This is a genomic window from Herbidospora sp. RD11066 (assembly GCF_054661255.1).
In genome coordinates, this window is record NZ_BAAGDO010000007.1 from 1 (window position 1) to 229,320 (window position 229,320).

206 protein-coding genes and 3 tRNA genes are annotated in these 229,320 nt (G+C 69.1%); 116 read left to right on the forward strand and 93 right to left on the reverse strand.

Features of this window, described 5'->3' with window-relative positions; translation table 11 throughout:
* Positions 1-690 precede the first annotated feature (690 nt).
* A complete protein-coding gene (locus ACYQ78_RS25220; RefSeq protein WP_459803386.1) occupies positions 691-1,425 on the forward strand; it encodes a serine hydrolase in 735 nt (244 codons plus the stop codon).
* Here ACYQ78_RS25220 and ACYQ78_RS25225 read toward each other — a convergent pair.
* The 6 genes from ACYQ78_RS25225 to ACYQ78_RS25250 form a co-directional block, all read right to left on the reverse strand.
* On the reverse strand, positions 1,415-2,074 hold the full coding sequence (locus tag ACYQ78_RS25225; RefSeq protein ID WP_459803387.1) for a response regulator transcription factor: 660 nt from the start codon (positions 2,072-2,074) through the stop codon (positions 1,415-1,417). The two genes, ACYQ78_RS25220 and ACYQ78_RS25225, sit on opposite strands and share 11 nt — an antisense overlap.
* 50 nt (positions 2,075-2,124) lie before the next feature.
* Positions 2,125-2,901: a phosphate ABC transporter ATP-binding protein PstB gene (pstB, locus tag ACYQ78_RS25230; protein ID WP_459803388.1), complete on the reverse strand. Its 777-nt coding sequence runs from the start codon at positions 2,899-2,901 to the stop codon at positions 2,125-2,127.
* Positions 2,902-2,906: 5 nt separating this feature from the next.
* Positions 2,907-3,794: a phosphate ABC transporter permease PstA gene (gene pstA, locus ACYQ78_RS25235; RefSeq protein WP_459803389.1), complete on the reverse strand. Its 888-nt coding sequence runs from the start codon at positions 3,792-3,794 to the stop codon at positions 2,907-2,909.
* Complete coding sequence (gene pstC, locus ACYQ78_RS25240) at positions 3,791-4,774, reverse strand: phosphate ABC transporter permease subunit PstC (protein WP_459803390.1); 984 nt, start codon at positions 4,772-4,774, stop codon at positions 3,791-3,793. The genes pstA and pstC overlap by 4 nt, the downstream gene beginning before the upstream one ends.
* Before the next feature lie 3 nt (positions 4,775-4,777).
* Positions 4,778-5,893 (reverse strand): phosphate ABC transporter substrate-binding protein PstS, encoded by a 1,116-nt coding sequence (gene pstS, locus ACYQ78_RS25245; protein WP_459803391.1) that lies wholly within the window; start codon positions 5,891-5,893, stop codon positions 4,778-4,780.
* Between the two features lie 179 nt (positions 5,894-6,072).
* On the reverse strand, positions 6,073-7,329 hold the full coding sequence (locus tag ACYQ78_RS25250; protein WP_459803392.1) for a helix-turn-helix domain-containing protein: 1,257 nt from the start codon (positions 7,327-7,329) through the stop codon (positions 6,073-6,075).
* A 115-nt stretch (positions 7,330-7,444) separates the two neighbouring features.
* Here ACYQ78_RS25250 and ACYQ78_RS25255 point away from each other — a divergent pair, with 115 nt between their 5' ends.
* Positions 7,445-7,759 (forward strand): hypothetical protein, encoded by a 315-nt coding sequence (locus ACYQ78_RS25255; RefSeq protein WP_459803393.1) that lies wholly within the window; start codon positions 7,445-7,447, stop codon positions 7,757-7,759.
* Here the strand turns inward: ACYQ78_RS25255 and hisN are convergent.
* Positions 7,756-8,535: a histidinol-phosphatase gene (hisN, locus tag ACYQ78_RS25260; protein ID WP_459803394.1), complete on the reverse strand. Its 780-nt coding sequence runs from the start codon at positions 8,533-8,535 to the stop codon at positions 7,756-7,758. The genes ACYQ78_RS25255 and hisN overlap by 4 nt on opposite strands.
* Before the next feature lie 82 nt (positions 8,536-8,617).
* Here hisN and ACYQ78_RS25265 point away from each other — a divergent pair, with 82 nt between their 5' ends.
* Positions 8,618-9,064 carry a DUF4442 domain-containing protein gene (locus ACYQ78_RS25265; protein WP_459803395.1) on the forward strand — a complete coding sequence of 149 codons (447 nt, stop codon included), beginning with the start codon at positions 8,618-8,620 and terminating at the stop codon, positions 9,062-9,064.
* Here ACYQ78_RS25265 and rsgA read toward each other — a convergent pair.
* Entirely contained in the window at positions 9,061-10,068 is a 1,008-nt protein-coding gene (rsgA, locus tag ACYQ78_RS25270) for a ribosome small subunit-dependent GTPase A (protein ID WP_459803791.1), read from the reverse strand. The two genes, ACYQ78_RS25265 and rsgA, sit on opposite strands and share 4 nt — an antisense overlap.
* The gene (gene aroA / locus ACYQ78_RS25275) at positions 10,065-11,342 is read right to left on the reverse strand and encodes a 3-phosphoshikimate 1-carboxyvinyltransferase (protein WP_459803396.1); all 1,278 of its coding nucleotides are present in this window, start codon (positions 11,340-11,342) and stop codon (positions 10,065-10,067) included. The genes rsgA and aroA overlap by 4 nt, the downstream gene beginning before the upstream one ends.
* Before the next feature lie 33 nt (positions 11,343-11,375).
* Here aroA and ACYQ78_RS25280 point away from each other — a divergent pair, with 33 nt between their 5' ends.
* Both ACYQ78_RS25280 and ACYQ78_RS25285 read left to right on the forward strand, forming a co-directional pair.
* Entirely contained in the window at positions 11,376-12,092 is a 717-nt protein-coding gene (locus ACYQ78_RS25280; RefSeq protein ID WP_459803397.1) for an SOS response-associated peptidase, read from the forward strand.
* A gap of 102 nt (positions 12,093-12,194) precedes the next feature.
* The gene (locus ACYQ78_RS25285; protein WP_459803398.1) at positions 12,195-12,500 is read left to right on the forward strand and encodes a TraR/DksA family transcriptional regulator; all 306 of its coding nucleotides are present in this window, start codon (positions 12,195-12,197) and stop codon (positions 12,498-12,500) included.
* Here ACYQ78_RS25285 and ACYQ78_RS25290 read toward each other — a convergent pair.
* Positions 12,497-13,243 carry a class I SAM-dependent methyltransferase gene (locus ACYQ78_RS25290; protein WP_459803399.1) on the reverse strand — a complete coding sequence of 249 codons (747 nt, stop codon included), beginning with the start codon at positions 13,241-13,243 and terminating at the stop codon, positions 12,497-12,499. The genes ACYQ78_RS25285 and ACYQ78_RS25290 overlap by 4 nt on opposite strands.
* A gap of 227 nt (positions 13,244-13,470) precedes the next feature.
* On the opposite strand from ACYQ78_RS25290, the gene ACYQ78_RS25295 reads away from it, so the two are divergent.
* From ACYQ78_RS25295 to ACYQ78_RS25325, 7 genes are all read left to right on the forward strand, one after another.
* Complete coding sequence (locus tag ACYQ78_RS25295) at positions 13,471-14,076, forward strand: sigma-70 family RNA polymerase sigma factor (protein ID WP_066362642.1); 606 nt, start codon at positions 13,471-13,473, stop codon at positions 14,074-14,076.
* Positions 14,073-14,339, forward strand: coding sequence for a mycothiol system anti-sigma-R factor (gene rsrA, locus ACYQ78_RS25300; RefSeq protein WP_459803400.1), 267 nt, complete (start codon positions 14,073-14,075; stop codon positions 14,337-14,339). The genes ACYQ78_RS25295 and rsrA overlap by 4 nt, the downstream gene beginning before the upstream one ends.
* Before the next feature lie 10 nt (positions 14,340-14,349).
* A complete protein-coding gene (locus tag ACYQ78_RS25305; protein ID WP_459803401.1) occupies positions 14,350-15,258 on the forward strand; it encodes an NAD-dependent epimerase/dehydratase family protein in 909 nt (302 codons plus the stop codon).
* Positions 15,259-15,371: 113 nt separating this feature from the next.
* Complete coding sequence (locus tag ACYQ78_RS25310; protein ID WP_459803402.1) at positions 15,372-16,724, forward strand: HD-GYP domain-containing protein; 1,353 nt, start codon at positions 15,372-15,374, stop codon at positions 16,722-16,724.
* Entirely contained in the window at positions 16,721-17,986 is a 1,266-nt protein-coding gene (locus tag ACYQ78_RS25315; RefSeq protein ID WP_459803403.1) for an HD-GYP domain-containing protein, read from the forward strand. Before ACYQ78_RS25310 ends, ACYQ78_RS25315 begins: the two co-directional genes overlap by 4 nt.
* Before the next feature lie 88 nt (positions 17,987-18,074).
* Positions 18,075-19,406: an acetyl-CoA carboxylase biotin carboxylase subunit gene (locus tag ACYQ78_RS25320; protein ID WP_459803404.1), complete on the forward strand. Its 1,332-nt coding sequence runs from the start codon at positions 18,075-18,077 to the stop codon at positions 19,404-19,406.
* A 35-nt stretch (positions 19,407-19,441) separates the two neighbouring features.
* Positions 19,442-19,651: a biotin/lipoyl-binding carrier protein gene (locus tag ACYQ78_RS25325; RefSeq protein WP_459803405.1), complete on the forward strand. Its 210-nt coding sequence runs from the start codon at positions 19,442-19,444 to the stop codon at positions 19,649-19,651.
* Here ACYQ78_RS25325 and ACYQ78_RS25330 read toward each other — a convergent pair.
* A complete protein-coding gene (locus ACYQ78_RS25330; protein ID WP_459803406.1) occupies positions 19,641-20,024 on the reverse strand; it encodes a thioesterase family protein in 384 nt (127 codons plus the stop codon). The genes ACYQ78_RS25325 and ACYQ78_RS25330 overlap by 11 nt on opposite strands.
* Before the next feature lie 6 nt (positions 20,025-20,030).
* Between ACYQ78_RS25330 and bsaP the strand changes: the two genes are divergently transcribed.
* Together bsaP and ACYQ78_RS25340 are read left to right on the forward strand one after the other, a co-directional pair.
* Positions 20,031-20,255: a biotin synthase auxiliary protein BsaP gene (gene bsaP / locus ACYQ78_RS25335; RefSeq protein ID WP_459803407.1), complete on the forward strand. Its 225-nt coding sequence runs from the start codon at positions 20,031-20,033 to the stop codon at positions 20,253-20,255.
* A 128-nt stretch (positions 20,256-20,383) separates the two neighbouring features.
* Positions 20,384-22,036 (forward strand): serine/threonine protein kinase, encoded by a 1,653-nt coding sequence (locus ACYQ78_RS25340; protein WP_459803408.1) that lies wholly within the window; start codon positions 20,384-20,386, stop codon positions 22,034-22,036.
* Here ACYQ78_RS25340 and ACYQ78_RS25345 read toward each other — a convergent pair.
* The 5 genes from ACYQ78_RS25345 to ACYQ78_RS25365 form a co-directional block, all read right to left on the reverse strand.
* Complete coding sequence (locus ACYQ78_RS25345; protein WP_459803409.1) at positions 22,033-23,667, reverse strand: acetolactate synthase; 1,635 nt, start codon at positions 23,665-23,667, stop codon at positions 22,033-22,035. The two genes, ACYQ78_RS25340 and ACYQ78_RS25345, sit on opposite strands and share 4 nt — an antisense overlap.
* A gap of 75 nt (positions 23,668-23,742) precedes the next feature.
* The gene (gene bioB, locus ACYQ78_RS25350; protein ID WP_459803410.1) at positions 23,743-24,735 is read right to left on the reverse strand and encodes a biotin synthase BioB; all 993 of its coding nucleotides are present in this window, start codon (positions 24,733-24,735) and stop codon (positions 23,743-23,745) included.
* Complete coding sequence (gene bioD, locus ACYQ78_RS25355; protein WP_459803411.1) at positions 24,732-25,454, reverse strand: dethiobiotin synthase; 723 nt, start codon at positions 25,452-25,454, stop codon at positions 24,732-24,734. Before bioD ends, bioB begins: the two co-directional genes overlap by 4 nt.
* 10 nt (positions 25,455-25,464) lie before the next feature.
* Complete coding sequence (locus ACYQ78_RS25360) at positions 25,465-26,190, reverse strand: GntR family transcriptional regulator (RefSeq protein ID WP_066362667.1); 726 nt, start codon at positions 26,188-26,190, stop codon at positions 25,465-25,467.
* A complete protein-coding gene (locus tag ACYQ78_RS25365; RefSeq protein WP_459803412.1) occupies positions 26,187-27,338 on the reverse strand; it encodes an 8-amino-7-oxononanoate synthase in 1,152 nt (383 codons plus the stop codon). The genes ACYQ78_RS25360 and ACYQ78_RS25365 overlap by 4 nt, the downstream gene beginning before the upstream one ends.
* Positions 27,339-27,450: 112 nt before the next feature.
* On the opposite strand from ACYQ78_RS25365, the gene ACYQ78_RS25370 reads away from it, so the two are divergent.
* A complete protein-coding gene (locus ACYQ78_RS25370) occupies positions 27,451-28,929 on the forward strand; it encodes a histidine kinase N-terminal domain-containing protein (RefSeq protein WP_459803413.1) in 1,479 nt (492 codons plus the stop codon).
* Between the two features lie 53 nt (positions 28,930-28,982).
* On the opposite strand, the gene ACYQ78_RS25375 is transcribed toward ACYQ78_RS25370, so the two are convergent.
* The gene (locus ACYQ78_RS25375) at positions 28,983-29,237 is read right to left on the reverse strand and encodes a WhiB family transcriptional regulator (RefSeq protein ID WP_061297176.1); all 255 of its coding nucleotides are present in this window, start codon (positions 29,235-29,237) and stop codon (positions 28,983-28,985) included.
* Positions 29,238-29,513: 276 nt separating this feature from the next.
* Positions 29,514-30,467 (reverse strand): diacylglycerol/lipid kinase family protein, encoded by a 954-nt coding sequence (locus ACYQ78_RS25380; RefSeq protein ID WP_459803414.1) that lies wholly within the window; start codon positions 30,465-30,467, stop codon positions 29,514-29,516.
* A gap of 35 nt (positions 30,468-30,502) precedes the next feature.
* On the opposite strand from ACYQ78_RS25380, the gene ACYQ78_RS25385 reads away from it, so the two are divergent.
* Positions 30,503-30,883 carry a hypothetical protein gene (locus tag ACYQ78_RS25385; RefSeq protein ID WP_459803415.1) on the forward strand — a complete coding sequence of 127 codons (381 nt, stop codon included), beginning with the start codon at positions 30,503-30,505 and terminating at the stop codon, positions 30,881-30,883.
* A 53-nt stretch (positions 30,884-30,936) separates the two neighbouring features.
* Here ACYQ78_RS25385 and ACYQ78_RS25390 read toward each other — a convergent pair whose 3' ends face one another.
* The 3 genes from ACYQ78_RS25390 to sodN all read right to left on the reverse strand — a co-directional run bounded on the left by ACYQ78_RS25390 (position 30,937) and on the right by sodN (position 32,699).
* Positions 30,937-31,716, reverse strand: coding sequence for an RNA polymerase sigma factor SigF (locus ACYQ78_RS25390; RefSeq protein ID WP_082801764.1), 780 nt, complete (start codon positions 31,714-31,716; stop codon positions 30,937-30,939).
* Between the two features lie 17 nt (positions 31,717-31,733).
* Positions 31,734-32,153, reverse strand: a complete 420-nt coding sequence (locus ACYQ78_RS25395) for an ATP-binding protein (RefSeq protein WP_061297172.1) — start codon at positions 32,151-32,153, stop codon at positions 31,734-31,736.
* 159 nt (positions 32,154-32,312) lie between these two features.
* The gene (gene sodN / locus ACYQ78_RS25400; RefSeq protein WP_459803416.1) at positions 32,313-32,699 is read right to left on the reverse strand and encodes a superoxide dismutase, Ni; all 387 of its coding nucleotides are present in this window, start codon (positions 32,697-32,699) and stop codon (positions 32,313-32,315) included.
* Between the two features lie 56 nt (positions 32,700-32,755).
* Here sodN and ACYQ78_RS25405 point away from each other — a divergent pair, with 56 nt between their 5' ends.
* The gene (locus ACYQ78_RS25405; RefSeq protein WP_459803417.1) at positions 32,756-33,070 is read left to right on the forward strand and encodes a S24 family peptidase; all 315 of its coding nucleotides are present in this window, start codon (positions 32,756-32,758) and stop codon (positions 33,068-33,070) included.
* On the opposite strand, the gene ACYQ78_RS25410 is transcribed toward ACYQ78_RS25405, so the two are convergent.
* On the reverse strand, positions 33,025-33,570 hold the full coding sequence (locus ACYQ78_RS25410; protein WP_459803418.1) for a CGNR zinc finger domain-containing protein: 546 nt from the start codon (positions 33,568-33,570) through the stop codon (positions 33,025-33,027). The two genes, ACYQ78_RS25405 and ACYQ78_RS25410, sit on opposite strands and share 46 nt — an antisense overlap.
* 270 nt (positions 33,571-33,840) lie before the next feature.
* Between ACYQ78_RS25410 and ACYQ78_RS25415 the strand changes: the two genes are divergently transcribed.
* Complete coding sequence (locus ACYQ78_RS25415; protein WP_459803419.1) at positions 33,841-35,016, forward strand: NAD(P)-dependent malic enzyme; 1,176 nt, start codon at positions 33,841-33,843, stop codon at positions 35,014-35,016.
* Positions 35,017-35,065: 49 nt separating this feature from the next.
* Here the strand turns inward: ACYQ78_RS25415 and ACYQ78_RS25420 are convergent, their stop codons facing one another.
* The 11 genes from ACYQ78_RS25420 to ACYQ78_RS25470 form a co-directional block, all read right to left on the reverse strand.
* A complete protein-coding gene (locus ACYQ78_RS25420; protein WP_459803420.1) occupies positions 35,066-36,208 on the reverse strand; it encodes a trypsin-like serine peptidase in 1,143 nt (380 codons plus the stop codon).
* 106 nt (positions 36,209-36,314) lie between these two features.
* Entirely contained in the window at positions 36,315-37,400 is a 1,086-nt protein-coding gene (locus ACYQ78_RS25425) for a trypsin-like serine peptidase (protein ID WP_459803421.1), read from the reverse strand.
* 168 nt (positions 37,401-37,568) lie between these two features.
* Positions 37,569-38,780, reverse strand: coding sequence for a trypsin-like serine peptidase (locus ACYQ78_RS25430; RefSeq protein ID WP_459803422.1), 1,212 nt, complete (start codon positions 38,778-38,780; stop codon positions 37,569-37,571).
* Between the two features lie 326 nt (positions 38,781-39,106).
* Positions 39,107-40,336 (reverse strand): trypsin-like serine peptidase, encoded by a 1,230-nt coding sequence (locus tag ACYQ78_RS25435; RefSeq protein ID WP_459803423.1) that lies wholly within the window; start codon positions 40,334-40,336, stop codon positions 39,107-39,109.
* Between the two features lie 380 nt (positions 40,337-40,716).
* Positions 40,717-41,892, reverse strand: a complete 1,176-nt coding sequence (locus ACYQ78_RS25440; protein WP_459803424.1) for a trypsin-like serine peptidase — start codon at positions 41,890-41,892, stop codon at positions 40,717-40,719.
* A gap of 394 nt (positions 41,893-42,286) precedes the next feature.
* Positions 42,287-43,522, reverse strand: a complete 1,236-nt coding sequence (locus ACYQ78_RS25445; protein WP_459803425.1) for a trypsin-like serine peptidase — start codon at positions 43,520-43,522, stop codon at positions 42,287-42,289.
* Between the two features lie 401 nt (positions 43,523-43,923).
* The gene (locus ACYQ78_RS25450) at positions 43,924-45,180 is read right to left on the reverse strand and encodes a trypsin-like serine peptidase (RefSeq protein ID WP_459803426.1); all 1,257 of its coding nucleotides are present in this window, start codon (positions 45,178-45,180) and stop codon (positions 43,924-43,926) included.
* A gap of 361 nt (positions 45,181-45,541) precedes the next feature.
* Positions 45,542-46,741, reverse strand: coding sequence for a trypsin-like serine peptidase (locus ACYQ78_RS25455; protein WP_459803427.1), 1,200 nt, complete (start codon positions 46,739-46,741; stop codon positions 45,542-45,544).
* A gap of 261 nt (positions 46,742-47,002) precedes the next feature.
* Positions 47,003-48,196, reverse strand: coding sequence for a trypsin-like serine peptidase (locus ACYQ78_RS25460; protein ID WP_459803428.1), 1,194 nt, complete (start codon positions 48,194-48,196; stop codon positions 47,003-47,005).
* Between the two features lie 92 nt (positions 48,197-48,288).
* On the reverse strand, positions 48,289-49,410 hold the full coding sequence (locus tag ACYQ78_RS25465; RefSeq protein ID WP_459803429.1) for a trypsin-like serine peptidase: 1,122 nt from the start codon (positions 49,408-49,410) through the stop codon (positions 48,289-48,291).
* Between the two features lie 222 nt (positions 49,411-49,632).
* The gene (locus ACYQ78_RS25470; protein WP_459803430.1) at positions 49,633-50,742 is read right to left on the reverse strand and encodes a trypsin-like serine peptidase; all 1,110 of its coding nucleotides are present in this window, start codon (positions 50,740-50,742) and stop codon (positions 49,633-49,635) included.
* Between the two features lie 264 nt (positions 50,743-51,006).
* On the opposite strand from ACYQ78_RS25470, the gene ACYQ78_RS25475 reads away from it, so the two are divergent.
* The gene (locus ACYQ78_RS25475; protein WP_459803431.1) at positions 51,007-51,969 is read left to right on the forward strand and encodes a zinc-binding dehydrogenase; all 963 of its coding nucleotides are present in this window, start codon (positions 51,007-51,009) and stop codon (positions 51,967-51,969) included.
* A gap of 95 nt (positions 51,970-52,064) precedes the next feature.
* Here the strand turns inward: ACYQ78_RS25475 and ACYQ78_RS25480 are convergent, their stop codons facing one another.
* The 6 genes from ACYQ78_RS25480 to ACYQ78_RS25505 form a co-directional block, all read right to left on the reverse strand.
* Entirely contained in the window at positions 52,065-52,814 is a 750-nt protein-coding gene (locus ACYQ78_RS25480) for a PadR family transcriptional regulator (protein WP_459803432.1), read from the reverse strand.
* Positions 52,811-53,608, reverse strand: a complete 798-nt coding sequence (locus ACYQ78_RS25485) for a DUF4097 family beta strand repeat-containing protein (RefSeq protein WP_459803433.1) — start codon at positions 53,606-53,608, stop codon at positions 52,811-52,813. The genes ACYQ78_RS25480 and ACYQ78_RS25485 overlap by 4 nt, the downstream gene beginning before the upstream one ends.
* 80 nt (positions 53,609-53,688) lie before the next feature.
* Positions 53,689-53,865 carry a DUF6104 family protein gene (locus ACYQ78_RS25490; protein ID WP_169807516.1) on the reverse strand — a complete coding sequence of 59 codons (177 nt, stop codon included), beginning with the start codon at positions 53,863-53,865 and terminating at the stop codon, positions 53,689-53,691.
* A 66-nt stretch (positions 53,866-53,931) separates the two neighbouring features.
* Complete coding sequence (locus tag ACYQ78_RS25495) at positions 53,932-57,606, reverse strand: multifunctional oxoglutarate decarboxylase/oxoglutarate dehydrogenase thiamine pyrophosphate-binding subunit/dihydrolipoyllysine-residue succinyltransferase subunit (protein WP_459803792.1); 3,675 nt, start codon at positions 57,604-57,606, stop codon at positions 53,932-53,934.
* A 219-nt stretch (positions 57,607-57,825) separates the two neighbouring features.
* Positions 57,826-58,467, reverse strand: coding sequence for a B3/B4 domain-containing protein (locus ACYQ78_RS25500; protein WP_459803434.1), 642 nt, complete (start codon positions 58,465-58,467; stop codon positions 57,826-57,828).
* 62 nt (positions 58,468-58,529) lie between these two features.
* A complete protein-coding gene (locus ACYQ78_RS25505) occupies positions 58,530-61,061 on the reverse strand; it encodes a glycoside hydrolase family 9 protein (RefSeq protein ID WP_459803435.1) in 2,532 nt (843 codons plus the stop codon).
* Positions 61,062-61,235: 174 nt separating this feature from the next.
* Between ACYQ78_RS25505 and ACYQ78_RS25510 the strand changes: the two genes are divergently transcribed.
* Together ACYQ78_RS25510 and ACYQ78_RS25515 are read left to right on the forward strand one after the other, a co-directional pair.
* Positions 61,236-62,267: an MBL fold metallo-hydrolase gene (locus ACYQ78_RS25510; RefSeq protein ID WP_459803436.1), complete on the forward strand. Its 1,032-nt coding sequence runs from the start codon at positions 61,236-61,238 to the stop codon at positions 62,265-62,267.
* Positions 62,268-62,367: 100 nt separating this feature from the next.
* Positions 62,368-62,853, forward strand: a complete 486-nt coding sequence (locus ACYQ78_RS25515) for an NADPH-dependent FMN reductase (RefSeq protein WP_459803437.1) — start codon at positions 62,368-62,370, stop codon at positions 62,851-62,853.
* A 1-nt stretch (position 62,854) separates the two neighbouring features.
* Here ACYQ78_RS25515 and ACYQ78_RS25520 read toward each other — a convergent pair whose 3' ends face one another.
* Positions 62,855-63,907 (reverse strand): NAD(P)H-dependent amine dehydrogenase family protein, encoded by a 1,053-nt coding sequence (locus tag ACYQ78_RS25520; protein ID WP_459803438.1) that lies wholly within the window; start codon positions 63,905-63,907, stop codon positions 62,855-62,857.
* 137 nt (positions 63,908-64,044) lie between these two features.
* On the opposite strand from ACYQ78_RS25520, the gene ACYQ78_RS25525 reads away from it, so the two are divergent.
* Positions 64,045-64,953: an SDR family oxidoreductase gene (locus ACYQ78_RS25525; protein WP_459803439.1), complete on the forward strand. Its 909-nt coding sequence runs from the start codon at positions 64,045-64,047 to the stop codon at positions 64,951-64,953.
* A gap of 64 nt (positions 64,954-65,017) precedes the next feature.
* On the opposite strand, the gene ACYQ78_RS25530 is transcribed toward ACYQ78_RS25525, so the two are convergent.
* Together ACYQ78_RS25530 and ACYQ78_RS25535 are read right to left on the reverse strand one after the other, a co-directional pair.
* Complete coding sequence (locus tag ACYQ78_RS25530; RefSeq protein ID WP_459803440.1) at positions 65,018-68,926, reverse strand: ThuA domain-containing protein; 3,909 nt, start codon at positions 68,924-68,926, stop codon at positions 65,018-65,020.
* A gap of 158 nt (positions 68,927-69,084) precedes the next feature.
* Positions 69,085-70,269 carry an ROK family protein gene (locus ACYQ78_RS25535; protein WP_459803441.1) on the reverse strand — a complete coding sequence of 395 codons (1,185 nt, stop codon included), beginning with the start codon at positions 70,267-70,269 and terminating at the stop codon, positions 69,085-69,087.
* Between the two features lie 102 nt (positions 70,270-70,371).
* Here ACYQ78_RS25535 and ACYQ78_RS25540 point away from each other — a divergent pair, with 102 nt between their 5' ends.
* The 5 genes from ACYQ78_RS25540 to ACYQ78_RS25560 all read left to right on the forward strand — a co-directional run bounded on the left by ACYQ78_RS25540 (position 70,372) and on the right by ACYQ78_RS25560 (position 76,491).
* The gene (locus tag ACYQ78_RS25540) at positions 70,372-71,916 is read left to right on the forward strand and encodes a sugar ABC transporter ATP-binding protein (protein ID WP_459803442.1); all 1,545 of its coding nucleotides are present in this window, start codon (positions 70,372-70,374) and stop codon (positions 71,914-71,916) included.
* Positions 71,917-71,935: 19 nt separating this feature from the next.
* Positions 71,936-72,988: an ABC transporter permease gene (locus tag ACYQ78_RS25545; protein ID WP_459803443.1), complete on the forward strand. Its 1,053-nt coding sequence runs from the start codon at positions 71,936-71,938 to the stop codon at positions 72,986-72,988.
* Positions 72,989-73,079: 91 nt separating this feature from the next.
* Positions 73,080-74,147: a substrate-binding domain-containing protein gene (locus ACYQ78_RS25550; protein ID WP_459803444.1), complete on the forward strand. Its 1,068-nt coding sequence runs from the start codon at positions 73,080-73,082 to the stop codon at positions 74,145-74,147.
* Positions 74,144-75,307, forward strand: coding sequence for a Gfo/Idh/MocA family protein (locus ACYQ78_RS25555; RefSeq protein WP_459803445.1), 1,164 nt, complete (start codon positions 74,144-74,146; stop codon positions 75,305-75,307). Before ACYQ78_RS25550 ends, ACYQ78_RS25555 begins: the two co-directional genes overlap by 4 nt.
* A gap of 179 nt (positions 75,308-75,486) precedes the next feature.
* On the forward strand, positions 75,487-76,491 hold the full coding sequence (locus ACYQ78_RS25560; RefSeq protein ID WP_459803446.1) for a sugar phosphate isomerase/epimerase family protein: 1,005 nt from the start codon (positions 75,487-75,489) through the stop codon (positions 76,489-76,491).
* Positions 76,492-76,526: 35 nt separating this feature from the next.
* On the opposite strand, the gene ACYQ78_RS25565 is transcribed toward ACYQ78_RS25560, so the two are convergent.
* Complete coding sequence (locus tag ACYQ78_RS25565; RefSeq protein ID WP_459803447.1) at positions 76,527-77,447, reverse strand: phytanoyl-CoA dioxygenase family protein; 921 nt, start codon at positions 77,445-77,447, stop codon at positions 76,527-76,529.
* 64 nt (positions 77,448-77,511) lie between these two features.
* Between ACYQ78_RS25565 and ACYQ78_RS25570 the strand changes: the two genes are divergently transcribed.
* The gene (locus ACYQ78_RS25570) at positions 77,512-78,339 is read left to right on the forward strand and encodes an aldo/keto reductase (protein WP_459803448.1); all 828 of its coding nucleotides are present in this window, start codon (positions 77,512-77,514) and stop codon (positions 78,337-78,339) included.
* Here the strand turns inward: ACYQ78_RS25570 and ACYQ78_RS25575 are convergent.
* The 3 genes from ACYQ78_RS25575 to ACYQ78_RS25585 all read right to left on the reverse strand — a co-directional run bounded on the left by ACYQ78_RS25575 (position 78,336) and on the right by ACYQ78_RS25585 (position 82,492).
* The gene (locus ACYQ78_RS25575) at positions 78,336-81,614 is read right to left on the reverse strand and encodes an NACHT domain-containing protein (RefSeq protein ID WP_459803449.1); all 3,279 of its coding nucleotides are present in this window, start codon (positions 81,612-81,614) and stop codon (positions 78,336-78,338) included. The genes ACYQ78_RS25570 and ACYQ78_RS25575 overlap by 4 nt on opposite strands.
* A complete protein-coding gene (locus tag ACYQ78_RS25580; RefSeq protein WP_459803450.1) occupies positions 81,547-81,909 on the reverse strand; it encodes a hypothetical protein in 363 nt (120 codons plus the stop codon). Before ACYQ78_RS25580 ends, ACYQ78_RS25575 begins: the two co-directional genes overlap by 68 nt.
* A 193-nt stretch (positions 81,910-82,102) precedes the next feature.
* Positions 82,103-82,492 (reverse strand): nuclear transport factor 2 family protein, encoded by a 390-nt coding sequence (locus tag ACYQ78_RS25585; RefSeq protein ID WP_459803451.1) that lies wholly within the window; start codon positions 82,490-82,492, stop codon positions 82,103-82,105.
* A gap of 135 nt (positions 82,493-82,627) precedes the next feature.
* Here ACYQ78_RS25585 and ACYQ78_RS25590 point away from each other — a divergent pair, with 135 nt between their 5' ends.
* Both ACYQ78_RS25590 and ACYQ78_RS25595 read left to right on the forward strand, forming a co-directional pair.
* Positions 82,628-83,125 (forward strand): GNAT family N-acetyltransferase, encoded by a 498-nt coding sequence (locus ACYQ78_RS25590; protein WP_459803452.1) that lies wholly within the window; start codon positions 82,628-82,630, stop codon positions 83,123-83,125.
* 104 nt (positions 83,126-83,229) lie between these two features.
* Positions 83,230-85,551 (forward strand): GDSL-type esterase/lipase family protein, encoded by a 2,322-nt coding sequence (locus ACYQ78_RS25595; protein ID WP_459803453.1) that lies wholly within the window; start codon positions 83,230-83,232, stop codon positions 85,549-85,551.
* A 55-nt stretch (positions 85,552-85,606) separates the two neighbouring features.
* On the opposite strand, the gene ACYQ78_RS25600 is transcribed toward ACYQ78_RS25595, so the two are convergent.
* From ACYQ78_RS25600 to ACYQ78_RS25620, 5 genes are all read right to left on the reverse strand, one after another.
* The gene (locus ACYQ78_RS25600; protein ID WP_459803454.1) at positions 85,607-86,386 is read right to left on the reverse strand and encodes a hypothetical protein; all 780 of its coding nucleotides are present in this window, start codon (positions 86,384-86,386) and stop codon (positions 85,607-85,609) included.
* Positions 86,383-86,919, reverse strand: a complete 537-nt coding sequence (locus ACYQ78_RS25605; RefSeq protein WP_459803455.1) for an RNA polymerase sigma factor — start codon at positions 86,917-86,919, stop codon at positions 86,383-86,385. Before ACYQ78_RS25605 ends, ACYQ78_RS25600 begins: the two co-directional genes overlap by 4 nt.
* A 70-nt stretch (positions 86,920-86,989) precedes the next feature.
* Positions 86,990-88,072 carry a Zn-dependent alcohol dehydrogenase gene (locus ACYQ78_RS25610; RefSeq protein WP_459803456.1) on the reverse strand — a complete coding sequence of 361 codons (1,083 nt, stop codon included), beginning with the start codon at positions 88,070-88,072 and terminating at the stop codon, positions 86,990-86,992.
* 19 nt (positions 88,073-88,091) lie between these two features.
* Positions 88,092-88,289, reverse strand: coding sequence for a ferredoxin (locus ACYQ78_RS25615; RefSeq protein WP_066362733.1), 198 nt, complete (start codon positions 88,287-88,289; stop codon positions 88,092-88,094).
* Positions 88,289-88,741, reverse strand: a complete 453-nt coding sequence (locus tag ACYQ78_RS25620; RefSeq protein WP_459803457.1) for a pyridoxamine 5'-phosphate oxidase family protein — start codon at positions 88,739-88,741, stop codon at positions 88,289-88,291. The genes ACYQ78_RS25615 and ACYQ78_RS25620 overlap by 1 nt, the downstream gene beginning before the upstream one ends.
* A 67-nt stretch (positions 88,742-88,808) precedes the next feature.
* Between ACYQ78_RS25620 and ACYQ78_RS25625 the strand changes: the two genes are divergently transcribed.
* Positions 88,809-89,423 (forward strand): class I SAM-dependent methyltransferase, encoded by a 615-nt coding sequence (locus ACYQ78_RS25625; protein WP_459803793.1) that lies wholly within the window; start codon positions 88,809-88,811, stop codon positions 89,421-89,423.
* On the opposite strand, the gene ACYQ78_RS25630 is transcribed toward ACYQ78_RS25625, so the two are convergent.
* The 4 genes from ACYQ78_RS25630 to ACYQ78_RS25645 are packed head-to-tail and all read right to left on the reverse strand — an operon-like array spanning position 89,420 to position 93,260.
* Positions 89,420-90,250: an aldo/keto reductase gene (locus ACYQ78_RS25630; protein WP_459803458.1), complete on the reverse strand. Its 831-nt coding sequence runs from the start codon at positions 90,248-90,250 to the stop codon at positions 89,420-89,422. The genes ACYQ78_RS25625 and ACYQ78_RS25630 overlap by 4 nt on opposite strands.
* Before the next feature lie 12 nt (positions 90,251-90,262).
* Positions 90,263-91,312 (reverse strand): glucosidase family protein, encoded by a 1,050-nt coding sequence (locus ACYQ78_RS25635; protein WP_459803459.1) that lies wholly within the window; start codon positions 91,310-91,312, stop codon positions 90,263-90,265.
* The gene (locus ACYQ78_RS25640; protein WP_459803460.1) at positions 91,309-92,022 is read right to left on the reverse strand and encodes a class I SAM-dependent methyltransferase; all 714 of its coding nucleotides are present in this window, start codon (positions 92,020-92,022) and stop codon (positions 91,309-91,311) included. The genes ACYQ78_RS25635 and ACYQ78_RS25640 overlap by 4 nt, the downstream gene beginning before the upstream one ends.
* A 20-nt stretch (positions 92,023-92,042) precedes the next feature.
* Entirely contained in the window at positions 92,043-93,260 is a 1,218-nt protein-coding gene (locus ACYQ78_RS25645) for a glycosyltransferase family 4 protein (protein ID WP_459803794.1), read from the reverse strand.
* Between the two features lie 167 nt (positions 93,261-93,427).
* Between ACYQ78_RS25645 and ACYQ78_RS25650 the strand changes: the two genes are divergently transcribed.
* Together ACYQ78_RS25650 and ACYQ78_RS25655 are read left to right on the forward strand one after the other, a co-directional pair.
* The gene (locus tag ACYQ78_RS25650) at positions 93,428-94,420 is read left to right on the forward strand and encodes a GDP-mannose 4,6-dehydratase (RefSeq protein ID WP_459803795.1); all 993 of its coding nucleotides are present in this window, start codon (positions 93,428-93,430) and stop codon (positions 94,418-94,420) included.
* Positions 94,421-94,464: 44 nt separating this feature from the next.
* Positions 94,465-94,932 carry a hypothetical protein gene (locus ACYQ78_RS25655; RefSeq protein ID WP_459803461.1) on the forward strand — a complete coding sequence of 156 codons (468 nt, stop codon included), beginning with the start codon at positions 94,465-94,467 and terminating at the stop codon, positions 94,930-94,932.
* Between the two features lie 36 nt (positions 94,933-94,968).
* Here ACYQ78_RS25655 and ACYQ78_RS25660 read toward each other — a convergent pair whose 3' ends face one another.
* On the reverse strand, positions 94,969-96,171 hold the full coding sequence (locus ACYQ78_RS25660) for a cytochrome P450 (RefSeq protein WP_459803462.1): 1,203 nt from the start codon (positions 96,169-96,171) through the stop codon (positions 94,969-94,971).
* 158 nt (positions 96,172-96,329) lie between these two features.
* Between ACYQ78_RS25660 and ACYQ78_RS25665 the strand changes: the two genes are divergently transcribed.
* The 6 genes from ACYQ78_RS25665 (at position 96,330) to ACYQ78_RS25690 (ending at position 102,523) form a co-directional block, all read left to right on the forward strand.
* Positions 96,330-97,184: a fumarylacetoacetate hydrolase family protein gene (locus ACYQ78_RS25665; protein WP_459803463.1), complete on the forward strand. Its 855-nt coding sequence runs from the start codon at positions 96,330-96,332 to the stop codon at positions 97,182-97,184.
* Positions 97,181-98,467: an L-fuconate dehydratase gene (locus tag ACYQ78_RS25670; protein ID WP_459803464.1), complete on the forward strand. Its 1,287-nt coding sequence runs from the start codon at positions 97,181-97,183 to the stop codon at positions 98,465-98,467. The genes ACYQ78_RS25665 and ACYQ78_RS25670 overlap by 4 nt, the downstream gene beginning before the upstream one ends.
* Complete coding sequence (locus ACYQ78_RS25675; RefSeq protein WP_459803465.1) at positions 98,464-99,210, forward strand: SDR family NAD(P)-dependent oxidoreductase; 747 nt, start codon at positions 98,464-98,466, stop codon at positions 99,208-99,210. Before ACYQ78_RS25670 ends, ACYQ78_RS25675 begins: the two co-directional genes overlap by 4 nt.
* A gap of 3 nt (positions 99,211-99,213) precedes the next feature.
* Positions 99,214-100,470: an aldo/keto reductase gene (locus ACYQ78_RS25680; protein ID WP_459803466.1), complete on the forward strand. Its 1,257-nt coding sequence runs from the start codon at positions 99,214-99,216 to the stop codon at positions 100,468-100,470.
* Between the two features lie 2 nt (positions 100,471-100,472).
* Positions 100,473-101,309, forward strand: a complete 837-nt coding sequence (locus tag ACYQ78_RS25685) for an amidohydrolase family protein (RefSeq protein WP_459803467.1) — start codon at positions 100,473-100,475, stop codon at positions 101,307-101,309.
* Positions 101,310-101,398: 89 nt separating this feature from the next.
* Positions 101,399-102,523, forward strand: a complete 1,125-nt coding sequence (locus ACYQ78_RS25690; protein ID WP_459803468.1) for a C40 family peptidase — start codon at positions 101,399-101,401, stop codon at positions 102,521-102,523.
* Positions 102,524-102,590: 67 nt separating this feature from the next.
* Here the strand turns inward: ACYQ78_RS25690 and ACYQ78_RS25695 are convergent, their stop codons facing one another.
* The 4 genes from ACYQ78_RS25695 to ACYQ78_RS25710 form a co-directional block, all read right to left on the reverse strand.
* Positions 102,591-103,262, reverse strand: a complete 672-nt coding sequence (locus tag ACYQ78_RS25695) for a FadR/GntR family transcriptional regulator (RefSeq protein ID WP_459803469.1) — start codon at positions 103,260-103,262, stop codon at positions 102,591-102,593.
* A gap of 30 nt (positions 103,263-103,292) precedes the next feature.
* Positions 103,293-104,324 carry an MBL fold metallo-hydrolase gene (locus ACYQ78_RS25700; protein ID WP_459803470.1) on the reverse strand — a complete coding sequence of 344 codons (1,032 nt, stop codon included), beginning with the start codon at positions 104,322-104,324 and terminating at the stop codon, positions 103,293-103,295.
* 266 nt (positions 104,325-104,590) lie between these two features.
* The gene (locus ACYQ78_RS25705; RefSeq protein ID WP_459803471.1) at positions 104,591-105,706 is read right to left on the reverse strand and encodes a steroid 3-ketoacyl-CoA thiolase; all 1,116 of its coding nucleotides are present in this window, start codon (positions 105,704-105,706) and stop codon (positions 104,591-104,593) included.
* Positions 105,707-105,758: 52 nt separating this feature from the next.
* Positions 105,759-106,364: a TetR family transcriptional regulator gene (locus ACYQ78_RS25710; protein WP_459803472.1), complete on the reverse strand. Its 606-nt coding sequence runs from the start codon at positions 106,362-106,364 to the stop codon at positions 105,759-105,761.
* Between the two features lie 96 nt (positions 106,365-106,460).
* Between ACYQ78_RS25710 and ACYQ78_RS25715 the strand changes: the two genes are divergently transcribed.
* The 3 genes from ACYQ78_RS25715 to ACYQ78_RS25725 all read left to right on the forward strand — a co-directional run bounded on the left by ACYQ78_RS25715 (position 106,461) and on the right by ACYQ78_RS25725 (position 109,299).
* A complete protein-coding gene (locus ACYQ78_RS25715) occupies positions 106,461-107,438 on the forward strand; it encodes an acyl-CoA dehydrogenase family protein (protein ID WP_459803473.1) in 978 nt (325 codons plus the stop codon).
* Positions 107,423-108,577 (forward strand): acyl-CoA dehydrogenase family protein, encoded by a 1,155-nt coding sequence (locus ACYQ78_RS25720; RefSeq protein WP_459803474.1) that lies wholly within the window; start codon positions 107,423-107,425, stop codon positions 108,575-108,577. The genes ACYQ78_RS25715 and ACYQ78_RS25720 overlap by 16 nt, the downstream gene beginning before the upstream one ends.
* A 392-nt stretch (positions 108,578-108,969) precedes the next feature.
* Positions 108,970-109,299: a hotdog family protein gene (locus tag ACYQ78_RS25725; protein ID WP_459803475.1), complete on the forward strand. Its 330-nt coding sequence runs from the start codon at positions 108,970-108,972 to the stop codon at positions 109,297-109,299.
* A 60-nt stretch (positions 109,300-109,359) separates the two neighbouring features.
* On the opposite strand, the gene ACYQ78_RS25730 is transcribed toward ACYQ78_RS25725, so the two are convergent.
* Positions 109,360-110,790: an RNA polymerase sigma factor gene (locus ACYQ78_RS25730; protein ID WP_459803476.1), complete on the reverse strand. Its 1,431-nt coding sequence runs from the start codon at positions 110,788-110,790 to the stop codon at positions 109,360-109,362.
* 189 nt (positions 110,791-110,979) lie between these two features.
* Between ACYQ78_RS25730 and ACYQ78_RS25735 the strand changes: the two genes are divergently transcribed.
* Genes ACYQ78_RS25735 through ACYQ78_RS25755 form a run of 5 tightly spaced genes read left to right on the forward strand, consistent with a single transcriptional unit; the run spans position 110,980 to position 114,704 of the window.
* Positions 110,980-111,933 (forward strand): ABC transporter ATP-binding protein, encoded by a 954-nt coding sequence (locus tag ACYQ78_RS25735; protein WP_459803477.1) that lies wholly within the window; start codon positions 110,980-110,982, stop codon positions 111,931-111,933.
* Positions 111,926-112,591 (forward strand): ABC transporter permease, encoded by a 666-nt coding sequence (locus ACYQ78_RS25740; RefSeq protein WP_459803478.1) that lies wholly within the window; start codon positions 111,926-111,928, stop codon positions 112,589-112,591. Before ACYQ78_RS25735 ends, ACYQ78_RS25740 begins: the two co-directional genes overlap by 8 nt.
* A complete protein-coding gene (locus tag ACYQ78_RS25745; RefSeq protein ID WP_459803479.1) occupies positions 112,588-113,250 on the forward strand; it encodes an ABC transporter permease subunit in 663 nt (220 codons plus the stop codon). Before ACYQ78_RS25740 ends, ACYQ78_RS25745 begins: the two co-directional genes overlap by 4 nt.
* 30 nt (positions 113,251-113,280) lie before the next feature.
* The gene (locus ACYQ78_RS25750; RefSeq protein ID WP_459803480.1) at positions 113,281-114,204 is read left to right on the forward strand and encodes an ABC transporter substrate-binding protein; all 924 of its coding nucleotides are present in this window, start codon (positions 113,281-113,283) and stop codon (positions 114,202-114,204) included.
* Positions 114,204-114,704, forward strand: a complete 501-nt coding sequence (locus ACYQ78_RS25755) for a flavin reductase family protein (RefSeq protein WP_459803481.1) — start codon at positions 114,204-114,206, stop codon at positions 114,702-114,704. The genes ACYQ78_RS25750 and ACYQ78_RS25755 overlap by 1 nt, the downstream gene beginning before the upstream one ends.
* Here the strand turns inward: ACYQ78_RS25755 and sppA are convergent.
* The 6 genes from sppA to ACYQ78_RS25785 all read right to left on the reverse strand — a co-directional run bounded on the left by sppA (position 114,701) and on the right by ACYQ78_RS25785 (position 125,589).
* A complete protein-coding gene (gene sppA / locus ACYQ78_RS25760) occupies positions 114,701-116,389 on the reverse strand; it encodes a signal peptide peptidase SppA (RefSeq protein WP_459803482.1) in 1,689 nt (562 codons plus the stop codon). The two genes, ACYQ78_RS25755 and sppA, sit on opposite strands and share 4 nt — an antisense overlap.
* A 65-nt stretch (positions 116,390-116,454) precedes the next feature.
* Complete coding sequence (locus ACYQ78_RS25765; protein ID WP_459803483.1) at positions 116,455-118,065, reverse strand: glycosyl hydrolase family 18 protein; 1,611 nt, start codon at positions 118,063-118,065, stop codon at positions 116,455-116,457.
* 148 nt (positions 118,066-118,213) lie between these two features.
* Positions 118,214-120,358 carry a 1,4-alpha-glucan branching protein GlgB gene (gene glgB, locus ACYQ78_RS25770; RefSeq protein WP_459803484.1) on the reverse strand — a complete coding sequence of 715 codons (2,145 nt, stop codon included), beginning with the start codon at positions 120,356-120,358 and terminating at the stop codon, positions 118,214-118,216.
* Between the two features lie 14 nt (positions 120,359-120,372).
* On the reverse strand, positions 120,373-121,722 hold the full coding sequence (locus ACYQ78_RS25775) for a maltokinase N-terminal cap-like domain-containing protein (RefSeq protein WP_459803485.1): 1,350 nt from the start codon (positions 121,720-121,722) through the stop codon (positions 120,373-120,375).
* Between the two features lie 3 nt (positions 121,723-121,725).
* Complete coding sequence (gene treS, locus ACYQ78_RS25780) at positions 121,726-123,459, reverse strand: maltose alpha-D-glucosyltransferase (RefSeq protein ID WP_459803486.1); 1,734 nt, start codon at positions 123,457-123,459, stop codon at positions 121,726-121,728.
* A 33-nt stretch (positions 123,460-123,492) separates the two neighbouring features.
* Positions 123,493-125,589, reverse strand: a complete 2,097-nt coding sequence (locus ACYQ78_RS25785; protein ID WP_459803487.1) for an alpha-1,4-glucan--maltose-1-phosphate maltosyltransferase — start codon at positions 125,587-125,589, stop codon at positions 123,493-123,495.
* 349 nt (positions 125,590-125,938) lie between these two features.
* Between ACYQ78_RS25785 and glgP the strand changes: the two genes are divergently transcribed.
* The 11 genes from glgP (at position 125,939) to ACYQ78_RS25840 (ending at position 140,555) form a co-directional block, all read left to right on the forward strand.
* Positions 125,939-128,542: an alpha-glucan family phosphorylase gene (glgP, locus tag ACYQ78_RS25790; protein WP_459803488.1), complete on the forward strand. Its 2,604-nt coding sequence runs from the start codon at positions 125,939-125,941 to the stop codon at positions 128,540-128,542.
* 97 nt (positions 128,543-128,639) lie between these two features.
* The gene (locus tag ACYQ78_RS25795; protein ID WP_459803489.1) at positions 128,640-128,840 is read left to right on the forward strand and encodes a hypothetical protein; all 201 of its coding nucleotides are present in this window, start codon (positions 128,640-128,642) and stop codon (positions 128,838-128,840) included.
* Positions 128,840-129,682, forward strand: a complete 843-nt coding sequence (locus ACYQ78_RS25800; RefSeq protein ID WP_459803490.1) for a M55 family metallopeptidase — start codon at positions 128,840-128,842, stop codon at positions 129,680-129,682. Before ACYQ78_RS25795 ends, ACYQ78_RS25800 begins: the two co-directional genes overlap by 1 nt.
* Positions 129,679-131,178, forward strand: a complete 1,500-nt coding sequence (locus ACYQ78_RS25805) for a flavin monoamine oxidase family protein (protein WP_459803491.1) — start codon at positions 129,679-129,681, stop codon at positions 131,176-131,178. Before ACYQ78_RS25800 ends, ACYQ78_RS25805 begins: the two co-directional genes overlap by 4 nt.
* Positions 131,178-131,690 carry a YbaK/EbsC family protein gene (locus tag ACYQ78_RS25810; RefSeq protein WP_459803492.1) on the forward strand — a complete coding sequence of 171 codons (513 nt, stop codon included), beginning with the start codon at positions 131,178-131,180 and terminating at the stop codon, positions 131,688-131,690. The genes ACYQ78_RS25805 and ACYQ78_RS25810 overlap by 1 nt, the downstream gene beginning before the upstream one ends.
* 106 nt (positions 131,691-131,796) lie before the next feature.
* Complete coding sequence (locus ACYQ78_RS25815; RefSeq protein ID WP_459803493.1) at positions 131,797-134,070, forward strand: serine/threonine-protein kinase; 2,274 nt, start codon at positions 131,797-131,799, stop codon at positions 134,068-134,070.
* On the forward strand, positions 134,071-136,053 hold the full coding sequence (locus tag ACYQ78_RS25820; RefSeq protein ID WP_459803494.1) for a protein kinase domain-containing protein: 1,983 nt from the start codon (positions 134,071-134,073) through the stop codon (positions 136,051-136,053). It abuts the gene before it with no gap.
* 53 nt (positions 136,054-136,106) lie between these two features.
* A complete protein-coding gene (locus ACYQ78_RS25825; protein ID WP_459803495.1) occupies positions 136,107-137,315 on the forward strand; it encodes a serine/threonine-protein kinase in 1,209 nt (402 codons plus the stop codon).
* Positions 137,316-137,469: 154 nt separating this feature from the next.
* Positions 137,470-138,252 (forward strand): electron transfer flavoprotein subunit beta/FixA family protein, encoded by a 783-nt coding sequence (locus tag ACYQ78_RS25830; protein WP_459803496.1) that lies wholly within the window; start codon positions 137,470-137,472, stop codon positions 138,250-138,252.
* Between the two features lie 12 nt (positions 138,253-138,264).
* Positions 138,265-139,212: an electron transfer flavoprotein subunit alpha/FixB family protein gene (locus ACYQ78_RS25835; protein WP_459803497.1), complete on the forward strand. Its 948-nt coding sequence runs from the start codon at positions 138,265-138,267 to the stop codon at positions 139,210-139,212.
* 197 nt (positions 139,213-139,409) lie between these two features.
* Positions 139,410-140,555, forward strand: a complete 1,146-nt coding sequence (locus tag ACYQ78_RS25840) for a cysteine desulfurase family protein (RefSeq protein ID WP_459803498.1) — start codon at positions 139,410-139,412, stop codon at positions 140,553-140,555.
* Between the two features lie 31 nt (positions 140,556-140,586).
* Here the strand turns inward: ACYQ78_RS25840 and ACYQ78_RS25845 are convergent, their stop codons facing one another.
* Entirely contained in the window at positions 140,587-141,594 is a 1,008-nt protein-coding gene (locus tag ACYQ78_RS25845; protein WP_459803499.1) for a DUF695 domain-containing protein, read from the reverse strand.
* A 59-nt stretch (positions 141,595-141,653) separates the two neighbouring features.
* Between ACYQ78_RS25845 and mnmA the strand changes: the two genes are divergently transcribed.
* A complete protein-coding gene (gene mnmA, locus ACYQ78_RS25850; RefSeq protein ID WP_459803500.1) occupies positions 141,654-142,736 on the forward strand; it encodes a tRNA 2-thiouridine(34) synthase MnmA in 1,083 nt (360 codons plus the stop codon).
* A gap of 173 nt (positions 142,737-142,909) precedes the next feature.
* Here the strand turns inward: mnmA and ACYQ78_RS25855 are convergent, their stop codons facing one another.
* On the reverse strand, positions 142,910-143,542 hold the full coding sequence (locus ACYQ78_RS25855) for an MBL fold metallo-hydrolase (protein ID WP_459803501.1): 633 nt from the start codon (positions 143,540-143,542) through the stop codon (positions 142,910-142,912).
* 19 nt (positions 143,543-143,561) lie between these two features.
* Here ACYQ78_RS25855 and ACYQ78_RS25860 point away from each other — a divergent pair, with 19 nt between their 5' ends.
* The 3 genes from ACYQ78_RS25860 to ligA are packed head-to-tail and all read left to right on the forward strand — an operon-like array spanning position 143,562 to position 147,242.
* Complete coding sequence (locus ACYQ78_RS25860; protein WP_459803502.1) at positions 143,562-144,563, forward strand: methionine synthase; 1,002 nt, start codon at positions 143,562-143,564, stop codon at positions 144,561-144,563.
* Positions 144,564-144,611: 48 nt separating this feature from the next.
* Positions 144,612-145,013, forward strand: coding sequence for a hypothetical protein (locus tag ACYQ78_RS25865; RefSeq protein ID WP_459803503.1), 402 nt, complete (start codon positions 144,612-144,614; stop codon positions 145,011-145,013).
* A gap of 27 nt (positions 145,014-145,040) precedes the next feature.
* Positions 145,041-147,242, forward strand: a complete 2,202-nt coding sequence (gene ligA / locus ACYQ78_RS25870) for an NAD-dependent DNA ligase LigA (protein ID WP_459803504.1) — start codon at positions 145,041-145,043, stop codon at positions 147,240-147,242.
* Positions 147,243-147,486: 244 nt separating this feature from the next.
* Here ligA and ACYQ78_RS25875 read toward each other — a convergent pair whose 3' ends face one another.
* A complete protein-coding gene (locus tag ACYQ78_RS25875) occupies positions 147,487-147,957 on the reverse strand; it encodes a hypothetical protein (RefSeq protein WP_459803505.1) in 471 nt (156 codons plus the stop codon).
* Positions 147,958-148,087: 130 nt separating this feature from the next.
* A complete protein-coding gene (locus ACYQ78_RS25880; protein WP_459803506.1) occupies positions 148,088-149,473 on the reverse strand; it encodes a glycoside hydrolase family 6 protein in 1,386 nt (461 codons plus the stop codon).
* A gap of 312 nt (positions 149,474-149,785) precedes the next feature.
* Here ACYQ78_RS25880 and ACYQ78_RS25885 point away from each other — a divergent pair, with 312 nt between their 5' ends.
* The 7 genes from ACYQ78_RS25885 (at position 149,786) to ACYQ78_RS25915 (ending at position 159,906) form a co-directional block, all read left to right on the forward strand.
* Positions 149,786-151,879, forward strand: a complete 2,094-nt coding sequence (locus tag ACYQ78_RS25885; protein WP_459803507.1) for a putative bifunctional diguanylate cyclase/phosphodiesterase — start codon at positions 149,786-149,788, stop codon at positions 151,877-151,879.
* A gap of 76 nt (positions 151,880-151,955) precedes the next feature.
* Positions 151,956-152,255 (forward strand): Asp-tRNA(Asn)/Glu-tRNA(Gln) amidotransferase subunit GatC, encoded by a 300-nt coding sequence (gatC, locus tag ACYQ78_RS25890; protein ID WP_030456557.1) that lies wholly within the window; start codon positions 151,956-151,958, stop codon positions 152,253-152,255.
* On the forward strand, positions 152,252-153,745 hold the full coding sequence (gene gatA / locus ACYQ78_RS25895; RefSeq protein WP_459803508.1) for an Asp-tRNA(Asn)/Glu-tRNA(Gln) amidotransferase subunit GatA: 1,494 nt from the start codon (positions 152,252-152,254) through the stop codon (positions 153,743-153,745). The genes gatC and gatA overlap by 4 nt, the downstream gene beginning before the upstream one ends.
* Positions 153,746-153,777: 32 nt before the next feature.
* Positions 153,778-154,953 carry an AAA family ATPase gene (locus ACYQ78_RS25900; RefSeq protein ID WP_459803509.1) on the forward strand — a complete coding sequence of 392 codons (1,176 nt, stop codon included), beginning with the start codon at positions 153,778-153,780 and terminating at the stop codon, positions 154,951-154,953.
* Complete coding sequence (locus tag ACYQ78_RS25905; RefSeq protein ID WP_459803510.1) at positions 154,953-155,540, forward strand: hypothetical protein; 588 nt, start codon at positions 154,953-154,955, stop codon at positions 155,538-155,540. Before ACYQ78_RS25900 ends, ACYQ78_RS25905 begins: the two co-directional genes overlap by 1 nt.
* Positions 155,537-157,042 carry an Asp-tRNA(Asn)/Glu-tRNA(Gln) amidotransferase subunit GatB gene (gene gatB, locus ACYQ78_RS25910; RefSeq protein ID WP_459803511.1) on the forward strand — a complete coding sequence of 502 codons (1,506 nt, stop codon included), beginning with the start codon at positions 155,537-155,539 and terminating at the stop codon, positions 157,040-157,042. Before ACYQ78_RS25905 ends, gatB begins: the two co-directional genes overlap by 4 nt.
* A gap of 908 nt (positions 157,043-157,950) precedes the next feature.
* Entirely contained in the window at positions 157,951-159,906 is a 1,956-nt protein-coding gene (locus ACYQ78_RS25915) for a VanW family protein (RefSeq protein ID WP_459803512.1), read from the forward strand.
* Here ACYQ78_RS25915 and ACYQ78_RS25920 read toward each other — a convergent pair.
* Complete coding sequence (locus ACYQ78_RS25920; RefSeq protein ID WP_459803513.1) at positions 159,890-160,981, reverse strand: PQQ-dependent sugar dehydrogenase; 1,092 nt, start codon at positions 160,979-160,981, stop codon at positions 159,890-159,892. The two genes, ACYQ78_RS25915 and ACYQ78_RS25920, sit on opposite strands and share 17 nt — an antisense overlap.
* A gap of 40 nt (positions 160,982-161,021) precedes the next feature.
* Between ACYQ78_RS25920 and ACYQ78_RS25925 the strand changes: the two genes are divergently transcribed.
* The 5 genes from ACYQ78_RS25925 to ilvC all read left to right on the forward strand — a co-directional run bounded on the left by ACYQ78_RS25925 (position 161,022) and on the right by ilvC (position 168,235).
* Complete coding sequence (locus ACYQ78_RS25925; protein ID WP_459803514.1) at positions 161,022-161,933, forward strand: 2-hydroxyacid dehydrogenase; 912 nt, start codon at positions 161,022-161,024, stop codon at positions 161,931-161,933.
* Between the two features lie 159 nt (positions 161,934-162,092).
* Positions 162,093-164,747, forward strand: coding sequence for a putative bifunctional diguanylate cyclase/phosphodiesterase (locus ACYQ78_RS25930; RefSeq protein WP_459803515.1), 2,655 nt, complete (start codon positions 162,093-162,095; stop codon positions 164,745-164,747).
* A 151-nt stretch (positions 164,748-164,898) separates the two neighbouring features.
* A complete protein-coding gene (locus ACYQ78_RS25935; RefSeq protein WP_459803516.1) occupies positions 164,899-166,689 on the forward strand; it encodes an acetolactate synthase large subunit in 1,791 nt (596 codons plus the stop codon).
* Positions 166,689-167,213 carry an acetolactate synthase small subunit gene (ilvN, locus tag ACYQ78_RS25940; RefSeq protein WP_459803517.1) on the forward strand — a complete coding sequence of 175 codons (525 nt, stop codon included), beginning with the start codon at positions 166,689-166,691 and terminating at the stop codon, positions 167,211-167,213. Before ACYQ78_RS25935 ends, ilvN begins: the two co-directional genes overlap by 1 nt.
* A gap of 32 nt (positions 167,214-167,245) precedes the next feature.
* Complete coding sequence (gene ilvC, locus ACYQ78_RS25945) at positions 167,246-168,235, forward strand: ketol-acid reductoisomerase (protein ID WP_459803796.1); 990 nt, start codon at positions 167,246-167,248, stop codon at positions 168,233-168,235.
* A 62-nt stretch (positions 168,236-168,297) separates the two neighbouring features.
* On the opposite strand, the gene ACYQ78_RS25950 is transcribed toward ilvC, so the two are convergent.
* The 4 genes from ACYQ78_RS25950 to ACYQ78_RS25965 form a co-directional block, all read right to left on the reverse strand.
* Positions 168,298-168,834: an FHA domain-containing protein gene (locus tag ACYQ78_RS25950; RefSeq protein WP_459803518.1), complete on the reverse strand. Its 537-nt coding sequence runs from the start codon at positions 168,832-168,834 to the stop codon at positions 168,298-168,300.
* A 50-nt stretch (positions 168,835-168,884) separates the two neighbouring features.
* Entirely contained in the window at positions 168,885-169,760 is an 876-nt protein-coding gene (locus tag ACYQ78_RS25955) for a CAP domain-containing protein (RefSeq protein ID WP_459803519.1), read from the reverse strand.
* Between the two features lie 162 nt (positions 169,761-169,922).
* On the reverse strand, positions 169,923-171,248 hold the full coding sequence (locus ACYQ78_RS25960; protein ID WP_459803520.1) for an MFS transporter: 1,326 nt from the start codon (positions 171,246-171,248) through the stop codon (positions 169,923-169,925).
* Positions 171,249-171,292: 44 nt separating this feature from the next.
* Positions 171,293-172,165, reverse strand: coding sequence for a hypothetical protein (locus tag ACYQ78_RS25965; protein ID WP_459803521.1), 873 nt, complete (start codon positions 172,163-172,165; stop codon positions 171,293-171,295).
* 259 nt (positions 172,166-172,424) lie between these two features.
* Between ACYQ78_RS25965 and serA the strand changes: the two genes are divergently transcribed.
* From serA to ACYQ78_RS25980, 3 genes are all read left to right on the forward strand, one after another.
* Entirely contained in the window at positions 172,425-174,014 is a 1,590-nt protein-coding gene (gene serA / locus ACYQ78_RS25970; RefSeq protein ID WP_459803522.1) for a phosphoglycerate dehydrogenase, read from the forward strand.
* A 309-nt stretch (positions 174,015-174,323) separates the two neighbouring features.
* Complete coding sequence (locus ACYQ78_RS25975) at positions 174,324-175,370, forward strand: 3-isopropylmalate dehydrogenase (RefSeq protein ID WP_459803523.1); 1,047 nt, start codon at positions 174,324-174,326, stop codon at positions 175,368-175,370.
* 125 nt (positions 175,371-175,495) lie between these two features.
* Positions 175,496-176,578: a branched-chain amino acid aminotransferase gene (locus ACYQ78_RS25980; protein WP_459803524.1), complete on the forward strand. Its 1,083-nt coding sequence runs from the start codon at positions 175,496-175,498 to the stop codon at positions 176,576-176,578.
* On the opposite strand, the gene ACYQ78_RS25985 is transcribed toward ACYQ78_RS25980, so the two are convergent.
* Complete coding sequence (locus tag ACYQ78_RS25985; protein ID WP_459803525.1) at positions 176,575-177,225, reverse strand: O-methyltransferase; 651 nt, start codon at positions 177,223-177,225, stop codon at positions 176,575-176,577. The genes ACYQ78_RS25980 and ACYQ78_RS25985 overlap by 4 nt on opposite strands.
* 202 nt (positions 177,226-177,427) lie before the next feature.
* Here ACYQ78_RS25985 and cimA point away from each other — a divergent pair, with 202 nt between their 5' ends.
* Positions 177,428-179,002 (forward strand): citramalate synthase, encoded by a 1,575-nt coding sequence (cimA, locus tag ACYQ78_RS25990; protein WP_459803526.1) that lies wholly within the window; start codon positions 177,428-177,430, stop codon positions 179,000-179,002.
* Between the two features lie 87 nt (positions 179,003-179,089).
* Here cimA and ACYQ78_RS25995 read toward each other — a convergent pair whose 3' ends face one another.
* The 3 genes from ACYQ78_RS25995 to ACYQ78_RS26005 form a co-directional block, all read right to left on the reverse strand.
* Entirely contained in the window at positions 179,090-180,757 is a 1,668-nt protein-coding gene (locus ACYQ78_RS25995; RefSeq protein WP_459803527.1) for a heparinase II/III family protein, read from the reverse strand.
* A 96-nt stretch (positions 180,758-180,853) separates the two neighbouring features.
* Positions 180,854-181,987, reverse strand: coding sequence for a Fic family protein (locus tag ACYQ78_RS26000; protein ID WP_459803528.1), 1,134 nt, complete (start codon positions 181,985-181,987; stop codon positions 180,854-180,856).
* Between the two features lie 42 nt (positions 181,988-182,029).
* Positions 182,030-182,305, reverse strand: a complete 276-nt coding sequence (locus tag ACYQ78_RS26005) for an antibiotic biosynthesis monooxygenase family protein (protein ID WP_459803529.1) — start codon at positions 182,303-182,305, stop codon at positions 182,030-182,032.
* Positions 182,306-182,337: 32 nt separating this feature from the next.
* Here ACYQ78_RS26005 and ACYQ78_RS26010 point away from each other — a divergent pair, with 32 nt between their 5' ends.
* The 3 genes from ACYQ78_RS26010 to ACYQ78_RS26020 all read left to right on the forward strand — a co-directional run bounded on the left by ACYQ78_RS26010 (position 182,338) and on the right by ACYQ78_RS26020 (position 185,082).
* Positions 182,338-183,108, forward strand: coding sequence for a fumarylacetoacetate hydrolase family protein (locus tag ACYQ78_RS26010; RefSeq protein WP_459803530.1), 771 nt, complete (start codon positions 182,338-182,340; stop codon positions 183,106-183,108).
* The gene (gene gltX, locus ACYQ78_RS26015; RefSeq protein WP_459803531.1) at positions 183,101-184,474 is read left to right on the forward strand and encodes a glutamate--tRNA ligase; all 1,374 of its coding nucleotides are present in this window, start codon (positions 183,101-183,103) and stop codon (positions 184,472-184,474) included. The genes ACYQ78_RS26010 and gltX overlap by 8 nt, the downstream gene beginning before the upstream one ends.
* 188 nt (positions 184,475-184,662) lie before the next feature.
* Entirely contained in the window at positions 184,663-185,082 is a 420-nt protein-coding gene (locus ACYQ78_RS26020; RefSeq protein WP_459803532.1) for a hypothetical protein, read from the forward strand.
* 179 nt (positions 185,083-185,261) lie between these two features.
* Here the strand turns inward: ACYQ78_RS26020 and ACYQ78_RS26025 are convergent, their stop codons facing one another.
* Positions 185,262-187,232 (reverse strand): M3 family metallopeptidase, encoded by a 1,971-nt coding sequence (locus tag ACYQ78_RS26025; RefSeq protein ID WP_459803533.1) that lies wholly within the window; start codon positions 187,230-187,232, stop codon positions 185,262-185,264.
* Between the two features lie 148 nt (positions 187,233-187,380).
* On the opposite strand from ACYQ78_RS26025, the gene ACYQ78_RS26030 reads away from it, so the two are divergent.
* The 5 genes from ACYQ78_RS26030 to ACYQ78_RS26050 all read left to right on the forward strand — a co-directional run bounded on the left by ACYQ78_RS26030 (position 187,381) and on the right by ACYQ78_RS26050 (position 189,366).
* Positions 187,381-187,452 (forward strand) — tRNA-Gln (locus ACYQ78_RS26030).
* A gap of 18 nt (positions 187,453-187,470) precedes the next feature.
* Positions 187,471-187,543: transfer RNA gene (locus tag ACYQ78_RS26035), tRNA-Glu, on the forward strand.
* A 29-nt stretch (positions 187,544-187,572) separates the two neighbouring features.
* Positions 187,573-187,645, forward strand: a tRNA-Glu gene (locus tag ACYQ78_RS26040).
* Between the two features lie 74 nt (positions 187,646-187,719).
* Positions 187,720-188,841 (forward strand): redoxin domain-containing protein, encoded by a 1,122-nt coding sequence (locus tag ACYQ78_RS26045; protein WP_459803534.1) that lies wholly within the window; start codon positions 187,720-187,722, stop codon positions 188,839-188,841.
* A gap of 27 nt (positions 188,842-188,868) precedes the next feature.
* The gene (locus ACYQ78_RS26050) at positions 188,869-189,366 is read left to right on the forward strand and encodes a PaaI family thioesterase (protein ID WP_459803535.1); all 498 of its coding nucleotides are present in this window, start codon (positions 188,869-188,871) and stop codon (positions 189,364-189,366) included.
* On the opposite strand, the gene ACYQ78_RS26055 is transcribed toward ACYQ78_RS26050, so the two are convergent.
* The gene (locus ACYQ78_RS26055) at positions 189,363-191,054 is read right to left on the reverse strand and encodes a hypothetical protein (RefSeq protein ID WP_459803536.1); all 1,692 of its coding nucleotides are present in this window, start codon (positions 191,052-191,054) and stop codon (positions 189,363-189,365) included. The two genes, ACYQ78_RS26050 and ACYQ78_RS26055, sit on opposite strands and share 4 nt — an antisense overlap.
* A gap of 41 nt (positions 191,055-191,095) precedes the next feature.
* Entirely contained in the window at positions 191,096-191,824 is a 729-nt protein-coding gene (locus tag ACYQ78_RS26060; RefSeq protein WP_061297062.1) for an IclR family transcriptional regulator, read from the reverse strand.
* Between the two features lie 119 nt (positions 191,825-191,943).
* Here ACYQ78_RS26060 and leuC point away from each other — a divergent pair, with 119 nt between their 5' ends.
* From leuC to ACYQ78_RS26080, 4 genes are read left to right on the forward strand one after another with little or no spacing between them, the layout of a single operon-like run.
* A complete protein-coding gene (gene leuC / locus ACYQ78_RS26065; protein WP_459803537.1) occupies positions 191,944-193,332 on the forward strand; it encodes a 3-isopropylmalate dehydratase large subunit in 1,389 nt (462 codons plus the stop codon).
* A gap of 15 nt (positions 193,333-193,347) precedes the next feature.
* On the forward strand, positions 193,348-193,935 hold the full coding sequence (leuD, locus tag ACYQ78_RS26070) for a 3-isopropylmalate dehydratase small subunit (protein ID WP_459803538.1): 588 nt from the start codon (positions 193,348-193,350) through the stop codon (positions 193,933-193,935).
* Complete coding sequence (locus ACYQ78_RS26075) at positions 193,914-194,156, forward strand: SCO5555 family protein (RefSeq protein ID WP_459803539.1); 243 nt, start codon at positions 193,914-193,916, stop codon at positions 194,154-194,156. The genes leuD and ACYQ78_RS26075 overlap by 22 nt, the downstream gene beginning before the upstream one ends.
* A gap of 60 nt (positions 194,157-194,216) precedes the next feature.
* Positions 194,217-194,516: an HU family DNA-binding protein gene (locus tag ACYQ78_RS26080; protein WP_459803540.1), complete on the forward strand. Its 300-nt coding sequence runs from the start codon at positions 194,217-194,219 to the stop codon at positions 194,514-194,516.
* Positions 194,517-194,574: 58 nt separating this feature from the next.
* Here the strand turns inward: ACYQ78_RS26080 and ACYQ78_RS26085 are convergent, their stop codons facing one another.
* Entirely contained in the window at positions 194,575-195,492 is a 918-nt protein-coding gene (locus ACYQ78_RS26085; RefSeq protein ID WP_459803541.1) for a TetR/AcrR family transcriptional regulator C-terminal domain-containing protein, read from the reverse strand.
* A gap of 107 nt (positions 195,493-195,599) precedes the next feature.
* Here ACYQ78_RS26085 and ACYQ78_RS26090 point away from each other — a divergent pair, with 107 nt between their 5' ends.
* Positions 195,600-197,039, forward strand: coding sequence for an MFS transporter (locus ACYQ78_RS26090; protein ID WP_459803542.1), 1,440 nt, complete (start codon positions 195,600-195,602; stop codon positions 197,037-197,039).
* Here the strand turns inward: ACYQ78_RS26090 and cofC are convergent.
* Entirely contained in the window at positions 197,028-197,642 is a 615-nt protein-coding gene (cofC, locus tag ACYQ78_RS26095) for a 2-phospho-L-lactate guanylyltransferase (RefSeq protein WP_459803543.1), read from the reverse strand. The genes ACYQ78_RS26090 and cofC overlap by 12 nt on opposite strands.
* Positions 197,643-197,726: 84 nt before the next feature.
* On the opposite strand from cofC, the gene ACYQ78_RS26100 reads away from it, so the two are divergent.
* From ACYQ78_RS26100 to ACYQ78_RS26115, 4 genes are read left to right on the forward strand one after another with little or no spacing between them, the layout of a single operon-like run.
* On the forward strand, positions 197,727-198,401 hold the full coding sequence (locus tag ACYQ78_RS26100; RefSeq protein WP_459803544.1) for a lysophospholipid acyltransferase family protein: 675 nt from the start codon (positions 197,727-197,729) through the stop codon (positions 198,399-198,401).
* A 21-nt stretch (positions 198,402-198,422) separates the two neighbouring features.
* The gene (locus ACYQ78_RS26105) at positions 198,423-199,427 is read left to right on the forward strand and encodes an NAD(P)H-dependent glycerol-3-phosphate dehydrogenase (protein WP_459803545.1); all 1,005 of its coding nucleotides are present in this window, start codon (positions 198,423-198,425) and stop codon (positions 199,425-199,427) included.
* Positions 199,428-199,443: 16 nt separating this feature from the next.
* Entirely contained in the window at positions 199,444-200,571 is a 1,128-nt protein-coding gene (locus tag ACYQ78_RS26110) for a trans-sulfuration enzyme family protein (protein WP_459803546.1), read from the forward strand.
* A gap of 41 nt (positions 200,572-200,612) precedes the next feature.
* Complete coding sequence (locus ACYQ78_RS26115) at positions 200,613-201,707, forward strand: D-alanine--D-alanine ligase family protein (RefSeq protein WP_459803547.1); 1,095 nt, start codon at positions 200,613-200,615, stop codon at positions 201,705-201,707.
* On the opposite strand, the gene ACYQ78_RS26120 is transcribed toward ACYQ78_RS26115, so the two are convergent.
* Together ACYQ78_RS26120 and ACYQ78_RS26125 are read right to left on the reverse strand one after the other, a co-directional pair.
* Positions 201,704-202,123 carry a DUF3515 domain-containing protein gene (locus tag ACYQ78_RS26120; RefSeq protein WP_459803548.1) on the reverse strand — a complete coding sequence of 140 codons (420 nt, stop codon included), beginning with the start codon at positions 202,121-202,123 and terminating at the stop codon, positions 201,704-201,706. The two genes, ACYQ78_RS26115 and ACYQ78_RS26120, sit on opposite strands and share 4 nt — an antisense overlap.
* The gene (locus ACYQ78_RS26125) at positions 202,120-202,353 is read right to left on the reverse strand and encodes an Lrp/AsnC family transcriptional regulator (RefSeq protein ID WP_459803549.1); all 234 of its coding nucleotides are present in this window, start codon (positions 202,351-202,353) and stop codon (positions 202,120-202,122) included. Before ACYQ78_RS26125 ends, ACYQ78_RS26120 begins: the two co-directional genes overlap by 4 nt.
* 64 nt (positions 202,354-202,417) lie before the next feature.
* On the opposite strand from ACYQ78_RS26125, the gene ACYQ78_RS26130 reads away from it, so the two are divergent.
* From ACYQ78_RS26130 to thiD, 3 genes are all read left to right on the forward strand, one after another.
* On the forward strand, positions 202,418-203,350 hold the full coding sequence (locus tag ACYQ78_RS26130) for a thiamine-phosphate kinase (RefSeq protein WP_459803797.1): 933 nt from the start codon (positions 202,418-202,420) through the stop codon (positions 203,348-203,350).
* 718 nt (positions 203,351-204,068) lie between these two features.
* The gene (locus ACYQ78_RS26135) at positions 204,069-204,968 is read left to right on the forward strand and encodes a hypothetical protein (protein ID WP_459803550.1); all 900 of its coding nucleotides are present in this window, start codon (positions 204,069-204,071) and stop codon (positions 204,966-204,968) included.
* 12 nt (positions 204,969-204,980) lie between these two features.
* Positions 204,981-205,784: a bifunctional hydroxymethylpyrimidine kinase/phosphomethylpyrimidine kinase gene (gene thiD, locus ACYQ78_RS26140; RefSeq protein ID WP_459803551.1), complete on the forward strand. Its 804-nt coding sequence runs from the start codon at positions 204,981-204,983 to the stop codon at positions 205,782-205,784.
* A 64-nt stretch (positions 205,785-205,848) separates the two neighbouring features.
* Here the strand turns inward: thiD and rpmB are convergent, their stop codons facing one another.
* Positions 205,849-206,034 (reverse strand): 50S ribosomal protein L28, encoded by a 186-nt coding sequence (gene rpmB / locus ACYQ78_RS26145; RefSeq protein WP_030456605.1) that lies wholly within the window; start codon positions 206,032-206,034, stop codon positions 205,849-205,851.
* Between the two features lie 123 nt (positions 206,035-206,157).
* Here rpmB and ACYQ78_RS26150 point away from each other — a divergent pair, with 123 nt between their 5' ends.
* The 12 genes from ACYQ78_RS26150 (at position 206,158) to ftsY (ending at position 219,731) form a co-directional block, all read left to right on the forward strand.
* Positions 206,158-207,684 (forward strand): DAK2 domain-containing protein, encoded by a 1,527-nt coding sequence (locus tag ACYQ78_RS26150; RefSeq protein WP_459803552.1) that lies wholly within the window; start codon positions 206,158-206,160, stop codon positions 207,682-207,684.
* Positions 207,685-207,718: 34 nt separating this feature from the next.
* The gene (recG, locus tag ACYQ78_RS26155; RefSeq protein ID WP_459803553.1) at positions 207,719-209,881 is read left to right on the forward strand and encodes an ATP-dependent DNA helicase RecG; all 2,163 of its coding nucleotides are present in this window, start codon (positions 207,719-207,721) and stop codon (positions 209,879-209,881) included.
* 460 nt (positions 209,882-210,341) lie between these two features.
* A complete protein-coding gene (rsmD, locus tag ACYQ78_RS26160) occupies positions 210,342-210,908 on the forward strand; it encodes a 16S rRNA (guanine(966)-N(2))-methyltransferase RsmD (protein WP_459803554.1) in 567 nt (188 codons plus the stop codon).
* A 10-nt stretch (positions 210,909-210,918) separates the two neighbouring features.
* Positions 210,919-211,395, forward strand: a complete 477-nt coding sequence (coaD, locus tag ACYQ78_RS26165) for a pantetheine-phosphate adenylyltransferase (RefSeq protein WP_459803555.1) — start codon at positions 210,919-210,921, stop codon at positions 211,393-211,395.
* 75 nt (positions 211,396-211,470) lie between these two features.
* Complete coding sequence (locus ACYQ78_RS26170) at positions 211,471-212,028, forward strand: YceD family protein (RefSeq protein WP_459803556.1); 558 nt, start codon at positions 211,471-211,473, stop codon at positions 212,026-212,028.
* A 1-nt stretch (position 212,029) separates the two neighbouring features.
* On the forward strand, positions 212,030-212,209 hold the full coding sequence (gene rpmF / locus ACYQ78_RS26175) for a 50S ribosomal protein L32 (RefSeq protein ID WP_459803557.1): 180 nt from the start codon (positions 212,030-212,032) through the stop codon (positions 212,207-212,209).
* Between the two features lie 226 nt (positions 212,210-212,435).
* Complete coding sequence (rnc, locus tag ACYQ78_RS26180) at positions 212,436-213,182, forward strand: ribonuclease III (RefSeq protein WP_459803558.1); 747 nt, start codon at positions 212,436-212,438, stop codon at positions 213,180-213,182.
* Positions 213,182-214,039 carry a bifunctional DNA-formamidopyrimidine glycosylase/DNA-(apurinic or apyrimidinic site) lyase gene (gene mutM, locus ACYQ78_RS26185; protein ID WP_459803559.1) on the forward strand — a complete coding sequence of 286 codons (858 nt, stop codon included), beginning with the start codon at positions 213,182-213,184 and terminating at the stop codon, positions 214,037-214,039. The genes rnc and mutM overlap by 1 nt, the downstream gene beginning before the upstream one ends.
* On the forward strand, positions 214,033-214,302 hold the full coding sequence (locus ACYQ78_RS26190) for an acylphosphatase (protein ID WP_459803560.1): 270 nt from the start codon (positions 214,033-214,035) through the stop codon (positions 214,300-214,302). Before mutM ends, ACYQ78_RS26190 begins: the two co-directional genes overlap by 7 nt.
* A gap of 189 nt (positions 214,303-214,491) precedes the next feature.
* Positions 214,492-214,686 carry a hypothetical protein gene (locus tag ACYQ78_RS26195; protein WP_061297041.1) on the forward strand — a complete coding sequence of 65 codons (195 nt, stop codon included), beginning with the start codon at positions 214,492-214,494 and terminating at the stop codon, positions 214,684-214,686.
* 128 nt (positions 214,687-214,814) lie between these two features.
* Complete coding sequence (gene smc / locus ACYQ78_RS26200) at positions 214,815-218,504, forward strand: chromosome segregation protein SMC (protein ID WP_459803561.1); 3,690 nt, start codon at positions 214,815-214,817, stop codon at positions 218,502-218,504.
* Between the two features lie 66 nt (positions 218,505-218,570).
* A complete protein-coding gene (gene ftsY, locus ACYQ78_RS26205; protein WP_459803562.1) occupies positions 218,571-219,731 on the forward strand; it encodes a signal recognition particle-docking protein FtsY in 1,161 nt (386 codons plus the stop codon).
* Positions 219,732-219,889: 158 nt separating this feature from the next.
* On the opposite strand, the gene ACYQ78_RS26210 is transcribed toward ftsY, so the two are convergent.
* Complete coding sequence (locus ACYQ78_RS26210) at positions 219,890-220,378, reverse strand: DUF6461 domain-containing protein (protein WP_459803563.1); 489 nt, start codon at positions 220,376-220,378, stop codon at positions 219,890-219,892.
* 19 nt (positions 220,379-220,397) lie between these two features.
* Positions 220,398-221,468, reverse strand: a complete 1,071-nt coding sequence (locus tag ACYQ78_RS26215) for a PLP-dependent cysteine synthase family protein (RefSeq protein ID WP_459803564.1) — start codon at positions 221,466-221,468, stop codon at positions 220,398-220,400.
* A gap of 228 nt (positions 221,469-221,696) precedes the next feature.
* Here ACYQ78_RS26215 and ACYQ78_RS26220 point away from each other — a divergent pair, with 228 nt between their 5' ends.
* From ACYQ78_RS26220 to ACYQ78_RS26230, 3 genes are all read left to right on the forward strand, one after another.
* Complete coding sequence (locus ACYQ78_RS26220; protein WP_066362918.1) at positions 221,697-222,284, forward strand: sigma-70 family RNA polymerase sigma factor; 588 nt, start codon at positions 221,697-221,699, stop codon at positions 222,282-222,284.
* A gap of 55 nt (positions 222,285-222,339) precedes the next feature.
* On the forward strand, positions 222,340-223,107 hold the full coding sequence (locus ACYQ78_RS26225) for a hypothetical protein (protein ID WP_459803565.1): 768 nt from the start codon (positions 222,340-222,342) through the stop codon (positions 223,105-223,107).
* 75 nt (positions 223,108-223,182) lie between these two features.
* Positions 223,183-223,623 carry a hypothetical protein gene (locus ACYQ78_RS26230; protein ID WP_459803566.1) on the forward strand — a complete coding sequence of 147 codons (441 nt, stop codon included), beginning with the start codon at positions 223,183-223,185 and terminating at the stop codon, positions 223,621-223,623.
* On the opposite strand, the gene ACYQ78_RS26235 is transcribed toward ACYQ78_RS26230, so the two are convergent.
* Positions 223,620-224,669, reverse strand: a complete 1,050-nt coding sequence (locus tag ACYQ78_RS26235; protein ID WP_459803567.1) for an anti-sigma factor RsbA family regulatory protein — start codon at positions 224,667-224,669, stop codon at positions 223,620-223,622. The two genes, ACYQ78_RS26230 and ACYQ78_RS26235, sit on opposite strands and share 4 nt — an antisense overlap.
* An 83-nt stretch (positions 224,670-224,752) precedes the next feature.
* On the opposite strand from ACYQ78_RS26235, the gene ACYQ78_RS26240 reads away from it, so the two are divergent.
* From ACYQ78_RS26240 to ACYQ78_RS26250, 3 genes are all read left to right on the forward strand, one after another.
* Positions 224,753-225,058: a hypothetical protein gene (locus ACYQ78_RS26240; protein WP_459803568.1), complete on the forward strand. Its 306-nt coding sequence runs from the start codon at positions 224,753-224,755 to the stop codon at positions 225,056-225,058.
* Positions 225,059-225,128: 70 nt separating this feature from the next.
* A complete protein-coding gene (locus ACYQ78_RS26245; RefSeq protein WP_459803569.1) occupies positions 225,129-225,860 on the forward strand; it encodes a polysaccharide deacetylase family protein in 732 nt (243 codons plus the stop codon).
* A 9-nt stretch (positions 225,861-225,869) separates the two neighbouring features.
* On the forward strand, positions 225,870-226,493 hold the full coding sequence (locus ACYQ78_RS26250) for a DUF2461 domain-containing protein (RefSeq protein WP_459803570.1): 624 nt from the start codon (positions 225,870-225,872) through the stop codon (positions 226,491-226,493).
* A 137-nt stretch (positions 226,494-226,630) separates the two neighbouring features.
* On the opposite strand, the gene ACYQ78_RS26255 is transcribed toward ACYQ78_RS26250, so the two are convergent.
* Both ACYQ78_RS26255 and typA read right to left on the reverse strand, forming a co-directional pair.
* On the reverse strand, positions 226,631-227,257 hold the full coding sequence (locus tag ACYQ78_RS26255) for a superoxide dismutase family protein (RefSeq protein ID WP_459803571.1): 627 nt from the start codon (positions 227,255-227,257) through the stop codon (positions 226,631-226,633).
* A 93-nt stretch (positions 227,258-227,350) separates the two neighbouring features.
* On the reverse strand, positions 227,351-229,204 hold the full coding sequence (gene typA / locus ACYQ78_RS26260; protein ID WP_459803572.1) for a translational GTPase TypA: 1,854 nt from the start codon (positions 229,202-229,204) through the stop codon (positions 227,351-227,353).
* Positions 229,205-229,320 lie beyond the last annotated feature (116 nt).

Here is a 229,320-nt window from a genome sequence, read left to right on the forward strand (position 1 = left end):
TCCAGCGCCGATGGTACTGCACCGGGGACGGTGTGGGAGAGTAGGACACCGCCGGACAATCTTTAATCCGAAGGCCCTCACCAGTTTGGTGGGGGCCTTCGACGTTTCCAGGGGGAAATTCTTGGGCCCGGCCGTGGTGGCCGGGCTTTCGTCGTTTCGCGGGGAAGTTTCGAGGCCGGCGAATGACGGCAAGGTGTTGATGTTTCACCGAGTCTGCCCTGGTGCCGGGCTTTTGGTGTCCCTCCAGGAGGTATCTAGCCTGGCATCCGTGCTGGGCTTGCGTGTCTCGGAGGCCGTGAGTTCAGCTGAGCTTTGGTGCTTCACGGGCAAGTGTCCCGTCTGCCCAGGAGCCGGGCTTTGATGTTCAGGGTCAAGTATCGGGCCTGCCCACGCGCTGAGCTTTGACGTTTCTCAAGGAGGTATCACGCCCGGCTCTCGCGCCGGGCTTTCGTGCTTCTGAGGCCGTTAGTTCAGCTGGGGAATGGCCGACCGTTCGTTTCGGGGGCTACATTGATGCCCACGATGTCCCCCCGTCGTGTGGTTCTTCCCCTCCTCGTCGCCCTGGCGCTGGTGCCAGGTGCGTTGTCGCATGATGTCCCCCGGGCAGTCGTGTCGGCGCCTGCTCCCGTCAAGGTGGCCGCCAGTGCGCAGGTGTGGCCCGAACCCAAACCCGTACCGAGAACAGAGCCGGTGGATCCTCCCGTCGACGCGAAGAAGCTCAACAAAGCGGTGCGGCGTTATCTCGCGAAGCGGCCAGGGAGGACATCCATCACCGTCGAGGATCTGGAGGCCAAGAGGGTCTTCCGGTTCAACTCACGGGAGGTTCTGCCCACGGCCAGTGTCGCGAAGGTCGACATTCTCATGGCGCTGCTCCTGGAGGAGCGCTGGGACGGGCTGCCGAAGAGCGTCAGAGCGGACGCGGGGATCATGATCCGCGTCAGTGACAACAAAGCGGCCGATCGGCTCTGGGAGCGGATCGGCCGCGAAGGTGGCCTCACCTCGGCCAACAGGACGTTCGGGCTCAAGCGGACGACCGCGGTGCCCGGGATGTGCGTCGACCTCTACTGCTGGGGGATCACCCGGACCACCACTGATGACCAGGTCCGGTTGCTGAAGTATCTGCCCGAGCTCGACGACGGTGCGGTCGTGACAAGGCTGATGCGTCAGGTCGTACGGGAACAGAAGTGGGGGGTGAGCGCGGGGGCCTGTGCCGGTGAGCGGGTCGCGCTCAAGAACGGCTGGTTGAAGCATGTGGCCAACGACCTGTGGGCGATCACGAGCGTGGGTCTGGTCGCTGATCGTTACGCGGTGGCCGTCCTGACGGAGGACAACGCGACCAGCGAGGCCGGGATCGCCAAGGTCGAGGGCCTGGTGAAGACGGTCCTCGCGGGCTTCCACCGGTGTGGTGACCGGGCTAGGGGGTGACGAGGCGGTAGCCGACCCCCCTTACGGTCTGGATGAGTTTGTCGTCGTCGTCGCCGAGGCGGGCGCGCAGGCGTTTCACGTGGACGGCGATGGTGTTGGTGGACATCGCGTCCGAGGAGTGCCAGACGTGCCGCATGATCTGCTCGCGGGTCACGGTGCGGTCGGCGTTGCGCATGAGGTAATGCAGCAACTCGAACTCGCGCAGGGGCAGGTGGACGATACGGCCGCCCACCTTCACCTGATAGGCCGTGACGTCGAGGGCGACGTCGCCGATGGTCAGGACGGTCCGCTGAATGCCCTGCCGGCGGAACGCAGCGTGGACGAGCGGAAGCAGTTCGGGTACACGGTACGGCCGGGCGACACATGCCGTCGCTCCGGCCGCGAGTGCTTCCATGGCCTGTTCCGCGAATCCCTCACCGACGCCCAGCAGGACCGGGACGGCTCGTGCCAGGCGTACTGCCCGCACGAAGTCGACCGGTCCGATGATGGGCAGTGACGCACTGATGAGGACGGCGTCCGGGCGTAGTGCTCCAGCCTGGAGCAACGCCTGGGCGCCGTCGAACACACCGGTGACGTCGATTCCCTCTGATACGAGTTCGTGTGTCAGGTTCTCGACCAGGGTGCTGTCGGGGTCGGCGACCAACAGCATCGGTGCGGATCGAGTTTCCCCGTCCACCCGGTCCTCCCCAATGTGTCGGATCAGCCGAAGCGCCCGGTGATGTAGTCTTCGGTCGCCTTCTGCGTCGGGCTGGTGAAGATCTTGGTGGTTTCGTCCATCTCGATCAGCTTGCCCGGCTGGCCCTGAGCGGCCAGGTTGAAGAAGGCGGTCTTGTCACTGACGCGAGCGGCCTGCTGCATGTTGTGGGTGACGATGACGATCGTGAACTCCTGCTTGAGCTTGGAGATCAGGTCTTCGATCGCCAGGGTCGAGATGGGGTCGAGCGCCGAACAGGGCTCGTCCATCAGGAGGACCTGGGGCTTGACCGCGATCGCGCGGGCGATGCACAGACGCTGCTGCTGTCCGCCCGACAGGCCCGCACCGGGCTTGTTCAGCCGGTCCTTGACCTCGTTCCACAGGTTGGCGCCCTTGAGCGAGTCCTCGACGATGCCTTCGAGCTCGTTCTTGGAGTAGCGGTGGTTCAGGCGCAGGCCCGCGGCCACGTTGTCGAAGATCGACATCGTGGGGAACGGGTTGGGGCGCTGGAACACCATGCCGATGGTGCGGCGGACCGACACCGGGTCGACGTCGGGGCCGTAGAGGTCCTGGTCCTCCATGCGGATCTTGCCCTCGACGCGGGCGCCGGGGATGACCTCGTGCATGCGGTTGAGGGTGCGCAGGAAGGTCGACTTGCCACAGCCGGACGGGCCGATGAAGGCCGTCACCGCTCGGGCGTCGATGGTCATGTTGATGTCCTCGATGGCCTTGTGACCACCGTAGTAGGCATCGACGCTGGTGACCTCGATCTGTTTGGCCATGACGATTACCTCTTCCTCGCGGGCGAGCGCCAGTAGGTGATGAGGCGCGCGGCCAGGTTGAGCAGCATGATGATGATGATCAGCGTGAGCGCGCCGGCCCAGGCGCGGTCGATCGCGGTGTCGTTCGGCCGGGACGACTGGCCGAAGACGTACAGCGGCAGACCCATCTGCGGCCCGTTGAACGGGTCGTTGTTGATGGAGTCGGTGTAGAAGACCGTCAGCAGCAGCGGCGCGGTCTCACCGGCGACACGGGCGACGGCCAGCATGACGCCGGTCACGATGCCGGTGAAGGCGGTGGGCAGCACGACCTTGACGATGGTGCGCCACTTGGGCACGCCCAGCGCGTAGGAGGCCTCGCGCAGCTCGTTGGGGACGAGCAGCAGCATCTCCTCGGCGGCCCGGACGACCGTGGGCAGCATCAGGATCGCCAGGGCCAGCGCGCCGGCGAAGCCGGAGAACGGCATGCCCAGGATGAGGATCCAGAAGGCCAGGACGAACAGACCCGAGACGACCGACGGGACACCGGTCATGATGTCGACGAAGAAGCTGATCGACCGCTTGAGGCGGCCGTTCGCGCCGTATTCGACCAGGTAGACCGCGGTGAGCAGACCGATCGGGACGGCCATGAGCGAGGCCAGGGCGACCTGCTCCAGGGTGCCGATGATCGCGTGGTAGGCGCCGCCTCCGGCGTCCCTGGCCCCAATGTTGCGCATCGAGTGGGTCAGGAACTCCATGTCGAGACGGGCCGCGCCGTTGGCGACGACCAGCCACAGCACCGAGACGAGCGGGACCAGCGCGATGGCGAACGACAGATAGACAAGGAACTGAACGCCCTTGTCCTTGAACCGGCGGCTGCCGGAGATGCGCTGGATTTCGGGGGTGACGGCACTCACGCGGCGGCCCTCGCGTATTCCTTGCGGCGGGAGATGACCCAGCGGGCGGCCATGTTCACCAGCAGGGTGATGATGAACAGCACCAGACCGGAGGCGATCAGGGCGCCACGGCCGATGTCGTTGGCCTCGCCGAAGCCGTTGGCGATGTTGGCCGCGATGCTGTTGCCGTTGGCGCTGAGGATCTCGAAGCTGATGGTGAACGTGGCGGGGAAGATCAGGGCGACCGCGATGGTCTCACCCATGGCCCGGCCGAGGCCGAGCATGGCGGCGCTGATGACGCCGGGGCGTCCGAACGGCAGAACGCTCATCCGGATCATTTCCCACCGGGTCGCGCCGAGGGCGAGAGCGGCCTCCTCCTGGAGCTTGGGGGCCTGGAGGAAGACTTCCCGGGAGATGGCCGCGATGATCGGCAGGATCATGATGGCCAGCACGAGCGAACCGACGAGCATCGACCGGCCGACCACCTGGTCGCCGCCGAAGATCGGGATCCAGCCGAAGTAGTCGTTCAGGAACTTCGAGGGCCCGACCATGAAGGGCACGAGGAAGATGATGCCCCACAGGCCGTACACGACCGAGGGGACGGCCGCGAGCAGGTCGATGACGTAGCCGAGGGCCGAGGCCAGCCGGCGCGGGGCGTAGTGGGAGATGAAGAGGGCGACCCCGATCGCGATCGGCGTGGCGATGATCAGCGCGAGGAAGGAGCTGATCACCGTGCCGAAGGCGAGGGCGGCGATGCCGAACTTCGGCTCGGAGGCGTTGGCGTTCCACGTCAGCTCGCCGAGGAACGACGCGGTGTTCGCCTGGAGTGCGGGGATGGCCCGCGCGATCAGGAAGACCGCGATGGCCGCCATGATCACGAGGAGCAGGATGCCCGCACCGGTCGATGCGAATCGGAAGGGGCCGTCGCCCCGGCTGCGCCGGAAGGCGGACCGGCTCTGGGGAGCCGACCCGCCTTCGCGCGTTTGCGTGGAGGTCGCCATTGGTTAGGCGATGGCCTCAACCGCGGTACGGACCTTGGCGACCAGGCTGGCCGGCAGCGGCGCGTAGCCGAGGTCGGTCAGCACCTGCTGGCCTTCGGCCGAAGCGGTGTAGGTGAGGAAGCCCTTGACGAGGGGGAGCTCCTCGGGGGAGAGGCCCTTCTCGCAGGTGATCTCGTAGGTCACCAGGACGATCGGGTAGGCGCCCGCGGCCGAGGTGGCGTAGTCGATCTTCAGCTTGAGGTCGTTGCCGGTGCCCTCGACGGTGGCGGCCTCGACGGTCAGGCCGGCGCTCTCGGGGGTCAGCTCGACGAACTCACCCGAGCCGTTGGCGACCTTGGACTTCTGCAGCGAGGAGTTCTCGGCGTACGAGAGCTCGACGTAGGAGATGGCGCCCTCGGTCGACTTGACCGAAGCGGCGATCTGGTCGGAGCCCTTGGCGCCCTGGCCCTTGGCCTCGGCCGGCCACGCCTTGCCCGGCTCGTACGGCCACTCGGCCGTGGCGGCCAGGAACTTGGTGAAGTTGTCGCTGGTGCCCGACTCGTCCGAGCGGTGGAACGCCTGGATGTCGGTCGAGGGCAGCGTGGCGTCGGGGTTGTCGGCCTTGATCGCGGCGTCGTCCCACTTGGTGATCTTGCTGTTGAAGATGCCACCGATGGTCTTCGGCGAGAGCTGGAGGCCGTCGACACCCGGGAGGTTGTAGACCACGGCGACCGGGCCGACGACCATGGGCAGGTTGATGGCCTTGCCGGTGGCGCAACGGGCGTCGGCCTGAGCCGGCTCGTCTTCCTTGAGGGCGGAGTCGGAACCGGCGAACGCGACGGTGCCGGCGATGAACGCCTGCACGCCGGCGCCCGAGCCGCTCGGCTGGTAGTTGATGCTCACACCGGAGTTGGCGCCCTGGAACGCCTTCTTCCACTCGTCGATGGCGTTGGCCTGAGCCGACGAACCGGCGGCGTTGATGGTGCCGCTGAGGGCGGCGTCACCCGTGGTGGCGGGAGCAGTGGTGCCCGCCGCCGGAGCGGTGGTCTCGCTGGCGCCAGTGTTGTCGTCGGTCCCACACGCGGCGAGCGACAGCACGCCGGCGATGGCGGCTACGGCGAGCCGGCCTGCATACTTCACGGCTGAATCCTCCTGATTGTTTCTTCAACAACCGGGAGGCTAGGGGCCGAAGGTGACCTGGCGACCGGACGAAGGTGAACGAAGAATGAACGGGTCGGGTCCCCTTTGCTCAGGTCTCGACAGATAACGGCCAGGTCACAGGCTAGTTGCGGCGTTAATCAAATCCTCTCTGGACCGGTCTAGTAAGTGCTGGTCGCGCGCAACCGGTCGTCGAAGTCGCGGACCAGCAGAGACGGCGGGCCCTCGTAGTCGCGGCGGAAGCGCCGCACCCGGTGCAGGACCCTCTCGGACGAGTAGACGACCCCCGCCTTGAGCGCCTCTCCCGCGAGGGAGAAGGCCTCGTCGACCTCACCGGCCATCCGGCGGGCGGTGGCGACCTCGAGCATCAGCAGCGCCTGCTGCTTGGCGGCCGGGCGGACGGAGACGAGCGATTCGGCGAAGGCCGACACCGCGTCGTGGGGGCGGCCCAGCCGGACCATCACCAGCGCGCGGTATCCGGCGAGCTTGCCGGGATCGAAAGGGAAGACCCACGGCCAAGGCGGGGCCTTCTGGCGTTCGCTCTGCGCGACGGCGATCTCGGCGTCGCGCAGGCAGTGGAGCGCGGCCATGACGTCGCGCTTGCCCGCGTGGCCGAGCGCCTCGATGCAGGCGAGCCAGGCCCGCGCGGTGGCCGGGGGGTTGCTCCCCGCCACGGCCCTGGCCTGGGCGACCATCGACAGCCCGAGCACCGGGTCGTCGTGGTCGATCTCGAAGGCGGCCAGGCTGCCGAGCATGTAGGACTCGAGCAGGCCGTGTTCGGCCCGCCGGGCCGAGTCGACCGCGAACCGGTAGAACATGCGGGCGGTCCCGATGTCCTGCATGTCGGCGTGTAACCAGGCGGCGAACCCGGCGGCCTCGCTGACGGTCGGGCAGACCTCCACCGCGAACGGCGTCTCGGCCGACCGGGCGAGGGCCCGTTTGGTGAGCTCGACGTGGGCGACCGCGCCGCGCGCGAGTTCCCTGGCGGGGGTCTCGGCCTCCAGCCGGCGCTGGGCGCCGGTGATCGCGGCGAGGGAGCTCGCGGTCGTCTCGTCGGCCGATCGGTAGGAGATGGACGGCGCCACGGGCATCGCGGCCAGGAAGGCTATCTTGCTGAAGTCGCGGCGTTTCGTGGGATCCTCACCCCCCGCGTCGCCGATGCGGAGCAGATACTGGGGGATGCCGACCTGACGCGCGAGGTCGCGGATCTGGTCGACGGTGAGCGACTGGCGCCCCCTGAGCACCTTGGAAACCCAGCTCTGGGAGTAGCCGAGATGCTCGGCGAGCTGGCCCTGCGTCCATCCGCGAACGGATCGGACCTGATCGAGAATCGTCGCCATGTCGCACTCGGCGAGGGCGTTGGCGACCGGCGGCCGGGCCCAGAAGTCCGGCGGCAGACCGTTTCCGTCATGACCCATGACGGTAAGTTACGCCCATTCTCCGCGTCACGCTGGAATTCGCCTGACGAATATCGCGATTTCTGATGGTGGTGGCGTATTCCACGGGATCGGCCCAGGTCGTGAGGATCACGGCATGGATGCCCCCACCAAGACAGTCTCCCGTGGAAAGGTCATGACCACCTATCACGGCCCGCACGTGCCGAGCCATCCCGATCCGGACGCCAGGCCGCTGACCTGGCGTCCGGGGGCGCGGTGGACCGATCGCGAGCGGATCAGGGCCCATTCGTGCTCGTGCCGGGGAGTGGTCTTCGAATTCGTCGGCGCGGCCGGGCAATATTTCATTCGCCGTACAACATTGCAGTCGCAGATCATCGAGGAGACCGAGCGGATGGTCTCCTCCCGGGCCGAACAGCTCTGGGCGGACCTTTTCTCCGGAAAAGTCTATTAAGCGAGTTTTTTCAGCACGTCGGTGTGCAGAAGTCCGTTCGAGCACACCATGCTCCCGCTGTCGAGCGGCGGGGTGCCGTCCACGCCGGTGCACGCACCGCCGGCCTCTTCCACGATCACGGTGAGCGCGGCCATGTCCCATGGCGACAGTTCCGGTTCGGCCGAGACGTCCACCGCACCTTCGGCCACCATCATGTGGGACCAGAAGTCGCCGTAGGCCCGCGTCCGCCACACACTGCGCGTCAGATCGAGGATGTTGCCCAGCTTCTCCTGCTTCTCCCAGCCGCTCAGGCTGGAGTAGGAGAACGAGGCGTCGTCCAGCTTGGCGACCGACGACACCCGGCAGCGGGTGGCCTTGGTCAGGCTCTTGCCGGTGAACGCACCACCGTCGCGGGCCGCCCACCAGCGCCGGCTGAGCGCGGGGGCCGAGACGCATCCGACGACCACCTGCCCCTCTTCCATGAGGGCGATCAGGGTCGCCCACACGGGCACGCCACGCACGAAGTTCTTGGTCCCGTCGATGGGGTCGATGATCCAGGAACGCTGGCCGTAGCCCGTTTTGCCGAACTCCTCGCCAATGACGGCATCGCGGGGGCGAGCCCGGCGCAGGGTGCCCCTGATCGCCTCTTCGACCGCCCGGTCGGCGTCGCTGACCGGGGTCAGGTCGGGCTTGGTCTCGACCGCCAGATCGACCGCCTTGAAGCGGCGCATGGTGATGTCGTCGGCCGCGTCGGCCATCACGTGCGCGAGTCGCAGATCATCGTTGTAAGCCGTCACAGATCACACGCTAGCGGTATCAGTCGCGATTTCAGCAGACCTGGAACGGCTCTGGACCCTACCGGCTAGTAACATGCCGTCCATGACCACTTTCGACACGGGGGCCCTGTTCCTGCAGAGCGTTCCCTTCGCGCGCACCCTCGGCGTGTCTTTCGACTCCGTCGATTCCGGTACGGCTGTCGCCCGCCTCGCCGACCGGCCCGACCTGCACAACCACGTCGGCGGACCGCACGCGGGAGTGGTGTTCTCCCTGGCCGAGTCGGCCTCGGGGGCGGCCATGCTGTCGCTGTTCGGGGACACCCTCGACCGGGCGACGCCGTTGGCCACGGTGGCGCGGGTGGCGTACCGGAAACTGGCTCTGGGGGATCTGACCGCCGAAGCGGTCGTGCGGGCCGAGCGCGACGCGGTGCTGGCGGAACTTTCGGAGGGGCGGCGGCCGGAGTTCGCGGTCGAGGTGACGGTACGCAATTCCGAGGGCGTCACCGTCGCCGAGGTCACCGTGGAGTGGACGCTGCGGCCCAACCGCTAGTCGTCGTCGGGCGTGCCCTCGCGGCTGGTCAGCAGCCGGCGCAGTGAGGTGAGCCGGGCGGGGTCGCCGTGGCCCTCGGCCACGAAACGGTCGAGGGCGCAGTCGTTGCCCAGGTGGGTGCAGCCCTTGGGGCAGTCGACCGCGGCCTCGTTGAAGTCGGGGAAGGCGACCAGCACGTTGTCGATCTCGACGTGGCCGAGCCCGAAGCTGCGCACGCCCGGGGTGTCGATGATCCAGCCGCCCTCGGGCAGTTCCAGCGCCACGGCCGAGGTGGACGTGTGGCGGCCCCGGCCGGTGACCGCGTTGACGTGGGAGACCGCCCGGCCCGCCGTCGGCACCAGCGCGTTGACCAGCGTCGACTTGCCCACACCCGAATGGCCGACCAGCACGCTCACCCGGCCGGTGAGGTGGTCGCGCAGTTCGTCGAGTTCGCCGCCGCGCTGGACCACGACGTGGTCGACGCCGAGCGGCTCGTAGAGCGAGATGAGCTCGTCGGGCTTGGCCAGGTCGGCCTTGGTGAGGCAGAGCAGCGGGTCGATGTCGGCGTCGAACGCCGCCACCAGGAGCCGGTCGATCATGCGTGGCCGGGGCGGCGGATCGGCCAGCGCGGTCACGATGACGAGCTGGTCGGCGTTGGCCACGACCGGGCGCTCGACCTCGTCGTAGTCTTCTGCGCTGCGCCGCAGCATCGAGCGGCGTTCCTCACGGCGGACGATCCGGGCCAGCGAGTCGGGCTTGCCGGACACGTCTCCCACGAGGGCCACGTGGTCGCCGACCACGATGCCCTTGCGCCCGAGCTCACGGGCCTTCATCGCGGTGACCACCGTCGACTTGCCCCTGGCGAGGATGTCGCGGCCGGTCAGGACGGTGTAGCGGCCCCGGTCGACGGCGACGACGAACCCCGGCACGGCCTCTTCGTGGGCAGGCCGGAGCCGGGTGCGCGGCCGGGAACCCTTGCCCGGCCGGACCCTGACGTCGTCTTCGTCGTATTCGCGCTTTCTCAGGACGCGTCTCCGCGCAGCATCGCCGCCCACATCGTGGCGAACTCGGGCAGGGTCTTGGCGGTCGTGGCGATGTTCTCGACCTCGACGCCGGGCACGGCCAGGCCGATGACGGCACCGGCGGTGGCCATGCGGTGGTCGTCGTAGCTGTGGAAGACGCCCTGGTGCAGCGGCTTGGGCCGGATCTCCAGCCCGTCGTCGGTCTCCCGGGCGTCGCCGCCCAGGCGGTTGATCTCGGTGGCGAGCGCGGTGATGCGGTCGGTCTCGTGACCCCGGATGTGCGCCACGCCCCGGATGCGGGTCGGCGAGTCGGCCAAGGCGGCGATGGCCACGATGGTCGGGGTCAGCTCGGCCTCGTCGCGCAGGTCGACGTCGACACCCTTGATGGAACCGCCGTGGACGGTCAGGCCCTCGGCCGTCAGCTCGACCCGGGCACCCATGTCGGTGAGCAGCTCGCGCAGCCGGTCGCCCGGCTGGGTGGTCTCGGCCGGCCAGTGGGGGATCGTCACCGAACCGCCGGTGACCATCGCGGCGGCGAAGAACGGCGCCGCGTTCGACAGGTCGGGCTCAACGGTGAAGTCGGTGGCCGCGATCGGGCCGGGCAGCACCCGCCACACGTATCGCTCGGAGTCGTCGACCTCGACCCCCCGGGCCCGGAGCATCTGCACGGTCATCGCGATGTGCGGCATCGAGGGCACCGGCGGCCCGACGTGGCGGACCGTCACGCCCTTCGGGAACCGCGCCGCCGCCAGCATGAGCCCGGAGACGAACTGCGAGGAACCCGACGCGTCGACGGTCACCTCGCCACCGGTGATCGGGCCGCGGATCGTGAACGGCAGCCGGTCGCCGTCGACGTGGGCGCCCAGACCGCGCAGGGCGTCGAGGATGGTGCCCATCGGGCGCTTGCGGGCGTGGGGGTCGCCGTCGAAGGAGACCTCGCCGTCGGCCAGCGCCGCGACCGGCGGCAGGAAGCGCATGACGGTTCCGGCCAGGCCACAGTCGATGTGGCCGCCGCCGGTGATCGGCCCGGGAGTCATCTCCCAGTCGGAGGAGGAGACGTTTTCGTTAAAAGGCGTCATCCCGGTGCCGAGAGTGCGGAGGCCTTCGGCCATCAGGTCGGCGTCGCGGCTGCGCAGCGCCAGGCGGACCCGCCCGGGACCCTCGGCCAGCGCGGCCAGCGGCAGGGCGCGGTTGGTCACGGACTTGGAGCCCGGCAGCGCCACGGTGGCGGTCACCGGGCCGGACACCACGGGCGCGGGCCACAACGGAACGGACATGGCGCAAGCCTATCGGGGTGGCAGTCTGGAGTGATGTGCGGAAGATACGCGTCGGCGCGCAAACGCCACGAACTGCTGGAGGAGTTCGAGGTCGAGCTCGATTCCGAGGAGGAGCTCGAACCCGACTACAACGTCGCCCCCACCAAGAACGTGTACGCGGTCATGAGCCGCGTCCCCAAGGAAGAGGGCGCCACCCGGCCGATCCGCCAGCTCAGGGTGGTCCGCTGGGGACTGGTCCCGAGCTGGGCCAAGGACCCCTCGATCGGCTCCCGCATGATCAACGCCAGGGTCGAGACGGTCGCCGAGAAGCCCGCCTTCCGCAAGGCCTTCGCGTCCCGCCGCTGCCTGCTCCCCGCCGACGGCTACTACGAGTGGATGCCGACCGACGACCGTCGCAAGCAGCCCTACTTCATCCACCCGGAAGACGGCGGCGTCCTGGCGATGGCGGGCCTGTACGAATTCTGGAAGGACCCCGAAGGCGAGTGGATCTGCACCTGCACGGTGATCACCCAGGACGCCGAAGACCGCCTGGGCCACATCCACGACCGCATGCCCATGCTGATCGCCAGGGACAGGTGGACCGAATGGCTCGACCCCGGGGTTTCGGACGCCTCCGAACTCCTCGTTCCGGCCTCGTCGGCGAGGTTGGTCGCCTACCCGGTCGACCCGGCGGTGGGGAACGTCCGCAACAACGGCGAGCGGCTCATCTCCCCACTTCAGGACAGTGGTGACACCAATCACTTGTTCTGAGTGGCGCCGGGTGTAAGGAATGCGGGGAGCGGGCATCCGCTGATAAAGCCGGGAGACCGGGGACTCCCGGCCGCGTCCCCCACTTCCCGGAGGTGCGGATTCGTGGAATCTGCGGCTGCGCGCATGCGCCTGGAGATGATGCTCGACGACGTGGACCGGTCCATCGGGGTTCTGACAACCGACCCCTCTGCCGAAATCACCCTCACCGACGCCGACCGAAACCAGGCCATGATCGAGGCGGCGAACCGGCACCGCCGAGCGGTGGTCGCCGCGCTGTCCCGGCTCGACGCCGGGACCTACGGCCGCTGCGTCGACTGCCACGTCGCGGTGCCCGAGGGCCGGCTGGAGGCCCGGCCCGAGGCGGCCCGCTGCATCGGCTGCCAGTCGAGGCGCGAGAGACGCCGCTAGTTCAGGGGCTTGCGCCCGCTCGCGACGAGGTGGATGCCGACGGTGTCGTCGTCGTCGGGGTGGGCGTCGAGCTCGGTCGTGACCAGCCACGACAGCGACCGCCCGTCGCTGCCCAGCACGTGGTCGACCGTCGAGGGCGACAGGACGGTGCGGGGGCGTACCCACTCGACCTCGAGGCCCGCGCCGGCGAGCAGGTCGCGGAGCTGGGCCGAGGAGAAGCAGCGGGTGATGCTGCCGTCGGGCCAGGGCACCAGCATGACCTCGCCGGTCTGGCGCAGGTGGGCCCAGTAGTTCTGCTCGGCCAGGATCGCCATGCCGAGCACGAGCGAGTCGACGCACACCAGCACCCGCCCGCCCGGCTTGAGCACCCGGGTCACGTCGGCCAGCGCCGACTCGGCCATGATCTCGACCGACAGGGCGCGCTCCTCGGCGACCACGGCGTCGACGCTGCCGTCGGGGAGAAAGGCCAGATCGTCGGCGCGCACCTTGTGGATGAGGTCGGAGGCCTCGCGGAGCCACGGCTCGGCGGCGGGGCGGCGGAAGTCGAGCACCTCGACCACGCGGTGACCGGCGCGGGCGGCCTGGGCGGGCCAGCGGCCGCGTCCACCGGAAAGATCCAGCAGCAAACTCGGCTTTTCGGGCAGCCACCTGCGCAACTGCTCGGCGACCACCGCGTGGTAAAAGGTCCAGTAAGGCCCGAGGTTTCCTGTGCCGTTGAGTTCATTGGCCGGAATGGGCAGCACGAGCGGCTCCTGGACGTTGACGTTCTCAGAAGAAGGACCTGGTGGTGGCGGTGTCACTACCAGCCGGTACGTAGCTTTTTCCCCGGATAAGGCATTGCGTACCTTGTCCGGGAACAGACTCTACGCCGCCGCGGTTGACGATGGGCATGAACGCGTTGCTGGTGAGGCCGGAAACCCCGGCCTATGCCGTCCCGGTATCCTCTGATGCGATACGCATCTATGAGGGGGTGGGTCCGGTCTCCAAGACAGCCGAGGAGACTCTGGAGCAGCGCAGTGAGCGGTTCGAACGGGATGTCATGCCCTATCTCGACCAGCTCTACTCCGCCGCGCTCCGGATGACCCGCAATCCCGCCGACGCGGAGGATCTCCTTCAGGAGACCTTCGCGAAGGCCTTCGCGTCGTTCCACCAGTTCCAGGTGGGCACCAACCTGAAGGCCTGGCTCTATCGCATCCTGACCAACACCTTCATCAACAGCTACCGGAAGAAGCAGCGCGAGCCGAAGCAGGCCGGCACCGAGGAGATCGAAGACTGGCAGCTCGCGAGGGCCGAGTCTCACACCTCCAGCGGGCTGAAGTCGGCCGAGCTCGAGGCGCTCGAACACCTTCCCGACAGCGATGTGAAGGACGCCCTGGCGGCGTTGCCCGAGGATTTCCGCATCGCGGTCTATCTGGCCGACGTCGAGGGATTCCCCTACAAGGAGATCGCCGACATCATGGGGACCCCCATCGGGACCGTGATGTCGCGCCTCCACCGCGGCCGCAGGCAACTGCGCTCGCAGCTCGAAGACTACGCGCGCGAGCGCGGGCTTGTGCGATCGGAGGAGGGCGCATGAGCTGTGGTGACCACCACGACACCGACTGTAGTGAGGTGCTCGACCGGGTCTACACCTTTCTCGACGGCGAACTCGACGAGAACTGGTGTGGCGACATCCGGCAGCACCTTGACGAGTGCGATCCCTGCCTGCGGGAATACGGGCTCGACAAAGTCGTGAAGCAGCTCGTGGCCAAGCACTGCGGTGAGGATCCGGTTCCCGACGACCTGCGGGCCAAGATCCGCCTCCGCATAGATCAGGTGCGATCCGAACTCGTGGAATAGCCTGCTGGCCATGCGGATTCTGGTCACCGGCGGTGCGGGTTTCATCGGTTCCAACCTCGTCGATCGGCTGCTCGCCGACGGCCACGAGGTGATCGTGGTCGACGACCTGTCGTCGGGGGCCAACCGGGCGGCGCGGGCCGAGTTCCACGAGCTCGACGTGCGCGACCCCGCTCTGGCCGAGGTCGCGGGCGGGGCCGAGGTGATCGTCCACCTGGCCGCGCAGATCTCGGTGCGCAACAGCGTCGCCGATCCGCTCAACGACGCGCGCGTCAACGTCGAGGGCACCCTCAACGTGCTCGAGGCGGCCCGCCACGCGCGGGTGCGCAAGGTCGTCTTCGCGTCGTCGGTGGCGCGATACGGGCGTCCCCCCACCATTCCGGTGCCCGGGAACACCCCGGCGCGGCCGATGTCGCCCTATGCCGCCTCCAAGGTGAGCGCCGAGGCCTATCTGTCGGCCTACCAGGGGCTCTACGGCATCGAATACACCACGCTGGTGCTGTCGAACGTCTTCGGGCCGCGCCAGTCGCCCGGGGGTGAGGCCGGGGTGGTGGCGATCTTCACCGACGCCCTGCTCGGCGGCCGTCCGACCGTGCTGTTCGGCGACGGTTCCCAGACGCGCGACTACGTCTACGTCGACGACGTGGTCGACGCCTTCACCCGCGCGTGCGGCCCTCGGGGCAACGGCGGGATCTTCAACATCGGCACCGGCGTGCAGACCTCCGACCGCGCGCTGCACGGTTTCATCGCCGCCGCCGCCGGGGTTCCCGACGAGCCCGACCTCGCGCCCGCCCGGCTGGGCGACCTGCCGGCGATGGCGGTCGACCCCGCGCCGGCGTTCGAGGGGCTCGGCTGGCGGCCCGAACACGACCTCGCGTCCGCGGTCAAACTCACGGTGGATTGGGTCCGCAACTCACAGTGATGAGTTGATTACGGTTTGGCGACAACCCGGTGGGCCGCCTGTCCGCTGGGTAGCCTGATGGCGCACATCAATGTGGAGGCGGCGCATGTTGACAGACGCGCCTTCTTTGAGGGATGGCCGCTTTGCGCGAACTGCCGTGGCCGGCGAAGATCTACTTCGTCCTGTGCATTGGGGCGGCCGGAATCCTGCTCCTCCGGAGCGGGCAAGCATATGAAACGCTCGACTGGAGTTCGACTCTCGTTCTGGCGCTGCTCTTCCTCGTCTGCGAGTCGGTCCCGACCCAGCTGAGCGTGCGGCAGGCCGCGATGTCGGTCTCGTTCTCCGCCGCGCTCGCCGCCGTGGTGCTGGTCGGCCCCGAGGGCGCCGCCGTCGTCACCGCGACGGCGATCTTCTCTGTACGACCTGGGCTCCCCACCGTCAAACGGCTGTTCAACGGGGCCCAGTTCGTCATCTGCGGCTACACCGCCGGAGAGGTCTTCAAGCTGGCCACGGGGATCCCCGGGCTGCCCCGCCGCACCGACTTCCCCGAGATCATCCTGCCCTACGGCGCCGCTACCACCGTGTTCGTGGCGCTCAACTTCGTCTTGACCGCGCTGATCCTGGCGCTGGCCGAGGGCGTGGGCAAGCGGCAGGTCCCGGTGCCCGACGTGGCGCAGTTCCTGCTCTCCTATCTCGGCTACGCCACCTTCGGCCTCCTCATCGCCGGTCTGTGGGCCACGATCCAGTCGATCTCGGCCGTGCTGGTGCTGCTGCCGCTGTTCGTCGCCCGCTGGGCGCTCGGGCAGTATCACGCGCAGCAGCGCTCCTACGAGGCCACCATCGCCGCCCTCTGCCAGGCCGTGGAGACCAAAGACTGGTACACCCGGGGCCACTGCACCCGCGTGTCGGCCGCCTCGTCGATGATCGCCGAGGAGATCGGCATGGGCACCGAACGCCTCCACGCCATCCGCTACGCCGGGATGCTCCACGACGTGGGCAAGCTGGGCGTACCGACCAAGGTCCTGCAGAAGGACGGCAAGCTGACCGAAGAGGAGTTCGCCGCGATCCAGCTCCACCCCATGCGGGGCCTGGAGATCGTGCGCGGCATCGGCTTCCTCGACGAGGCGTTCGCCGGGATCATGCACCACCACGAGAAATACGACGGCCGGGGCTACCCGATGGGCCTGGCCGGGGCCGAGATCCCCGAGTTCGCCCGGATCATCGCGGTCGCCGACGCCTTCGACTCGATGACCTCCGACCGCTCCTACCGCAAGGCCAAACCGCAGGACGAAGCGGTCGCCGAGCTGCGCCGGGGGTCCGGCACCCAGTTCGACCCGATCATGGTGGGGGCGTTCATCCGGGCGCTCGACCGCGACGGGTGGAACCCGCCCGCGAGCGTGCCGGCGCCCAGCGGGATGCCGGTCGTGACCGCCGCCAAAGACCACGACGACCCGACCACACCCATCCAGGTGGTGTCCGACCGATGACGAGCGAGACCCGGGGCATGCAGGGCCTCGATTCGGGGCAACTCCTGCTGATCTGCGCCGGGGGGATGCTCGCGGTCGCCGGGATCTCCCACACCGCCGCCGTCGGGCTGGTCGCCTCGCAGGTCGCGATCGGGTTCGGCGCGCTGATCGCCTGCGGCGAGCTGGCCCGGCTGACCATGCCGGGCAACCGCGAGGTCGCCCCGATCAGCACCGCCTCGGCGTTCGGCTACGCGCTGCTGCTCTACGTCGGCGGGGTGCCCGCGGAACACTCGGCGCTGCAGGTCGTCGCCGTCACGGCGGTCGGCATGATCGCCGGTGGGCTGCCGCACCTGGCGGTCGGGCGGGCGCCCCGGCTCGACGCGCTGGCCCGGCGGCTCATCTGCGCCTCGCTGCTGGCGTTCGCGTTCCGGCCGTTCGCCGACATCCTGCGCCCGCCGCCGGGCGGTGCCTGGTGGGTGGCGCTGCTGGTGATGGTGCTGCTCATCGGGGTCGCCATCGCCGTCGACGTCGTGGTGGCGGGCCTGCTGCGGGCCGAGCAGGTGCGCACCGCCTTTTCCGTCGCCGTACGCGACGAGGCGCGGATGGCCGCGCCGCTCAGCGCCGCAGTGTCGGCCAGCGGCATCCTGCTCGCGCTCGCCCTGCACAGCATGGAGCTGACCGCCCTGCTGGCCTTCGCCGCACCGCTGCTCGTCACCCAGGTGGCCTTCCGCAAATACGCGGGCATCAGGGCGACGTACCTGCAGACGATCCGCGCGCTCGCCCGGGTCACCGAGGTCGGCGGCTACGTCGAGCCCGGCCACTCGCGCCGGGTCAGCCGCCTGGCCGTGGCCATCGGCCGCGACCTCGGCATGGCCGAACCCGAGCTCCTCGAACTCGAATACGCCGCCCTCATGCACGACATCGGACAACTCAGCCTCACCGACCCGATCCCCGGCGGTGCGACCGTGCTGACCGACCCCGAGCAGGCCCGGCGCATCGCCGAACTCGGCGCCGAGGTCATCCGCAAGACCGGGGTGCTCAACCAGGTCGCCGACATCGTGCGCCGCCAGTGCGACCCCCTGGAAGAGCGTCCGCCGCTGGCCAGCCGCATCATCAGGGCCGCCAACGCCTACGACGACCTCGTCAGCGGATCGACCAACCGCGACCGCGCCGCGGCCGCACTCGAACGCCTGCGGCTCGACGGAGGCGCCCAATACGACCCCGATGTGGTCGAGGCCATGGCGACCGTCATCGACCGTCTCGTACCGGTCAATCGGCTCTGACAATTGTGGGCTTCCTACAGTTTGAGCCGTGACGATCAGTGCTCATGGGTGCACGGCCAGGGACGATCCGGGTCGTAGGGTTGGCTGCGTGTTCGAGTCAGTCTTGGTCGCCAATCGCGGCGAAATCGCCCGCAGGATCATCCGGACCCTCAACGAGATGGGGATCAGATCGATCGCCGTCCACTCCGAGGCCGATGCCGACCTGCCCTTCGTTCGTGAGGCCAGCGAGTCGGTGAACATCGGCCCGGCCAACCCGGCGCAGAGTTACCTCGACCAGGCCCAGGTCCTCGCGGCCGCCCGCGCCACCGGCGCCCAGGCGATCCACCCCGGCTACGGCTTCTTCTCCGAGAACGCCGAGTTCGCCCGCGCCGTCATGGCCGCCGGGCTCACGTGGATCGGCCCCTCGCCCGAGGCCATCGTCCAGATGGGCGACAAGATCAACGCCCGTAACCTCATGGAGGCCGCCGGCGTGCCGGTCGCCGCGGGCACCCGCGAGCCGGTCACCACGATCGACGAGGCCACCAAGGCCGCCGCGAAGATCGGCTACCCGGTCATGGTGAAGACCGCCGGTGGCGGCGGCGGCATCGGCATGGGCGTCGCCCACGAGGAAGACGGCCTCGCCAAGGCCTTCGACCAGGCCTCCCGCGCCGCGGCCCGCTTCGGCGGCACCGCCGCGATCCTGCTCGAGCGCTACATCGAGCGCGCCCGCCACGTCGAGGTGCAGATCCTCGGCCTCAACGACGGCCGCGTGCTGGCCCTGGGCGAGCGCGACTGCTCGGTGCAGCGCCGCCACCAGAAGGTCGTCGAAGAGTCGCCGTCCCCGGGCATCACCCCCGAGCTGCGCGACCGCATGCTCGCGGCGGCGGCCCGCGCGGGCGCGGCGGTCAACTACCGCGGCGCCGGCACCGTCGAGTGCCTCGTCGACGCCGACGCGCAGGACTTCGTGTTCCTGGAGATGAACACCCGCCTCCAGGTCGAACACCCCGTCACCGAGCTCGTCACCGGCGTCGACCTCGTCGCCGCCCAGCTCCGCATCGCCGCCGGAGAAGACGTCGAGATCGACGCCGTCCCGCGCGGCCACGCCATCGAGTTCCGGGTGTACGCCGAAGACCCCAAGCGCTTCCTGCCCGGCCCCGGCCACGTCACCGAATGGGTGGAGCCGTCCGGCGAGGGCGTCCGCGTCGACTCGGGCTACGAGGCCGGCAACACGGTCACCCCCTTCTACGACCCGCTGATGGCCAAACTCTGCGTCTACGGCGCCACCCGCGCGGAAGCGGTTGAACGCGCCAAGGCCGCCGTCGCGGGCTTCCGGATCGCCGGGCCCAAGCACAACCTGCCGTTCTGCGCCGAACTCCTCGATCACCCCGAGTTCGTCAGCGGCGACTATGACACCGGCCTGGTGTCCCGCATGAGATCGTGATCGTGAACGACTGAGGGTTATATAGGGAGACTGCGGTGGCTGAGGTACGCGCGGAGATGGTGGCGAACGTCTGGAAGGTCGTCGTCGCCGAAGGTGAGACGGTGTCCGACGGAGACACCCTGGTCATCCTGGAGTCCATGAAGATGGAGATCCCGGTCATCGCCGAAGACGAGGGCGTGGTCGCCATCAAGGTCGCCGAGGGCGACGTGGTGCAGGAAGGCGACCTGATCGCCGTCATCGAATAGTGCGTGAGAGGAACTTCTCGCGGTCGACCACGACCCGCTCGATCACGCCGGTGGCGACGACCGAGCCGTCGCGGTGGGCCGCGGTGAAGGAGAAGACCAGGCGGCGCCCCTCGACCTCGACCAGTTCGGCCGAGATCTCGACGTGGGCGCCCAGCCCGCTCGCCGCCAGGTGCTGGAGTTCGACCCGCACCCCGACCGAGGTCTGCTCGTGCGTGAGCTCCCCGCCGATCGCCTCGCAGGTGAGCCCCTCGGCCAGCGCCAGCAGTCGCGGCGTGGCCAGCACCGGCACGTCTCCGCTGCCGACGCGCTCGGCGGTGTCACTCTTCTCCACCATGATCAATCGATTGGCCCGCAGTCCGGGCGTGAGCGCCATGGTGGGATGCTAGTAGCTCGACCATCGCAACCCATCGAAAGGCAAGACGTGGACCTTTACTGCGACCACTGCGGGGGCCTTTCCGATGACGGCGACCACGGGTCCTGCCAGGGCGCCCGCCAGATGGAGCCGCCTCGCTACTGCGCCAAGTGCCGCCGCCGCATGACCGTTCAGGTGACGCCCACCGGCTGGTCGGCGCGCTGTTCTCAACACGGGCTGACAGCAGCCTGAACCAAACCTGTGTTCTGACCGTTATGGTGAGGGATTCCTGGGAGATCTGGGCTTACCGGTCCTTTGTGCCGGTGCCCGCTAGACTTCCGGCACGACAGTGGTCAGTGACATAGGGGGTATCCGGGGGCATGGTTGCCCAAGGGACGACGCTGGCCGGGCGCTACCGATTGGACCAGCGCATCGGCGCTGGCGGAATGGGCGAGGTGTGGCGCGGGGAAGACACCGTCCTCGCGCGTACGGTCGCCGTCAAGGTACTGCTCCCGGGCCGTCTCGACGACCCCGGATTCGGGGCGCGCTTCCAGGGTGAGGCGAGGGCCATGGCCCTCATCAACCACCCCGGTGTGGTCGACGTCTACGACTACGGCGTCACCGACGTCCCCGGCGACGGGCCGACCGCCTACCTGGTGATGAAGTTCGTCGACGGCGAGCCGCTCGACGGTCTGCTCCAGCGGATAGGGCGCATCAGGCCCGAAGCCGTGATGGAGCTCATCGGCCAGGCCGCGGCGGCGATACAGGCCGTCCACGACCGGGGCATCGTGCACCGCGACGTGAAGCCGGGCAACCTGCTCGTGCAGGTCGACGGCACGCTCGTGCTCACCGACTTCGGCATCGCGCGCTCCGACGCCGCGAGCCGGCTGACCGACGCCGGCATGGTGCTCGGCACCGCCGCCTACTGCGCGCCCGAACAGGCCGAGGGCGAGCCGGTGACCCCGGCGGTCGACATCTACGCCCTCGGCGTGGTCGCCTACGAGTGCCTGGCCGGTCGCCGCCCGTTCGACGGCGACACCCCGGTCACGATCGCGCTCAAGCACATCCGCGAGCAACCACCACCGCTGCCGGCCGACATCCCGCCGCACATCCGCCACGTGGTGGAACGCGCCCTGTCGAAGTCGCCCGCCGACCGCTGGCCGACCGCGATGGCGATGAGCCAGGCGGCCCGGCAGGCCGCCAACCCCAACGCCTCCCTGACCCAGCCCAACCCGGCCCAGACCGGCGCGGGCGCGTTCCCGAAGACGGGCGACTGGTACGAACCCCCGGCGACCGGCGCCTACGCGCCGACGGGCAACTACCCGGCCACCGGCAACTACCCGGCGACGGGCAACTTCCCCTCGACCGGCAGCTACCGCACCACGGCGGCCACGCCGGAGATGGCCGGTACGGGCGGACGGCGCAAGCAGAACAAGAGCAAGCGCGGCCTGACGATCGCGGCCATCGTGGCGGGCGTGTTCGCCTCGGCGGGCATCGGCTGGGCGGGCGTGAGCCTCATCGGCGCCACCGACGAACCGAATCCGTCGAGCACACCGGTGATGCAGGGGGCCGTGACGGAGGACACTCCCACCGTGACCCCGTCGACGAAGAGGCCTCCGAAGAAAACTCCGACGCCGACGCCCGAGGTCTCCAAGCCGCCGGTGACCGAGGAGCCGTCCGAGGAGCCCTCGAAGGAGCCGACGCCGACGCCGAAGCCGAGCCCGTCGAAGTCGCCCAAGCCGACGCCCACGCCGCCCAAGGAGACCAAGGCGGTGCCGTCGCTCTGGAAGAAGTCCGCCCAGGCGGCCGAGCAGACGCTGCTCCAGGCCGGGTTCCAGGGCAACTTCCAGACCCAGGGCGACTCCGGTCTCGGCTGCACCGAGGTGTTCAAGCAGGAGCCGCAGGCCAACACGCAGGCGGCGGTCGGGTCGACGGTGACCGTGTACGTGAAGCGGGTGGCCTGTCCGGCGCCGCCCTCTCCCTCACCGTCACCGTCTCCCACGGCGGCGTCGACGGGTGCGACGACGGGCTAGACCCCGGTGGTGCTGCGCGGGTAGGCGATCTCGGGGTCGGTGGCGATGTTCACCATGTAGGGCACGCCCGAGTCGAACGCCCGCTTCAGCGCGGGGCCGATCTCGCTCGGCTTGGTGACGAGTTCGCCGCCCCCGCCGAGGGCCGTGACGACCTGGTCGTAGCGGCACTGGGGCTGGAGGTCGGCGGCGACGTCGTAGCCGTACAGCATCTGCATGGGGTGTTTCTCCAGGCCCCACATGCCGTTGTTGCCGCAGACCATGACGACGGGCAGTTTGTGGCGGACGAGGGTGTCGACGTCCATCAGCGAGAAACCGGCGGCGCCGTCGCCGAGCAGGAGCACGACCTGCGACGACGGGCGGGCCAGCCGGGCGGCGATCGAGTAGCCGAGGCCGGTGCCCAGGCAGCCGTAGGGGCCGGGGTCGAGCCAGTTGCCGGGCCGCCTGGGCTCGACGTATTTGCCAGCGTAGGAGACGAAGTCGCCGCCGTCGCCGATGACCACGGCGTCGTCGGCCAGCTGGCGGTTGAGCTCGCCGTAGATGCGCATCGGATGGATCGGGTCGCTGTCGGCGGCCAGCAGTTCGGCGTCTCCGATGATGGCCGCCGCCGTGGCCTCGGCCAGCTTGGTGAGCCACTGCTCGCGCGGCTTGACGCTCGCGGTGCGGCACGCGGCGGCCAGGCCCCAGAACAGCAGCGACAGGTCACCGGCGGCCGAACCGGCCAGGCCGGTGTGGGTGGCGAGCTGCGAGGCGGCGTCGGCCAGGTGGACGACCCGGGCCAGCGGCGACCCGTCCTTTCCGCCGAACCAGCCGTAGTTGAGCCGGAAGTCGAGCGGGGTGCCCGCCACGATCACGAGGTCGGCCTGGGCGAACGCCAGCCCGCGCGCGCGGGTCACCAGCAGTTCGTGTCCCGACGGCAGGATGCCCCGGCCCTGGCCGTTGGGCACCACCGGGAGCCGGAACTCCTCGGCGAAGTCGCGGGCGGCCTCTTCGGCACGATCCATCCACACGTCGGAGCCGATCACCAGCATCGGGCGCTCGGCCTCGGCGATCAGCGCCGCGATGGCGGCCAGATGGTCGGTGTCGGGCTCCAGCGGGGACGGCGCCAGCGTCTCGGTCTCGACCGAAGGGGAGGGCGAGAACAGGTGGTCCATGTAGAAGTCGAGGAACACCGGGCCCCGGTGGGGGGCGAGCGCGGTGCGGAAGGCCATCTCGACGTCCTGGCCGACGGCGTCGGCGCCCGAGCCGGTGAACGCGAGCTTGGTGATCGAGTCGAAGAGCGGCGGGTGGTCCATCTCCTGGAGCGCGCCGGAGCCCCAGCGTGACTGCGGGGCCCGGCCGCCGAGGATCACGACCGGGCTGCCGTTGAAGTGGGCGGTCGCCACGCCCGACACTCCGTTGGTGATGCCGGGCCCGGCGGTGAGCACCGCGAGGCCCGGTCTGCGAGTGAGCCGCGCCGTCGCCTCGGCGGCGAAAACGGCGCTCTGCTCATGGCGTACGTCGAGGATGCGCATGTCTTCGTGGACGGCGCCGTCGTAGAGGGGGAAGACGTGGCCGCCCGAGAGGGTGAACATCGTCTCGACGCCGTATGCCTTGGAGACGCCGACAGCGACGTCGCCCGCGTGCTTGCTCATTCGTGAAACCTACCAGTCGGTTAACTAGTGGGACCTACGAGCTGCCCTGGCCGCGGGCGGACGAACCTTCCTCTTCTAAAGGGTCTGGGACAGGGCCTTGATCGGCATCTTCAGGTCGGTCAGCAGAGCCAGATCGTCGGCGGGGGAGCGGCCCAGGGTGGTCAGGTAGTTGCCCACGATGATCGCGTTGATGCCACCCATCATGCCCTCACGGGTGCCCAGGTCGCCAAGGGTCAGCTCACGTCCGCCGGCGTACCGGAGGATGGTTCGCGGTAGTGCGAGACGGAAGGTCGCGATTGTCTTCAGGGCCTCGGCGCCCTCGATGACCGGGTAGTCGGCGAAGGGGGTGCCGGGACGGGGGTTGAGGAAGTTGAGCGGGACCTCGTCGGGCTCGAGCTCACCGAGCTGCGCGGCGAACTCGGCGCGCTGCTCGATCGTCTCGCCCATGCCGATGATGCCGCCGCAGCACAGCTCCATGCCGGCCTCGCGGACCATGAGGCAGGTGTCCCAGCGCTCCTCCCACGTGTGGGTGGTCACCACGTGCTGGAAGTGGGACTTACAGGTCTCCAGGTTGTGGTTGTAGCGGTGCACCCCCATCTCGGCCAGCTCGTCGACCTGGGCCTGGGTGAGCATGCCGAGGGAGCACGCCACGTTGATGTCGACGGCCTCCTTGATGGCCTTGACGCCCTCGCGCACCTGGTCCATCAGGCGCTTGTCGGGCCCGCGCACGGCCGCCACGATGCAGAACTCGGTCGCGCCGGTCTGGGCGGTCTCGACGGCGGCCTTCACCAGTTCCTCGATGTTCAGCCACACCGAGCGGACCGGCGAGGTGAACTGCCCCGACTGCGAGCAGAAGTGGCAGTCCTCCGGGCAGCCGCCGGTCTTGAGGGAGATGATCCCCTCGACCTCGACCTCGGGCCCGCACCATTTCATCCGCACCTCATGGGCGAGGGCGAGAAGATCGGGCAGGCTCTCGTCGGGAAGCTTCAGGCATTCGAGCGCCTGCTCCCGCGTCAAACCCCTGCCCTCGTCGAGCACCTGCGTTCTGGCGATGTCCAGGATGGTCATTGTGAAATCCTAAGGTCGGATCGGAAGGCCGACGGGTCGAACGCGCCGCCCAGAGGGGCCCCTAGAGATGCGCGGGCGACCTTGGTGAAGGTACCCCGGGGAAGTGAACCGGCGTTCTCCGGCACCGCACCCGCCAGGGGCCGGGCCGCCAGCATCTCGAGATCGGCCACGTTGCAGCGCTCGGCCAGATCGGGCTCGGCCGGCCATGATCCGATGACCACCCCGGCCAGGTCGAGGCCGTGGTTGGCCATGGCCTCCAGGGTCAGGGCCGTGTGGTTGAGGGTGCCGAGGGCGGCCCTGGCCACGACCAGCACCTGGGCCTTCACCGCGTGGGCCAGGTCGGCGAGGGTGGCGCCTTCTTCGTCGAAACGTACGAGAAGACCACCCGCGCCCTCGACCACGACCAGCCGGTGGGACTCGGCGAGCTCGGTGATGCGCGCGGCCGCCTCGGCGAGGTCGAGGCTTTTCCGGCCGGACACCCGTGCGGCGGCGGCCGGGCTCAGCGGGTCGGGGTAGCGGGCGAACTCGAAGGTGTTCGTCGCGCCCGAGAGCCGGATCACCTCGTCGAGGTCGCCCGGCTCGTCGGGGCCCACGCCGGTCTGGGCGGGTTTGACCACGGCGACCGGGCCGCCCCGCTCGATCGCCAACGCCGTGACGGCGGCCGTGACCACGGTCTTCCCGACACCGGTGTCGGTGCCGGTCACCACAAGAACGCTCATCCGGCCAAGATTACGGAGTCGGGCGCCGCAGGCGCGTGACGAACTTATAGCGGTCGCCCCGGTAGAGGGACTGCGCCCACTCGACCGGGTTGCCGTCGGCGTCGAAGGCGTGGCGGGTGAGCATGAGCATCGGCAGGCCGATGTCCACGCCGAGGACCTGCGAGTCGTAGGGGGTGGCCAGGATCGTTTCGATGATCTCTTCGGCGTCGGTGAGGCGGACGCTGTAGGCGTTGTGGAGCGTTTCGTACAGGGAGGAGTGACCCTCCATCTCCCGCCGCAGCCGTGGGAACCGCCGCGCCGACAGATGGGTGGTGTCGATCGACATCGGCTCGCCGTTGGCCAGGCGCAGGCGGTGGATGCGCAGCACCCGGCCGCCGGGGTTGATGGCCAGCCGCCGCCCGAGGGCCTCGTCGGCGGTGATGTAGGAGATGTCGAGGATCTTGGTGTCGGGTTCGAGGCCGACGGTACGCAGGTCCTGCACATAAGAGGTGAGCTGGAGCACCTGGGCGACCTTGGGCTGGGCGACGAACGTGCCCTTGCCCTGGATGCGGATCAGACGGCCTTCGACGACGAGTTCGGTCAGGGCCTGGCGGACCGTCGTGCGCGAGGTCTCGAAGCGGACCGCGAGGGTACGCTCGGGGGGCAGTGCACTCCCGGCGGGCAGGCTCTTGGTGAGCTCGAGCAGGCTACGTTTGACGTCGTAGTATTTCGGCACCCGGGGAGTGTCTTCGGTCACGCGGTCACCTTCGTTCCGGCCACGGCTGCGAGCGCGCGCCCGATCACCGCGAGATCTGCGGACCCCAGATTGGCCCGAGCGGTCAACCTTAGGCAAGACCGTCCGTCGGGAACCGAAGGGGGCCGGAAGCAGCCGACCTTCACGCCGTGGTCCGCGCAGGTCGCGGCGGCGGCCAGGGCCCGGTGGGGGTCGCCGAGCACCACCGGCACCACGGCGGCGGCCGGGTCGGTGGTCTCCAGGCCGAGTTCCCGTGCGGTGGCGGCCAGTCGCAGCGCGATGTCGCGGGCGCGTCCGGGCAGGTCAGGCTCCTTTTCGAGGATGTGCAGCGCGGCCAGGGCCGCTCCGGCGCTCGCGGGGGCGAGACCGGTGTCGAAGATGAACGACCGGCCGGTGTCGACGAGGGTGTCGATCACCTCCGGCGCGCCCAGCACGGCCCCACCCTGGGATCCGAGTGACTTCGACAACGTGACAGTTCTCACAATGTGAACATTCCCCGCAAGTCCGGCATTGTGAACCGCCCCACGGCCGTATTCCCCGACGACACCGAGCGCGTGGGCCTCGTCGACGACCAGGAGCGCTCCATTCCGTACGGCCACCTCCGACAGCGCCCCCAGCGGCGCGAGGTCGCCGTCGACGGAGAACACGGCGTCGGTGACCACCAGCGCGTTCTCCTCCTCGCGGTCGGCCAGCGCCCGCTCGACGGCGCCGACGTCGCCGTGGGGGGTCACCACGACGCGCGCCCGCGCCAGCCGGCAGGCGTCGACGATGGAGGCGTGGTTGCCCGCGTCGGAGACGACCAGCCCGCCCCTGCCGAGCGCGGCGACGGCGGACAGGTTGGCGAGGTAGCCCGAGGAGAACACCAGCGCGCGCGGCGCCTGCGTGAAGGCGGCGAGCCGCTCCTCGAGCTCGGCGTGGAGCCGGGTCGACCCCGTGACCAGCCGGGATCCGGTCGAGCCGGTACCCCACTCGCGGGTCGCCGCCACCGCCGCTTCGGTCAGCCGGGGGTCGCGGCAGAGCCCCAGGTAGTCGTTGGAGGCCAGGTCGAGGAGCCCGTCGAAGTCGGGCCCGCGCGGCCGCAGCACCCGGGTCAGCCCGGCGGCGGCACGCAGGTCGGCGGCCTGGCGAAGTCGGTCGATCGGCCCATGCATTGGAGCATGATGCCAGGTGCGGCGCCCCGATTGTTGATCGGGCTCAGAGCGTGGACGGCCCGACCGGCGTCTCGATTGGCGTTCGGCCCTTCTCACGACGCATCATGCCTAGGTGCCAACTCTCAGCGACCTGGTGGCCAAGCACACCGATCTGTCGTCGGCCGACCTCGAATGGGTGCATTCGCTGGTCTCCGACTGGCAGTTGCTCGCCGACCTGTCCTTCGCCGATCTCATCCTGTGGATTCCCGCCGAAGACGGCTGGATCGCGGTCGCGCAGATGCGGCCGACGACCGGTCCGACGGTCTATCACGACGATGTCGTCGGCTCGATGATCGGGCGGGGCGAGCGGTCGCTGATCGAGACGGCCTGGCAGGAGCGGCGCATCTGCCGGGAGGGCGATCCCGACTGGTCGACCGGGGTGCCGGTGCGGGAGGAGACGATTCCGGTGCGGCGGGCGCTCGACGGGCCGCTCATCGGGGTCATCCAGCGTTCGACGAACCTCTCCTCGGCGCGCACCCCCTCGCGGCTGGAGCTGACCTATCTCCAGAGCGCCTCCGACCTGGCGCAGATGGTCGCCGAGGGGCGTTTCCCCTTCCCGGAGGCCGAGCCGATGCTGGTGCGGTCGCCGAGGGTGGGCGACGGGCTGCTGCGGCTCGACCGGGCCGGGCGGGTGACCTACGCGTCGCCGAACGCCCTGAGCGCCTACCGGCGGCTCGGGCTGCACGCCGATCTGGTCGGCTCCGAACTCGGGAAGACCACGGCCGATCTCTGCTACCGCGACGAGCCGATCAACGAAGACCTGATGCTGGTCGCGAGCGGCAAGGTGCCCAGGGAGACGGAGGTCGAGCGGGGCGGGACGGTCGTCCAGCTGCGGGCCATTCCGCTGATCATCTCCGGGGGGCGGATCGGGGCGCTCGTGCTGGTCCGTGACGTGACCGAGCTGCGGCGCCGGGAGCGCGAGCTGCTGACGAAGGACGCCACGATCCGGGAGATCCACCACCGGGTCAAGAACAACCTCCAGACCGTCGCGGCGCTGCTGCGGCTCCAGTCACGGCGGCTGCGGGTGCCCGAGGGGCGGGCGGCGCTCGACGAGGCGGTCCGGCGGGTCGGGTCGATCGCGATCGTGCACGAGACCCTGGCGCAGATGCCCGAGGAGCTGGTCACCTTCGACGAGATCGCCGACCGGGTGATCCAGATGACGGCCGAGGTGGCGGTGGCCCAGGTCGAGGTGCATCGCGCGGGGACGTTCGGGGTCCTGCCGGCGGCCGTGGCGACGCCGATCGCGATGGTGCTGACCGAGCTGCTCCAGAACGCGGTGGAGCACGGCCTCGAAGACCTGCCGGGGAGCGTGGAGGTCCGGGTCGAACGTCTCCCGGACATGCTCGAACTGGTCGTGGCCGACGAGGGTCAGGGACTGCCGCCCGGGTTCGACATCGAGACGAACAGCAATCTGGGGCTGCAGATCGTACGGACCCTCGTTGTGGGAGAGCTTTCCGGGCGCCTCAACATCGCTCCGCGCGAAGGCGGCGGCACGGAAGTCGTGCTCAGCATTCCGGTGAACGTTCCCACCAACGACATTCACCGGATTTGACGCACGCGCAACAAATGCGCAATGTGCGGGCGCTCTAATTCGGTTGTATGAATTCAGACGTTGGCACGGGCACGGGCCCGGGCGGTGCGGCGCTTGACGGCGCGGCGTTCGTCCTCGCTGAGGCCGCCCCAGACGCCGGCGTCCTGGGCGGACTCCAGTGCCCACTTGAGGCAAAGCTCGCTGACCGTACAGGTACGACAGACCTGCTTGGCCTCTTCAATCTGCATCAACGCGGGCCCGGTGTTGCCGATCGGGAAGAACAGCTCGGGGTCCACGTCACGGCAGGCAGCGCGGTGGCGCCAGTCCATGCGGTCCACTCCTTCGTAAGTGGAGCCTGGGCGGCTCCTGCACCTTTGTGAACAGTTTCACTAACTGATGCGAACGGCCGCCCTAAAGGTGAGGGACGAGATTCGCGATTGATGATCGCCGGGGACCTTTGTCGTGAGCTGTGGCTCTCGTAAAGGTCCTACGTTCCGACGTCGCGTTCAGCTTTTCAGCCACTCCTACAGCACACAAGAGGTTTGGGGGAAGGTTTTGCGGGTCCTAGCTGTCGGATGCGTCACACTATGACCGCTTGTAACTGACTAGACCAGAACTTGTAACGCGTCCGGGATAGAGCGAAATGTCACCCTTTCCTGTTCTCCCAGGTAGTCGCCGTCAAGCTGGAGCGCGATGGGCCGGACCGACTCGAGTGTGAAAACACTCTCGTCATGTGCCTGAACCAGGTGTTTACCCGTCGGCAACCCCCGGGGCTCCCCGACGATCTGCCGCAGCAGGCTCACGACGGCCGGAAACCGCAGTTTCGTCATCCCCAGCACGTCGAGACCGGTGTCGAACCCGGCCCACGGTGTCGGGTTGACCGGACGGCTGCCGACGAACGTCCAGGGCGCCGTGTTGGACACGATCGCGAGGAAGATCCCCGGCTGATCGGCCTGGCCGGGCCTGGTCAGGGTCATCGACGGATGCCGGCGGTCGGTCATGAGGTAGTGCCGCAGGGCCGTCTGCATGTAGAGCGTCGGCGAAGCGCGGTATCCGGCGCTGCGCAGACCCTCGACGGCTCTGATGACCTCGGCGTCCCAGCCCAGGTCGGCACAGAATGTGAAGTAGCGAGACTCCACACCTGCCCCGGTCCCGGAATCCCTAACATCCCATTCCGCCAGCCCCAGGCTGATCGTGCGCGAACGGCCCTCACGCAGGGCCTCCAGCACCGCGCCGGTGGCCTCGATCGGGTCGTTGGGCAGCCCCAGCGCCCGCGCCAGCACATTGGCGCTGCCACCCGGAATGATGATCATCTTGGCCCGGTCGTCGGCCGCCATCAGGCCGTTGGCGACCTCGTTGACCGTCCCGTCGCCGCCGAGGACGGCCACCGCGTCGAAGCCCTTCTCCTTCGCGGTGGCGGACAGCAGCGACGCGTGCCCCCGATATCCGGTCTCGGCGACCTCCAGATCGACCGCCGCGCCGAGCGCCCGGATCAGGACGTCGCGCGTGCGCAGGTTGGTCGAGGTCGCCTTGGGGTTGACCAGCAGAAGTGCCCGCATGCTTGAAGGTTATGCGACGGGTAGTCTCACCAACTGTGTCGAACCGTCCGTTCACCATTGCCGTCGCCGCGGTCGTCGTCGCGATCGAAGGACTGGCCGCCCTCGCGCTCGGCGGCTGGGTCGCCTACGAGACCCTGATCGGCGCGGCCGGCGATGTCATGAGTTCCCTCGTGCTGGCCGTGTTCGGCCTGGCAGTGGGCGCGGGGCTGCTCTGGGTCGCCTGGGGGATCGTGCAGCTGATGCGGTGGAGCCGGGGGCCCGCCGTGGTCACCCAGATCTTCGCCGTGCCCGTGTCGATCTCGCTGATCCAGGCCGGGCAGCTCGGCTGGGGGGTGCCGCTGATCGCCGGGGCCGGAGTGATTCTCGTCACTCTGCTCGCGCCGCCCTCCACACAGGCCCTCATGGACGATCACTGAGCCCGGAAAGCGAACGGCCGGTGTCGTGGACACCGGCCGATCGAGAGGCGTTTCTAGTCTTCCGCGGTGAGCCCCTCGCGCAGCTGGGCGAGGGTGCGAGCCAGCAGGCGGGAGACGTGCATCTGCGAGATGCCCAGCTCGGTGGCGATCTGCGACTGGGTCATGTTGCCGAAGAACCGCAGCAGCAGGATGCGCTTCTCCCTCGGCGGGAGGCGCTCCAGCAGCGGCTTCAGCGACTCGCGGTATTCGACGCCCTCCAGCGACTCGTCGACGATGCCGAGCGAGTCGGAGACCGCCGGTGCGTCGTCGTCGCCCGAGTCGGGGGCGTCGAGGGAGACCGTCGAGTAGGCGTTGGCCGACTCGAGGCCCTCCAGCACCTCTTCCTCGGTCATCTGGAGATGGGCGGCCAGCTCGGCCACCGTGGGCGCCCGGCCCTCGCGCTGCGAGAGCTCGCTGATCGCCTTGGTCAGCGAGAGCTTCAGCTCCTGCAGGCGGCGCGGCACGCGGACCGCCCAGCCCTTGTCGCGGAAGTGGCGCTTGATCTCGCCGACGATGGTCGGAGTGGCGTAGGTCGAGAACTCCACGCCCCGAGCCAGGTCGAACCGGTCGATCGACTTGATCAGACCGATGGTCGCCACCTGGGTCAGGTCGTCGAGCCATTCGCCGCGGTTGCGGAATCGGCGGGCGAGGTATTCCACCAGCGGAAGGTGCAGCTCCACGAGTTCGTCGCGGATGCGCGGGCGGCGCGGGTCGTCGGCCGGCATCTCAGCGAGCTCCCCGAAGAGGGCGCGGGCTCGCACCCGATCCGGTACTCCGGAGTCGCTGGTGGCCATGGAACGGGTCCTTTCCGTCACGCCGGCCTCGCCGCGCCTCGCTGCTTGCGCAGCACGATCGCCATGTGATCGGGGGAGGACACGGCGTCGACGTCGTCGGCGAGCGCGGTGAGCACCATCCAGGCGAAATCATCGCGTTTGGGCTCGGCGATCCCGACGGTGGTGACCTCGACCCGGATCGACATCTCCTGCCCGGTCAGCTCGAACTCCGCGATCAGGTCGGTGCCGGGGACGGCATGGCGCAGCAGCATCGCGCACGCCTCGTCGACGGCGATCCGGAGATCTTCCATCTCGTCGATGGTGAAGTCGAGCCGTGCCGCCAGACCTGCTGTCGCGGTCCGCAACACGGACAGATAGGCGCTGGCCGCGGGCAGCCGGACGCTCACGGCGTCGCGGATCCCAGCCAGATCCCCTGTGACATCAGTTGCGTCGGTCACGATCCTCCTTGCCCAGCCGGCCACATCTCGCGGGGCCGCATGTTTGCAACCTACCGCCACTCGACCATGATTGCTCGGCTTGGACGCGCCGATGCCGGAAATGCGCGGACCCCGCACGGAAAGCGAGTCGCTGAGCGTGCGGGGTCCGTGGCGGAAAGCCTAGGCGGCCTTCGTCTCCCAGAAGATCTTCGCGATCTCGTCGATCTTGCCCAGGAGGTCGTCGGCCTTGGCGACGTCGACGGTGCCCTTGGCGCCGGCGGCGCCGGCCAGCTTGGTGGCGTCCCAGAAGAGCTGGTGGAGCTGCGGGTGGGCCTCCAGGTGCGGGGGCTTGAAGTAGTCGGTCCAGAGCACCCAGAGATGGTGCTTGACGAGCTCGGCCCGCTCCTCCTTGATCGAGAGGGCCCGCGAGCGGAACACCGGGTCGTCGTTGTCGGCGTACTTCTGCATGATCGCCTTGACCGATTCGGCCTCGATACGCGCCTGTGCGGGGTCGTAGACGCCGCACGGCAGGTCACAATGGGCCGATGCCACGAGCTTGGCAAGCATCGGGTTTCCTTTCGTCAGAGTGGCTGCGCAACCGACATTACTCTCTGAGGTGGATCATGTTCACCAGTGCCCGGGTCTCCGGGGACTCCATGCTCCCGGTGCTGAGGCCCGGCGACTGCCTGATCGTCCGGCTCAATGCGGAGATCCGCCCCGGAGACGTCGTGATCGCCCGCCTACCCGGGAACGTCATCGTCAAAAGGGTGTTCCGGTGGACCGACGAGGGCTGGTGGCTCGAGAGCGACAACCAGAGCGCGCCCGGCCGTAGGGACTCGTGGGACTTCGGGGCGATTCCCCAGGACCGGATCGTCGGGAAGGTGGTCGGCCGTTACTGGCCGTCACTCGCCTTCGGGCCGCGCTTCCTGGCGCGGTAGGCCGCCACGTTGGCGCGGCTGGCGCAGCGCTCGGAGCAGTAGCGGCGCGACCTGTTCGACGAGGTGTCGAGGTAGGCGTTGCGGCAGGGCGGCGCCTGGCAGATGCCCAGCCGGTCGGCCCCGAGCCCGGTGACCACGCTGGCCAGGCCCATCACCGACCCGACCGCCACGGTGTCGCCGACCCGGCCGCCCTCGGTCAGGTGCATGTGCCAGGGCTGGCCGTCGTGCCCCGCGATCTGGGGGTGGACGGGATGGCGCACCAGCAGCCCGTTCAGGCGCTGGACCACGTCGTCCTGGTCACCCTGTGAGGCCGACTCGAAGACCTCGGTCAGTTCGTCGCGCAGCTCGATCACGTGGTCGAGGTCGCGCCGGGTGACCCGGCCCGCGGCCTCGGTGCGGCCCGTCTCGGCCAGCAGGCCGCGCAATCCGTCGAGGGTTTTCAGATCGTCCCGGCGGTTGACGAGAAGAACGGCCAGTTCGGCATATGAGGTCAAGTCCACGGGGAACCTTGTAATAGGTGAATCCGGACATTGAGTATTACACAGCGACGGAAAGTTCCAAAGAGATTGACGGGGCGATAAAGGCGAAACGGCTGGGGTGTAACTGATCGTGAGAGGCTGTTTCGGCGTGTGGCACACTAGGGCGACGGGTGACCCCCGTACCCGAGACGACCGTCAACGACGACGGTTCCCGGCATACAACAATGCCTCGGGCCTTCGTCTAGTCACGGTCTGTGTTGTGTCCGTCACCAGACTCCAGGGGTCTTCGTCATGACTGCTTCCCTCGAAGCCCTCGACCTCGATCCGGCCTTCGCGCTGCACCGCGGCGGAAAGCTTGAGGTTCGAGCCACCATTCCGGTCCGCAACGCCGACGATCTCTCGCTCGCCTACACGCCGGGCGTCGCCCGCGTCTGCTCGGCCATCGCCGACGCCCCCGAGCTCGTCAACGAGTACACCTGGGTCTCCAACGTGGTGGCCGTGGTCACCGACGGCACCGCCGTGCTGGGGCTCGGCGACATCGGCCCGGCCGGGGCGATGCCCGTCATGGAGGGCAAGTCGCTGCTGTTCAAGGAGTTCGGCGGGGTCGACTCGGTGCCGATCTGCCTCGACTGCACCGGTGTCGACGAGATCGTCGAGACCGTCGTCCGCATGGCGCCCTCGTTCGGCGGCATCAACCTCGAAGACATCAGCGCCCCCCGCTGCTTCGAGATCGAAGACCAGCTGCGCAAGCGCCTGAGCATCCCGGTCTTCCACGACGACCAGCACGGCACCGCGATCGTCGCGACCGCCGCGCTGACCAGCGCCGCCCGGCTGATCGGGCGCCCGCTCGGCGAGCTGCGCGCCGTGGTGGCGGGGGCCGGGGCCTCCGGGGTCGCGGTCACCCGCATGCTGCTGAACGCCGGCATCGGCGACATCGCGGTCTCCGACAGCAAGGGCCTGATCTTCGAGGGCCGCGCCGGGATGAACCCCTACAAGGACGCCCTGGCCAGGGAGACCAACAAGAGCGGGCTGACCGGCTCGACCGAGACCGCGCTCGACGGCGCCGACGTGTTCATCGGCCTGTCGGGGGCGACGATCTCCGAGCGGGCCATCGCCTCGATGGCGCAGGACGCCATCGTGTTCGCGCTCTCCAACCCGACGCCTGAGGTCCACCCCGAGATCGCGGCCAGGCACGCCGCCGTGGTGGCGACCGGGCGCTCCGACTTCCCCAACCAGATCAACAACGTGCTGGCCTTCCCCGGCGTGTTCCGGGGGGCGCTCGACGTGCGGGCCACCACGATCACCGAGAACATGAAGATCGCCGCCGCCGAGGCGCTGGCCGGGGTCGTGGGCGACGAGGTGCGGGCCGACTACATCATCCCGTCGCCGTTCGACGAGCGGGTCGCCCCGGCCGTCACCCGGGCGGTCGCCGACCAGGCCCGCAAGGACGGCGTCGCGCGCAGGTAGCCATGAGAAAGGCCCGGCCTCCCCGAGGCCGGGCCGTTCTACGACACGGTCACTTCTTGACGATGCTGCCCGACCAGTTGTTGGCCGCGGCCTTGTAGACGTCGTACGTCTCGCCGTCGAAGTAGGGCGAGGTGATCTTGTCGATGCGCTCGTTGCCGTTGCTGTCGGCGAAGGCGCTGGTCACGCCGTTGACGTAGCCGAGACGACGCGCGTTGCTGTACTTGAGCAGCCACGGGCCGCCGTCGGCGCCGGGCGTCATCGAGCAGGTGATCGCGATCTGCTCCTCGATCTTGAGCGAGGCGTCGGTGACCTCACGGTTCGGCTTGCCGTAGCACCACTTCGGGGTGAGCCCGGTGAACGCCTTGTTGCCGTCGGGGTGACGGGCCGCCGGGTAGCCGAAGGCGTAGACGGCGCCCGCGCCCACCTTCTGGTTGTAGGCCAGGCCCTGGCCGCCGACGCTGTCGCCGAGACGTCCGGCGTCCTTGATGGTGAGGACCCACCACTTGCCCTTGTCGCGCCACTTCTCGCCGCCGTGACCCTTGTACTGCTTCTCGGAGACGGACTTGGTCGCCTCGAACTTGACGCCGTTGTAGACCGTGACGAAGGCGTAGTCGCGGTCGTAGTCCTCGTAGACGTCGAAGTCGTAGTGGGTGAAGCCCTGCTTGGCGACGTACACGCCGAAGGGGGCCTTGCCCTGGTAGTAGCCGGGGACGAAGATCCACTTGTCGAGCATGTGGTCGTTGTCGTCGGTGTCGAAGACGCAGTGGCCGGCGGTGGCCACCAGGTTCTTGTACTTCGCCTGGATGGAGCTCGCCGAGCACCAGTAGGTCTTGCCGTTCTTGCGGAAGAAGACCTTGCCCAGCGTCTTGGGGATGTTGATGTTCTTCGAGGTGCCGGCCTGACCACCCGGGCCGGTCGGGGAGACGGTGCCGGCCTTGCCGTCGGCCGAGGGACCGCCCTTCGACGACAGCTTGGCCACCTTGGCGACCGTCTCGGCGTCGGGGCCCCACTGGGTGGCGGCCTTGAGCGCCTTGTTGTTGCTGCGGAACCAGAAGCCCGCGATGTTGTCGGCGTCTGCCACGGAGACCGTGGGTCCGTCGGCGGGCGAGGCGGCGTTCGCTGGTAATGCCACCAGGACGGCGGATCCGGCGATGCCGGCGGTCACGAGACCCAGGCGTGCGCGCGTGTCCACGTTGACCCTCCTTTTCCTCCCGTTGCGGATTGGATCTTCCGGATGACTAACCGTGAGACCGAAAACAAACGGGAGGAGAAGGAATGTGACCTAAGTCACATAGCTACTACTTAACTTCGGTCAGCCCGAGGGTGCCGTCCTTCTTGACGATCGAGCCCGACCACAGCGGGGCCGCGGCCTTGTAGACCGAGTAGGTCTCGCCGTCGAAGTAGGGCGAGGTGATCAGGTCGCTGCGGTTGTTGCCGTCGGTGTCGCCGCCGAGGCTCGTCACGCCGTTGATGTAGCCCTTGCGCGCGGTGCTGCTGTACTTGATGATCCACGGGCCGCCCGAGGCGCCGCCGGTCATCGAGCACTTGATGGCCTGGTGCTCCTCGGCCTTCACGCTCTTCTCGACCACGGGGTAGACCGGCTTGCCGTAGCACCACTTCAGGGTGCCGCCGGTGTAGGTGTAGTCGCCGTCGGGGTGGGCCGCGGTCGGGTAGCCGAACACGAAGACGTTCTGGCCGACCTTCTGGTTGTACGCGAGGCCCTGGCCGCCGACGTTGTCGCCCAGCCGGCCGACGTCCTTCCACTTGCCGTCGGCGGGCAGGATGCCGTTGTAGACGGTGACGAAGGCGTAGTCGCGGTCGACGTCCTCGTACACGCTGAAGTCGTAGTGCGTGTAGGCGGTCTTGCCGACGTAGATGCCCCACGGGGCCTTGCCCTGGTAGTAGCCGGGGATGAAGACCCACTTGCCGACCACGCTGGCGTTGCTCTCGACGTCGTAGGCGCAGTGCCCGGCGGTCGCCACCAGGTTCTTGTACGCCGACTGGATCGACGACGCCGAACACGAGAAGAGGCCGTCGCCGAGCACGAAGAACACGCGGCCGGCGGTCTTGGGCAGGTTGACGTTCTTGGTCGTCGTGGTGGGCTTGGCCTCGTCGCCGATGGCGGGCACCACACCGGGCTTGCCGTCGGCGGCGGGGCCGCCGGTGGAGACGTGCTTGGGGACCTTGGCGTGCTCCAGGCCGTAGGGGGCGGCGGCCTTGAGGTTCTTGCCGCCGTCGGCGGTCCAGAACGCCAGGGTGTCGGCGGCCGCGGCGGGGGACGCCAGCTTGGCCGACGAGCCGACCTTGGGGCCCGCGTGCGCGGGAACCGCTAACGAGGCGGCGACGAGGCCGGCCACGCCGACGGGAAGGAGGATGCGCTTCACAGGGGGTTCGCTCCTTGCGCTTGGCGTGAGACGCCTCTTGCGTCCCATGCGCCAGAAAGGGGATAGCCAGAAACTTACATCACTCCGGCCAATCCTCTAAAGCGCTGATAAAACGCAGAAAAGCCCGGCTGGATTGCCGGGCTTTTTTCATGCGGTCACGCTGATCGACTAGACGATCGAGCCGGTCCACAGGTTCGAAGCGGCCTTGTAGACGCCGTAGGTCTCACCGTCGAAGTACGAGGAGAGCGAGGTGTCAATGCGCTTGTTACCGTCGGTGTCGGAAACACCGATGGTGACACCGTTCAGGTAGCCGAGGCGGCGGGTGTTCTTGTACTGCGACAGCCACGCCGAGCCCAGCGAGCCCTGGCCGGTGAACGAGGACTTGACGCCGATGATCTCTTCGGCCTTGATCGCGGCGGCCTTGGCGGCGAACGTCTTGCCGTAGCTCCACTTGAGGGTCTTACCGGTGTAGGCCTGGTTGCCGTCCGGGTGCGAGCCGCTCGGGTAGCCGAAGACGTAGACGCTCTGGCCGACCTTCTGGTTGTACGCGAAGCCCTGGCCACCGACGTTGTCGCCGAGGCGGCCGGCGTCCTTGTACTTCCAGGCGAAGTACTTGGTGACCTTCTTGTCACCTTCGCCGGTCGAGATCTCCTTGGCGAGGTGCTTGCCACCGTTCTTCTGGTAGGCGTCGTACTCGGCCTTGGTGATCTCGGTGGGGGTCGGCGCGCCCAGCGCGATGCCGTTGTACACGGTCACGAACGCGTAGTTGCGGTCGCTGTCCTCGTACACGTCGTAGTCGTAGTGCGTGAAGGCCTGCTTGCCGACGTAGATGCCCCACGGAGCCTTGCCCTGGTAGTAACCCGGAACGAAGGCCCAGTAGTTCATGGTGGCGCTGTTGGTCTCGGTGTCGTAGACACAGTTACCAGCGGTGGCGACCAGGTTGCGGTAGGTCGACTGAATCGAGGTGGCGGTGCACCACTTCGGGTTCACGGCGACCCAGCGACGCTTCTCACGGTCCCACTTGGCGCCGTCGGCGAAGAACACCTTGCCCGTGGTCTTGGGCAGGTTGATGTTCTTCGAGGTGCTCGTGGTCTTCTTCTCGTCACCGATGGCGGGGACGACACCCGGCTTGGTGTCGGCAGTGGGGCCACCAGACGAGACGTGCTTCGACGGAACCGTCGTCTCCACGTTGTACGGCTGCGCGTTGATGAGGTTCGCGGCGCCTTCCGTCAACCAGAGGGCGGCGATGTTCTTCGCCGCGATGCCCGTGGTCGCCAGGGCGTCCGAGGCGACGTCGCCGGCGGCGTTGGCCGGCTGGGTGACGAGAGCGGAAGCCAGCAGGCCGGCTGCCACACCACCGAGGGCGAGAGTGCGCTTCATAAGGGGGAACTCCTCTTGGTCTGTCGTGGGGCGCCTCTTGCGTCCCATGCGTCAGTAAAGGGGCAGTCCGGAACTTACATGGCTGTTCGTCACACCGGGTAGCGAATCAGGGGGTGCCCGAAACCCCTCAGGCGCCGTGATCTTTCCGTGACCTGTCAGACCCGAGGTCAGAGGTGGGGTCGACTTGTTATCAACAGGTGATGATGTGATGTAAATCACATCGCCTCGATGGCACCGATTCGGGGGCTGGTGCGTCAAAGCGGCCACCTTGGAACGGGCAAACGAAAAGGCCCGGCTGGCGGCCGGGCCTTCCGTTGGAGAGCGAACTACGCGATCGAGCCGGTCCACAGGTTCGCGGCGGCCTTGTAGACGCCGTAGGTCTCACCGTCGAAGTACGGCGAAACCGAGGTGTCGTAACGCTTGTTGCCGTCGGTGTCGGAAACACCGATGGTCACGCCGTTCAGGTAGCCCAGACGACGGGCGTTCTTGTACTGCGCGATCCACGCGGAACCGAGCGAGCCCTCACCGGTGAACGACGACTTGACGCCGATCAGTTCCTCGGCCTTGATGGCCGCGGCCTTGGCGGCGAAGGTCTTGCCGTAGGTCCACTTCAGGGTCTTGCCGGTGTAGGCGGCGTTGCCGTCCGGGTGCGAGCCACTCGGGTAGCCGAACACGTAGACGTTCTGGCCGACCTTCTGGTTGTACGCGAAGCCCTGGCCACCGACGTTGTCGCCGAGGCGGCCGGCGTCCTTGAACTTCCAGATGAAGAAGTGCCACTTGCCGGCGGCGTCCTTCTCCGCACCGGCGAGCAGCAGACGGTTGCTGTTCTTCCAGTAGGTGCGGTACTCGGCCTCGGTGACCTCGACCCGGCTGACGGGAGCCGACTGGTCGGGGCCGTTGAGGGTGAGGCCGTTGTACACGGTGACGAACGCGTAGTTGCGGTCGCCGTCCTCGTACACGTCGTAGTCGTAGTGGGTGAAGGCCTGCTTGCCGACGTACACGCCCCACGGGGTCTTGCCCTGGTAGTAACCCGGGACGAACACCCAGTAGTTCATGGTCGCCGAGTTGGTCTCCGTGTTGTAGACACAGCTACCGGCGGTGGCGACCAGGTTGCGGTAGTTCGACTGCACCGAGGTGGCGGTGCACCAGTGCGGGTTCTTCGCGACCCACTTCGGCTTCCAGAACGAGCCCTTGTTCTCGAAACCGTCCGAGAAGAACACCTTGCCGGTGGTCTTGGGCAGGTTCACGTTCTTGGACGTGCTGGTGGTCTTCTTCTCGTCGCCGATCGCGGGGACGACACCCGGCTTGGTGTCGGCCGTCGGACCGCCGGTCGAGACGTGCTTGGAGACGACCTGGGTCTCCACGTCGTACGGGGTGGCCGCGATCAGGTTGGCGGCGTTCTCCGCCAGCCAGAAGGCGGCGACGTTCTTGGCCTGGATGCCCGTCGAGGCCAGCGGGTCGCTGGCGACGTCGCCGGCCGCGGAGGCCGGCTGGGTGACGAGAGCGGAGGCCAGCAGGCCGGCCGCCACACCGCCGAGGGCGAGGGTGCGCTTCATGAGGGACTCCTTGGTCTGTACGTGGGCCGCATCTTGCGTCCCATACGTCAGGAAAGGGATGTTCCGGAGGGTACCCCCGCGATCTTTGGCCCCTGAAGTGATGAAATGGGCCCTCTTGGGCGTGTGACACTCCCGTGATTCCGGTGACTCACAGTCGAGTGCCGAGTCAGCTCTTCTCGCGCCGAGAAAGTGCTTGCCGGTAGGGGTGGCCGACTTTGCAGCGAGAGTTAACCGAAGGTGAAGCAACCGGACATGAGTCCAGAAGTGTGATGTAAATCACACCCGATCAATGGAACCGTTTCCGAAGATCAAGGAACGGGCCCGGGAACGACAGAAGGCCCGGTCGTAACGACCGGGCCTTCGTCTTAGCTGCGGATCACTTACGCGATCGAGCCGGTCCACAGGTTGGCAGCAGCCTTGTAGACGCCGAAGGTCTCACCGTCGAAGTACGGGGAAACCGAGGTGTCGTAGCGCTTGTTGCCGTCGGTGTCGGAAACACCGATGGTCACGCCGTTCAGGTAGCCGAGGCGACGCGCGCTCTTGTACTGCGTGAGCCACGCGGAACCGAGAGCGCCCTCACCGGTGAAGGACGACTTCACACCGATGATCTCTTCGGCCTTGATGTCGGCGGCCTTGGCGGCGAAGGTCTTGCCGTAGGTCCACTTGAGGGTGTGACCCGAGTAAGCCTGGTTGCCGTCGAGGTGCTTGCCGCTCGGGTAACCGAAGACGTAGACCGCCGAGCCGACCTTCTGGTTGTAGGCGAGGCCCTGGCCGCCGACGTTGTCACCGAGGCGACCGGCGTCGAAGAACTTCCAGACGTACCACTTGCCGTCCTTGAACTTCTTCAGGTACCACGCGTACAGCTTGGCCTGGTCGGAGGAGACTTCGTTCCAGGAGCCGATGTTCTCCTTGGTGACGTCCTTCAGGCCGCCGTGGGGCAGCTTGAGGCCGTTGTACACGGTGACGAACGCGTAGTTGCGGTCGCCGTCCTCGTACACGTCGAAGTCGTAGTGCGTGAAGGCCTGCTTGCCGACGTAGATGCCCCACGGGGTCTTGCCCTGGTAGTAGCCCGGGACGAAGACCCAGTGGTCCAGGGTCGCCTTGTTGGACTCCACGTCGTAGACGCAGTGGCCGGCGGTCGCGACGAGGTTCTTGTACGCGGCCTGGACGGAGGTGGCGGTGCACCAGTGCGACTTCTTGTCGGCGCCGAGGAAGAACACCTTGCCCGTGGTCTTGGGCAGGTTCACGTTCTTCGAGGTGCTGGCGACCTTCTTCTCGTCACCGATCGCGGGGACGATGCCCGGCTTGGTGTCGGCGGTCGGGCCACCGGTCGAGACGTGCTTGCTGACGACCTGGGTCTCGACGTCGTAAGGCGTCGCGCCCTTCAGGTTGGCCATGTTCTCGGCCCACCAGAAAGCGGCGATGTTCTGGGCCGCGACGAGGTTGTTGGCCAGCGGGGTGCTGACAACGTCGCCGGCGGCGGAAGCCGGCTGGGTGACGAGGGCGGAGGCGAGGAGGCCGGCCGCCACGCCACCGAGGGCGAGGGTGCGCTTCATGGGGGAACTCCTTGGGCTGTACGCGGGCCGCATCCTGCGTCCCTTGCGTCAGGAAAGGGGGATGAATGGACCCTACAGCCGATCTTGGATGGGTCTGGAGCGATCTCTGGGGTTCATGGTCACTCTGAGACGCCGTGATCTTTCAGTGATCATGACGACTCGCTGTTGACCACTCTGTCAGGACGCTCTGTGGGCACATCGCCGCAGCTCAGACGCCATCGAAGCGGGCCCCGCACGCCTGGTGGGCGGTCGCATCGATCTTGGAAGATCCTGAGAATGTGATGTGAATCACCTGGGAACGAGGGAACCGATCCGGGACTTAACCGAAACTTCATTCCGGGAACGACAAAAGGCCCGGTCGTAACGACCGGGCCTTCGTCTAGCTGTCGACCACTTACGCGATCGAGCCGCTCCACAGGTTGGCAGCAGCCTTGTAGACGCCGAAGGTCTCACCGTCGAAGTACGGGGAAACCGAGGTGTCGTAGCGCTTGTTGCCGTCGGTGTCGGAGACGCCGATGGTCACGCCGTTCAGGTAGCCCAGACGACGAGCGCTCTTGTACTGCGTGATCCACGCGGAACCGAGCGAGCCCTCACCGGTGAACGACGACTTGACGCCGATGATCTCCTCAGCCTTGATGTCCGAGGCCTTGGCGGCGAACGTCTTGCCGTAGCTCCACTTGAGGGTGTGGCCCGAGTACGCGTGGTTGCCGTCCGGGTGCGACCCGCTCGGGTAACCGAACACGTAGACCGCGGAGCCGACCTTCTGGTTGTACGCGAGGCCCTGGCCGCCGACGTTGTCGCCGAGGCGACCGGCGTCGACGAACTTCCACACGAAGTAGTAGGTCTTACCCTTCCACTCCAGCTTGAAGGTGTCGCCCTTGAAGGTGTCGAAGCCCCAGTACTGCTTGTACACCTCTTCGGTGACCTCGGCCCAACCACCCAGGTCCGCCCAGCCGGAACCGCCGTCGATGCCCTTGGGCACCTTGTAACCGAAGGCGGGGCCGTCGTGCGGAGCCTTGAGGCCGTTGTACACGGTGACGAACGCGTAGTTGCGGTCGCCGTCCTCGTACACGTCGAAGTCGTAGTGCGTGAAGGCCTGCTTGCCGACGTAGATGCCCCACGGGGTCTTGCCCTGGTAGTAACCGGGGACGAAGACCCACTTGTCCAGGGTCGCCTTGTTGTTCACGACGTCGTAGACGCAGTGACCGGCGGTCGCGACAAGGTTCTTGTACGCGGCCTGGACGGAGGTGGCGGTGCACCAGTGCGGCTTGTCGTCGGCGCCGATGAAGAACACCTTGCCCGTGGTCTTGGGCAGGTTGACGTTCTTCGAGGTCGTCGCGACCTTCTTCTCGTCACCGATGGCGGGGACGATGCCGGGCTTCGTGTCGGCGGTGGGACCACCGGTCGAGACGTGCTTCCCGACGACCTGGGTCTCCACGTCGTAGGGGGTCGCGCCCACGAGGTTGGCAGCCTTGTTGGCGGCCCAGTAGGCGACGATGTTCTTGGCCGCGATGCCGGTGGAGGCCAGCGGGGTGCTGACGACGTCACCGGCGGCGGAAGCCGGCTGGGTGACGAGAGCGGAAGCCAGCAGGCCAGCCGCCACGCCACCGAGGGCGAGAGTGCGCTTCATGGGGGAACTCCTTGGTCTGTCGTGAGACGCATCTTGCGTCCCATGCGTCAGGAAAGGGATGAGTGGACCTTACAGCCGCGATCTTTTGTGGCTGAAGCGATCGCTGAGGCTCTTGGGCCACCCCCTGGCGCCGAGATATCTCCGTGATCTTCATGACAACTTGTCGATGTGTTTGTCAATGAGGTTCGGTGGGCAGAAGCGCAGCTCTGATGCCGCGGGGGCGTGTCGGGTGAAATGGCGTAGGGAACCACATGAATCTGAGAAGACCATGTGAATGTGATGTAAATCACACCGGTTCGATGGAACCGATCCGGGTTTGACGGGAACCCTCATCGGAATGTCGGAAACGACAAAAGGCCCGATCGTGACGATCGGGCCTTTCGCGTACAGCTGTCGACCGCTTAGGCGATCGAGCCGCTCCACAGGTTGGCAGCGGCCTTGTAGACGCCGTAGGTCTCGCCGTCGAAGTACGAGGAGACCGAGGTGTCGTAGCGCTTGTTGCCGTCGGTGTCGGAGACGCCGATGGTCACGCCGTTCAGGTAGCCCAGACGACGAGCGCTCTTGTACTGCGAGATCCAGGCGGAGCCCAGCGAGCCCTCACCGGTGAACGAGGACTTCACGCCGATGATCTCTTCGGCCTTGATGTCCGCGGCCTTGGCGGCGAAGGTCTTGCCGTAGCTCCACTTGAGCGTGTGGCCCGAGTAGGCGTGGTTGCCGTCGGGGTGCTTGCCGCTCGGGTAACCGAAGACGTAGACCGACTGGCCGATCTTCTGGTTGTACGCGAGGCCCTGGCCACCGACGTTGTCGCCGAGGCGACCGGCGTCGACGAACTTCCACACGAAGTAGTGCTTCTTGCCACCGCGACCGATGCAGACCACGGCGTCACCCTTGAAGGTGTCCTTGCCCCAGTACTGGTCGTAGACGTCCTTGGTGACCTCGACCCAGCCACCGAGGTCGTTCCAGCCGTCGCCACCGCTCTTGTCGTACCACTTCGGGTACTTCGGGTGGTCACGGTCGGTGTAGGCCGGGCCGTCGTGCGGGGCCTTCAGGCCGTTGTACACGGTGACGAACGCGTAGTTGCGGTCGCCGTCCTCGTACACGTCGAAGTCGTAGTGGGTGAAGGCCTGCTTGCCCACGTAGATGCCCCACGGGGTCTTGCCCTGGTAGTAGCCGGGGATGAAGACCCAGTTGTCCAGCGTCGCCGAGTTGGACTCGACGTCGTAGACGCAGTGACCGGCGGTCGCGACCAGGTTCTTGTAAGCGGCCTGGATCGAGGTGGCGGTGCACCAGTGCGGCTTGTCGTCGGAACCGAGGAAGAACACCTTGCCCGTGGTCTTGGGCAGGTTGACGTTCTTCGAGGTGCTGGCGACCTTCTTCTCGTCACCGATGGCGGGGACGACACCCGGCTTGGTGTCGGCCGTCGGGCCACCCTTGGAGACGTGCTTGCTGACGACCTGGGTCTCCACGTCGTAGGGGGTCGCGCCCACGAGGTTGGCCTGGTTGTAGGCCGTCCAGTAGGCGACGATGTTCTGCGCCGCGATGCCGGTGGAGGCCAGCGGGGTGCTGACGACGTCACCGGCGGCGGAAGCCGGCTGGGTGACGAGGGCGGAGGCCAGCAGGCCCGCCGCCACGCCACCGAGGGCGAGGGTGCGCTTCATGGGGGAACTCCTTGGTCTGTACGTGGGCCGCAGCTGCGTCCCATGCGTCAGGAAAGGGATGAGGTGGACCATACAGCCGTGGTCTTTGTGGCTGTAGGGATCTCTGAGCTCCAGATATGACCCTGAGTGATGGAGATATCACTGTTATGTGAATGACCTTGTGTTGACAGGTTTGTCAATGAGGTCGAGGGGGTGGAGGCGCAGCTCCGGGCCGTCGGCGGGTGAAGGTGGGGGCGCGCAGAAAACCACACGTTCCTGAGAAGATCATGGGAGTGTGACCTAAATCACAGGAATTCGGGGGAACTGGGCGTAAACAGCAAAAGGCCCGGCCGTGACGGCCGGGCCTTCGCAGGGAAACGGGCTACGCGATCGAGCCGCTCCACAGGTTCGCGGCGGCCTTGTAGACGCCGTAGGTCTCGCCGTCGAAGTAGGCCGAGACCGAGGTGTCGATGCGCTTGTTACCGTCGGTGTCAGAAACGCCGCTCGTGAGACCGTTGAGGTAGCCGAGACGGCGGGTGCTCTTGTACTGGCTCAGCCAGGCCGAGCCCAGCGCGCCCTGACCGGTGAACGACGACTTGACGCCGACCAGCTCCTCGGCCTTCACGGCCGACGCCTTCGCCTTGAACGTCTTGCCGTAGCTCCACTTGAGCGTGTGGCCGGTGTAGGCGTGGTTGCCGTCGGGGTGCGAGCCGCTCGGGTAGCCGAATACGTAGACGTTCTGGCCGACCTTCTGGTTGTAGGCCAGACCCTGGCCGCCGACGTTGTCGCCGAGACGGCCGGCGTCGGTGAAGCGGATCACGTAGTACTTGCCCTTGACCGCCCCGGGGGAGCGGATCTCCTTGCTGTAGGTCTCCCACTCGGCCTTGGAGACTTCCTTGGTGTTCTCGGTCCGCATCCACCTGGCGAACTCGGAGCCCTTGGCGGGCAGGCCCGACGACGGCGCCTTGAGGCCGTTGTAGACGGTGACGAAGGCGTAGTTGCGGTCGCCGTCCTCGTACACGTCGAAGTCGTAGTGCGTGTAGGCGGTCTTGCCGACGTAGATGCCCCAGGGGGTCTTGCCCTGGTAGTAGCCGGGGACGAAAGCCCAATAGTCGAGGGTGGCCTTGTTGGTCACCGTGTCGTAGACGCAGCTGCCGGCGGTGGCGACCAGGTTCTTGTACTTCGACTGCAGCGAGGTGGCGGTGCACCAGTGCGGCCTGCCGTCGCCGCCGCGGAAGAAGACCTTGCCGGTGGTGCGGGGCAGGTTGACGTTCTTCGACGAGCCGGTGGCCTTCTTCTCGTCGCCGATGGCCGGGACCGTTCCAGCCTTCCCGTCGGCGGCCGGACCGCCGGTGGAGACGTGCTTGCTGACCTTGAAGGTCGTTTCGGCGTTGTAGGGCGTCGAGCCGACGAGGTTGGCGTACTTGTTGGCGAACCAGTAGGCCACGACGTTCTTGGCCGCGAGGGAGGTCTTGGCCAGCGGGTCGCTCGCCACGTCGCCCGCCGCGGAGGCGGGCTGGGTGACGAGGGCGGAGGCCAGCAGGCCGGCCGCCACACCGGAGAGGGCGAGGGTGCGCTTCAAGGGTGCTCCATGTCTTGGTAAAGGGACGGTCAGGAACATATGCGGGATGTTCCGCATGTCCAAAGCGGCCTCACCGGGCCATTGGGGCTCTTGTGCGTGCATCGTCGCAGGTGGGCACTTGACTGACGGCTGTGAAATCTAGATCACGATGTGACTCAAATCACAAAAATCGATGGCACCGAAATCCCGTCATGTACGTCTAATTCGTCTTGGCATGAAAAACGGGCCCGGCCGTGGCGGCCGGGCCCGTTTCGGTGCTGACTAGGCGATCGAACCCGACCAGAGGTTCGCCGCGTGCTTGTAGATGCCGTAGGTCTCGCCGTCGAAGTAGGGCGAGAGGCTGACGTCGATGCGGTCGTTGCCGTCGGTGTCGGACACGGCGGCGGTGACGCCGTTCAGGTAACCCTTGCGGCTGGTGTTGCTGTACTTGTACATCCATGCCGAGCCCGAGGAGCCCTCACCGGTGAAGCTGCACTTGACGCCGATCAGCTCCTCCGCCTTGATGGCCGACGCGGAGGCCGGGAACGTGGTGCCGTAGCACCACTTCTGGGTCTGACCGGTGTAGGCGTGGTTGCCGTCCGGGTGGGCGCCGCTCGGGTAGCCGAAGACGTAGTCCTTGACGTTCTTCTTCTGGTTGTACGCGAAGCCCTGGCCGCCCACGTTGTCGCCCAGGCGGCCGGCGTCGACGAACTTCCAGATGTAGTACTTCGAGCCGACCTTCTTCGTGTACTTGTCGACGAGCCACGGGTAGGTGCCGTAGGAGCGGTACTTGTCCCAGTCGCTCTTGGAGACCTTCTTCCAGTCGCCGTCGAGCGGGCCGCCGTCGTGGGGGGCCTTCAGGCCGTTGTAGACGGTGACGAAGGCGTAGTCGCGGTCGAAGTCCTCGTAGACGTCGAAGTCGTAGTGGGTGAAGGCCTGCTTGCCGACGTACACGCCATAAGGGGTCTTGCCCTGGTAGTAGGCCGGGACGAACACCCAGTACTTCATCGTGGCGGCGTTCGACTCGGTGTCGTAGACGCAGTGGCCGGCGGTGGCGACCAGGTTGCGGTACTTCGACTGCAGCGAGGTGGCGGTGCACCAGCGGGGGTTCTTGTCGGCGTCCAGGAAGAAGACCTTGCCGGTGGTGCGGGGCAGGTTGACGTTCTTCGACGTGGTGGAACCGGCGCCGCCGATCGGGGCGACCAGGCCGGGCTTGCCGTCGGCCGACGGACCGCCCTTGGACAGGTGCTTGGCGACGACCTTCGTCTCGACGTCGTAGGGGGTGGCGGCGTTCAGGTTGGCCTTCTCCTGGCCCCACCAGAAGGCGACGATGTTCCAGGCGGCGATGCCGCTGCCGGCCAGCGGGTCGGACGCCTCATCGGGGGCGGCGCTGGCCGCGGACGGGACGGCCAGGCCCGCACCGAGGAGACCGGCGGTCGCGCCGAGGAGGGCGAGGTGCTTCGCGCGGGATCGCATCAGAGATGCTCCTTCATGACAGAGGGTGTGCTGTGATGAAGGTAAATTCCGGCACTTTATCTCTACTTTATTCGCGCTTGCAGGGCGCTTATCTAGCCCGTCGCCTGCTTCGCGGCCTGCTGGTAGACCCGGGCGGTCACCGCGTTGAAATAGGGCGAGGACGCCGCGTCGAGCTTGCCGTCGGCGTCGATGTTCCACGTGAGGCTGGTGACCCCGTTGAGGAACCCGGTCTTCCGCACCGGGTTCCAGCCCAGCACCCACGGGCCGCCGCTCGCGCCCGCCGTGAACTTGCACGGGTTCAGCAGCACCCCGTTCTCCAGGAGATAGGTGGGGGCCGCGGCGACGGTGGCGGTGGTCGTACCGGAACAGGACTGGACGGTCTGGCCGTTGAAGGGGCGGGTGCCGTCGGGGTGGGCGCCGGCCGGATAACCGAACACCGTCACCGGTCGCGCGCGGCCCTTCGTCGAGGAGAACTGGAGCGCGCCGACCCTGTCTTCGAGCCGCCCGCCCTGCACCCGCTGGGTGCCCTTCCAGGTGAAGCCCCGGTAGACGGTGACGAACGCGTAGTCACGGTCGTAGTCGCCGGCGCCCGAGAAGTCTTCGTGCAGATAAAGGGTGTGGCCGACGTAGATGCCGTCGTCGGTGGAGCCGTTGGCGTAGGACGGGATGAAGATCCAGTTCTCGACCGGCTTGTTCTGGCCCAGTGACCAGCCGCAGTGCCCGGCCGTGGCGACCAGGTTGCGGTTCTTGGAGTGGACGACCGAGCCGGAACACCAGTATTCCTTCTCGCCCAGCTTGAAGAAGACCTTCCCGACCATCGGCTGGGGTGAGGCGGCCGCCGCCTGCATGGGGGCGCCGAGCAGCGCGGTGTCCTCGGAGAGCTCGGCCATCGAGGGGGCCTGCTTGGCACCCGTCGCCGACGGCTTGGACGCCGGGACGTAGGTGCTGGCCTCCTTCAGCCGTGCGGGCGTCCAGTAGGCGGCCACCCTCTGCATGTCGGAGGTGATCGCCGCGAGGGGGTAGCCCATCACGCCCTTGCCGAAGTGCTTCTCCGGCGGCGGCGCGGCCTCCTGGGCGGAGACCTCCATCAGCGGGGCCGTGCGCGGCGCGGCGGTGGCGGCCGGGGCGATCGCCGGGTTCCAGGCCGAGAGCAGACCTGCGGCACCCAGCGCGACGGCGACGCCGCCCGCGGCAAGGGTGATCCGCCTGGTCATGAGGGCCTCTCGGGGGTCTCGGGACGGAGGTATCGATCGTAAGGCGTGATTTTTCCAGATCATCGGTGATCAGGCACAGCTTCTTGGCTGTCTCGTTATGAATTCGAGGGAACCGAACGCGTCTCCGTGGCGTCCCAGTACATCGGGCCGAAGCTACGGCAGACGTAAAAAAGACACCCGGGAGACGAGGATCGTCTCCCGGGTGCCCGTGTTCTCAGGGGGTTACGCGGTCCAGCGGTTGGCGGCGACCTTGTAGACGTCGTAGGTCTCGCTGTTGAAGTACGGCGAGGAGAGACGGTCGTAGCGGTCGTTGCCGTCGGTGTCCCAGGCGATGCTGTTGACGCCGTAGAGGTAACCGGTGCGGGTCTTGCTCTTGTAGTTCCACAGCAGCGGGCCGCCGCTGGCGCCGGCGGTCATGCCGCACTTGATGCCGACGTGCTCCTGGACGTTGAACTTCGGCGCGGCCGGCATGGAGGCGGTCTGGCCGTAGCACCACTTCATCGTCTTGCCGGTGAACGGACGGTCGCCGTCCGGGTGGGGGCCGGCCGGGTAGCCGAAGGAGAAGACGTTGGTCTTGGTGCTGCGGTTCCAGGTGAAGCCCTGGCCGCCGACGTTGTCACCGAGACGGCCGACGGCCTTCTTCACGAGCTTGTACTTGCCGTCCACCTTCTCCCAGCTGGCCTTGTAGCCGGAGGCGACGTTGACGAACGCGTAGTCGTAGTCGAAGTCCTCCTTGACCACGAAGTCGTCGTGCGCCTGGTACCAGGTGGCGGGGTAGATGCCGTAGGGCGCCTTGCCGTCCCACGCCTGCGTGCCGTCCCAGTACGACGGGATGAACACCCAGTTGTCGTAGAAGCGGTTGCTGGCCGGGTCGTACACACAGTGCCCGGCGGTGGCCACGACGTTGCGGAACTTGCCCTGGATCGACGTGCCGGAGCAGTACTTCCAGTTCTTCGGGTCGAGCGGGTTCTTGCCGGGCAGCGTGAAGAAGACGCGGCCGACGGTGTTGGGCAGGTTGACCTGCTTGGTGGCCGGGGTGGCCTTCTTCTCGCCGCCGATCGGCGGGACGACGCCGGCCTTGCCGTCGGGCTCGGCGTTGCTCGGGCGACCCGAGCCGATGACCGCGTTGCCCAGCTCTTCGGTGCGGTCCTTCGCGGCGCGGAGCCGGTCGGGGGTCCAGAAGTTCGCCGCGGCGGCGGCCGTGGTGGGGGCCGCCTTCTGGGTCACGTCACTGGGTGCCGTGGCCGTGGCGGACGAGGCCGTGCCCACCACGCCGAACGCGATCATCGCGCCGGCGAGGGGGATGGAGAGACGACGTGCTCGGGAGATCATCGAAGTCCTTTCCCATGGGACGAATTGAGGGTGCGTCCCAAATACGTGGAAACAGCTCCGAACGTTAATGACGTGATCACGGTCAACGCCGCAGATATAACGAGAGGGCGGGGTCAATTGGCCTTTCTGTTATTCATGCGCCGCCGTTATGAATGGCATTTCCGCAGGTGATCCCTGGTTTGCCGAATCGGTTTACGTCTTATTCGTGGCGGGTTTCGATCCCTTTCGTCACTCTCGTAACAGGGATAGAGTAATGTTCTGGACATGATCGCAGTCACGGCGGCGCACGCCGATCCGAACGATCCGCTGAAGGGTCTGACCGTGGGTGAGCGGCCCGAGCCCGCCGTCCCCGAGGGCTGGACCACGGTGACGGTCCGGGCCACCGCGCTCAACCACCACGACCTGTTCACCCTCCGGGGCATCGGCATCAGCCCCGACCGGCTGCCGATGACACTCGGCTGCGACGCCGCGGGCGTCGACGAGGCGGGCAACGAGGTCATCGTCCACGCCGTGATCGGCGAGCCGGTGAACGGCGACGAGACCCTCGACCCCAAACGGACGCTGCTGTCGGAACTCCACCAGGGGACCTTCGCCGAGAAGGTCGTGGTGCCCCGCCGCAACCTGGTGCCCAAACCGGCCGCGCTGAGCTTCGAGCACGCCGCCTGCCTGCCGACGGCATGGCTGACCGCCTACCGGATGCTCTTCGAGAAGTCGGGCCTGGAGCCGGGGGCGACCGTGCTCGTCCAGGGCGCCGGGGGCGGGGTCGCGACCGCGCTGATCGCGCTCGGCCGGGCCGCCGGATTCCGCGTGTGGGTGACCAGCCGGTCGGAGGAGAAGCGGGCCAAGGCCCTGGAGCTCGGCGCCGACCGCGCCTTCGCCACCGGCGAGCGGCTGCCCGCGCGGGTCGACGCCGTGATGGAGAGCGTCGGCCAGGCGACCTGGGACCACTCGATCGCCTCGCTGCGGCCCGGCGGGCGGGTCGTGATCTGCGGCGCGACCAGCGGAATGGTCGCGCCCACCAACCTGGCCCAGGTCTTCTTCCTGCAGAAGCAGATCGTCGGCTCGACCATGGGCACACGTGACCAGCTCGAACGGCTGGCGATCTTCCTGGAGCAGACGGGGGTCAGGCCTCTGGTCGACCGGGTGCTCCCGCTGGCCGAGGCCCGCGAGGGCGTCGAGGCGATGGAGAAGGGCGACCTGTTCGGGAAGGTCGTCTTCACCCTCTAGGACGAGTGGAAGAGCGGCCCGGCCGCCATGACTGTGGCCGGGCCGCCCGCTTCGGGTTCTTCCCGGCCGGGCGGACCATGCCCGGCGGGAAGGGCTCAGTCGTGGTCGAGGATCGACTTCAGGCGGGCGGCCGACTCGTTGAGGACCGCTTTGCAGGCCGCCAGGTCGGCGTCGCTCATGCGGGTCTCTGCGGCCTCCGAGCGGATCTCCGAGACGAAGTCGGCCAGGAACCGCCCCAGTTCGGCGTCGTTGGCCGTCGCCCTCGCGTCGTCGACCGAGCCGTTGCCGGGCATCGGGAAGCCCGTCATGGCCCAGGTGTCGGTCCAGATGCGCTGCCACTCGACCTTCCAGCGGTCGGACTCGGCCTTCCACTGCTGCTTCTGGCGGGACCACTCCTCCTTCTGGCGCTCGCGCTGGCGCTTCCACTCGTCCTTCGGCGAGCCGGTGGTGGTCTCCTGGTTGATGGTGCGGGCCATCGTGGTCAGCTCGTGGCGCAGGGAACGGACCGTCTGGCGGACGTCTTCCTTCACCTCGCGGGCGATGTCCTGGACCGAGGCGGTGATCTCGCGTTCGAGGTCGGCCAGTTCGTCGAGGCGGGCGTTGAGCTCGGCGCGGCCCTTGTCGGTCAGGGTGAAGACCTTCTTGCCGTCGACGACCTCGTGGGTGACCAGGCCCTCTTCCTCGAGCCGGGCCAGGCGTGGGTAGATCGTGCCGGGCGAGGGGGAGTAGACGCCGAGGAACCGATCTTGCAGCAGGCGGATGACCTCGTAGCCGTGGCGCGGGCTCTCCTCCAGCAGCTTGAGCAGGTAGAGCCGGAGCCTGCCGTGGCCGAAGACGGGACTCATTCTGTTTCCTTACTGAGCAGGGTCACGCCGCCCGAGACCGTGGTCGCGTTGAGCGAGGCCATGCCACCGCCGAGGCGCCCGGTGAGAGTGCGGGAGCCGGGGTGACCGTTGTAGGTGAGGCCGGGGAAGGCGGACTCCAGAGTGCCCGACATCGAACGGAAGGTCACGTCGCCGTCGGTGCCGCTCGGGAGCCGCAGCCAGATCGAGCCCGAGACCGTGTTGAGGGTCACGTGGCCGGTCGGGCCGAGGGTCAGGTCGGCGGTGATGTCGCCGTTCACGGTGTGGCCGCGCAGGCGCCGGGGCGTGCCGTCGGCGACGGTCAGCTCACCCGAGACGCTGGTGAACGACAGGTCGCCGGCCAGCGCCCGGCTCTCCACCGAACCCGACACCGTTTCCGCGTGGACGTCGCCGCTCACCCCGTCGAGCACGATGTCGCCCGACACCCCGCGCACGCGGGTGCGCCCCTCGAAGCCGGCGACGACCGCCCCCGCGGAGATCACCCCCGCCTCGACCCGGCAGGTCTTCGGCACGGTCAGCGTGATCACGCACCGGCGCCCGCCCCCCGGACGCAGCCAGCCGAGCACGCCCTCCCAGCTCAGGTCGCCGTAGGTGACCGTGAGATGGCCGTCGTCGTGCTCGACGTGGAGCGGGTCGGTGCCGATCTCGCTGATCTCCAGGCTCGGCGGGCCGTCACTGGCCAGCACGGCGAGGTGGCCCGCCACGATGCGCACGCTCAGGCGGTCGACGGGGTCGAACGTGAGCTGGTCGGGTTGGTCGATCGTCCATTTCGGCATGACGCCGCCCTTTCCGCGAAGTGCCTAAAGACACGATATGTCGCGTTGGCGGAAAGTCAAGATGTATCGCGTTGGGACGGTCAGTCCTCGTCGTCGTCCAGGCGGGCCAGCCAGGTGGCCAGGCGCTCGATCGGGGTCTCGAAGTCGGGGTTGAGGTCGACGAACTCGCGGAGGCGTTCGGCCAGCCAGACGATCTGGACCTCTTCCTCGCCCCGGCGCTCGACGAGTTCCTCGATGCCCCTGTCGGTGAAGTACATGCGTGAAGCTCCTGGAAACGACGAGAGGCCCCCCGTCACGGAGGGCCTCCCGGACTGTTGCGATCTTTAGCCGAAGATCTCGGTGATGATGGCGTGCAGCTCGTTGTCGTGGGCGCTGTGGGAGCCCGCCGCCGGCGAGGAGTTCGCCGCCCGCGAGACCCGGCGCAGACGCCGGCCGTTGATGCCCTCGGGCCGCTCGGTCAGCTTCAGCGCGAGGAACGGCCACGGGCCCATGTTGACCGGCTCGTCTTGAGCCCAGATGAGCTCGACGTCGTCGGCGTAGCGGGCCAGCTCGGCCTTCAGCGGCTGCTCGGGGAACGGGAAGAGCCGCTCCATCCGGACGACCGCCGTGTCGGTGTGGCCACCCTTGTCGCGTGCGGCGGCGAGATCGTAGTAGATCTTGCCGGAGCACAGGACGACCTTCCGCACGCCCGCCGGGTCGACCGTCGTGTCACCGAGCACCGGCTGGAAGGTGCCGGAGGTGAAGTCGGCGGTCGCCGACGCCGCCGCCTTGTGGCGCAGCAGCGACTTGGGCGTGAAGACGACCAGCGGCTTGCGCCGGTCGGACAGGGCCTGCCAGCGCAGCAGGTGGAAGTAGTTCGCCGGGGTCGTCGGCTGGGCCACGGTCATGTTGTCGAGCGCGCAGATCTGCAGGAAGCGCTCGATGCGGGCCGAGGAGTGGTCGGGACCCTGGCCCTCGTAGCCGTGCGGCAGCAGCAGCACGACCGACGACCGCTGGCCCCACTTCTGCTCACCGGACGAGATGAACTCGTCGATGATCGACTGGGCGCCGTTGACGAAGTCGCCGAACTGGGCCTCCCAGAGGACCAGCGCCTCGGGCCGGACCACGCTGTAGCCGTATTCGAAGCCCAGCGCCGCGAACTCGCTCAGCAGCGAGTCGTAGACGTAGAACTTCGTGACGCCCTCGTTGAACGTCTTCAGCGGGGTGTGGTCTTCGCCGGTGACCCGGTCGACCAGCACCGCGTGGCGCTGACCGAAGGTGCCACGCCGCGAGTCCTGGCCCGCCAGGCGGACGGGGTGACCGTCGAGCAGGAGCGAACCGAACGCCAGCGTCTCGCCGGTCGCCCAGTCGATCGCGTCTTCCTCGACCATCGCGCCGCGCCGCTGGAGCACCGGGTTGAGCCTCGGGTGGACGGTGAAGCCCTCGGGCAGCGTGAGCTGGGTGTCGATGACGCGCTTGACGGTCTCGTCGGAGATGGCCGTCTTGGTGTCGTCGTGGCTCCACTCGATCAGTTCGTCGGTGGGCGGCTTGACGACCGCGCCCTCTTCCAGCGGCTTCTTGGCGGCCTCGCGGGTCTCGGTGAAGGCCCGCTCGAGCTGCTCCTGGTAGTCGCGCAGCGCCCGCTCGGCCTCTTCGACCGTGATGTCGCCGCGGCCGATCAGGGCCTCGGTGTAGAGCTTGCGGGTGGACCGCTTGGCGTCGATCAGGTCGTACATGAGCGGCTGGGTGAAGCTGGGGTTGTCGGCCTCGTTGTGGCCCCGGCGCCGGTAGCAGATCATGTCGATCACGACGTCCTTGCGGAACGCCTGGCGGTATTCGTAGGCCAGCCGGCCCACGCGCACGACCGCCTCGGGGTCGTCGCCGTTCACGTGGAAGATCGGCGCCTGGATCATCCGCGCGACGTCGGTGGCGTAGACCGACGAACGCGAGGCCTCCGGGCTGGTGGTGAAGCCGACCTGGTTGTTGACCACGATGTGGACGGTGCCGCCGGTGCGGTAGCCGCGCAGCTGCGACAGGTGCAGCGTCTCGGCCACCACGCCCTGGCCCGCGAAGGCCGCGTCGCCGTGGATCAGCACCGGCAGGACGGTGAACCCCTCGGGGCCCATCTCCAGCAGGTCCTGCTTGGCCCGCACGACGCCTTCGAGGACGGGGTCGACCGCCTCGAGGTGGGACGGGTTGGCGACGACCGACGCCTTGATGCGCCTGCCGGACGGCGACAGGAAGTCGCCGTTGGCGCCCAGGTGGTATTTCACGTCGCCCGAGCCGTGGGCGCTGCGCGGGTCGAGGTTGCCCTCGAACTCGCCGAACACCTGGGCGTAGGACTTGCCGACGATGTTGGCCAGCACGTTGAGACGGCCGCGGTGGGCCATGCCGATGACGACCTCGTCGAGCTGCTCGTCGGCCGCCGCGGCGATCACCGAGTCGAGCAGCGGGATCAGCGACTCGCCGCCCTCCAGCGAGAACCGCTTCTGCCCGACGAACTTGGTCTGCAGGAAGGTCTCGAACGCCTCGGCGGTGTTGAGCCGCGCCAGGACGTGGAGCTGCTCGTCGCGGTCGGGCTTGGCGTGGGGCTTCTCGACCCGCGCCTGGATCCAGGCCCGCTCTTCGGGGTTCTGGATGTGCATGTACTCGATGCCGACGGTGCGGCAGTAGGAGTCGCGCAGCACACCGAGGACCTCGCGCAGCGTCATCAGCGCCCGGCCGCCGAAACCACCGGTCGGGAACTCGCGCTCCAGGTCCCACAGGGTGAGGCCGTGCTTGGTGATGTCGAGGTCGGGGTGCTTGCGCTGACGGTATTCCAGCGGGTCGGTGTCGGCCATGAGGTGGCCGCGCACGCGGTAGGCGTGGATCAGCTCGATGACCCTGGCCGACTTCGCGACGTCGTTGTCGTGGGAGGCCGAGACGTCGACGGTCCAGCGGACCGGCTCGTAGGGGATCCGCAGCGACTCGAAGATGTCGTCGTAGAAGTTGTCGGCGCCCAGCAGCAGCTGGTGGATGCGCCGCAGGAAGTCACCCGACTGCGCACCCTGGATGATGCGGTGGTCGTAGGTGCTGGTGATCGTCATGACCTTGCTGATGGCCAGCCGGGACAGGGTCTCCGCGGAGGCGCCCTGGTATTCGGCCGGGTATTCCATCGCGCCGACACCGATGATCGTGCCCTGACCGGGCATCAGGCGCGGGACCGAGTGGACCGTGCCGATGGTGCCGGGGTTGGTCAGCGAGATCGTGGTGCCCTGGAAGTCGTCGACGCCGAGCTTGCCGGCGCGCGCCTTGCGGACGATCTCCTCGTAGGCCGTCCAGAACCGCTGGAAGTCCATCGACTCGGCGCCCTTGATCGACGGCACGAGCAGTTGGCGCGTTCCGTCGCTCTTCTGGACGTCGATCGCCAGACCCATGCCGACGTGTTCGGGCCGGATCAGCGTCGGCTTGCCGTCGACCTCGCCGTAGGCGTGGTTCATCTCGGGCATGGCCTCGAGGGCCCGCACGATGGCGTAGCCGATCAGGTGGGTGAAGGAGATCTTGCCACCACGCCCGCGGGACAGGTGGTTGTTGATCACGATCCGGTTGTCGATCAGCAGCTTGGCCGGAACGGCCCGCACGCTGGTCGCGGTCGGGACCGCCAGCGACGCCTCCATGTTGAGGGCGGTGCGGGCGGCGGCGCCGCGCAGCTTCTCCTCGACCGCGCCGGCGGGCGCCTTGGGCGCCTCGGCCTTCGCGGCGGGCTTGGCGGCGGGAGCCGCGGTGGCCTTCTTCTCAGGCGCGGGGGCCTTCGGCGGCTGCGGAGGGGCGGCCGGTGCTGCGGGTGCGGGAGCGGCGGCCTGCGTCGCGTCGCCCGGCGGGGCGACCTTGCCCTGCCCGTTGTAATCAGCGAAGAAGTGCCACCAGGCCTTGTCTACCGACTCGGGATCCTGAAGGTACTTTTGGTACAGCTCGTCGACAAGCCACTCGTTTTGCCCAAAGCTTGCCAGCGGGTTTGTCCGCGACGACTCAGACGACACGGCGGAAATCGCCCTCTTCCGCAGATCGGCGGTGATGTAAAGGAACCTGTCCAAGGCTACTCGTCCAGGCAGGTGGCGAGTGCCGTCCGGCGCGTGGCTCCCGCTTATGCTCCCAGGACTGTCCGAACTGGTCACGCACGGGTAGCCCCCCAGGATGGTAGAGGCACCCCCACCGACTGGTCAGGGCGAGGTCCCCTTTTCGTCATATTGGTCGTAATTCTAGCTGATTGTGCGTGTCGAAGTTCGGACATCAGGGCTGATCAGGTGCAACAACGTGATCAGTTCGTCGCCGGCGGTGGCCAGCTCCTCCATGGTCATGGGGGCCAGGCGTTCGAGGATGAAAATCGCGTCGGCCGTCTCTTCGGTGATGCGGGTGCGGACGCCCTGGCGCCAGTTCCATCGCCGGCACGTCACCCCGGCGTCGTCGCGCCAGATGACCTCGCCCGGCTCGGGGTCGCCCAGCACCTCGTCGGCCTTCTCGTCTCCCGTGGCGCGCACCAGCCTCGCCGGGCCCTCGTAGCGGCGCAGGTCCTCGCCGCCGATGGGGAGGGTGTGGCGGACGGAGATGGAGTTGTAGGCGTCGACGACCAGGTTGATCTCGGGCAGCGGCATCCGGCGGATCAGGGCGTCGACCGACGGGCGGGTGCGCGAGGGCTTGGCCCCGAAGGCGCGGTAGGCGTCGCGCCAGGACTCGATCTTCTTGTCGTCGAGTGGCGCCGCCTTCTCCGCCGCCTTGGCCAGCCACTTCCTGGACCGGTCGTCGGAGGGGCCGTTGACGAAGCCGGCGGCCTCGACGAGGAGCACGGCGAAGTCGGGCCGCAGGTCGAGAACCGCCTGGTCGATGTGGATGTCGTTCAGCACGGGCCACACACTAAGGGCCCGCGACTCCCCCCGAGGAGTCGCGGACCCTGAACTGTGAGCGCCTACGCGCAGGCTTTGCCGTTCAGCAGGAACAGGTCGGGCACCGGGTTCGCACCGGGCGCGCCGATCCCGTTGAAGCCGAAGGTGATCGACTTGCCGGGGAGGATCTTCTTGTTGTGGGAGACGTTCTTCGCGGTCAGGGTCGCGCCCGTCTGCGCGTAGTCGGCGTTCCAGCCGTGGTCGAGCTTCTGGCCGCCCAGGAACGACCACGCCAGGGTCCAGCCGTCGATCGCGGTGGCGCCGGTGTTCTTGACGGTCACCTGGGTCGAGAAGCCGGTCGGCCACGTGCCGTGGATCTGGTAGGTCACGTCACACGCGCCCGGCGCGGTCACCGAGCCGTCGCCCTGGTCGGCGATGAAGGCGGAGATCCACGACAGCGGGGCGTTCCAGTTGATCGTCAGCTCGTTGGTCGCCCACGACTCGATGTGGTCGATGTAGCAGAACTGCGGCTTGCAGCCCTGGAGGTTGGCCTGGGCGATCGGGTCCTGGATCGCCGAGTTCGGGCCGCCCGACAGGGTGCCGCGCGGCGGGTTGGGCAGGTCGGGGTTGAGCTGGTGGGCGTACCAGCGGGAGTGCTGGTTGTGGGCGTTGACCTCGCCGTAGCCCGTGACGTAGGAGATGTTGAGGGCGTTGCGGCCCATGATGTAGTCGATGCCCTCCAGGACACCGTCGAGGTACTTCTCCTGGCCGGAGATGTCGTACGCCGCCGCCATCACGACCATGTTGTTGAGCACCAGGTTGTTGGAACCCCAGTCGAAGTCGGGCGGGTTGTACGGCAGGCCGTACGGGTGCGCGTCCAGCGTCGCGAGGTACTTGTCGGCGCCTTCCAGGACCGAGGCGCGGACCGCCGCGCGGCCGGGCAGCGCGTTGGGCACCGTGGCCAGGTCGAGGCGGCCGAGCTGCGCCGTGGAGGCCCAGTCGAAGCCGCGCTCGCGCCACACGTCCGAGGTGTGCAGCGGGGAGTTCAGCACGGCGTCGCGGAAGACCGCCTCGCCGGTGGTGATGTAGAGCTCGGCCGCGGCCCAGTAGAACTCGTCGGTGACGTTGTCGTCGTTGTAGGCGCCGCCGCCCACGCCGTCGTTGGGGGAGGCGTAGATCGCCGGGTTGGCCTTGGCGGCCGTCCAGGCCTTGCGGGCGGCGGCCAGGTTCTTGGCCGCGAAGGTCGCGTCGTAGGGCGCGAACAGGCGGGCGGCCTGGGCGGCGGTGGCGGCCAGGTTCAGGGTGGCCGCGGTCGAGACCGGGTGGAGTTCACGCGGCTGCGGGTCGAGGTGCGGCATCAGCGGCAGGCCGGTCCAGGCCTGGTCGTGGATCTTGTGGTGGGCCATGCCGTCGGGGCGCTGCATCTTGAGCAGGAACTCCTGCTCCCAGCGGGCCTCGTCGAGGATGTCGGGGACCGCGTCGCCGCTCTCCGGGATGACCAGGGAGCCGATGGTCTTGGCGGTGGCGGCGTTCTTGGTGCGCTCGAACTCGCTCATGAGCTGCCAGGCGGAGATGCCGCCGTTGACGACGTACTTGCCGTGGTCGCCGGCGTCGTACCAGCCGCCCGAGACGTCGAGCGAGTAGTCACAGACCCCTGGCTGGCAGGGGACGCTGGTGTCACCGCGGTTGGGGGAGACCCCGACGTGCCCGGCCGGGCGGCCGTAGCCGGGGCGCAGCGCGTCGTCGATCGCGATGCCGCTGCGCTGGGTGTAGTAGAACTTCAGCGCGTCCAGCTTGAGCTGGGCGTAGGCGCTCGCGGAGATGTCGAACGGGCGGCTGGTCTCGCCGTCGGCGGTCAGGGTGTAGCCCTCGCCCGCGACCGCGTAGGAGCCGAAGTCGATGCTGTGGACGTTCTCGCCCGAGCTGGCGTCCACGCCGTGCGGGGTGGACTGGCCGTTGGCCACCACCGTGCCGCCGGAGTTCTTGAGCTGCCAGCCGACGGCCGTGGTCGCGTCGGTGACGACGGTCGCGTTCTTGGGGCCGTTGGGCAGGTAGGCGACCTGGTTCACGCGCACGCGGGGGCCGGTGTCGGGTTCGTACACCTCGGGCTCGGCGCCGCCGCGCAGGGAGACGTCGTCCAGGCAGAAGCGCCACGGGGTGGCGCTGCCGCCGAGCTGGAAGGCGATCTGGGCGTTGGGCAGGCTGGCGGGCGAGGTGAAGGTGAACTCGTAGGAGTTGCCCGACACGCTCAGCTCGGGGTTGGCCACGAAGAACTGCGTCCACGGGTCGACCGGGAGCTGGATCAGCGCCCGGCCCACCCGCGACGGGACGGCCGAGGCGAAGAACCGGTAGGCGTAGGTCTCACCGGCGACCAGCGGGATGCCGTCCAGGCCGATGATCGCGTCCCAGGGGTTGCTGGTCGAACCGGGGATGTCGGCGCACAGGCGGCCGTCCTCGCGTTCGACGGTGACGTTGCCGGTGTTCCACCACGGCGCGGTGGTCGTGTCGAACGTCCCGTTGGGGATCTGTTCCGGGCCTTCGTCGGCATAGGCGGTGGTCACTGGTAAGAGGACCAGCGCCGCCGCCGTGAGTACGGCGGTGAGACGTCGCGTCAAGATGCACCTCGTCAGGTATGGGAGCGCTCCCATGGCTCAGGTGCACCTGATGTTTCCAACGGGTTTCGCCAAGGGTCAAGAACCGCAGGTCGGGGGTGGTGGCCGACCTGGCGTACGTCCGGAATGTCCGATGAAATTTTCAGGGACCAGAATCTTGTTCGGTACGCTTCGTCCGTGAGAAGACCCACCGAACCGGCCGCCCCCGCCCAGCACGCCGCCTGGCGGGCCGGCCGCATCCCCGAGGTCGAGCGCGTCCGCCCCGGCCTGTGGTCGATCCCCGTGCCCCTGCCCGACACCCCTCTCCGGTACGTGCTCGTCTACGCCCTCGAACTCCCCGGCGGCGTGGCGTTGATCGACGCGGGGTGGGACACCGAGGAGGCGTACACGGCCCTGACGACCGGACTGAAGACGGCGGGCTACGCGATCACCGACGTTAAGGCGGTCCTGGTCACCCACATGCACCCCGACCACTACGGCCTGGCCGGCCGGGTCAGGGAGGACTCGGGCGCCTGGATCGGCCTGCACCCGGCCGACGCCCGGCTGCTGCGCGGCCGTTATGAGGACCCCGACGACCTGTCCGACCGGGAACTCCGGCTCCTGCTGCGCTGCGGCATCCCCGAGGAGAAGGCGCGCGAGCTGGCCGGTGCCTCGCTGGCGATCAGGAAACTGGTCTCGGCGGGCGCCCCCGACCGGCTCATTGAGGACGGCACCCGCCTCGACCTGCCCGGATGGAATCTGACCGCCCTCTGGACGCCCGGCCACTCGCCAGGACACCTGTGCTTCGCCGGCGACGGGCTGCTCTTCTCCGGCGACCACGTGCTGGCCAAGATCACCCCGATGGTCGCCTTCCACCCGCAGTCGGCCCCCAACCCGCTGGCCGACTACCTCGACGCCCTGCGCAAGGTGGGCCGCCTGGACGTCGAGGAGGTGCTCCCCGCGCACGAATACCGCTTCCCCGACCTGCTCGGCCGGATCGAGTACGTGATCGGCCACCACGAGGAGCGGCTGGCCGAGATCGAGCGCGTGGTGGCGGAGGAGCCGGGGCTCACCTGCTGGGAGATCGCGACCCGGCTCACGTGGTCGCGGCCGTGGGAGACGATCCAGGGGTTCCAGCTCCGGGCCGCCAACAACGAGACCCTCGCCCACCTGATCTATCTGGAGTCACACGGCCGGCTACGCAGTGAGGAAAACCTATATTACAGATAGGGAATTAGTGCTACATTCGCCCCATGAGCCTGGAATATCCCGGCGACGTCTTCTGGTATGACCTTCCCGACGACGAGGCCGAAGAATACGAGGACGTCGAGTGAGCGCAATCGTCACCCTGGTCGGCAACCCGCGCAGCGGGTCGCGCACCCTCACCGTGGCCACCCGCGCAGCCGAGGCCGCCCTCGGCTCGGCCGGTGACGTGATCGACCTCGCCGAACTGGCGCCCCACCTTCTGGCGCCCGAGCCCGTCGAGGCCGTCGAGACCGCGCTCGGCCTGGTCAAGGCCGCCGACGTGCTGGTGCTGGCGAGCCCGACCTACAAGGCGACCTACACCGGCCTGCTCAAGGTCTTCCTCGACAGGCTGGGCCATCGCGCGCTGGCCGGGAAGCACGCGATCCCGGTGCTCGTGATGGGCGGCGCCCAGCACGCCCTGGCGGTGGAACTCCACTTCCGGCCTTTGCTGGTGGAGCTGGGCGCGATCGTGCCGACGCCGGGCCTGGCGGTGCTGGAGAGCCAGATCGCCGACCTGGACGCCGTGCTCAAACCGTGGGCCGAGCAGCTCGCCGGACAGCTTCCCGGCTGAGCTAGCGGGCCAGCCGGGCGGTGCCCCGGCCGGTGACCATCGGCAGGTCGAGGATGGTGCGGATGCCGGGCTCGGCCTCCACCACCGCGCGGATCGCGTTGACCGCGTGGGCGGCGGCCCCGGCCAGCCCGTGGTTCACCTCGTTGAGGTTCACCGAGATCGTCGGCTTCCCCTCGATGTGGATGGAGAAGCCCGGTTCGTACCAGCGCGTGACCTTCTCGGCGTCGGCCTTGTAGACGCACTCGACCGTCATGAACGGCCGCCCCCGCACCAGTCCCGCGAAGACCCACCGCGACGCGCTCACCGTGCCCTGGCGGACGGTGCCGGAGGCGATCTCGAAGTCCTCCGCCGCGAGCTCGAACTCGTCGGTCTCCTCGATCTCGTCGAGCTCCACCCCGAGCGCGGCCGAGACCATCTGGACGCTCTCGGTGAACAGCGCCCGCTGGAAGGCCCGGAACGGCCGCACGGCCGTCACGTAGTCCTTCGGGGTGCGGGCGAAGCCGATCAGGTCGGTGACGATGTGGTGGGACGGGTGGCCCCGGTAGTCGGAGGTCTCGCGCACGTAGATGTGGTCGAGCCGCGACGACAGCCCCGTGAGCGTCAGCGGGAGCACGTCGCTGACGAAGCCCGGATTGATGCCGGTGCCGTGGAGCGTGGTGCCGCCCTCGAGGCAGGCCCGCTCGATGCGCTCGACGACGCCCGCGCCGTGGGCCGGGGGGTAGACGAAGCCCGTGGTGGTGATGACGTTCTTGCCCGAGGCCAGCAGCCTGCAGATGACGTCGACGTCGTGGCTGTGGTCGCCGCCGAAGAAGCTCGCGGGCAGCGGCATGTGCAGCACGCAGTCGGCGTCGAGCGCCATGATGGCGTCGACGTCGCCGGTGCAGGTGACTCCCGTCTCGGGGAGCCCGACGAGCGGACCGGCGTCGGTGCCGATCTTTTCGGGGTCGTAGACCAGGACTCCGGCGAGCTCGAACTCGGGACGCTCGACAACACCGCGAAGCGCGTATCCCCCCACGGCGCCGGTGGCCCACTGAACCACGCGGAGAGTGCGCATTGACACGGCCTCCAGCAGGGTGTGACGGCGGCGAAACCATATCAGAAACTCACTCGTCCGATCACTGTCCGTTACGTCCCGTTTGGTATCGTGCGCTAGTCCAGAATTTTGTTCTCCTTGGAAGGGTGTGGACGAGCATGCCGGATCTGCTCAGGTATGACGGCCGGGTCGCCGTCGTCACCGGCGCCGGACACGGTCTCGGGCGGTCGCACGCGCTGCTGCTCGCGGAGCGCGGGGCCAAGGTCGTCGTCAACGACCTCGGCGGGGCGCTCGACGGCACCGGGGCCTCCGCCGGGCCGGCCGCCGAGGTGGCGGAGCTGATCGTCAAGAACGGCGGCGAGGCCGTCGCGAACGGGGACAACGTCGCCACGCCCGAGGGGGCCGAGGCGATCGTCCGGCAGGCCGTCGAGACCTTCGGTCAGCTCGACATCGTGATCAACAACGCCGGGATCCTGCGCGACAAGTCGCTCGGGAAGATCACCGTCGCCGACTTCGACGCGGTGCTCGCGGTGCACGTGCGGGGGTCGTTCCTGGTGACGCGGGCGGCGTATCCGTACATGAAGGAGCACGGCTACGGGCGGATCGTGAACACCTCCTCGCCCGCCGGGCTGTTCGGCAACTTCGGGCAGGCCAACTACTCCACGGCCAAGATGGGGCTGGTCGGGCTGACGAAGTCGACCGCGATCGAGGGCGCCCGGTCGGGGATCCTCGCCAACGCCATCGCGCCGATCGCCTGGACGCGGATGACCGAGTCGCTGCTGCCGCCGGAGTTCGAGGCGAAGTTCGGGCCCGAGACGATCAGCCCGCTGGTCGCCTACCTGTCCCATGAGAGCTGCGCGACGAGCGGCGAGGTGTTCTCGGTCGGCGCCGGGCGGGTGGCCCGGGTGTTCGTCGCCGAGGGGCCGGGCTGGCACGCCGACGACGAGCTCACCATCGAGGGGATCGCGGAGAACTGGGAGCGGATCGTCGCCGAGCAGCCCTACCTCCAGCCGACCCAGATCGGCAAGCAGGCGACCGCCTCCCTCCAGGCGATGCTCAAGCCCTGAAAGCCGGAAGGGCCCGGCGTGGGGGGGAACACGCCGGGCCCTTCGGTGTTTCTGAGGGGTGGTTCTAGCTGCCGTACACCTCGAAGTCCCAGAGCGAGTAGCCCCAGGCCGTTCCACGTGCCGTGCCGTTGATGCGGACGTAGCGGGCGCTGTTGCTCAGGCCCGTGTGATCGTCGACGCCGCCGTTCTCACCGGTGACCGTCTTGATCGTCGTCCAGGTCGTGCCGTTGGGCGAGGTCTGGATCTGGTAGCCGCTGCCGTAGGCCGCTTCCCAGTTCAGTCGCACGCGGCTGATGGTGTAGGTCTGGCCGAGGTCGACCTGGATCCACTGCGGGTCGGAGAACGCGCTCGACCAGCGGGTGGTGGCCGAACCGTCGACCGCCGCGGCCGGGGTGTAGAGCGCCTCCTGGCTGGAGGCGGTCGCCGGCTTGTTCAGGGCGACGTTGGTGGCCGTCGGCGGCGGGTCGGTCGGGCCGCTGCTGCCGTACACCTCGAAGTCCCAGAGCGAGTAGCCCCAGGCCGTGGCGCGGGTCGTGCCGGTGATGCGGACATAACGACCGGTGGCGCCCAGGCCCGTGTGGTCGTCGACGCCGCCGTTCTCACCGGTCACGGTCTTGACCGTGGTCCACGTGGTGTTGTTCGGGGAGGTCGCGATCGTGTACGCCGACCCGTAGGCCGCCTCCCAGTTCAGTCGCACGCGGCTGATGTTGTAGGAGGCCCCGAGGTCGACCGTGATCGACTGCGGGTCGGAGAAGGCGCTGGCCCACCGGGTGGTGGCGCTGCCGTCGACCGCGGCGGTGCCCGGGTAGAGCGCCGACTCGGTGCTGGTCACCACGACCGGCTTGTTGAGCGCCAGGTTCGTGCCCGTCGGGGGCGGCGTCGTGGGGCCGGTGCCGAAGGTGAAGTCGTCCAGGTCGTACAGGCCGCCGCCGGTCGCGCCCTTGAACACCAGGAACAGCTGCCCGGTGGTCGTCGGCGGGTTGGTGATCGGGACGGTGACGTCCTGGAAGGTGGCGTATCCGCCGGTGGCGGGCACGGTGACGGTGGCGACGAGCGGGCCCGTCTGCGACCCGGTGCGCACCTCCAGCGTGTTGCCGCCGGCGACCGCGCCGACCCGCGCCGTGAACGAGGTCGCCCCGCTCAGGTTGTACGGCGTGAAGGCGATCCAGTCGTTGTTGTCGATGTAGCCGACCGCCGCGCCGCCGTGGGGAGCCGCGCCCGCGACCACCTGCACGCCGGTCTGCGACGAGTAGTGCTCGGCCTGGCGGAGTCTCGGCTGGAGCTGCGCCTGGGTGTGGGTGACCAGCCCGCCGTTGTCGGTGTACTCGGCGTCGATGACGCCGTAGATGTTGGCGGCCGAGTCGTGCTCACCGTCGGTGGTCGTCTGCAGGGTGCCCGAGCAGCCGTTGGCGCTGGTCATCGGGTGGCCGTGCGAGTCGTGGCCGAGGATGAAACTGACCTTGACCCGCGAGCAGACGATCGGGCCGTCCTCCGGGTCGGTGACGGTCACCGTGAACGGGATCGCGTCGCCGAAGGAGAACAGTCCGCCGTTGAGCGGTGTGTTGACCACCACGGTCGGCGCGGTGTTGCCCACGGTGATCACCGTGCTCGCGCTGGAGACCTTGTTCGTCGAGTCGCGCACGGTCAGCGTGGCGCTGTAGGTGCCGTTCGCCGTGTACGTGAACGACGGGTTGGCCGCCGTCGAGTCGGTGCTGCCGTTGCCGTCGAAGTCCCAGGCCAGCGTGATCGGGTCGCCGTCGGGGTCGACCGTGCCCGCCGAGGAGAACGCCACGGTCAGCGGCGCCGGTCCGGAGGTCCGGTTCGGTGTGATCACGGCCTTGGGCGCGTGGCCGTCGGCGGCGTACTCGATCCGGTAGAGGGCCGAGCTCGCGTCGCCGTTGAACCAGCCGGTGCCGTAGTCGAGGACGTAGAGCGCGCCGTTCTTGCCGAACTCCATGTCCATGATCTGGGTGCCCGACCACGGGAACGGGTTGATCGTCAGCCAGTTGCCGGTCGCGTCGGGCGTGATGTTCTTGATCCAGCGGCGGCCGAACTCACCGGCGAAGAAGGTCCCGTCGTAGTAGCGCGGGAACTTGATCGGCGAGGTGGAGGCAGCGTCGTAGCGGTAGACCGGGCCGCCCATCGGCGACAGGCCGCCGCCGGTGAACTCCGGCGGGGTCGAACCGGTGTAGGGGATCCAGCCGCGCTGCGACGGCGGGAGCGTCCCGAGGCCGGTGTTGTTCGGCGAGTTGTTGGTCGGGCCGCCGGCGCAGTTGTACTTCGCGCCCGACGGGCCGGTCGGGAAGGTGTACTCGTTGTAGGCGTCGTTGAACGACGAGCAGTAGGGCCAGCCGAAGAAGCCGGGCGCGGTGATCCGGTCGAAGGAGACCTGACCGGCCGGGCCGCGGTTCGGGTCGGCGGTGCCGGCGTCGGGGCCGTAGTCGCCCAGGTAGACGATGCCGGTGGCCTTGTCGACGCTCATCCTGAACGGGTTGCGGAAGCCCATGGCGTAGATCTCGGGCTTGGTGTTCGCGGTGCCCGGGGCGAACATGTTGCCCGCCGGGATCGTGTACGCCGGGGAGCCCGTGGCCGTCGGCTTGATGCGCAGCACCTTGCCGCGCAGGTCGTTGGTGTTGCCGCTGGTGCGCTGGGCGTCGAACGCGGGGTTGCGCCCGGCCCGCTCGTCGAGCGGCGAGAAGCCGGCCGAGTCGAACGGGTTGGTGTCGTCACCGGTCGACAGGTAGAGGTTGCCGGCCGCGTCGAAGTCCATGTCGCCGCCCACGTGGCAGCACATGCCGCGGCTGGTGGGCACGTCCAGGACGGTCCGCTCGGAGGCGAGGTTGAGCGTGTTGTCGGCGTTCACAGTGAACCGGGACAGGCGGTTCACCCCGTTGAAGGGGGCGAGCTGGGCCGCGGTGCCGCTGGCGGGCGCGTCGCCGCCGGGGGTCGACAGCGGGGGAGCGTAGAACAGGTAGATCCACCGGTTGGTGGCGTACCCGGGGTCGACCGCGACGCCCTGGAGACCCTCCTCGTCGTGGGTGTAGACGGGGATGGTGGCGGCGATCTTGGTGTTGCCGGCGCCGTCGGTGTAGCGGACCGCACCGGTGCGGGCGGTGTGGAAGACGCCGCCGTCGGGGGTGACCGACAGGCTCATCGGCTCGCCGACCTCGGCGACGCCCTTGGCCAGCTCGATCTGCTGGAAGTTGCTCGTCACCGTCGCGCCGCAGTCGGCCGCCGCGAACCCGGCCGCGGTGCGGATGCCGCCGAGCAGGTGGTTGCGGAAGGCGGTGTCGCTGTACGAGGCGTCGGTGTGACCCATCCCGGTGTACCAGGACCGGCCGCCCGCGTAGTTCTGGCACCACGAGATCGGGTGGTCGATGCCCATGCCGCCACCGGTGTAGGTGGTCTCGTCGAGGGTGGCCAGCACGTGGACCTTGCCGCGCGGGTTGGCGCGGTAGCTGTACCACTCGTCGAACCGGCTCCAGCGCTGGGGCAGGTGCGCGGTGGAGGGGTGCACCCGGTCGGAGACGCGCACGGTCGCGGTCTGCTCGGCGGGGTGCTGCTGGAAGTAGGCGCCGACGAGGTTGCCGTACCAGGCCCAGTCGTATTCGGTGTCGGCCGCGGCGTGGACGCCGGCGTAGCCGCCACCTGCGGCGATGTAGCGCTCGAAGGAGGCCTGCTGGGCGGCGTTGAGCACGTCACCCGTGGTGGAGAGCCAGATGACCGCATTGAAGCGGGCCAGGTTGGCGTCGGTGAACTGGGCCGCGTCCTCGGTCGCCTCGACCGTGAAGTTGTTGGCGGCGCCGAGCTGCTGGATGGCGGTGATGCCGGGGCCGATGGAACCGTGGCGGAAGCCGGCGGTCTTGGAGAAGACCAGGACGCTGAAATCGGCCGCTTGGGCCGGTGCGGGGACGGCGATCACGCCGGCCAGCACCAATAAGGCGCTTAAGACGACACGGAAGAAGGGGCGCACGGGGCGTTCCTTTCGGAGGGGGGTGCCGGAACGCGTGCGCCGAACGCGTCAATGGGGGAGCGCTCTCACCGGGAGGTCAGCGTGCCACCGCTGACCGGATCAAGTCGTACCTGCCCGTATTGTTGCCGGGTTGTTGCGAATTGGTCAAGAGAGCGCTCTCAGGACGAGACGACCAGATCCACCGCTTCCGGGGACAGGACGTGCTCTATGACCATGACGGCCGCGCCGATGATGCCCGCCCGATCACCGAGCTCGGTGGCTCTTATGCTCAGGTGCTGCGTCGCCAGCGGGAGCGAGCGGCTGTAGATCACCTCTCGTACCCCGGCCAGGATGTGTTCCCCGGCCTCGGCCATGTCTCCGCCGATCACTATCACCGACGGATTGAAGAAGTTGACGATCGACGCCAGGACGTCGCCGATCTCCCGTCCGGCCTGCCGTGCGAACTGGACGGCCATCGTGTTGCCGGCCCTCACCAGGTTGACCACGTCACGACTGCCGTGGGCCTCGACCCCGGCTGCGCTCAACTGGTTGGCGATGGCGGCGCCGCTGGCCACCGCTTCGAGACATCCGCTGTTGCCACACCGGCAGACAACCTCGTCGTTGGCGGTGACCCTGATGTGGCCGATGTCGCCGGCCGCTCCCTGAGCGCCGCGGTGGAGCCGCCGCTCGGAGATGATGCCGCAGCCGATGCCGGTGCCGATCTTGACGAACACCAGATGCTCGACATCACGCCTGGCCGCCCAGTGTTCGCCCAGGGCCATGATGTTGACATCGTTGTCCGCCAGAACCGGTGCCCCGAGGCGAGATCCCAGCCAGTCAGGCACTGGGAACCCATCCCATCCGGGCATTATCGGCGGGTTGACGGGACGGCCGCTGGAATGGGAGACCGGCCCGGGAAGGCCGACACCCACGCCGCAGAGCTCGCCGCCGGTCTCGACGAGCAGCTCTTTTAGCGTTACCACCAGCCAGCCGAGGACCTCTTCCGGGCCTCGGTCGATGGGCAGGTCGACCCTGCGTTCGGCCAGGACGGTCGAGGCGAGGTCGGTCACCGCCACTCGTGCGTGGGTCGCCCCGAGATCGGCCGCCGCGACGACCCGGGCGCCCCGGTTGAAGGTGAAGGCGGTCGCGGGCCGCCCTCCTGAGGAGATCGCGTCGTCGGCGGGCACGATCCATTGATGGGAGAGCAGTGCATCCAGCCGCTGCGAAACCGTGGACCTGGCGAGACCCGTGAGTTGCACGAGCTCGGCCCGCGTCCGGGCCTGGCCGTCACGAAGGATCGAGAGCAGTGCTCCCGCCCCGGTGACCGAGCCGTTGGACTCGCTCAGCATCCCCTGAGTCAACATCGCCTCCCTTCTCCGCATCCGATGATTCCAGATCTCATTATGACATCAGGACATCCACTTTTGCTTGACCGTCAGCATAAGTCGTCCTTAGCATCCGGAAACATGGAGGACATAAGCCGGGAGCAGTCGGAAACCCCGCCGTTGCTTGCGATGCGGGACATCGTCAAACAGTTCCCCGGCGTGCGTGCACTCGATGGTGTCGACCTCGACGTCCGCGCCGGAGAGGTCCACTGTCTATTGGGACAGAACGGGGCCGGGAAGTCGACCCTCATCAAGGTGCTCGCGGGCGCCCACCAGCCGGACTCCGGCGAGGTGCTGATGAACGGCGAACCGGTGAAACTGGCAACCCCGACGGCAGCTATGAAGCTGGGCGTCGCGACGATCTATCAGGAACTCGACCTCGTCGACGGACTCAGCGTCGCCGAGAACGTGTTCCTCGGGCACGAACACGCCACGATGGGATTCACCCGTCGCGGCGCCACCAACGCCGCCACCAGGAAGATCCTGGAGCGGCTCGGGCACGGCGAGATCCGCCCGACGACCGAAGTGGGCCGCCTGTCACCGGCCGGCAAGCAGGTCGTCTCGATGGCGCGGGCGCTGTCCCACGACGCACGGATCATCGTCATGGACGAGCCGTCCGCCGCGCTGGCGCACGACGAGGTGACCAACCTCTTCCGGATCATCCGGGAGGTCACCGCCCAGGGCGTCGCCGTCATCTACATCTCCCACCGCCTGGAGGAGATCCGAGAGATCGGCGACCGGGTCACCGTGCTGAAGGACGGCCGCACCGTCGCGGTCGGCCTGCCCGCGAAGGACACCCCGACCAACAAGGTCGTGTCACTGATGACCGGCCGCAACGTCGAATACGTCTTCCCCCCGCGCCCTGACGGCGGATTCGGGGACGAACTTCTCAAGCTCGAGAACGTGTCCGTGCCCGGGATGGTGCGCGACGTGTCGTTCTCGGTGCGGGCCGGCGAGATCGTCGGACTCGCCGGACTGGTCGGCTCCGGCCGTTCCGAGATCATCGAGGCCGTGTACGGCGCCCGCCGCTGCGGCGGCAAGATCACGCTGAACGCCCAGGCCATCAAGGTCAACACCACCCGCAGCGTCCGCCTCGGCATGGGCCTGGCCCCCGAGGAGCGCAAGGCCCAGGGCCTCCTGCTCGGACAGAGCATCGCCCGCAACATCACCCTCGCCAGCCTCGAGCGCTACTCCACCTTCGGGTGGATCAACCGCAAGAAGGAGGCCGAGGAGGCCGCGCACCTGGTCAAGGCGCTCGACATCCGGCCGCCCGACCCCAACCGGATCATCAAGACCCTCTCCGGCGGTAACCAGCAGAAGGCGGTCATCGGCCGCTGGCTGGTCGGAGACGGCCGCAAGCTGCTGCTGCTCGACGAGCCCACCCGAGGAGTCGACGTCGGCGCCCGCGCCGAGATCTACGCCCTCGTCCGAAGGCTGGCCGACGAAGGTGTCGGTGTGCTGCTGGTCTCCAGCGAGGTCCCCGAGGTCCTCGGCCTCTCCGACCGCGTGCTGGTGATCCGCGAAGGCCGCATCGTCCGCGAGGCCGGCGCCGGAGAGCTCGACGAGCACACCGTGCTGGACCTCGTCATGGACGCCCACCCGGTGTCCGCCCACCCCCACGACTGATCGAGCAGGAGCCCGTTCCATGACAGAGGTGAATCCGCAACAGGTGTCCGCACCTAAGGCGGACGAAACCGCCCCGGCGACGGCCCACGCGGCCACCGCCAAGCCCTCAGGCGGAGGCGGTCTTCGACTAGGCGGGATCGGCGAGATCCCCCACATCGGCCTGGTGGTGGCCCTGGTCATCCTGGGCGCCGTCGGCCTGATCACCGTGCCCGACGCGTTCGCCACCAGCTCGAACATGGTGTCGATCCTGGCCCTGGCCGCGACCATCGGCGTCATCACCGTCGGCGCGACGTTCGTCATCATCGGCGGCGGCATCGACCTGTCGGTCGGCGCCGTGATGGCCCTGGCCTCCGTCTGGGCCACCACGCTGGCCACCCAGGCCTACGGGCCGTGGGTCATGATGATCTGTGCCATCGTCGTCGGCACCGGGGCCGGACTGCTCAACGGCTTCCTGATCTCGTACGGGCGGATGGTGCCCTTCATCGCCACGCTGGCGATGCTCGTGGCCGCCCGTGGTCTGGCCCAGCGCATGTCCGACCGGAAGACCCAGCTGGTCGGGGCGGACAACCAGCTGATCGTCGACCTGTCGACCACCCGCGTCCTCGGCCTGCCGCTGCTCGTCTACGTCTTCGCCGTGGTCGTCCTCATCGGCTGGCTGATCCTCAACCGCACCACCTTCGGCCGCCGTACCTACGCCGTCGGCGGCAACCCCGAGGCCGCCCGGCTGGCCGGCATCAACGTGAAGCGCCACACGATGATGCTCTACGCCCTGTCCGGGTTCTGCTGCGGCATCGCCGCGATTCTCATCATGGCGCGCACCACGACCGGGTCGTCCACCCACGGCGACCTGTACGAACTCGACGCGATCGCCGCGGTCATCATCGGCGGCACGCTTCTCACCGGTGGGCGCGGCACGATCGTGGGAGCCATCCTCGGTCTGCTGATCTTCACCGTCATCACCAACCTGTTCATCCTCAACGGGTTGAACACCAGTGACCAGCTCATCGCCAAGGGCTTGATCATTGTGGCCGCCGTTCTCCTTCAGCGGCGCAGCCTCAACGCAAGTACATAGCTCAGTTCTCACCCCCCGCTGGGCCGCGGCACCTGTTCCGCTGCGGTCCTGGTACCTCACTGCCAGAAATAACTCTCCAAGGAGACACATCATGACCCAGACCCCGGGTCGCCGCGGATTCCTCCTCGGCGGTGCCGTCATCGGCGCCGGTGCCCTCGTTTCGGCCTGCACCAGCAACGAGCCCGCCGCGGCTCCGGCCGCCACCTCGGCTGCCGCCGCCGCCCCGGCGCCCGCCGCCGGTGGTAACGACGCGCCGGGCGAGAAGGTCGTCATCGGCTTCTCGGCTCCCGCCGCCGACCACGGCTGGATCGCGGCCATCGCCAAGAACGCCGCCGACGCCGCCGCCAAGTACACCGACGTCGAGTTCAAGGCCGTCGAGCCGACCAACGACGTCAGCGTGCAGATCTCGGCCATCGAGACGCTGATCGCGGCCAAGGTCAACGTCATCGTCATGCTGCCGAACGACGGTGCCCAGCTGAACCAGATCGCCCGCAGCGCCACCGACGCCGGCATCCCGGTCGTCAACCTCGACCGCATCTTCCCGGACAAGCTGTCGTACCGGACCTACGTCGGCGGCGACAACTACGGCATGGGCGTGGCCGCCGGTCACTTCATCGGCAAGCGCCTCAAGGACGCCGGCACCGCCAACCCGGTCATCCTGGAGATCCAGGGCATCGCCACCCTGCCCCTGACCCAGGACCGCAGCAAGGGCTTCGAAGACGCCCTCAAGAGCTACGGCTTCTCGGTGACCGCCAAGCAGGACGCGCAGTTCACCGTCGAGTCGGGCACCGAGGTCGCCTCGCAGCTCCTCCAGGCGCACCCGAAGATCGACGCCATCTGGAACCACGACGACGACCAGGGCATCGGCGTGCTGGCCGCCATCAAGGAGGCCAACCGCTCCGAGTTCTTCATGGTCGGTGGCGCCGGTTCGGCGAACGCCATGCGCGACATCCAGGCCGACTCGGGTGTCCTCAAGGCGACCGTCACCTACTCGCCCACGATGGCCGCGTCCGCGATCAAGCTCGCGCGTCTCATCGCGCAGGGCAAGGGCATGAGCGACCTTCTGGAGCACCAGGTTCCGCAGTCCATCACCCTGGCCTCCGAGACCATCACGAAGGAGAACGCCGCCGAGTACCTGCCGCTGGGCTTCGAGTCGTGAAGCCGGTCATCGGGGTCGGCATGGTGGGGTACGCGTTCATGGGACGCGTGCACTCCCAGGCCTGGCGCAGCGTCGGTGCGTTCTTCGACCTGCCGGTCAAACCGTCCATGGCGGTTCTGTCCGGCCGGTCGCTGGCCAACACCGAGGCGGCCGCCGAGACGATGGGCTGGGCGTCCGTCGAGACGGACTGGAAGGAACTCGTCAAGCGCGACGACGTGCACTTGGTCGACATCTGCACGCCCGGTGACTCTCACGCCGAGATCGCCATCGCCGCTCTTGAGGCGGGAAAGCACGTGCTCTGCGAGAAGCCCCTGGCCAACACCGTCGAGGAGGCGGAGGCCATGGCCGCCGCCGCCCGCGCGGCCGCGGCCCGGGGTGTCCGGAGCATGGTCGCTTTCAACTACCGCCGCGTCCCCGCCGTCGCGCTGGCCCGCCAGCTCGTCGCCGAGGGCCGTCTGGGGACCATCCGGCACGTACGCGCCGTGTACCTCCAGGACTGGATCGTCGACCCCGAGTTCCCGCTCGTCTGGCGCCTGCAGAAGGACAAGGCCGGATCGGGCGCGCTCGGCGACATCGGTGCGCACATCATCGACACCGCGCAGTTCATCCTCGGCGACCACCTGACGGGCGTCTCGGCCATCACCGAGACCTTCGTCAAGGAGCGCCCCCTCGCGGACGCCTCGGCCGGTCTCTCGGCCTCGGGCGGCACCGAGATGGGCGCGGTCACCGTGGACGACGCCGCGATCTTCACCGGCCGCTTCGGCGGCGGCGCGATCGCCTCGTTCGAGGCCACCCGCTTCGCCACCGGCCGCAAGAACGCGCTGCGCATCGAGGTCAACGGCTCCCTCGGGAGCATCTCGTTCGACTTCGAGTCGCTGAACGAGCTGTGGTTCCACGACCACACGCTGGCCGCCGAGGAAGGTGGATTCCGCCGGGTGCTCGTCACCGAGGCGGGCCACCCCTACGCGGGTGCGTGGTGGCCCCCGGGCCACGGTCTCGGTTACGAGAACACGTTCACCCACGAGGTGAAGGACTTCCTGGAGGCCATCGCGACCGGGGCGGACCCCACGCCCTCGTTCGACGACGGTCTCCAAGTGCAGAAGGTGCTCGACGCGGTCGAGCGCAGCGCCGGCGACGACAGCCGCTGGACGACTGTTTAGACCACGTAACACCTTTTCGGGGGGACCCGGGGTTCCCGTCCGCCCGGAACGCGACCGGCACGGTCGCGCGTACGCCGTCGCGCCGAGGCGACGTACACGTGAGTGCCACCCGAGCCGTTTCGCGTTCCGGGCGGAAGGGGCAGATCCTCGTCCCAGGAGACTGACGGAGACAGACGAAGATGACGCGACCGATCACCCTCTTCACCGGCCAGTGGGCCGACCTGCCCTTCGAGGAGGTCTGCCGGCTCGCTTCCGAATGGGGCTACGAGGGCCTCGAGATCGCCACGTGGGGCGACCACCTCGAGATCGACAAGGCCCTGAGCGACCCCGGGTACGTCAAGCGCAAGCTGGAGACCCTGGAGAAGTACAACCTCAAGGTCTGGACGATCTCCAACCACCTGATCAGCCAGGCCATCTGCGACCACCCGATCGACGAGCGCCACAAGGGCATCCTGCCCTCGCGCCTGTGGTCGGACGATGCCGAGCAGGTCCGGCAGAACGCCGCCGAGGAGACCAAGAACACCGCCCGTGTGGCCGCCCTGCTTGGCGCCAGCACCGTGGTCGGCTTCACCGGCTCCTCGATCTGGCACACCGTGGCCATGTTCCCGCCGGCCAGCCAGGCCATGATCGACCGTGGCTACGAGGACTTCGCCGAGCGCTTCAACCCGATCCTCGACGTGTTCGAGCAGGAGGGCGTGCGCTTCGCGCACGAAGTGCACCCGAGCGAGATCGCCTACGACTACCACACCACGGTCAAGGCGCTGGAGGCCATCGGCCGCCGCGAGTCCTGGGGCCTCAACTGGGACCCGTCCCACATGGTGTGGCAGCAGCTCGACCCGGCCGGCTTCATCCTCGACTTCGCCGACCGGATCTACCACGTCGACTGCAAGGACGCCAAGGTCCGCATCGGCGACGGCCGCCGCGGCATCCTGTCCTCGCACCTGGCGTGGGCCGACCCCAAGCGCGGCTGGGACTTCGTCTCGACCGGCCGTGGCGACGTGCCGTGGGAGGACTGCTTCCGCGCCCTCAACCACATCGGCTACGACGGCCCCATCTCCATCGAGTGGGAGGACGCCGGCATGGACCGCCTCATGGGCGCGCCCGAGGCCCTGTCGTACATCTCGAAGCTCAACGCGATCACCCCGCCCTCTGCGGCGTTCGACGCGGCGTTCAGCTCCGAGTGACCCTCTGATCGAGGCACGGCCTGCGCTTCCCTAGGTCAGGAGCGCAGGCCGTGCCTTTCCATTTTTTCCCGGAGACCCGGGTAACGGAGCTCCATGGCGGCGCGGGTCTCCGGCGTCCAGAAGGCGTGACCGGGCGGCGGGAAGCCGAAGAGTTCGAGCTGGCGCCACGAGGCGCGCTCGACGAACCGGTACCAGGCGGGCTGGTGGCTGAGGTCGGCCCAGGCCTGCCGCTGGACCCACTCGGCCGCCGCCGGCCGGTAGTTCAGGTGCATGCTGTAGCGGGCGCCGCGCGGAGCGGTGAGCCCGGTGCCCCGGTGGAAGGTGCCGAGCTGGAAGGCGACCACGGTTCCGGCGGGGCCGGCCGCCGACACCTCCGCTTCGTACAGTTCCGGGCTGCCTTCGGTGGCCACGAAGCCGCTCTCCCGGATGCCGCCGTCTCGCGGATACCAGTTGGGCCGGGCGGGCAGGTGGCCGGTCCGGGTGCGGGAGACCAGGTGGGGCGGCCCGAGTTCGTCGGGCACGTCGACCAGGTAGACGAACATCTCCACCTGCCGGAACCCGGGGGCGTCGCTCGGCACCAGGATGGTGTGGTTGAGATAGTCGCGGTGCATGACCTGGTCGTAGTCGGCGGCGCCGGTGTACTTCGCCCAGGCCTCGGCCGAGTAGATCCGGACGTCCCGCTCACCGAGCAGGTGTTCGGCCAGCCCCGACAGGCGCTCGTGCACGGCCAGGAGGCCGAGCTCGACGCTCGCGAAGGGGAAGGCGTCGATCCCGTTGAACTCGTCGCCCAGGAAGCGCTCGCGGCGCGGGTCGGTTCCGTCGTGGAACCCTTCTGCCGACGGGAAGAGCAGCCCCAGTTCGCTCTGGGCGGGGGCGAGTTCTCCGGCGGGGATGAAGGCGGGCAGGACCACGAATCCGTGGGTCAGCCAGGTGCGTGCCGCGTCGTCGAGATCCACGTTGTCAGGGTGCGCGGAACCGGTCGAATCGTGCATCCGGTTTTCCGCCTGAGAGGCTGGAGTCATGACTGATGACGTGACTCTCAACACGGGGCACGCGATGCCCGTGGTCGGGCTCGGGACCTATCCCCTTCAGGGCCGGACGGCCACCGACGCGGTGCTGACCGCGATCGACGCCGGATACCGCCTGCTCGACACCGCTGCCAGTTATGGGAACGAGGCGGCGGTCGGGGCCGGAGTGCGCGAGTCGGGGCTGCCCCGGGGTGACCTGTTCGTCACCACCAAGCTGCGGGGTGACGACCACGGCGCCGCGAAGGCGCGCCCCGCGCTGGAGGCCTCGCTCGAACGGCTGGGCCTCGACTACGTCGACCTCTATTTGATCCACTGGCCGCTGCCCCGGCTCGGGCTCTACGTCGAGACCTACGCCGCGCTGCTCGACCTGGCGCGGGAGGGGCTGATCCGGTCGGTCGGGGTCTCCAACTTCACGCCGGAGCATCTCGACGCCGTCTTCAAGGAGACCGGTGTCCGGCCCGCGGTCAACCAGCGGCAGGTCTCGCCCACCCACGCCCAGGCCGCCCTCGTGGAGGCGACCCACGGTGACACGACCGTCATCCAGGCGTGGAGCCCGCTGGAGCGGAACACCGGCATCCTGGAACACCCGGTGATCGTCGACATCGCCCGGCGGGCCAGCGCGACGCCGTCGCAGGTGGTGCTGCGGTGGCTGCTCGACCGGGGGATCACCGTCGTGCCCAAGTCGGGCGACCCGGGACGGCAGCGGGAGAACATCGACGTCTTCGGCTTCCGCCTCGACGCACCCGACATCGCCGCGATCACCGCCCTCGACACCGGGGAGCCGGTCCGGCTCGACCCGGAGTCGTGGGAGGAGTTCTAGGTCAGGAGCGCAGGCCGTGCCCGGCCCATGCCTTCGGTGTATCGGTTCCACGAGTCGATGCTCATGCGGATGACGGCGATGGCCTCGCTCAAGCGGTCATGCCGGTCGAGGAGATCGACCAGAAGCTGGGTGCGGTCCCACTCTCCACCGCCCATATGGGCCCGGAGCAGCGCGATGGCCTCCTCGACGCGACCTGCCTTCTCGAGCAGGTTGGCCAGTTTGCGCAGGTTGTCGAGGATTTCGATGTCGAAATAGGAGCGCAGGACAATCGCGGCCTCGTCGTACTGTTCCGCGGCGTCGAGGGAGTCCAGCAGTGACTCCGCGGCTTCCAGGTCTCCGGCCTTCGCGAGTTGGCGCAGTCGAAGGGCCGTGTCACGGGCCTGCACGTAGCCGGTCGATCCGCGTGGCAGCCGGAGGCCCTGTCCGACCTGAGATTTCAACCGCCGGACGCGGTCACGCTTTCGCCGCAGTTCGCTCAGCCAGTGGGCGGCATCCCGGTCTCCTCCGTCGGCGCGTAACCGGAGTCGGCCGATGGCCTCCTCGGCCTTGTCGTGTCCGGCTAGGAGATCGACCAGGCGGCGTTTGGAGTAGCGCGGCGGGGCGCGAAAATCCCGCCGCGTCCACACCTGGTGATAGACGGCCCAGTAGATCTTGCGGACTTTTCCTCGCCAGACCCCGACGGGTCGGACATAGCGATGCTTTCCGTTGCCCAGCAGGTCGACGGCCTCGTTGAGCATGCCCACCTCGAGCATGAACTCCCCAAGCAGGTCCCGAACCTCCAGAAGCGGATGCGATTTCAAATAGCCGATGGCCTCGTCGGGGCGCCCGGCACCGTGCAGAAGCCGGGCCAGTAGAAGGGGAGCCTCGGCGCTCAGCCGGAGCGAATTTCTGATCGTCTCTATCGCCTCGTCGTTTCTGCCGATCCTGACCAACAGGCCGACCAGTAACTCGTCTCGGGTTCGGCTGAGTTCATCGGGCATTGCCCGTAGCAGATCGCAGGCCTCGCTTACCTGCCCGCCGGTTTCGAGGAGCGTGACGAGGATCTTGATCGCCACGGCGTCACCGGCCGCGCTCCTCCTTCGCAGTAGAGGGATCATCGCTTTGGTGTCGGACCGTGAGGTCAACAACTCCAGCAGTTGTTCCAGCGCGTAGGAGTGCCCGCCGTCCGCGTAGGTCGTGAGGTCGGCCACTCGGCCCAGTCGGGCGAGCAGATCGATGATCGCCTCGTGCACGGCGATGTCGTGGTGGACGGAGAAGGATTCCAGGACTTCGAACGCTTGATCGCTCTTGCCGAGATCCGCGAGGAGTTCGGCCAGCCGGATCACCGCCCGCTGATCTCCCGCTTTGGCGCACGTGGTCAGGATCTCCATTGCCTCGTCGTCCCGCCCGACTTTGATCAGGAGGTTGACGAGCCGGTAGGTCGCCAGACGATGTTCTCGGCTCGCCTGCTCGTTGAGCTTGTCCACCAGCCAGGAGATCCGCCAGTCGAAAGGTCGGCCCGGTGTGCGCAGGCTCTGCAGTGCCTCGTCGGCACGCCCCTGGCTCACCAGCATCTCGATCATCGCTCTGTATGACGGCCAGTCCCCCCTCGCCGCGGCCTCCCCGAGATACTTCAGCTTCGCGGCGCGGCCCAGGTGGTCTTGCAGGAGGGCGTGCCGGAACTGCCACACGTTGCCGGATCTCCTGAGCACGTGACGGCGGTGCGCGTCGTCAAGAAATCGGTTGAGGCGAAACGGCAGTCGGCCGCGGAGAGCCAGGATGACGTGACTGACTCGGAAGATCATTAAGCGCCAGAGCCCGGCGTCGATCACCGCGCCCAGGCCATAGACGCAGGCCGCCGTCAACGCGGACGCCGTGATGCGATCCGGCTCCACGTTCAGGAGAAGGAGACGAGCGAGTGCGAAGGCGGCGCAACCGAGGAGCGCGAACCGGACGCCGGCGCTGATCGCTCCCTTGAGAACGGAACAGGGGGATTCCGATCGGCCTTTCTCGCCGAAGCTCAGGAAGCAGGCTCCGGCGCCTCCGACGGCCGCACCACTGAGCATCAGGCTCAGATCATTCAGCACCAGGCCGGTGGCGAACCCGCAGATCACGCCAAAGGTGAGCCGGAGCAGTCGGTGTTCCGTCGACTCATGCGCGATTCCCCTGAACCAAACAGACCTGAACAGCCCGGTGGCACCGGCGCCGACCACCAGGAACGAGGCGAAGGCGAACCGGGCGCCGCCTCCTCCACCTGTGGTGACGTGGCCCACCACACCCATGCCGAAGACGATCCCAGCGGTCAATATCAAGGGGAGTGAGTGGCGGATCCACTGGTGCCGGGTGAAGGCGAACCTCGTGTCCAGGCTCGACCACGACCAGTCCCGGACGCCCGATCCATGGAGCCCGTGTGCGAGATACCCCAGCCAGGTGATCGCCTTCTCCGGGCGGTAGGTACGCCACCTGGCCGAGGGGTCGGAAGGGCCGGCGCGATATTCCGTCTTCATGAAGCGGTCCATGACGGCCGCTTCGACGGCGGTTCGGCTGGTGAGTTTGAGGAGTTGGGATGGGTGAGTCGGCTGTGGAAAGGCGTCGCGCGCCAGCGAAACGTGCAGAGGGGTGGCCATGGCCTGGGCGAGTGGGCCGCCAGGTTCGTCCCGCAGTCGATCGATGACCGGCTTCCAGCGGTCCGCGAACGGCTCTTGGTCGGCGAAGAAGTCGGCGATGAGATCGATGTCGAGTGGCTTGATCTCCACCACTGCGGCCCTTGACAGGACGCGCCCGACCGCCCCTACCGCGTATTCGTAGGAGGCGCCACGGCAGGTCGCGACAAAAGGCGACTTCGAGGTGGCGAGGGCATCCAATGCCCTGATCGCCTGCGGCTGAAGCCGACGAGGGATTTCATCCAGGCCATCGAGAATGGGAATTATGCGACGTTGGCTAACTAATTCCTCGGCCCAGCTTCCGCCTCGGCGTCCTTTGTGGCCAAGAAAGTCGTATTCCTCTTCCAGTCTCCTGACCAAGAACCGTTCAATGGTCTCGGCGGTGGGATTCCATGAAGATATCGGCAGAAGGATCGGGATGGGCTCCGACCCCTGCCGGTCCTCCAGCAGGCCCAGCGTCAGCAACACCGCCATCACGCTCTTTCCCGCGCCGGCTTCGCCCAGGATGACCAGCTGGCGATACGGCAGGGCACGGAAGGCGGCGGTGAGCTGGTGGATGGTGCCCTCAAGAGGGGCCGACTCCCAGCTGGGCCCCCTTTCCTCGTGGAAGACGACGGACCGGGTGGCCTGCACCGTCCGATCGGTTGTCGACCAGCGCAAGCACAGCGGGGCGGGCTTGCACAGCCCCCGGCGATCCGCCTCCTCCGTCCACTGCTTCCGGACGTCGGCGGCGAGCCGATCGACGATCTCCGCAAGATCGGATGCGGTGGTTGGTGGCCACGGTAAGGAGGGACCACAGGGCGAGCGCGATGCCGGTCCACAAGTGGTCCCATTTGCCGTTATCGAGGATCTGGTTCGCGGCCACGGTGATGCCGAGCGTGAGGAGGGTGGTGACCACCCACGCCAGCACGTCCTTCAGCGCGGCCACGCGCCTACCCCTCATGATCCCCATCGTCACTGACGAAGCCGGGAGGGCGCATGGATTAGATCAAAATTTATCGCGAGCCGTTATGTTTTCTCCTATAGAAACCGACACGGCGCATCACGGCGGATGAAGTTCGCATATGTGCGGACCACTCAACCAATTGCCGAATTTGATTCGCCTTCCATCGCCGGACGCACTAAGAAGTGGTCGTCACGATCGAGGCCTGGGGGGCGTAGAGGGGCGCGAGGTCGACGAAGATCCGGTAGTCGGTGATCAGGCCGTCGGCGCCGGTGGTCCAGATCGAGACGGCCACGATGGTGACCTCGGTGTCGTCGAGGCGGGTGTAGGTGACCTCGGTCTCGGCGACGACGTCGGCGTCCACCACCCACGACCGGACGATCCGGTGCCGTAGACCGGCGAGCGTGGAGAAGAAGCCCTTCAGGCCCGCCGCGATGGCCTCCCGCCCCTGGCTGGGGTCGGTGTTGCCGAACCTCAGGGTGCCGTCGTCGGCGAACAGTTTCACGAACTCGTCGGGGTCGAACGCGTCGACTACGTCGAAGACGCGCCGCGCCACATCGTCGGACATACCGATCTCCCTCACGTGATCGACAGCACTGAGGGGGACGTTACGGGGCGAATCGCACCGGGCAACTGTCGCAGAGGTAGCGATATACTTCGATCATTACTCAAGCCTCTCCGGCGCGCCGGGGAGGCTTTTTTCATGCCTTCAGAGAGATGCACCGTCCGCCCCGCCACCGTCGCCGACCGTCCCGTGGTCGAGCGGCTCTGGCTGATGTTCCGCCACGACATGTCCGAGTTCACCGGCGGCCTGCCCAACCCCGACGGCACCTACCGCACCGAACGCCTGGAAGCCGCCTTCACCGACCCCGGCTGGGCGCCCTACCTGGTGACCGGTGGCGACCGCCCGCTCGGCTTCGCCTTCGTGCGGTCGCTGGACGGGCCGGTCAGGGTGCTGAACAGCTTCTTCGTCGTCCGGGGCGCCCGCCGTTCGGGCATCGGCCTGTACGCCGTGACCGAGGTCGTCGCCCGGCATCCCGGCCCCTGGGAGGTCGCCTTCCAGGACGACAACCACGCCGCCGTCGCCTTCTGGCGCCGCGCCGCCACCGAGGTCGCCGGGGACGCCTGGACCGAGGAGAAACGGCCGGTGCCCGGACGGCCCGACCTTCCGCCCGACGTCTGGATCTCGTTCACGCTCTGACCGGTTGTGCGGAATTTCCTGACCGTTCATGTGGCCCGGAGACGATCAAGTCCCTGAGCCCGGAGGCGTGTGTGAAAACCCGTTTTGTTCTCGTCCTCACTTTGGTGATCTCCCTCTTAGCCGGCCTGACCCCGGTGCAACCGGCCCTCGCCGCGTCCTCGCAGGGCGCGATCTCCGTCGCCCTGGCCGACGGCGACGTGATCGTCAGCCTGGAGGCGTCCGGCTACTCGACGGCGCAGATGCAGCAGATCATCGCCGAGACGCAGGGCCGCAACGCGCGGATCAGCGACACCATCAGGCAGGACTTCGAGAACAACCCCAACGGCCTGCCCGGCGGCGGGTTCGACGACTGGACCCCGTTCACCGGGCAGCTCGGGGTGACGTCCACCGGGATCAGCCTCACCGTCACCGGCGGCGCGCCGCTCACCAACGCCAGCTGGTGGGCCGAGGTGCTCGCCGCGGTGGCGGGCATGCTGACCGGGCTGGTGCTCAGGGCGGTGTGCATCGGCTTCATGCCGGCCGCGGCGGTCCTCTGCGTCAGCATCGGCGGCTTCTTCGGAGGCCTGGTCAGAGGCATGATCCAGCAGGCGTTCGACGGGACGCTCCGCGACGGCAACGCCTGGGCCAAGACGTTCATCGGGGCGATCGCCATGGCGGCCGGGGGCGCCGCGTGGGAGGCCGGGATCAACACCTGGGCCAAAGAGGTCCTGCCGGGCCACATCGCGGCACTCGGCAGAGGGCTGAAGAAACTCGGCGAGCAGCTCGCCGGGGGCTGGGCCGCGTTCCGAGACGCCTGCGGGGCGGCCGCCGACTTCCTCGGCGAGCTCGCCAGCCGGATCCCGGAGGCCGTCTCCCGGGTGCGCGTCCCCGGCGCCATGCGCCTGATGCCGCTGGGCGACTCCATCACCGAGGGCGTCGGCAGCCCGACGAGCTCCAGCTACCGCATGGTGCTCCAGCGCTCGCTCACGAACATGGGTTTCCGGTACGACTTCATGGGCTCCCTCGCCCACGGCTCCGGATCCGACCGTGACCACGAAGGCCATTCTGGCTGGCGGATCGACCAGATCCAGGGCTCGGTCGAGGGCTGGCTCAACACCTACCGGCCCGACGTCGTCACCCTCCACCTGGGCACCAACGACATGATCCAGAACTACCAGGCGAGCACCGCCCCCGACCGCCTCATGGGCCTGATCGACCGCATCTTCGTGTTCCGGCCGACGGTGGCCGTGGTCGTCTCCACGCTGGTTCCGGCCCGTACGTCGTCCATCGACGCCCGCATCAGGCAGTTCAACCAGCGGCTGCCCGAGATGGTCAGGGCCCGCCAGGAGGCCGGACGGCACATCGTCCTGGTCGACATGGCCGCGGTGACGCCGAACGACATCGCCGACGACGTCCACCCCAATGACAACGGCTACCGGAAGATGGGCCAGATCTTCAACCTCGGGGTCATGCGGACCGCCATGGAAGGGTGGATCACCCCGACCGCCGGCCCCGAGCCGGCCCTGTGCACGCCCGGCCCCGACGCGCACGGCGGCAGCGGCCGGGAGGCCTGGTTCGCCGACTTCAACGGCGACGGACGGGACGACTACCTGGCCCTCAACCCCGCCAACGGTTCGGTGCGGACCTGGCTCAACAACGGCGCCGACTACGCGGGCGACCACTGGGTGCCGTGCGGCATCACCGCGTCCGGCACCAACACCGGCGTCGGCTACGGCAACGGCCGGGTGGTGATCTTCGCCGACCTCGACGGCGACCGCCGCGACGACTACCTCGCCCTCGACCCGTCCAACGGCAACACCCGCGCCTGGCGCAACATCGCCGCCGAGAACGGCGGCGACCGCTGGGAGGACCGCGGCGTGATCGCCTCCGGCACCAACACCGGCGTCAGCCTGCCCGGACGGGTGACCCAGTTCGCCGACATCGACGGCGACGGCCGGGACGACTACCTGGCCCTCGACCCCACGAACGGCAACACCCGCGCCTGGCTCAACCGGGGCGCCGACCGCAGCGGCGACCACTGGCTCGACCGGGGCGTCATCGCCTCCGGCACCAACACGGGCGTCTCCCTGAGCGGCCGCTACGTCCAGTTCGCCGACATCGACGGCGACGGCCGGGACGACTACCTGGCCATCGACCCGGCCACCGGCAACACGCGGGCCTGGCGCAACGTCGGCGCCGAGAGCGGCGGCGACAAGTGGGAGGACCGGGGTGTGATCGCCTCCGGCACCAACACCGGCGTCAGCCGGACGGGGCGGATCGCCCGCTTCGGCGACCTCAACGGCGACGCGCGAGCCGACTACCTGGCGATCGACCCGGGGAACGGCAGCGTGCGGGGCTGGATCAACGTCCGCGCCGACGGCAGCGGCGACCACTGGATCGACCGAGGGATGATCGCCTCGGGCATCAACACGGGCGTCGGCGGCTAGGGACGGTGCCGCCCGCCGCGCCCGGCGACGGGCGGCACCCGTGTCAGTCCTCGTGTCACTCCTCGGGGCAGCCGTCCATCTTGCTCTCCGGATACAGGATCCGCGTCGTCCTGTCCGGCGCCGCCCAGACGAGCACCTCTCCGGGGGCCGACGGCACCGCGTCCTCGACGAACCAGGTGCCCGGCACCTCCTTGGCCGGGTCGGACCTGCCCACGTCGATTCCGACCCGGAACTCCGCGATCGAGCCGTCCCGCTCGGCCAGCACCGCCCGCACCTGGTCGACCGTCATGTTCGTGAACGCCACGCAGTGCAGCAGCTCGCCCTCGTCGTTGACGTCACCGGCGAAGGAGTACCGCTCACCCGGCCGGGCCGGACGCGCGAGGAAGATGTTCGTGCGGCCCTTGAAATCGGCGGGGATGCGGAACGAGTCCATCGACTCCGCCTCGATGCGGGACCCCGCGGAGGACTCCCAGCCCGTGGCCTGGCCGACCACGCTCGGCGAGCCCGGCTGGATCGACAGCCCGATGTCGAATCCGCGCGCCCGGAACTCCTCGGTGAAGCGTTCGGGGTCGGCGTAGAGGTCCTCGACGGTCACGATCCAGTCGTCGCCCGCGCGCTGGAACGCCAGGGCGGCCGGTGCGCTCTGGGGGATGAAGATCACTCCCAGCACCGCCAGCGCCGCCGCCGCAGGGATGAGGATCACCCGGCGTCGTCCGCGTGGCGCCTCTACAGGTGTCGCGACGATCTCGTCGAACAGGTCGCGGGCCTCCCGGCCCGGTTCCGGCTCGTGGGGGTGGGGGTCGATGGCGGTCACCATCCGGCCGATCCTGCTCACAGGTTCTCTCCTCTCAGTTCCGCGGTCGCCCGGCCGTCTTCGGTGATCCCCAGCGCCCTGGCCAGCCGCTTGCGGGCGCGGTGCAGCCTGATGCGGGCCGCGGTCGCCGTGCAGCCGAGCACCCGGCCGATCTCGGGGCCGGTCAGGCCCTCCCAGAAGGCCAGGGCGAGCACCTCGCGGTCCCGCTCGGGCAGGTCGCCGAACGCCTCCCGCACGTGGTCGAGCCCGTCGAGCCCGTCGGGACCGGCCGGTCGCGCGGCGTCCTCGAGCCGCTGGGCCAGCCCTGCTCTGCGGGAGTGGCCGCGTCGCTGGTTGGCCAGCACTCGGCGGGCCACGCCGTACAGCCACAGGCGGGCGGCGTCGCCCTCGGGGACGTCGGCGATGCGCCGCCACGCGGTGAGGAACGTCTCGGAGATCACGTCCGCCGTGTCGTCGGGTGAGGCGGTGCGGCGGGCGGCGTACTGGTGGATGGCCGGGTAGTGCGCGTCGTAGACCGCTTCGAAGCGGTCTCGCGCTCCCGGGGGGTGGGCCACGGATGACTCTCCTCATGCCGAAATGCCGGACACCTTGATAGATGTCCGGCACCCACTACGGCTGTTTCGGCTACATGAGGACGATCTGGCGCAGCACCTCGCCGCCCTTCAACGCCACCACGGCGTCGTTGAGGTCGGTGAGCTGGATGCGGGAGCTGATCATGCTCTCCAGGTCGAGCTTGCCCGCCTTGTAGAGCGCCGCGAAGAACGGGAAGTCACGGCGGACGTCGCTGCCGCCGTACAGGGAGCTGAGGAGGTTCTTGCCGTCGAACAGGAGGCTGAAGGCGTTGAGGGGGACCATGTCGTCCATCGCGCCCGCGCCGACGACGATCACGTCGCCGCCCCGGCGGGTGGCCTGCCAGGCGGTCATGATGGCCTGCGACTTGCCGACGACCTCGAAGCCGTAGTCGAAGCCCTGGCCGCCGGTGAGGGTCTGGAGGGCGTCCATGAGCTGGTCGGGGGTGCAGGCGTGGGTGGCGCCGACCTTCTTGGCCAGGTCGTGCTTGGACTCCAGGGGGTCGATCGCCAGGATCGTGGTCGCGCCGGAGATGCGGGCGCCCTGGATCACCGACAGGCCCACGCCGCCGCAACCGACGACGGCCACGGTCGTGCCGGGGCGGACCTTGGCGGTGTTCAGCGCGGCGCCGACGCCGGTGGTGATGCCGCAGCCGATCAGGGCCGCCATCTCGAACGGGACGTCGGCGTCGACCTTGATCGCGCCGCCCTCGGGCACCACGATCTCCTCGGCCCAGGTGCCGCACCCGGCCATGCCGAAAGCGGGCTTGTCGCCGTCGAACTTGAAGCCCGGTTCGGTGAAGCCGCGCATGACCGAGGTCAGGCACAGGTGCATCTGGCCGTGGACGCAGCTCGGGCACGCGCCGCAGGCGGGCGTCCAGTTGATGATCACGTGGTCGCCCGGCGCGACGCTCCGCACGTGGTCGCCGACCTCGACGACCTCCCCGGCGCCCTCGTGGCCGGGGATCAGCGGGGCGGGCTGGGGCAGGACGCCCGAGATGGCCGACAGGTCGGAGTGACAGACGCCGGTCGCCCTGATCTTGACCCGGACATCCGATGGGCCGACCGGGATGAGGGTCAGGTCGTCGCGGATGTCGAGTTTGTCCGCGCCGATGGTGTGCAGCAGAGCGCCGCGCATGGGGAACCTCCGGTGGTTTTTACTCTTCTTCGAGCGAAAGTGCCGCCTTCGGGCATGACCGGACCGCGTGCCGGACCCGGTCGAGCATGTCGGCGGGGGGTTCTTCCAGGAGGACGTGCAAATTGTCGTCGTCGTCGAGGTCGAAGACCTGCGGTGCCAGGCCCACGCAGACCCCGTTGGCCTCACAGACGAGGTAGTCGACAATGACCTTCGGCATCAGGAACTCCCGTGCAGTTTGCGGTGATCCCAAGACACTACGCGGCCCGGCTCGACGATGTAGGCGACGCGCTTGCGTCCGGTCAGTTCGACGAAGGGGCGCATCGGTTCGGGGTCCTGGCCCGTCATCCTGGCGGTGACGCGCATGCCGGCGTCCATCACGTCGTCGTAGGGGAGCGCGGTGCCGTAGATCGTCGCGCCGCGCAGGTCGCCGTAGTCGTCGCCCGTCTCGATCAGGCAGGTCACGCGGGGATCGCGGCCGATGTTGCGCGACTTCTGGGCCTTGGCGTAGGTCCAGAAGATCAGCCGGCCGTCGTCGGACAGGCCGTAGAACATGGTCACCAGGTGGGGCGTGCCGTCGGGGTTGATCGTGGCGAGCTGGAGTTTGCGGCCCTCTTTCAGGAGGACGGCCACCTCTTCGCCGGTCAGTGCGATCCGCGCGCGCTGGTTCACGACCAGAAGTAGAACACGTTGCACCTATGCGGACAAGGGTAGTCTCTGGCGCGTGACAAACCCTCCGATGCCGGTTCATCTGCGACAGACCGCCGAGCGGGCCAAAGGCTTCATGCCCCCCGACGAGGGCCTGGCCCTCTACGAGCTCGGTTGTCTGTACGGCTCCCGCGGGCCGATGGCCGAGATCGGCTCCTACTGCGGCAAGTCGGCCGTCTACCTCGGCGCGGCGGCCCGCCAGACCGCCACGGTCCTGTTCACGGTCGACCACCACCGGGGCTCGGAGGAGATCCAGCCCGGCTGGATCCACCACGACCCGACCCTGGTCGACCACCGCTTCGGCAAGATGGACTCCCTGCCGGTCTTCCGTACGACCATCGCCACCGCCGGCCTCGAAGACGAGGTGATCGCGGTCGTGGGCGCGTCGGCGACCGTGGCGGGGCACTGGCGCACCCCGCTCGGCCTGCTGTTCATCGACGGCGGCCACTCCGACGACCCGGTGACCCGCGACTACGAGGGCTGGGCGCCCCACCTGGTGGCGGGAGGCGCCCTGATCTTCCACGACATCTACACCGACCCGGCCGACGGCGGGCAGGCGCCGTACCGGATCTATCTCAGGGCCCTCGAAGAGGGCTTCAAGGAGGTCCGGGTGACCGGGTCGCTGCGGGCCCTGGAGAAGATCTAGAACTCCTCGTAGCTCTCGGGGTCGAGGGTGACCGGCTTCCCGGTGTCGAGCGCGGTGATGGCGGCGACGTCGGCGGCGTCCAGCGTGAAGCCGAAGACGTCGATGTTCTCGCGCTGGCGCTTCGGGTCGGCCGACTTGGGGATCACGGTGACGCCCCGTTCGAGGTGCCACCGCAGCACCACCTGCGACGGCGTCACGCCCAGCTTCTCGGCGATGCCGACGATCACCGGGCTCTCCTTGACGTCGGTCTTGTGCTCCAGGGGGCTCCAGGCCTGGATGACCGTGGTGTGATCCTCGGCGAAGTCGACGAGCTCGGCCTGGGCGTGCGAGGGGGAGACCTGGCGCTGGTTGACCGCGGGCTCCACGCCGGTCGCCGCCGTCACGGCGGTCAGGTGGCCGGGCGTGAAGTTGGAGACGCCGACCGAGCGGACCAGCCCCTCCTGGGCCAGTTCGAGCATGGCGGCATAGGTCTCGACGTACTTGCCCAGCCGGGGCAGCGGCCAGTGGATCAGGTAGAGGTCGACGTAGTCGAGCCCGAGCCGCTCCAGCGACGCCTCGAACGCCGGGCGCACCTTCTCGCCGCCGTGATCGCCGCCACGCAGTTTCGTGGTGACGAACAGTTCCCCGCGGGGCAGCCCGCCCTCACGGATCGCGGCTCCGACGGCCTCCTCGTTGCCGTAGAGCGCGGCCGTGTCGAGCAGCCGGTATCCGGCCTCGAACCCGGTCAGCATCGCGTCGGTGCCCGCGCGGCCCTGGAGAGTGCCGGTGCCCAATCCGACGACGGGCATCGAATGTCCGGTATTGAGAATGACGTCCCTATTGCTCATGGGGACAGTTTCTCAGGCGGGTGATCCCGCCCTCTGGCAGCCGCAGTCATCACTGGCGCGATCTTCCGAGAAGCCCCCGGCGTCGCGGAAGATCCCGCTGGCCGGGGTGGTGCGCGAGAGCGCGTCGGCCGCGAGGACGACCGCCGCCGCCGTGTACGCCGACCGCTCGTTGGGGAAGTGGCGCTCGTTCACGAACTGCCAGCCGGTCCAGTAGGAGCCGTCGGGGTGGCGCAGGTGCTGCATCTCGGTGAAGATCTTCAGCGCTCGGGCGTCGCCCACGGCGTCGAGGGTCAGGACCAGCTCGCACGACTCGGCGCCGGTCACCCACGGCTGGTCTTCGACGCACTTGATGCCGAGGCCGGGCACGGCGAAACGGTCCCACTCGTCGTCGAGCCGCCGCAGGGCGCGCTCACCGCGCAGGGCGCCGCCGAGCACGGGGTAGTACCAGTCCATCGAGAAGCGGCTCTTGTCGGCGAACGCCTCGGGGTGCTCGCGCAACACGTGACCCAGCCGATCGGCCGCCAGTTCCCAGTCGGGCTGCGGGTCGCCGAGCGCCTCCGCGAGCCGTACACCACAGCGAAGGCCCTGGTAGACCGACGAGCAGCCGGTCAGCAGCGCGTAGGAACCGGGGGCCGCCTCCCAGAGGATCTCGCCGCGCCGGGTCTGGAGGCCCGTGACGAAGTCGAGGGCCCGGACGACGGTGGGCCACATCTCGCGGGCGAACGCCTCGTCGCCGGTGACCAGCAGGTCGTGCCAGGCGCCCACGGCCACATAGGCGGCGTGGTTGGACTCGCCCCGGTCCTCCAGCGGCTCGCCGTCGAGGACCTTCATGGGCCACGAGCCGTCGGCGCGCTGGTGGCGCCGCAGCCATTCGTAACCTCTTAAAGAGCTGTCGCGCAGGCCCGCCGCGGTCATCGCCATCAGGCACTCGACGTGGTTCCACGCGTCGACGTGGCCCTCGGGCCACGGCACGCCCCCGTCGGGGAGCTGGACGGCGGCGATGCTGGCGGCGGTGGCGGCGATGTCGTCGCCGGTCACGACCCCGGGCACCGCCGGGATCATGCGGGCTTCCGGGCGTAGAGGACCACGCTCTTGCCGAGGACCGGATTGAGGATCTGCTCGGCGATCCGGGTGACGGCCGGGCGCTTCATGATGTCCCAGACCAGCAGCTCGTGGTACGCCTTCGCGATCGGGTGGTCGTTGTTGTCGACCCCCACCGCGCACTTGATCCACCAGTAGGGCGTGTGCAGCCCGTGGGCGTGGTGGTGGTCGCCGATCTCCAGACCGGACGACTTCAGCTTGGCCGACAGCTCGGCGAGCGTATAGATCCGGATATGTCCGCCGGGGGCCGTGTGGTACGCCTCCGACAGCGCCCAGCAGACCCGCTCCGGCAGGAAGGCCGGCACCGTCACGGCCAGCAGCCCGCCCGGCTTCAGCACCCGGACGATCTCCTTCATCGCCGCCATGTCCTCTGGAATGTGCTCCAGGACCTCGGAGGCGATCACCGCGTCGAACGAGCCGTCGGGGAAGGGCATGTCGAGCGCGGTGCCGACGACGGTCTCTCCCGAGGCGCCGTAGGGGACCTCGCCCTCCTTGTCCATGGCCGCGAACATGCCCGCCACCGACTCCATCTCGGCCGGGTCGAGGTCGAAGGCGACGACGTCGGCGCCCCGGCGCAGCACCTCGAAGGCGTGCCGGCCGCCACCGGCGCCCAGGTCGAGCACGCGGTCACCGGGTCCGACGGGCAGGCGGGCGAAATCGACGGTCAGCATCTGCTGGGGAACCCTCCGGGTCAGCGCGCGGCGATGGCCTCGCGGTAGGCCTCAACGGTCTTGCGGGCCACGACGGGCCAGGCGTAACGCTCCATGACGCGGTCGAAACCGCGCTTGCCGTACTCCTCCCTTTCCGAGGGGGAGTCGTGCAGGCGGCGCAGGGTGGCGGCGAGCTCCTCGGGGTCGCCCGGGGCGACCATGACCGCGGCGTCGCCCACCACTTCGGGCAGGGCGCCGGTGCGGGAGGCGACCAGCGGCGTTCCGCACGCCATGTGCTCCACTGCGGGGAGGGAGAAGCCTTCGTACAGTGAGGGGACCACCGAGATCTCCGAGGTGGCGATCAGCTCGCCGAGCTCGTCGTCGGTGATGCCGTGGACGAACTTCACCCGGTCGTGCAGCGACAGTTCGGCCACGAGCTGCTCGGTGGGGCCGCCGGGCGTGGGCTTGCTCACGATCGTCAGGTTCACGTCGCGTTCGGTGGAGAGCTTGGCGACCGCCCGCAGGAGCGTCGCGACGCCCTTCATCGGGGAGTCGGCGCTGGCCACGGCGACGATCGAGCCCCTGCGCTTGGGCAGCTCGGGGCGCGGGTGGAAGAACCGGGTGTCCACGCCGAGCGGGATCAGGCGCAGGTTCGACTGGGGCACGTCGAAGTCGCGGTGGATGTCGGCCACCGACGACTCGCTGACGGTCAGGATCGGCTTGAGCCGCGCGGCGACGTAGGCCTGCATGCGGACGAAGCCGTACCAGCGGCGCTTGGAGAGCTTCTGCCAGCCCTCGGCGGCCTCCAGCTCGATGCGCCGGTCGACGCTGATGGGGTGGTGGATCGTGCCGACCACCGGGAAGTGCTTCTGGATGCCGAGGACCCCGTAACCCAGGGTCTGGTTGTCCTGGACGACGTCAAAATCGCCGATGCGCTTCTTGAGCTCCCGGTGGGCCCGGATGCTGAAGGTCAGCGGCTCGGGGAAACCGGCCGTCCACATCGTGCCGACCTCGAGGAGGTCGATCCAGTCGCGGTATTCGGCCAGCTTGGGCGTCCGGAAGGGATCTTCGTCCCGATAGAGATCGAGGCTCGGCACCTTGTTGAGGATCACGCCCTCGTCGAGCTCGGGATAGGGCTGACCGGAGAACACCTCGACGTGGTGCCCGAGGGCGACGAGTTCGCGGGTGATGTGTCGGAGATACACCCCCTGACCGCCGCAGGTGGGTTTGCTGCGATAGGACAGCAGTGCGACGCGCAGCCTCTCCACCCCGAAGCACCCCTTTCCGCCCCTGTGGGGGCACCTGAGATGACCTTAGCCTAGGCGGTTGGAATGCCGTTCGGTGGAACGTGTTCTACGAATGCGGCCCGGTCAGGGCCTTCGGGGTACATTCGCCTACAAAGTTCGCGTGTACGGAGGAGGACGTGTTGGCCAGACGCGCGTTGATCACGGGCATCACCGGTCAGGACGGTTCCTACCTCGCCGAACACCTGCTCTCCGAGGGCTACGAGGTGTGGGGGCTGGTCCGCGGCCAGGCCAATCCGCGCGTCTCCCGGCTGCCGAAGGACGTCCACCTGGTGCGGGGAGACCTGCTCGACCAGGGGTCGCTGATCTCGGCGGTGGAGAAGGTCCGGCCCGACGAGGTCTACAACCTGGGCGCCATCTCGTTCGTGCCGATGTCATGGGAGCAGGCCGAGCTGACCGCCGAGGTGACCGGCATGGGCGTGCTGCGGATGCTGGAGGCGATCCGCGTCTGCTCCTCGCGCGGCGGGGAGATCCGCTTCTACCAGGCGTCGTCGTCGGAGATGTTCGGGCAGGTCCGCGAGACCCCGCAGACCGAGATCACGCCCTTCCACCCCCGCTCGCCCTACGGCGTCGCCAAGACCTACGGCCACTTCCTCACCCAGAACTACCGCGAGTCCTACGGCATGTACGCCGTCTCCGGCATCCTCTTCAACCACGAGTCGCCGAGGCGCGGGGCCGAGTTCGTGACCCGCAAGGTGACGCTCGGGGTGGCCCGCATCAAGCTGGGCACGGCCACCGAACTGCGGCTCGGCAACCTGGAGGCCCGGCGCGACTGGGGCTTCGCGGGCGATTATGTGAGGGCCATGCACCTGATGCTCCAGGCCGAGACCCCGGAGGACTTCGTCATCGGCACCGGCCGCACCCAGTCGGTGCGGGAGCTGGTCTCGGCGGCGTTCTCGGCGGCCGGCCTCGACTGGGAACGTTACGTGATCGCCGACCAGTCACTGCACCGCCCGGCCGAGGTCGACCTGCTGTGCGCCGACCCGAAGAAGGCGCGCACCCAACTGGGCTGGGAGCCGACCGTCCCGTTCGAGGAGCTGATCGCGATGATGGTCGAATCCGACCTGCGCCTCCTCACCGATGGGGGAGATCCCCAAGATTCGTCCTGGCCGTAACGGCTAATCGGGAACCAGAGGCTCATGATCGCTACTTTTTGCGCATGAGAAAATACGCACTGTCGCTGGTTCTGCTCGGTTCCGCTCTCTTCGCGCTTCCCGCCGCTCCCGCCCAGGCCCAGGCCGGCGGCTGTGGCGCGCAGATGGACACGCGGAAGGGGATCGCGGGCGGGCTCGCGGGCGTGGTCTGGCGGCTGTGCCTGGAAGACGGCGCGCAGCCCCACGGCAGCCTGACGGCCGACTGCCGGGTCGCGGCGCCCTTCTGGCTCTCGATCCCCTGCGCGGTCAAGGGGCGTTTCGAGATCCAGAAGAACGGCAACCTCGTGGTGTCGGGGCCCTTCACCGCGTCCAGCGACCTCAACGGCCACACCGAGGTGAGCGACATCTTCTCGTTCCAGTGCAAGGGGCCGGGCGTGTACGGCTTCGCCGTCAAGGACGCCGTCTACACCTTCCCGATCGTCGGCACCGTGGCCGTACCGGACGCCTTCGTCGCCGTGACCAACGCCTGCTGACGGGGTGCGGGGCCGGTGGCCCCGCACCGCCGGCGGTCACAGCGAGACGGGCAGGTCCTTGATCCCGTTGATGAAGTAGGAGCGCAGGCGGCGGGCCTCGCCGGCCTGCTGGATCTTCGGGGCGCGCTCCGACAGGACCTCGAACAGGACCCGGAGCTCCATCTTCGCCAGGTGGTTGCCGAGGCAGAAGTGGGCGCCGCCGCCGCCGAATCCGAGCTGGGGGTTCGGGTCGCGGGTCACGTCGAAGACGCCCGGGTTGGCGAAGACCTCCTCGTCGCGGTTGGCGCCCGAGTAGAAGATGACGACCTTGTCGCCCTCCTTGATCTGCTGGCCGCGCATCTCCATGTCCTGGGTCGCGGTCCGCCGGAACAGGTTGACCGGAGACACCCAGCGGACGATCTCGTCGGCGGCCGTGCGGGCCACCGCCGGGTCGGCGACGAGCTTGGCCCACTCGTCGGGGTGCTCGAAGAGGGCCAGCATGCCGCCCGAGGCCGCGTTCCGCGTCGTCTCGTTGCCCGCGACCACCAGGAGCAGGACGAACAGGTCGAACTCCTCGACGCTGAGCTCCTCGCCGTCGTCGCCGGGCTGCAGGAGCTTGGTCACCAGGTCGTCGCGGGGCTCGGCGCGGCGGGCCTCGGCGAGCTCGTTGGCGTAGGCGTAGACCTCCATCGGCGCCGCCAGGCCCTCTTCGGGGGTGGCCGAGTAGTCGGGGTCGTCCGCGCCGATCATGCGGTTGGACCACTCGAACAGCTTGGCCCGGTCTTCCGCGGGGGCGCCGAGGAGTTCGCAGATCACGTACAGCGGCAGGGGCGCGGCGATGTCGCGGACGAAGTCGACGCTCGGCTTCCCGTGCGCCTCGTCGATGAGCTGGTGGCAGATCTCCCGGATGTGATCTTCCAGGTTGGAGATGGCGCGCGGGGTGAAGCCCCGGTTGACCAGCGAACGGCGGCGGGTGTGCTCCGGCGGGTCCTGGTTGAGCATCATCAGCCGCTGGAGTTCGAGCTCCGCCTCGCCGGGCTCAGGGAAGAGCGACAACCGCCGGTGGGACGAGAACAGGTCGCTGCGCCGCGACACGTGCACCACGTCGGAATGCTTGGTCAGTGCCCAGAAGGGCGGCCAGCCTTCCATCTGGCCTCCCTGGTGGTGGAACACCGGGGCGTTCTCCCGCAACCAGGTGAACTGGTCGTGGGGGGCGCCGGAGGCCGAGTACCGATCCATGTCGACGAGGTCGATGTGCATGTGATCACCCGATCATCGTTGGGCGGGAAACGAAGGTGGAACGTGTTCCAGCCAAGCATGTTTCCGCACCAAACAGGTCATCCGATGTCTGAGCTTGACACGGAGGCAGGCATGGCCCCAGGCTTCTTCGTGCAAACATCGGATGTATAGGGGGAGTCGTGAGGCTGCTTCGAGTGGGTGGAAAAGGCGCGGAACGCCCGGCCGCGCTGACGGACGACAACCGGCTGCTCGACCTGGGCGAACTCCTCAATGGAGGCGATTTCACCCCGGAGTTCTTCGCTTCGGGGGGACTCGACCGGGTTCGTGAGGCACTCGCCGGTGACTCCCTTCCCGAGCTCGACCAGGATGGCCTGCGCATCGGCCCGGCGATCGCCCGACCCGGAAAGATCGTATGCATCGGGCTCAACTACCGCGACCACGCGGAGGAGTCCGGCGCCGCCGTTCCGACCGAGCCGGTGGTCTTCATGAAGGCCCCCAATACAGTCGTCGGACCTTTCGACGAGGTCTTGGTGCCGCGCGCCAGCGTGAAGACCGACTGGGAAGTCGAACTCGCCATCGTGATCGGCTCGACCTGCCGTTACCTCGGCTCGCACGAGGAGGCGCTCGCGTCCGTCGCGGGCTACATGGTCAGCAACGACGTCTCGGAGCGCGAGTTCCAGCTCGAGCGCGGCGGCCAGTGGGACAAGGGCAAGTCCTGCGAGACCTTCCAGCCGCTCGGCCCGTGGCTCGTCACGGCCGACGAGGTCCCCGACCCGCAGGCGCTCGGGCTGCGCCTCTGGGTGAACGGCGACCTGAAGCAGAACGGCAGCACCAAGAACATGATCTTCGGCGTCGCCGAGATCGTGCGCTACCTCAGCCAGTTCATGGTCCTCGAACCCGGGGACGTGATCAACACCGGCACACCCGCCGGAGTGGCCCTCAGCGGCCTCCATCCCTACCTCAAGGAAGGCGACGTCATGGAGCTCGAGATCGACGGTCTCGGCCGGCAGCGGCAGACGGTGGGTCAGGCGTGACCACCCCGCCGATCCAGTCGTTCCAGACCTTCGACATCCGGTTCCCGACGTCCCTGGAGCTCGACGGCTCCGACGCGATGAACCCCGACCCCGACTACTCGGCGGCCTACGTCGTGCTGTCCGACGGTGACTGCGAGGGCCACGGCTTCGCGTTCACCATCGGCCGGGGCAACGACATCCAGACCGCGGCGATCCGCGCGCTCGAGCCCTACGTGCTCGGCCGCGACGTCAGCGACCTCGGCGCCCTCTACAAGGAGATGGTGTACGACAGCCAGCTCCGCTGGCTGGGCCCCGAGAAGGGCGTCATGCACATGGCGATCAGCGCGGTCGTCAACGCGCTGTGGGATCTCAAGGCCAAGCGCGCGGGCAAGCCGCTCTGGCGCCTGCTGGCCGAGATGTCGCCCGAGGAGCTCGTCGGCCTGGTCGACTTCCGCTACATCGGCGACGAACTGACCCCCGACGAGGCGCTGGAGATCCTGCGCCGCGCCGAGCCCGGCCGCGCCGAGCGCATCGAGAAGCTGCTGGAGACGGGCTACCCGGCGTACACGACCTCGCCCGGCTGGCTCGGCTACGACGACGAGAAGCTGCGCCGCCTCTGCAAGGAGGCCCTCGACGACGGCTTCCAGCAGATCAAGCTGAAGGTCGGCGCCGACCTCGAAGACGACATCCGCCGCATGCGGATCGCCCGCGAGGTCTGCGGCGAGGGCTTCCCGATCGCCATCGACGCCAACCAGCGCTGGGACGTCGGCACCGCGATCGACTGGGTCAAGGCGCTCAGCCCCTACTCGCCCCACTGGGTCGAGGAGCCGACCAGCCCCGACGACGTGCTCGGCCACGCCACCATCGCCCGCGCGATCTCGCCGGTCCCGGTGGCCACCGGTGAGCACGTGCAGAACCGGGTCATCTTCAAGCAGCTCCTGCAGACGCGCGCCATCTCCTACCTCCAGCTCGACGCCGCCCGCGTCGCGGGTGTGAACGAGAACATCGCGATCCTGCTGCTGGCCGCCAAGTTCGGCGTGCCGGTCTGCCCGCACGCCGGCGGTGTCGGCCTCTGCGAGCTGGTGCAGCACCTGTCGATGTTCGATTATGTGTCGGTGACCGGAACCATGGAGAACCGCGTCATCGAGTACGTCGACCACCTGCACGAGCACTTCAAGGACCCGGTCGTCATCTCCGGCGGCGCCTACCGGGCGCCGGTGACCCCCGGGTTCAGCGCGGAGATGCACCCCGAGTCGATCGCGGCCCATCTGTTCCCCGACGGGCCGGTCTGGAGCGAGTCATGACCGAGTTCGCGGGCCTCAAGGCCCTGGTCACCGGCGGCGGGCAGGGCATCGGCCTGGCCATCGCCACCCTGCTCACCGAGCGCGGCGCCCGCGTGGCCTGCCTCGACCTCAACCCGCCCGGTGAGCCCTTCGTCGGCGTCAAGGCCGACGTGAGCGACGATGTCTCGGTCCGCGCGGCCGTGGAGTCGGCCGCCGAGCAGCTCGGCGGCATCGACATCGTCGTGAACAACGCCGGGATCGGCGCGGCCGGCACGGTCGCCGACAACGACGACGCCGAATGGCTGCGGGTGTACGACGTCAACGTCGTCGGCATGGTCCGGGTCACCCGGGCCGCGCTGCCCTACCTGCGCGAGTCGGAGCACGCCGCGATCGTCAACACCTGCTCGATCGCGGCCACGGCGGGGCTGCCCCAGCGGGCGCTCTACAGCGCGACGAAGGGCGCGGTCTACTCGCTGACTCTGGCGATGGCCGCTGACCACGTACAGGACGGAATCCGGGTCAACTGCGTCAACCCGGGCACCGCCGACACCCCGTGGGTCGGCCGGCTGCTCGACGCCGCCGCCGACCCGGCCGCCGAGCGGGCCGCGCTGAACTCCCGCCAGCCCATGGGCCGCCTGGTCTCGGCCGAAGAGGTCGCCCACGCGGTGGCCTACCTCGCCAGCCCGCTCGCCTCCGCCACCACCGGCACCTCGCTGGCGGTCGACGGCGGCATGCAGGGCCTGCGCCTGCGGCCGAAGGGCTGAGGCGTGCAGCGCATCGCCCTGCGCACCCGCGTCAAGCCCGGGAGCGAGGCCGCGTACGACGCCGACCACGCCCGGCTGCTGCCGGGCCTGGAGCGCGCGATGCGCGAAGCCGGCGCCCGCGTGTGGCGGATCTGGCGCGACGGCCTCGACCTGTTCCACTACGTCGAGGTCGTCGACTACGCGGTGTTCCAGGCGCGCATCACCGCCAACCCGATCAACCAAGCTTGGCAGAAACAGATGAATCGCCACCTAGATGGCGACTTCGACCCCTCCGCCGGGCCTCTCGGCAAGGTGTGGGAGATGTCGGGGGCTGTACGTCCGAGGGCTCCGTTCTCTACGGTTTTCGGCGTGACGACGACCTACGGCTTCGGAGCCGCGCCGCTGGGGAACCTGTTCACCGCGCTGACCGACGAGGAGGCGTCCGCCGCGGTCGAGGCCGCGTGGGACTCCGGGATCCGCTACTTCGACACCGCCCCCCACTACGGCCTCGGCCTGTCCGAGCGCCGTCTCGGCCGGGTCCTGGCCGACAAGCCGCGGGGCGACTTCGTGCTGTCCACGAAGGTGGGGCGGCTGCTCGTGCCCTCCGACGGGATCGGCAAGGACGACCAGGGCTTCGACGTCCCGAAGACCCACGTCAGGGCCTGGGACTTCTCCGGCGACGGCGTGCGGCGCTCGATCGAGGAGTCGCTGGAGCGCCTGGGCCTCGACTCGATCGACGTCGCCCTGATCCACGACCCCGACACCCACTGGGCGCAGGCCGTCGGCGAGGCGTTCCCCGCGCTCGCGGAACTGCGTGACCAGGGTGTCGTGAAGGCCATCGGGGTCGGGATGAATCAGTGGCCGATGCTGGCCGACTTCGTCCGCGAGACCGACATCGACACGATCCTGCTGGCCGGCCGCTACACGCTGCTCGACCAGTCGGCCGCCACCGAACTGCTTCCTCTGTGCGTACGCCGCGGCGTCTCGGTCGTCGCCGGAGGCGTGTTCAACAGCGGCCTGCTGGCCCGCCACGACGTGACCGGGGGCACCTTCAACTACGTGCCCGCCCCCGACGACGTCGTCGCCCGAGCCCGCGAGATCGCCGCCGTCTGCGAGAAGTACGACGTGACGCTGCCGCAGGCCGCGATGGCCTTCCCGCTGCGTCACCCGGCGGTGTCGACGGTCGTGCTGGGCATGCGATCCGTGCAGGAGGTTCGGGGGAACATGGAACTGGCCGCCCGGCCCGTTCCCGAGGCTCTGTGGGAGGAGCTGGGGTTCTGACCATGATCGACGCGCATCATCACCTCTGGGACCCGTCCCGCCGCGACTATCCGTGGATGTCCGGCGCGGCGCTCGCGCCGATCAGGCGCCCGTACGGCCTGCCGGAACTGCGGGCCACCACCAGTGCCGAAGGCACCGTGCTCGTGCAGACCGTCTCGACGGTCGAGGAGACCCGCGAGTTCCTGCAGACGGCGTTGGACTCCGACGGCCTCATCAAGGGCGTCGTCGGGTGGGTCGACCTGACCGCGCCCGACGTCGCCGACGTCATCGCCGAACTGCGGGAGGGCCCCGGCGGCCACCTGCTGGTCGGCATCCGCCACCAGGTGCAGGACGAACCCGACGACGAGTGGCTCGCCCGCCCCGACGTCATGCGCGGCCTGCGGGCCGTCGCGTCCGCCGGGCTGGCCTACGACCTGCTGGTGCTCGTCCACCAGCTGAGCGTGGCCCGCAAGGTCGTGGCCGACCTGCCCGACGCCCGGTTCGTGCTCGACCACGCCGCCAAGCCGCCCGTCTCCAGCGGGCTGATGGAGCCGTGGGCCACCGAGATCGAGGCGCTGTCGGAACTCGACAACGTCGCGTGCAAGATCTCGGGCCTCGTCACCGAGGCGAGCTGGACCGACTGGACCCCCGGTCAGCTCCAGCCCTACGTGGAGCACGTCCTTGAATATTTCGGCGCGGAAAGAGTCATGTTCGGCTCAGACTGGCCGGTCTGCCTTCTTGCCGCGACGTATGGCGAGGTAGTGGAGACAACTAAGGATTTCACCAGTGGGCTGAGTGGAGACGAACAGTCGTACATCTACGAATCGACGGCACAGAAGGTCTACCGCCTGAAGTCATAGTTATCCACAGCACGCCGTTCCAGGCCGCGCACTGAGCGTAACCCCCCGGACTCTTGGGTCGCCCTGCCTTCCCGACCCAGGAGTTCCGGATGCTCACCACCCTCATCACGGCCGTCCTCTGCGCCCCGGGCACCCCCGCCCCCGCGTTCGGCCCGTGCCCCGCGCCCGTTTCCTTCCGGTACGTCTTCCCCGCACCCGCCGTGTCGGCCGACGACCCCGACGACCTCGACGAACTGATCGACCTGGCCGAACTCGCCGAAGAGTGGGGCCACACCTGGCCGCCCCCGGAGTGGGAGGGCTTCGACCCCTGGGCCCCCGACGGCCCGTGGGCCGAAGCCTGGGACGACCTCGACGAGCCCGGCACGATCTGGGGCCCCGCCGACCGCGACCTCCGCCCCCCGCTCGACGTAGGTGCGCTCCTCAACCCGAACCCGAGCCCGCCCCAGGCTGGCGCCACCCCCGCGCGCCCGCCCCAGAGCGGCGCCACCCCCACGGGCCCGCTTCAGAACGGCGCCACGAACACGCGCCCGCAGAATGGCGCCTTCGTCGTGAGCCCGCTCCACGATGGCGGTCCGCCGAGCGGGATCGCCTTTCCGGGCGCCGGAGCCGTGGACCGCGGTCAGACTGCTCCCGGCGAGGTCGCTGTTCAGCTTGAGGAGGGCGGCGACGGAAAGCCCGGCTCCAAGAGCGCTGACGAGCGCCGGCCCCGGGTCGCATCGGAGGAGCCCCCCGGGCCCCGCAAGAAGCGCGACGACCGGGAGCCGCGCCAGGAGGCCGACCGCCCGGTTCGTGACAACGAGCCAGGGGCGATCGCGTTGAAGGCGGCCACGAAGTGGCTGGGCATCCCCTATGTCTGGGGCGGGGGCAACGCCGGTGGTCCGAGCCGGGGAATCGGCAAGGGGGCGAACCGGGTCGGGTTCGACTGCTCGGGCCTGACCCTGGCCGCCTGGGCCAAGGCCGGGGTCACCCTCGGCCACTACACCGGCACCCAGATCAAACAGGGCAAGCCGGTGCAGACCAAAGACCTGCTCCCCGGCGACCTGCTGTTCTTCGGCGCGACCAAGACCGACCCGTCCCATGTCGGCCTCTACGCCGGCGACGGCGACATGATCCACGCCCCCCGCACGGGAGACGTCGTCAAACGCGTGGAAGTGCTGACGGCACCGTTTTGGACGAAACGCTTCCAAGGCGCGGTCCGCCCATCGGCGGGCTGAGCGCGTACATGACCGGAGCGCGTCTGTTTCGAACGGGACAGACGCGCTTCGCGAAACGTGCCAACGGCTAGAGGGCCTGGCGGAGCCACGACTCGACGTCGGCGATGTGGACCGTCGCCCACGAGTGGGCCACCTCGGGCTGGCGGGCCGCTATGGCGCCGTAGATCGCGTAGTGCTGGTCGAGGGTCTTGCTGGGGGCGTTCGACTGGGTGAGGCCGCGCCAGATGCGGGCCCTCGTCGTCGGGCCCGAGAGGCTCTCGATCAGGGAGCAGAGGACGGCGTTGCCGGAGCCCTCGGCGATGCGCTGGTGGAATTCGAGGTCGTTGGCGACGAGCTGCTCGACCGTCGGGTTCTCGGGGAGGGCGTCGAGGATCTTGCGGAGTTCGTCGATGCCGGCGTCGGTCATGTTGACGGCGGCCTTGGCGGTGGCGGCGGGTTCGAGGATGCGGCGGACCTCGAAGAACTGCAGGACCGTGTCGTCGCGGTGGAAGTCGACCACGAACGAGAGGGCGTCGAGGAGGAGGCGGGGTTCGAGGCTGGTGACATAGGTGCCGTCGCCCTGGCGGACGTCGAGGACGTTTATCAACGCGAGCGCGCGCACCGCCTCCCGCAACGAGTTCCGGGAGAGCCCGAGCCGTTCGGCGAGGTCGGCCTCCTTGGGAAGTCGCGCCCCTGGCGCCAACTCTCCCTTGAGGATCATGTCCTTGATCCGGTCTATCGCCGTATCGGTTACCGCCACGCCTCGCACCCACCCTCAGACATCCGATGTCTAGGAGTGTACGACGAACGTGAGCGGATCACCTCCCGCGCGCCTCACCAATCCGCGCACTTCGAGGGTCCTCAGGTGTGCGGCGGCCTCTCCTGCGGCCATTCCGCGCAGCATCGGCGGGAGATCCTCCCACCTCCGGTTCCAGGTCATCAACGAGGCGACGGTCCAGATCGTCAGCGGCCGGCCGGCCTCGGCCATCGAGGCGACCAGCTTGGTCAGCTTCTCCTCGTGGTGCTCGACGATCTCCACGGCGCGGGCGGCGACGTCGGTGAACGTCCACTCGTGGGCGGGGAGGGCCTCCAGAGGGCCGAATGCGGCGATCTTGTCGAGAGAGGCGAGGAATTCGCCGAGAGGGTCGATATCGGTGCGGTCGTAGGGATACATCCCGATATGCGGGGTGATGCCCGGTAGAACGTGGTCGCCGGTGAAGACCCGATCACCGTCTTCGAGGTGGAGACAGATGTGGCCGGGGGAGTGGCCGGGGGTCCAGACGGTTCGCAGTGTGCGCCCCGGAATGTCGACGAGCGCCCGGTCGGCCAGGTGGATGTCGGGGATCGCGGGGGGCGTGGGGGCGTCCATGATCGCCGCCGGGAGCTCCTCGGGGGAGGCGCCCGCGCGGCGCAGCATGTCGGTCTGGATCCGGGGCCGGTCGTCGGCGGCGGCCATCTCGTGGAACATCCCGACCATCTCGGCGTCGGCCTCGTGCATCGCGATCCACCCGCCGGAGGCCTCCCTGACCTGCCCGGCGAGCCCGGCGTGGTCGGGGTGGTAGTGGGTCACCACGACGCCCCGCAGATCGGACAGCGCGATGCCCGCCTGGCCGAGCCCGCTCTCCAGCGCCTCGAACGCCTCGGGGTGGTTCCACCCGGCGTCGATCAGCACCGGCCCGGCGGGCGACTCGACGGCGTAGACGAGCGTGTAGCCGAGGGGGTTGCCCGGTATCGGCACCGGCACACTCCACACCCCGTCACCGAGATCGGTGACCTTCTGGGCACTGTAGGCACGCCGCGTCCGCACATCACGCTCAGTCATCCGGCCCCCATCAAGCGCTTGCTACCGCGACCATGGTGCCAAACCCAGATGACCATCGCATTTCGCCCTCCCCTTGATGACCCATCGCCCCACGTCACAGCCATGGGCAGAGGACGACGCACAGTGCACGCGGGTGCGCCCATGCCGGAGAGGCGAGGTCATATCTGGTCCGATGCGCGCGGGCGAGGTCACGCCGCGCGCCTCCAAGCCCCCGGCGACGGGAGGCTTGCGCGTGTGCGGGAAGTCGTGGGCCGCTGGTTGTCGGGTCATGTGCGTTCAAGGATGGTCGCGGTGGCCAGGGCTCCGCCTGCGCACATGGTCACCAAGGCGGTCGAGGCGTCGGATCGTTCGAGTTCGTGGAGGGCCGTGGTGATCAGGCGGGCGCCGGTGGCGCCGACCGGGTGGCCGAGGGCGATGGCACCGCCGTTCACGTTGAGACGGGACGGGTCGGGTTTGTGGACGGATGCCCACGACAGGACGATGGCCGCGAAAGCCTCGTTGACCTCATAAAGGTCGAGATCCGACATGACCATCCCGGTCCGGTCCAGAACGCGCGTGGTGGCGTCTACGGGGCCGTCCAGGTGGAAGTAGGGCTCCGAGCCGACCAACGCCTGCGCGAGGATGCGGGCGCGGGGGCGCAGGCCGTGCCGGGCCGCCGCCGATTCGCTCATCAGCAGGACCGCCGCCGCTCCGTCGGAGATCTGCGACGAGGTCCCGGCGGTGTGGAGCGCGCCCTCGCCCAGCACCGGCCTCAGCCGGGCCAGGCCCTCGGCGGTCGTCTCGCGCAACCCCTGGTCGCGGGTCACCCCGGCGACGGGGACGATCTCGCGGTCGAAGCGTCCCTCCGCCCACGCTTCGGCCGCCAGGTTCTGGGACCGGGCGCCGAAGGCGTCGAGGTCGGCGCGGGACAGTCCGCGGCGGGCGGCGATGCGCTCGGCGGCGGTGAACTGGTCGGGCAGGTCGATCGCCCAGTCGTCGGGGCGGGGGTTCGCGGGCAGCACGTTCGAGCCGAGCGGCTGGCGGCTCATCGACTCGACGCCGCACGCGATCCCGACGTCGATCACGCCGGCCTGGATCAGCGCCGCCACCAGGTGGACGGCCTGCTGCGACGACCCGCACTGCGCGTCGAGCGTGGTCACCCCGGCCTGGAAGGGGAGCCCGGCGTAGAGCCACGCGTGCCGCCCGACGTGGCCGCCCTGCTCACCGGCCTGGGTGACGCATCCCGCGAAGACCTGCTCGACGAGGCGCGGGTCGACCCGGGCCTTCTCGATCAGCCCGGTCAGCACCGAGGCGAGGAGCGCCTGCGGCTTGAGCTCCGCCAGCCAGCCGCCGCGCTTCCCCAGCGGCGACCGGACCGCCTCGACAATCACCGGCGTCCCCATGCCGAAAACTGTAACGCGTTCTACTCAACCCGGAAAGGCGGCCCCGCCGGACTCAGCCGGGGAAGTCGGCCAAGAGTCGGGAGGCGGCGATCTCTATCCGGCGCTGGATGTCCTCATATGTCCGCCTGCCGCGCAGCATCTCCAGGAGTTCCTGCACCCAGACCGCCCCCAGCGACGCCGCCAGGATGCCCTGTTCCTCGTCGGCGCCCACCTCGGACAGCCCGGCCACCCGCAGCAGCAGCCCCGCCATCCGGTCGCCGAAAGGAAGTTCCACGTCAGCCAGGATCAGGGCTCTGATCAGGGCGTCGGCCAGTTCGGGTTCGCGCATCAGGCCCCTGGTCGCGCGCATCAGCACGTCGACCGCGCGCCCATCAGGGGTGAGGGCCGCAGGAGGGCGGCGGGCGATGCTCGACTCCAGCATGTCGAGTTCCTCGCCGACGACGGCGACCACCAGGTCCATCTTCGAGGGGAAATAGCGATAGAGAGTGCCCAGGGCCACGCCGGCGCGCTCCGCGACGGTGCGCATCTGCATCGCCTCGACCCCGCCGCGCGAGGCGAGGGCGGCCGCCGCCTGGAGGATGCGCCTGCGTCGCTGGAGCTGGCTCTTGGTGCGCAGGCCCGGACCTGTGCCGGGCGGGAGGTCCTGGACCGCTTCCATGGCAGAACACGTTATCTGACCACGCCCCGTGCTGACGGGTTACTCACCAGTCATGGGGCTGTGGACACTGACTAGAATCCGTTCTAACTTCGGTTGGTGGATTTCGATCTCGACGAGCCGCAACGTGAATTGCGCACTCTCGCGGCCGGGCTGCTCGACAAGGAGTCCGACCCGGAGGGCCACGAGAAGACCGGCGAAGCCTACGACGCGCGCCTGTGGGCCACGATGGCCCGTGCGGGCCTGATCGAGGCCGGCCTGCCCGCCGACGGCGGCCCGATCGAGATGGCGGTGCTCCTGCGCGAGGTGGGGGCCCACGTCGCCCCCGTGCCGTTGCTGCCCGCGCTGGTCACGGGGCAGATCATCGGCCGGCACGGCTCGGCGGAACAGAAGGCGCGGCTGGCCGCCGTCGCCGAGGGCGGGGCGCCGTTCACCTATGCGGTCAGGGGCGAGGTCACCGTCGCCGGCGGCCGTCTCACCGGGCGCAAGACCCAGGTCCCCTACGCCGGACAGGCCGCATCGGTTTTGGTGACGGCCGGGAACGACGTGTGGATCGTCGAACCTCAGGCGGTAGCCGTACAGGAAACGGTCGTCACCTTCGACGACGCGCCCGGCGAGCTGATCGCCGGGGCTGCTCACGAGCTGGAGCTTCTGGTACGCGCCGGGCTCACCGCCACCGCCTCGGGGGTGCTGGCCCAGGCGCTCAGGATCACCACGGAACACGTCAGGACCCGCCGCCAGTTCGGCCGCGCGCTGGCCGAGTTCCAGGCCGTGACCATGCAGATCGCCGATGTCTACATCGCCACCCGGGTGCTCGACGCCGCCGTCTGGTCGAGCGCGTTCCGGCTCGCGCACGGGCTCGACGCCGAGCGTGACCTGGCCGTCGCCGCCCTGCACACCGCCGACGCGGCGCTGAAGGCCCTCTACACCTGCCAGCACCTGCACGGCGGGCTCGGCGTCGACGTCTCGTATCCGCTGCACCGCTACTTCGCCTGGGGCAAGGACGCCGCGCACACCCTCGGCGGCGCCGAGGCGCAACTCGACCTGATCGGGGAGCTGGAATGTTCGTCGAACTGACCGACGCCCAGCGCGTGCTGCGCGACGAGCTCCGCGCCTACTTCGCCACCTGCCTGACCGCCGAGCAGCGCGCCGCCATCTCCGCCGACCCGTTCGGCGTCGCCTACATGGAGCACTGCCGCCGCCTCGGGCAGGCCGGGATGCTCGGCCTGGGCTGGCCCGAGGAGTTCGGCGGCCGGGGCTACGGCCCTCTTGAGCAGCAGATCTTCGCCAACGAGGTCGCCCGCGCCGAGGTGCCCTACCCGATCATCACGCTGCAGACGGTCGGCCCCACCCTGATGCACCATGGCACCCCCGAGCAGAAGGCCCACTTCCTGCCGCGCATCCTGGCGGGCGAGTGCCACTTCGCCATCGGCTACAGCGAACCGGGAGCCGGCACCGACCTGGCCTCCCTGACCACGACGGCGGTCCGCGACGGCGACCACTACGTCGTCAACGGCCAGAAGATCTTCACCTCGGGCGCCCACCACGCCGACCACATCTGGCTCGCGGCCCGCACCGACCCGGACGCCAGGAAACACCGCGGCATCACCATGATGATCGTCTCGACCGCCGACCCCGGCTTCTCGTGGACCCCGATCATCACCATGGACGGCCGCCACCACACCAACAGCACCTACTTCAGCGACGTCCGGGTCCCGGTGGACATGGTCGTCGGCGAGGTCGGCAAGGGCTGGGACCTGATCGTCGACCAGCTCAACCACGAACGCGTGACCCTCGGCCCGGCCGGCAACATCGCCCACACCTACGACCGCTTCAAGGACTGGGCCCACGCGTCGGGCATGATCGCCGAGCCCGCCGTCAGAAGAGCCCTGGGTTCCGTGTACGCCGCCTTCCGCACCAACGAGCTCCTCAACTGGCAGGTCGCCGCCACCATGGACCTCGGCTGGCTCGCCGCCCCCGACGCCTCCGCCACCAAGATCTACGGCTCCGAACGCCTGCAGGACGTCGGCCGCATCGTCGGCGAGACCCTGGCCCGCTTCGGCGACCCCGCCGACGAGGCCACCCGCGACCTGATGGAACGGGTCGACCGGGGCGTGAAGGGCGGCCTGGTGCTGACCTTCGGCGGCGGCGTCAACGAGGTCCAGCGCGAGCTCATCGCCCTCCTGGGTCTCAACCTCCCGAGACCACCCCGCTAGACCGCCTCCAGGAGAAATTACGACATTCCGCACCTCGCGTGGCCTGCGAGGATGCCGAAGTTCCGCCTTTGAGGGGAAAAACCTCCACCTGGTGCACCCAGGGCCCCACCGGCGGATCACCTGGTCGACCGGGACGTCCGGCGCGTCTGGGAGGGTTCAACCTGCGGAGAGCTTCCGGGTCCTGCGGTGCGGCGGATCCGGAGCGCTGCGACAGTCCGCCCAGACCCGGTCCGCCCGGCGTGCCGTCCTTCGACGGATTCGCGTCGCGGCGACCGGGCTAGGGCGTCCGAGTAGTGACCGACACCCGGGAGCCGGACATGCGAACCCTGAACATCCCCAGGCGCGGCACTCCGTTCCCGATCCCCTGTCGTCCCGCACCATGGAGCGGTGAGATGTGGACACCTGACATCCGGGTCGGCACCGAGCTCCCGCCCCTGAAGCTTCCCCTCCGCTCGGGGCAGGTCCCCTCCTCGGCCCAGGACGTGCAGCTCACCCTGCTCTCCACGATGGCGCTGGTGGAGAACTACGTGACCGGCTGGGCCGGCACCGACGCCTTCATCCGCGGCATGAACGTCAAGCTCGGCCTGCCCGCCCACGCGGGCGACCTGCTCACCTTCACCGGCACGGTGACGCTCAGCACGCCCGAGGTCGTCGCCGTCGAGGTCCGGGCCCGGCTGGCCGAGGGCATCCACGCCACCGGGACCGTCCGGCTGTCCTGGTAGGCCCCCAACGAAAAAAGTGCGCGTCCCCTTGAGAGGGCGCGCACTTTTTTCGTCGGCTCGTCAGACCAGCAGGGGCATCGAGAAGAAGACCAGCAGGGCGATGGCCAGGCAGATCAGGAAACCGATCAGCTCCCACGCCCAGTCGTGGTGCTTCTCCACCGCCTTCGCCTTCGGTGCCCGCCGCCCCGAGTGGGTGCGGTATTCCACCGGAGGCGCATAGTGCGGCTCGTCGTCGTCGAGCGGGCTGATCGTGGTGTCGTGGAGCACCGCCCTGACCAGCGCGCCCTCGGGCTCGCCGATCGTGGTCGAGCCCTGCGGCAGGTCATCGTCGTCGTCGATCAGGGGCTTGGCGAAGACGAGGCGGTCGGAGGGCAGCAGGTCGGGCATGGTGGTCTCGCCCGGCGACTCTGGCTCGGCCTGGACCAGGTCGGTGACCGGGGCCTCGACCGGCTCGGGCTCCGAGGGGGCCGCGGTCTCGGGGGCCGGAGCCTCGTCCTCGGTGGTGAAGGCGTCGAACGACTCCATCTTCGAGAACGCCGCGAGCTGGTCTTCGACGACCGCCTCGACCGCCTCCACCGTCTCGGCGGGAGCCGGTGCCACCTCGGGGGAGACCGGGGTCGGCATGCTGATGCGCTTCTTCGGCGGGCCGTTGCCGATGTTCTTCAGGATCGAGCCGCGCAGGCGGGGCAGCGGCTGGGTGGCCGCCTCCTGCCGGCGGCGGCGGTCGGCCAGCTTGGTGGGGTTGGTCAGGTCGTCGAGCGGGACGACCGTCGTGTTGGTCGCCGGGTCGGTCTCGGTCGCCAGCGGCAGCGGCCACGACGGGGCGGTCGGCCAGAGCCGGCGGACCGGCAGCGTGGTCTTCCGGCCGAGCGGCGGGGCGGTGGGCTCAAAAGGGAGCGATGCCTGGACGCGCCGGAGCACGTCGTGGGGCGGCTCGCGCCAGGGCAGCCGGGCCAGCACGTCTTCGAGGGGGGCGACCCCGATGGCGTCGTACACCTCTTCGACGTCGCGGGCGATGAACGGCGCGGTGCGGGCCGCGGTGACGGCGGTGGTCATCGTCTGGCCGAACCGGTGGCGGGCGCTGGTGGCCAGTTCGGCCGCGGTGTCGGTGGCGACCTCGAGGACCAGCGCGAGTTCGTCGGTGGTCAGCCCGCAGTGGACCGACAGCATGAGGACTTCGCGCTGATGGGGACGGATGTCCCGGAAGACGCGCTCGATCAGGGCGGTCGCCGGGTCGGCGATCGAGTCGACGGCGGGCATCGCGTAGCTGACGTCGCGGCGGTAGATCTCGCGCCGGGCGAGGGAGAAGAGCGCCGCGCGAGGCGGATCCGTCGGCGGAACGCCTGCGAGCACGGCGACGAGGGCGTCGGCGGCCGAGGCCGTCTCACCCAGCTGGTCGTGACAGTAGGCGAACAGCCCGGCGGCGTGACGCTCGTAGAGCTCGGCGATCAGGTCGCTCCTGGAACGCTGACCCGTGAGCGGTGTTGTCACGGCCGGTACCCCTGGTGTTGAAGTGGAGGGATCGTACGCCAATCATGCCGCCACGGAGGGGGACAGCGCACTAATTAGAGGGCTTTTGATTCATATTCTTCTGGGCAGTAAGGATTGATCATTTTCGGAATGTAACAAAGCCCTCGTAGGCTGCCTTCGGAGATCAACACCCCTGGACAGAGGTCGCCAGTGATCACTTTTGACGGCGTCACCAAACGCTACGCCGACGGGACGGTCGCGGTCGACGACCTCTCTCTGGAGGTGCCGACCGGCGCCATCACGGTTTTCGTCGGTCCTTCGGGCTGCGGCAAGACCACCTCGCTCCGCATGATCAACCGCATGATCGACCCCAGCCAGGGCCGCATCCTCCTCGACGGGAAGGACGTCACCGCCGTCGACCCGGCCACGCTGCGCCGGGGCATCGGCTACGTCATCCAGCAGGCCGGCCTGTTCCCGCACCGCCGCATCGTCGACAACATCGCGACGGTGCCGCTGCTGCTCGGCTGGGACAAGAAGAAGGCCCGCGACCGCGCGATGGAGCTGATGGAGCGCGTCGGCCTCGATCCCAAGCTGGCCCGCCGCTTCCCCTTCCAGCTCTCCGGGGGTCAGCAGCAGCGCGTCGGCGTCGCCCGCGCGCTGGCCGCCGACCCGCCCGTCCTGCTGATGGACGAACCCTTCAGCGCCGTCGACCCGATCGTGCGCACCTCGCTCCAGGAGGAACTCCTCCGGCTGCAGGACGAACTGCACAAGACGATCGTGTTCGTCACCCACGACATCGACGAGGCGGTCAAGCTCGGCGACACCGTCGCGGTGCTGCGGGTGGGCGGCAAGCTGGCCCAGATCGCCGCGCCCGCCGACCTGCTCAGCGATCCGGCCGACGACTTCGTGCGCGAGTTCCTGGGCCGTGACCGGGGCATCCGGCGGCTCGGGTTCGTCCCGGCCGGGAACCTGACGCTCGAACCGGTGCCCGAGGGCGTGACCGCGCGGGGCCACGGCACCTTCAACCCGGCGAAAGACTCGCTGCGCGCCGCGCTCGACGCCGCGCTGCTGTCGCCCGACGGGCTCGCGGTCGCGGTCGACGACGACGGCCGGGTGCTCGGGGTGGTCGGGCAGGCCGCGCTCGTGGGGGCGGCCCGTGGATGAGCCACTCGTCCGGTGGGACTGGATCGCCCGCAACTGGGACAACGGCGGCCCCACCTCGGTGAAGGTGCTGCTGGAGAACCACATCGTGATGGCGTTCGTGCCGGTGATCGCCGGGCTGCTGATCGCGATCCCGCTCGGCCTGGCCTGCGCCCGCTACCGGTGGCTCTACCAGCCGACCGTCGGGATCATGAACGTCGTCTACTCGCTGCCGTCGCTGGCGCTGTTCTCGATCCTGCTGTCGGTCACCGGCCTGACCCAGACGACCGTCATCATCCCGCTCACCCTGTTCTCGCTCGCGGTGCTCATCCCGGCCGTGGTCGACGGCATGAAGTCGGTTCCCGACCACGTGCGCCAGTCGGCCGTCGCGATGGGCTTCCGGCCTTATCGGCGGCTGGTGTCGGTGGAGTTGCCGATCGCGGTCCCGGTCGTGCTGGCCGGGCTGCGGGTCGCGGCCGTGTCGAGCATCTCGCTGGTCAGCGTGGGAGCGTTGATCGGGCAGGGCGGGCTCGGCTACCTGTTCATCGACGGCTGGCAGCGGCAGTTCTACACCCCGATCGTGGTCGGGATCGTGCTCGTGGTCGCGCTGGCCCTGGTCGCCGACCTGGTCATCATCGTGGCCCAGCGGCTGCTCACCCCGTGGGCGAGGAGGTCCGCGTGAACTGGCTCATCGAGTTCTTCGGCAGCTCTCAGTACTGGTCGGGTGAGGACGGCATCCCGGTCCGCCTGCTGGAACACCTCGAATACTCGTTCCTGGCCTTCGCCATCGCCGCGCTCATCGCGATCCCGCTGGGGCTGATCATCGGGCACACCGGCCGGGGCGCGATCGTGGTCGTCGTGGCGGCCAACGCCGCCCGCGCGCTGCCCACGCTGGGCCTGCTCGTGCTGGTCGTGCTGCTCATCGGCGTCGGGACCCTGTGGCCGGTGCTGATCCCGCTGATCGCGCTGGCGATCCCGCCGATCCTGGTCAACACCTACGAGGGCATCCGCGGCGCCGACCCCGATCTGCGCGACGCCGCATACGGCATGGGCCTGCGGGGAAGCCAGGTGCTGTTCCGGGCGTTGCTGCCTGTTGCGTTGCCGCTGATCCTCCTGGGTCTGCGGTTGTCCGCCATCACGGTGGTCGCGACGGCGACCGTGGCGGCTTATGTCGGGCTCGGTGGACTGGGGAGATACATCATCGACGGGCTGGCGACCAAGAACTACGCCGAGGTGTTCGGGGGAGCGGTGCTGGTGGTGGCGTTGGCGCTGGCCGTGCAGACCGGGTTCACCCTGCTCAACCGGGTCGTCGTCTCGCCGGGGGTGCGGCAGGTCCGCTAATCTCTACCTAATCCCCCGATTTTGAAGGGAATGTACGTGAAACGAGCATTCATCACCGCGATCGCCGCGGTGTTCGCCCTATCCGCATGCGGAGGAGGTGGTGGCGACCCGCTGGCGCAGGCCACCCCGTCCGCGCCCGCCGCCACGGGGGGTTCCGCTCCGGCCGCCTCCACGGTCGTCGTCGGCTCCTTCAACTTCCCCGAGAGTGTGCTGCTCGGCTCGATCTACGCGCAGGCCCTCCAGGCCAAGGGCGTCACGGTCGAGGAGAAGCCCAACATCGGCTCCCGCGAGGTCGTCTTCGACCAGGTCAAGAGCGGCGGCCTGACGGTCCTTCCCGAGTACGTCGGCTCACTGCTGGCCTTCGTCGACCCGGCCGCCACGGCCAAGTCGACCGACGACGTCGTCGCCGCGCTGAAGACCAAGCTGCCCCCGGAGGTGGAGGTCCTCACCCCGGCCGCCGCCCAGGACGGCAACTCCCTCACGGTCACCAAGGCGTTCGCGACCGAAAAGGGCCTGACCACCATCGAAGACCTGGCCAAGATCTCCAAGGACCTCAAGGTCGGCGGCCCGCCGGAGTTCAAGGAGCGCCAGGAGGCGAACTTCAAGGACACCTACGGCCTGGAGTTCAAGTCGTGGGAGCCCACGGCCGAGACCACGGCCGACGCCATCAAGAGCGGCACCATCCAGGTCGGCAACGTCTTCACCACCGACCCGAAGATCCTGCTCAACGACCTGGTCTCGCTCCAGGACAACAAGAACGCCTTCGCCGCCGACAACATCGCGCCGCTGGTGTTCAAGGCGGGCGTCGACGACACCGTCAAGACCACCCTCGACGCCGTCTCGGCGAAGCTGACCACCGAGGGCCTGCTCGAACTCATGAAGCAGATCGCGGTCGACAAGGCCGACCCGCCCGTGGTCGCCAAAGACTGGCTGACCCAGAACGGCCTCATCTGATGACGACTCCGGCGGCGGGGCTGCCCTTCGTGGAAGCGATGGCGCAACTCGCCGCCGGCGTCGCGGTCGTCACGGTGAAGGACGACCGCGACGACGTCGGCAACACGGTGACCAGCCTGCTGTCGGTCTCGGCCGAACCGCCGACCGTTCTGATCAGCCTGGCCAACGGCGCCTACCTGACCGAACTCCTGCTGCGCCACGACAAGTGGGCGGCGACGCTGCTCAGCGACGGCCAGCAGACCATCGCCTCGCGCTTCGCCACCCCGGGCCGCCCGAGCGCCCGCCTGCTGCTCGCCTCGGTGCCCCACCATCGCGGCGCCCACTCGGAGGCGCTCGTCGTCGAGGGCGGGGTGGCCGCCCTGGAGGCCGAGACCCAGACGGTGGTCCCGGCCGGCGACCACATGCTCTTCATCGCCCAGGTGACGGCGGTCGACTACGTCGACGCGGCCCGGCCGCCGCTCACCCGGCTGCGCGGCCGGTACCGTCCGGTGAAGACCTAGCGGATCACCCACTGGCCGGGCAGCACCAGCGGCCCGGCGGCGGGGAGACCGAGTTCGGCGGCGAAGGCCGCCAGCGGCCCCCACGCCTCGACCCGGATCCGGGTCATCGCGGCGGTCTTGTCTTCGGAGGACTCCGGCGGGATCAGCCGCTCCAGCGGGTTGATCTTCGGGTAGGACCGCACGGGGGCGTCGGCGGCGAGACCGGCCCGCTTGCGCGCCTCGGCCAAGGCGTCTTCGACCCCGCCGAGGGCGTCGACCAGACCGTGGTCACGGGCGTCGGCGCCGGTCCAGACCCGGCCCTTGGCCAGCGACTCTGCCTTGTCGCGCTCCATGCCCCGGCCCTCGGCGACCTTGCCGACGAAGTCGTCGTAGACCCGGTCGAGCCAGGCGTTGATGCGGGTCCACTGCGACTCGGAGAAGGGCCGCGTGGAGGAGAACATGCCCGCGTTGGCGCCCTCGGCGACGATCTCGGTGGCGATGCCGAGCCGCTCCATCAGCCCGCCGAGCACGGCCTTGCCGCCGAACACGCCGATCGAGCCGGTGAGCGTGCCCGGCTGGGCGAAGATCATGTCGGCGGCCATCGAGACGAAGTAGCCACCCGAGGCGGCGACGTCGCCCATCGACACCACGACCGGCTTGCCCGCCCGCTTGGCCAGGATCACCTCGCGCCAGATCGAGTCGGAGGCGGTGTAGGAGCCGCCGGGGCTGTCGACCCGGAACACGATCGCCCTGACCTTGTCGTCGCGGCGGGCCGCGCGGATCGCCGCGCTGATCGTGTCGGACCCCATCGCGTTGCCGCCGCCCAGCGGGGAACGCCCGCTGCGGCCCAGCCGGATCGCGCCGTGCCCGTGGACGAGCGCCACGACGGGCTCACCCGGGTGGGGCATCTTGGGCAGCTGGGTCTTCGCGTAGCGGGCGACGTACAGGAGAACGGTCTCCGCCGGAACGTGGTCGGCGTAGACCTCGTCGCGATATTTCAGCCCGTCGACCAGCCCCGCCTGGACGGCCTCTTCACCGTAGAACGGACCCTGGTCGATGAGCTCGCGCACCCGCTTGGGCTCAAGGCCCCGGCCCTCGGCGATGCCGGCCACGAGCTGCTCGGTCAGCGACTCGGCCAGCCGCCCGGTCATCTCCTTGTGGGCGTCGGTCATGTGGTCTTGGGTGAACATGTTGGCGGCGGTCTTGTACTGGTGCCGCTGGCCCACCTGGTAGTCGATGTCGAGCTTGCCGAGCGCGCCCTTCAGGAACCGCTGCTCGATCGCCACGCCGGTCAGCCCGACGTCGCCCGACGGCTGGAGGTAGACCTTCTCGAAGGCGCTGGCCAGGTAGTAGGGCACCGTGCCGTTGGCCACCTCGCCGTAGCTGTCGGCCCACGCCACGGTGAGCTTGCCCGCGGCCCGGAAGTGGACGATCGCGTTGCGGATCTCCTGGACCATCGCGAGCCCGAGCGGATGGCCGCCGATCTTGACGATCAGGCCCTTCACCCGGGGGTCGCGGCGGGCCCGCCGCAGGCCGCCGATGACGTCGCTCAGCCGGGCCCGGCGCATCGACAGCAGAGCCGACAACGGGTCGGCGGGCGGAGCGTCGGTCAGACCCTCGGTCAGGTCGAGCTCCAGCATGAGCGGAGAGGTCCGGCGCTGCCGCATCTTGCCGACGGCCTCGAAGATCGTCTTGGTCGCGTCCATGGAGCCCACACTAAGCGAAACGGCCCCGCGCACAGGGCGCGGAGCCGTTCAGCCGTCAGAGGAGGTTACTTGAGGCCGTTGCTGATCGCGGTGATCAGTTCGCCGTTGGTCGTGTCACCGCTGGTCTCCCAGAAGAACGCGCCGCCGAGGCCCTGGTTCTTGGCGTAGGTCATCTTGCCCGCGATGGTGGCGGGGGTGTCGTAGCTCCACCACTGGTTGCCGCAGTGGGCGTAGGCGGTGCCGCCCACGGTGCCCGTCGCGGGGCAGCGGGTCTTGAGGACCTTGTAGTCCTCGATGCCCGCCTCGTAGGTGCCGGGACCCGCGCCGGTGGCGGTGCCGCCGGGGGCCGACTGGGTGACGCCGGTCCAGCCGCGGCCGTAGAAGCCGATGCCGAGCAGCAGCTTGGAGGCCGGGATGCCCTTCGACTTGAGCTTCTGGATCGCCAGGTCGCTGTAGAACCCGGCGGTCGGGATGCCGGTGTAGCTGGTCAGCGGGGAGTGCGGGGCGGTCGGGCCCTGCGCGGCGAAGGCGCCGAAGTAGTCGTAGGTCATCGGCATGTACCAGTCGAGGTACTGCGCGGCGCCGGCGTAGTCGGCGGCGTCGATCTTGCCGCCGTTGGTGCCGTCGGCGGTGATCGCGGCGGTGACCAGGGCGCTGCTGCCGAACCGGGTGCGCAGCGCCTGCATCACGTTCTTGAAGGACGAGAAGCCGGTGCTGTCACAGGTGAGACCGCAGGCGTTGGGGTACTCCCAGTCGATGTCGATGCCGTCGAACACGTCGGCCCAGCGCGGGTCCTCGACCATGTTGTAGCAGGAGTTGGCGAACGCGGTCGGGTTCGCGGCGGCCTGGGTGAAGCCGCCCGAGTAGGTCCAGCCGCCGATGCTGAAGATGACCTTCAGGCCCGGGTACATCGCCTTGAGCTTGCGGAGCTGGTTGAAGTTGCCGCGCAGCGGCTGGTCCCACGTGTCGGCGACGCCGTCGACCGAGTTGGCCGCGGTGTAGGCCATGTCGTAGTCGGCGTAGCTGTCGGAGATCGTGCACTGGCCGTTCTGGACGTTGCCGAACGCGTACAGGATGTGGGTCAGCTTGGCGGCGGAGCCGCTGGTGTGCAGGTTCTTCACGTAGAACTGGCGGCCGTAGACGCCCCAGTTGGTGAAGTAGCCGATGACCTTCTTACCGCCCGGCGGGGGAGTGACGGTCGGGGTGACCGTGGGCGTCGGGGTGGGGGTCGGCGTCGGGGTGACGGTCGGGGTGACCGTGGGGGTCGGCGTCGGGTTCACCGGGCCGCCGGTGCAGGGGGCGCCGTTGAGCTTGCAGTTCTGGACCGCGGCGAGGCCGCCGGGGGCGCCGATGAAGCCGAAGCTGGAGGAGGCGCCGGGGGCCAGCGGGCCGGCCCAGCTCTTCTTGGTGAACGTGTAGTGGTTGCCCGACTTGACCATGTCGGCGTCCCACGCCGAGCTGATGGTCGTGGTGCTCGGCACATCGAACTCGACCGTCCACGTGGACAGGGCCGTGTCGCCCGCCTTCACGGTGACCTTGCCCTGGAAGCCGGTGCCCCAGTCCTGGTCGACGGCGTACGTGGCGGTGGCCGGAGTGGCGGCGGAGGCCTGGCCGAGGCCGAACGGCACGAGCAGCGCCGCCGCGGCGATCAGCGAGCCGATGGTGATACGTCGCAAGGAACGCTCCCGGGGGGTAATTCTTAGGAAAGTTTCCTATTAGTAATCCCGAGGCTAAGGCCATGTTCTGACGCCGGTCAACGCTCCCGTAAGGGGGTTAATCTGCACTTAAGGCTGACATAAGGAAGGCCCCCGAAGGGGCCCTCTGTCAAACTTCCTTCTGGAGCCAGACCGTGCCGAGTGGCGGAACGCGCAGCCGCACCGAGTAGGGCAGCCCGTGCCGCTCGACCTCGGTGGCCACCACGCCGCCGAGGTTGCCGACCCCGCTGCCGGCGTATTCGTAGGCGTCGGTGTTGAGGACCTCGGTCCAGGTGCCGCCCTCGGGCAGGCCCAGGTGGTAGTCCTCGTGGGGGCCGCCCGAGAAGTTGGTCACGCAGGCCAGCACCGAGCCGTCGTCGCCGTAACGCAGGAAGGAGAAGACGTTCCCCGAGAAGTCGTCGGCGTCGATCCAGCGGAAGCCGTCGCCGGTGGCGTCCCGGGTGTAGAGCGCCGGGGTGTTCTTGTAGACCCCGTTGAGGTCGCGCACCAGCTTCTGCACCCCCTGGTGGAAGTCGAAGTCGAGCACCCACCAGTCGAGGCCCTTGGACTCCGACCACTCGCCGCCCTGGCCGAACTCGCCGCCCATGAAGAGCAGCTGCTTGCCGGGGTGGGCCCACATGAAGGCGTAGAGGGCGCGCAGGTTGGCGAAGCGCTGCCACTCGTCGCCGGGCATCTTGCCCAGCAGGGAGCCCTTCAGGTGGACGACCTCGTCGTGGGACAGCGGCAGCACGAAGTTCTCGGAGTGGGCGTACATGAGCGAGAACGTGAGCTGGTGGTGGTGGTACTGGCGGTAGATCGGCTCGTGGGCGAGGTAGGCCAGGGTGTCGTGCATCCAGCCCATGTTCCACTTGAAGCCGAAGCCGAGACCGCCCAGGTGCACCGGCTGCGAGACGCCGGGCCACGCGGTCGACTCCTCGGCGATCGTGACGATCCCGGGGGCCTCGCGGTAGGCGACGGCGTTCATCTCCTTGAGGAACTCGATCGCGTCGAGGTTCTCGCGCCCGCCGAACTGGTTGGGGGTCCATTCGCCGTCGCGGCGGGAGTAGTCGAGGTAGAGCATCGAGGCCACGGCGTCGACCCGCAGGCCGTCGATGTGGAACTCGCGCAGCCAGTAGACCGCGTTGGCGACCAGGAAGTTCTTCACCTCGCGGCGGCCGAAGTCGAACACGTAGGTGCCCCAATCGGGGTGCTCGCCCCGGTGGGGGTCGGCGTGCTCGTAGAGAGGGGTGCCGTCGAAGCGGGCCAGGGCCCAGTCGTCCATGGGGAAGTGGGCGGGCACCCAGTCGACGATGACCCCGATGCCGGCCTGGTGCAGCGCGTCGACCAGCACCCGGAACTCGTCGGGCGTGCCGAAACGGGAGGTCGGCGCGTAGTAGGAGGTCACCTGGTAACCCCACGAGCCGCCGAAGGGGTGCTCGGCGACCGGCATGAACTCGACGTGGGTGAAACCCATCTCCTTCACGTACGAGGTGAGCTGCTCGGCCATCTCGAGGTAGCTCAGCCCCGGGCGCCAGGAGCCCAGATGCACCTCGTAGGTCGACATCGGCTCCTTGAGCGCGTCCCGGGTCGGGCGGGAGGCCATCCACTCCTCGTCGTTCCAGGTGTAGGAGGTCTCCTCGACCACCGAGGCGGTCAGCGGCGGCACCTCGGTGCGCCGCGCCATCGGGTCGGCCTTGCTCCGCCACACGCCGTCGACGCCGAGGATCTCGAACTTGTAGCGGGTCCCGGCCCCCACTCCGGGGATGAACAGCTCCCACACACCCGACGACCCGAGCGACCGCATCGGGTGGCCGCCGCCGTTCCAGTGGTTGAAGTCGCCGATCATCCGGACCCCGAGCGCGTTGGGCGCCCAGACAGCGAACGCGGTGCCCTGCTCGTCCTCGTGGACGAGGGGACGCGCGCCGAGCACCTCCCACAGGCGCTCGTGGCGGCCCTCGCCGATCAGGTGCAGGTCGACCTCGCCGAGCGTGGGCCAGTGACGGTAGGGGTCACCGGTCTCGACGGGGTCGGAACCCTCGTACTTCACCCGCAGCCGGTAGGACGGGATCTTGTCGAGGCCCTTCACGAGCACTTCGAAGATCCCGAACTCGACGTGCTCCAGGGGATGGACCTCCCCGTCGACCAGCGCCTCGACCGTCTCCGCGAACGGCCGCAACACCCGGATCGCCACGCCCTCGCCCGTCATGTGGGCCCCGAGGATCGAGTGGGGATCGTGGTGGGCGCCTCCGGCGAGGCGGTCCAAGTCGTTCCTCATCTATCTGCCAACTCTCAATGTTTCGTGGTGAACGCCGCCAGGGGGATCGGCAGCCAGGACGGCCGGTTGCGCGCCTCGTAGACCACTTCGTAGACGGCCTTGGCGAGCTCCAGCGCGCGCATCATCACGACGTCGGCGGGGCGCAGGTCGCCGCCCGACTTCGTGTAGCCGGACAGGAACGCGGCGCGGTTGCGGACCGCCCACTCCTCGGCCCGGTCTTCCAGCGTCTCGGCGTCGGGGTGGTCGGCCAGCAGGTGGCGGGCGGCGTACTCGAAGGAGCGCAGCATGCCCGCGACGTCCCGCAGCGGCGAGTGGAGCGCGCGGCGCTCGGCCAGCGGCTGCCCCGGTTCACCCTCGAAGTCCAGCACGATCCAGTCGGTCATGCTCCGCATGACCTGGCCCAGGTGGTAGTCGCCGTGCACCCGCTGCACCGGCACGGGTTCGTCGACGGCGGCCAGCAGGTCGTAGGCCTCGCGGGCCACGTCGGCGTGGTCCTCCAGCGAGGGCACCTCTTCGACCGCGCGTTCCAGCGAGGCCCGGAACCCCTCGGCCATCAGATGGATCTCGCCGGGGTCGAGGGTGTCGGACCCGAAGGCCTCGCGCATCTCGCGGTGGACCTCGGCGGTGGCGATGCCGAGGCGCTCGGCCTCGGCGGCGAAGTCGCCTCCGGCGTCGCCCGCGGACACCTCACGCGGGGTGGCGTAGAGATCGCGGACGCTGGTCAGCGCCATCGCCCAGCCCTCGCTGGCGCCCCCGAGGAACGCCTGCATGATCGCCAGGGTGGTGGGCTCGCCGTCGATCGCGCCCTCGATCCAGCCGAACGGCCGGGCCACGTGGTGCGACTCCTCGGCCGCGAGGGCGGTGACGATCTCGAGTTCGGGGTTCATCCCCGGGATGACCACGCGGAACATCTTGAGGATGTAGTGGTCGCCGAAGACGATCGAGGTGTTCGACTGCTCGGCGGTCATCACCAGGCTGCGCTGGGAGGTGTCGATCTCCGCTCCGGGCGACCGGTGGAAGCTCAGCGGGCCGACGGTGGCGTCGTCGGCGATGCCGCTGAGCAGGCGGCCCATGAGTTCGGCGTCGTGGGCGGCGTCGTACACGTCGCGTTCGCGGCCGTCCCACTCGCAGCGGCCGATGTAGACGTGCCGCAACCTGCTGTTCAGCGTGTCGCGCAGCCCCAGCAGGAGCTGGTATCGGGTCGTGCGGGCACCCTGGACCACCCTGATGATCAGGTGGGCCAGGGCGGGGTCGCCGTCCACGAGAGGGACGGTGGACTCGACCGACAGATCGTCGATCGGCCGCCCCTTACCGGCGAACCATCGTTGATCGGCGATCCATCCGGTAAGGAGCTCGGCAAGCACTTTCTATTCCTCCCGGGACGACGGCGGGATGGTGAACCAATAGAACCCATGCCCCGGAAGCGTCAAAAGATACGGAAGTTCGCCAATCGGGGGGAACGGGACGTTACCCGTCGCCTCGATGGGTGAAACCCCCTCGAACCGGCGCAGGTCGAGCTCCACCGGCTGGGGGAAGCGCGACAGGTTGTTGACGCACAGCACCCGGTCGTCACCCAGTTCCCGGACGAACGCCAGCACGCTCGGGTTCGAGGAGTTGAGCTCGGTGAAGTCGCCCAGCCCGAAGACGGGGTGACGCTTGCGGATCTCGATCATCCGCTTGGTGAAGTGGAGCAGCGAACCGGAGTGCTTCTGCTGCGCCTCGACGTTGATCGCCTGGTAGCCGTAGATCGGGTCCATGATCACCGGCAGGTAGAGGCGGCCGGGGTCGCAGTCGGAGAACCCGGCGTTGCGGTCGGGCGTCCACTGCATCGGGGTGCGCACGCCGTCGCGGTCGCCCAGCCAGATGTTGTCGCCCATGCCGATCTCGTCGCCGTAGTAGAGCACCGGGGAACCCGGCAGCGACATGAGCAGCGCGGTGAACAGCTCGATCTGGTTGCGGTCGTTGTCGAGCAGCGGCGCCAGACGCCGGCGGATGCCGACGTTGGCGCGCATGCGCGGGTCCTTGGCGTACTCGGAGTACATGTAGTCGCGCTCTTCGTCGGTCACCATCTCGAGCGTCAGCTCGTCGTGGTTACGCAGGAAGATGCCCCACTGGCAGTTCTCCGGGATCTTCGGCGTCTGGGCCAGGATCTCGGAGATCGGGTAGCGCGACTCGCGGCGCACGGCCATGAAGATGCGCGGCATCAGCGGGAAGTGGAACGCCATGTGGCACTCGTCGCCGCCGGTGACCGGGTCGCCGAAGTACTCGACGACGTCGCTCGGCCACTGGTTGGCCTCGGCCAGCAGCACCCGGTCGGGGTAGAGCCGGTCGATCTCGGCCCGCACCCGCTTCAGGTAGGCGTGGGTCGGCGGCAGGTTCTCGCAGTTGGTGCCGTCGATCTCGAACAGGTAGGGGATGGCGTCCATGCGGAAGCCGTCGATGCCCAGGTCGAGCCAGAAGCGCAGGACCTCCAGCATCGCCTCCTGCACGGCCGGGTTCTCGTAGTTCAGGTCGGGCTGGTGGTGGAAGAACCGGTGCCAGTAGTACTGCTGGCGGACCGGGTCGTAGGTCCAGTTGGACGTCTCGGTGTCGATGAAGATGATCCGGGCGTCCTTGTAGAGCTCGTCGTCGTCGTTCCAGACGTAGAAGTCGCCGAACGGGCCGGTCGGGTCGTGCCGGCTGGCCTGGAACCACGGGTGCTGGTCGCTCGTGTGGTTCATGACCAGGTCGGCGATGACCCGGATGCCGCGCTTGTGCGCCTCGTCGACCAGCTTGATGAAGTCGCCCAGGTCACCGAAGTCCGGAAGGATCTTCATGAAGTCGGCGATGTCGTAGCCGCCGTCACGCAGCGGCGACTCGTAGAGCGGCAGCAGCCAGAGGCAGTCGACGCCGAGCCACTCGAGGTAGTCGAGCTTCTCGATCAGGCCCCTGATGTCTCCCGTACCGTCACCGTTGGAGTCGGCGAAACCGCGGATGAGCACCTCGTAGAAGACGGCGCGCTTGTACCAAAAGGCGTCGCGCGGCTTCTCGTGCGTGAAGGTGTTCGGAATCGGCTGGTTCGGCTGATTCTGCGGACTCGGTTGAGGTGTCGTAACGCTCACCTGTGGACTCCCCGGTTGGTGCAGGGCTGCGGATTAAGGGCGGTGCGCTGACCCGTGACGCAGCGTGAAGATGTGTGCGGGATTGACATGCGGATCGAGGCGCACGTAGTTGGCCTGCCGCCAGCGGTACGACTCGCCGGACAGCTCGTCGTCGACGACGAACTCGGCATGCCAGTCGAGACCCAGGGCCGGCATGTCCAAGAAGACGGTGCCCTCATGGGTGTTGTGTGGATCCAGATTTACGACCGTCAGCACGACGTCGCCTATGGCGTGCCTTCGTGTGGCCGTGTCGTAGGCGCCCGGCAGCCGCTTGGAGAAGCAGATCACGGCCGGCTGGTCGACGCTGTGAAACCGTAGATTACGCAATTCCTGAAGCGCCGGGTGGGCTCTTCTGAACAAATTCAGCTGCGTGATGAACGGCGCCAGACTACGGCCCTCGCGCTCCGCCGCCTGCCAGTCACGCGGCCTGTACTGGTATTTCTCGCTGTCGAGGTACTCCTCGCTCCCTGGACGAACGGGGACACCCTCCCCCAATTCGTAGCCAGAGTAGACGCCCCACGTCGGTGACATCATCGCCGCGAGCACCGCCCGGATCTTGAATCCGGGCATCCCGCTCTGCTGAAGGTACTCGTGCAGGATGTCGGGCGTGTTGACGAACAGATTCGGCCGCATGAAGTGGGCCGTGTCGCGCGAGAGCTCGGTGAGGTACTCCTCCAGCTCCGGCTTGCTGTTGCGCCACGTGTAATACGTGTACGACTGGTGGAACCCGATCCGCCCCAGCGTCTGCATCATCGCCGGACGGGTGAAGGCCTCGGCCAGGAACAGCACGTCGGGATCGGTGTTGCGGACGTCCCGCAGCAGCCGGTCCCAGAACGACACCGGCTTGGTGTGCGGGTTGTCGACCCGGAAGATCCGCACCCCGTGATCCATCCAGTGCAGGACGACCCGGCGGACCTCCCGGTAGATCCCTTCGGGGTCCTTGTCGAAGTTCAGGGGATAGATGTCCTGATACTTCTTCGGCGGGTTCTCGGCGTAGGCGATCGTCCCGTCGGCCCGGATGTTGAACCACTCGGGGTGTTCCTTGACCCACGGGTGGTCGGGCGAACACTGGAGCGCCAGGTCGAGCGCGATCTCCATGCCGAGCTCACGGGCCCGCGCCACGAACGAGTCGAAGTCGTCGATCGTCCCCAGGTCGGGGTGGACCGCGTCGTGCCCGCCCTCTTCGGCGCCGATCGCCCACGGGCTGCCCGGGTCGTAGGGCTCGGGCGTGAGCGTGTTGTTCGGGCCCTTCCTGAACGCCATGCCGATCGGGTGGATCGGCGGCAGGTAGACCACGTCGAAGCCCATCTGGGCGACCGCCGGGAGACGCTTCTCGGCCGTCTTGAACGTGCCCGACTTCGGGGCGACGCCCTCTTCGATGATCGCGCCCTCGGAGCGCGGGAAGAACTCGTACCAGGAACCGAACAGCGCCCGCCTGCGGTCGACCATGACCTTGTACCGGACGGTGCGGGTCACCAGCTCGCGCAGCGGGTGGGCGGCGACCAGCGCCTGCGTCTCCGGCAGCTGCGCGGTGGCGAAGCGGGCCCGCGGGTCGACGTCGTCGTCGCGGAGCCGGGCGGCCATCGCCTGGAGCGCGGCCTTGTGGCCGCAGGCCGGAGCGGCCTTGACCGGCGGCTTCTTGCTCTTGGAGACCGGAGCCTTGCGCGGTTTGGCCGGAGCGTCCGGGCAGTCGGCGGCGCGGACCGCCTTGGCGGCGCGGTCGAACAGCCGCGCGCCCTCCTCGCACATCAGATCGGAGTCGAGCCCTCGCGGGATCTTGATCCCGGCGTCGTGCAGCCAGGTCGCGATCGGGTCGCTCCAGGCCTCCACCCGGTAGGACCACAATCCCTCAGAGGGCAGCGTGACGTCGACGCCCCACTTGTCGGTGCCGGGCGTCAGTTCCCGCATGGGTTTCAGACGGCCGGGCACGCCGTCGGGATCGAAGAGCACGACCCCGGCGGCCACCGCGTCGTGTCCTTCACGGAACACGATGGCGGTGATCTCGAAGGATTCCCCGGCGGCGGCCTTAGCGGGTCGCTTCCCGCAGTCGACGACGGGATGGATGTCCTGGATTGGGATTCTTCCGATCATCGTTTCTCAACGTAGCGACGGCACGCCCGGTACCGCCGGAGTCCACGGGGCAATTGTCGATCTTTGCTCTGTCTTGGGGCAGCACGAACCACGGCCCGCTGACCGGGCCACTCGCTCATACTGGAGTTGCCCTAATGCTCCCCCTTTACCCGCCAGAATGAAAGTCAGTCCGGCTGGTCAAACACGTGTGTCATCCACGGGTCTCCGGGGGTTCGTGTTGCGTACACGTACTCACCGGACGCGGCCACGTTCGGTGAGGTTTGAGCAGGTATGCCAACGGTGAGTTGGCACTGTGTGGCGAGAAGTTCCGGCCACATCCACCCCCTTCGATCGCCTAGGGTCTGGCCACGTGAGAGCAATTCGCAGGTTCACCGTCCGTACCGTCCTTCCGGCCGAGCTCGCCCCGCTTGGCGAGCTGGTCCAGAATCTCCGCTGGTCGTGGCACCCGGAGACGATGGACCTGTTCGGCGAGGTCGACCCCGAGGTGTGGGAACGGGTCGAACACGACCCCGTGGCCCTGCTCGGCGCCGTCTCCGCCGAGAGGCTCCGCGCGCTGGCCCAGGACCGCCGGTTCCTGCGCCGTGTGGCCGACGCCGCCGACGATCTCCGTGAGTACATGACGGCGCCGCGCTGGTACCAGACGCTTGAGAACGCGCCCGCCGCCGTCGGCTACTTCTCCCCCGAATACGGCATCGCCGCCGCCCTGCCCCAGTATTCGGGCGGGCTCGGCATTCTCGCCGGAGACCATCTGAAGGCCGCATCCGATCTCGGGGTGCCGATCCTGGGCGTCGGCCTGCTCTACCGGCACGGCTACTTCACCCAGACCCTGTCGCCCGAGGGCTGGCAGCTGGAGCACTACCCGTCGCTCGACCCGGGCGGCCTCCCGCTGACCCTCCTCAAGGAGGACGACGGCACCCCCGCGCGCATCCGCATCAGCCTCCCCGGCGGCGCCGCCCTGCACGCCCAGATCTGGATCGCCCAGGTCGGCCGGGTGCCGCTGCTGCTGCTCGACTCCGACGTGGCCGACAACGACGCCGCCGCCCGCGACGTCACCGACCGCCTCTACGGCGGCGGCGGCGACCACCGCCTGCTCCAGGAACTCCTGCTGGGCATCGGCGGCGTACGCGCCATCCGGGCCTACTGCCGCATCACCGGCCACCCCGAGCCGCAGGTCTTCCACACCAACGAGGGCCACGCCGGCTTCCTCGGCCTGGAGCGCATCCGCGAGCTCACCGAGGCCCGCCTGTCGTTCGACGAGGCGCTCGAAGCGGTCCGCGCGGGCACCGTCTTCACCACCCACACCCCGGTCCCGGCGGGCATCGACCGCTTCCCGGCCCACGTGATCGCCCGCCAGTTCGGCGGCGACAACGCCTGGCCGACCGTCCCGGTCGACCGCATCCTCGCCCTGGGCGCCGAGCCCGAGTCGCACGGCGGCGACGGCGAGAAGGCCGTCTTCAACATGGCCGTCATGGGCATGCGCCTGGCCCAGCGGGTCAACGGCGTCTCGGTCCTGCACGGCGAGGTCAGCCGCGAGATGTTCCAGGGCCTGTGGCCGGGCTTCGACCTGTCGGAGATCCCGATCGGCTCGATCACCAACGGCGTCCACGCCCCCACCTGGGTCGGCCGCGAGGTCATGGAGCTGGCCGGCAAGGAGCTGCCGACGATCGTCGAGCGCGCCCAGGGCTGGGAGGGCGTCCAGAAGCTCTCGGACGCCGACCTGTGGACCATCCGCGGGCAGCTGCGCGCCAACCTGGTCAACGACGCCCGCAAGCGCCTGCGCAAGTCGTGGCGGCAGCGCGGCGCCTCCGACGCCGAGCTGACCTGGACCGAAGAGGCCCTGTCGACCGACGTGCTGACCATCGGCTTCGCCCGCCGGGTGCCCTCCTACAAGCGGCTCACGCTGATGCTGCGCGACCCCGAGCGGCTGCGCTCGCTGCTGCTCGACCCGGCCAAGCCGGTGCAGATCGTGATCGCGGGCAAGGCCCACCCCGCCGACGAGGGCGGCAAGAAGCTCATCCAGCAGATCATCAAGTTCGCCGACATGGAGGACGTGCGGCACCGCATCGTCTTCCTGCCCGACTACGACATGACCGTCGGGCAGCTGCTCGTCCAGGGCGTCGACGTCTGGATGAACAACCCGCTGCGCCCGCTGGAGGCGTGCGGCACCTCCGGCATGAAGGCCGCCCTGAACGGCGGCCTGAACCTGTCGATCCGCGACGGCTGGTGGGACGAGTGGTACGACGGCAACAACGGCTGGGCCATCCCGACCGCCGACGGCGTCGACGACCCCGACCGGCGTGACGAGCTGGAGGCCAACGCCCTCTACGACCTGATCGAGCGCGAGGTCGCCGACCGGTTCTACGACCGGGCCGCCGACGGCCTGCCGCGCCGCTGGCTGGAGATGGTCAAGCACACCCTCAGCTCGCTCGGGCCCAAGGTGCTGGCCGGGCGGATGCTGCGCGACTACGTCGTCGACCTCTACACCCCGGCGGCCGGTGCCGCGCAGGCGCTGTCGGCCGACGGCCACGCCCAGGCCAAGGCGTTCGCGGCCTGGAAGCTGCGGGTCTCGCAGGCCTGGCCCGCCGTCCGGGTCGAGCACGTCGAGACCTCCGGCATCGGCGACACCCCCGAGCTGGGGGCCGCCATGGAGGTCAGCGCCACGATCGCGCTGGGCGAGCTGTCGCCCGACGACGTCGAGGTGCAGGCCGCCTACGGCCGGGTCGGCCAGCACGACGAGCTGATCGAGCCCAACCACGTGAAGCTGACCGTCGGCTCCATCGACGACGACGGCCACGCCACCTTCACCGGCGTGATCCCGCTCGACCGCACCGGCGCGTTCGGCTACTCGGTCAGGGTGGTGCCCTTCCACACGCTGATGGCCTCGCCCGCCGAGCTCGGCCTCATCGCCGTGCCCGAGGAGCCCGCGGGCATGACCAACGGCACCCTTCGGTAATTGATCTACCTCACAGACCGGTCTTCCCTGGTGGGAGGGCCGGTCTGTGTGATTATCCTGGCCATTAGGGCGGAACGTTCCGATAGGGTCACTGCTCATGCGGCCCGTCCTCCGCCTCATCCTGCGCGTCATCGCCCCGCCCCGGCTCCGCCGGGCCGTCCGCGTCCGGGTGGACGCCCGGTACGTCACCCGGGCCGACCACCGCCAGGACATCAAGGAGGCCCTGTGGGAGATCCAGATGCTGCGGCGGGAAGTGCTGGCGCTGCGCCGTGAGGTCGATCGATTGCGGAGCTACTGATGCGGGTTTACCTGTCCGTCGACATGGAGGGCGTCACCGGGCTCACCGACCCCGAGGAGATGCACCACGGCGGCCGAGGCTATGACCGCGGCTGTGAGTTCATGACCGGCGACGCCAACGCCGTCGTCCGGGGCGCGTTCGCGGCCGGGGCGACGCAGGTGCTGGTCAACGACGCCCACGGCTCGACCAGGAACCTGCGCATCGACCTGATCGACCCGCGCGCCACCCTGATCCGCGGCCCTGGCAAGCCCCACCGCATGGGGCAGGGCCTCGTCGAGGGCTTCGACGCGGCGATCTTCGCGGGCTACCACGCGCGGGCCGGGGTCTCCCACGGCGTGCTCAACCACACGTGGATGGGCAAGGAGATCCAGAACGTCTGGCTGAACGGCGAGATCTGCGGCGAGACCCGGCTGGTGGCCGCGTTCGCCGGGTTCGTCGGGGTGCCGGTCGTGCTGGTCACCGGCGACGTCGCGGTCTGCGAGGAGGCCCGTGAGCTGCTCGGCGACGTCGAGACGGTCGCGGTCAAGCAGGGCATCGACATGTTCGCCGCCGAACTGCTGCCGATCGAGGTGGCGCAGCGGCGGATCGAGGAGGGGGCTCTGAAAGCCCTGAATCGGCTGGCCGACTTCCGGCCCTATGTGATCGAGGCGCCGTACACGCTCGAAGTCGAGTGGAACAGCACCGCCATCGCCTCGGCCTGCGCGATCATTCCGGGAACGCGGCACAAATCGGCAAGGCACACCGAGTTCACAACGTCGGACTACCGGGAGATCATGGCGCTGTTCGGCCTTTACGCCATGATCGCAGGTCAGGTCGCGTGTGGAAGCGGTGTTTATGGGTGACGGGTGACTTAAGCCGCAGGGCCTTCCTCCACGGGCTGGGCGCCGCCGGGGGCGCGGGCACCATGCTGGCCGCGATGGGCGCGCTGGGGCTCGTCCCGGGAAGCCAGTCGAGCGCCTTCCGCGCGCCGCAGCCCGGCGACTTCACCCTGACCGGCCGCTCACCCAAGCGCGTCGTGGTCCTCGGCGCCGGGATCGCGGGCCTCGCCACCGCCTACGAACTGCTCAAGGCCGGGTACGACGTCACGGTCCTGGAGGCCGCCACGAAGGTCGGCGGCCGGAACCTGACGATCCGCGGCGGCGACGAACTCACCGAGATCGGCGGCGTCACCCAGAAGGCGGGCTTCCGCGACGGCACCTACTTCAACGCCGGCCCGGCCCGCATCGCCCAGTGGATGATCACCATGGACTACTGCCGCGAGCTGGGCGTCCCGCTGGAGATCTTCGTCAACTCCAACGCCGACGCCTACGTCCACACCGGCGGCAGGTCCATCCGCTACCGCACCGCCCGCGCCGACACCTACGGCTACCTCGGCGAACTGCTGGCCAAGGCGACGAACCAGGGCGCCCTCGACACCGACCTGACGGCGGCCGACAAGACCGACCTGCTCGACCTGCTGCGTGAGTTCGGCCAGCTCGGCGAGCAGTTCACCTACGAGGGCGGCGAGCGCCGCGCCGACCCCGGCCCGGTCCCGGCGCTCAGCGAGGTGCTGGGCTACAAGATCCCGTACGCCCTCTTCTGGGACCTCACCCACGACCAGGCCATGCCGATGTTCCAGCCGGTCGGCGGCATGGACCGCATCGTCGACGCCCTGGCCGCCAACGTCGGCCGCCACCGCATCAAGACGGGCACCCCCGCCACGAGGATCACCGACACCGGCCGCGACGTCGTCGTCGAGTACAGGAACGGCTCGATCAGGGCCGACTACTGCGTGGCCACCCTGCCCCCGCACATCCTGGCCCGCGTCCCGAGCTCCCTCCCGCGCGAGCTCATCACGCTCCTGGGCCAGGGCTTCCTCTTCGCCGGCGGCAAACTCGGCCTGGAGTACGGCCGCCGCTGGTGGGAGCACGACGAGGACATCTACGGCGGCACCACCGAGACCGACCTCGACATCGGCACCATCTGGTATCCCTCCCACGGTTTCCACGAACGCCGGGGCCTGCTCGTCGGCTACTACACCGTCGCCGACCGGGCCGCCTCCTACGACGCCCTCACCCCGGCCGCCCGCCTGGAGCGCGCGCTGCGCGCCGGTGAGCAGGTCCACGGCCCCCGCTACCGCAAGGACCTGCTGGCGAGCATCTCCATGTCCTGGGCGAAGCGGCCGTACGTCGAGGGCATGATGAACGTCGGCCTCCAGGAGGTCGTGGGGCAGGCCCACGGCCGCGTCTACCTGGCGGGCGACTGGCTCACCAACCTGATCGCCTGGCAGGCTGGGGCCTTCGAGTCCGCACGCAAGGCAGTGCTCTTGATCCACGAAAGGGCGCTGAAGGAGAACTGATGCTGAGCTGGGTCCCCGCCGCCGACCACGCCGACCTCCTGGCCGGGCCGGTGGCGAAGGTCGTACCCGATCTGAAGGTCGACCTGAAAGTGGCCCCGATCGACCCCGATCTGGCCGACACCGCCGCCTTCTGCGAGAAGTACGACGTCGCGCTGGAAGACTCGGCCAACTGCGTCATCGTGGCCGCCAAGCGCGGCGGCGAGACCCGCTACGCCGCCGTGATGATCCTCGCCACCCACCGGGCCGACATCAACGGGATCGTCCGCCGCCACCTCGACGCCCGCAAGATCTCCTTCGCGTCCATGGACGACGCCGTCTCACTGACCGGGATGGAATACGGCGGAATCACCCCTATCGGGCTCCCGGAGGGCTGGCCGGTGCTCGTTGACGAAAACGTGACCCGGCGCGACTTCATCGTCATCGGCAGCGGCCTTCGGCGGTCCAAGCTGGCGCTTTCCGGTAGTGATCTCGTCACGGCGACCGGTGGCGAGGTGCTGTTGCTCAGTTTGTGACCGTAGGGTGGGAAACCGTTGGGGCAATCCTGCCGTTGTACGGGGCAGGAATGTGGCCTGATGGTTCACTTATGGGCGGTGTGTTAGTCGGTATGGTGCTTAAGGCATGAATCAGGACGACCGACTTGGCCCCTACCGGCTGCTCCGGCGGCTCGGTGAAGGCGGCATGGGCGTGGTCCACCTTGCCCTCGATCCTCACGGCAGGCAGGTGGCCGTCAAGGTGCTGCGCCCGGAGGTCGCGGGCGACGACACCGCGCGCCGCCGGTTGTCCCGCGAGGTCGAGACGATGCGGCGGGTGCGCAACCCCTACATCGCCGAGGTGCTCGACGCCGACGTGACGGGTCACCGGCCCTACATCGTCACGCGTTACGTCCCCGGCAAACCCCTCGACGACCTCATCAAGCACGACGGCCCGCTGAGCGTCGAGGGCATCCTCAAGGTCGCCTACGGCGTGGCCGACGCGCTGGCCGCCGTCCACGCGGCCGGGGTGATCCACCGCGACCTGAAGCCGGGCAACGTGCTGATGCTCGACGGCGAGCCGGTGCTGATCGACTTCGGCATCGCGCAGGCCGTCGACTCCACCCGGCTGACCCAGACCGGCATGTTCATCGGCACCCCCGGCTACCTGGCCCCCGAGATCATCGAGGGTCACGAGGCGGGCCCCGAGGTCGACGTGCACGCCTGGGCCGGCACCCTGCTCTACGCCGCGACCGGCCTGCCGCCGTTCGGCAAGGGCACGCTGGAGATGATCTTCTTCAACATCACGTCGGGCAAGGCGAACATCGACGCCGCCCCCGCCGTGGTCCAGCCGGTGCTGCGGGCCGCCTTCCACCGCGACCCCTCGCGACGGCCCCGCGCGGTCGAGCTCCGCGAGACGGTGTCCCGGCTGATGCCGCAGGCGCGCCGCCCCCGGGTGCCCGACGAGATCACCACGGTCCCCAACATCGACGACCAGACCGGGCAGCCGATCGCCGTCCTCGGCGTCGAAGGACCGCCGCCGACGCCGCGGCCCGCCTCGACCGACCAGGTCAACCAGCCGGTGGCCGGCCAGAAGGCCAACCCGCTGATCACCCCGGTCGTGCGGCGCCAGCCGTCGCAGGAGGAGTACGTCTCCCTCCTCAACGACACCCCGTTCGCGGGCCACCCGGCCCCGCCCGAGCCGTTCCCGACGGGCGACGTGCGGCCGACCGCGCCCGGCTACCCGAGCCGCCCGAACCCGTCCCACCCGGGCACCGGATCATCCGGCCATCCCGGGCAGCCCCGCACCGGTCAGAACACGGGCCAGGGCACCGGGCAGAACGCCGGGCAGAACCCCGGGCTCGCCGAGCCGACCGCGCCTCGTCAGGCCGTCAATCCTTCGGGTCCCGGGCACATGCCGGGCCGGGGTGGCGGCGATCCGTTCCCCACGGTCCGGGTCACCGGCGACGACCTGCGCAGGGCCGGCCTCTCCGGCGAGAGCGACATCCCCACCCGGCTGCCGGGCGGGCAGAGCGGCTGGAACGAGGGCGACGTACAGACGCGTCGTGCCGGTGAGGGCGGCTGGAACCAGCCGCAGCCGCGCGACGGCGACCTGCCGACGCGGCGGGTCTCGCCGGAAGAGCTGCGCCAGTCGCACCAGAACCCCCAGCCCGGCATCTTCACCCAGCCCGCGGAGCACTACGAACGCACTCCGCAGGTCCACCAGCCCAAGCCCGCGCCGTTCCTTGAGACGCTGCGCGTCCCGCCGCCCCCGCCGCTCCACAACCCGGGCGCGCGTCCGGGCGCGATGCTGCAGCGTTCCCGGGCCTACGGCGTGGCGAGCGTCCTCATGCAGATCGCGCTGATCGGCGGTGCGGCCATCGCGCCGGCGCTGGCGGCGCTGCTCATCATCCCGAGCGTCATCCTGCTGCGGGCCGCCGACATCGCGCAGCCGCAGCTCAACGGCAAGCGCCAGGTCAGCGCGGCGGCGGGCGACGTGCTCCGGGTGCTCAGCGAGCCCGCCGCGCTGGTCAAGTCGGCCGCCGCGACGATCGGGCTCATCTTCTACGGCCTCATTCTGGGCATTCCCGTCACGCTGCTGCTGACGGTGCTCACCAAAATGGACATTCCGGCCACGCTCGGCTGGGGCGTCGCGGTCGCCCTCTGGACGATCTGCGCCGGTCCCGCCGTCGAGGCACCCACGCGCCAGGTACGACGTACGCTGGCTTCGCTGTTTCCCACCCGGGGTATGGCGATCGGGATCGCCGCCATCGTAGGGGTGGTGGCGGTGATCCTCGGGGGAGTCGCGCTGTTGTCGCTCAATTCCGACAACCACACGGCAGGTCTGCTCTGGGGGTTCGACTTCCCGGAACTCGTGTCGCGGCTCTCCCAACTGAGGGAACAAGGACCAGGGGGGTCATAGGTGGCCGCAACGGAAGCACCGGAGCGGATCGGTCCCTACCGATTGCTCCGGCGTCTTGGCGAAGGCGGAATGGGCGTCGTTCATCTCGGGCTCGACTCCGACAACCGCGAAGTCGCCGTCAAAGTCCTCCACCCGCACGTCGCATCCGACCTGAAGGCGCGCGACCGTCTCACCCGTGAGGTCGAGACGATGCGCCGGGTGCGCAGCAACCGCGTCGCCGCGGTGCTCGACGCCGACCTGACGGGTGCCACGCCCTACATCGTCACCCGCTTCGCGCCGGGCCGCACTCTCGAGCAGCGGGTGCTCGAAGACGGCCCGCTGAAGGGCGACGACCTCACCCGGCTGGCCAAGGGGCTCTGCGAGGCGCTGGTGGCCATCCACCACGCCGACGTCATCCACCGCGACCTCAAACCGGCCAACGTCATGCTCGTCGACGACGGCTCGGGCGGCATCGAACCGCTGGTCATCGACTTCGGCATCGCCCACCTGGTGAACGCCACCCGGCTGACCCAGACCGGCATGTTCGTCGGCACCCCGGGCTACCTGGCCCCCGAGATCATCCGTGACAGCGAGATCACCCAGGCGGCCGACGTCCACGCGCTGGCCGCGACCGTGTTCTTCGCCGCGACCGGCAAGCCGCCGTTCGGCACGGGCACGTTCGAGTCGGTCTGTTACAACATCCTGGAGGGCAAGGCCCAGGTCGACGCCGCGCCCGCGTTCCTGCGCGGCTGGCTGCGGCTCGCCCTGGCCACCGACTCGGGCTCCCGGCCCACGGCGGGGTCGCTGCTGAAGCTCTCGCGCGCCCTCGACCCGTCGGTGACGGTGTTCAAGGAGGGCGGCACCGCCGTCCAGCGCAACCACCAGCCCGACGGCACCCGCGTGCTCTCCGACGGCACGCGCGTCCTGGCCGACGGCACCCGCGTCCTCGAAGACGGCACCCGCGTGCTGACCGACGGCACCCGCGTCCTCGGCGACGGCACCCGCATCCAGATCGACGGCACCCGCGTGCTCGACGACGTGCCCGCCGCCCGGCGCGAGGAGACCTTCTCCGACCTGCTGCCGCCGGTCAACTACGTCGCGCCCGAGCGGGAGCCCCGGCCGCAGAAGCAGCGGCGCTCCGGCGCCTCGTCGCAGCCGCCGCCCTACGTCCCGGCGAACGTCCCGCAATACCGGCCGCCGGGGCCGCCGCCCCAGTTCGCGCCGCCGCCCTACGCCGACCAGCGGGTGGCCGGTCCGCCGCCGTCGCAGGGGAGGCCACCGGCCTACCAGCCACCGTCACCACCGCGGCCGCAACCTCAGCCGCAGCCCGACCGGCCGCGCTACAAGACCAGCCACCCCGTGATGGCGGGGCTGATGCTGGCGGTGCTGATCGGCGCGGCGTGCCTGCTGCCGGTGATGGTGAGCCTGTTCGCGATCGTGCTGGTGCTCTGCCTGCGGGTCGGCAACTCGCTGTTCGGCGACATGAGCGAGCGCCGGTCGATCCGGGGGACCAGCTCCTCCGATCCGATGCGGGCCGTGCTCGGCACCCCGTGGGCGCTGCTCAAGGCGGTGCTGGCGACCCTGATCCACGTGCCGCTGGGCATCCTGTTCGGCATCTGCGCGTGGGGTGTGTGCCACTACCTGGTCGACATGACGTCCGACCGCGCGGCGGCCTTCGCGGCGGCGGCGTTCGTGGGCGGCCTCTTCCTGCTGCCGGGCGGGCGTAAGCCCCGGATGGCGGTGCAGCGGGCGCTCGCGTCGGCGATCCGCAGCCCCGGCGCCGGCATGGTGGTCACCATCGTGTTCGGCACGCTGGCGTTCTTCATCGTGATGACCGCACTGTCGGCCGAGCCGGTCTGGACGCCGTGGCGGGCGCCGTCGCAGGTCGTGAAGGACCTCGTCGCCGAGTTGGGCAAGGGGCAGGACACCGCGATGAACCTGATCACGGGTCTCATCGAAGACCTGATGAGTCAGATCGGACTGGGATTCCTCGTCGGGAAGTGAGCCAGGGCCCGCGACGGGGCACGAACACTCGTGAATCCTGAAGGGAGCAGCCGGTGGAGTCGAGCGTCTCTAACGCCGGTCCTTACCGGTTGCTCTCCCCGTTGGGGAAGGGCGGGTTCGGCGCGGTCCATCTGGCGCTCGACGCCGAGGGCCGCACCGTCGCGGTGAAGGTCCTGCACCCCCACATCGCCGCCGACGCCTCGGCCCTCACGCGGCTGTCGCGTGAGGTCGAGACGATGCTGCGGGTACGCGGGCCTCATATCGCCGAGGTCTTGGACGTGTCGCTCGAAGGGGAGCGGCCCTACATCGTCACCCGTTACGTCCCCGGCCGGGCCCTGTCGGCGATCGTCGCCGACGGCCCGGTCAAAGACGACGCCGAGCTGCTGCGGCTGGCGCGCGGCCTGGCCGAGGCGCTGACCGCCATCCACGACGCCGGGATCGTCCACCGCGACCTGAAACCGGCCAACGTGATGGTGGCCGACGGCGAGCCCTACCTCATCGACTTCGGCATCGCCTCCGCGCTCGACCTGGTCTCGGTGACCGACACCGGCGCGGTCGTCGGCACCCCCGGCTACCTGGCGCCCGAGGTCCTCGAAGGCCGCGACGCCGGGCCGCCCGCCGACGTGTTCGCCTTCGCCGCGACCCTCGCCTACGCCGCCACCGGCCGGTCCGTCTACGGCCAGGGTCCCGCGCCCGCGGTCGCCTACCGGGTCGTCCACCACGAGCCCGACCTGTCGGGGGTCCCGTCGTGGCTGGTCCCGATCCTGCGCGACGCCCTCGCGAACGATCCGGCGGCCCGCCCCACGGCCGGTCAGCTGCTCGCCCGCCTCGGTGCGCAGCGGCCCGTCCCGGTCACCACCAGCTCCCACCGCGAAGAGGAGACCACCGAGTGGAAGCCGGCGGAGCCGCCCGCCGACCCCCGCTCACCCGCCGAGATCGCCCACGCCCGCCGGGCGGCGGTGGTCCGCCGCCGCTGGGTGATCGGCACCTGCGGGATCACTGGCCTGCTCGCCGCCGCCGGCCGCGAATACCTGCCCGAGGCGTCGCTCCTCCTTCTTGTCGTGTACGGCCTGGCGCTCCTCATCGACGCCATGTTCGGCCTGGCCGCCAAGGAGAAGGGCCGGGTCGTCCTCGACCTGTCGGCCATCGCGGGGTCGATCGTGCTCTGGTGGGTGCTGAGTACCTTCTTCAGTACGTTTATCCTGCTGCTGGCCGTCGGCGCCCTCCTCTTCACGCTCGGCCTGCTCGCTCTGGCCGGCTGACCACCCCCCGGGCCACATCTCCAGAACATAGTTCGGTATGGTGATGGCAAGTGCCCCGTACGCGGGGTTTGTGAGTAAGCTACTCGCGGGTAACAAATAGTCAGTCGTCCGTTGCGGCGCGAGCCGTCTGAGTACGGGAGGTCGGCCACCGGCCATGAACATCGTCGTCTGCGTGAAGCAGGTTCCCGACACCGCGACCGAGCGCAAGCTCAGGTCCGAAGACAGCACGCTCGACCGCAGCGCCAACGGCGTCATCAACGAGCTCTGTGAATACGCGGTCGAAGATGCCCTCAAGCTCAAGGAGGCCCACGGCGGCGAGGTGACGGTCCTCACCATGGGGCCCGACCAGGCCACCGACGCCATCCGCAAGGCCCTCGCCATGGGCGCCGACAAGGCCGTCCACCTGTCCGACGAGGCGCTGCACGGCTCCGACGCCCTCTCGACCTCCTACGCGCTGTCCCAGGCGCTGAAGAAGATCGGGTTCGACGTCGTCATCCTGGGCTCCGAGTCGACCGACGCCCGCACCGGCATGCTGGCCGCGATGCTCGCCGAGCGCCTGGGCGTCGCCCAGCTCACCCTCGCCGAGAAGATCGAGGTGTCCGGCTCCTCGATCAGCATCCACCGGCAGACCGAATACGGCTACGACAAGGTCGAGGCCAGCCTGCCCGCCGTCGTGTCGGTCGTGGAGAAGCCCGACCCCTTCAAGCCGCGCTACCCGTCCTTCAAGGGCATCATGGCGGCCAAGAAGAAGCCGATCGAGAAGATCGGCATCGCCGACGCCGAGATCGACCCCGCCCAGATCGGCCTCGCCGCCGCCTGGAGCGTCGTGGCCGAGTTCGAGACCGCGCCCCCGCGCGGCAAGGGCGTCGTCGTCAACGACGAGGGCGACGGCGGCACCAAGGCCGCCGAGTTCCTGGTCTCGAAGAAGTTCATCTAAGGGAGGGCTGACATGGCAGAGATCCTGGTGCTCGTCGAACAGATCGACGGCGAGATCAAGAAGGTCACCCTCGAACTCCTCACCCTGGCCCGCACTCTCGGCGAGCCGTCGGCCGTGTGGGCCGGTCCGGGCTACTCCGAGACCGCCAAGGCCCGCCTGTCGGAATACGGCGCGGAGAAGATCTACGTCGCCGACGCGGCCGACATCGCCGACCACCTCGTGGCGCCCAAGGCCGAACTGCTGGCCTCGCTGGTCGCCGGCCGGTCGCCCGCTGCGGTCCTGGTCGCCTCGACCACCGAGGGCAAAGAGGTCGCGGGCCGCCTGGCCATCAAGATCGACAGCGGCGTCATCACCGACGCCGTGGGCGTGGCCGAGGGCTTCGTGGCCGAACAGCCCATCTTCGGTGGCGGCGTGGTCGTCCACAGCAAGGTGGCCAAGGGCACTCCGATCATCGCCCTGCGCCCCAACTCGACCCAGCCGGTCGCGGCGGCGGGCGCGGGCACCGAGGAGAAGGTCGACGTCGCGCTGAGCGACGCCGCCCGCGCGGCCCGCGTGGTCGAGCGCGTCAAGGAGAAGTCGAGCTCCCGCCCCGAGCTCACCGAGGCCGCCATCGTGGTCTCCGGTGGCCGTGGCGTCGGCGCCGACTTCTCGATCATCGAGCAGCTCGCCGACTCGCTCGGCGCGGCGGTCGGCGCCTCGCGCGCGGTGACCGACTCGGGGTGGTACCCGCACGAGTTCCAGGTCGGCCAGACCGGCAAGACCGTGGCCCCGCAGCTCTACATCGCGGCGGGCATCTCGGGCGCCATCCAGCACCGGGCGGGCATGCAGACGGCCAAGACCATCGTGGTCATCAACAAAGACGGCCAGGCGCCGATCTGGGAGATCGCCGACTTCGGCGTGGTGGGCGACCTGCACAAGGTCGTACCGCAGCTGATCGACGAGATCACCAAGCGGAAGTAGCACGCGGGACCCGAGAGGGCGCCGGGCGATGGCCCGGCGCCCTCTCCTTTTGGTCACTGTCCGCTACGTGAACGGAGGGTTTCCGGGCGCTGTCCGGCGGGAAGACCGTTTCAGGTCGCCCTTACGCCCCGGGGCGTAACGGGCGACCACCAATTCCCCGCGGTGGAGTCGGAGTTCACTGCGGATACGCTTGTTCGGTGCGAACTGCCTACCTGGATCACGCCGCGACCACGCCGATGGTGCCCGAGGCGGTCGAGGCGATGGTGGCGGAACTCTCGCGGGTCGGAAACGCCTCCTCGCTCCACGCCGCCGGTCGCCGCACCCGCCGCATCGTCGAGGAGTCGCGCGAGACCATCGCCTGCGCCCTCGGGGCCCGGCCGAGTGAGGTCGTCTTCACCGCCGGGGGCACCGAGGCCGACAACCTGGCGATCAAGGGGCTGTTCTGGGCCCGGCAGCGTCCCCGCGTCCTGCTCAGCTCGGTCGAACACCACGCCGCGCTCGATCCCGCCCACTGGCTGGCCGACCACCAGTCGGCGCAGGTCGAACTGCTGCCCGTCGACGCTCACGGGCGGGTGCTCCCCGAGACGCTGCGCGCCGCGATCGGCGACGACGTCGCGCTGGTGAGCGTGATGTGGGCCAACAACGAGGTCGGGACCGTCCAGCCGATCCACGAACTGGCGGCGATCGCCCACGAGGCCGGGGTGCCCTTCCACACCGACGCCGTGCAGGCCGTCGCCCAGCTCGGCGTCGACTTCTCCGCGTCCGGGGTCGACGCGATGACCATCTCCGGTCACAAGGTCGGCGGCCCGATGGGCGTCGGGGCGCTGCTGCTCGCGCGCGGGGTCGACCCGGTCCCGGTGCTCCACGGCGGCGGCCAGGAGCGCGACGTCCGGTCGGGGACCCTCGACGCCCCTGCCATCGCGGGCTTCGCCACGGCCGTCAAACTCGCGGTCGAACGCCGGGCGGTTCTGGCGGCGCGGCTGACCGAGCTCCGTGACCTGCTGATCGCGAAGGTCCGCACCGCCGTGCCCGACGTGGTCGTCAACGGCGACCTCGACGACCGGCTGCCCGGCAACGCCCACTTCACGTTCCCCGGCTGCGAGGGCGATGCGCTGCTGATGCTCCTCGACGCCAAGGGCGTCGAGTGCTCGACCGGTTCGGCGTGTTCGGCGGGTGTGGCCCAGCCGTCCCACGTGCTGCTCGCCATGGGGCAGGACGGCACCCGCGCACGCGGCTCACTGCGCTTCTCCCTGGGCCACACGTCCACGGTCGAAGACGTGGAACGGGTCGGCGAGGTGATCGGCGGAGTCGTCGAACGCGCCCGCCGCGCCGGCCTCTCCTGACGGGCCGCGTGTGCGGAGCACACGTCATCGATCACGTCAGGAAGTGGGCTACCGCCGACCACTCCGGGTCCATCGAGACCACGATGGCCGGGCGGCCCTCCTTCCAGACCAGGTCGCGGACCGCGCGTTCGGTGGTGCCGGTCGGGTCGGCGTACACGTGGAAGGTTCTGACGCCCTCCGAGCTCACGTGGGCGGCGACGACCGCGGCGCCCAACGCCGCGGTGAGGGTCTGGTGGAAGGCGTTGAGGGCGTCGAGTGAGTCGCCCGCCGGGAGGCCGTCGGAGTCGGACTTCCGGTAGGGGAGCGTGATGGCGATGTGCTGGTCGAAGAGGGGGTAGTCGACCGGGCGGAGCGGGTAGCGGGCGGTCGCGGTGAGCTTCTTGCCGCGCGCGGTGGTGCCTTCGAGGAGGGCCCACTGCTCGTCTTGGAAGCCCTCGGCCACGTCGGCCACCACGGCCGGGAGGTGGATGGCGGGGAGGGCGTCGATCGGCTCGATCTGGGCGGCGGTGACGTCGCCGACCCAGCGGGCGACCTCGTCTTCGCCGAGGAGGCGGTCGAGGGCCAGCATGGCGGTCTCCATGCGGGTGTCGTCGTCGATGTCCTCGAAGATCGGGTGATAGGCCGAGATGTCGACCCGCGGGCTGCCCGGGGGAACGCGCAGGGCCACCACGAACCGGGCCATGTCGAATTCGTGGGGGCCGGCGGGGAAACGTACATCAGCCGGAATCGACGCAGCCTGACGGGACGGATGGAACTCCCACATCGCGTCGGGCTCGGGGGCCGCTTTCGCCCAGCGGTGGGCCAGGGAACGGAGTTCCGGGTCGGCGGCCGAGCTCACGACCAGCGCGAAGAGGCTGCCGCGGCCGTTGCCGATCTCCCAGATGAGGCCGGGGTCGATCGCCGCCACGGCGGGGGCCATCAGTTCCGCCTTGTCGTCGGCTGCCTCCACCCGGGGACGGGCCTCGGCCCACCACGCCCAGAACTCGGAGATCGCCACTGCCGGGTCAACCGGCTCGCTCTTGCGCCCGAACAACCGCATGGCCCGCAATCCAACCAGCAGGACGGGCAGTACGCCAACGCGGGTAGTCTCGAAGGGTTATGGGATTCAAGCCTCTGCGTGTGCTCGCCGCCATGTCCGGCGGCGTCGACTCGGCCGTGGCCGCCGCTCGCATCGCCGAGGCGGGCCACGATGTGACAGGTGTGCACCTCGCGCTGTCGTCCAACCCCCAGTCCTACCGAACGGGCGCGAGGGGCTGCTGCACGATCGAAGACTCGCGCGACGCCCGCCGTGCCGCCGACGTGATCGGCATTCCGTTCTATATCTGGGACATGGCCGAACGCTTCCATCGCGACGTCGTCGAAGACTTCGTGGCCGAATACGCCGCCGGCCGCACCCCCAACCCGTGCCTGCGCTGCAACGAGAAGATCAAGTTCGAGGCGGTCCTCGACCGGGCGCTGGCGCTCGGCTTCGACGCCGTCGCGACCGGCCACCACGCCCGGCTCGAAGACGGCGTGCTGCGGCGCTCGCCCGACGAGGGCAAAGACCAGTCCTATGTGCTCGGGGTGCTGACCCGCGAGCAGCTCTCGCACGCGATCTTCCCGCTGGGCGACTCCACCAAGGCCCAGGTGCGCGAAGAGGCGGCCCGCCGGGGGCTGACCGTGGCCGACAAACCCGACTCCCACGACATCTGCTTCATCGCCGACGGCGACACCCGAGCGTTCCTCGCCGACCGGCTCGGCGCCTCCGAGGGCCCGATCGTCGACGCGCTGTCAGGCAAGGTCGTCGGCACCCACGGCGGCGCCTTCGGCTACACGATCGGCCAGCGCAAGGGCCTCGCGCTCGACCAGCCCGCCGCCGACGGCCGGCCGCGCTACGTGCTGTCGATCGAGCCGGTGTCCAACACGGTGACGGTGGGGCCGCGGGCGGCGCTCGAGGTGACGTCCATCATCGGCACCAAGCCCGTCTGGAACGGCCCCGTCGACGCTCCCGGTGGGGAGCTCGGCTGCCTGGTCCAGCTGCGGGCACATGGCGAGGTCTATCCGGCGCGCGTCCGCGTGGGCGACGGCGAGGTCCACATCACGCTCGAAGCGCCCGCGAGCGGCGTCGCCCCTGGTCAGGGCGCTGTGTTCTACCACGGCGACACCGTGATCGGCTCGGCGACCATCGCCTCGGCGGCCTGATCGGCGTCCTCACCGCGCGGGCGCTGATCTTCCTGCTTCTTTTTCCGTTACGGCTCCGCCTACCCTGGCACTGCCCGCCGCCCCGGTAGGCGCCGTATCCGGCGCCAACCGGCCGCGCGGGTACAGCGCCGCGACGTCGGCACCTTGAGAATCCGGGCCGCTAGGGCTTCGGGTCAGGCGAATTCGATGGATTCGCCGGGCTTGAGGCGGCGCATGTCGGCCTTCTGGTTCTTGCCCTCCATGGCCAGGAAGTTGTCGATCATGCCCGCGCCGATCTCGTTGACCAGCCCGTCGTGGGTGGAGAAGGCGTGGTCGGGATGGACCGCCCTGAGGTATTCGACGAAGTCCCACACCCGTAGCCACGGCGCGTTCGACGGGACCAGCAGGGTCTCCACGGCCACGCCCGGGTCGGTCAGGGCGTCGCCCGGATAGAAGACGCGGTCGTCGATCAGGAAGCCGATGTTCTGGATGATCGGGGCGTCCGGGATCGTCGGGGCGTGCCATTCGCCGATGACGCGGACCGCGAACCCGGCCACGTCGAAGACGTCGCCCTCACGGACGGTCTGGATCTTGACCGGGACCTCGCCGAGGGCGTTCACGACCCCGTTGCAGGTCCATACCTCCAGGTCGGGGCCTGCCGACCTGATCAGGTCGGGGTCGAGGTGGTCGAGGTGCTCGTGGGTGATCAGGACGGCTTCGGCGCCGTCGAGGAGACCGTTTCCGCTGAAGCTGCCCGGGTCGAGGACGAACGCGCGCCCGTCCTTCTCGAAGCGCCAGCAGGCATGGCCGAGTTTGGTGAGCTTCATACTTCCTAAGCTAGACCCCGTGCATTCGTACCCATGGGACCAGGCCGCCGCGACCGGGGTCGGCTCCCATCCTGGCGAAGATCATTTCGAGGCGCTCCGGACCGTGTTCGGGGAGCTGCCGATGCCCTATCTGCCCGAGTTGCCGGCGCGGGGAGTGGGGGCGGACATGATCGGCCGTACCGCCTCGCTCCTCGTCGAGCTTCCCGCCGAGGTGCAGCCCTCGGGCTGGCGTATGGTCGATCGGCCCGGCCGTGACCACAAGAGGGCGCGTGATCATCTCCTCCGGGATCTCGACGCGCTCGAGGAGGTCGCCGACGGGTACACCGGGCCGCTGAAGATCCAGATCTGCGGGCCGTGGACGCTCGCGGGGGCCATCGAGCTGCGCTACGGCGACAAGATCCTCGCCGACACCGGGGCGGTCAGGGATGTCACCGACTCGCTGGCCGAGGGGCTCACGCGGCACATCGCCGACGTGCGGAAACGGGTTCCGGGGGCCACTCTGGTGGTGCAGGTCGACGAGCCGGGGCTGACCGGGGTGCTGACCGGGACGGTGCCGACCGCGTCGGGGTTCGGCCGTCTCGCGGCGGTCGACGGGTCGGTGGCGTCGCAGGGGCTCGGGCAGGTGCTGTCGGCGGCCGAGTTCCCGATCGTGCACTGCTGCGCGCCCGCGGTGCCGCTGAAGGTGATCCAGGCGGCCGGGGCCAAGGGCATCTCGATCGACGCCGCGCTCATGCGGCGGCGCGACGAGGATGTCATCGGGGCGGCCATCGAGGCGGGGATCGCCTTCTTCCTGGGCGTGGTCCCGGGGACCGACAGCCGGTTGGCCGACGTCGGGGTGGTGGCCAAGCCCGCGCTGGAGCTGTGGCGGCGGCTGGGGTTCGGGCCCGAGGGGCTGGCGCGCCAGGTCGTGCTGACGCCCGCGTGCGGGCTGGCCGGGGGCTCGCCTTCCTATGCGCGGGCGGCGCTGGCGAAGTGCCGGGAGGCGGCCCGGGTGCTGCGGGAGGATCCCGAGGAAGAGTAGTAATGATCTTGTAATCGGATGGCAAGCCGGGGCTGCTTCTCTTCTCCCATGCGGATATTTCTCACTACGGGCGCTGTCGTCGCCGCGCTGCTCCTCACCGCTTCGCCGGCGGTCGCGGACACCTGGAACTGGGGTCCGGTGAAGACGACCGACGGCAAGGGGAAGGTCACGAACGGCAAAATCACCGGCGACTCGGCGGGGCTGAAGGTCACCGGCCACCTGTACGACACCTCGACGGACAAGACCTGCACATGGATCCGATTCCGGTACATGACGGACCAGGGCAAGACGGTGCAGAAGTCGTACAAGAACTGTAAGACCGGATGGCACACGGTCGCCCTCAGAGCGGGACACGTCCTCAGCGTCGAAGCGCAGGTCTGCCGGGGGACGCGTAAGGGGGTTAGCGGGAAATGCTCCGCGTATGAGGGGGTCTGGGCGCAGGGCGGCTGAGCTCGGGAAAGTCGATAGGTTGCTGTCATGACCGAGGGAATCGCGCCGGAGCCGACTCCGGAAGAGGCCGAGCTCAGCAGGAGGCACTCGGAACTCGCCGAGCTGATCGAGCAGGCGAGTTTCCGCTACTACGTGCGCGATTCCCCGACCGTCAGCGATGCCGAATACGACTCCTGGATGCGCGAGATCAAGGCCATCGAGGAGCAGCGGCCCGAGCTGCGCACCCCCGATTCGCCGACGCAGAAGGTCGGGGCGCCGATCTCGACCGAGTTCACCGCCGTCGACCACCTCCGGCGGATGGAGAGCCTCGACAACGCGTTCAACACCGGCGACCTGTCCGACTGGCAGGCGCGATGCGAGCGGGGCATCGAGCGCGACCCCGGGCCTTACCTGTGCGAACTGAAGATCGACGGGCTGGCCATCGCTCTGGTCTACGAGAAGGGGCGCCTGGTCAGGGGCGCCACGCGGGGCGACGGGGTCGTCGGCGAAGACGTGACGCCCAACGTGCGCACCATCGCCGACGTGCCCGAACGGCTCACCGGCGACGGTGTGCCCGATCTCGTCGAGGTCCGGGGTGAGGTCTACCTGCCGGTGCGGGGGTTCGAGCGGATCAACGAGCAGCTCGTCGCCGCCGAGAAGGCGCCCTTCGCCAATCCGCGCAACGCCGCCGCCGGGTCGCTGCGGCAGAAGGACCCCCGGGTCACCGCGCAGCGGGAGCTGCGGATGATCGTCCACGGCGTCGGCGTCTGGGAGGGCGCGACCCCGCCGAAGCGGCAGTCGGAGACCTACGACCGGCTGAAGGCGTTCGGGCTGCCGGTCAGCGACCGCTATCGGGTCGTCGAGACGATGGACGAGGTCCAGGAGTTCGTCTCCTCCTACGCCGACCGCCGCCACGACACCGAATACGAGATCGACGGCGTGGTCGTGAAGCTCGACCGCATCGACGTGCAGCGGGAGCTGGGGTCCACGGCGAGGTGGCCGCGGTGGGCGATCGCGTACAAATATCCGCCCGAAGAGGTCAACACCAAGCTGCTCGACATCCAGGTGGGGGTCGGGCGCACCGGGCGGGTGACGCCGTTCGGCGTGATGACCCCCGTGGTCGTGGCCGGGTCGACGGTCGAGCGGGCGACGCTGCACAACGGGTCGGAAGTGGTGCGCAAGGGCGTGCTGATCGGCGACACCGTCGTGCTGCGCAAGGCGGGCGACGTGATCCCCGAGATCGTCGCGCCGGTGGCCGATCTCCGCGACGGCAGCGAGCGGGCGTTCGTGATGCCCACCCACTGTCCCGAATGCGGCACCGAGCTGGCCTTCGAGCAGGAGGGCGACGCCGACCTGCGCTGCCCCAACACCCGCTACTGCCCCGCCCAGCTCCGTGAACGGCTCTTCTTCGCCGCCGGACGCGAGGCGTTCGACATCGGCGGTCTCGGCTACGTGGCGGCCAGTGCGCTGACGCAGCCGCTCGCGCCGCAGGAACCCGTGGTCAAGACCGAGGCCGACCTGTTCGACCTCACGATCGAGCAGTTGCTGCCGATCAAATCGCTGGTACGCGAGCAGATGTCGGGCCTTCCCAAGACCGACCCCGCGACGGGCGAGCCGAAGGAGGTCTTCTTCTTCGCCAACAAGTCGGGCGAGCCCAGCAAGAACGCGCTGACCATGCTGGAGAACCTGGAGGCCGCCAAGTCGGCGCCGGTCGCGAAGGTGCTGGTGGCGCTGTCGATCCGACACGTCGGGCTGCCGACGGCCATGGCGCTGGCCAAGGAGTTCCGCTCGATCCGGGCCATCGCCGAGGCCACGGTCGAGGAACTCGCGGAGGTCGAGGGGATCGGCACCCGCGTGGCCGAGACGATCAGGGAGTGGTTCGAGGTCGACTGGCACCGGGAGATCGTCGACCGGTGGCGGGCGGCCGGGGTCGTGATGGAAGATCCCGAGCCTGTTGATCAGCTGCCGCAGACGCTGGCCGGGCTGACCTTCGTGGTGACGGGGACGCTGGCCGGGTTCAGCCGCGACCAGGCATCGGCGGAGATCACCTCACGGGGCGGGAAGGTGGCGTCTTCGGTGTCCAAGAAGACGGACTTCGTCGTGGCGGGGGAGAACGCGGGGTCCAAGTACGACAAGGCGGTGACCCTGAAGAGGCCGATCCTCGACGAGGACGGGTTCCGGGTGCTGCTGGCGGAAGGCCCGAAGGCGGCGCTCGGGACGGCGGGCGTCGAACAGGAGGAAGACGAATAGCCGGAAGCCAGGCCTGACGATGGTCGCCTGCGCCTTGCGTTCACCGTTGCCCGGGGCGCCCATGAGTCGGCGCGCGCCAGAGCGCACGTAGGTCGGTGAGCATCAGAGTGCGGGTGGGTCGGCGAGCATCAGAGTGCGGGTGGGTCGGCGAGAGCCGGAGTGCACATGAGCTGCCAAGTGTCAGAGGCGCAGGTGGGTTCCCTGCGACGAATGGCTCTGCATGGACTATGGCCACCGAGGTCAGCTAGGGACGGGGGCGGCGTTCCATCGCCTTGAGGCGTTGGGCGGCGGTGTTGCGGACTCGGCGGGTCGGTGCCTCTGCGGCGAACAGGGTCAGGGCCCTGGGTGAGTCGACGATCTCCACTGCGTTGCGCTGGAACCACCCGGTGGTGGCGAAGAGTTGCTCGTTGGTCCAGGGTCCGTCGATAGCGACGGTTCTCATCAGGTTCCATTCGTGTAGGCGTAAGACGAGGAAGTCGTAGCCCGCGATCACCGGTGCCAGCGCTGCCGACCAGGCCGGGAACCCACGGTCTCTGAGAAGCGACAACGCCCGGCGGTCCAGGTATTTCGCCACCGCCGACTGGGCCATCCCCTTGTCGGGGTCGTCCAGGATGCGGGCTATCAGGTCGAGATCGTCGTCGGCGGCCGCGAGTTCCGCTAGATAGCGGAAGTAGCGGATGTGCTCGGGGGGTTCGTAGTCCTCTGGGTGTTCCATCGCGTCTCATCTTCGCCGAAGGAACACGTACACGACCTGAATGGAAGAGGCCACCCTTCCCGGGCTTCTGGGCCGGGAAAGGTGGCCTCGGTCTGCGGGGCCGCTGGCGCGGCCCGCAGTGTTCAGGGGGTTAGAGCGCCGTGCAGGTCACGCTGGGCGTGTTGTTGGTGCTGCCGGTGTTGGCCAGGAAGCCGAAGTTGGTGCTGGCGCTCGCGGCGAGGTTGCCGTTGTAGCTGAGGTTGGTCACCGCGACGTTGCCGCCCGACTGGGTGTGGGCGCCGCTCCAGATCTGGGTGATGGTCTGACCGTTGGCGAACGTCCAGTTCACCCGCCAGCCGGTGAGAGAGGCGCTGCCGCTGTTGCGAACCGTGACCTCACCCTGGAAGCCGCCGCCCCACGAGCCCGTCACCCGGTAGGTCGCCGCGCACGACTTTCCGCCCGGCGTGGGGGTCGGCGTCGGCGTGGGGGTCGGGGTGGGCGTCGGAGTCGGGGTCGGCGTGGGAGTGGGAGTGGGCGTCGGGGTCCGCGACGGGGTGGGGCTCGGCTGCGGGGTGTACGGCGCCGCGATCGCCAGGTCGTAGGCGCGCTGGGGGACGAACTGGCCCGCGCCCGCGATGCAGCCGTCGGCCTCACCGGGGAGCTTGATCCACAGGAAGGCGTCGATCGCCGAGTCGTTGGTGGCGGTCGTGCTCCACGTGCCGGTCGCGCGGCCGGACGGGTCGCACCACTCGCTGCCGAGCGGGCCGTTGCCGTTGCGGCTGGTGTCGATCACGGCCTTGAGGCGGGAGATGCCCGTCGCGGCGATGATGTTCTTCGCGTACGCGATCGACTCCGACGAGGTCCGGTAGTTGGACACGTTCAGGGCGATGCCGTCGGCCGAGTTGGCGATGTCCGACTGGACGAGCCGGTTGGCCGCCTCCTGCGCCGACAGCCAAGCCGAGTGGCCGATGTCGAAGTAGACCCTGGCCTGCGACGATCCCGCCTTCAGCTTCTTGCCGGCGTAGGCCATCGAGGCCCGCACGTCGCTCTGGAGCTGCGAGCTCATGCAGCTGGTCATGATCGGCAGGACGTCGGGCTCGAGGATGATGTACGCCGGGCGGCCCTGAAGGCCGGCCGCGACCTCGTCGATCCAGGCGCGGTAGGCCGTGTGGTTGGGCGCGCCGCCCGTCGAGGCGCCGGAGCAGTCACGGTTGGGGATGTTGTACACGACCATGATCGGGATCTTGCCCGCCGACGCCGCGGCGGCCGTGTAGGCGCTGACCTGCGAGCGGACCGTCGAGGTGTTGGTCGTGGTGAACCAACGTCCCTGAGGGACCGCCGCGATGCGGTCGCGGATCACGGCCGTCTTCGAGTCGTTGGGGTTGGCGGCCACCCATCGCGCGGCGCTCGTGTCGGGATCGACCCAGAACACCGAGTCTGCGGCGCTGGCGGCCGATGTGGTGAGCACCGCTGCACCCATCCCGAGGGCGGCGACGGCGGCGACTATTGCTGCCGTCAAGGACCTTCTTCGTAACATGAGAAACTCCGTCCCAGAATGTGGGAGCGCTCCCACCAGGTTGCGGCGATCTAATCATCAGATCGGGGGTCGCCTGAAGGGCTGGGGCGGATTAGGACGGGGTCCCAACATGAAACACCCAGGCAACGCGGTGGAAACGACTATTGGGGCATCTGAAACTTTCAGTGCGAACGGGCTAGATCAACTCATCGCGCGAAATATCCAGTAACGGAACGTGCCCAAGCGGTTTCGCGAAGTGGCCCGTAGGCCGTACCCTCCCATAGTGACCTCTTGGGGGGTTTCTCAACGATGACTGCAATTGCGCGCCATCTCATGCCATGTCCTGAGATCGGCGATACGACCGGGCCAACCGGCCGCACCTCGGCGCCGCCCGACACGCGGGACGCCGGGCCACGGCCGGGTTCGCCCCTGTGGACCTACTTCGCGGCGATCATCACGATCGGGCTGACCGCGCTCATGGTCGCGACCGCCCGCCTCGGCGTCCCCGAGCTGGGACTCCTCGCCGGGGAACCACTCTTCTGGGTGCTGGTCGCGCTGGTCTTCCTGGGCGAGTTGCGGCCGGTGATGGTGAGTTCGTCCGCGCTCGTCGGAGGCACCCCCACCTCGACGATGTTCACGTTCGCCGTGCTCATGCACTACGGGCTCTCCGCCGCCGCGATCATGCAGGCGGTGGCGATGCTGGTCAGCGGGCTCGTCCATCGGCGGTCGTGGCATCGCATCGCGTTCAACGTCGCCCAGGTCACGCTCGCCTGCCTCGCCGCCGCCGTCACGTTCGGCGTCTTCGGCGTGCACCCCGGGCCCCTGCACACCTGGACCCCCAGCGGGGCCGACATCCCCGCCATCGTGCTCGCCGGGCTGGCGTACTTCCTGGTCAGAGGCCTGCTGGTGTGCGGTGCGGTGGCGCTGCACGAGCGCAGGTCGGTGCTCCGGGTGGTCAAGACCTCGCTCATCCCCCAGGGGCTCGTCTACGGCGCGCTGCTGGGGCTGGCGCCGCTGGTCGTCGTGGTCATGGAGCACTCGGCCGGGCTGGTGCCGCTGTTCGTGGCGCCGCTCGCGGCCGTCTACTTCACCGCCACGCTCTCGATGCGGCGCGACCACCAGGCCATGCACGACGGGCTGACCGGGCTCCCGAACAGGAAACTGCTCATTCTCCGTACGGAGGAGGCGCTCGCCGAGGCCCGCGAAGATGAGCGGGTGGGGCTGTTCCTGCTCGACCTCGACCGGTTCAAAGAGGTCAACGACACCTTGGGCCACCCGGTCGGCGACCTGCTGCTCCAGATCGTGGCCCACCGGCTGACCCACTCGGTGCGGCCCGGCGACGTCGTGGCACGGCTGGGGGGCGACGAGTTCGCCGTCCTGCTGCCGCAGATCAGGGACGCCCAGGCGGCCAAGGAAGTGGCCTCCCGCCTGCGGGTCGCGCTGACCGAGCCGGTCAGGCTCGAAGGGATGACCTTCGACCTCGACGCGTCCATCGGCATCGCGCTCTACCCCGACCACGCGCCCGACTTCGAACTGCTGCTCCAGCGCTCCGACGTGGCGATGTACATGGCCAAGGAGGCCCGTTCCGGCGTCGAGTTCTACGTCGCCGAGCGCGACCGTAACTCCCCGGAACGCCTCAGCCTGCTCGGCGACCTGCGCCGGGCCATCGACCGGAACGAACTCGACCTCCACTACCAGCCCAAGGTGGCGCTCCAGGACGGCCGGGTCGAGGGCGTCGAGGCGCTGCTGCGCTGGTGGCATCCGGTACGCGGTCCCGTCTCGCCCGCCGAGTTCATCCCGCTGGCCGAGCAGTCCTATTTGATGCGCGAGCTCACCCAGTACGTGATCGCCAAGGCGCTCAACCAGGCCGCCCGCTGGTGGCACTCGGGCCTGGAAGTGCCGATCTCGGTCAACGTCTCGGCCCGCGACCTGCTCGACTCCGGTCTGCCCGACCAGCTTTCGGCCGGTCTGGCCCACTATTCGCTGCCCGCGAAGGCCATCCACCTTGAGGTGACCGAGCGGATCCTGATGACCGACCAGGCCTACTCGGCCGACACCATCCGCACCCTGGCCGAACTGGGCGTTCCTCTCGCTCTGGACGATTTCGGGACGGGCTACTCCACGCTCGTCCGGCTCCAGCGCCTCCAGGTCGACGAGGTCAAGATCGACGCCTCGTTCGTCCGGAAACTGGGGGAGTCGGCCGACGACGAGCGGATCGTCCGCTCGATCATCGACCTGGTCCGGTCGCTGGGATTGCGCGCCGTGGCCGAAGGGGTGGAATCGGCCGACATCGCCGCGCAATTGCGCGGAATGGGGTGTCACGCGGGACAAGGCTGGTGGCTCGCCGAGCCGATGCCGGCGGAGGAGTGCGTCGTGTGGCTGCGGTCGCGCATGCGGCTGCCGATGGCCACGTCCACCGTCGATTAACCGCGTCGAGGAGGGGCTGCGGGGCGCCCTAGGATGAGGTGTCCACACTCCACCCAGGAATCGGGTTAAACGACTTATGTCTGCCATAACCCGCGAAGAGGTCGCTCACCTGGCCCGGCTGTCCCGGCTGGCGCTGGCCGACGAGGAACTCGACCACTTCGCCGCCCAGCTCGACCAGATCGTCGGCGCGGTCGCCCGCGTCGCCGAGGTCGCCACCGCCGACATCCCGCCGTCCTCGCACGCGCTGCCGCTGACCAACGTGTTCCGGCCCGATGTCGTGGCACCCAGCCTGACTCCTGAGCAGGCCCTTTCCGGTGCGCCCGCCGTCGAGGACGACCGCTTCCGCGTGCCCCGCATCCTCGGGGAGGAGGCGTGAGCGAGCTGATCAAGAAGACCGCCGCCGAGCTGGGTTCCCTCATCGCCTCCGGCGAGGTCTCCGCCGTCGAGGTCGCCCAGGCACACCTCGACCGGATCGCCGCGGTCGAAGACCGGGTCCACGCGTTCCTGCATGTCGGCGCCGAGTCGGCGCTGGCCCAGGCCGCCGCCGTCGACGCCCGTCGCGCCGCCGGCGAGGAGCTCGGGCCGCTGGCCGGGGTGCCGATCGCGCACAAGGACGTCTTCACGACCAAAGACATGCCGACGACCGCCGGGTCGAAGATCCTCGAAGGCTGGCGCCCGCCCTACGACGCGACCGTCACCCGCCGGCTGCGCGAGGCCGGGCTGGTCATCCTGGGCAAGACGAACCTCGACGAGTTCGCGATGGGCTCGTCCACCGAGAACTCGGCCTACGGCCCCACGCACAACCCGTGGGACCTGACCCGGATCCCGGGCGGCTCCTCGGGCGGCGCCTCCGCTTCGGTGGCCGCCTACGAGGCACCCCTCTCCACCGGCACGGACACCGGCGGTTCCATCCGTCAGCCCGCGGCCGTGACCGGCATCGTCGGCATGAAGCCGACCTACGGCGGTTCCTCCCGCTACGGCCTGATCGCCTTCGCGTCGTCGCTCGACACGCCCGGTCCGTTCGCACGCAATGTCATGGACGCCGCGCTTCTCCACGAGGCGTTCTCCGGCCACGACCCGATGGACTCGACCTCGATCGACCAGCCGGTGCCCTCCGTGGTCGAGGCCGCTCGGCAGGCAGACGTGGCCGGGCTGACCATCGGCGTGGTCAAGGAGTTCGGCGGCGACGGCTACCAGGCCGGGGTGCTGGCGCGGTTCCAGGAGTCGGTCGAGCTGCTGGAATCGCTGGGGGCGAAGGTCGTCGAGGTGTCGTGTCCCTCGTTCACCTACGCGCTTCCGGCCTACTACCTGATCGCACCCTCCGAGTGTTCTTCCAACCTCGCCCGGTTCGACGCCATGCGTTACGGGCTTCGGGTGGGTGACGACGGCACTCGGTCGGCCGAAGAGGTCATGGCCCTTACTCGGGCGGCCGGGTTCGGGCCTGAGGTCAAGCGGCGCATCATGCTTGGCACTTACGCGCTTTCCTCTGGGTACTACGACGCGTATTACGGGTCTGCCCAGAAGGTGCGGACGCTCATTTCGCGTGACTTCGAGGCGGCGTTCCAGCATGTGGACGTGCTGATCTCGCCGACGACGCCCACGACGGCGTTCCCGATCGGGGAGCGGGCCGACGACCCGATGGCCATGTACCTGGCCGACCTGTGCACCATCCCGTCGAACCTGGCCGGGAACGCGGCTCTGTCGGTGCCGTGTGGTCTCGCTGACGAAGACGGGCTTCCCGTGGGTCTGCAGATCATGGCTCCGGTGCTCGGTGATGACCGGTGTTACCGGGTGGGGGCTGCTGTGGAGCGCGCGTTCGAGTCCCGCTGGGGCGGGCCGCTGCTGTCCAAGGCTCCGGCCCTGTAGACGACCCTGGAGAAACAGGGAAGGAGGGCGGCATGATCACTCATATTCGGATCGACGGCTTCAAGTCGTTCCTGGATTTCGAGCTGGACGTGCCGCCCCTTCTCGCTTTGGTGGGCCCGAATTCAAGTGGTAAGTCGAATTTCTTCGACGCGCTGGTATTCCTGCGGGAAATGCCGTCGGGGAAGGCTTTCACCGATTCGCCTCGCGGGCGCTCGCATGAGCTGTTCCACCAGGTCGGAAAAGGTAGGCCAGTAGAGAGCTTCCTTGTGGACGCCGAGTCACTGACCCACGTCGAGGCTGATGTGCGGGCGGTGACCTACCTCAGCGGGGTGGGCCGATATAGGCCCGTTGATTATGCCGTCGGCTTGTCGTCGGGGAACTTCGGTGTCCGGCTCGGCGTCGAGCATTTCGACCACCTGCCGATTGAAGCCCGGCCGATTGTCGCCGAGGCCGCCGAGATCACCCGGCAGATGCTCGACCCGGTGAGCGAGGATTTTCAGCTCATTCGGTCGCTCTTGTTCGGAGCGGAAGAGTCCTGGCGTCTCTACCAGCCTGATCCTGTCCGGATGCGGGAAGCGGCCGACGAGGCGGATCGGCGCGCGCTCGATCCGGACGGCGGGAACCTGGCGGCCGTTCTGGGGCGGCTTCACCGGACCGCCGCTTTCGACGACCTGGTCAACGATTTCCTCGCGCTCACTCCCGATGTGGTGGGAATCGAGCCTTATCTGGATGAACGGCGTGGGGAATGGCTCTTCGACGTTCTCATCGACGGCGAGGGGAAGGTGTCGAGTCGTCTGCTGTCCGACGGGACTCTCCGCATCCTCGGACTTCTCGCCGTCCTCCATGATCTGGACCATCCCGGCGTGATCCTGCTGGAGGAGATCGAGAACGGTCTTCACCCCAGCCGCCTCGCGGAATTGCTTCGCCGGATCGAACGCAAAGTCACCGATTTCAACGACCCGGCCTGGCCGAACAAACCGCTTCGCCAGGTCATCATGACGACTCACTCGCCGGTGGTCGTCTCCGAGCTCTACCGGCTGCGCCGCGAATCGCTCATCTTCCTGAACACCGCGGTGCGGGTCGACCCCGAGAACGACCGTGTTTCCCGTGTCACGGTCGCCAAGCCCGTTCGTGATGAAGGGGAGCCGGGCACCTTCGTCTCGCCGCGTCAGGTCCGCGCCTTTCTCGACACGGTCGGAACGGTCTGATGGCTCGGCCACTGGTGCCCGGTCTGGTCGCGGAGGGCCGTGAGGACGAGGACTTTCTCGGTGCGGTCATCTATCGCCAGCTCCGCGAACTCACGCTGGAATCGGCAACCAGTGTGATCGACGTCGAGCCGACCCAGATCGGTTCCTGCCGATCCATCCGTGATCACCACAGTGTCGCGGAGGCCCTGGCCGAACTATCCGCCGACTGCCATGTGTTGTTCGTACACAACGATTTCAAAGAGCGGCACAAGGCCGAGCAGGTCGTCGGTACATGCGAGTTACGGGCGCCGGTGATCGGGCTCGTGCCGGTCAAGGAGACCGAAGCCTGGCTGCTGGCCGACCGCCGGGCGTGGGCCGACATCAGAGGGGTGAACCTCGAAGCGTTGCCGGCGAAGCCGAGAGACGTCGAGGGAATCCCTGACCCCAAGCAGGCGCTGAAAGACGTCATCCCTCGCAAAGGTGACGCCGCAGACTACGCAAAACGAATCGGACAGACCATCGATCTCGACACGCTGGCCCAGGTCCCCGCATACAAGGACTGGGTCACGCGGACGAATACTGTGTTGAAGGGACTCGGTTACCTATGAGCACTCCTACGCTCATGCCGTACGACGAGGCGTTGGAGAGGTTCGAGCCGGTGCTCGGCCTGGAGACGCACGTTGAGCTCGGCACCCACTCGAAGATGTTCTGCGGCTGCCCGACCACGTTCGGCGCCCCGCCGAACACCCACGTCTGCCCGACCTGCCTGGCCTTCCCCGGCGCCCTGCCGGTCGCGAACGCCGCGGCGATCGAGTCGACCATCCGCATCGGGCTCGCGCTCAACTGCTCGATCGCCGAGTGGTGCCGGTTCGCCCGGAAGAACTACTTCTATCCGGACATGCCGAAGAACTACCAGATCAGCCAGTACGACGAGCCGCTCTGCTTCGACGGCTACCTCGACATCGTCGTCGAGGGCAAGACGGTCCGGATCGAGATCGAGCGGGTGCACCTCGAGGAGGACACCGGCAAGTCCACCCACGTCGGTGGTGCCACCGGCCGCATCCAGGGCGCCGACCACTCGATCGTCGACTACAACCGGGCCGGCATTCCGCTCGTCGAGATCGTCACCAAGCCGATCGAGGGGACCGACCGGCTCGCGCCCGAGGTCGCCCGTGCCTACGCGACCGAGTTGCGTGAGGTCATGCGGACCCTCGGTGTCTCGGATGTCCGCATGGACCAGGGTTCGATGCGCTGTGACGTCAACGTCTCACTGATGCCGCGCGGCTCCAAGGAGTGGGGCACCCGCACCGAGACCAAGAACGTCAACTCCTTCCGCAGCGTCGAGCGGTCGGTCCGGGGCGAGATCGAGCGGCAGGCCGCGATCCTCGCCGAGGGCGGGCGGATCATCCAGGAGACCCGCCACTTCCACGAGGACACCGGGCTGACCACCTCGGGCCGTTCCAAGGAGGAGGCGCAGGACTACCGCTACTTCCCCGAGCCCGACCTGGTCCCGATCGCGCCCGACACGGCGTGGGTCGCGCAGCTCAAGGCCGAACTGCCCGAGCTGCCGTCGGTCCGCCGCGCCCGCCTGCAGGCTGAGTGGGGGGTCAGCGACCTCGACATGGAGGCCATGCACAACAACGACGCGTTCGGCCTGGTCGAGGCCACCGTCGAGGCCGGCGCCCCGGCGGCCGACGCGCGCAAGTGGTGGATGGGCGAGCTCGCCCGCCGCGCCAATGAGGGTGGCCTCACCCTGCACGAGCTCCCGATCACGCCCGCGCAGATCGCCCGCGTGACCGAGCTGGTGAAGTCGGGCGCGCTGAACGACAAGCTGGCCCGTCAGGTCCTCGAAGGTGTTCTCGCAGGTGAGGGCTCGCCCGACGAGGTCGTCGAGGCCCGTGGCCTGAAGATCGTCAACGACGAGGGCGAGCTGTCGGCCATCATCGACCAGGTCATCGCGAGCAACGCCGACGCCGCCGAGAAGATCCGCGGCGGCAAGATCGCCGCCGTCGGCGCCCTCGTGGGCGGCGTCATGAAGGCCAGCCGAGGCAAGGCCGACGCCGGCCGCGCCCGCGCCCTCATCCTCGAAAAGCTCGGCGTCACCGAATAGACGGGCGGTTTGGCCGGGCCTACCAACCGCAGGCCCGGCCAAACCCCCTTTTTTCTTCCGTTACGGCTCCCGCCCACCCCGGCCCCGCCCGCCGCCCCCGGTCCCCGCCGTATCCGGCACCAGCCACCCGCTCCCGGCCCTCGCCGCAACGAACCAGGTCAGGCGCCACGACTGGTAATCCGCCGTCAACCGGTCCGGGCCTCACGTCTCGTAGTCCACCCGCTCCCACAGCCCGACGCGACGAACCAGGTCCGGCGCCACGTCGTCTGGCCATCCGTCGCTCCCGCAGCCTGCCGCGATGAGCCGGTCCGGCCTCACGTCTCTGGCAATCCATCGCTCCCGCAACCCGACGCGATGAACCGGTCCGGCCTCACGCCTGGTAGCCCGTCGCCACCCGCTCCAGCAGCCCGCCGCGACGAATCGGGTCTGGCACCGTGACGGGCCAGACGCCGTGACCTCACCTCTCGCCGCCCCTACTTCGGACCCGCTCGATATCCGGTGTCAACCCCACCGACGCGTTTCGCCGTACCGGATCAGCTATTTAATCCGCCCTTAATTCCGATCGCGTCCGGCCGCAACCGTGACGTTCCGGAATCGACCAGGCTTGACACGTGTCTCGAACCGCCGCCATGTCACATGACGCCGAATGGCTCCGCCACTAATGCGTGATTCGTTTCATCCGCCACCGCCCCCGGCGCGAATGTCTCATGACAGTTCCCTGACAGACCAAGGGTCCCCGTGGGCTGGCTTCGTTATGAGAAGTCCGATGTCTTGGCCCAAATCGGTCGTCCGCGACCCCTTGACATGACACCTGACAGGTCGAACCTCATGTTTTCGCGACATATCCAGAAGAGGGTGCTTTAGGGTTAACTGAAGGGAGTTTCCCCTGAGCAAGAGGAGAGCGAGGCGTGCGGAACGCCGAAGCGTCCATCGACCCGCCCACGGATCCGTTCGCAGCGGCCTCCGAGGCGGTTTCCGCACGTAAGCACCCGGTCCGGGCGAACGGCACGCTGCCACCCGGCGTTTCCTCCGACATCTTCGGCAGCGCCCCTCTTGTCAAGTCGCCGCCGCCCGAAAGCGCGTTACCGCCGCCCGCGCGGGTCGAGGTCTGGCCGGTCGCGGCCAAGCGCAAGAAGACCGGGCCGCCTCCGCAGCCGGTCACACTCGATGACCTGCCCGACGAGGAGCCGAGGGGCCGCTGGGTGCGGCCCTGTCTGTTCGCGGTGGCCGGTCTGCTGGCGGTGCTCTACGCCGTCCCGGCCTTCCTCATGGCCGGCAACGTCTACCCGGGAACGACCGTGCTCGGGGTCGACGTGGGCGGGATGACCGCCAAGGCGGCGGCCGAACGGCTGGTCACCGGCCTGGTCGGGCCCGCCACCAACGCGATCGTGGTGCGCGACGGCGCCAAGAGCGAGCGGATCAGCCCGGAGCAGAGCGGGCTGACGATCGACATCCCGGCCACGATCAAGGTGCTTCCCCTCGGATTTCCCAGTCCCTTCGACGTCTGGCGGGCGTTCACCACCGGGCGCGAGATCACGCCGGTGGTCAAGGTCGACAGCAACCGGCTGGGCGAGGTCATCTCGGCCCAGGTGGCGCGCGGCATCGAAGAGCCGATGGTCGAGGGCGCCGTCACGCTCAACGGGCTGCGGCCCGAGCCGGTCTACCCCAAGGCGGGCACCGCGCTCGACGTCTCCCGGGTCGCGGCGGCGGTGCGGAACGCCTACCTGAACCCCGACATCATCGTCGACGTCACCCCGGCCAAGGCCACGCCCCGCGTGACCAAGGAGGGCGTGAACCGGGCGATGGCCTGGGCGCGCAAAGCGGTCGCGGCGCCGGTCACGCTGACCCACGGGACCACGTCGCTGCAGCTCACCCCCTCGGACATCGCGGCCGCGCTGAGCTTCGAGCCGGGCGAGACCGGCGGGCTGGAACCCCGGTTCGACGCCGCCATGGCCACGCGCGGCATGCGGTTCGTGCCCGCGGCGGACGCCCCCCGCGACGCGACCTTCACCACCTCCGGCGGGCGCCCCGAACTCGTGCCCGGACGGCCCGGTGTCGGCGTCGACACCTCCAAGCTGGGCTCCCAGATCCTCGCCGTCCTCGGCCGGGCCACCGGCCGTACGGTGGCCGTGCCCCTCGTCGAGCTCCGGCCGAACCTCGACGACAAAGAGGCCGCCGCGCTGGGCATCCAGACCGAGCTGGTCCGGGTCGACATGGGCTACACCTGCTGCCAGCCCCGCGTGGAGAACATCAAGGAGACCGCCCGCCTCATCGACGGCCTGATCGTCCGGCCCGGCGAGACGTTCTCCCTCAACCAGACCACCGGCCGCCGCGAGGGCGTGCCGGGATACGTCGGGCTCGGCGAGCCGATCGAGATCCGCGACCGCCGCGGCCAGGACGTCCCAGGGGTCTCGGTCGCCGGGACGGTCCTCTACAACGCCGCCCTCGGCAGCGGCATGGACATCGTCGAGGCGATCCCGCACGAGTCGTTCCTGCCGCCCTACCCGGCCGGGCGCGAGGTGGTCATCTCCTACCCGGCGCCCGACCTGGTCTGGCGCAACAACACCGACCACGGCGTGCTCATCGACGCCACCGCCACCGACACCCTCATGAAGGTGTCGCTGTGGGGGACCAAGACCTACACCGTGACCATCACCCAGAGCGACCGCACCCGGTTCACCACCACCCCGCCCATCACCGGCCCGGCGGCGGGCTGCGTGCCCGTGGTGGGCAGCAGCGGCTTCACGATCACGACCACCCGGGAGAGGGTCCGTCTCGACGGGACGCCCGAACCGACCGACACCTTCAAGACGGTCTACAAACCCCGGGCCGAGGTCGTCTGCCCCGCTAACGCGCCGGGATGACCAGGATGCGGTCGTCGCCCGGCTTCGGGTCGCCACGGCCGTCCCTGTTGCTGGTGCCGACCCACAGCGAGCCGTCGGGGGCCGTCGCGATCGAGCGCAGGCGGCCGAACTCGCCCTCGTAGAGCGACTCCGGGCGGCCCGCCGCGCCGTCCTGCGTCACCGGGACCTTCCACAGGCGCTCGCCGCGCAGGGCCGCCGCCCAGACCGCGTGCCCGCTGTACGCGAGTCCTGAAGGCGACGCCTCGTCGGTCGACCACGTCACCAGGGGGTTGACGAACCGGTCGTCGGCGGCGACGCCCTCGACCTCGGGCCAGCCGTAGTTGCCTCCGGCGCGGATCAGGTTGACCTCGTCGAAGGTGTTCTGGCCGAACTCGGTGGCGTACATGTTGCCGCTCTCGTCCCAGGCCAGGCCCTGGACGTTGCGGTGGCCCATGCTCCACACCAGGCTGCCGAACGGGTTCTCCGGCGCGGGCTTCCCGTCGGCCGTCATGCGGAGGATCTTCCCGGCGAGGGAGTCGCGGTCCTGGGACAGGCCCCGGTCGCCGACCTCGCCGGTGGAGGCGTACAGGAAACCGTCGGGGCCGAAGGCCAGCCGCCCGCCGTTGTGGATGCCGCCCTTGGGGATGCCCGTCACGATCGGCCGCGGGTCGGAGAGCGCGCCGTCGAAGCGGTAGCGGACGATCCGGTTGTCCGACGACGAGGTGAAGTACACGAAGATCTGCCGGTCCTCCTCGTACGAGGGAGAGACCGCGATGCCCATGAGGCCGCCCTCACCGGAGGCCGCCACCCCGTCGACGGTGCCGATCTCGGTCTTCCGGCCCGACGCGGCCACCTGGACGATCTGACCGGAGTTCCGCTCGGTCACGAGGGCGTCGCCGGTCGGCAGGAACGCGATGGCCCAGGGGACTTCGAGGCCCTCGACCAGAGTGCGCGGGCCGTCCGCCGGGGGAGCGGAGGTCGCCGCCGTCGCCGCCAGGGGGGTCGGCGTCACGCCGGTGCCCACTCCGGTCTCCGCGGTGCAGCTCACCGTCAGTGCAGCGGCCAGCGTGAGCAGCCCGGTCCGGCCTACGCCCATCAGTAACACCCTTCTGTGCCAGTCATTAGGGTTAAGTCCTGTGAAGATCTGGGTGGCCCCGCAGGCCGAGTCCGCAATCCCGACTGACCTGGCCGACGTCGAATACACCGTTTTCGACGGGCGAGACCACCCCGAGCCGCCCGGGGCCGAGGACGTCGAGGTGTGGGTTCCCCCGCTCATCCCGGTGCCGGACATCTCGGGGCTGCTGTCGCGGATGACACGTTTGCGCCTCATCCAGACGGTTACCGCCGGGGTCGAACCCTACCTGCCTCACGTCCCCGATGGTGTGATGCTGTGCAACGCCAGGGGCGTCCACGACGCCGGAACCGCCGAGTGGGCGGTCGGCGCGATGATCGCGATGCAGCGCGAGTTCCCGGCGTTCGTCCGCGCCCAGGAACAGGGCCGGTGGGCCTACCGGCACACCGGCACCCTGGCCGACTCCACGGTTCTCATCCTCGGGTACGGCTCCATCGGCGCCGCCCTCGAACGCCGGCTGGCCGGATTCGAGGTCGAGGTGGTCAGGGTGGCCAGGAGCCCCCGCGACGGCGTCCACGCCGAGACGGAACTGCCGGAACTGCTACCCCACGCCGACATCGTGGTCCTGCTGGTCCCGGCCACGCCCGCCACCAGGGGCATGGTCGACGCCGCCTTTCTCTCCCGGATGAAGGACGGCGCGCTGCTCGTCAACGCCGCGCGCGGGCCCGTCGTCGAGACCGACGCGCTGCTGGCCGAGCTCGAGTCGGGGCGGCTGCGGGCCGCCGTCGACGTCACCGACCCCGAGCCGCTCCCCGAGGGCCACCCGCTCTGGAAGGCGCCCAACCTGTTCATCTCGCCCCACGTCGCGGGCAGCACACCCGCCTCGACCAGGCGCGCACTCGTCTACGTCGAGGCGCAGCTGCGAAGGCTGCACGACGGGCGTCCGCTGACCAATATCATCAGCGGGGGCTACTGAACCTTCTGAATCTGGTTCCGGACCGTAGCGGGGCCGTGACCTCGGGTCCGTACCGTGAATTCCTGTTTATCAGATCGGTGACGACTGGGCCGATGTCCCCAACAGGGGCGGCACCGGCGCGCAAACTGACGATGTGACCGGAAGTAAAGGGCGACGAGCGTGAACGGCACGCGTGACCCCAGGGTCTCGCTCATCGCCGCTGCCGGGCTCGGCGCGGTGATCATCGCCGCTGCCCTGATCGCGGGGGGATCGGCCTCCGCGGTGACGGCGGTGGCGGGCCTGGTGACGGGTCTGCTCGCAGCGGTCTCCCTGGTCGTGGCCTCGGGCCGGATCATCGCGGGCGACCGCCCTACGAGCGACCGCAGAGAGGCCGTGGGCTGGCGGTGGCTGGCGGGTGGCGCGCTCACCTGGCTGGCCGGCATCGGCGTGCGCCCGGTCGCCGAGGGCACCGCCTTCGTGCTCACCTTCGCCGACCTCATGCTGCTCGTCGGCGCACTGCTGATGATGATCGGCTGCTGGCTGACCTCACTGCCCCCGCCGCAGAGCCGCGGGCTGTTCCGGCAGCTCAGCGACGGCTACCTGTCGGCCGCCGCGCTGCTCGCCATCACCTGGGCGCTGCTGCTCGCACCGATGTTCGCCAAGGCCGAGGAGCCGGGCGCCTTCTACACCACGCTCGCGCTGCCGGTGCTGTGCCTGCTGGCGACCTGCGCCGCGGCGCCGTTCGTGGCGGTCTCGCGCGCGGCCAACCGGGCGGTCGGGCTGGCCGGGCTCACGGTCCTGTTCGCGGTCACGGTGGCCGAACTGGCCACGGCGGTGGCCCGCCTCAACGGCGTCGACCCTGCGGTCCCGGCCGGGCTGGTCGCGCCACTCGGCTTCGTCGCGCTGGCCGTGGCGCCGTGGATCGAGGAGTCCGGACGCCGCCGGGTGCCCTCGGAACAGCGCAACGCCGCCACGCCTCCCGTGGTGATCACCGCCGTGCCCTACGCGCTCGTGCTCGCGGCCGTCGCCGTGGTGGCCGTGAAGGCGGTCGCCGCGACCGGCGACGTGCTGCTGCCGATCGTCACCGTGTCGGCCGTGGCCGTGCTGCTGGCCCGGTTGCTGATCGTCATGCTGTCCGCCGACGGCCTGCGCCGCCAGGCGGTCGTGAGTGAGCGGCAGCTGCGCCAGCTCGCCGAGAACACCGGTGACGTCGTGCTCATGTGCGACCTCGAGGGGGTCGTCCAGGAGATCAGCGACGGCGTCGAGACCACCTACGGCTACGCGCCCACCGATCTGCTCGGCAAGCCGATCGTCGACTACGTCCACCCCGAAGACGTGCCCACCATCCAGGCGCTCCTGCGCCACGTCGCCGAAGACGACGGCATCGAGCGCTACGGCACCTGCCGCCTGGCCTGCCGGGTCCGCGCCGCCGACGGCACCTGGCGGCCGACCGAGTCGGTCGCCACCCGCGACGTGCGGCGCGAAGACCTGATCCTGGTGACCACCCGCGACGTCTCCGACCAGGTGGCGCTGCGCAACCAGGTCACCCACCTGACCTTCCACGACGGCGTGACCGGGCTGCCCAACCGGGCCTACTTCGAGGAGCGCACCCGCGAGGTGCTCGCCCGCTCGGCCGGCACCGCCGTGATCTTCCTCGACCTCGACGGCTTCACCGGGGTCAACGACTCCGTCGGCCACGCCAGCGGCGACTACCTGCTCGGCCAGGCCGCCCGGCGGCTGCGCCAGGCGCTGCGCGCCGACGACACCCTGGCCCGGTGGGGCGGCGACGAGTTCGCCGTGCTGCTGGAGGCCGGTGCCGACGCGCAGATGGTCGTCGACCTGGCCGAACGCCTGGTCCGGGCCGTCTCGCAGGAGCCGTTCCGGGTCGCCGACCGCGACATCGCGCTGACCGCCTCGGTGGGTGTGGCCTTCACCGAGCCCGCCACCTCCGCCGCCGACCTGCTGCGCAACGCCGATGTGGCGATGGCGCGGGCCAAGGGCCTGGGCGGGCGCCGGGTCGAGGTCTTCGCGGCCCACATGCACGCCGAGGCCGTCCGCCGCCTCGAAACCGCCGCCGACCTCCAGCGGGCGCTGCTCGACCAGCAGTTCGCGATCGAATACCAGCCCGTGGTCGACCTGGCCACCTCACGCGTCACCGCCGTCGAGGCGCTGGTGCGCTGGTGCCGGGGCAACGGCGAGTTCACCCCGCCCGAGCAGTTCCTCGGCACCGCCGAGGACACCGGCCTGATCGTGCCGCTGAGCGAGTGGATCCTCCGCGAGGCCTGCCGTGAGGTCGCCGAGTGGCGCGCGGCCAACTGGGACATCGGCCTGTCGGTCAACCTGTCCAAGCGGCAGATCATGGCCGCCGGGTTCGTCGAGACCGTCTCCGAGGCCCTGTCGGACAGCGGCCTGCCGCCGAGCGCCCTCACCCTCGAGGTGATCGAGGAGATGCTCGTCGAAGACGCGGAAGACACCATCGGCAAGCTCTCGGACCTCCGGGCGCTCGGCGTCCGCCTCGCGATCGACGATTTCGGTACGGGTTACGCCTCCCTCGCCCTCCTCCGGCAGCTCCCGGTCGACATCATCAAGATCGACCCCTCCTTCGTCAGCGGCCTCGGCCGCGATGAAACTCTCAGCCTCCTCACCCGCACCATCGTGCGTCTCGGGCATGATCTGGGGCTCATAGTGGTGGCGGAGGGAATCGAACGCCCCGAGCAACTCGACCTGCTGCGCGAGATGGGTTGCAGCCGAGGTCAGGGCTACCTCGTGGGGCGCCCGATGGCCGCCCAGGGGGTCGATTCGCTCATGCGGACCAGCCTCACAGCGTCCGCCTGATGAGATTCGTGTATCACGGATTTGACGGGTAGCCGTTTCATCGGACAAGGTGGGTCCATGCATCGCGGTGGGATCCTTCTTGTAGTACTTCGCAGGCGCGCCTGACGAAGTCCAAAGTCCTGCGCGCGCCGCCCCAGCTCCGCCTCTGCGGATGGGGCATTTTTTATGCCGGAACACGCCCAGCTCAGTCACAAGGAACGAGCCGATGACCGAACAGATGACAGGTGCCCAGGCTCTGGTGCGGGCACTGGAGCAGGTCGGGGTCGACACCGTGTTCGGGATCCCCGGCGGTGCGATCCTCCCCGCCTACGATCCCCTCTACGACTCCAAGAAGGTCCGGCACGTGCTCGTGCGTCACGAGCAGGGCGCCGGGCACGCCGCCGAAGGCTACGCCCAGGCCACCGGCAAGGTCGGCGTCTGCATGGCGACCTCGGGTCCCGGCGCCACCAACCTGGTGACCCCCATCGCCGACGCCTACATGGACTCGGTCCCGATCGTCGCGATCACCGGCCAGGTCGCCTCGAAGGCCATCGGCACCGACGCCTTCCAGGAAGCCGACATCTCCGGCATCACCATGCCGATCACCAAGCACAACTTCCTCGTCACCGACGCGGCCGACATCCCCCGGACCATCGTCGAGGCGTTCCACATCGCGGCGAGCGGCCGTCCCGGCCCCGTGCTCGTCGACATCTCCAAGGACGCGCTCCAGGCGACCACCACGTTCACCTGGCCCGTCCAGATGCAGCTTCCGGGCTACCGCCCGGTGACCCGCCCGCACTCCAAGCAGATCAGGGAGGCGGCCCGGCTCATCGCCGAGGCCAAGCGCCCGGTCCTGTACGTCGGCGGCGGCGTCCACAAGGCCCGCGCGTCGGACGAACTGTTCGAACTGGCCGAGCTGACCGGCATCCCGGTCATCACGACCCTGATGGCCCGGGGCACCTTCCCCGACAGCCACAAGCAGCACCTCGGCATGCCCGGCATGCACGGCACGGTCGCGGCGGTCGGCGCGCTCCAGCGCAGCGACCTGATGATCGTGCTGGGCGCCCGCTTCGACGACCGGGTCACCGGCCGTCTCGACACCTTCGCGCCGGGCGCCAAGGTCGTCCACGCCGACATCGACCCGGCGGAGATCTCCAAGAACCGCCACGCCGACGTGCCGATCGTGGGTGACTGCAAAGAGGTCATCGCCGACCTGGTCGCGGCGATCAAGGCGAGCGGGGTCCAGGGCGACTACACCGAGTGGTGGCGTCACCTGGAGGCCTACCGCGAGACCTACGCCCTGGGTTACGAGACCTACGAAGACGGCTCGCTCGCGCCGCAGTACATCATGGAGCGCATCAGCGAACTGGTCGGCCCCGACGCGGTCTACGTCGCGGGCGTCGGCCAGCACCAGATGTGGGCCGCCCAGTTCATCGGCTACGAGAACCCGGGGTCGTTCATCAACTCCGGCGGCGCCGGCACGATGGGCTTCGCGGTCCCGGCGGCGATGGGCGCCAAGATGGGCCGTCCCGACAAGGACGTCTGGGCCATCGACGGCGACGGCTGCTTCCAGATGACCAACCAGGAGCTCGCGACCTGCGCGCTCGAAGGTGTGCCGGTCAAGATCGCCGTCATCAACAACGGCAACCTCGGCATGGTCCGGCAGTGGCAGACCCTCTTCTACGAGGAGCGCTACAGCAACACCGACCTCCAGTCGTCGCGCCGCATCCCCGACTTCGTCAAGCTGGCCGAGGCCTACGGCTGCGTCGGCCTGCGCTGTGAGCGGCCGGAAGACGTCGACGACACCATCCGCAAGGCGATGGAGATCACCGACCTGCCGGTCGTGATCGACTTCGTGGTGCACCAGGACGCCATGGTCTGGCCGATGGTCGCCGCCGGCACCAGCAACGACGACATCAAGTACGCCCGTGACATGGCGCCGAAGTGGGAGCACGAGGACTGATGAGCAGGCACACCCTCTCCGTTCTGGTCGAGAACAAGCCCGGCGTGCTGGCCCGGGTCTCGGCCCTGTTCAGCCGCCGCGGGTTCAACATCGACTCGCTCGCGGTCGGCCCGACGGAACACGCCGACGTCTCCCGGATGACGATCGTCGTCAACGTCGAGGAGCTCCCACTCGAGCAGGTCACCAAGCAGCTCAACAAGCTGGTGAACGTCCTCAAGATCGTCGAACTGGACACCGCACAGTCGGTGCAGCGCGAACTCATGCTGATCAAGGTGCGGGCCGACGCCGACTCGCGCAGCCACGTCCTGGAACTGGTCAACCTGTTCCGGGCCCGCTGCGTCGACGTCGCCCCCGACGCGGTCACCATCGAGGTCACCGGTACGGTCGACAAGCTGGAGGCGTTCGTGCGCGTCCTTGAGCCGTTCGGCATCAAGGAACTCGTGCAGTCGGGCATGGTGGCCATCGGCCGCGGTGCCCGTTCGATCACCGACCGCTCGCTCCGGGCCCTGGACCGGACCGCATAGGAAACCCTGAAAGGTTTATCGAAGTGACTGAGATCTACTACGACAACGACGCCGACCTGTCGATCATCCAGGGCCGCCACGTCGCCGTCCTGGGCTACGGCAGCCAGGGCCACGCGCACGCGCTGTCCCTGCGCGACTCCGGCGTCGACGTCCGCGTCGGGCTCCCCGAGGGCTCCAAGAGCCGGGAGAAGGCCGAGGCAGACGGCCTGCGGGTGCTCAACCCGTCCGAGGCGGTCGAAGAGGCCGACCTGACGATGATCCTGGCGCCCGACCACATCCAGCGTCACCTCTACGCCGAGCACGTCGCCCCGAACCTCGTCCAGGGTGACGCCCTGTTCTTCGGCCACGGCCTCAACATCCGCTACGGCCTGATCGAGGCCCCCGAGGGCGTCGACGTCGCCATGGTCGCCCCGAAGGGCCCCGGCCACCTGGTCCGCCGCCAGTACGCGGCCGGCCGCGGCGTGCCCTGCCTCGTGGCGGTCGAGAAGGACGCCAGCGGCAGCGCCTGGCCGCTCGCGCTGTCCTACGCCAAGGGCATCGGCGGCACCCGCGCCGGCGCGCTGAAGACCACCTTCACCGAGGAGACCGAGACCGACCTGTTCGGCGAGCAGGCCGTGCTCTGCGGCGGCGTGTCCGAGCTCATCAAGGCGGGCTTCGAGACCCTGATCGAGGCCGGCTACCAGCCCGAGGTCGCCTACTTCGAGTGCCTCCACGAGATGAAGCTGATCGTCGACCTCATGTACGAGGGCGGCATCCACAAGATGTACTGGTCGGTCTCCGACACCGCCGAGTACGGCGGCTACAGCCGTGGCCCGCGCCTCATCAACGACGAGACCAAGAAGGAGATGCGCCGCATCCTCGACGAGGTCCAGTCGGGCGAGTTCGCGCGCGAGCTCGTGGCCGAGTTCGACGGCGGCCAGAAGCGCTTCCAGCAGTACCGCGACGAACTGGCCGAGCACCCCATCGAGAAGACCGGCGCCAAGCTGCGCCCGATGATGAGCTGGCTCCAGAACCAGGCCTAGGAAAACAGGCGTAAAAGCAGAAGGCCCGGCTCCTTGATCAGGGGAGCCGGGCCTTCTGTCGGTCAGAGGGGGACTGACACCAGGAAGGCGCAGTCTCCGAAGCTGATCTCATCACCGCTGCGGACGCGTGCCGGGCCTACCAGTCGCCACCCGTTCAGGCGGGTGCCGTTCAGTGAGCCCAGGTCGACCAGCAACCAGTGGTCTTCTTCTCGTCGCAGTTCCGCGTGGATCCGCGACACGGTCAGGTCGGCCAGGACGAGGTCGCAGGCCGAGCCTCGCCCCACGACGTACCGGATCCGCGTGTCGGCCGGTAGTGCGAGGCGGGGCAGTTTCGGGCGGCGCCAGGCCGCCCGGAGGCGGGTGCTGAAGTCGGACATCGAACCCACCAGATGGGTGGCCCGGCGCCGGAACCTGCCCCGCTGGGGCAGGTCGGCGACGAGTTGTTCGAGCTCTGCGGCGCTGCGTGCCCGCAGCGCCTGGTCGACCCTGCCGACGAAAGTCTCCATCGAGAGATGGCCTTCAGCCGCCCTCTCCCGGAGCTCGTTGAGCGCACGCTCGCGATCCTCGTCTGAGGCGCGAACGTGAGGCTCGGAGCTCATGTCTGGAGTATCCGCTTTCGGTCAGGCCGGTGTCCAGATAGCCCCTGTGATCAGGGCTTGGCGAAGTCTTGCGTCCAGTATGGCCCACCCGCGACCACGTGGCCCACGCCAATGTGCGTATAGGTGCAATTCAGAATGTTCGCCTTGTGGCCGGGGCTGTCCATCCAGCCCTGAACGACCTGGGCGGCCGTCTGATAGCCCTTGGCGATGTTCTCGCCGGCGGCGCGGAAGGAGAACCCGGCCTGCTTGATGCGGTCGGAGAACTTGCGGCCGTCGGCCGAGTCGTGGGCGAAGTAGTTCTTCGCCGACATGTCCGCCGAGTGGTTGAACGCGGCGGTGCGGAGCTTGGCGTCGTGCGTGAGGGCGCCGCAACCGGCCTTGGCGCGCTCGGCGTTGGTCAGCCGCACGACCTCGTTCTCGACCGCGGTGCCGACGGCGGAGCCGCCACCGGGTGCGGGCGAGGTGGTCGGGGTGGCGCTCGGCGACGCGCTCGGGGTCGCGGAGGGCGACGCCGACGGCGAGGGGGTCGGCGCGGGGGCCGGGGTGCACGTGGTGATGCGGACCTTGCGCGAGTTGACCACCTGGCCGAAGCGGCCGGTCACCTGCGTGTAGTAGATGCCCGGCTCGCAGGCCGCGCGGACGCGCAGCTTGGCGGTGCGGACGACCTTGGAGCCACTCTTCACGGTGGTGTCCGGGCCGGCGACGGCCTCCTTGATGCGTACCCGGACCCGGGTCTTGCCGAAGCAGTTGCCGCTGCGGGAGCCGACGGCGGCGAGCTGGCCGAGCTGGTTGACGGCCGGCTTGGAGGCGACGATGCGGCAGCGGGCGGCCTGTGCCTGCGCCGCCGCCGCTGAGGCGGTCGTCGCTGGGAGAGTCGCTGCCAGCAGCACACCGGCGCAGAAGAGCGCGCGGAGTGAAGTCTTCATGAACTTCCTTCCAGGGGTGGGGTTCCGAAGCTCTGGAATGGAACCGAAGTATGGCCTGGTCGGAAGCGCTACGGGTGGAAAACCGTCATATTCGGTGACCTGGTCGAGATCTTCCCGTTACGGAATCCCTGATGGCCACGTTCCAAGCGAGGTTCATGTGATTTACGTCACATCTTGTGAAACCTGTGACAATTTGGTGCTCGTGAGGTCGTACTTGAAGGTCATCAGGACCCCGATGAGGATGATCGCGGCGGGGATCAGAGTGATCCCGATGAGCACCGCGAACTGGGCGCTTTCCGGCTGGGTGACCGGATTGGCCGGATCGGACTCCAGGAAGCCGCCGATCGACAGGGTCGCGCCGTAGATCGTCGCGCCGAAGGCGGCCACCGCGCTCTCCACGGCGGTCCACAGACCCGTGAACACGCCGCCGCGCCGCTTGCCGCTCACCAGGCCGTCGTAGGCGATCACGTCGGCCAGCATCGAGAACTGGAGGAGCTGGAGACCGGCGTACCCGACGCCGACCACGACGATCACGACGTGGGCGTAGACCGTTCCGAACACGGGGGTCAGGACGGCCGCGGTCGCGCCGGACATGAACAGGATGCCCGCCAGGATCATCGCGCCGCGCTTGTCGAGCCGCCGGGCCAGCCACACCCACAGCGGCATCGTCACGAGCATCGGGCCGACCAGCGCCGCGAACAGGGTCGTCGTCGCGCCGGTGCTGTCGAGGGTGTAGGCCGCGAAGTAGGGGGCGCCGGCGAGCATGACGTACGCGCCGAGGGTCTGAGCGCTGCTCAGGCCCAGCAGCCACATGAAGGGCCTGGAGGTGCGCGCGGCCCTGAGCTGGGCCTTCAGGGTGCCCTCAGGCTCCGCCTGGCCGGTGAAGGGCGCGTTGGCGGTGCCGAAGAACGACGCCAGCATCGCCACCAGCAGCACCACGCCGAACACGACGCCCATGAGGCGGTAGCCCTCGACCGTGTCGCCGGCCAGCATCGGCGCCAGGATGCCGCTCATGCCGATGCCGATCGCGATGAAGATCATGCGCCACTGCAGCAGCGACGTGCGCTCGTGGTAGTCGTGGGTCATCTCGCCGGGCATCGCCTTGTACGGCACCTCGTAGAGCGCGTACCCGCTGGCCGCGATCAGGAAGACGACGCCGACGTAGAGCGCGGCCGGAACACCGGTGAGCGGCGGCCCGAGGAACATCACCACGAACGAGACCGGCAGGATCGCCGCGCCGGCCAGCATCCACGGACGCCGGGGACCCCACCGCGACACCGTCTTGTCGGACCACTGGCCGACCAGCGTGTTGGCGACCAGGTCCCACGCCTTCGGCAGGAACACCACGACACCGGCCAGGAGGGGATCGACGGCCAGCACGTTGGTCATGTAGATGAGCAGCAGCAGACCGGGGATCGTCGTGAAGTTCGCCGTCGCGAAGGAGCCGACGGCATAGCCGAGGCGTACTCGGGTGGGGACCGTGACCATGGCGACATTCAAGCCCAATCACGGTAAATGGGGTAGGGAATCGATCAGTCGGTTACGTCGGCGCAGACGACGTGTGCCCCCAGCTCGATCATCCGGCGTTCGGTGAACGCGTCGGCCACCCGTGCCATCAGCACCGGCGCCTCGCTGGCGGCCAGCTGCGGCAGCCGGGCGCGGACCCCGCGATGGAGATCGCGCACGAGGTCCTCGGCGTTGGCGGTGTGCACCTTGACGTGCAGCATGATCCCCTGGGTGCCGGAGACGGTCCGCGCGGCGGAGATCCACACGTGGTGGATGACCGCGTAGTCACGCAGTAACTCGGCGATGGCCACCCGGAGGGCGGGCAGGATCGGATGGTTCGTCCGCTGATATCCGGGGTCGACCACCTGCATCGCGCCCGACAGGTGCTGGCGTGGCTGCGGGATCCACGGCGCCTGGGCCGGCGCCTGCTGCTGCACCGGCGCGCCCAGCGGCATGGGGGCCGCGGTGCGGACGGGCGGCTTGGGGATCCGGTCCATGCTTCCGGTCGCGTACGCGTTCGGCGTGGCACCCGACAGAACGGGGTGCGGGCCGCTGCGCGTCTGCCGCAGATAGCGCTGGAGGTCGTCGATCGGCACGGCCGCGGCGGCGGGGCCCGCGGCGTCGATGACGATCTCGCGCACCCCGGTCACACGCTGGATGTCCAGGATCGTGTCCACGTCGCAGACCGACAGCGAATGGCTGCCCCGATGCCGCGCGTACGTCGCGGGACCCGTGTATCCGAGCAGCACCCGTTCGCCACTCTGCGTGGTCCCGAGCACCACGGAACGATCGGGCCGGACGGCGACCAGGATGCCCCATTCCGCCAAAGCGGCGAGAAGTTGGTGCGGACTGCCGTGCTGGGCGAGCACTTCGCCGAGAGCGGGATTCCCGATGCTCATATGCTGAACCATAGGTACCGAACCACGATTTAGCAGGCTAATCGCCAAGATTAGGTGCGATCAATACCAACTTGGCGGCTGTGTGGATTGGCTCGGTCCAAGCCGGGTATCAGCCCTAATCTGCCGTTTACGTGAAGGATTCTCACGACTCCCCTGAGTAACAACCGTCTCGTATGGCGGATCCTCCGAGGGCTCTCCGAAGGGCGCGGATAGACTCATCGGCGACCGATGCAGTCGTCACGTTCGAAGGAAATCACCAGTGAACAAGCCCGTCGTACTGGTCGCAGAGGAGCTCTCCCAGGCCGGTCTCGCCGTCCTCGGAGCGGACTTCGAGGTTCGTCAGGTCGACGGAGCCGACCGGTCCGCGTTCCTCCCGGCTCTCTCCGACGTGGACGCTCTGATCGTGCGCAGCGCCACCCAGGTCGACGCCGAGGCCGTGGCCCACGCGCCGAAGCTGCGCGTGGTGGCCCGTGCGGGTGTCGGCCTCGACAACGTCGACGTGGAGGCGGCCACCAAGGCCGGCGTCATGGTCGTCAACGCGCCCACCTCGAACATCACCAGCGCCGCCGAGCACACCGTCGCGCTCATCCTCGCCTCGGCCCGCAACGTCGCCCAGGCCCACTCCGCTCTCAAGGGCGGCGAGTGGAAGCGGTCGAAGTACACCGGCGTCGAGCTCGACGAGAAGGTCGTCGGCATCCTCGGCCTCGGCAAGATCGGGCAGCTCGTCGCGCAGCGCCTCGCGCCGTTCGGGGTGGAACTGATCGCGTACGACCCCTACCTGCCGGTCGCCCGCGCCGCGCAGATGGGCGTGAAGCTCGTCACGCTGGAGGAGGTCCTCCAGCAGGCCGACTTCATCACCGTCCACCTGCCGAAGTCGAAGGAGACCATCGGTCTCATCGGCGACCGCGAGATGCACATGGTCAAGCCGAACGTCCGGCTGATCAACGTCGCGCGCGGCGGCATCATCGACGAGAACGCCCTCTACTCCGCCATCAAGGAGGGCCGGGTCGCCGGCGCCGGCATCGACGTGTTCCCCAAGGAGCCCGTCACCGACAGCCCGCTGTTCGAGCTCGACCAGGTCGTCGTCACGCCGCACCTCGGCGCCTCCACCCACGAGGCCCAGGAGAAGGCCGGCACCCAGGTGGCCCGCAGCGTCAAGCTCGCGCTCGCCGGTGAGTTCGTGCCCGACGCGGTGAACGTCCAGGGCGGCGCCGTGGCCGAAGAGGTCAAGCCGGGCCTGCCGCTGACCGAGCGTCTCGGCCGCGTCTTCACCGCCCTCGCGGGCGAGGTCGCCACGCGCCTGGTCGTCGAGGTCCGGGGCGAGATCGCCTCGCAGGACGTGCGGGTGCTGGAGCTGGCCGCGCTCAAGGGCGTCTTCACCGACGTCGTCGAGGGTGGCGTCACCTATGTGAACGCGCCGCTGCTCGCGCAGGACCGCGGCACCGTGGTCGAGCTGGTCACCAGCCCCGACAGCCCCGACTGGCGCAACGTGATCACCGTCCGCGGCGTGCTCGCCGACGGCCGCACGGTCTCGGTCTCCGGCACCCTGTCGGGCCCGCGCCAGATCACCAAGATCGTCGAGGTCAACGGCTTCACGATGGAGATCGAGCCGACCGACCACCTGGCGTTCTTCACCTACACCGACCGTCCCGGCATCGTCGGCATCGTCGGCCGCCTGCTCGGTGAGCAGAGCGTCAACATCGCCTCGATGCAGGTCGCCCGTGGCGCCAAGGGCGGCAAGGCCCTGATCGCGCTGACCCTCGACACGGCGGCCCCGGCCGACGTCGTCGACCAGATCGCCGCCGAGATCGGCGCCGACAGCGGCCGGGTCGTCGACCTCGAAGGCTGATCTTCCGGTACGAACAGAGCCGCCTCCTTCGTTAAGGGGGCGGCTTTGTCGTCTCATGGGGTGAGATGGTAGGTCGTCCTACGAGACGGCTCGGGTAATCTGGCGGGGTCTAATCCAGCAGCCTGGAGACTCTGATGTACGACATGTATCCCTGGAACCGTTCCGAAGACAGCGACGACCAGGTGGCCGAGGCCCTGCAGACGGCCCTCGACCTGCGCGACAACGGCGGCTCGCCCGAGCGCTGACGCCACGCTGCCCGTATGGTGAGATCGTTGTTCGATCTCCGAGACAGCCCGATAAGGTACCTCCATGGAGTCGAGCAACATCCGCCTGGCAGTGATCCCCGGTGACGGGATCGGCACCGAGGTCGTCGCGGAGGGCCTCAAAGTTCTCGACGCGATCGGCGTCAAGGTCGAACCCACGCACTACGACCTGGGTGCCGCGCGTTACCACCGCACGGGTGAGACCCTCCCCGACTCGGTCCTCGCCGAGCTGCGCGGTTACGATGCGATCCTCCTCGGCGCCGTGGGCGACCCGAGCGTCCCGCCGGGGGTGCTGGAGCGCGAGCTGCTGCTCCGCCTGCGGTTCGAGCTCGACCACTACGTCAACCTGCGCCCGGTGAAGCTGTTCCCGGGCGTCGAGACGCCGCTGGGCAAGGCGCGCCCCGAAGACATCGACATGGTCGTCGTCCGCGAGGGCACCGAGGGCCCCTACGCCGGTGCCGGTGGCGTGCTCCGCAAGGGCACCCCCCACGAGATCGCCACGCAAGACTCGGTGAACACCGCGATGGGCGTCGAGCGGGTCGTCCGCTACGCCTTCGAGAAGGCCGCGAGCCGGGAGCGCAAGCAGCTCACGCTGGTCCACAAGACCAACGTGCTCACCTTCGCCGGTGACCTCTGGTCGCGCACGGTCAACCGGGTCGCCGCCGAATACCCGCAGGTCACCACCGACTACTGCCACGTCGACGCCGCGTCGATGTTCTTCGTGTCGCAGCCGCAGCGGTTCGACGTGATCGTCACCGACAACCTGTTCGGCGACATCATCACCGACATCGGCGCCGCCATCGCCGGTGGCATCGGCCTGTCGGCCAGCGGCAACGTCAACCCCGACCGCACCGCGCCGAGCATGTTCGAGCCGGTCCACGGCTCGGCCCCCGACATCGCGGGCCAGGGCAAGGCCGACCCGAGCGCGACCGTCCTCTCGGTCGCCATGCTGCTCGACCACCTCGGCCACACCGAGGCCGCCGCCCGGGTCGAACAGGCCGTCGCCGACGACCTGCTCGAGCGCGGTGGCGCCTGGCAGGCCCGCACCACCCGTGAGATCGGCGACGACATCGCCGCCCGAGTAGCCGGCTGACACCCGGCCACCTTCCTCGTTCTGTAGCGCACAGTGGCCCGTGATTGGGTCACTGTGCGCTTTTTTGTTCCCGTCGTGATGCCCTAGGTTTTTCACCAGTAGCGTGAGAGAGAAGGAACCCTGCCATGACCAGCTTCGATGTGCGACTCAATCCCGGCCCCCGGTCGGCATCTGAGAGAGAGCGGGTGCTGGAGGCGCCCGGGTTCGGGCAGACGTTCACCGACCACATGGTGTCGATCGACTTCACCGACGGCGTGGGCTGGCACGACGCCCGCCTTGAGCCCTACGGTCCCCTCGTCCTCGACCCGGCGACCTCGGTGTTCCACTACGCCCAGGAGCTGTTCGAGGGGCTGAAGGCCTACCGCCAGGCCAACGGCTCGATCGTCGCGTTCCGCCCCTACGCGAACGCGGCCCGCTTCAACGCCTCGGCCGCCCGCATGGCCATGCCCGAGCTGCCCGAGGACACCTTCGTCGAGTCGCTGGAACTGCTCGTGCAGACCGACCGCGACTGGGTGCCCACGGCCGAGGGCCACAGCCTCTACCTGCGCCCCTTCATGATCGCCACGCAGGCCGGGCTGGGCGTCAACTACCCGTCGAAGAGCTACCGCTACATGGTGATCGCCTCACCGGCGGCCTCCTACTTCGCGGGCGGGGTCAAGCCGGTCTCGGTGTGGCTGTCGACCGAATACACCCGCGCGGCCCCCGGCGGCACCGGCTTCGCCAAGTGCGGCGGCAACTACGCGGCGGCCTTCGTGGCCCAGCGCCAGGCCGTGGCCGAGGGCTGCGACCAGGTCGTCTGGCTCGACGCCGTCGAGCACCGCTACGTCGAGGAGATGGGGGGCATGAACCTGTTCTTCGTCTTCGGCGACCGCCTGTTCACCCCGGCGCTCACCGGCACCCTGCTCCCCGGCATCACCCGCGACTCGATCCTCACCTTCGCCGCCGACCTCGGCCTGACCGTCGAGGAGGGCCGCATCTCGATCGAGGAGTGGCAGGCCGGATGCGAGTCGGGCGAGCTCAGCGAGGTCTTCGCCTGTGGCACCGCCGCCGTGGTCACCCCGGTCGGCTCGGTCAAGGGCGCCGACCGCGCCTGGACCGTCGGCGACGGCACCCCCGGACCGGTCACGCTGAAGATCCGGGAAGAGCTCATGGGCATCCAGTACGGCAGCCGTCCCGACCCCCGCAACTGGGTGCACAAGATCGCCTAGCGCTTGCGGACCAGCGTCAGACCGTCGGCCACCGAAAGGAGCACCGAATCGACCCGGGGGTCGGCGGTCACCTGGTCGTTGAACGCCCGCAGCACCGGCACGTTGCCCCCGGCGCCGGGGTCGACGATCCGGCCGCCCTGGATCGTGTTGTCGCAGACGATCAGCCCGCCCGGCCGCATGCGGGGGAGCAGCGCCTCGTAGTAGGCCGGGTAGCCGGCCTTGTCGGCGTCGATGAACGCGAAGTCGATCTCCTCGTCGCCGGGCAGCGCGCTCAGCGTCTCGACGGCGTCGCCGAGCCGCAGTTCGATGCGGTCGGTGAGGCCGGCCCGCTCCCAGTATTTGCGCGCCATGGACGTCCACTCTTCACTGACGTCGCAGGCGATGAGCCGCCCGCCGGGCTCCAGCCCGCGGGCGATGCAGATCGAGGAGTAGCCGGTGAACGTGCCGACCTCGACCGCCAGCTTCGCGCCGGTGAGCTGGGTCAGCATGGTCATGAACGTGCCCTGCTCCGGCGAGATCTGCATGCCCGCGAAGTCGGCGTGGAGGGCGGAGGTCTCGACCGCAAGATCGCGAAGGACCTGGTCGGGCTGGGTGGCGTGGGCGGAGAGGTAGGGCGGAAGTGCTTCGCCCAGATAGGAACCCTTCATGATCACTATCTTATCTGGTGAGATCGATGTGCCAGATGGTGGTGTGTATGGGTAAGCTCGGCATCACCATGTTCAACGGTCTGCTCATTATTGGCAGGCGCGCCGGCTGACGGATCATTCCAGCCAGGCGCGCAGACCTCTCACGCCCGTGAGGGGTCTTTTTGTTTGTTCCAGGATTACAAACACCCCAAGGGATCCCGAGATGGCCGACGACCGCTTCCACGTGTACGACACCACACTCCGCGACGGCGCCCAGCAGGAGGGCCTGACCCTCTCCGTGGTCGACAAGCTGGCCATCGCGCGTCACCTGGACTCTCTGGGGGTCGGCTTCATCGAGGGCGGCTGGCCGGGCGCCAACCCCAAGGACACGGAATTCTTCCGGCGCGCTCAAACAGAGCTCGACCTGAAGCACGCGCAGCTCGCCGCGTTCGGCGCGACCCGCCGGGCCGGTGCGAAGGCCGCCGACGACCCATTGGTAGCCGCTTTGCGCGACTCCGGCGCGCCCGTCGTGACCCTTGTCGCCAAGAGTCACGCCAGGCACGTGGAGCTGGCCCTCCGCACGACTCTGGAGGAGAACCTCGCGATGATCCGCGACACGGTCTCCCACCTGCGTGCGGAGGGTCAGCGGGTGTTCCTCGACGCCGAGCACTTCTTCGACGGCTACAAGGCCAACTCCGCCTACGCTCTTGAGGTGCTCCGCACGGCGGCCGAGGCCGGGGCCTCGGTCATCGCCCTGTGCGACACCAACGGCGGGATGCTGCCCGACGAACTCGCGGAGGTCGTCCACGAGGCGGCGCTGACCACCGCCCGCATCGGCATCCACTGCCACGACGACACCGGCTGCGCCGTCGCCAACACCCTGGCCGCCGTCAAGGCCGGAGCCACCCACGTGCAGGGCTGCGCCAACGGCTACGGCGAGCGCTCGGGCAACGCGAACCTGTTCACCGTGGTGGCCAACCTGCAGCTCAAGCGGGGTTTCGACCTCGTACCGACAGAAGCCCTGGCCGACATGACCCGGATCGCCCACGCGATCACCGAGGTCACCAACGTCACCCCCAACTCCCACGCGCCCTACGTCGGCGCGTCGGCCTTCGCCCACAAGGCCGGCCTGCACGCCTCCGCGATCAAGGTCGACCCGAACCTCTACCAGCACATCGACCCGGCCGAGGTCGGCAACGACATGCGCATGCTGGTCTCCGACATGGCCGGCCGCGCGTCGGTCGAGCTGAAGGGCCGCGAGCTCGGCTACCAGCTCACCGGCGACCAGTCGCGCGAGCTCGTCGACCGGGTCAAGGATCTGGAGTCGCGCGGCCACACCTTCGAGGCCGCCGACGCGTCGTTCGAGCTCCTGCTCCGCGACACCCTCAACGGCGAGACCCGCCGCCACTTCACGGTCGAGTCGTGGCGCGTGATCGTCGAGCGCCGCCCGTCGGGCGAGGTCGTCAGCGAGGCGACGGTGAAGCTCCACGCCAAGGACGAGCGCATCGTCGCCACCGGCGAGGGCAACGGCCCGGTGAACGCGCTCGACAAGGCGGTCAGGCTGGCGCTGGAGAAGCTCTACCCCGAGCTGGCCACGGTCGAGCTGATCGACTTCAAGGTCCGCATCGTCGAGGGCACCCACGGCACCGACGCGGTGACCCGTGTTCTGGTGACCTCCAGCGACGCCAAGGGCGACTGGAGCACGGTCGGCGTCGACGAGAACATCATCCAGGCGTCGTGGCACGCACTGGAGCAGGCCGTCACGTTCGGCCTGCTCCGCGCGGGCTACGAGATCTAAGTCGTGGCTTGTCCGCGTCCGGGCCTGGACTGACGAGGGAAGGCCCGGACTGAAGGCGACAAGCCCGCCGCGCCGGAGGCGCGGCCATCAAACAAGGTCCTTACCGGAGATCTTGAAGGAGACGGGGCCGTTCGGGGTGTGCACGAGGACCGTGCTCCCCGAACAGGTCACCGAGCCGTCGGAGCTGCCCGGCACGACCACGGTCAGCAGGCCCTTCGCGGCGGGCGAGACGATGACCGGGGCGGGGATCTTCTTCATGTAGCTGGGGGAGATCCAGCCCTGGAACGGGCTCGGCCGACCGGCCACGATCTTCTGGCCCTTCACCGGCTTGCAGCCCGGCACCGAGAACTGCACCACGGAGGCCCGCCAGTCGTTGTCCTTCACCACGACCCGGCCGGCGCCGTTGTCGACGACCGTGAGCTTCGGGTCGAGGTGCCACAGGTTGCGCACCTGGCCCGAGGCGACGGTGTCGAGGACCGCCATGACGTCCTTCTTGTCCTGGTTGACCAGCACCGCGCGGGTGCGGGCGATCCCGTAGGCCTTGTCCGTCAGCGTGTACGACTGGCGGTCGGCCTTCAGCGTCTTCTTGACCAGCGTGGTCGCCGTGCCCGGCCGCAGCGTGCGCCCCTGGGGGATCGGCACGTTGTGCGCCTCGGGGGAGAGGGTCCAGTTGCGGTAGGGGCTCGGCTCGTAGGAGTGGAACCCGGCCTCGGTGAGGATCGACCGGCCGTGGGCGTAGTAGGTGACGCCGAGGTGGTCTTCGTGGCCGTGGAACTTCATGCCGGGGCCGTACCGGATCGAGTAGTAGGAGGCGTCTTTCGCATCCCAGGCGGAGCGCCCGAAGACGTACCCGGCCTTGTAGATCTGGACCTTGGAATCCGGCCGCGCGTACGCGGACGGCTGCACGTCGGCGGCGCCGTCACCGATCGGGACCAGATAGCCGTTGGGCATCGTCGCGGACGAGATGTGCTCCGGCATCCTGTTGAAACGGTCGGCCAGATCGGCCGGCACCTTCTGGCCGCACTCGCGGATCCGGTCCATGGCGACCTTGAGCCGCTCGTGGAAGTAGATCGCGTAACGGGGTGACTGCTCCCGCAGGACGCCCTGCGAGTCGACGTCCATCTTGACCGTCGTGGTCATCCGGCTGAGCGCCTTGGACTCCCACGCCTGGTTGCCCATGCGGCACCCGAGGCCCAGCAGCGCGATGTCGGCGTCGAGCCCGTGGTTGTGCCCCCACTTGTAGTGGCGGTTGTCGTCGAGGAAACGGCCGTGCGCCTTCAGGCTCTCGGTCAGCCACGGCGCCGACACGTGCTTCGACAGGCACACCAGCACCGGCGTCCGGAGCGAGACGGTGTGCTCCGACCAGGCCAGCTGGGGCGTGCCCCGCCCGCCGTAGGGGTTCTTCTCGACCCAATCCTTGATCACGGCGGTGCCGCGGGCCAGGTAGGAGTCCTTACCGGTGGTCTCGTAGTCGGCCACCAGCCGCCCGGCCCAGCGCAGCGACTGGAACACCATGACCCAGGACCGGTTCTTGTACGGATCGAGCTTCCAGTTGACCCTGTCGCCGATCTTCACGGGGTCGAGGTCGAGGAACCCCAGCTCACCGTTCATCACATCGGGGGAGGTCGGCGTCGAGGGCAGCCACTCGCCCTGGCACTCGGGCGTCTTCGCCGCGGCCTGGGCGGGCCCGGCCTGGATCAGGCTCCCTAAAACGACGAGAACGGCGAACACGCCGAATCGAAGACGGCGCGTCACGCCTGGTTCCTTCCATAGGGGGGCGCGGCTCATGCTGGCCGAACGGTGCGCGGGTGGTCAAGTCGGTCGGCACACCCTGAGAAACACCGGGGAACCTCACTGGTAGGGCTCCCGAAGCGGCGACCCGGTCACCGCGTGGGATATCTCCTCTGACAGCGCCTTCAGCTCGGCCGCGGCGGTGTAGGACCGGAGGTTGCCCTGCCCGACCGGCTCGAGCAGCCCGAGCCGGACCAGCAGATTCAGGTCGCGAAGGGCCTGGTCACGGGTGAGCCCCTCGTCCTTCTCGTAGGTGCCGCGCCGCAATCCGCCCGTCGTCGCGGAATATAGCGCGGTGATCGTCCGCTCGTGCAGCCCGCGTGATTCGGCCAGCTCGGTGATCGCCCCCCACGTGCGGGCGGTCGCGACGACCCGGCGGTCGACGATCTGGGCCTGGATGTGGTGGACACGGAGACAGAACCGCACCCATTCGTGGGTGTCGTGGTCGGGCTGGTAGGTCCGGCCGGTCGTGGCGAGTGCGGCGTAGTACTCGGCGGTGTTCAGCGCCGACAGGCCTAGCCATTCTTCGATGGAGGAGAACTCGGGCGCCAGCACCCGGTCGCGGGCCAGCACGAGGGTGTGCAGGCAGCGGGACATCCGGCCGTTGCCGTCACGCCACGGATGGATGCTCACGAGGTTCAGGTGCGCGAGCGCGGCCCGGACGAACACCGGCGCGTCGAGGTCGCCTGAGGTCAGCCAGTCGACGAGCTCCCGCATCAGCCCGGGGACCTCTTCGGCGTCGGGCCCGACATAGGCGGGCGGTCGTCCCGGCCCACCGGTGACCAGGATCCCGCCGGACCGGTAGCGCCCCGGCCACTTCCCCGGCACGTTGCGGATCATCATGAAGTGCAGCGCGGAGAGGAGCATCTCCTCATAGGCGAAGACCTCGAACGACGCGCTCTGCTGCACGTAGGTGAGTGCGTCGTGGTAGCCGCGCACCGCGTCGAGCGCGGCCTCACCGGATTCACCGGAGGGTTCGATTCCGGCGACCACCGCCTGCGCGGTGTCCAGGCTGACGGTGTAGCCCTCGATCGTGTTGGATCCCACGATCGCCCGTGCGGTCAGCGACCGCCGGAGGGGCCGGTCCCAGTGATGGGGTTCGGCCAGCTGGAAACGGAGTCGTCGCCGGAACTCGTCGATCTCGGCGAGCACCCGATGATCGTCATCGGTCAGCTCGGGAACCTGGAACAGCATGCGACAAGCCTACGATGCGACTCGCCTCGTCGCATCGTGGGATCACGCTGGACCAGCGCTCTGGACGACGTCGAACGTCCACACCTCCGCCTGGCCCTGACCGTGCCCCTGGGCCGACCACTTCTGGAAGTCCTCCTCGCTGCGCCAGCGGGTGTAGACCAGGTACTTGTCCGTTCCGTCGACCGGCCGGAGGAGTTCGAACCATTCGAAACCGTCGGCCGACTCCACCATTCCCGCGCGCCCGGCGAACCGCTTCTCCAGATCGGCGCGCATGTCGGCCGGGATGGTCAGGACGTTGATCTTCACTACCGATGCCATGGCGCCACCTTACGAGGCACTAGCCTGGGTCGGTGCGTATCGCGAGGTTCTCCACTGGTGGCGGGGTCGCCTTCGGTGTGGTCGAAGAGGGCGAGCAGGTGCTCGCGAAGATCGACGGTCATCCCTTCGGCGGGGTGTCGCTGACGGGGGAGCGGTTCCCCGTCGCCGAGGTGCGCATGGTCGCGCCCATGCTGCCGTCCAAGGTCGTGGCGATCGGGCGTAACTACGCCGACCACGCCAAGGAGATGGGCAACGAGGTGCCCGAAGAGCCGATGATCTTCCTGAAGCCCTCGACGTCGGTGATCGGGCACAACGAGCCCATCGCCTATCCCGAGAATCTCACGCAACACGTCGACTACGAGGGCGAGCTCGCCGTCGTGATCGGGCGGCTCTGCCGCGACGTGCCGCGCGAGCGGGCCAAAGACGTCATCTTCGGGTACACCTGCGCCAACGACGTCACCGCGCGGGATCTCCAGCGCAAAGACGTGCAGTTCACCCGGGCCAAGGGGTTCGACACGTTCTGCCCGCTCGGGCCGTGGATCCAGACCGACATCGACGCCTCCGACCTCGCGCTGACCACGACGGTCAACGGAGAGCTGCGGCAGAGCGGGCGCACGAGCCAGCTCATCTTCGACATCCCGGCGCTCATCGCCCACGTGACCGCCGTCATGACCCTGCTCCCGGGCGACGTCATCCTGACCGGCACCCCTGCCGGAGTCGGTCCGGTCAAGCCCGGCGACGAGGTCTCCGTGGGCATCGAAGGCATTGGAACTCTCACCAACAGGGTTGTCTCTCGTGACTGAGGTACGTGTTCGCTTCGCGCCGTCCCCCACCGGCATGTTCCACGTGGGGGGAGCCCGCTCCGCCCTGTTCAACTGGGCCATCGCCGAGCAGACCGGCGGAAGGTTCGTGCTTCGCATCGAAGACACCGACGCCGCCCGCAACCGGCCCGAATGGACCGAGGGCATCATCTCGGCCCTGGCGTGGATCGGCATCCACAGCGATTCGCCGGTCTTCGAGGGCCCCTACTTCCAGTCGTCCTACGCCGATCAGCACCGCGAGCAGGCCGCCCGCCTCCACAAGGAGGGCCGCGCCTACTACTGCACCTGCACCCGCGACGACGTCAAGGCCCGCACCGGCTCGGAGCACCGGGGCTATGACGGTCACTGCCGCGAGCTCGGCCTGACCGAGGGCGCCCTGCGCTTCCGCACCCCCGACACCGGCATCACCGTGGTCGAAGACCAGGTCAGGGGCACGGTCGAGTTCCCCAACGACGCGATGGAAGACTTCGTGATCGCCCGCGCCGACGGCTCGCCGCTGTTCGTGCTGGCCAACGTGGTCGACGACGTCGAGATGCGGATCACCCAGGTCATCAGGGCCGAGGAGCACCTGTCGAACACGCCCAAGCAGCAGCTGCTGTGGGAGGCGCTCGGCCACACCCCGCCCGTGTGGGCGCACGTGCCGGTGATCGTCAACGAGAAGCGCCAGAAGCTCTCGAAGCGCCGCGACAAGGTGGCCCTGGAGTCCTACCGCGACGAGGGCTACCTGGCCGAGGCCATGGTCAACTACCTCATGCTGCTCGGCTGGGGCCCCGGCGACGACCGCGAGATCATGCCGTGGTCCGAGATGGCGCCCCTGTTCGACCTCAAGAACGTGAACCTGTCGTCGGCGTTCTTCGACGAGAAGAAGCTGCGCGCCTTCAACGGCGAGTACATCCGCGCGCTGTCCCTCGCGGAGTTCATCGAGCGCTGCGACCCGTTCCTCGACCCGTCGTGGGACCGCGCGCTCTTCGCCCCCCTCGCCGAACTGGCCCAGACCCGCGTCTCGGTCCTGTCGGAGATCACCTCCAACGTCGACTTCCTGTTCCTCGACCAGCCCGTCGACGACCAGCCGTCGTGGGACAAGGCCATGAAGCCCGGCGCCCAGGAGATCCTCACCGGCTACGCCACCCGCCTGGCGAGCACCGACTGGACCGCCGAGGCCCTGAAAACCGCCCTCGAAGAGGTCGGCGCCGAACACGGCCTCAAACTCGGCAAGGCCCAGGCCCCGATCCGCGTGGCGATCACCGGCCGCACGGTCGGCCTCCCGCTGTTCGAGTCCATCGAGGCCCTCGGCCGCGAAAAGTCGATCACCCGCATCAACGCGGCCCTGGCCAAGCTCAGCGCCTGACACCTCATCCGCCGGCCGCCTCCCCGCTCAGGGCAGGCGGCCGTTCGCGGCTTCCGGCGCCGATCGAAGAGCCTTGCTTTCGGTTACGGCTCCGCCCACCCCGGCCCCGACCACCGCCCCCGCACCGCCCCGTATCCGGCGCCCAGCACCCGCTCCCACCTCCCGCCGCCACGCCAGGAAGATCGCTGATGGACGAAGAGGAAAGCCTGCGCCGCTACGGCCTCCGCCCGACGGCAGGCGACCTGGCGGAGATCCGCACGCTGCTCAGGGAACACATCGCGCTCGAGCGCCGCTCCCAGGGCTATGGAGACACGGCCCTGATGAGACTCTGCTGCGTCCAGCTGTTCAATCGAGGCACCGTCGACGACGCACTGCTCATCTGGACCGCGAAACGGGCCAGCTTCGACGCGGGCTGCTCGATCGACATCCACCTCCTGCTAGGTCATGGCCTCGACGCGACCATGACCTACCTGGCCACCCACCCCTCGCCAGAGGCCGCCGCCGCCCTGGCCCGACTCCGAGAGGACGAGGCACACGGTTACTTCGACGACTTCACCGTGGAGACGGCATCCGCCAACGAAGACGGGTACTACGGCCGCTACTCCTGAAGCGGAGCACACCCGGAACACTGCGGGGCCTATGGCTTCGGGCGGCTCGCGCCGCCCGAAATTTCGGGACATTGCCCCGGCTCGATATGAGCAGGTGAGGCCTGGACCGCGGTGGTCTGAGAGGCATGGCGCGGCGGTCGGATGGCCCGAGAGGCGGCGGGAGCCGTAAAAGAAAGTCTTTAAAGGAGCCCGCGCCTTTCCAACAGCGGTTCGATGCGCGGGTCTCGGCCGCGGAAGGCGTGGAAGGCCTCCATCGGATCTGTGCTGCCGCCCTTGGAGAGCAGGCGGGCGCGGAAGGTGTCGCCGTTCTCCCTGGTCAGGCCGCCGTTTTCGGTGAACCAGTCGACCGTGTCGGCGTCGAGGACCTCGCTCCAGATGTACGAGTAGTAGCCCGCCGCGTAACCACTCGCCCAGATGTGGGCGAAGTAGGTGCTGCGGTAGCGCGGGGGGACCGCGGGGAGGTCGACTCCGGCGTCGCGGAGGGCCGCCACCTCGAAGGTCTCGGCGTCGCCGCCCTCGTAGTCGGTGTGCCAGGCCCAGTCGAGGAGGGTCGCGGCCAGGTATTCGACGGTCGCGTAGCCCTGGTTGAACTTCTGGGCCTCCAGCATGCGGTCGACCAGTTCGCGGGGCATCGGCTCGCCGGTCTCGTGGTGTTTCGCGTAGTTGGCCAGGATCTCCGGATGGGTCGCCCACATCTCGTTGACCTGCGACGGGTACTCGACGAAGTCGCGCGGGACCGAGGTGCCGGAGAAGCGGGGAAACCGCACGTCGGAGAACAGGCCGTGCAGGGCGTGGCCGAACTCGTGGAACATCGTGTTGACCTCGTCGAAGGTCATCAGGGTCGGCTCGCCCTTGACGATGTTGAGGTTGTTGACCACGACCGGCTGGTAGCCCGTCAGGCCCGACTGGTGGACCAGGCTGTTCATCCACGCACCGCCGCGCTTGGACGCCCGCGCGTGGAAGTCGCCCAGGAACAGGCCCAGCGGGGAGCCGTCTTCGTTGGCTACCTCCCAGACGCGCACCTCGGGGTGGTAGCCGATGAGGTCGGGGCGCTCGGTGAACGACAGGCCGTAGAGGCGGTGGGCGGCATAGAAGACGCCGTCGACCAGGACCCGGTCGAGCTCGAAGTAGGGGCGCATCGCGGCGCTGTCGATGTCGTAGCGGGCCTGGCGCACCTTCTCGGCGTAGAACGACCAGTCCCAGGCCTCGATGGGGAAACCGGCCTGCTCCTCCAGGGCCTCCTGCTCGCGGCGGGCGTTGGCGACGGCGGGGGCGACCAGTTTGTCGAGCATCTCGGTGACCGCGCCGGTGGTGCCGGCGGTCTGGTCGGCCAGGACGTATTCGGCGTGGTTGCCGTAGTCGAGCAGGTTGGCGCGCTCGCGGCGCAGCCGGGCGATGCGGGTGATCAGCTCGGCGTTGGCGGCGCCCCGGCCGGTGGAGGCGCGGTGGACGCGCTCGCGCAGCGCGCGGTCGGTCAGCGACGTGAGCGCGGGCTGGCCGGTCGGCAGGACCAGGGTGATCAGGTAGGAGCCGTCGAGGTCACGCTGGGTCGCGGTGTCGCGCAGGCCGGCGATCTCGTCGGTGCTCAGGCCGTCGAGGGCGGCCACGTCGTCGACCTTCACAGCGCGCTCGTTGGTGTCGTTGAGCAGGTTCTGCTGGAAGGTGGTGGCCAGGCCGGACAGTTCCTCGTTGATCTCGCGGAGCCGGGCTTGCTGGCCGTCGTCGAGCTCGGCGCCCGCGCGCACGAAGTCGGTGAGGTAGCGCTTCAGAAGCCACTGCTCTTCTGGTACGTCGGTCTGCACGGCCTTCAGACGCGCGTAGAGCGCCGCGTTGAGGTGGATGGAGTCACCGTGGGCCGCGAGCCTCGGCGTGATCTCCTTCTGGATCTCCTGGATCCCCGGAGTGGTGTCGCTGCCCGCCTGGTTGAAGAAGACGATCGAGACCCGCTGGAGCGTCTCGCCCGCCCGCTCCAGCGCCTCGACGGTGTTGGCGAAGGTCGCCGGGGACTCGTCGGTCGCGATGGCGTCGACTTCGGCGAGGTGTTCGGCCATGCCCCGTTCGAACGCCGGAACGTAGTGCTCCTCCCTGATCTCCGCGAACGGAGGCAGTCGGTAGGGGAGGGCGCTGGGCGTGAAGAACGGGTTGGTCATCGGCCGGGCTCCTTCGCGAATCGGGACTTTCAGCTTGTCACACCGGCTATCGGCGCGGCGATCGGCATTCGTTTTGGTAGTGAGCCCGAAGCTGGGCTATTCTTTCGGAGTCGCGAGCGCAAGGCCCTCCGGGGAACAAGTTCGCTGATGGGGTATGGTGTAATTGGCAACACGGCTGATTCTGGTTCAGTTGTTCTAGGTTCGAGTCCTGGTACCCCAGCGCACGTAGTGCAGCATTGCTCCCGTCGTCTAGTGGCCCAGGACGCCGCCCTCTCAAGGCGGTAGCGGCGGTTCGAATCCGCTCGGGAGTACGAGATTTCCCTCTCATCTGAAGTTCTAGGGCTCCGTCGTCTAGCGGCCTAGGACGCCGCCCTCTCAAGGCGGTAGCGGCGGTTCGAATCCGCTCGGGGCTACACATCGAAACGGACTCCCCTTCCGGGAGTCCGTTTTCTGTTGCCCTCAGTTTGGATAGTGCTACTATCGATACATGAGCTATCCAAGCGGAGTGACGCTGCTCGCCGACGGGCGCGAAGAGACCATCGCCGGAGCCGTGGTGCCACACGGTGTGACCTTGCTGGGCTGGGAGCGCAAGCCCCACGGGTGGTGCCGGGGCGACGCCTGCATCCCGGGGTTCCGTGCGGCCGCGGCCGAATCGGAAGAGGGGGTGGACGTCGCCAAGTTCGCCGAACTCCTCGGCCGTCCCGTGGTCACGGGCGACGGGGTGATCGCGGTAGGTGAACCCGAGCGGTCCTTCACGGCGGGTGGGCCCAGCCAGTCCTTCACGGTCGCCGGCGCCGACCAGGCCCCCACGGCGGGTGGCTCCGGCCAGTCCCTCGCGGTGGGTGGGTCCGACCGGCCTATCGCGGTCGGCGGCTCCGGCGAGTCGCTCGCGGTGGGCGGGTCCGTCGGTTCCGATGCGGGCTTCGCGCCCGACTTCACGCTCGACGGGTTCACGCTGTCGTCGTTGCGGGGGAAGAAGGTCGTGCTGGTCTTCTGGGCCTCGTGGTGTGGGTGCCGTTATGACCTCCCGGCGTGGCGGGCGCTCGGGGAGGAACTGCCCGTGGAGGTCGTGCCGATCTCGCTCGATCGTGATCGCGCCGACGCCGCCGCCTGGCACGACGGGCCCGTCGACGCCGAAGGGGTCGTGGCCGAGCTCTACAACGTCATCAACGTCCCGACCGTCGTCTGGATCGACGAGGACGGCCGGGTCGCCCGCCCCCAGGACACGATGACCGCCACCGACACCTTCCGGTCGATGAACGGCCTGTCGTCCGAGGCGGCCGTCGCGGCGCTGCGCCACTGGGCGCTGACCGGGGAGTCGGCCGCGTCGGGTCAAAGCCTGCGCCGGGCCACCGAGGAGGAGCGCACAGCCCGCCTGCACGCCAGGATCGCCGCCTGGGCGTTCCGGGAAGGGCGCCCGGACCAGGCGCGGCACCACCTGGCGCTCGCGGCCGAACTGGCGCCTCACGACGTCGCGATCAGGCGCGGCCTGATGCCGCTCGACGGGATCGACCCCTTCGGCGAGGCGTATTTCGAGCTCAGAGGCGAACTGGAGAGCGCCGGGATCGCGATCTACCGGCCGCTGCCGGACTGGTCCGACTTGCCTTAGAAGGTCCTGAGTATGAAAAATAGACTCATGACGACCACGATGCAGAGCCGGACGCACTCCTGGGCCCCCCCGACCATCCCCGCCGACATCGCCACGATGTCAGGCCTGGAGTTCCTTCAGGCCATGCTCAACGGGGAGATCCCGCCGCCCCCGATCGCGGGCACCCTCGGCTTCACCATGCTCAGGGTCGAGAAGGGCCTGGCCGTCTTCGAGGGGGAGACGGGCGAGCACCAGTACAACCCGATGGGCACCGTGCACGGCGGCTACTTCTCCACGCTGCTCGACTCGGCCCTCGGGTGCGCGATCATGTCGGCGCTGCCGGCGGGCAGTGCGTACACGACCGTGCAGCTCAACGTGAACATGATCAGGCCCGCGTTCGCGCACACCGGGCCGCTGCGCTGTGAGGCCAAGACCCTGCACGTCGGCCGGACCACCGCGACCGCGGAAGGGTCGCTCGTGGGCGTGAACGACGGCAAGCTCTACGCCCACGGCACCACGACCTGCGCCGTCTTCCCGCTCCGCTAGTCGCCTGAGCGGGCTTTGAAGAGCGCCCGCTTGGCGGCTTTACCCACGTTGCGGTCGGGGTGGGCCTCGGCGATCGCCTCAAGGAGCTCGTCGAGGTGGGGGTGGCGGACCTTCCAGATCACGTCGAGCAGGCTGATCAGGTCGGTCGACGGGCCGATGTCCTCGAGGCTGCTGACGAACTCGGTGCGGCCGAGGCCCGCCGAGATCGTCCACATGTCGAGAATGAGCCAGTGGGTGTCGGCCTGGGTGGGCTCGGGGGCGTCTTCGACCTCGAGCTGGGTGAGGTGGGTCGCGGCGTAGGAGCGCAGGGACTCCTCGTCGAGGGCCTTGCGCCAGGCCGGGACGGCCACCTCGCCGAGCTGCCCGACCAGAGACGCGGCCTGCACCCGGACGAGCGCGTCGGACTCGTCTTCCACGGCGGCGCCCAGCAGTTCTTCGGCGGCCTGGGCGGGCTCGCGCAGGCGCATCCAGGCGGCGAACTCGGCGTCGGCCTCTTCCTCGGACATGTCGGCGCTCAGCGACAGCAGGTCGTGGGCGGTCATGGCGTCGATCGCCGGACGGGCGTCGATGTCGAGGTCGGCCTCGTCGACCAGGTGGACGACGCCCTCGGTGCCGAGCGAGGTCAGCTTGATCGTCTCGCCGTCGACCTCGGCCATGCCGTAGCCGGTCAGCCAGGCGATCACGGAGGCCAGCGGGTCGCCGGCCGCCTCCCAGGCGGCGTCGCCCAGGTCGTCGTAGTCGCGGACGGCCTCGGCCAGCTCTTCGCGCAGTTCGTCGAGCGGCTTCTGGCCGCCCTTGAGCAGGACGCGGATCAGCGTCTCGCGGGTCAGGCCCGACAGGGCCAGGGTCAGTTCGTCGTCGTCGAGCTCGGGGTCGCCGTAGTCGACCGAGCCGAGGCCGAGCATCCAGGCGTCGAGGACGTCTTCGTCGTCGTCGAACGGCCAGGCGGCGGTGTCGGAGTCGATGCCCACGGTGTCGTCGCCCGTGGGGGCGACGAACTCGAGGTCGATCGCGAGGTTCCAGAGGTTCCAGAGCTTCTGCGGGCCTTCGAGACCGAGGGCGGCCACGGCCTCGTCGACCTCGGCGTCGGACAGCAGCGTCTCGGTGCCGACCTTGCGGTCGGTGCCGATCCAGACCGACAGGTCGCGGGCCTGCGCGATCAGCGGCACCTTGCGGGCCTCGGCGGCCAGTTCGTCGTCGGGGCGCAGGCGCAGGGTCGGGAGCTCGGCGAGTTCGTCGGCGAAGGGCTCGAAGTCGCCGAGGCCCTCGTCTTCGTCGCCTTCTTCCTCGTCGTCCCACTCCTGCTCGCCGAGGGCGTCTTCCATGCGGTCGACGAAGTCGTCTTCCAGGGCGTCGAGCTCGTTGAGCAGCAGTTCGAGCCGGTCGGAGCCGGCCGTCAGGCGGCCGGTCTCATGGAGGAACGTCAGGTAGGCGCGCAGGGACGGCACCATCACGTCGGCGGCGGCGTCGGGGTCTTCGACCACCTGGGGCAGTCGCTCCAGGAGGAGGGGGCGCAGATCGTCGCGGCGCCAGTGGCCCACGTCGGAACGCTGGCTCAGGCGGTGCCACAGGGCGGCCGAGCCGACGAGGTCGGGGTCGCTTTCGGGGGCGTTGACCGGCACCCAGAGAAGGAATTCCTGGAGCAGTGGACGCAGTTCAGCCGCGGCTGCCTCAATGCGATCTGTCACCCCGCCAGCCTAGGGCCAACGGGCCGGGCCATCTAACCGGTTCAGGCACCGTTCGCGCCCGCTCTGCGCATCGCCTCGGTGATGCGGTCGGCGGCGCTGACGACGGGGGCGGCGTGGAGACGGCCGGGGGTGCGGGTGAGGCGCTCGATGGGGCCCGAGACCGAGACCGACGCGATGACCTTGCCGCCCGCGCCCCGGATGGGCGCAGAGACCGAGGCGACGCCCTGCTCGCGCTCGCCGACGCTGTGGGCCCAGCCGCGCCGCCGCACGCTGGCGAGGGTGGCGGCGGTGAACTTGGCGCCGCGCAGGCCGCGGTGGAGGCGGTCGGGCTCCTCCCAGGCCAGCAGGATCTGGGCGGCCGATCCCGCGGTCATCGGGAGCGCCGAGCCGACCGGCACGGTGTCGCGCAGGCCGCTGGCGCGTTCGGCGGCGGCCACGCACACCCGCTCGTCGCCCTGACGGCGGTAGAGCTGGGCGCTCTCCCCGGTGAGGTCGCGCAACTGGGTCAGGACGGGACCCGCGACCGCGAGCAGGCGGTCTTCGCCGGCCGCGGTGGACAACTCGGACAACCTCGGCCCCAATATGAAACGCCCCTGCGTGTCGCGGGTGACGATCCGGTGGTGTTCGAGGGCCACCGCCAGGCGGTGGGCAGTGGGCCGGGCCAGCCCCGTGGCCTGGACCAACTGGGCGAGCGACGCCGGTCCGGCCTCCAGGGCGTTGAGCACGAGGACGGCCTTGTCGAGTACGCCGACTCCGCTAGAGTTGTCCATACCCCGATACTGCCGTCTCGCTATCCGAGATGCAACCGCAGTAGTGGCGGTATGAGGATACGCTGTCCATATCCCGATATTTCTATCTCATGATAAGAGATGAGGAGGCGTTGGAGACCATGGGACGCACACTGGCCGAGAAGGTATGGGAGCAGCACGTCGTCAGGCGCGCCGAAGGTGAGCCCGACCTGCTCTTCATCGACCTCCATCTCATCCATGAGGTGACCAGCCCGCAGGCGTTCGACGGGCTCCGCATGGCCGGCCGCCCGGTCCGCCGCCCCGATCTGACGATCGCCACCGAAGACCACAACGTGCCGACGGTCCGCGGCCCGATCTCCGACCCGGTGTCCCGCGCCCAGGTCGAGACGCTGCGCAAGAACGCCGCCGAGTTCGGCGTCCGGCTCCACCCGATGGGCGACGCCGGGCAGGGCGTGGTGCACATCATCGGCCCGCAGTTCGGGCTGACCCAGCCGGGCATGACGATCGTGTGCGGCGACAGCCACACCTCGACCCACGGCGCCTTCGGCGGCATCGCGTTCGGCATCGGCACCTCCGAGGTCGAACACGTGCTGGCCACCCAGACGCTGCCCGCCTACCGGCCGAAGACGATGGCGATCGAGGTCAAGGGCGCGCTGCCCTTCGGCGTGACCGCCAAAGACCTGATCCTGGCGATCATCGCCCAGATCGGCACCGGCGGCGGCCAGGGCTACATCGTCGAATACCGGGGCGAGGCCATCCGCGCCCTGTCGATGGAAGGCCGCATGACGGTCTGCAACATGTCGATCGAGGCGGGCGCCCGCGCGGGCATGATCGCTCCCGACGAGACGACCTTCACCTACCTGAAGGGCCGCCCCCACGCCCCCGAGGGCGAGGCGTGGGACGCCGCCCTCGACTACTGGAAGACGCTGCGCACCGACGACGACGCCGTCTTCGACAGGGTCGTGGAGATCGACGCCGCGGCGCTCACCCCGTTCGTCACGTGGGGCACGAACCCGGGGCAGGGCGCGCCGCTGAGCTCGGTCGTCCCGGCGCCCGAGACGTTCGGCGACCCGATCGAGCGCTCCGCCGCCGAGCGGGCGCTGGAGTACATGGGGCTGACCGCCGGCACGCCGCTGACCGACGTCGCGGTCGACACCGTGTTCGTGGGGTCGTGCACCAACGGCCGTCTCGAAGACCTGCGGGCCGCCGCCGAGATCCTCCAGGGCCGTCAGGTCAAGACCCGCACGCTGATCGTGCCGGGTTCGATGATGGTCAAGCTCCAGGCCGAGGCCGAGGGGCTCCACGAGGTGTTCAAGGCCGCCGGGGCCGAGTGGCGGGAGGCCGGGTGCTCGATGTGCCTGGGCATGAACCCCGACACCCTCGCGCCGGGGGAGCGCAGCGCCTCCACGTCCAACCGCAACTTCGAGGGCCGGCAGGGCAAGGGTGGCCGCACCCACCTGGTGTCGCCGCAGGTCGCCGCGGCGACCGCCGTCACCGGCAAGCTGACCGCCCCCGCCGACCTCGTCTGATTCCGGAGAATCCTGATGGACGCCTTCACGACCCACACGGGCACCGCCGTCCCGCTGCGGCGCAGCAACGTCGACACCGACCAGATCATCCCGGCCGTCTGGCTCAAGCAGGTCAGCCGCACCGGCTTCGAGAAGGGCCTGTTCGCGGCCTGGCGCGAAGACCCGTCGTTCGTGCTCAACGACCCCGCCTACGACGGCGCCTCGATCCTGGTCTCCGGGCCCGACTTCGGCACCGGCTCGTCGCGTGAGCACGCCGTCTGGGCGCTGCAGCAATACGGCTTCCGCGCCGTCATCGCCGCCCGCTTCGGCGACATCTTCCGCAACAACTCCACCAAGATGGGCCTGCTCCCGGTGGTCCTGTCCCCGGAGGCCGTGGAGACGCTCCAGAAGGCCGTGGAGACCGACCCGGCCACCGAGATCACCGTCGACCTGCGCGAGCGCCAGGTGCGGGCCGTCGGCGAGACCTGGTCGTTCGAGATCGACGACTACACCCGCTGGCGCCTGCTGGAGGGTCTCGACGACATCGGCCTGACCCTGCGGTACGCCGACGCCATCGCCGACTACGAGAGCGAGCGGCAGCCGTGGCTGCCGAAGACGGCCTGACCGTCCCGGAAGCGGAACTGGCGCGGCGGCTGCGCGACACGCAGCGCCGCGTCAGGGACCTCCCCGTGACCGGGGAGGAGCGCGAACGCCTCGCCCGGAGGCTGCTCGCGATCTGTGATGTGGCAAAGCGCGACATTCCCCACGCAATCACCCGGCTGGACGCCTTGATCGCCTTCCTGGACGGGGAATTCGACACGCCGAGTAGCGGTGAATTCACGTAAGGTGATTGAGTCGCGCGCGTTCCTCCCCTACTTTCAAAGCGCGTAAGGGGGAGGAACCACATGAACAAGAAGGAACTCGTCGACGCCATCGCCGACCGCGTCGGTGACAAGAAGACGGCCGCAGAAGCGATCAACGCCGTCATCGACGCCATTCAGCACGCCGTCGCCAGTGGCGACAAGGTCTCGATCACCGGTTTCGGCGCTTTCGAAATGGCGCACAAGCCGGCCCGCACCGCGCGGAACCCTTCCACGGGCGAGCCGATCAAGGTGGCCGAGAGCTGGGCACCGAAGTTCCGTCCGGGGGCCGATTTCAAGGAACTGGTCAACGCGGGCGGAAAGAAGCAGGCCAGGAAAAAGTAGCCGGACCTCCTGGAAAACGGCGCACCCGATACATTTCGTTTCGGGGGCGCCGTTCCTTTTACGGCACCGGGAAAGTGCTGAGCGTAATGAACGAGATCGCCCCGTCGGCCAGCACGATGTTGACCCGCTGGCCCGGCCGGAGCAGCCGCAGCGGCCCGGCGTCGAAGGCTGCGGCCGGGAACGGCACCTCGGTGCCGTCGTCGAGGTAGACCGACCCTGACCGGGTCTCGTCGTCGAAGGTCTTCACCGTCGCCTGCACGCCGTCAGGGTAGTCGATGTAGCTCGCCAGGCCCCGGAGGATGATGTCGAGGCCGAGCTCGAAGCGGTAGTCGTTGGACTCGTCGACCATGTAGGGCGCCATCGCCGCCAGGTTGGGGAACCGGTCGGGCGGCAGGTCGTTGAAGTAGCCCGCCATCTGCTCCCTGACCTCGTTCCACTCCTCGGGGGTCGAGCAGTTGAAACGCTGTTCCCACGAGCTCTCCTCCAGGGTGAAGCCCTCGAGGAAGGTCGACAGCAGGTCGCCCGCCATGGCCGAGACCTTGTCGGGCAGGCCGCCGGAGCGCAGGATCGCCATCAGCTTCTCGACGTTGGGCATCAGCTCGGGCGTGAACGGCACGTGCTGCATCGAGATCCAGGCCAGGTCGCGGTGGGCGCGCAGGATGTCGCGGCCCACCCGCGCGAAGTCCTTGATCTGCTCCATCCAGTTCGCCGGGTCGGGCTCGGGCAGGTCGCGGCCGACGAACATGCGTTCGTACATGAGCTTGAAGAGCTCTTCTTTGTTCTGTACGTGGGCGTAGAGCGCCGAGACGGCCACACTCAGCTCGGCGGCGACCTGGCGCATGCTCATGCGGTGGTAGCCCTCGCGGTCGAGCACGACGTAGGCGGCGTCGACGATGCGGTCGCGCGTGAGCGGGACCTTCGCCGGGCGCCTGGGTTCCTGGTCGTTCTTCTCCCACGGGGGCGTCGGCATGGTCATGGCGCCAAGCCTTTCATGTGAACAGTGTTCTTGTGTTCTGAACACTGTTCATGCTAGAACACTGTTCAGCACCCATTGAACACTGTTCTCCTCCCGGGGGTAAAACCATGTCCGTCACGGAAGTGACCCCGTCCCAGGGCTACCGCTATCGGTGGTACGCCCTGTTCGTCATCCTCGGCGCCGAGATCATGGACCTGATCGATTCCATGGTCACGAACATCGCCGGTCCCCACATACAGAGCGAGCTGGGCGGGTCGGCGACCCTGCTCCAGTGGCTCGGCGCCGCCTACACCCTGGCGATGGCCACCGGCCTGCTGACCGGCGGCCGACTTGGTGACGTCTTCGGCCGCCGCCGGATGTTCCTCATCGGCGCGATCGGCTTCACCGTGAGCTCGCTGCTGTGCGGCCTCGCGGTGTCGCCCGAGATGCTCATCGCCTCCCGCGCCCTCCAGGGCCTGTTCTCCGCCGCCATGCTGCCGCAGGGGCTCGGCATGCTGCGCGAGATGTTCCCGCCCGCCGAGGCCGGCAAGGCGTTCGGCATGTTCGGGCCGGTCATGGGGCTGGCCTCGGTCGGCGGCCCGATCCTGGCCGGATGGCTGGTCGACGCCGACTACTTCGGCACCGGCTGGCGCATGATCTTCCTCATCAACCTGCCGATCGGCCTGCTGGCCGTCGTCGGCGGCCTGCGCTTCCTGCCCGAGTCGAAGTCGCCCAACCCGCCCTCACTCGACCTGCTCGGGGTGGTGCTGGCCTCGGTGGCCGGGCTGCTCATCGTCTTCCCGCTGGTCCAGGGCCGCGAGCACGACTGGCCCGCGTGGGCGTTCGTGATGATGGCCGCCTCGGTCGCGGTGTTCGGGCTGTTCGGGTGGTACCAGGCCCGGCGCACCCGCACCGGCAGGGACCCGCTCGTCGAGGGCAGCCTGTTCCGCAAGTCGGCCTTCAACGGCGGCCTCGTCACCGGGCTCGTCTTCTTCTCCGGCATGTCGGGCTTCATGCTGGTCTTCAACCTCTACACCCAGATCGGGCTGCACTACTCGCCGCTCAAGGCGGGCCTCGCGGGCGTCCCGTGGTCGATCGGCATGATCATCGGGTTCGGGCTGGCGCAGCCGCTGCTCAAGCACGCCCGCGCCTGCCTCCAGTTCGGCACGCTGCTGATGACGCTCGGGGTCGTCGGCGTGTGGGTGACGCTGCAGCTCGCCGGGGTCGGCGTCACGCCCTGGCAGCTCACCCCCGCGCTGGTCCTCACCGGCATCGGCATGGGCCTGCTCATGTCGCCCTTCTTCAGCCTGGTGCTGTCGGGCGTGGAGGACCACGAGAGCGGTTCGGCGTCGGGTGCGCTCACGGCCGTCCAGCAGCTCGGCAGCGCGTTCGGGGTCGCGCTGCTCGGCACGGTCTTCTTCAACGCCCTGGGCGACGTGCCGACCCCCGACACGTTCGAGACCGCGATGGAGACCACGCTCTGGGCGGTCGCCGGGATGCTGCTGCTCACCTTCGCGGTGTCGTTCCTGCTGCCCAAGCACGTGAAGGACGGCGTCTCAGAGCACTAGCGCGGCCACGGCGGCGGTGTGGGGCCCGAGGCCCAGCGCCGCCGCCGCTTTCAGGTCGTCGATGGTGTCGACGTCGCGGCGGACCGAGGCGACGTCGTCGAGGCAGAGCTCCTTGGCGCCGCCGGTCAGGTGCCGGGCCCGCGACTCCCCGCCGAAGCGCGGGCGGAAGGGGATCCCGGGGCGGACGGCGTACAGGACGGTCCCGATGTCGGCGGCGTCGGGCAGGAACGACTGGTCGAACTCGGCCGCCGCCGTCAGCACCCGCGCGAGCTCGGGGGAGCGCAGCGCGGGCAGGTCGGCCTGCAGGGCCGCGACCGCGCCGGTGGCATGCGCCGCACCGGCCCGCAGGGCCGCGTTCAGACCCACATCCGGGTCGTGTACGACCTCCGCGCCCAACTCCGCCAGCACGGCCGCCGGTCTCGGGTCGGCGGTCACCACGATCACCCGGCCGACCCCCCGGGTCGCGAGGGCGGCCGTCACCGTGTCGGCGGCCACCGCCACCGCGAGATCCTCACGGTGCGGCCCCACGGCGGCGGCCAGCCGGGTCTTGGCCCTGATCAGGGTCTTGACGGGGATGACGATCGTCCACCCGAATCGGTGCATGCCCCCAAGCATCGCGCCTCGACATCGGCTCGGGCCAACCGGGAGACTGGGGGCCCTAACCGTCGTCAGTACGAGGTGTGTGAGATGAGCCGCCGTCCCGGACGACCGTCCCGCTTCTGGGAGTCGGTCGCCGTCGTGATCGTCAAGCCGCTCTCCGGGCTGCTGGTGCGGCACGACTGGCGCCGGGCCGACCGGGTCCCGCGCACCGGCGGCGTGATCATCGTGACCAACCACCTGTCGCTGACCGACCCGGTGCTGCTCGGCCACTATCTGTGGGCCGCCGGGCGCTGGCCGGTCGTGCTGGCCAAGTCGGGCCTGTTCGGCGTGCCCGTATTGGGAAAGGTCCTGGTCGCGCTGAGGGCCATCCCGGTCTACCGGGGCCGCTCCGACGCGAGCAACTCGCTGACCGACGCCGAAGAACGCCTGGCCGAGGGCGGCTGCATCCTCTTCTACCCCGAGGGCACCGTCACCCGCGACCCCGACTTCTGGCCGATGGCGGGCAAGACCGGCGCCGCCCGCCTCGCGCTGGCGACCGGCGCCCCGGTGATCCCGGTCGCCCACTGGGGGGCGCAGGAACTGCTGCCGTACGGACAGAAGAAACCCCGGCTGTTCCCCCGCAAGACCTTCACCGTGATCGCCGGTGAGCCGGTCGACCTGTCCGGTTTCGCCGACCGTCCGGCCGAGGCGACGGCGGAGATCATGCGGGCCGTCACGGCGCTGCTGGCCGAGCTGCGAGGCGTGAAGACGCCTGACATCTAGCGAGCGCGTACGGTGAGTTCCATGACCAAGGCTGCCGTTTTCGGTTCCGGTTCGTGGGGCACGATGTTCGCGCTCATCCTCGCCGAGGCGGGCACGGAGACCATGCTGTGGGGCCGCCGGCCCGATCTCATCGAGGCGATCAACGAGCGCCACGAGAACCCCGACTACCTGCCCGGACTCCGGCTGCCCGACCGGCTGCGCGCGACCACCGACCCGGCCGAGGCGATGGACGGCGCCGAGTTCGTCGTGCTGGCGGTGCCCTCGCAGACGCTCCGCGAGAACCTGGCGAAGTGGCGGGCCTGGCTGCCGCCCCGCGCGGTCCTGGTGAGTTTGATGAAGGGCATCGAGCTGTCCACCACGAAGCGGATGAGCGAGGTCATCGCCGAGGTCGGCGAGGTGCCCCAGGAGCGCATCGCGGTGGTGTCGGGGCCCAACCTGGTGGGCGAGTTGGCCAGGCGGCAGCCGGGCTCGACCGTCGTGGCGTGCTCCGACGAGACGGTGGCCGCCCGGCTGCAGGACGCGATCCACCTGCCCTGGTTCCGGACCTACACCAACACCGACGTGATCGGCGCCGAGGTCGGCGGCGCGGTCAAGAACGTGATCGCACTGGCCGTCGGGGTGTCGGCCGGCATGGGCATGGGCGACAACATGGCGGCGACCCTGATGACGCGGGGCCTGGCCGAGATCTCCCGGCTGGGCGTGGTGCTGGGCGCCGATCAGCACACCTTCGCCGGCCTGGCCGGAATGGGCGATCTCATAGCGACATGTACGTCCCCATTGTCCCGGAACCGCACCTTCGGTGAGAATCTTGGGCGCGGCATGACCTTCGACGAGGTCGTCTCCGTGACCAAACAGACCACCGAGGGGGTCAAGTCGTGTGAGTCGGTGCTGCAGCTGGCCCGCAAACACGACGTGGAGATGCCCATCACCGAGGTGGTCGTCGGGGTCGTCCACGACGGCATGACCCCCGGTGAGGCCGCGATGCTGCTGATGTCCCGCACCCCGAAACCAGAGCGCTACGTGTGAGAGCTGGTGACCCCCGGTGAGACGAGCACAGCGACGACTCGGCGAGAACACCAGGGCGGTGCACCTGCCCACGTCCCCGCCCGGCCGGCAGCCCGACGCCGTCGAGGCGTTCGCGGCGGCGGTCGCCGCGCTCGAGGGCGTCGCGGCCCCGCAGGACGTCTCCGGCCAGGCCTTCTCCTCCGGGATGGCGGCGATCACCGGCACCCTGCTGACCTTCCTGAGCGCCGGGTCCCACATCGTGGCCCCGGCGCCGGTGAGCGGCGCGACCTACGCGCTGCTGGCCAACGTGCTGGCCCGTTTCGGGGTCTCGGCCGACTTCGTCGACCACTCCGACATGCGCAGGGTGCGCGGCGCGATCCGGCCCACCACCAAGATCGTGTACGCCGAGACGCTAGCCAACCCCAATCTCGCGGTGGCCGACATCCGGGGCCTCTACAAGGTCGCCAAGGAGGCCGGGGCGCTGCTGGTGGTCGACTCGACGTTCGCCACCCCGGTCGTCTGCCGCCCCCTCGAACACGGCGCCGACCTGGTCGTGCACTCGGCGACCAAATACATGGGCGGCCACGACGACTGCGCGGGCGGCGTGGTGGTCGGGCGGCCCGACCTGATCGCCAAGATCCGCCAGACCCGCATCGACACCGGCTCGGCCCTCTCGCCCGACGACGCCTGCCTGCTCCGGCGCGGGCTGGAGACCCTCCCGCTGCGGGTCCGCCGCATGTGCTCGACCGCGATGGTCTTCGCGGCGGCCCTCGCCAAGCATCCCCACGTCAGACGGGTCGACTACCCGGGCCTGCCCACTCACCCGGGCCACCAGACCGCCCGCCACCTGTTCGACTCGGGCCCCGAGGGCACCCGGTTCGGCGCGGTCGTCACCGTGACCCCCCACGGCGGGTTCGAGGCCGGGGTCGCGCTGACCGACCGGCTGCGCACCTCGGTCATCGCGACGTCGCCGGGCGGCACCCACACCAACGCCGTCCACCTCGCCTCCGCCGACCGCTCCGACGAGGCACTGTCGGACGCCCTCTCGGACGCCGACGCCGGGGCCGTGCGGTTCGCGATCGGGCTCGAAGACGCCGAGGACCTCATCGTCGACGTCACCCAGGCACTCGACGCATTGGGCTCTTTGCCCCGGGCTCGGACCTGACGAGGCGTTTTTCCAACCTCGACAGGATAGATTCGGACCTCATGAACCGGATTCGAGTCGCCGTCGTGTTCGGCGGACGCAACTCCGAGCACGCGGTGTCGCTGATGGGCGCCGGGAGCGTCCTGTCGGTGATCGATAGAGATAAGTACGACGTGGTGCCGATCGGCATCGCCACCGATGGCCGATGGGTCATCGCGGCCGACACCCAGAGCTACGCCATCGAAGACGGCGCGCTGCCGGTCGTCGACACCAGCGGATCGGCCCTGGCCATCCCGCCGGGTGACGGTTCCCTGGTCGTTCTCGACGCCGGCGACATCCCGCGCTCGATCGGCGCGGTCGACGTGGTCTTCCCCGTCATGCACGGCCCCTTCGCCGAAGACGGCACCATCCAGGGCCTGCTCGAGATGGCCGGGGTCCGCTACGTCGGCTCCGGGGTCCTCGCGAGTGCCGTTGGTATGGACAAGGCGTACATGAAGGCGGTCCTGAAATCGGCCGGGCTGCCGGTGGGGCCCTACGTCGTGGTGGCCGACCGGGCCTGGCGCACCGACCGCCACCGGGTGCTCAAGGAGATCGAGGAGCTCGGCTGGCCGGTGTTCGTGAAGCCGGCGCGGGCCGGGTCGTCGCAGGGCATCTCCAAGGCCTCCTCACCTGAGGAACTGGAGACGGCGATCGAGTTCGCCCGCCAGCACGACCCGAAGGTCCTGGTCGAGGCGGCCATCGCCGGGCGCGAGATCGAGTGTGCCGTGCTCCAGGGCCTCGGCGACGAACCGCCGGCGGCGAGCGTGCCGGGCGAGGTGCTGGTCACGGGCGGGCAGGAGTTCTTCGACTTCGAGGCGAAGTACTACCCCGACCAGATGGCGCTGAAGGTCCCGACCGACCTGCCCGACGAGGTCTCGGAAGAGCTCAGAGCCATGGCGGTACGCGCCTATGAGTCGCTCGGCTGCGAGGGGCTGTCGCGGGTGGACTTCTTCTACACACCCGACGGCGACCTGGTCCTGAACGAGATCAACACGATGCCCGGATTCACGTCGCTCTCGGTGGCGCCCCAGTTGTGGGCGGCGACGGGGCTGTCCTACCCGGAGCTGGTCGACCGGCTGATCCAGCTCGCCCTGCAACGGCCTCTCGGCCTGCGTTAGGGAACCGTGGCCTTGATCGGGTCGGCGAGGTCGACCAGGACGCTGCCCGGCTGATGGTTCGCGGAGATCGTCACTTCGACGTAGGCCTCGCGGTTGACCGCGGTGAACAGGGTGGGGCGGGTGGGATCGGCGAACCAGCCGACTCCGTTGACGTCGCTCACCTCGGCGGTCGGCTCCATGGCGGCCGGGCGGTCGACGCCGCAGCGCAGCGCGATCTCCCCGGGCCCCCACACGGCGGTGTAGGGGGACACCGGATCGGTCTCGGTGCGCGTCAGCCCTTCGATGGTGGCCGGAAGCTTCGCCGTCAGGGCCCGGCAGGCGGTCGCGGCCGCCCCCTCGGGGGCGGGCGGGTCGAGGCGGACCGTCTGGGAACACCCCGCCGCCAGCACCACAACGATCAACCAGCCACGCTTCATATGTGGACGATAGGGCAGGTCAGTGTGCGCGTGATCCCCTTGACGGACTGGATCTGGGCGACCACCAGCTTGCCCAGTTCGTCGACGTTCCTGGCCTCGGCGCGCACGATCACGTCGTAGGGCCCGGTCACGTCTTCGGCCTGAGTGACCCCAGGGATCTTCGCGATGGTTTCGGCCACCGCAGCGGCCTTGCCGACCTCGGTCTGGATAAGGATGTAGGCCTGCACCATCAGGTCCTCCCGGGATTGATCACCACCGAAAGGTCAAGGTACCCCGAACACCAGGAGGTGTGACATCACAGTCGGAGAACTCGGCGAATTCGGTGTTGTTGGCCGGATATCGGGGCGTCTGCCCCAAGGTGCGACAGTCCTCCTCGGCCCTGGGGACGACGCCGCGATTCTGCGCGCGCCGGACGGCAGGGTCGTCGTCACGACGGACATGCTTCTTGAGGGTAGACACTTTCGTCGCGATTGGTCCAGTCCGTACGAGATAGGTCGAAAAGCCGCAGCTCAGAATCTTTCCGACATTTCGGCCATGGGGGCGGTGGGGACAGGGCTTTTCGTGGGGCTCGGCATACCCGCTGACCTGTCCGTGACCTGGCTCGACGGGTTGATCGACGGATTGCGCGACGAGTGCGCCGTCGTCGGGGCCAGCCTGGCCGGAGGCGACGTGACGCGCTCCGATGCGGTGGTCCTGGGCGTCACGGCTCTGGGCGATCTTGAGGGCCGCGCACCCGTGACCCGGTCGGGGGCCCGGCCCGGCGACGTGGTGGCCGTGGCGGGCACTCTGGGGCGCTCCGAGGCCGGGTTGCGGCTCCTCTCGGTGGGATTGTCAGGTTTTGACGATTTGGTGGACGCGCACCGGCGCCCCCGCCCGCCCTATCCCGAAGGGCCCCGGGCCGCCCTTCTGGGCGCCACGGCGATGCTCGACGTCAGCGACGGCCTCCTCCAGGACCTCGGCCACATCGCGGCGGCGAGCGGGGTCGCGCTGGTCCTCGACCCGATCGAGGTGCCCGGCGACCTCGCGGCGGCGGCCGAGGCGCTCGGCGCCGACCCCGTCGACTGGATCCTCACCGGCGGTGAGGACCACGCACTCGCCGCGACCTTCCCCTCCGGCGTTCTCCTGCCGCCCGAGTGGCGGATTGTAGGAAATGTGGCAGAAGGGGATGGAGTACAGGCCGGAGGGCGGGAGAATGTCCGCGGAGGTTGGGATCACTTTCGAGGATGATGGGAACTTTGTGACAGCGGCAGCGTGACCTGTTAAGAAGGTTGGCGGGTGCAATCAGGAAGGACCAGCAATGGGGCGCCACCGGGCCGGACGTACGGCCACGACCCCTGTCAAGAAAGCCACGGCTCCCGAGCCGGCGGTCGAAGAGACCGGCGGCCCCCTAGCGGGTCCGGCATCGGCCGCACCGGTCCCGAACCCGAGTGATCCCCTGCCCGCCGGTCCTCTCGCCGCCCCCGTCCAAGCTCCTCCCGGGCCGGCGGCCGACCCTTCGGCGGGCCCGCCGTCCGGCGGCCCCGCGCCGATCCTGCCGCTGACGGTGTCCGCGACGGGCTCACGCTACGTCCCCGGCCTCACCCCGACCAGGCCGGTCCCGGGCCCCGGCACGCCGTCGTCCGGCCCCGGCGCGCCTTCACCGGGCGCCTTCGCGGCGCCCGCCCAGGCTCCGATCCAGACTCCGATCCAGGCCCCGGTCCCCGGCCAAGTGCAGGGTCCGGCTCAAGGACCGGGTCAGGGCGTGGTTCAAAGCTCGGGCCAGGGTCCGCTTCAAAGCTCAGCGCATGGTTCGGTTCAAGGGCCGGGCCAGGGTCCGCTTCAAGGCTCAGCGCATGGTTCGGTTCAAGGGCCGGGCCAGGGCGCGGTTCATGGCTCAGGTCAGGGGCCTGGTCCGGGGGCAGGTCCGGGCCAGGGGCCGGCTCCGGTTCAGGCTTCCGGTCGGCCGGTGGTCGACTCCGGGCCTTTGTTCGGCCCCTCGACGGGACCGTTGCAGGCGTACGGCGGGCCGGCGACCGGGCCGATCACGGGACCGGTCACCGGTGTTCCCTCGACCGGCTCCTTCGCCGCCCAGGCTCCGGGTGGGCCGGTGGCCGACGCCGTCGTGGCCGGGGCGGTTCCCTCCACCGGTGCCTACGCTGCTCCGGCAGGACCGGGGGCGGCGCAGATGCCCTCGACCGGGATGTTCGTGGTCCCCGACTCTCCTGCGGGTGCCGACGACGCGGTGACCGGGCCCTTCACGGGGCCGATCACGGCCGATCCGCAGGGTCCCTACGACCCGGCGACCGGGCCGATCACGGCCCCCGTGCGGGCCACCCGGGAAACGCCCGCGGCGCAGCCCACGGCCCAGCTCTCCTACAAGTGGCCCGACGGCGACGAGGAGGCCGCCACCGGCGACGTGCCCGTCACCGATCCCGATGCGGCCGAGCCCGCCGGTCCCCGGCCGGGGCGGCGGCGCCGGACCAAGCAGGCGACCACCCTCGCCCGGTCGCGGCGGATGGCCCTGATCTCCGGTGTGGCCGTCGTCGTCGCGGTCTGTCTCACCGTGGCGGGGATCAGGCTGACCTCGGGGAGCACCGAGCTGGTCGTCGTGCCCACGCCCAGCGAGGCCCCGTCACCGCCTCCCTCGCCGACGCCCAGGAAGCCCTCGCCGAGTCCCACGCCGAAGGTCACCGAGTCGGCGCAGGCCACCTCGCGGCCGCATCCGCAGCCCGAGGTCACCAAGCCCAAGCCGAGTCCCAAGCCCAAGCCGCCCACGCCCACGCCCGAACCGCCCCCCGTCGAGGTCGACCTCGACCCCGGGCCGACCCAGCCGGGGCTCGGAGGGTTCGACTCGGGACGCGGCTGATTGGATGTCGGCATGACTCCACCGCGTGTGCTGACGATCGCGGGCTCCGATTCCGGCGGTGGCGCCGGAATCCAGGCCGACCTGAAGACGATGCTGGCCAACGGCGTGCACGGCATGAGCGTGTTGGCCGCGGTGACCGCGCAGAACTCCCTGGGCGTCCAGGGCTACTGGGAGCTGCCGCCCGAGGCGGTCAGGGCCCAGCTCGACTCGGTGCTCTCCGACATCGGCGTCGACGCCGTGAAGACCGGCATGCTGGCCTCACCCGTGCTGGTCGAGACGGTCGCCGGGGTGCTCGCGACGGTCGAGGCGCCGATCGTGGTCGATCCCGTCGGGGTGTCCAAGCACGGCGACCCGCTGCTCGAACCGGCGGCGGTCGACGTGCTCAAGACGCTGCTGCTGCCGCTGGCGACCGTGGTGACGCCCAACCTGTGGGAGGTCGAGCAGCTCACCGGTGTGAAGGTCGAGGCCGAGGAGCAGATGATGGCGGCGGCCGAGGCCGTGCTCGCACTCGGGCCGAAGTGGGCGCTGATCAAGGGCGGCCATCTGCCGGGTGAGCCGGTCGACCTGCTGACCGACGGCGAGACCGAATATCGCTACGGCGCCGAACGCCACGACAACCACCACACCCACGGCACCGGCTGCACCCTCGCCTCGGCCATCGCCTCGCACATCGCCCACGGCGAGCCGGTGCCCGACGCGGTCAGGCTGGCGAAGGACTACGTGACCGGCGCCATCGCCAACGGCTTCGCCCTGGGCGGGGGCATCGGCCCGGTCGACCACGCCTGGCAGTGGCGCCCTCTCGACGTCGTGCAGTGACAACGCCGTACACGAAGGAACACGAAAAGGCCCGCCCAGCAGGGCGGGCCTTTTCGAATGAGGTCTAGCGGGTGACCTTCCCGGCCTTGATGCAGGAGGTGCACACGTTCAGCCGCTTCGGCGTCCCGTTGACCGTCGCGCGCACGGTCTGGATGTTGGGCTTCCAGTTACGGCGGGTTCGGCGGTGCGAGTGGGAGACGTTGTTGCCGAAAATCGGCTTCTTAGCGCAGACGTCGCAGACGGAAGCCACGGTCATCGCTCCTTCAAGGAATCAGAGAGCCCGGGTCGTATCGGGCAGAAAGGCCAGGCCGAACGGCTGGCCATATGAGGATAGCCGATGTCGGCCAATGCATGTTAAACGAAGGGATCACCCATGCTGGACGTGCTCGACACGCAGGCGCTCCGGGCGTGGGCGCGCCGCTCGGCCGACGCTCTCGGCGCGGCCCGGGGCGACATCGACGCGCTGAACGTCTTCCCGATCCCCGATGGCGACACGGGCACCAACCTCCACCTCACCCTCCTGGCGGCGGCCGACGCCCTCGACGAACTGCCCCAGGACGCCGACCGCGAGACGGCGTGGCGCGCCTTCGCCCACGGCGCGCTCCTGGGTGCGCGCGGGAACTCCGGGGTGATCGTCAGCCAGGCGCTCCGGGGGATGGCCGAAGTCGCGGGTGACCTGCGGGCCGGGCTGGCCAGGGCGGCCGAACTCGCCACGGCGGCGGTGTCGCGGCCGGTCGAGGGGACCGTGCTGAGCGTGCTGGCCACCGCCGCCACGGCGGTCCGTGATCTCCAGGGCGACCTGGCCGCGATCGCCGCACGGGCCGCCGAGGAGGCGCGCGCGGCGCTGGCGAAGACCACCGGCCAGCTGGAGGTGCTGGCCAGGAACGGCGTGGTCGACGCGGGCGCGGCCGGCCTGGTGATCATCTTGGAGACTCTCGTGGACGTCGTCACGGGCGTCCACGGCCGCCACGACGTGCCCACGCCTGCGCGGCCGGTGACGCGCGAGGTGGACGCCTCCGACGGCTACGAGGTCATGTACCTGCTCGACGCCCCCTCGGTCGACGCTCTCCGGGCCGAACTCGACGCCCTGGGCGACTCGCTGGTGATCGTGGGCGGTGACGGGCTGTGGAACGTGCACATCCATGTGGCCGACGCCGGGGCGGCGATCGAGGCGGGGCTGGCGGCCGGGCGGCCGCACCGGATCAGGGTCACCTATCTGGGCGGCCGGGTGCACGCCACCGGTGGGCGCGGGGTCGTCGCGGTGGCCGCGGGAGACGCGCTCGGCGCGCTGTTCCGGCGGGCCGGGGCCGTGGTGGTCACCCGGGAACCCGGCTCGCCGCCGCCGCTGGCGGCCGTGCTGGCGGCGATCCGGGAGGCCGGGTCGGAGGTGGCGGTGCTGCCCAACGACGGCGGCACCCGGGCCGTGGCCGCCGCTGCCGCCGAGATCGCCCGCGAGGAGGGCGTGGCGGTCAGCGTGCTGCCGACTTTGGCGTCCGTGCAGGGCCTGGCGGCTCTGGCGGTGCACGATCCCGGGCGGCGGTTCGACGACGACGTGCTCGCCATGGCCGAGGCCGCCGCGCACACCCGGCACGGGCATGTGTGGGTCGCCAACCGGGAGGCGTTCACGTCGGCGGGGGTGTGCCGGCCGGGCGACGTCCTCGGGGTCGTGGACGGGGACGTCGCGCTCATCGGCGCCGATCTCGCCGAGGTGACCAGGGAGGTCGTGGGGCGGCTGACGTCGGCCTCCAGTGAGCTGGTGACGCTCGTGACCGGGGGCGAGACGGGGGAGGGGCTGGCGGAGGTCGTACAGGAGGAACTGGCTCTTGCGAGGCCCGATGTCGAGGTCGTGACCTATGCGGGTGGGCAGGGCGGATATCCGCTGCTCATCGGTGTCGAGTGAAATCTGTCGGCCGGGCGCGGTAGAACTGGGTCCTGTGACCAGGTTCGACGAGCCGTTGAAGCGGGTGGTCGGCGACAAGACCGCCGCGCCGCTCGAAAGTGCCCTCGGCGTCGCCACCGTGGGCGAGCTGCTGCGCCACTACCCGCGCCGCTACGCCGAGCGGGGTGAGCTGACCTCGATCGCCTCGCTGGAGAACGACGAGATCGCCACCGTCCGGGGGCGGGTGTCGGCGGTGCAGCGCCGGCCGATGAAGAACCGGCAGGGCACCTGGCTCGACGTCGAGGTCACCGACGGCAAAGACCGCATCCACCTGGCCTTCTTCGGCAAGGGCGCGTTCGTCGCCGAGCAGCGGCTGCTGCCGGGCACCGAGGCGACCTTCTCCGGCAAGGTCAACATCTTCGTCTCGCCGAAGGGCGCGAAGCGGCGTTCGCTCACCCACCCCGACTACGTCACCGACGACGAGGAGACGAGTGAGGAGTTCGCCACCGCGCCGGTGCCGATCTACCCGTCGGCGCAGAGCCTGGCGAGCTGGAAGATCGGGCGCGCGGTCCGGCTGATCCTCGACACGCTGTCGCTCGACGACCCGATCCCCTCTGACCTGCGCGGGCGCCACAACCTGATCGGGCTGGCCGAGGCGCTGACCCTGATCCACCGCCCGCGCGACCAGGGCGACATCGCCCGCGCGCGCAGCCGCCTCAAGTTCGACGAGGCGTTCACGCTCCAGGCCGTGCTGGCCCGGCGCCGCATCGCCGCCGACGCGCTTCCGGCCAAGCCGAGGCCCGGCACCTCCGACGGCCTGCTGGCCGGGTTCGACGGGCGGCTGCCCTTCGAGCTGACCGAGGGTCAGCGCACGGTGGGCGAGGAGATCTCCGCCGACCTGCGGCGCGACCATCCGATGCACCGCCTGCTCCAGGGGGAGGTGGGCGCGGGCAAGACCGTGGTGGCCCTGCGGGCGATGCTCCAGGTCGCCGACTCCGGCGGCCAGGCCGCGCTGCTCGCCCCCACCGAGGTCCTGGCCCAGCAGCACCACCGGTCGATCTCCGCGATGCTCGGCGACCTGGCGGGCGGCGGCATGTTCGGCGGCGCGTCGGTGGCGCTGCTCACCGGGTCGATGGGCGCCGCCGCGCGGCGGCAGAACCTGCTCGACGCCGCGTCCGGGGCGGCCGGGATCGTCGTCGGCACCCACGCGTTGCTGCAGGACAAGGTCCAGTTCGCCGACCTGGGGCTGGTCGTGGTCGACGAACAGCACCGCTTCGGGGTCGAGCAGCGCGACGCCCTGCGTGAGAAGTCGGTGTCCGGGCGGCCCCACGTGCTGGTGATGACGGCGACGCCGATCCCCCGCACGGTCGCCATGACCGTGTTCGGCGACCTTGAAGTGTCGACACTGTCGCAGCTCCCGTCGGGCCGGGCGCCGATCACGACCCACGTGGTCCCCGCCGCCGAGAAGCCCCACTACCTGGAGCGCACGTGGGAGCGGGTGCGCGAGGAGGTCGGGCTGGGGCGGCAGGCCTACATCGTCTGCCCCCGCATCGGCGACCTCGAAGGCGACGAGGGCGACCTGACCAAAGACGCCGACGAGCGGCGCCCGCCGCTGGCCGTGCTCGAAGTGGCCGAGATGCTGGCCTCCGGGCCGCTGGCCGGGCTGCGGGTCGAGGTCCTGCACGGCAAGCTCCCGCCCGAGGAGAAGGACGCCATCATGCGCTCCTTCACACGGGGCGAGATCGACGTCATGGTCGCCACGACGGTCATCGAGGTGGGCGTCGACGTGCCGAACTCGTCCGTCATGATCATCATGGACGCCGACCGCTTCGGCGTGTCCCAGCTCCACCAGCTCCGTGGCCGCGTCGGCCGAGGCGGCCTGCCGGGCCTGTGCCTGCTGGTCAGCGAGACCATGCCCGGCACCCCCGCCCGCGACCGCCTAGATGCGGTGGCGAGCACCCTCGACGGTTTCGAGCTCTCGCGCGTCGACCTGGAACAGCGCCGCGAGGGCGACGTCCTCGGCGCGGCCCAGTCGGGGCGCAAGTCGTCGCTCCGGATGCTCGCGCTGCTCCGCGACGAAGACGTGATCGCCGCGGCCCGAGAAGAGGCCCACAACCTCCTGTCCCGCGATCCGGATCTGGCCGACCACCCGGCGTTGAAGGCGGAGCTCGACGCGCTGGCGGCGGGGGAGCGCGCGGAGTACCTGGAGAAGACCTAGGCCGACCTGCCCGGCGTTGCGGTGCGGGGCGGGAGCGGGTGGTGAGCGCCGGTTACGTGAGCGGGGCGGGCGCGGGGGTCGGGGCCCGGGTAGGCGTAGCCGTAACGGGAGAAAGGCTTTTAGGGCTTTCGCGACAGGTTGCGAAATGGCGGAGATATGGGCGCGATCCGTGCAGGGGGCTGCCGGGCCGGTGGCCCTGGGTCATAGAAATGACCCAGGGCCCAGCCATGGGACGGCCTCCCCCCGAATGCCGTCCCCGGCTGGGCCCACCCTCGGGTCAGGTGCCGAGGGCGCCGGCGTGCGGAAGGGCTCACGATCACGCCGGCCGGCCTTCCCCTGGGTCACCTGAAGGCCGCAAACCCATAGTGCAGGGCCCCTGCCACGAACGGAACGACCCTGGCCGTTCCTTCGCCAGGCATTACCGAGAGTTTCCATTCCGGATCTCCGGGAGAATGGGCACGTGACGCGTCTCATCGCCGGAATCGCCGGTGGCAGGCGGATCGAGGTCCCGCCAGGCAAGGGAACCCGGCCCACCAGCGACCGCGCCCGTGAGGGCATCTTCTCGACCGTCCTGTCGCTCGTCGGCGTGCCGGAGCGGGTGGCCGACCTCTACGCCGGGTCGGGGGCCGTCGGGCTCGAGTCGCTCAGCCGGGGCGCGGGGCACGCGCTGCTCGTCGAGTCCGACGCCAAGGCGCTGCGCACGATCAGGGCCAATGTCGCGGCGCTGAACCTGCCGGGCGCGGTCGTGCTGGCCGAGCGGGTCGAGCGGCTGGTCGCCCGGCCGTGCGAGGGCGAGCCCTACGACTTCGTGTTCGCCGACCCGCCCTACGCCGTGTCCGACGCCGTCGTCGAGAAGATGCTGGTCGACTTGCGGGCCGGCGGCTGGCTGGCCGACGGCGCCCTCGTCGCGGTCGAACGCGAGACCAGAGGGAACGATCTGCGATGGCCCCCCGGTTTCGAGGAGGCCAGGGCCCGTCGTTACGGTGAAGCGACCGTTTGGTACGGTCACGCCAACCAGGCCGATTGAGGGGGTTGTTGTGCGCAGGGTCGTCTGCCCCGGATCTTTCGATCCCGTGACGAATGGCCACCTGGACATCATTGGCCGCACGTCACGTCTGTACGACGAGGTCGTCGTCGCGGTGTTGATCAACATCGAGAAGACCAGTCTGTTCACCGTCGAGGAGCGCATTGACATGCTCCAGGCGGTGACCAAGGAATACGGCAACGTGCGGGTCGAGAAGTTCCACGGCCTCCTGGTCGACTTCGCCCGCCAGCAGGGCATCCCGACGATCGTCAAGGGCCTGCGCGCGGTCAGCGACTTCGACTACGAGCTCCAGATGGCGCAGCTCAACTACCGGATGTCGGGGGTCGAGACGCTCTTCATGTCGACCAACCCCGAATACTCCTTCCTGTCGTCCAGCAGGCTGAAGGAGATCGCCCGCTACGGGGGAGACGTCTCGGGCCTGGTGCCCGATCTCGTCCTCGAACTGCTGGTGGAGCGCTTGCGCGGCTGAGCCCTTCGGCGGGCTGGTATTCTTGCGTTTCGGCCTTGCATGACGGCGTTCATTAGCCATGCCTAAGAGACCAGGATGAAAGTGCACACCCTCGACCCACGCGCTCCATGGGTGATTTCGACCCATGACCTCGGGCGCCGCCCGGGGTCGATGCGCACGATGAAACCCGTTCTCCCGGCTCCGGCGGATGTCGCGGTCGGCTTGATCGGTGTCCCCAAAGACGCCGACGTCGAGCTGGATCTCCGGCTCGAAGCAGTGATGGAAGGCGTGCTCGTCACGGGCACGGCGCTGGCCCCTCTCACGGGAGAGTGCTCGCGCTGCCTGGAACCGCTGACCTCGGATGTCGAGGTCGACTTCCAGGAGCTCTTCTTCTACACGGCGGAAGACGCCGGCGAGGACGACCAGATCCTCGACGGCGAGCTACTGGATCTTGAGCCGACTTTCCGTGACGCGGTGGTGCTCGCGCTGCCGTTGAGTCCCGTGTGCAGCGACGACTGCACCGGCCTCTGCTCGGAGTGCGGGGTCAGACTGGCCGAGGCCGGTCCCGACCACCGTCACGAGACGCTCGATCCCCGCTGGGCATCACTGCGGGGCCTGGTTTCCAACAACGACGAAGACGATCAGGAGGCCTGACGTGGCCGTTCCCAAGAGGAAGATGTCGCGGGCCAACACGCGCGCCCGCAGGTCCCAGTGGAAGACCAGTGCGGTCGCGCTCGTGAGCTGCCCGCAGTGTCGCTCCCCCAAGCGCCCCCACATCGCTTGTGGCGAGTGCGGCACCTACAACCGCCGCCAGGTCATCGAGCCCAACGCCTGACCCGGCGAGATTCGACCGCCGACCGGGATCGTCAAACGACCCCGGTCGGCGTTATTTTGCTCCACAGACGCGTCACACGACGCGGCTGCACTGCGCGCGGCGGCGGCTGTGCCCGCGGTCGTGGTGGACGCCGGGTTCAACCCGGCGTCCACCACGCCTTCGGGGCTTCGCCAGAAGTTCACTCCTGCCTCCGTGCCGGCTGTCGCCATGCACGAGGAGGAATTTCATGATCGGTAAGCCCGTCGCCGTCGAAGCCGTCCGGGACGAGCTCGAGGGCGTCCTCAAGGTCCGGCTCAACCTGGCGATCCTGGAACGCGCCCTGACCCACCGTTCCTTCGCCTACGAGAACGGCGGCCTGCCCACCAACGAGCGCCTCGAGTTCCTGGGCGACTCGGTGCTGGGGCTGGTGGTCACCGACACGCTCTACCGCGAACACCCCGACCTGCCCGAGGGCCAGCTCGCCAAGCTGCGCGCCGCCGTGGTCAACATGCGGGCCCTCGCCGACGTGGCGCGGTCGCTCGGCATGGGCCGCTACCTGCGGCTGGGCCGGGGTGAAGAGGGCACCGGCGGGCGCGACAAGTCGTCGATCCTGGCCGACACGCTGGAGGCCCTGATCGGCACGGTCTACGTCGACAAGGGGCTCGACGAGGCGTTCCGGGTCGTCCACACGCTGTTCGACCCGCTGATCAAACGGTCGGCCTCGCTGGGCGCCGGGCTCGACTGGAAGACCTCGCTCCAGGAGCTGACCGCGTCCGAGGTGCTGGGCGTGCCCGAATACCACGTCGAGGAGTCGGGGCCCGACCACGCGAAGTCGTTCGTGGCGACCGTCCGCGTCGGCGGGCAGGACTACGGCACCGGCGCGGGCCGCTCGAAGAAGGAGGCCGAGCAGCAGGCCGCCGAGGCCGCCTGGACGGCCATCCGCGCCATGCGCGACGCCCGTGAGGCCGCCGCCGCAGCCGCCGCGGGCGCCTGATGCCGGAACTTCCGGAGGTCGAGGTCGTCAGGCGCGGCCTCGACGTCTGGGTCTCGGGCCGCACGATCGAGTCGGCCGAGGTGCTCCACCCGAGGGCGGTCCGCCGGCAGGAGGGCGCGCTGCCCGACCAGCTGAAGGGCCGCCGGGTCGAGTCGGCCGACCGGCGCGGCAAGTACCTCTGGCTGCCGCTCGACGACGGCGCCGCCCTCATGGCCCATCTCGGCATGAGCGGCCAGATGCTCATGCTCCCGAAGGGCGCCCCCGACGAGAAGCACCTCCGGGTGCGGGTGACCTTCGCCGACGACGGGCCCGAGATGCGCTTCGTCGATCAGCGGACGTTCGGTCACCTCATGGTCACTCCGCTGCGGATCAGCGGAGGGCGCAGCGTCCCCGAACCGATCGTCCACATCGCCGCCGACCCGCTGGAGGCGGCGTTCGACGATGAGATGTTCGCCACAAAACTTCGGCTAAGAAATACGGGGATAAAAAGGGCACTTCTCGACCAGGCCCTGATCAGCGGCGTGGGCAACATCTACGCCGACGAGTCGCTCTGGCGGGCGAGACTGCACTGGGCCCGCGCCACCGAGACCCTGACGAAGCCGAAGATCTCCGAACTCCTTGCCGCCGCCCGTGCCGTCATGACCGAGGCGCTCGGCCAGGGGGGTACATCGTTCGACAGCCTGTATGTGAATGTGAACGGCGAGTCGGGTTACTTCGACCGATCACTCAGCGTGTACGGCCGTCGCGACGAACCCTGCCCGAGATGTGGCACGCCGATCCGGAGAGACGCCTTCATGAACCGCAGCAGCTACTCGTGCCCCGTGTGTCAGCCGCGTCCGAGGAACGGACGATGGTGAGACTCACCGCGTGGGTGCGCGGGCGGGTTCAGGGAGTGGGTTTCCGCTGGTGGACCCGGTCGCGGGCGCTGGAGCTGGGGCTCACCGGCTGGGCGCTCAACCTCGGCGACGGTCGCGTGGAGGTCGTGGCCGAGGGGTCCAGAGAGGCCTGCGAACGGCTCCTGGAGCGCCTGAGAAGCCCTGACACGCCCGGAGATGTCTTAGGAGTGTCAGAACGCTGGTCGGACGTCAAGGGCGGTTTGGTGGGCTTCGTGGAGCGGTAGCTCTTCCCCTAAACCGCCCAAATGAGGTATATTTACATGTCGACAGTGTCCAACGGCTGATCCTTACGAGGCGTTCAACTTGACCGACTTCGCAGCCGGTGCGACTCTTGGACAAGAACCACGCGCACCCCTCCCGCGGCTTGAAGTGCGCGAACCAGTCTGGTCACTCAGCGTGGAGGACCCTTAACCATGGCTAAGGCTCTACTCGGCCACGTCGGCGGTCCTGATCCTCGAATGGTCTCGGAAATGCGTCGCCTCCAGCAGCGCATCCGTGATCTGGAGGCAGAACTCACCCGACTCCAGGAACAGAACGAGGCCCTTGCGGCACAAACTCGTGACGAAGACCTGGCACGGCTGCAGGATCGCGAGCCGGCTCTCACCTGAGAGACCGGATTTCACGGAAATCAATTGCAAGGGGCGCCTCATAGGGGCGTCCCTCGTCATTTCACGTGCCCTGACGACGGTTCCGGTAGTCTTCCCCGGTACTGTCGGCGCAGGGAGGGGCACATGAGGTGTACCTGAAGACCCTCACCCTGCGCGGCTTCAAGTCCTTCGCGTCCGCCACGAAGCTGCAGTTCGAGCCCGGGATCACCTGTGTGGTCGGGCCCAACGGGTCGGGGAAGTCCAACGTCGTCGACGCCCTCGCCTGGGTCATGGGCGAGCACAGCGCCAAGTCGCTGCGCGGCGGCAAGATGGAAGACGTGATCTTCGCGGGCACCTCGTCGCGCCCGCCCCTCGGCCGTGCCGAGGTGACCCTCACGATCGACAACACCGACGGTGCGCTGCCGATCGAATACGCCGAGGTGACGATCAGCCGCCTCATGTTCCGGTCCGGCCAGAGCGAATACGCCATCAACGGCGACACCTGCCGCCTGCTCGACATCCAGGAACTCCTCTCCGACTCCGGCATCGGCCGGGAGATGCACGTCATCGTCGGACAGGGGCAGCTCGACCAGGTCCTCCACGCCGGTCCCGAGGAGCGCAGGGCGTTCATCGAAGAGGCCGCCGGAGTCCTCAAGCACCGCAAGCGCAAGGAGAAGGCGCTCCGCAAGCTCGACGCGATGCAGGCCAACCTCACCCGCGTCCAGGACCTCGCGACCGAGCTCCGGCGCCAGCTCAAGCCGCTGGGCCGCCAGGCCGAGATCGCCCGCAAGGCCGCCGTCATCCAGGCCGACCTGCGCGACGCCCGTCTGCGGCTGCTCGCCGACGACGTGGTCTCCCTGCGCGACACCCTGGAGCGGGAGGCGGCCGACGAGGCGGCCGTCCAGAACCGGCGTTCGCAGGTCGAGCGGGAGCTGGCCGAGTCGCAGGAGCGCGAGGCCGCGCTCGAAGCCGCCGCCGCCGAGGCCCAGCCGCGGCTGACGGTCGCCCAGGAGACCTTCTACGCCCTGTCGGCCCTGCGGGAGCGGCTGCGGTCGGTGGAGAACCTCGCGGCCGAGCGCGAACGCCACGCGACCGACGCGGCGGCGATCGAGCGCCGGGGCCGCGACCCCGAGGAGTTCGAGCGCGAGGCCGCCGAGATCCGCGAGAAGGAGCGGGTGCTCCAGGAGGCCCTCGACGAGGCCCAGATGCGGCTGGAGGCGGCCGTCGAGGCGCGCGTCCAGGCGGAAGAGGGGCTGGCCGGTGAGGAGCGGCGGCTGTCGATCGCGGCCCGTGCCGCCGCCGACCGCCGTGAGGCCCTCGCCCGGCTGCGCGGGCAGGCCGACTCGGCGCGGGGCCGGGTGCGCGCCGCCGACGACGAGATCGGCCGTCTGGAGGCCGCCGTCGCGCAGGCCAAGGAGCGTGCCGTCCAGGCGCAGGGCGATCTGGAGGCCCAGGCCGCCGCCGAGCCCGCGACCGACCCCGAGGTCGTCGCCGAGCTCGCCGTGGCCGAAGAGGGCGTCGAGCTCGCCCGTGCCCAGGTCGAGGCGGCCCGCGAGGTCGCCGAAGAGGCCAAGGCCGCCGTCGACGAGGCCCGCGCCGCGCTGGCGGGCCCCCGCGCGGCCCTGTCCGCCGCGTCGTCGGGGGTTTCCAGCGCCCGTACGGCCGATCAGGAGGCCCAGAAGGCCGTCACCGCCCTCCAGGCCCGCCGGGAGGCGCTGGAGCTCAGCCTGGCGGGAGGCGCCGACGGCACCGCCCTGCTGGCCGAGGGCGGTCATGCGCCGCTGGCGGCCGTGATGAGCGTCCGGGCGGGCGCCGAGACCGCCATCGCGGCCGTGCTCGGACCGCTGGCCGAGTCGGTCACCGTGGGATCTGGGGAGGCCGCGTTCGACGCCCTGGAGCTGCTCCGGGCGAAGGAGACCGGCCGAACCTCCCTGGTGATCGGCGACGCGCCGGTCGTGGTGAGGCCGTCGGGTTCGTTCGAGTGGGCCGCCGATCTGGTCGAGGTCCCCTCGGCGCTGCGGCCCGCTCTCGATCATCTGCTGTACGGCGTGGTCGTCGCCCCCGACCTCGAAGCCGCCCGCAAGATCGTCGAGTCGCGCCCCGACCTGAGGGCGGTCACCCGCGACGGCGACCTCCTGGGGGCGTTCACCGCCCAGGGCGGTTCGGGCGGCGGGTCGATCCTCCAGGTACGCGCCGCGCTCGACCAGGCCACCCGCGACCTCGACCTCGCCTTCTCCCGGGGAGAAGAGACCGGGCTGGCCCTGGAGGAGGCCCACGAGACCGAGGCCGCCGCCCAGGAGGCGCTCGAAGCGGCCCAGGGGGTCGTGGCCGAGGCGCAGGCCCAGCAGGCCGCCACCCAGAACGGAGTCAACACCGCCCGCTCCGCCCTCGACCAGGCCCAGGCGGCCCTCGACCGGGCCCGGGGCCGCCAGCGCGCCGCCGACCAGCGCCTCGCCGACGCCGCCAAGCAGCTCGCCCGGCTGGAGGCCAACGTCAAGGCCGCCCTCGACGAGGCCGAACGCGGCGGGAAGTCGGTGGAGTTCGCCGAAGAGGGCCGCGAACTGGCCCGCGAAGAGGCCCTCACGCTGGAGGAACGCCTCGCCGAGGCCGAGTTCGCCGCCGAACTGGAGTCGGAGCCCACCACCGAAGAACGCGACCGCCTGGCCGCCACGGTCGGCGTCACCCGCCAGGCCGAGATGGAGTCACGCCTCACGGTCCGCACCGCCGAGGAGCGGGTGCGCGGCATCGCCGGCCGGGCCGACAGCCTCATGCGCGCCGCCCAGCGCGAACGCGACGACCGCGCCCAGGCCGCCGCCCAGCGGGCCAGACGCCGCCGCCAGGCCGTCGTCGCCGCGAGCGTGGTCGTGGCCGCCCGGGTCGCGCTGATCTCGCTGGAGACCTCGATCATGCGGGCCGCCGCCGAGCGCGACGAGCTCACGGTCGCCCGGGAGGCGATCGACGGCGAGCTGAAGACCGTCCGGGTGCGGGTGCGGGAACTCGGGTCGGAGCTCGACAAGCTGGTCAACCGCGCCCATGGCAGCGAGATGGCCCGCACCGAGCAGCGCCTGCGGCTCGAACAGCTCGAAGAGCGCGCCATCGAGGAATACGGCGTCGAACTCGAGGCGCTGTCGGCCGAATACGGCCCGAAGGCGCTCGTGCCCGGAGATCCGCCCGTGCCCTATGTGCGCGAGGAGCAGGAGAAGCGGGCCCGGATCGCCGACAAGCAGATGCAGCAGCTCGGCAAGGTCAACCCGCTGGCCCTGGAGGAGTTCTCCGCCCTGGAGGAGCGCCACACGTTCCTCACCTCGCAGCTGGAAGACCTGAAGAAGACCCGCCGCGACCTGCTCCTGGTCGTGAAGGAGGTCGACGACCGGGTCGAGCAGGTGTTCTCGGCGGCGTACGAAGACGTCCAGCGCGAGTTCTCCGAGATCTTCGAGCGGGTCTTCCCGGGCGGTGAGGGCCGCCTGCTGCTGACCGACCCGACCGACATGCTGACCACCGGCGTCGAGGTCGAGGCCCGCCCGCCGGGCAAGAAGGTCAAGCGCTTGTCGCTGCTGTCGGGCGGCGAGCGGTCCCTGACCGCCGTGGCCTTCCTCGTCGCCATCTTCAAGGCCCGCCCGTCGCCCTTCTACGTGATGGACGAGGTCGAGGCCGCCCTCGACGACACCAACACCCAGCGCCTGCTGACCCTGTTCGAGGAGCTGCGGCAGAACTCCCAGCTCATCGTCATCACCCACCAGAAGCGCACGATGGAGATCGCCGACGCGCTCTACGGCGTGTCCATGCGCGGCGATGGCGTCACCCAGGTCGTCAGCCAGCGCCTCCGCGAACACGCCTGACGATCGCGGCAGGCCCGCCGTGCCGGAGGCGCGGCAATAGACACAGCTCTGCAAGACTGAGGTTTTGTGGATGGGTACATCGGCATCATCGCGATCATCGTCGTCGTTCTTCTGCTGGGCGTAGGCACGACCGCCCTGCTCGTCAGGCCTCGGTCGAAGACCCTGCCGCCGCCTCCGGCCCCGACGCCGCAGGCTCCCGCGCCGCCCGTCGAGGAGGAAGAGGCGGGGGCCGTCGAGACGCTCGCGCCTCCGGCTCCGCCGGCTGAAGAGCTGGTCAAGGCGCCCGAGGTCGAGGTGCCGCCGCCGTCCGCCGGGCGGATGGTCCGGCTGCGGGCTCGGTTGGCGCGGTCGCAGACGACGCTGGGGCGGGGGCTGCTGGAGCTGCTGTCGCGCGACCGGCTCGACGACGAGGTCTGGGACGAGATCGAGGAGATCCTGATCACCGCCGACGTCGGCGTGGCGCCGACCCGGGCCATGGTCGAAGACCTGAAGACCAAGGTGAAGGTGCTCGGGAGCCGTACCCCCACCGAGGTTCGCGCGCTGCTCCGGGCCGAGCTGCTCACCCAGATCGACCCCGGTCTCGACCGGACCCTCCACACCTCCGCTCCCGGCGAGCGCCCGGCCGTTCTTCTCGTCGTCGGGGTCAACGGGACCGGGAAGACGACCACGACCGGCAAGCTGGCCCGTTCGCTGATCGGCGACGGCAAGAGCGTCGTGCTCGGTGCGGCCGACACGTTCCGTGCCGCTGCGGCCGACCAGCTTCAGACGTGGGGCGATCGGGTGGGGGCTCCGGTGGTCCGGGGGCCCGAGGCCGGTGACCCGGCCTCCGTGGCGTTCGACGCGGTGGCTCGGGGGATCGCCGACAAGGCCGACGTGGTGATCGTCGACACCGCCGGGCGGTTGCACACCAAGACCGGTCTCATGGACGAACTGGGCAAGGTCAAGCGGGTCATCGAGAAGAAGGCCCAGGTCGACGAGGTGCTGCTCGTGCTCGACGCGACGACCGGGCAGAACGGCATGCGGCAGGCGCAGGTGTTCGGCGAGGTCGTGAACATCACCGGCATCGCGCTGACCAAGCTCGACGGCACGGCCAAGGGCGGCATCGTGATCTCGGTCCAGCGGGAGCTGGGGGTGCCGGTGAAGCTGGTCGGTCTCGGTGAGGGGCCCGACGACCTGGCGCCGTTCGACCCCGAGGTGTTCGTGGACGCGTTGCTCGGCGACGCGTAGATCCACTCGCTCGACGCCCGGTCTTTTCCCATCGGAAGGCCGGGCGTCGCTCGTTGCGCGACCGGTGCGGGAGCGGCCGCCGGGCGCCGGATACGGCGCTGGGCGGGGGCGGAGGGCGGTGCCGGGGTGGGCGGAGCCGTAACGGAAAAGGAGGCTTTTCAGCCGCGTGGGAGCCGGACCCCCGTCGCGCGGTCGGCCAGTGCGAGGGCTCGGGCCACGTGGTCTTCCGGGAAGTCGATCGACTCGCCCGTGAGGTGGAGGCGCAGGTCTTCGACCTCGGGGCCGAGGAGGTCGGGGGCGACGCCCTCGCGGAGGTTATAGGCGAACAGGCCGAACCTGGTGATCAACCGGCCGTCTTCGTAGTAGGCGAAGTAGTCGTCGTGGGTCGTGATCAGGACCAGCGCCGCCGAGGTTCCCGCCGACAAGAAGGCGGTCGCGCGGTCGGGGTGTTCGCTGAGTTCGCCGAAGAACACCACCGTGCCGCCCTCGGCCGGGGCGGCGTAGATCTCCTTCTCGGGGGCCAGCCGGGCCAGCGCCTCGTCGGGGGACAGGCCCCGGACGAACGCGACCTCCAGCCAGGTGTCGCCGGCGCCGTCGGTGGAGTCGCGGGAGAGCCACGTGTAGGTGCGGGCGGTCGCCTTCCTCATTGGGCGATCATGGCAGGAGTCAGCGGCGGAAGAAGGCCCGGAACTCCTCCAGGGCCGGGGTGATGTCGATGCCGTTCTTCTTCAGCCACGAGTCCTTCTCGTAGGTTCCCTTGTAGCGGCTGGAGCTGTCGCAGATCAGCGTCACGACGCTGCCCCGGACGCCGTGGCTGCGCATCTCACGGATGATCTCCATGGCCGCCGCCACGCTGGTGCCCGTGGACGCGCCGACCTGGTGGTGGGTGACCTCGTTGACCCAGCGCATCGCGGCGATCGAGGTCGCGTCGGGGACCGAGGTCATCCGGTCGATGATCATCGGGAGGAACGACGGTTCGACGCGGGGGCGGCCGATGCCCTCGATCCTCGACGGGGTTCCCGCGTGGGAGCCGCCCGTCACCCACGAGGGGTAGAAGGCCGAGCCCTCGGGGTCGGCGACGCACAGCCGCGTCGAGTGGCGGCGGTAGCGGATGTAGCGGCCGATCGTGGCCGAGGTGCCGCCGGTGCCGGCGCCCACGACGATCCAGGCCGGTTCGGGGAAGCGCTCCATCGCCATCTGCTCGTAGATGCTCTCGGCGATGTTGTTGTTGCCGCGCCAGTCGGTGGCGCGTTCGGCGTAGGTGAACTGGTCCATGTAGTGGCCGCCGGTCTCCAGGGCCAGGCGGGTGGACTCTTCGTAGATCTTCCCCGGATCGTCGACCAGGTGGCACTTGCCGCCGTAGAACTCGATGATCTCCCGTTTCTCGGGAGAAGTCGTGGCTGGGATCACCGCGATGAAGGGCAGACCCAGGAGCCTGGCGAAGTACGCCTCGCTGACCGCCGTCGATCCCGAGGAGGCTTCGATGATCGTCGTGGCCGGGCCGATCCAGCCGTTGGCCAGGCCGTAGAGGAAGAGAGATCGGGCCAGCCGGTGTTTGAGTGAACCGGTCGGGTGCACCGACTCGTCTTTCAGGTAGAGATCCACGCCCCACGAGGGCGGGAGAGGAAAGACGTGGAGATGGGTGTCGCAACTGCGGTTCGCGTCGGCCTCGACGGCGCGGATGGCGTCGTTGACCCAGGTCCGCGTCGCCGGGTCGTGCCGGTCCACGTGTTTCATGTGGCCCACTCTAGTGAGTGTGCTTTGACACATTTTACGACGAATAGGGGGTTCAGTGTTACGCTAATGAGACCTGTCCGGCTTGCGTGTGACCGAGGCCACGCTCGCTGATCCACCGCCTAACGCCCGACTTACGGGCCGGTTGAGACTATTGCGACGGGATCCACCGAACCCGCATGACGCACCAACGGACGGGTAATCGGGGGAGAGTTCAGCAGGGGGGATGACATGATCTCGATGACCGACGAGCAGCGTCAGGCCTGGTTCGAGCGCGACGTCGTGCCGGTGACCAGCCAGCTCTACGCGTCCGCCATGCGACTCACCCGCAACCCGGCCGACGCCGAAGACCTCGTGCAGGAGACGGTGACCAAGGCGTTCACCTCCTACCACCAGTTCCGCGAGGGCACCAACCTCAAGGCCTGGCTGCACCGGATCCTCACCAACAACTTCATCAACGACTACCGCAAGAAGCAGCGTTCGCCGAAACTGTCGGCCGCCGAGGAGATCGAAGACTGGCAGCTCGCCGCCGCCGAGTCGCACACCTCCACCGGCCTGCGCTCGGCCGAGAACGAGGCGCTCGACTCGCTGCCCGACAACGTCGTGATGAACGCCCTGCGCTCGCTGCCCGAGGAGTTCCGGGTGGCCGTCTACCTCGCCGACGTCGAGGGGTTCGCCTACAAGGAGATCGCCGACCGCATGGGCACCCCCATCGGGACGGTGATGTCGCGCCTGCACCGGGGGCGGCGCCAGCTCCGGGGGATGCTGGAGGGGTACGCCCGCGAGGAGGGCGTCGTGCGCGAGGCCGTGGCGGCTTAGGTAAAGTCTTCATCTTCGGCCGGCGCGTGCCGCCGGAGTCCTCGTAAGGCCCCCGATGAACCCTGACCGCCTCGACGCCGCGCTCGATCGTGTGGCCTCGACCTTTCGCGGCATGACCGCCCGGCCCGATGAGGCGAACTGCGATTGCCACTGGGGCGACGCGGAAGATCTCGCGATGCTGAAAACGCCCGACGTGGAGCTGCCCCTCCACCGTCTGGGCGGCGCCTGGAAGCCGGGCGACTGGACCGACCACGCCGCAGTGCTGCGGCGGGTGCTTCCCCAGCTCACCCGATGTCTCGTCCTCGGCCTGGTCGAGCCGTGGTCCGGCCTGGAGGAGGTCGGGCGATCCCTCAACCGTGGTAGCTGGCGGGAATGGCCGCCCGCGGAGTTCTCCGCGGTCGAGGAGTTCCTGTACGCCTGGTGGGACCACACCCTCACCGACCCCGATCCGGCGGTGCCGGCCTCTGAGGTGTTCGCTCTCTGCGTCGAGGCGACCGCCACGTTCACCCCGTGGCTGCGGGTTTGGGAGGCGCACACCCATTCCGTGGCCGACCGGCACCTGGTCGAGGCGGTGACGCGGTGGGAGTACCACCTGCTGGGAGACCTGTTCCCGTGGGAGACCTACAACGGGGACATGAGCTGGTACCGGGTCGAGACCTGGGGAGAAGGGCGCGTGGAGCTGACCGAATGGCTGCTGCGGCATGCGTCTGACCGACTCCGGGCGGCCGGTGCCTCCGAGGAACTGCTTCATCGAGTTCGGCTGCTCGGTCTTCCGGAGCCGGCCCGTTACGAAGACCCGCATTGGCCTGACCGCATCTACTGAATGGCGTGATTTGGCGGGCTTTATTCGTCCAGAAAATGGCTTTTGAAGATCGCCGACCGGTATAACCTGCCGGGCGTGCGGCGATTCGTCACGCCTCGGGCGTTGGTTCTGATTTCGGCCACCACCGCAATTGTGGTGGCCGCTGTGGTCTATTTCGCGCGGCGGAAACCGGAGCCGGTCGTCGTCCGGGAAATGGCTGACGAACCGGCCCCGTGGCCTCCCGTCCCGGTGCTCGGGCGGCCCACCGAGGAGGATTTCGCCCGCTTGCGGGGCGAGCGGGTGCCGCCGCGGCCCCGGAAGCCGGTGCCGCGCTGGGCGGTCGCGGGGGTGCTGATCGTCGTCGTGGCCGCTCTGGGGCAGTGGTTCGTGTACGCCGTCTTCGATCAGACCGCGATTCCGAAGGCGCCCGCATACGAGTGCGAATACCCGGAATGCGGCCCTGAACCGGCGGGGAACGACTACACCGAGACCGAGATGTCCTGGCTGGAACCCGGGCTCGTCTACGTGGAGTACTAGACGGCCATGTGCAGCCGGATCCGCGACTCCCGGCCCGAGGTCTGGACCTCCATCAGGTCGCACAGCTGGCGGCTGATCCAGAGGCCGTAACCCCGCAGGGACTCCTGCTCCGGCGGGATGTAACCCGGGAACTCGACCTCGATGCCGCCCCCGTCGGGGTTGGTGATCTCGCAGACGACGTCGGTTCCGGTCGTCCACATCGTCACCTTGCCGTGCCCGGCGCCGTGTTCGACCGCGTTCGCGGCGATCTCGGCGGCGGCCAGGACCAGGGACCCGGCCGCGTCGTCGTCGAGGCCCGCCTCGGTGGCGGTGCTGCGGACGAACGAGCGCATGTGCCGGACGGTCTCCAGGTCGAACTCCATCACCCGCGCGCTCTCCGGCGGGACCGAGAAGGGCGGGGGCTCCCAGTTCATCCGCTGCGGCGGGACGTACCCCGCGCTGCGGTGCTCCCCGGCGGTGTCGAGGAAGCGCGGATGGGTGCGCAGTGCCTCCTCGGCCGGACGCCGGTAGACGCACAGCGCGGCGCCCTTGAGCTGGGCGCAGACGATGTTGACGATCGCCTCCACCCTGGCCCATTCGGCCGCGTCGCGGGCCGAGCGCCACACCGGCTCGCCGACCAGCAGGGACGGGCCGCCCCTGCGCGCGTAGTCGAAGTATTCGGCCAGGACGCGGGCCGGATGGCCGTACCAGTCCTGGCTTCTGATGGAGCGGATGCGGGACGCGTCGGGGCCCAGGTGGGCCCGGATCAGGTCGAGGTTCTCCTCCGGGGCCACGTACAGGATGCGGTCGCCCCGCCGCAGCCCGTCGATGAGGGCCGGGAGTACCAGCCGGAGGTATTCCTCACTCGTCCCATATGGCACAGCAAGGTGCGTGAAGGCCACCGCACCGCGACTTCCCCGTTCGGCCTGCACGGGGATGAACGTAACAAGCGTCCCGCGTCGTGACAATGCGTCAGGAAGCGACAATAAACCGAATACAGCGGGAACTTCACGCCTCGGGCCACCTTGCGATGAATTCTGCTGCGCGATGACGGGATGGAGTCCCATGATTACTCCGTGCCGTTGAAGCGCGGTGTCCCAAATTTGGGTACATCCACCAATGTGCGTGTCTCGTCCTGGAGGTTGCCCCGGTGAGTGAGTCCCGCGCAGCTATTCAAAAACTGCATTCGGACTTGATCGAACTCGGCGTGAACGGCGCCTACGAGCTGGGTGACGACGCTACGCTCTGTGTGTGGATCAGCTTGGTGGTGGTCTATCGGGATGGCTATTTCCGCTGGTGGGAAGGTGCGTCCCGATGTCGTCACCCGGGGGATGATCCGCGTGGGTGCGCCGTCCGGGTCGCCCGGCGGCATGCCGGTCTGATCAAGGAAGTGCCGCCCTGGTGGGAGGACCAGAACGAGGTTCTCCGGGGGGAAGCCGTGGACGACCATCCATAACCCCCTTCGACGTCTGGGGGGACGAAATATGCGGGCATTCCTGCGGCTTGTGGCGGTCACGGTGTGTGTCATGGTGAACACGCCGCCGGTCCACGCCGACACCCCCGACCCCGAGTTGCTGAACCGCCGGCTGACGCTCGCCCAGCCCGACTTCCCCCGGCTCCCGTTCCCGCCGCGCCGCCACGTCGACTGCGCGAAGGCCAAGTGTGTCGCGCTGACCTTCGACGACGGGCCCGGCGCCGAGACCGACAAGGTGCTCAACCATCTGGCCCGCCACCAGGCCAAGGCGACCTTCTACGTGCTCGGCAAGCTGGTCACGCCCAAGTCGGCGCCGCTGCTGAAGCGCATGGTCGCCGAGGGCCACGAGCTGGGCAACCACTCGTGGGACCACGCGATGCTGTCGGGCCTGACCCGCCACGGCGTCGACCGGCAGCTGGCCCGAACCCAGAAGGTCGTGCGCGAGACGGCCGGGGTGCGCATGCGCACGATGCGCCCGCCCTACGGCGCCACCAGCAAGATGGTGGCCGAGGTCAGCAAGGTCCACGGGCTGGCCCAGATCATCTGGAGCGTCGACACGCAGGACTGGCTGGTCCGCCGGCCCGACCGGATCGTCCGGCGGTCGGCCTCGGCCAGGCCCGGCGAGGTGATCCTGCTGCACGACATCCACGAGTCGACCGTCCGGTCGGTGCCGCGCCTGCTCGACGCGCTCGACAAGAAGGGGTTCGTGTACGTCACCATCAGCGAACTCTTCGGCCCCATGACCCCCGGCCGGAAGTACTTCGACAACCGGCCGCCCAAATAAAGTGGGTCAATGGCATTCACCGGGTTCCCCGACGAGGCCCTGCTGTTCTACGAAGGCCTGATCGCCGACAACAGCAAGGCCTACTGGACCGCCAACAAGGACAGGTACGACAGCGCGGTCAAGGCCCCCATGCAGGAGCTGATGGCCGAGCTGGCGCCCGAGTTCGGCGAGCCTCACGTGTTCCGTCCCTACCGGGACGTGCGGTTCTCGAAGGACAAGACGCCGTACAAAGACCACCAGGGCGCCTATGTGGCCAAGCTCGACGGGGTCGGCTACTACGTCCAGGTCGACGCCGACGGGCTCTACGTGGCGGGCGGCTGGTGGTCGTCGGGCGAGATGACGCAGCGCTTCCGCGAGGCGGTCGACCACGACGACCACGGCGGCGAGCTGGAGAAGATCGTGGCCGGGCTGCCCGGCCGTTACGCGATCGAGGGTGACCGGGTGAAGACGCGCCCCCGTGGCGTCTCCCCCGACCACCCCCGGATCGAGCTGATGCGGCACCGGACTCTCTACGCGGGTCACCGCTTCGAGCCCGATCCCTGGTTCCACAGCGCCGAGGTGACCCAGAGGGTCCGCGCCGCGTGGCGCGAGCTCACCCCGCTGGTCGACTGGCTGCGAGTGCGGCTGAGCTAGCCGATCACGATGACGAGTAGGGCTATCAGAGCCCAGGCGCCCGCAAGCGCCGCGTAGGTTCCCCCGCTGACGATTCTCATGCTGTCAGCATCGCGCCGGGGGCTTGGAACTGACTTGCAGTTCAATCAGTGAATCACTTAACGGAGGACGCCGCAGGCCACCCGTCCGCCCGCGTCGCCGGTGCGCAGGGTGGCCGCGTCGGCCGCGCCGTAGCGGTCGGGCACGTGGGCGAGGTTGTCGGGCATGGCGTGCACGACGAAGGCGGCGCCGTCGGCGTCGGTGAGCTTGCTGATCTTGAACCGGTCGGTCGTGAACGACGCGGCGGCCACGCCGTCTTCTCCGGCCAGCAGCGGCGGCAGGTCGCCCGCGTGGTCGCCGTGGTTCTTCGGCGTGATCGCCACTGGCAAGACGGTCGTGTCGGGCTCGGCGGCGGCCTTGGCGATGTCGAGGTGGCCGCCGGCCGACAGGAACGCGGCGATCTGACCGGTCGTCGGGTCGACCGACTTGGGGTCGCAGACCCCGACCGAATGCACGTGGAACCCGTGGAAGCCCGGCGCCAGGCCCCTGACCTGGACGCCGATCCTCACTTTGGTGACGCCCCTGCGCTGCACCACCACGGTGCCGACGCGGGTTCCTGCGGCGTCGTGGAGCGCGATCGAGCGGCCTCTGGCCCACGGGCCGGCTTCGGCGACCGTGGTGGCCCCGATGACGCCGACCCCCGTGAGCAGCGCCCCGGCGAGCGCGAGATGAACCTTGCCCGGCATGCGAGCCTCCCCCTCAATCTCAACTCTGCGTGACTAGGCAAGCACAGAGAGTGGGAGGCTCGCACGGAGAAAGGCCGAAGCGGCGCCGTTATCTCAGTTGGAGCGCTTGGCCCGCGCGGCGGTGCGGCCACGCGTGGAGGCGTCGAGCACGACCTTGCGGATGCGCACCGACTCGGGGGTGATCTCGACGCACTCGTCGTCGCGGATGAACTCCAGCGCCTGCTCCAGGGAGAGCTGGCGCGGGGGGATCAACGTCTCGGTGACGTCGGCGGTCGACGACCGCATGTTGGTGAGCTTCTTCTCCTTGGTGATGTTGACGTCCATGTCGTCGGAGCGCGAGTTCTCGCCGACGATCATGCCTTCGTACACCTCGGTGGTGGGGCTGACGAACAGGATGCCGCGCTCCTGGAGGTTGGTCATCGCGAACGCGGTGACCGGGCCCGAGCGGTCGGCGACCAGGGAGCCGTTGTTGCGGGTGCGCAGCTCGCCGAACCAGGGCTCGTAGGCCTCGAACACGTGGTGGACCAGGCCGGTGCCGCGGGTCTCGGTGAGGAACTCGGTGCGGAAGCCGATCAGGCCGCGGGCCGGCACGATGAACTCCATGCGGATCCAGCCGGTGCCGTGGTTGGTCATGTGCTCCATGCGGCCCTTGCGGACGGCCAGGAGCTGCGTAACGGCGCCGAGGTACTCCTCGGGGCAGTCGACGGTCAGGCGCTCGACGGGCTCGTGACGCTTGCCGTCGATCTCCTTGGTGACCACCTGGGGCTTGCCGACGGTCAGCTCGTAGCCCTCGCGGCGCATCTGCTCGACCAGGATGGCCAGCGCGAGCTCGCCACGGCCCTGGACCTCCCACGCGTCGGGACGCTCGGTCGGCAGGATGCGCAGCGACACGTTGCCGACGAGCTCCTTGTCGAGCCGGTCTTTCACCATGCGCGCGGTGACCTTGCTGCCCTTGACCCGGCCGACCATCGGCGAGGTGTTGGTGCCGATGGTCATCGAGATCGCGGGCTCGTCGACCGTGATCAGCGGCAGCGGGCGCGGGTCTTCGGGGTCGGCCAGGGTCTCGCCGATCATGATGTCGGGGATGCCGGCGATCGCGATGATGTCGCCGGGGCCCGCCGAGTCGGCCGGCTTGCGCTCCAGCGCGTCGGTCATCAGCAGCTCGGTGATCTTCACCTTCTGGATGGAGCCGTCGGTGCGACACCAGGCCACCTGCTGGCCCTTCTTGATCTCACCCTGGTGGATGCGGCACAGCGCGATGCGGCCCAGGTAGCTGGAGGCGTCGAGGTTGGTGACGTGGGCCTGGAGCGGCGCGGTCGGGTCGTAGACCGGGGCCGGGATCGTCTTGTAGATCGTCTCGAACAGCGGCTCGAGGTTCTCCTCGTCGGGCATGCCGCCGTCGGCCGGGCGGTTCAGCGAGGCGCGGCCGGCCTTGGCGGAGGCGTAGACGATCGGGAAGTCGATCTGCTCCTCGGTCGCGTCGAGGTCCATGAAGAGCTCGTAGACCTCGTCGACGACCTCCTTGATGCGGGCGTCGGGGCGGTCGACCTTGTTGATGCAGAGGATGACCGGCATCTTGGCGGCGAACGCCTTGCGCAGCACGAAACGCGTCTGGGGCAGCGGGCCCTCGGAGGCGTCGACCAGCAGGACCACGCCGTCGACCATCGACAGGCCGCGCTCGACCTCACCGCCGAAGTCGGCGTGGCCGGGGGTGTCGATGATGTTGAGCGTCCGGCCGCCGTGCTTGACGGCGGTGTTCTTCGCGAGAATGGTGATGCCCTTCTCGCGCTCGAGGTCGTTGGAGTCCATGACGCGGTCGTCGACGTCCTGGTTGGCGCGGAACGCCCCGGACTGCCACAGCATGGCGTCGACGAGCGTCGTCTTGCCATGGTCGACGTGCGCGATGATCGCGAGGTTCCGCAGGTCGTCGCGGCTGTTCATAGGCATAGTTGAGTCTCGCTCTGGTTGTCGGGGCGGTGCCGCGTCTCGCTCCCGATCGGGAGACGCGTTCGGCCGCGCCATGGCACGGCGTTCCAAGTTTAGTTGATCGCCATTACCGCTCC

Coding starts and splice junctions, on each gene's coding strand:
- ACYQ78_RS25225 (WP_459803387.1), bottom strand. CDS start 2,074: ATGCTGTTGGTCGCCGACCCCGACAGCACCCTGGTCGAGAACCTGACA.
- pstB (WP_459803388.1), bottom strand. CDS start 2,901: ATGGCCAAACAGATCGAGGTCACCAGCGTCGATGCCTACTACGGTGGT.
- pstC (WP_459803390.1), bottom strand. CDS start 4,774: ATGGCGACCTCCACGCAAACGCGCGAAGGCGGGTCGGCTCCCCAGAGC.
- ACYQ78_RS25250 (WP_459803392.1), bottom strand. CDS start 7,329: ATGGGTCATGACGGAAACGGTCTGCCGCCGGACTTCTGGGCCCGGCCG.
- ACYQ78_RS25255 (WP_459803393.1), top strand. CDS start 7,445: ATGGATGCCCCCACCAAGACAGTCTCCCGTGGAAAGGTCATGACCACC.
- ACYQ78_RS25265 (WP_459803395.1), top strand. CDS start 8,618: ATGACCACTTTCGACACGGGGGCCCTGTTCCTGCAGAGCGTTCCCTTC.
- aroA (WP_459803396.1), bottom strand. CDS start 11,342: ATGTCCGTTCCGTTGTGGCCCGCGCCCGTGGTGTCCGGCCCGGTGACC.
- ACYQ78_RS25280 (WP_459803397.1), top strand. CDS start 11,376: ATGTGCGGAAGATACGCGTCGGCGCGCAAACGCCACGAACTGCTGGAG.
- rsrA (WP_459803400.1), top strand. CDS start 14,073: ATGAGCTGTGGTGACCACCACGACACCGACTGTAGTGAGGTGCTCGAC.
- ACYQ78_RS25305 (WP_459803401.1), top strand. CDS start 14,350: ATGCGGATTCTGGTCACCGGCGGTGCGGGTTTCATCGGTTCCAACCTC.
- ACYQ78_RS25310 (WP_459803402.1), top strand. CDS start 15,372: ATGGCCGCTTTGCGCGAACTGCCGTGGCCGGCGAAGATCTACTTCGTC.
- ACYQ78_RS25315 (WP_459803403.1), top strand. CDS start 16,721: ATGACGAGCGAGACCCGGGGCATGCAGGGCCTCGATTCGGGGCAACTC.
- ACYQ78_RS25330 (WP_459803406.1), bottom strand. CDS start 20,024: ATGGCGCTCACGCCCGGACTGCGGGCCAATCGATTGATCATGGTGGAG.
- bsaP (WP_459803407.1), top strand. CDS start 20,031: ATGCTAGTAGCTCGACCATCGCAACCCATCGAAAGGCAAGACGTGGAC.
- ACYQ78_RS25340 (WP_459803408.1), top strand. CDS start 20,384: ATGGTTGCCCAAGGGACGACGCTGGCCGGGCGCTACCGATTGGACCAG.
- ACYQ78_RS25345 (WP_459803409.1), bottom strand. CDS start 23,667: ATGAGCAAGCACGCGGGCGACGTCGCTGTCGGCGTCTCCAAGGCATAC.
- bioB (WP_459803410.1), bottom strand. CDS start 24,735: ATGACCATCCTGGACATCGCCAGAACGCAGGTGCTCGACGAGGGCAGG.
- bioD (WP_459803411.1), bottom strand. CDS start 25,454: ATGAGCGTTCTTGTGGTGACCGGCACCGACACCGGTGTCGGGAAGACC.
- ACYQ78_RS25365 (WP_459803412.1), bottom strand. CDS start 27,338: ATGCATGGGCCGATCGACCGACTTCGCCAGGCCGCCGACCTGCGTGCC.
- ACYQ78_RS25375 (WP_061297176.1), bottom strand. CDS start 29,237: ATGGACTGGCGCCACCGCGCTGCCTGCCGTGACGTGGACCCCGAGCTG.
- ACYQ78_RS25380 (WP_459803414.1), bottom strand. CDS start 30,467: ATGCGGGCACTTCTGCTGGTCAACCCCAAGGCGACCTCGACCAACCTG.
- ACYQ78_RS25390 (WP_082801764.1), bottom strand. CDS start 31,716: ATGGCCACCAGCGACTCCGGAGTACCGGATCGGGTGCGAGCCCGCGCC.
- sodN (WP_459803416.1), bottom strand. CDS start 32,699: ATGCTTGCCAAGCTCGTGGCATCGGCCCATTGTGACCTGCCGTGCGGC.
- ACYQ78_RS25405 (WP_459803417.1), top strand. CDS start 32,756: ATGTTCACCAGTGCCCGGGTCTCCGGGGACTCCATGCTCCCGGTGCTG.
- ACYQ78_RS25415 (WP_459803419.1), top strand. CDS start 33,841: ATGACTGCTTCCCTCGAAGCCCTCGACCTCGATCCGGCCTTCGCGCTG.
- ACYQ78_RS25430 (WP_459803422.1), bottom strand. CDS start 38,780: ATGAAGCGCACTCTCGCCCTCGGTGGTGTGGCAGCCGGCCTGCTGGCT.
- ACYQ78_RS25435 (WP_459803423.1), bottom strand. CDS start 40,336: ATGAAGCGCACCCTCGCCCTCGGCGGTGTGGCGGCCGGCCTGCTGGCC.
- ACYQ78_RS25440 (WP_459803424.1), bottom strand. CDS start 41,892: ATGAAGCGCACCCTCGCCCTCGGTGGCGTGGCGGCCGGCCTCCTCGCC.
- ACYQ78_RS25445 (WP_459803425.1), bottom strand. CDS start 43,522: ATGAAGCGCACTCTCGCCCTCGGTGGCGTGGCGGCTGGCCTGCTGGCT.
- ACYQ78_RS25450 (WP_459803426.1), bottom strand. CDS start 45,180: ATGAAGCGCACCCTCGCCCTCGGTGGCGTGGCGGCGGGCCTGCTGGCC.
- ACYQ78_RS25460 (WP_459803428.1), bottom strand. CDS start 48,196: ATGCGATCCCGCGCGAAGCACCTCGCCCTCCTCGGCGCGACCGCCGGT.
- ACYQ78_RS25465 (WP_459803429.1), bottom strand. CDS start 49,410: ATGACCAGGCGGATCACCCTTGCCGCGGGCGGCGTCGCCGTCGCGCTG.
- ACYQ78_RS25470 (WP_459803430.1), bottom strand. CDS start 50,742: ATGATCTCCCGAGCACGTCGTCTCTCCATCCCCCTCGCCGGCGCGATG.
- ACYQ78_RS25475 (WP_459803431.1), top strand. CDS start 51,007: ATGATCGCAGTCACGGCGGCGCACGCCGATCCGAACGATCCGCTGAAG.
- ACYQ78_RS25480 (WP_459803432.1), bottom strand. CDS start 52,814: ATGAGTCCCGTCTTCGGCCACGGCAGGCTCCGGCTCTACCTGCTCAAG.
- ACYQ78_RS25485 (WP_459803433.1), bottom strand. CDS start 53,608: ATGCCGAAATGGACGATCGACCAACCCGACCAGCTCACGTTCGACCCC.
- ACYQ78_RS25490 (WP_169807516.1), bottom strand. CDS start 53,865: ATGTACTTCACCGACAGGGGCATCGAGGAACTCGTCGAGCGCCGGGGC.
- ACYQ78_RS25520 (WP_459803438.1), bottom strand. CDS start 63,907: ATGCGCACTCTCCGCGTGGTTCAGTGGGCCACCGGCGCCGTGGGGGGA.
- ACYQ78_RS25525 (WP_459803439.1), top strand. CDS start 64,045: ATGCCGGATCTGCTCAGGTATGACGGCCGGGTCGCCGTCGTCACCGGC.
- ACYQ78_RS25535 (WP_459803441.1), bottom strand. CDS start 70,269: ATGTTGACTCAGGGGATGCTGAGCGAGTCCAACGGCTCGGTCACCGGG.
- ACYQ78_RS25540 (WP_459803442.1), top strand. CDS start 70,372: ATGGAGGACATAAGCCGGGAGCAGTCGGAAACCCCGCCGTTGCTTGCG.
- ACYQ78_RS25545 (WP_459803443.1), top strand. CDS start 71,936: ATGACAGAGGTGAATCCGCAACAGGTGTCCGCACCTAAGGCGGACGAA.
- ACYQ78_RS25550 (WP_459803444.1), top strand. CDS start 73,080: ATGACCCAGACCCCGGGTCGCCGCGGATTCCTCCTCGGCGGTGCCGTC.
- ACYQ78_RS25560 (WP_459803446.1), top strand. CDS start 75,487: ATGACGCGACCGATCACCCTCTTCACCGGCCAGTGGGCCGACCTGCCC.
- ACYQ78_RS25570 (WP_459803448.1), top strand. CDS start 77,512: ATGACTGATGACGTGACTCTCAACACGGGGCACGCGATGCCCGTGGTC.
- ACYQ78_RS25585 (WP_459803451.1), bottom strand. CDS start 82,492: ATGTCCGACGATGTGGCGCGGCGCGTCTTCGACGTAGTCGACGCGTTC.
- ACYQ78_RS25590 (WP_459803452.1), top strand. CDS start 82,628: ATGCCTTCAGAGAGATGCACCGTCCGCCCCGCCACCGTCGCCGACCGT.
- ACYQ78_RS25610 (WP_459803456.1), bottom strand. CDS start 88,072: ATGCGCGGCGCTCTGCTGCACACCATCGGCGCGGACAAACTCGACATC.
- ACYQ78_RS25615 (WP_066362733.1), bottom strand. CDS start 88,289: ATGCCGAAGGTCATTGTCGACTACCTCGTCTGTGAGGCCAACGGGGTC.
- ACYQ78_RS25625 (WP_459803793.1), top strand. CDS start 88,809: ATGCCGGTTCATCTGCGACAGACCGCCGAGCGGGCCAAAGGCTTCATG.
- ACYQ78_RS25630 (WP_459803458.1), bottom strand. CDS start 90,250: ATGAGCAATAGGGACGTCATTCTCAATACCGGACATTCGATGCCCGTC.
- ACYQ78_RS25635 (WP_459803459.1), bottom strand. CDS start 91,312: ATGATCCCGGCGGTGCCCGGGGTCGTGACCGGCGACGACATCGCCGCC.
- ACYQ78_RS25640 (WP_459803460.1), bottom strand. CDS start 92,022: ATGCTGACCGTCGATTTCGCCCGCCTGCCCGTCGGACCCGGTGACCGC.
- ACYQ78_RS25655 (WP_459803461.1), top strand. CDS start 94,465: ATGAGAAAATACGCACTGTCGCTGGTTCTGCTCGGTTCCGCTCTCTTC.
- ACYQ78_RS25660 (WP_459803462.1), bottom strand. CDS start 96,171: ATGCACATCGACCTCGTCGACATGGATCGGTACTCGGCCTCCGGCGCC.
- ACYQ78_RS25675 (WP_459803465.1), top strand. CDS start 98,464: ATGACCGAGTTCGCGGGCCTCAAGGCCCTGGTCACCGGCGGCGGGCAG.
- ACYQ78_RS25685 (WP_459803467.1), top strand. CDS start 100,473: ATGATCGACGCGCATCATCACCTCTGGGACCCGTCCCGCCGCGACTAT.
- ACYQ78_RS25690 (WP_459803468.1), top strand. CDS start 101,399: ATGCTCACCACCCTCATCACGGCCGTCCTCTGCGCCCCGGGCACCCCC.
- ACYQ78_RS25700 (WP_459803470.1), bottom strand. CDS start 104,324: ATGACTGAGCGTGATGTGCGGACGCGGCGTGCCTACAGTGCCCAGAAG.
- ACYQ78_RS25705 (WP_459803471.1), bottom strand. CDS start 105,706: ATGGGGACGCCGGTGATTGTCGAGGCGGTCCGGTCGCCGCTGGGGAAG.
- ACYQ78_RS25710 (WP_459803472.1), bottom strand. CDS start 106,364: ATGGAAGCGGTCCAGGACCTCCCGCCCGGCACAGGTCCGGGCCTGCGC.
- ACYQ78_RS25720 (WP_459803474.1), top strand. CDS start 107,423: ATGTTCGTCGAACTGACCGACGCCCAGCGCGTGCTGCGCGACGAGCTC.
- ACYQ78_RS25725 (WP_459803475.1), top strand. CDS start 108,970: ATGTGGACACCTGACATCCGGGTCGGCACCGAGCTCCCGCCCCTGAAG.
- ACYQ78_RS25750 (WP_459803480.1), top strand. CDS start 113,281: ATGTACGTGAAACGAGCATTCATCACCGCGATCGCCGCGGTGTTCGCC.
- ACYQ78_RS25755 (WP_459803481.1), top strand. CDS start 114,204: ATGACGACTCCGGCGGCGGGGCTGCCCTTCGTGGAAGCGATGGCGCAA.
- sppA (WP_459803482.1), bottom strand. CDS start 116,389: ATGGACGCGACCAAGACGATCTTCGAGGCCGTCGGCAAGATGCGGCAG.
- glgB (WP_459803484.1), bottom strand. CDS start 120,358: ATGAGGAACGACTTGGACCGCCTCGCCGGAGGCGCCCACCACGATCCC.
- ACYQ78_RS25785 (WP_459803487.1), bottom strand. CDS start 125,589: ATGATCGGAAGAATCCCAATCCAGGACATCCATCCCGTCGTCGACTGC.
- ACYQ78_RS25795 (WP_459803489.1), top strand. CDS start 128,640: ATGCGGCCCGTCCTCCGCCTCATCCTGCGCGTCATCGCCCCGCCCCGG.
- ACYQ78_RS25800 (WP_459803490.1), top strand. CDS start 128,840: ATGCGGGTTTACCTGTCCGTCGACATGGAGGGCGTCACCGGGCTCACC.
- ACYQ78_RS25810 (WP_459803492.1), top strand. CDS start 131,178: ATGCTGAGCTGGGTCCCCGCCGCCGACCACGCCGACCTCCTGGCCGGG.
- ACYQ78_RS25815 (WP_459803493.1), top strand. CDS start 131,797: ATGAATCAGGACGACCGACTTGGCCCCTACCGGCTGCTCCGGCGGCTC.
- ACYQ78_RS25830 (WP_459803496.1), top strand. CDS start 137,470: ATGAACATCGTCGTCTGCGTGAAGCAGGTTCCCGACACCGCGACCGAG.
- ACYQ78_RS25835 (WP_459803497.1), top strand. CDS start 138,265: ATGGCAGAGATCCTGGTGCTCGTCGAACAGATCGACGGCGAGATCAAG.
- ACYQ78_RS25845 (WP_459803499.1), bottom strand. CDS start 141,594: ATGCGGTTGTTCGGGCGCAAGAGCGAGCCGGTTGACCCGGCAGTGGCG.
- mnmA (WP_459803500.1), top strand. CDS start 141,654: ATGGGATTCAAGCCTCTGCGTGTGCTCGCCGCCATGTCCGGCGGCGTC.
- ACYQ78_RS25855 (WP_459803501.1), bottom strand. CDS start 143,542: ATGAAGCTCACCAAACTCGGCCATGCCTGCTGGCGCTTCGAGAAGGAC.
- ACYQ78_RS25865 (WP_459803503.1), top strand. CDS start 144,612: ATGCGGATATTTCTCACTACGGGCGCTGTCGTCGCCGCGCTGCTCCTC.
- ligA (WP_459803504.1), top strand. CDS start 145,041: ATGACCGAGGGAATCGCGCCGGAGCCGACTCCGGAAGAGGCCGAGCTC.
- ACYQ78_RS25875 (WP_459803505.1), bottom strand. CDS start 147,957: ATGGAACACCCAGAGGACTACGAACCCCCCGAGCACATCCGCTACTTC.
- ACYQ78_RS25880 (WP_459803506.1), bottom strand. CDS start 149,473: ATGTTACGAAGAAGGTCCTTGACGGCAGCAATAGTCGCCGCCGTCGCC.
- ACYQ78_RS25885 (WP_459803507.1), top strand. CDS start 149,786: ATGCCATGTCCTGAGATCGGCGATACGACCGGGCCAACCGGCCGCACC.
- gatC (WP_030456557.1), top strand. CDS start 151,956: ATGTCTGCCATAACCCGCGAAGAGGTCGCTCACCTGGCCCGGCTGTCC.
- ACYQ78_RS25900 (WP_459803509.1), top strand. CDS start 153,778: ATGATCACTCATATTCGGATCGACGGCTTCAAGTCGTTCCTGGATTTC.
- ACYQ78_RS25905 (WP_459803510.1), top strand. CDS start 154,953: ATGGCTCGGCCACTGGTGCCCGGTCTGGTCGCGGAGGGCCGTGAGGAC.
- gatB (WP_459803511.1), top strand. CDS start 155,537: ATGAGCACTCCTACGCTCATGCCGTACGACGAGGCGTTGGAGAGGTTC.
- ACYQ78_RS25920 (WP_459803513.1), bottom strand. CDS start 160,981: ATGGGCGTAGGCCGGACCGGGCTGCTCACGCTGGCCGCTGCACTGACG.
- ACYQ78_RS25935 (WP_459803516.1), top strand. CDS start 164,899: ATGGGGCATTTTTTATGCCGGAACACGCCCAGCTCAGTCACAAGGAAC.
- ilvN (WP_459803517.1), top strand. CDS start 166,689: ATGAGCAGGCACACCCTCTCCGTTCTGGTCGAGAACAAGCCCGGCGTG.
- ACYQ78_RS25950 (WP_459803518.1), bottom strand. CDS start 168,834: ATGAGCTCCGAGCCTCACGTTCGCGCCTCAGACGAGGATCGCGAGCGT.
- ACYQ78_RS25955 (WP_459803519.1), bottom strand. CDS start 169,760: ATGAAGACTTCACTCCGCGCGCTCTTCTGCGCCGGTGTGCTGCTGGCA.
- ACYQ78_RS25960 (WP_459803520.1), bottom strand. CDS start 171,248: ATGGTCACGGTCCCCACCCGAGTACGCCTCGGCTATGCCGTCGGCTCC.
- ACYQ78_RS25965 (WP_459803521.1), bottom strand. CDS start 172,165: ATGAGCATCGGGAATCCCGCTCTCGGCGAAGTGCTCGCCCAGCACGGC.
- ACYQ78_RS25975 (WP_459803523.1), top strand. CDS start 174,324: ATGGAGTCGAGCAACATCCGCCTGGCAGTGATCCCCGGTGACGGGATC.
- ACYQ78_RS25980 (WP_459803524.1), top strand. CDS start 175,496: ATGACCAGCTTCGATGTGCGACTCAATCCCGGCCCCCGGTCGGCATCT.
- ACYQ78_RS25985 (WP_459803525.1), bottom strand. CDS start 177,225: ATGAAGGGTTCCTATCTGGGCGAAGCACTTCCGCCCTACCTCTCCGCC.
- cimA (WP_459803526.1), top strand. CDS start 177,428: ATGGCCGACGACCGCTTCCACGTGTACGACACCACACTCCGCGACGGC.
- ACYQ78_RS26000 (WP_459803528.1), bottom strand. CDS start 181,987: ATGCTGTTCCAGGTTCCCGAGCTGACCGATGACGATCATCGGGTGCTC.
- ACYQ78_RS26005 (WP_459803529.1), bottom strand. CDS start 182,305: ATGGCATCGGTAGTGAAGATCAACGTCCTGACCATCCCGGCCGACATG.
- ACYQ78_RS26020 (WP_459803532.1), top strand. CDS start 184,663: ATGGACGAAGAGGAAAGCCTGCGCCGCTACGGCCTCCGCCCGACGGCA.
- ACYQ78_RS26025 (WP_459803533.1), bottom strand. CDS start 187,232: ATGACCAACCCGTTCTTCACGCCCAGCGCCCTCCCCTACCGACTGCCT.
- ACYQ78_RS26045 (WP_459803534.1), top strand. CDS start 187,720: ATGAGCTATCCAAGCGGAGTGACGCTGCTCGCCGACGGGCGCGAAGAG.
- ACYQ78_RS26050 (WP_459803535.1), top strand. CDS start 188,869: ATGACGACCACGATGCAGAGCCGGACGCACTCCTGGGCCCCCCCGACC.
- ACYQ78_RS26060 (WP_061297062.1), bottom strand. CDS start 191,824: ATGGACAACTCTAGCGGAGTCGGCGTACTCGACAAGGCCGTCCTCGTG.
- leuC (WP_459803537.1), top strand. CDS start 191,944: ATGGGACGCACACTGGCCGAGAAGGTATGGGAGCAGCACGTCGTCAGG.
- leuD (WP_459803538.1), top strand. CDS start 193,348: ATGGACGCCTTCACGACCCACACGGGCACCGCCGTCCCGCTGCGGCGC.
- ACYQ78_RS26080 (WP_459803540.1), top strand. CDS start 194,217: ATGAACAAGAAGGAACTCGTCGACGCCATCGCCGACCGCGTCGGTGAC.
- ACYQ78_RS26085 (WP_459803541.1), bottom strand. CDS start 195,492: ATGACCATGCCGACGCCCCCGTGGGAGAAGAACGACCAGGAACCCAGG.
- ACYQ78_RS26090 (WP_459803542.1), top strand. CDS start 195,600: ATGTCCGTCACGGAAGTGACCCCGTCCCAGGGCTACCGCTATCGGTGG.
- cofC (WP_459803543.1), bottom strand. CDS start 197,642: ATGCACCGATTCGGGTGGACGATCGTCATCCCCGTCAAGACCCTGATC.
- ACYQ78_RS26100 (WP_459803544.1), top strand. CDS start 197,727: ATGAGCCGCCGTCCCGGACGACCGTCCCGCTTCTGGGAGTCGGTCGCC.
- ACYQ78_RS26105 (WP_459803545.1), top strand. CDS start 198,423: ATGACCAAGGCTGCCGTTTTCGGTTCCGGTTCGTGGGGCACGATGTTC.
- ACYQ78_RS26115 (WP_459803547.1), top strand. CDS start 200,613: ATGAACCGGATTCGAGTCGCCGTCGTGTTCGGCGGACGCAACTCCGAG.
- ACYQ78_RS26120 (WP_459803548.1), bottom strand. CDS start 202,123: ATGAAGCGTGGCTGGTTGATCGTTGTGGTGCTGGCGGCGGGGTGTTCC.
- ACYQ78_RS26125 (WP_459803549.1), bottom strand. CDS start 202,353: ATGGTGCAGGCCTACATCCTTATCCAGACCGAGGTCGGCAAGGCCGCT.
- thiD (WP_459803551.1), top strand. CDS start 204,981: ATGACTCCACCGCGTGTGCTGACGATCGCGGGCTCCGATTCCGGCGGT.
- ACYQ78_RS26150 (WP_459803552.1), top strand. CDS start 206,158: ATGCTGGACGTGCTCGACACGCAGGCGCTCCGGGCGTGGGCGCGCCGC.
- ACYQ78_RS26170 (WP_459803556.1), top strand. CDS start 211,471: ATGAAAGTGCACACCCTCGACCCACGCGCTCCATGGGTGATTTCGACC.
- rnc (WP_459803558.1), top strand. CDS start 212,436: ATGATCGGTAAGCCCGTCGCCGTCGAAGCCGTCCGGGACGAGCTCGAG.
- mutM (WP_459803559.1), top strand. CDS start 213,182: ATGCCGGAACTTCCGGAGGTCGAGGTCGTCAGGCGCGGCCTCGACGTC.
- ACYQ78_RS26190 (WP_459803560.1), top strand. CDS start 214,033: ATGGTGAGACTCACCGCGTGGGTGCGCGGGCGGGTTCAGGGAGTGGGT.
- ACYQ78_RS26195 (WP_061297041.1), top strand. CDS start 214,492: ATGGCTAAGGCTCTACTCGGCCACGTCGGCGGTCCTGATCCTCGAATG.
- ACYQ78_RS26210 (WP_459803563.1), bottom strand. CDS start 220,378: ATGAGGAAGGCGACCGCCCGCACCTACACGTGGCTCTCCCGCGACTCC.
- ACYQ78_RS26215 (WP_459803564.1), bottom strand. CDS start 221,468: ATGAAACACGTGGACCGGCACGACCCGGCGACGCGGACCTGGGTCAAC.
- ACYQ78_RS26220 (WP_066362918.1), top strand. CDS start 221,697: ATGATCTCGATGACCGACGAGCAGCGTCAGGCCTGGTTCGAGCGCGAC.
- ACYQ78_RS26225 (WP_459803565.1), top strand. CDS start 222,340: ATGAACCCTGACCGCCTCGACGCCGCGCTCGATCGTGTGGCCTCGACC.
- ACYQ78_RS26235 (WP_459803567.1), bottom strand. CDS start 224,669: ATGGGACTCCATCCCGTCATCGCGCAGCAGAATTCATCGCAAGGTGGC.
- ACYQ78_RS26245 (WP_459803569.1), top strand. CDS start 225,129: ATGGTGAACACGCCGCCGGTCCACGCCGACACCCCCGACCCCGAGTTG.
- ACYQ78_RS26250 (WP_459803570.1), top strand. CDS start 225,870: ATGGCATTCACCGGGTTCCCCGACGAGGCCCTGCTGTTCTACGAAGGC.
- ACYQ78_RS26255 (WP_459803571.1), bottom strand. CDS start 227,257: ATGCCGGGCAAGGTTCATCTCGCGCTCGCCGGGGCGCTGCTCACGGGG.
- typA (WP_459803572.1), bottom strand. CDS start 229,204: ATGCCTATGAACAGCCGCGACGACCTGCGGAACCTCGCGATCATCGCG.